Source organism: Acinetobacter sp. ANC_7682, from assembly GCF_056779795.1.
The window spans coordinates 1-166,580 of the sequence record NZ_JBWYIQ010000001.1 but is presented as its reverse complement, the minus strand read 5'-3'; the positions used below and the strand labels follow the sequence as shown (position 1 = coordinate 166,580).

Annotated in this window: 165 protein-coding genes, 1 other RNA gene and 1 riboswitch; of the genes, 66 read left to right on the top strand and 100 right to left on the bottom strand. The window is 38.6% G+C overall.

Annotation, left to right across the window (positions count from 1 at the left end):
* Window positions 1-78 precede the first annotated feature (78 nt).
* Window positions 79-603: a hypothetical protein gene (locus AC1M9D_RS00830; RefSeq protein WP_481611302.1), complete on the top strand. Its 525-nt coding sequence runs from the start codon at window positions 79-81 to the stop codon at window positions 601-603.
* Window positions 604-666: 63 nt separating this feature from the next.
* Here the strand turns inward: AC1M9D_RS00830 and AC1M9D_RS00825 are convergent, their stop codons facing one another.
* The 22 genes from AC1M9D_RS00825 to AC1M9D_RS00720 form a co-directional block, all read right to left on the bottom strand.
* The gene (locus AC1M9D_RS00825; protein WP_481611301.1) at window positions 667-1,404 is read right to left on the bottom strand and encodes an N-acetylmuramoyl-L-alanine amidase; all 738 of its coding nucleotides are present in this window, start codon (window positions 1,402-1,404) and stop codon (window positions 667-669) included.
* Window positions 1,401-1,760, bottom strand: coding sequence for a hypothetical protein (locus AC1M9D_RS00820; protein ID WP_180036391.1), 360 nt, complete (start codon window positions 1,758-1,760; stop codon window positions 1,401-1,403). Before AC1M9D_RS00820 ends, AC1M9D_RS00825 begins: the two co-directional genes overlap by 4 nt.
* Before the next feature lie 152 nt (window positions 1,761-1,912).
* Window positions 1,913-4,579 carry a pyocin knob domain-containing protein gene (locus tag AC1M9D_RS00815; RefSeq protein ID WP_481611300.1) on the bottom strand — a complete coding sequence of 889 codons (2,667 nt, stop codon included), beginning with the start codon at window positions 4,577-4,579 and terminating at the stop codon, window positions 1,913-1,915.
* Window positions 4,580-4,658: 79 nt separating this feature from the next.
* Window positions 4,659-7,262 carry a glycoside hydrolase family 24 protein gene (locus AC1M9D_RS00810; RefSeq protein WP_481611299.1) on the bottom strand — a complete coding sequence of 868 codons (2,604 nt, stop codon included), beginning with the start codon at window positions 7,260-7,262 and terminating at the stop codon, window positions 4,659-4,661.
* 47 nt (window positions 7,263-7,309) lie between these two features.
* Window positions 7,310-7,648, bottom strand: coding sequence for a hypothetical protein (locus AC1M9D_RS00805; RefSeq protein ID WP_481611298.1), 339 nt, complete (start codon window positions 7,646-7,648; stop codon window positions 7,310-7,312).
* Window positions 7,649-7,693: 45 nt separating this feature from the next.
* Window positions 7,694-9,013: a hypothetical protein gene (locus AC1M9D_RS00800; RefSeq protein WP_481611297.1), complete on the bottom strand. Its 1,320-nt coding sequence runs from the start codon at window positions 9,011-9,013 to the stop codon at window positions 7,694-7,696.
* 2 nt (window positions 9,014-9,015) lie between these two features.
* Window positions 9,016-9,654, bottom strand: coding sequence for a hypothetical protein (locus AC1M9D_RS00795; protein WP_481611296.1), 639 nt, complete (start codon window positions 9,652-9,654; stop codon window positions 9,016-9,018).
* On the bottom strand, window positions 9,636-10,100 hold the full coding sequence (locus tag AC1M9D_RS00790) for a GNAT family N-acetyltransferase (RefSeq protein ID WP_481611295.1): 465 nt from the start codon (window positions 10,098-10,100) through the stop codon (window positions 9,636-9,638). Before AC1M9D_RS00790 ends, AC1M9D_RS00795 begins: the two co-directional genes overlap by 19 nt.
* Window positions 10,097-10,432, bottom strand: coding sequence for a hypothetical protein (locus AC1M9D_RS00785; protein WP_481611294.1), 336 nt, complete (start codon window positions 10,430-10,432; stop codon window positions 10,097-10,099). The genes AC1M9D_RS00790 and AC1M9D_RS00785 overlap by 4 nt, the downstream gene beginning before the upstream one ends.
* Entirely contained in the window at window positions 10,432-10,824 is a 393-nt protein-coding gene (locus AC1M9D_RS00780; RefSeq protein ID WP_481611293.1) for a hypothetical protein, read from the bottom strand. The genes AC1M9D_RS00785 and AC1M9D_RS00780 overlap by 1 nt, the downstream gene beginning before the upstream one ends.
* Window positions 10,825-12,213, bottom strand: coding sequence for a packaged DNA stabilization protein (locus AC1M9D_RS00775; RefSeq protein WP_481611292.1), 1,389 nt, complete (start codon window positions 12,211-12,213; stop codon window positions 10,825-10,827).
* A 2-nt stretch (window positions 12,214-12,215) separates the two neighbouring features.
* On the bottom strand, window positions 12,216-12,668 hold the full coding sequence (locus AC1M9D_RS00770; RefSeq protein WP_481611291.1) for a hypothetical protein: 453 nt from the start codon (window positions 12,666-12,668) through the stop codon (window positions 12,216-12,218).
* On the bottom strand, window positions 12,661-13,143 hold the full coding sequence (locus AC1M9D_RS00765) for a packaged DNA stabilization gp4 family protein (RefSeq protein ID WP_481611290.1): 483 nt from the start codon (window positions 13,141-13,143) through the stop codon (window positions 12,661-12,663). Before AC1M9D_RS00765 ends, AC1M9D_RS00770 begins: the two co-directional genes overlap by 8 nt.
* 13 nt (window positions 13,144-13,156) lie before the next feature.
* The gene (locus AC1M9D_RS00760) at window positions 13,157-13,579 is read right to left on the bottom strand and encodes a hypothetical protein (protein ID WP_481611289.1); all 423 of its coding nucleotides are present in this window, start codon (window positions 13,577-13,579) and stop codon (window positions 13,157-13,159) included.
* A gap of 61 nt (window positions 13,580-13,640) precedes the next feature.
* Complete coding sequence (locus AC1M9D_RS00755; RefSeq protein ID WP_481611288.1) at window positions 13,641-14,876, bottom strand: P22 phage major capsid protein family protein; 1,236 nt, start codon at window positions 14,874-14,876, stop codon at window positions 13,641-13,643.
* 24 nt (window positions 14,877-14,900) lie between these two features.
* Complete coding sequence (locus tag AC1M9D_RS00750) at window positions 14,901-15,791, bottom strand: hypothetical protein (protein WP_481611287.1); 891 nt, start codon at window positions 15,789-15,791, stop codon at window positions 14,901-14,903.
* A complete protein-coding gene (locus AC1M9D_RS00745; RefSeq protein ID WP_481611286.1) occupies window positions 15,781-17,862 on the bottom strand; it encodes a portal protein in 2,082 nt (693 codons plus the stop codon). The genes AC1M9D_RS00750 and AC1M9D_RS00745 overlap by 11 nt, the downstream gene beginning before the upstream one ends.
* A gap of 17 nt (window positions 17,863-17,879) precedes the next feature.
* Window positions 17,880-19,160 (bottom strand): PBSX family phage terminase large subunit, encoded by a 1,281-nt coding sequence (locus tag AC1M9D_RS00740; RefSeq protein WP_481611285.1) that lies wholly within the window; start codon window positions 19,158-19,160, stop codon window positions 17,880-17,882.
* A complete protein-coding gene (locus tag AC1M9D_RS00735) occupies window positions 19,135-19,530 on the bottom strand; it encodes a helix-turn-helix domain-containing protein (protein ID WP_481611284.1) in 396 nt (131 codons plus the stop codon). The genes AC1M9D_RS00740 and AC1M9D_RS00735 overlap by 26 nt, the downstream gene beginning before the upstream one ends.
* Before the next feature lie 38 nt (window positions 19,531-19,568).
* On the bottom strand, window positions 19,569-20,171 hold the full coding sequence (locus tag AC1M9D_RS00730) for a terminase small subunit (protein WP_481611283.1): 603 nt from the start codon (window positions 20,169-20,171) through the stop codon (window positions 19,569-19,571).
* Window positions 20,172-20,175: 4 nt separating this feature from the next.
* On the bottom strand, window positions 20,176-20,664 hold the full coding sequence (locus AC1M9D_RS00725; RefSeq protein ID WP_481611282.1) for a recombination protein NinB: 489 nt from the start codon (window positions 20,662-20,664) through the stop codon (window positions 20,176-20,178).
* A gap of 99 nt (window positions 20,665-20,763) precedes the next feature.
* Window positions 20,764-21,039, bottom strand: coding sequence for a DUF968 domain-containing protein (locus AC1M9D_RS00720; protein WP_481611281.1), 276 nt, complete (start codon window positions 21,037-21,039; stop codon window positions 20,764-20,766).
* 1,305 nt (window positions 21,040-22,344) lie between these two features.
* Here AC1M9D_RS00720 and AC1M9D_RS00715 point away from each other — a divergent pair.
* Window positions 22,345-22,611 (top strand): helix-turn-helix domain-containing protein, encoded by a 267-nt coding sequence (locus AC1M9D_RS00715; protein WP_481611280.1) that lies wholly within the window; start codon window positions 22,345-22,347, stop codon window positions 22,609-22,611.
* A 7-nt stretch (window positions 22,612-22,618) separates the two neighbouring features.
* Here AC1M9D_RS00715 and AC1M9D_RS00710 read toward each other — a convergent pair whose 3' ends face one another.
* Complete coding sequence (locus AC1M9D_RS00710) at window positions 22,619-23,881, bottom strand: tyrosine-type recombinase/integrase (protein WP_481611279.1); 1,263 nt, start codon at window positions 23,879-23,881, stop codon at window positions 22,619-22,621.
* Window positions 23,882-24,190: 309 nt separating this feature from the next.
* The gene (locus AC1M9D_RS00705) at window positions 24,191-24,424 is read right to left on the bottom strand and encodes a hypothetical protein (protein ID WP_035270711.1); all 234 of its coding nucleotides are present in this window, start codon (window positions 24,422-24,424) and stop codon (window positions 24,191-24,193) included.
* Between the two features lie 272 nt (window positions 24,425-24,696).
* Between AC1M9D_RS00705 and AC1M9D_RS00700 the strand changes: the two genes are divergently transcribed.
* Together AC1M9D_RS00700 and AC1M9D_RS00695 are read left to right on the top strand one after the other, a co-directional pair.
* Window positions 24,697-25,245 carry a hypothetical protein gene (locus AC1M9D_RS00700; protein ID WP_092766323.1) on the top strand — a complete coding sequence of 183 codons (549 nt, stop codon included), beginning with the start codon at window positions 24,697-24,699 and terminating at the stop codon, window positions 25,243-25,245.
* A gap of 148 nt (window positions 25,246-25,393) precedes the next feature.
* A complete protein-coding gene (locus tag AC1M9D_RS00695) occupies window positions 25,394-25,870 on the top strand; it encodes a hypothetical protein (protein WP_035263591.1) in 477 nt (158 codons plus the stop codon).
* Between the two features lie 44 nt (window positions 25,871-25,914).
* Here the strand turns inward: AC1M9D_RS00695 and AC1M9D_RS00690 are convergent, their stop codons facing one another.
* The 3 genes from AC1M9D_RS00690 to prmB all read right to left on the bottom strand — a co-directional run bounded on the left by AC1M9D_RS00690 (window position 25,915) and on the right by prmB (window position 28,477).
* On the bottom strand, window positions 25,915-26,268 hold the full coding sequence (locus AC1M9D_RS00690) for a hypothetical protein (RefSeq protein WP_481589970.1): 354 nt from the start codon (window positions 26,266-26,268) through the stop codon (window positions 25,915-25,917).
* 98 nt (window positions 26,269-26,366) lie between these two features.
* A complete protein-coding gene (gene aroC / locus AC1M9D_RS00685; RefSeq protein ID WP_035263593.1) occupies window positions 26,367-27,452 on the bottom strand; it encodes a chorismate synthase in 1,086 nt (361 codons plus the stop codon).
* Between the two features lie 14 nt (window positions 27,453-27,466).
* On the bottom strand, window positions 27,467-28,477 hold the full coding sequence (prmB, locus tag AC1M9D_RS00680) for a 50S ribosomal protein L3 N(5)-glutamine methyltransferase (protein ID WP_035263595.1): 1,011 nt from the start codon (window positions 28,475-28,477) through the stop codon (window positions 27,467-27,469).
* A 371-nt stretch (window positions 28,478-28,848) separates the two neighbouring features.
* On the opposite strand from prmB, the gene AC1M9D_RS00675 reads away from it, so the two are divergent.
* The 6 genes from AC1M9D_RS00675 to AC1M9D_RS00650 all read left to right on the top strand — a co-directional run bounded on the left by AC1M9D_RS00675 (window position 28,849) and on the right by AC1M9D_RS00650 (window position 34,316).
* Window positions 28,849-29,058 (top strand): cold-shock protein, encoded by a 210-nt coding sequence (locus AC1M9D_RS00675; protein ID WP_035263597.1) that lies wholly within the window; start codon window positions 28,849-28,851, stop codon window positions 29,056-29,058.
* Between the two features lie 123 nt (window positions 29,059-29,181).
* On the top strand, window positions 29,182-29,487 hold the full coding sequence (locus AC1M9D_RS00670) for a hypothetical protein (protein WP_481594617.1): 306 nt from the start codon (window positions 29,182-29,184) through the stop codon (window positions 29,485-29,487).
* Window positions 29,488-29,630: 143 nt separating this feature from the next.
* A complete protein-coding gene (locus AC1M9D_RS00665) occupies window positions 29,631-31,004 on the top strand; it encodes an ABC1 kinase family protein (protein ID WP_092766329.1) in 1,374 nt (457 codons plus the stop codon).
* Window positions 31,005-31,231: 227 nt separating this feature from the next.
* Window positions 31,232-32,527, top strand: a complete 1,296-nt coding sequence (locus tag AC1M9D_RS00660) for an acyl-CoA dehydrogenase family protein (RefSeq protein WP_481611278.1) — start codon at window positions 31,232-31,234, stop codon at window positions 32,525-32,527.
* A gap of 30 nt (window positions 32,528-32,557) precedes the next feature.
* On the top strand, window positions 32,558-33,757 hold the full coding sequence (locus AC1M9D_RS00655) for an acyl-CoA dehydrogenase family protein (protein WP_481611277.1): 1,200 nt from the start codon (window positions 32,558-32,560) through the stop codon (window positions 33,755-33,757).
* 73 nt (window positions 33,758-33,830) lie between these two features.
* Window positions 33,831-34,316 (top strand): GNAT family N-acetyltransferase, encoded by a 486-nt coding sequence (locus tag AC1M9D_RS00650; protein ID WP_180027823.1) that lies wholly within the window; start codon window positions 33,831-33,833, stop codon window positions 34,314-34,316.
* Between the two features lie 38 nt (window positions 34,317-34,354).
* Here the strand turns inward: AC1M9D_RS00650 and AC1M9D_RS00645 are convergent, their stop codons facing one another.
* Window positions 34,355-35,566, bottom strand: coding sequence for an alkane 1-monooxygenase (locus AC1M9D_RS00645; RefSeq protein WP_035263607.1), 1,212 nt, complete (start codon window positions 35,564-35,566; stop codon window positions 34,355-34,357).
* A gap of 188 nt (window positions 35,567-35,754) precedes the next feature.
* Between AC1M9D_RS00645 and AC1M9D_RS00640 the strand changes: the two genes are divergently transcribed.
* Entirely contained in the window at window positions 35,755-36,687 is a 933-nt protein-coding gene (locus AC1M9D_RS00640) for an AraC family transcriptional regulator (RefSeq protein ID WP_092766332.1), read from the top strand.
* A gap of 75 nt (window positions 36,688-36,762) precedes the next feature.
* Here the strand turns inward: AC1M9D_RS00640 and AC1M9D_RS00635 are convergent, their stop codons facing one another.
* The 3 genes from AC1M9D_RS00635 to AC1M9D_RS00625 form a co-directional block, all read right to left on the bottom strand.
* Complete coding sequence (locus tag AC1M9D_RS00635) at window positions 36,763-38,628, bottom strand: SurA N-terminal domain-containing protein (RefSeq protein ID WP_481589963.1); 1,866 nt, start codon at window positions 38,626-38,628, stop codon at window positions 36,763-36,765.
* Window positions 38,629-38,756: 128 nt separating this feature from the next.
* Window positions 38,757-39,029 carry an HU family DNA-binding protein gene (locus AC1M9D_RS00630; protein WP_035263613.1) on the bottom strand — a complete coding sequence of 91 codons (273 nt, stop codon included), beginning with the start codon at window positions 39,027-39,029 and terminating at the stop codon, window positions 38,757-38,759.
* Window positions 39,030-39,197: 168 nt separating this feature from the next.
* Window positions 39,198-39,626: a phasin family protein gene (locus AC1M9D_RS00625; RefSeq protein WP_092766445.1), complete on the bottom strand. Its 429-nt coding sequence runs from the start codon at window positions 39,624-39,626 to the stop codon at window positions 39,198-39,200.
* 233 nt (window positions 39,627-39,859) lie between these two features.
* Between AC1M9D_RS00625 and AC1M9D_RS00620 the strand changes: the two genes are divergently transcribed.
* The 8 genes from AC1M9D_RS00620 to fdx all read left to right on the top strand — a co-directional run bounded on the left by AC1M9D_RS00620 (window position 39,860) and on the right by fdx (window position 46,052).
* Window positions 39,860-40,510 (top strand): hypothetical protein, encoded by a 651-nt coding sequence (locus AC1M9D_RS00620; protein ID WP_180027820.1) that lies wholly within the window; start codon window positions 39,860-39,862, stop codon window positions 40,508-40,510.
* 139 nt (window positions 40,511-40,649) lie between these two features.
* On the top strand, window positions 40,650-41,123 hold the full coding sequence (locus AC1M9D_RS00615; protein ID WP_035263618.1) for an Rrf2 family transcriptional regulator: 474 nt from the start codon (window positions 40,650-40,652) through the stop codon (window positions 41,121-41,123).
* A gap of 1 nt (window position 41,124) precedes the next feature.
* A complete protein-coding gene (locus tag AC1M9D_RS00610) occupies window positions 41,125-42,342 on the top strand; it encodes an IscS subfamily cysteine desulfurase (protein ID WP_035263620.1) in 1,218 nt (405 codons plus the stop codon).
* 103 nt (window positions 42,343-42,445) lie between these two features.
* Complete coding sequence (gene iscU / locus AC1M9D_RS00605; protein WP_035263622.1) at window positions 42,446-42,832, top strand: Fe-S cluster assembly scaffold IscU; 387 nt, start codon at window positions 42,446-42,448, stop codon at window positions 42,830-42,832.
* A gap of 30 nt (window positions 42,833-42,862) precedes the next feature.
* On the top strand, window positions 42,863-43,183 hold the full coding sequence (gene iscA, locus AC1M9D_RS00600; protein WP_035263624.1) for an iron-sulfur cluster assembly protein IscA: 321 nt from the start codon (window positions 42,863-42,865) through the stop codon (window positions 43,181-43,183).
* Window positions 43,184-43,284: 101 nt separating this feature from the next.
* Entirely contained in the window at window positions 43,285-43,800 is a 516-nt protein-coding gene (gene hscB / locus AC1M9D_RS00595) for a Fe-S protein assembly co-chaperone HscB (protein WP_180027819.1), read from the top strand.
* 37 nt (window positions 43,801-43,837) lie between these two features.
* On the top strand, window positions 43,838-45,697 hold the full coding sequence (gene hscA, locus AC1M9D_RS00590; protein ID WP_481611276.1) for a Fe-S protein assembly chaperone HscA: 1,860 nt from the start codon (window positions 43,838-43,840) through the stop codon (window positions 45,695-45,697).
* 16 nt (window positions 45,698-45,713) lie between these two features.
* Complete coding sequence (gene fdx / locus AC1M9D_RS00585; RefSeq protein ID WP_035263630.1) at window positions 45,714-46,052, top strand: ISC system 2Fe-2S type ferredoxin; 339 nt, start codon at window positions 45,714-45,716, stop codon at window positions 46,050-46,052.
* A gap of 65 nt (window positions 46,053-46,117) precedes the next feature.
* Here the strand turns inward: fdx and AC1M9D_RS00580 are convergent, their stop codons facing one another.
* From AC1M9D_RS00580 to AC1M9D_RS00550, 7 genes are all read right to left on the bottom strand, one after another.
* Window positions 46,118-47,560: an adenylate/guanylate cyclase domain-containing protein gene (locus AC1M9D_RS00580; protein ID WP_035263632.1), complete on the bottom strand. Its 1,443-nt coding sequence runs from the start codon at window positions 47,558-47,560 to the stop codon at window positions 46,118-46,120.
* 52 nt (window positions 47,561-47,612) lie between these two features.
* On the bottom strand, window positions 47,613-48,050 hold the full coding sequence (locus tag AC1M9D_RS00575) for an HIT domain-containing protein (RefSeq protein ID WP_035263634.1): 438 nt from the start codon (window positions 48,048-48,050) through the stop codon (window positions 47,613-47,615).
* Between the two features lie 224 nt (window positions 48,051-48,274).
* On the bottom strand, window positions 48,275-51,733 hold the full coding sequence (gene mfd / locus AC1M9D_RS00570) for a transcription-repair coupling factor (RefSeq protein WP_481611304.1): 3,459 nt from the start codon (window positions 51,731-51,733) through the stop codon (window positions 48,275-48,277).
* A 101-nt stretch (window positions 51,734-51,834) separates the two neighbouring features.
* Window positions 51,835-52,185 carry a hypothetical protein gene (locus AC1M9D_RS00565; RefSeq protein WP_180027816.1) on the bottom strand — a complete coding sequence of 117 codons (351 nt, stop codon included), beginning with the start codon at window positions 52,183-52,185 and terminating at the stop codon, window positions 51,835-51,837.
* A 99-nt stretch (window positions 52,186-52,284) separates the two neighbouring features.
* Complete coding sequence (locus AC1M9D_RS00560) at window positions 52,285-53,070, bottom strand: glutathione S-transferase N-terminal domain-containing protein (protein WP_180027815.1); 786 nt, start codon at window positions 53,068-53,070, stop codon at window positions 52,285-52,287.
* Window positions 53,071-53,100: 30 nt separating this feature from the next.
* Complete coding sequence (gene rraA / locus AC1M9D_RS00555; protein WP_180027814.1) at window positions 53,101-53,610, bottom strand: ribonuclease E activity regulator RraA; 510 nt, start codon at window positions 53,608-53,610, stop codon at window positions 53,101-53,103.
* Window positions 53,611-53,621: 11 nt separating this feature from the next.
* Window positions 53,622-54,287 (bottom strand): Rossmann-fold NAD(P)-binding domain-containing protein, encoded by a 666-nt coding sequence (locus AC1M9D_RS00550; protein ID WP_481594610.1) that lies wholly within the window; start codon window positions 54,285-54,287, stop codon window positions 53,622-53,624.
* Window positions 54,288-54,502: 215 nt separating this feature from the next.
* Between AC1M9D_RS00550 and rpsT the strand changes: the two genes are divergently transcribed.
* Entirely contained in the window at window positions 54,503-54,772 is a 270-nt protein-coding gene (gene rpsT / locus AC1M9D_RS00545; protein ID WP_035263646.1) for a 30S ribosomal protein S20, read from the top strand.
* A gap of 78 nt (window positions 54,773-54,850) precedes the next feature.
* On the opposite strand, the gene AC1M9D_RS00540 is transcribed toward rpsT, so the two are convergent.
* The 3 genes from AC1M9D_RS00540 to AC1M9D_RS00530 form a co-directional block, all read right to left on the bottom strand.
* The gene (locus tag AC1M9D_RS00540; protein WP_481610540.1) at window positions 54,851-55,588 is read right to left on the bottom strand and encodes a histidine phosphatase family protein; all 738 of its coding nucleotides are present in this window, start codon (window positions 55,586-55,588) and stop codon (window positions 54,851-54,853) included.
* 61 nt (window positions 55,589-55,649) lie between these two features.
* Entirely contained in the window at window positions 55,650-56,498 is an 849-nt protein-coding gene (locus AC1M9D_RS00535; protein ID WP_180027811.1) for a 3'(2'),5'-bisphosphate nucleotidase CysQ family protein, read from the bottom strand.
* A gap of 322 nt (window positions 56,499-56,820) precedes the next feature.
* Complete coding sequence (locus AC1M9D_RS00530; RefSeq protein ID WP_171076720.1) at window positions 56,821-56,958, bottom strand: hypothetical protein; 138 nt, start codon at window positions 56,956-56,958, stop codon at window positions 56,821-56,823.
* A gap of 297 nt (window positions 56,959-57,255) precedes the next feature.
* Between AC1M9D_RS00530 and AC1M9D_RS00525 the strand changes: the two genes are divergently transcribed.
* The 4 genes from AC1M9D_RS00525 to AC1M9D_RS00510 all read left to right on the top strand — a co-directional run bounded on the left by AC1M9D_RS00525 (window position 57,256) and on the right by AC1M9D_RS00510 (window position 60,256).
* Window positions 57,256-57,948 (top strand): HAD-IA family hydrolase, encoded by a 693-nt coding sequence (locus AC1M9D_RS00525; RefSeq protein ID WP_180027810.1) that lies wholly within the window; start codon window positions 57,256-57,258, stop codon window positions 57,946-57,948.
* Entirely contained in the window at window positions 57,932-58,372 is a 441-nt protein-coding gene (locus tag AC1M9D_RS00520; protein ID WP_035263651.1) for an RNA-binding S4 domain-containing protein, read from the top strand. Before AC1M9D_RS00525 ends, AC1M9D_RS00520 begins: the two co-directional genes overlap by 17 nt.
* 146 nt (window positions 58,373-58,518) lie before the next feature.
* A complete protein-coding gene (recA, locus tag AC1M9D_RS00515) occupies window positions 58,519-59,562 on the top strand; it encodes a recombinase RecA (RefSeq protein ID WP_035263652.1) in 1,044 nt (347 codons plus the stop codon).
* A 67-nt stretch (window positions 59,563-59,629) separates the two neighbouring features.
* A complete protein-coding gene (locus AC1M9D_RS00510) occupies window positions 59,630-60,256 on the top strand; it encodes a regulatory protein RecX (RefSeq protein WP_481592755.1) in 627 nt (208 codons plus the stop codon).
* Window positions 60,257-60,283: 27 nt separating this feature from the next.
* Here the strand turns inward: AC1M9D_RS00510 and ffs are convergent.
* Window positions 60,284-60,380, bottom strand: an RNA gene (gene ffs, locus AC1M9D_RS00505) — signal recognition particle sRNA small type.
* Window positions 60,381-60,665: 285 nt separating this feature from the next.
* Between ffs and AC1M9D_RS00500 the strand changes: the two genes are divergently transcribed.
* On the top strand, window positions 60,666-61,493 hold the full coding sequence (locus AC1M9D_RS00500; protein WP_481592670.1) for a YbgF trimerization domain-containing protein: 828 nt from the start codon (window positions 60,666-60,668) through the stop codon (window positions 61,491-61,493).
* A gap of 48 nt (window positions 61,494-61,541) precedes the next feature.
* Here AC1M9D_RS00500 and lpxA read toward each other — a convergent pair whose 3' ends face one another.
* The 12 genes from lpxA to rimO form a co-directional block, all read right to left on the bottom strand.
* Window positions 61,542-62,330: an acyl-ACP--UDP-N-acetylglucosamine O-acyltransferase gene (gene lpxA / locus AC1M9D_RS00495; protein ID WP_035263657.1), complete on the bottom strand. Its 789-nt coding sequence runs from the start codon at window positions 62,328-62,330 to the stop codon at window positions 61,542-61,544.
* Window positions 62,327-62,809, bottom strand: a complete 483-nt coding sequence (fabZ, locus tag AC1M9D_RS00490) for a 3-hydroxyacyl-ACP dehydratase FabZ (RefSeq protein WP_035263658.1) — start codon at window positions 62,807-62,809, stop codon at window positions 62,327-62,329. The genes lpxA and fabZ overlap by 4 nt, the downstream gene beginning before the upstream one ends.
* A gap of 1 nt (window position 62,810) precedes the next feature.
* Window positions 62,811-63,881 (bottom strand): UDP-3-O-(3-hydroxymyristoyl)glucosamine N-acyltransferase, encoded by a 1,071-nt coding sequence (gene lpxD, locus AC1M9D_RS00485; protein WP_092766345.1) that lies wholly within the window; start codon window positions 63,879-63,881, stop codon window positions 62,811-62,813.
* 3 nt (window positions 63,882-63,884) lie between these two features.
* The gene (locus AC1M9D_RS00480) at window positions 63,885-64,373 is read right to left on the bottom strand and encodes an OmpH/Skp family outer membrane protein (protein WP_481611275.1); all 489 of its coding nucleotides are present in this window, start codon (window positions 64,371-64,373) and stop codon (window positions 63,885-63,887) included.
* A 29-nt stretch (window positions 64,374-64,402) separates the two neighbouring features.
* Window positions 64,403-66,925, bottom strand: coding sequence for an outer membrane protein assembly factor BamA (bamA, locus tag AC1M9D_RS00475; protein ID WP_481611274.1), 2,523 nt, complete (start codon window positions 66,923-66,925; stop codon window positions 64,403-64,405).
* Window positions 66,926-66,966: 41 nt separating this feature from the next.
* Window positions 66,967-68,322, bottom strand: a complete 1,356-nt coding sequence (rseP, locus tag AC1M9D_RS00470; RefSeq protein ID WP_481611273.1) for an RIP metalloprotease RseP — start codon at window positions 68,320-68,322, stop codon at window positions 66,967-66,969.
* Between the two features lies 1 nt (window position 68,323).
* Complete coding sequence (ispC, locus tag AC1M9D_RS00465; protein WP_481594601.1) at window positions 68,324-69,520, bottom strand: 1-deoxy-D-xylulose-5-phosphate reductoisomerase; 1,197 nt, start codon at window positions 69,518-69,520, stop codon at window positions 68,324-68,326.
* The gene (locus AC1M9D_RS00460; RefSeq protein ID WP_035263666.1) at window positions 69,521-70,345 is read right to left on the bottom strand and encodes a phosphatidate cytidylyltransferase; all 825 of its coding nucleotides are present in this window, start codon (window positions 70,343-70,345) and stop codon (window positions 69,521-69,523) included.
* A 2-nt stretch (window positions 70,346-70,347) separates the two neighbouring features.
* A complete protein-coding gene (uppS, locus tag AC1M9D_RS00455) occupies window positions 70,348-71,094 on the bottom strand; it encodes a polyprenyl diphosphate synthase (RefSeq protein WP_481594600.1) in 747 nt (248 codons plus the stop codon).
* An 8-nt stretch (window positions 71,095-71,102) separates the two neighbouring features.
* The gene (gene frr, locus AC1M9D_RS00450) at window positions 71,103-71,657 is read right to left on the bottom strand and encodes a ribosome recycling factor (protein ID WP_035263669.1); all 555 of its coding nucleotides are present in this window, start codon (window positions 71,655-71,657) and stop codon (window positions 71,103-71,105) included.
* Window positions 71,658-71,733: 76 nt separating this feature from the next.
* Window positions 71,734-72,462: a UMP kinase gene (gene pyrH, locus AC1M9D_RS00445; RefSeq protein WP_035263670.1), complete on the bottom strand. Its 729-nt coding sequence runs from the start codon at window positions 72,460-72,462 to the stop codon at window positions 71,734-71,736.
* A gap of 47 nt (window positions 72,463-72,509) precedes the next feature.
* Window positions 72,510-73,853, bottom strand: coding sequence for a 30S ribosomal protein S12 methylthiotransferase RimO (gene rimO, locus AC1M9D_RS00440; protein WP_035263671.1), 1,344 nt, complete (start codon window positions 73,851-73,853; stop codon window positions 72,510-72,512).
* Window positions 73,854-74,214: 361 nt separating this feature from the next.
* Here rimO and glnL point away from each other — a divergent pair, with 361 nt between their 5' ends.
* The 3 genes from glnL to AC1M9D_RS00425 all read left to right on the top strand — a co-directional run bounded on the left by glnL (window position 74,215) and on the right by AC1M9D_RS00425 (window position 77,391).
* Complete coding sequence (glnL, locus tag AC1M9D_RS00435; RefSeq protein WP_481611272.1) at window positions 74,215-75,324, top strand: nitrogen regulation protein NR(II); 1,110 nt, start codon at window positions 74,215-74,217, stop codon at window positions 75,322-75,324.
* Window positions 75,311-76,801 carry a nitrogen regulation protein NR(I) gene (gene glnG / locus AC1M9D_RS00430; RefSeq protein ID WP_481610537.1) on the top strand — a complete coding sequence of 497 codons (1,491 nt, stop codon included), beginning with the start codon at window positions 75,311-75,313 and terminating at the stop codon, window positions 76,799-76,801. The genes glnL and glnG overlap by 14 nt, the downstream gene beginning before the upstream one ends.
* Before the next feature lie 104 nt (window positions 76,802-76,905).
* A complete protein-coding gene (locus AC1M9D_RS00425; RefSeq protein ID WP_481611271.1) occupies window positions 76,906-77,391 on the top strand; it encodes a hypothetical protein in 486 nt (161 codons plus the stop codon).
* Between the two features lie 200 nt (window positions 77,392-77,591).
* On the opposite strand, the gene prpC is transcribed toward AC1M9D_RS00425, so the two are convergent.
* Window positions 77,592-78,722 (bottom strand): bifunctional 2-methylcitrate synthase/citrate synthase, encoded by a 1,131-nt coding sequence (prpC, locus tag AC1M9D_RS00420; RefSeq protein ID WP_092766353.1) that lies wholly within the window; start codon window positions 78,720-78,722, stop codon window positions 77,592-77,594.
* A 4-nt stretch (window positions 78,723-78,726) separates the two neighbouring features.
* Complete coding sequence (gene prpB, locus AC1M9D_RS00415) at window positions 78,727-79,611, bottom strand: methylisocitrate lyase (protein ID WP_035263679.1); 885 nt, start codon at window positions 79,609-79,611, stop codon at window positions 78,727-78,729.
* Between the two features lie 218 nt (window positions 79,612-79,829).
* On the opposite strand from prpB, the gene AC1M9D_RS00410 reads away from it, so the two are divergent.
* The gene (locus AC1M9D_RS00410) at window positions 79,830-80,483 is read left to right on the top strand and encodes a TetR/AcrR family transcriptional regulator (protein WP_092766355.1); all 654 of its coding nucleotides are present in this window, start codon (window positions 79,830-79,832) and stop codon (window positions 80,481-80,483) included.
* 117 nt (window positions 80,484-80,600) lie between these two features.
* Complete coding sequence (gene argF, locus AC1M9D_RS00405) at window positions 80,601-81,521, top strand: ornithine carbamoyltransferase (RefSeq protein ID WP_179998101.1); 921 nt, start codon at window positions 80,601-80,603, stop codon at window positions 81,519-81,521.
* Between the two features lie 49 nt (window positions 81,522-81,570).
* Here the strand turns inward: argF and AC1M9D_RS00400 are convergent, their stop codons facing one another.
* The 8 genes from AC1M9D_RS00400 to rpiA form a co-directional block, all read right to left on the bottom strand.
* A complete protein-coding gene (locus tag AC1M9D_RS00400) occupies window positions 81,571-82,863 on the bottom strand; it encodes an MFS transporter (RefSeq protein ID WP_092766357.1) in 1,293 nt (430 codons plus the stop codon).
* A 215-nt stretch (window positions 82,864-83,078) separates the two neighbouring features.
* Complete coding sequence (locus tag AC1M9D_RS00395; protein WP_092766358.1) at window positions 83,079-83,432, bottom strand: YnfA family protein; 354 nt, start codon at window positions 83,430-83,432, stop codon at window positions 83,079-83,081.
* A 61-nt stretch (window positions 83,433-83,493) separates the two neighbouring features.
* Window positions 83,494-85,770 (bottom strand): ATP-dependent Clp protease ATP-binding subunit ClpA, encoded by a 2,277-nt coding sequence (gene clpA / locus AC1M9D_RS00390; RefSeq protein WP_481588198.1) that lies wholly within the window; start codon window positions 85,768-85,770, stop codon window positions 83,494-83,496.
* 9 nt (window positions 85,771-85,779) lie between these two features.
* Entirely contained in the window at window positions 85,780-86,193 is a 414-nt protein-coding gene (gene clpS, locus AC1M9D_RS00385; protein WP_035263688.1) for an ATP-dependent Clp protease adapter ClpS, read from the bottom strand.
* Between the two features lie 16 nt (window positions 86,194-86,209).
* Window positions 86,210-86,959 (bottom strand): DUF6776 family protein, encoded by a 750-nt coding sequence (locus AC1M9D_RS00380; RefSeq protein WP_481592683.1) that lies wholly within the window; start codon window positions 86,957-86,959, stop codon window positions 86,210-86,212.
* A 76-nt stretch (window positions 86,960-87,035) separates the two neighbouring features.
* The gene (gene argC, locus AC1M9D_RS00375; RefSeq protein WP_481589944.1) at window positions 87,036-88,085 is read right to left on the bottom strand and encodes an N-acetyl-gamma-glutamyl-phosphate reductase; all 1,050 of its coding nucleotides are present in this window, start codon (window positions 88,083-88,085) and stop codon (window positions 87,036-87,038) included.
* Between the two features lie 646 nt (window positions 88,086-88,731).
* Entirely contained in the window at window positions 88,732-89,415 is a 684-nt protein-coding gene (locus AC1M9D_RS00370; RefSeq protein WP_481592684.1) for a M48 family metallopeptidase, read from the bottom strand.
* A 113-nt stretch (window positions 89,416-89,528) separates the two neighbouring features.
* A complete protein-coding gene (gene rpiA / locus AC1M9D_RS00365) occupies window positions 89,529-90,200 on the bottom strand; it encodes a ribose-5-phosphate isomerase RpiA (protein ID WP_481591051.1) in 672 nt (223 codons plus the stop codon).
* A gap of 104 nt (window positions 90,201-90,304) precedes the next feature.
* On the opposite strand from rpiA, the gene ilvA reads away from it, so the two are divergent.
* The 3 genes from ilvA (at window position 90,305) to AC1M9D_RS00350 (ending at window position 94,416) form a co-directional block, all read left to right on the top strand.
* On the top strand, window positions 90,305-91,843 hold the full coding sequence (gene ilvA, locus AC1M9D_RS00360) for a threonine ammonia-lyase, biosynthetic (RefSeq protein ID WP_092766363.1): 1,539 nt from the start codon (window positions 90,305-90,307) through the stop codon (window positions 91,841-91,843).
* Between the two features lie 567 nt (window positions 91,844-92,410).
* Window positions 92,411-93,067, top strand: coding sequence for a potassium channel family protein (locus AC1M9D_RS00355; RefSeq protein WP_092766365.1), 657 nt, complete (start codon window positions 92,411-92,413; stop codon window positions 93,065-93,067).
* Window positions 93,067-94,416, top strand: coding sequence for a TrkH family potassium uptake protein (locus AC1M9D_RS00350; RefSeq protein WP_035263851.1), 1,350 nt, complete (start codon window positions 93,067-93,069; stop codon window positions 94,414-94,416). The genes AC1M9D_RS00355 and AC1M9D_RS00350 overlap by 1 nt, the downstream gene beginning before the upstream one ends.
* A gap of 242 nt (window positions 94,417-94,658) precedes the next feature.
* Here the strand turns inward: AC1M9D_RS00350 and AC1M9D_RS00345 are convergent, their stop codons facing one another.
* Window positions 94,659-94,982, bottom strand: coding sequence for a hypothetical protein (locus tag AC1M9D_RS00345; RefSeq protein ID WP_481592687.1), 324 nt, complete (start codon window positions 94,980-94,982; stop codon window positions 94,659-94,661).
* 186 nt (window positions 94,983-95,168) lie between these two features.
* Between AC1M9D_RS00345 and AC1M9D_RS00340 the strand changes: the two genes are divergently transcribed.
* The 5 genes from AC1M9D_RS00340 to AC1M9D_RS00320 all read left to right on the top strand — a co-directional run bounded on the left by AC1M9D_RS00340 (window position 95,169) and on the right by AC1M9D_RS00320 (window position 98,801).
* Window positions 95,169-96,068 carry a LysR substrate-binding domain-containing protein gene (locus tag AC1M9D_RS00340; RefSeq protein ID WP_481611270.1) on the top strand — a complete coding sequence of 300 codons (900 nt, stop codon included), beginning with the start codon at window positions 95,169-95,171 and terminating at the stop codon, window positions 96,066-96,068.
* An 85-nt stretch (window positions 96,069-96,153) separates the two neighbouring features.
* Window positions 96,154-97,239: a tRNA (uridine(54)-C5)-methyltransferase TrmA gene (gene trmA / locus AC1M9D_RS00335; RefSeq protein ID WP_481597012.1), complete on the top strand. Its 1,086-nt coding sequence runs from the start codon at window positions 96,154-96,156 to the stop codon at window positions 97,237-97,239.
* A gap of 242 nt (window positions 97,240-97,481) precedes the next feature.
* Window positions 97,482-97,715 carry a hypothetical protein gene (locus tag AC1M9D_RS00330; protein ID WP_035263705.1) on the top strand — a complete coding sequence of 78 codons (234 nt, stop codon included), beginning with the start codon at window positions 97,482-97,484 and terminating at the stop codon, window positions 97,713-97,715.
* A gap of 114 nt (window positions 97,716-97,829) precedes the next feature.
* A complete protein-coding gene (locus AC1M9D_RS00325) occupies window positions 97,830-98,066 on the top strand; it encodes a hypothetical protein (RefSeq protein ID WP_481611269.1) in 237 nt (78 codons plus the stop codon).
* Window positions 98,067-98,213: 147 nt separating this feature from the next.
* Entirely contained in the window at window positions 98,214-98,801 is a 588-nt protein-coding gene (locus tag AC1M9D_RS00320) for a lecithin retinol acyltransferase family protein (RefSeq protein ID WP_051586486.1), read from the top strand.
* Window positions 98,802-99,019: 218 nt separating this feature from the next.
* Here the strand turns inward: AC1M9D_RS00320 and AC1M9D_RS00315 are convergent, their stop codons facing one another.
* Complete coding sequence (locus AC1M9D_RS00315; RefSeq protein WP_481611268.1) at window positions 99,020-100,741, bottom strand: glutamine--tRNA ligase/YqeY domain fusion protein; 1,722 nt, start codon at window positions 100,739-100,741, stop codon at window positions 99,020-99,022.
* Window positions 100,742-100,906: 165 nt separating this feature from the next.
* Between AC1M9D_RS00315 and AC1M9D_RS00310 the strand changes: the two genes are divergently transcribed.
* From AC1M9D_RS00310 to nfsB, 4 genes are all read left to right on the top strand, one after another.
* Window positions 100,907-101,416, top strand: a complete 510-nt coding sequence (locus AC1M9D_RS00310; protein ID WP_035263711.1) for a peptidylprolyl isomerase — start codon at window positions 100,907-100,909, stop codon at window positions 101,414-101,416.
* A gap of 117 nt (window positions 101,417-101,533) precedes the next feature.
* Entirely contained in the window at window positions 101,534-102,265 is a 732-nt protein-coding gene (locus tag AC1M9D_RS00305) for a UDP-2,3-diacylglucosamine diphosphatase (protein WP_481611267.1), read from the top strand.
* 135 nt (window positions 102,266-102,400) lie between these two features.
* A complete protein-coding gene (locus AC1M9D_RS00300) occupies window positions 102,401-102,820 on the top strand; it encodes a hypothetical protein (RefSeq protein ID WP_035263715.1) in 420 nt (139 codons plus the stop codon).
* 113 nt (window positions 102,821-102,933) lie between these two features.
* Window positions 102,934-103,587 carry an oxygen-insensitive NAD(P)H nitroreductase gene (gene nfsB, locus AC1M9D_RS00295; protein ID WP_179998114.1) on the top strand — a complete coding sequence of 218 codons (654 nt, stop codon included), beginning with the start codon at window positions 102,934-102,936 and terminating at the stop codon, window positions 103,585-103,587.
* Window positions 103,588-103,629: 42 nt separating this feature from the next.
* Here nfsB and AC1M9D_RS00290 read toward each other — a convergent pair whose 3' ends face one another.
* The 7 genes from AC1M9D_RS00290 to AC1M9D_RS00260 all read right to left on the bottom strand — a co-directional run bounded on the left by AC1M9D_RS00290 (window position 103,630) and on the right by AC1M9D_RS00260 (window position 111,927).
* Window positions 103,630-104,874: a D-amino acid dehydrogenase gene (locus AC1M9D_RS00290; protein ID WP_481611266.1), complete on the bottom strand. Its 1,245-nt coding sequence runs from the start codon at window positions 104,872-104,874 to the stop codon at window positions 103,630-103,632.
* A 139-nt stretch (window positions 104,875-105,013) separates the two neighbouring features.
* Window positions 105,014-105,102: riboswitch (glycine riboswitch) on the bottom strand.
* 393 nt (window positions 105,103-105,495) lie between these two features.
* Window positions 105,496-106,632 carry a rod shape-determining protein RodA gene (gene rodA / locus AC1M9D_RS00285; protein WP_092766373.1) on the bottom strand — a complete coding sequence of 379 codons (1,137 nt, stop codon included), beginning with the start codon at window positions 106,630-106,632 and terminating at the stop codon, window positions 105,496-105,498.
* An 82-nt stretch (window positions 106,633-106,714) separates the two neighbouring features.
* A complete protein-coding gene (ispD, locus tag AC1M9D_RS00280; protein WP_481611265.1) occupies window positions 106,715-107,440 on the bottom strand; it encodes a 2-C-methyl-D-erythritol 4-phosphate cytidylyltransferase in 726 nt (241 codons plus the stop codon).
* Window positions 107,406-107,795, bottom strand: a complete 390-nt coding sequence (gene ftsB, locus AC1M9D_RS00275) for a cell division protein FtsB (protein WP_035263725.1) — start codon at window positions 107,793-107,795, stop codon at window positions 107,406-107,408. Before ftsB ends, ispD begins: the two co-directional genes overlap by 35 nt.
* A gap of 265 nt (window positions 107,796-108,060) precedes the next feature.
* The gene (gene eno, locus AC1M9D_RS00270; protein WP_481611264.1) at window positions 108,061-109,350 is read right to left on the bottom strand and encodes a phosphopyruvate hydratase; all 1,290 of its coding nucleotides are present in this window, start codon (window positions 109,348-109,350) and stop codon (window positions 108,061-108,063) included.
* 46 nt (window positions 109,351-109,396) lie between these two features.
* Window positions 109,397-110,254, bottom strand: coding sequence for a 3-deoxy-8-phosphooctulonate synthase (gene kdsA, locus AC1M9D_RS00265; protein WP_035263729.1), 858 nt, complete (start codon window positions 110,252-110,254; stop codon window positions 109,397-109,399).
* Between the two features lie 32 nt (window positions 110,255-110,286).
* The gene (locus AC1M9D_RS00260) at window positions 110,287-111,927 is read right to left on the bottom strand and encodes a CTP synthase (RefSeq protein WP_481587523.1); all 1,641 of its coding nucleotides are present in this window, start codon (window positions 111,925-111,927) and stop codon (window positions 110,287-110,289) included.
* Between the two features lie 227 nt (window positions 111,928-112,154).
* Between AC1M9D_RS00260 and AC1M9D_RS00255 the strand changes: the two genes are divergently transcribed.
* Window positions 112,155-112,553: an internalin gene (locus tag AC1M9D_RS00255; protein WP_481588211.1), complete on the top strand. Its 399-nt coding sequence runs from the start codon at window positions 112,155-112,157 to the stop codon at window positions 112,551-112,553.
* 97 nt (window positions 112,554-112,650) lie between these two features.
* Here the strand turns inward: AC1M9D_RS00255 and AC1M9D_RS00250 are convergent, their stop codons facing one another.
* The 3 genes from AC1M9D_RS00250 to AC1M9D_RS00240 form a co-directional block, all read right to left on the bottom strand.
* Window positions 112,651-113,751: a YheT family hydrolase gene (locus AC1M9D_RS00250; protein WP_481611263.1), complete on the bottom strand. Its 1,101-nt coding sequence runs from the start codon at window positions 113,749-113,751 to the stop codon at window positions 112,651-112,653.
* Between the two features lie 51 nt (window positions 113,752-113,802).
* Window positions 113,803-114,210, bottom strand: coding sequence for a nuclear transport factor 2 family protein (locus AC1M9D_RS00245; RefSeq protein WP_481611262.1), 408 nt, complete (start codon window positions 114,208-114,210; stop codon window positions 113,803-113,805).
* Between the two features lie 146 nt (window positions 114,211-114,356).
* Window positions 114,357-116,381, bottom strand: coding sequence for a 2,4-dienoyl-CoA reductase FMN-binding domain-containing protein (locus AC1M9D_RS00240; RefSeq protein ID WP_481611261.1), 2,025 nt, complete (start codon window positions 116,379-116,381; stop codon window positions 114,357-114,359).
* Between the two features lie 138 nt (window positions 116,382-116,519).
* On the opposite strand from AC1M9D_RS00240, the gene AC1M9D_RS00235 reads away from it, so the two are divergent.
* The 3 genes from AC1M9D_RS00235 (at window position 116,520) to AC1M9D_RS00225 (ending at window position 118,780) form a co-directional block, all read left to right on the top strand.
* Entirely contained in the window at window positions 116,520-117,062 is a 543-nt protein-coding gene (locus AC1M9D_RS00235) for a PadR family transcriptional regulator (RefSeq protein WP_481587528.1), read from the top strand.
* Window positions 117,063-117,073: 11 nt separating this feature from the next.
* Window positions 117,074-117,982: an alpha/beta fold hydrolase gene (locus AC1M9D_RS00230; RefSeq protein WP_481611260.1), complete on the top strand. Its 909-nt coding sequence runs from the start codon at window positions 117,074-117,076 to the stop codon at window positions 117,980-117,982.
* 75 nt (window positions 117,983-118,057) lie between these two features.
* Window positions 118,058-118,780 (top strand): SIR2 family NAD-dependent protein deacylase, encoded by a 723-nt coding sequence (locus AC1M9D_RS00225; protein WP_481611259.1) that lies wholly within the window; start codon window positions 118,058-118,060, stop codon window positions 118,778-118,780.
* Window positions 118,781-118,789: 9 nt separating this feature from the next.
* Here the strand turns inward: AC1M9D_RS00225 and AC1M9D_RS00220 are convergent, their stop codons facing one another.
* The 3 genes from AC1M9D_RS00220 to AC1M9D_RS00210 all read right to left on the bottom strand — a co-directional run bounded on the left by AC1M9D_RS00220 (window position 118,790) and on the right by AC1M9D_RS00210 (window position 121,302).
* Window positions 118,790-119,458, bottom strand: coding sequence for a DUF4349 domain-containing protein (locus AC1M9D_RS00220; RefSeq protein WP_481611258.1), 669 nt, complete (start codon window positions 119,456-119,458; stop codon window positions 118,790-118,792).
* 54 nt (window positions 119,459-119,512) lie between these two features.
* Window positions 119,513-119,716, bottom strand: coding sequence for a hypothetical protein (locus AC1M9D_RS00215; RefSeq protein WP_171076723.1), 204 nt, complete (start codon window positions 119,714-119,716; stop codon window positions 119,513-119,515).
* A 128-nt stretch (window positions 119,717-119,844) separates the two neighbouring features.
* Window positions 119,845-121,302 carry an aspartate ammonia-lyase gene (locus AC1M9D_RS00210; protein WP_180027778.1) on the bottom strand — a complete coding sequence of 486 codons (1,458 nt, stop codon included), beginning with the start codon at window positions 121,300-121,302 and terminating at the stop codon, window positions 119,845-119,847.
* Between the two features lie 368 nt (window positions 121,303-121,670).
* Between AC1M9D_RS00210 and putP the strand changes: the two genes are divergently transcribed.
* Entirely contained in the window at window positions 121,671-123,185 is a 1,515-nt protein-coding gene (putP, locus tag AC1M9D_RS00205) for a sodium/proline symporter PutP (RefSeq protein ID WP_481611257.1), read from the top strand.
* A gap of 45 nt (window positions 123,186-123,230) precedes the next feature.
* On the opposite strand, the gene AC1M9D_RS00200 is transcribed toward putP, so the two are convergent.
* Entirely contained in the window at window positions 123,231-123,722 is a 492-nt protein-coding gene (locus AC1M9D_RS00200) for an Lrp/AsnC ligand binding domain-containing protein (RefSeq protein WP_035263751.1), read from the bottom strand.
* Between the two features lie 125 nt (window positions 123,723-123,847).
* Here AC1M9D_RS00200 and putA point away from each other — a divergent pair, with 125 nt between their 5' ends.
* On the top strand, window positions 123,848-127,597 hold the full coding sequence (gene putA / locus AC1M9D_RS00195; RefSeq protein ID WP_481611256.1) for a trifunctional transcriptional regulator/proline dehydrogenase/L-glutamate gamma-semialdehyde dehydrogenase: 3,750 nt from the start codon (window positions 123,848-123,850) through the stop codon (window positions 127,595-127,597).
* Window positions 127,598-127,649: 52 nt separating this feature from the next.
* On the opposite strand, the gene pepN is transcribed toward putA, so the two are convergent.
* Window positions 127,650-130,259 (bottom strand): aminopeptidase N, encoded by a 2,610-nt coding sequence (gene pepN / locus AC1M9D_RS00190; RefSeq protein ID WP_481611255.1) that lies wholly within the window; start codon window positions 130,257-130,259, stop codon window positions 127,650-127,652.
* Window positions 130,260-130,563: 304 nt separating this feature from the next.
* On the opposite strand from pepN, the gene AC1M9D_RS00185 reads away from it, so the two are divergent.
* The 3 genes from AC1M9D_RS00185 (at window position 130,564) to thiM (ending at window position 133,069) form a co-directional block, all read left to right on the top strand.
* On the top strand, window positions 130,564-130,827 hold the full coding sequence (locus AC1M9D_RS00185) for a hypothetical protein (RefSeq protein ID WP_035263756.1): 264 nt from the start codon (window positions 130,564-130,566) through the stop codon (window positions 130,825-130,827).
* Window positions 130,828-131,026: 199 nt separating this feature from the next.
* Window positions 131,027-132,187, top strand: coding sequence for a hypothetical protein (locus AC1M9D_RS00180; RefSeq protein ID WP_481607435.1), 1,161 nt, complete (start codon window positions 131,027-131,029; stop codon window positions 132,185-132,187).
* 9 nt (window positions 132,188-132,196) lie between these two features.
* The gene (gene thiM / locus AC1M9D_RS00175) at window positions 132,197-133,069 is read left to right on the top strand and encodes a hydroxyethylthiazole kinase (protein ID WP_481611254.1); all 873 of its coding nucleotides are present in this window, start codon (window positions 132,197-132,199) and stop codon (window positions 133,067-133,069) included.
* A gap of 34 nt (window positions 133,070-133,103) precedes the next feature.
* Here the strand turns inward: thiM and AC1M9D_RS00170 are convergent, their stop codons facing one another.
* The 3 genes from AC1M9D_RS00170 to AC1M9D_RS00160 form a co-directional block, all read right to left on the bottom strand.
* On the bottom strand, window positions 133,104-133,472 hold the full coding sequence (locus AC1M9D_RS00170; protein ID WP_035263762.1) for a 5-carboxymethyl-2-hydroxymuconate Delta-isomerase: 369 nt from the start codon (window positions 133,470-133,472) through the stop codon (window positions 133,104-133,106).
* Between the two features lie 52 nt (window positions 133,473-133,524).
* Window positions 133,525-135,240, bottom strand: a complete 1,716-nt coding sequence (locus AC1M9D_RS00165; protein WP_481611253.1) for an AAA family ATPase — start codon at window positions 135,238-135,240, stop codon at window positions 133,525-133,527.
* 113 nt (window positions 135,241-135,353) lie between these two features.
* Window positions 135,354-137,378, bottom strand: coding sequence for a hypothetical protein (locus AC1M9D_RS00160; RefSeq protein WP_481611252.1), 2,025 nt, complete (start codon window positions 137,376-137,378; stop codon window positions 135,354-135,356).
* Between the two features lie 229 nt (window positions 137,379-137,607).
* Here AC1M9D_RS00160 and AC1M9D_RS00155 point away from each other — a divergent pair, with 229 nt between their 5' ends.
* From AC1M9D_RS00155 to mdh, 3 genes are all read left to right on the top strand, one after another.
* Window positions 137,608-138,438, top strand: coding sequence for an SDR family oxidoreductase (locus tag AC1M9D_RS00155; protein ID WP_481611251.1), 831 nt, complete (start codon window positions 137,608-137,610; stop codon window positions 138,436-138,438).
* Window positions 138,439-138,489: 51 nt separating this feature from the next.
* Window positions 138,490-139,455 (top strand): alpha/beta hydrolase, encoded by a 966-nt coding sequence (locus tag AC1M9D_RS00150; protein ID WP_481611250.1) that lies wholly within the window; start codon window positions 138,490-138,492, stop codon window positions 139,453-139,455.
* A gap of 306 nt (window positions 139,456-139,761) precedes the next feature.
* Window positions 139,762-140,934, top strand: a complete 1,173-nt coding sequence (gene mdh, locus AC1M9D_RS00145; RefSeq protein WP_481592708.1) for an iron-dependent methanol dehydrogenase — start codon at window positions 139,762-139,764, stop codon at window positions 140,932-140,934.
* Between the two features lie 204 nt (window positions 140,935-141,138).
* On the opposite strand, the gene AC1M9D_RS00140 is transcribed toward mdh, so the two are convergent.
* Window positions 141,139-142,314, bottom strand: coding sequence for a sigma-54-dependent transcriptional regulator family protein (locus tag AC1M9D_RS00140; RefSeq protein ID WP_481611249.1), 1,176 nt, complete (start codon window positions 142,312-142,314; stop codon window positions 141,139-141,141).
* Between the two features lie 204 nt (window positions 142,315-142,518).
* On the opposite strand from AC1M9D_RS00140, the gene exaC reads away from it, so the two are divergent.
* On the top strand, window positions 142,519-144,030 hold the full coding sequence (gene exaC, locus AC1M9D_RS00135) for an acetaldehyde dehydrogenase ExaC (RefSeq protein WP_180027767.1): 1,512 nt from the start codon (window positions 142,519-142,521) through the stop codon (window positions 144,028-144,030).
* 59 nt (window positions 144,031-144,089) lie between these two features.
* Here exaC and AC1M9D_RS00130 read toward each other — a convergent pair whose 3' ends face one another.
* The 3 genes from AC1M9D_RS00130 to AC1M9D_RS00120 form a co-directional block, all read right to left on the bottom strand.
* Window positions 144,090-145,142 carry an NAD(P)-dependent alcohol dehydrogenase gene (locus tag AC1M9D_RS00130; protein WP_481611248.1) on the bottom strand — a complete coding sequence of 351 codons (1,053 nt, stop codon included), beginning with the start codon at window positions 145,140-145,142 and terminating at the stop codon, window positions 144,090-144,092.
* Window positions 145,143-145,243: 101 nt separating this feature from the next.
* Window positions 145,244-145,846 (bottom strand): 2-hydroxychromene-2-carboxylate isomerase, encoded by a 603-nt coding sequence (locus AC1M9D_RS00125; protein ID WP_481611247.1) that lies wholly within the window; start codon window positions 145,844-145,846, stop codon window positions 145,244-145,246.
* Window positions 145,847-145,868: 22 nt separating this feature from the next.
* Window positions 145,869-146,639: an SDR family oxidoreductase gene (locus tag AC1M9D_RS00120; RefSeq protein WP_481611246.1), complete on the bottom strand. Its 771-nt coding sequence runs from the start codon at window positions 146,637-146,639 to the stop codon at window positions 145,869-145,871.
* Between the two features lie 86 nt (window positions 146,640-146,725).
* Between AC1M9D_RS00120 and AC1M9D_RS00115 the strand changes: the two genes are divergently transcribed.
* From AC1M9D_RS00115 to AC1M9D_RS00105, 3 genes are all read left to right on the top strand, one after another.
* On the top strand, window positions 146,726-147,298 hold the full coding sequence (locus tag AC1M9D_RS00115; RefSeq protein WP_481611245.1) for a TetR/AcrR family transcriptional regulator: 573 nt from the start codon (window positions 146,726-146,728) through the stop codon (window positions 147,296-147,298).
* Between the two features lie 88 nt (window positions 147,299-147,386).
* Window positions 147,387-148,088, top strand: a complete 702-nt coding sequence (locus AC1M9D_RS00110; protein ID WP_481611244.1) for a glutamine amidotransferase — start codon at window positions 147,387-147,389, stop codon at window positions 148,086-148,088.
* Complete coding sequence (locus tag AC1M9D_RS00105; protein WP_481611243.1) at window positions 148,072-148,230, top strand: hypothetical protein; 159 nt, start codon at window positions 148,072-148,074, stop codon at window positions 148,228-148,230. Before AC1M9D_RS00110 ends, AC1M9D_RS00105 begins: the two co-directional genes overlap by 17 nt.
* A 42-nt stretch (window positions 148,231-148,272) precedes the next feature.
* Here the strand turns inward: AC1M9D_RS00105 and AC1M9D_RS00100 are convergent, their stop codons facing one another.
* Window positions 148,273-148,854: a hypothetical protein gene (locus AC1M9D_RS00100; RefSeq protein ID WP_481611242.1), complete on the bottom strand. Its 582-nt coding sequence runs from the start codon at window positions 148,852-148,854 to the stop codon at window positions 148,273-148,275.
* Between the two features lie 393 nt (window positions 148,855-149,247).
* Window positions 149,248-149,832, bottom strand: coding sequence for a YceI family protein (locus tag AC1M9D_RS00095; RefSeq protein ID WP_481611241.1), 585 nt, complete (start codon window positions 149,830-149,832; stop codon window positions 149,248-149,250).
* Between the two features lie 331 nt (window positions 149,833-150,163).
* Here AC1M9D_RS00095 and AC1M9D_RS00090 point away from each other — a divergent pair, with 331 nt between their 5' ends.
* Entirely contained in the window at window positions 150,164-150,691 is a 528-nt protein-coding gene (locus AC1M9D_RS00090; RefSeq protein WP_481611240.1) for a nuclear transport factor 2 family protein, read from the top strand.
* A gap of 60 nt (window positions 150,692-150,751) precedes the next feature.
* Here the strand turns inward: AC1M9D_RS00090 and AC1M9D_RS00085 are convergent, their stop codons facing one another.
* Both AC1M9D_RS00085 and tkt read right to left on the bottom strand, forming a co-directional pair.
* Complete coding sequence (locus AC1M9D_RS00085) at window positions 150,752-150,967, bottom strand: hypothetical protein (RefSeq protein ID WP_035263790.1); 216 nt, start codon at window positions 150,965-150,967, stop codon at window positions 150,752-150,754.
* 114 nt (window positions 150,968-151,081) lie between these two features.
* Window positions 151,082-153,070 carry a transketolase gene (gene tkt, locus AC1M9D_RS00080; protein WP_481611239.1) on the bottom strand — a complete coding sequence of 663 codons (1,989 nt, stop codon included), beginning with the start codon at window positions 153,068-153,070 and terminating at the stop codon, window positions 151,082-151,084.
* A gap of 443 nt (window positions 153,071-153,513) precedes the next feature.
* On the opposite strand from tkt, the gene metK reads away from it, so the two are divergent.
* Complete coding sequence (gene metK, locus AC1M9D_RS00075) at window positions 153,514-154,680, top strand: methionine adenosyltransferase (RefSeq protein ID WP_035263794.1); 1,167 nt, start codon at window positions 153,514-153,516, stop codon at window positions 154,678-154,680.
* Window positions 154,681-154,725: 45 nt separating this feature from the next.
* Here metK and AC1M9D_RS00070 read toward each other — a convergent pair whose 3' ends face one another.
* On the bottom strand, window positions 154,726-154,968 hold the full coding sequence (locus AC1M9D_RS00070; protein ID WP_035263796.1) for a hypothetical protein: 243 nt from the start codon (window positions 154,966-154,968) through the stop codon (window positions 154,726-154,728).
* A 307-nt stretch (window positions 154,969-155,275) separates the two neighbouring features.
* Here AC1M9D_RS00070 and AC1M9D_RS00065 point away from each other — a divergent pair, with 307 nt between their 5' ends.
* Window positions 155,276-155,485 (top strand): hypothetical protein, encoded by a 210-nt coding sequence (locus tag AC1M9D_RS00065; protein ID WP_035263798.1) that lies wholly within the window; start codon window positions 155,276-155,278, stop codon window positions 155,483-155,485.
* Here AC1M9D_RS00065 and AC1M9D_RS00060 read toward each other — a convergent pair.
* On the bottom strand, window positions 155,429-156,070 hold the full coding sequence (locus AC1M9D_RS00060; protein ID WP_481611238.1) for a LysE family transporter: 642 nt from the start codon (window positions 156,068-156,070) through the stop codon (window positions 155,429-155,431). The genes AC1M9D_RS00065 and AC1M9D_RS00060 overlap by 57 nt on opposite strands.
* A gap of 107 nt (window positions 156,071-156,177) precedes the next feature.
* Window positions 156,178-156,762, bottom strand: a complete 585-nt coding sequence (locus AC1M9D_RS00055) for an FxsA family protein (protein ID WP_481611237.1) — start codon at window positions 156,760-156,762, stop codon at window positions 156,178-156,180.
* 122 nt (window positions 156,763-156,884) lie between these two features.
* On the opposite strand from AC1M9D_RS00055, the gene ruvC reads away from it, so the two are divergent.
* The gene (gene ruvC, locus AC1M9D_RS00050) at window positions 156,885-157,430 is read left to right on the top strand and encodes a crossover junction endodeoxyribonuclease RuvC (RefSeq protein WP_481611236.1); all 546 of its coding nucleotides are present in this window, start codon (window positions 156,885-156,887) and stop codon (window positions 157,428-157,430) included.
* A 23-nt stretch (window positions 157,431-157,453) separates the two neighbouring features.
* Here ruvC and AC1M9D_RS00045 read toward each other — a convergent pair whose 3' ends face one another.
* Window positions 157,454-157,732, bottom strand: a complete 279-nt coding sequence (locus AC1M9D_RS00045; RefSeq protein WP_481611235.1) for an acylphosphatase — start codon at window positions 157,730-157,732, stop codon at window positions 157,454-157,456.
* A gap of 15 nt (window positions 157,733-157,747) precedes the next feature.
* Window positions 157,748-159,259 carry an NAD(P)H-hydrate dehydratase gene (locus AC1M9D_RS00040; protein ID WP_481611234.1) on the bottom strand — a complete coding sequence of 504 codons (1,512 nt, stop codon included), beginning with the start codon at window positions 159,257-159,259 and terminating at the stop codon, window positions 157,748-157,750.
* A gap of 20 nt (window positions 159,260-159,279) precedes the next feature.
* Between AC1M9D_RS00040 and queG the strand changes: the two genes are divergently transcribed.
* Window positions 159,280-160,383 carry a tRNA epoxyqueuosine(34) reductase QueG gene (gene queG, locus AC1M9D_RS00035; RefSeq protein ID WP_481589909.1) on the top strand — a complete coding sequence of 368 codons (1,104 nt, stop codon included), beginning with the start codon at window positions 159,280-159,282 and terminating at the stop codon, window positions 160,381-160,383.
* A 290-nt stretch (window positions 160,384-160,673) separates the two neighbouring features.
* Window positions 160,674-161,663: a biotin synthase BioB gene (gene bioB, locus AC1M9D_RS00030; RefSeq protein ID WP_481611233.1), complete on the top strand. Its 990-nt coding sequence runs from the start codon at window positions 160,674-160,676 to the stop codon at window positions 161,661-161,663.
* Between the two features lie 46 nt (window positions 161,664-161,709).
* Here the strand turns inward: bioB and AC1M9D_RS00025 are convergent, their stop codons facing one another.
* On the bottom strand, window positions 161,710-161,919 hold the full coding sequence (locus tag AC1M9D_RS00025; RefSeq protein ID WP_092766405.1) for a hypothetical protein: 210 nt from the start codon (window positions 161,917-161,919) through the stop codon (window positions 161,710-161,712).
* Window positions 161,920-162,115: 196 nt separating this feature from the next.
* Between AC1M9D_RS00025 and AC1M9D_RS00020 the strand changes: the two genes are divergently transcribed.
* Window positions 162,116-163,435: an acyl-CoA dehydrogenase family protein gene (locus tag AC1M9D_RS00020; RefSeq protein ID WP_481611232.1), complete on the top strand. Its 1,320-nt coding sequence runs from the start codon at window positions 162,116-162,118 to the stop codon at window positions 163,433-163,435.
* Between the two features lie 147 nt (window positions 163,436-163,582).
* On the opposite strand, the gene AC1M9D_RS00015 is transcribed toward AC1M9D_RS00020, so the two are convergent.
* Window positions 163,583-164,845 (bottom strand): acyl-CoA dehydrogenase family protein, encoded by a 1,263-nt coding sequence (locus tag AC1M9D_RS00015; protein WP_481611231.1) that lies wholly within the window; start codon window positions 164,843-164,845, stop codon window positions 163,583-163,585.
* Window positions 164,846-164,858: 13 nt separating this feature from the next.
* The gene (locus tag AC1M9D_RS00010; RefSeq protein WP_481588244.1) at window positions 164,859-166,109 is read right to left on the bottom strand and encodes an SfnB family sulfur acquisition oxidoreductase; all 1,251 of its coding nucleotides are present in this window, start codon (window positions 166,107-166,109) and stop codon (window positions 164,859-164,861) included.
* Window positions 166,110-166,404: 295 nt separating this feature from the next.
* On the opposite strand from AC1M9D_RS00010, the gene AC1M9D_RS00005 reads away from it, so the two are divergent.
* Window positions 166,405-166,580: transposase (locus AC1M9D_RS00005; protein WP_481611303.1), on the top strand; the 176-nt coding region annotated here is incomplete at its 3' end.

The following is a 166,580-nucleotide window of genomic DNA, read 5'->3' as shown; positions in this document are numbered from 1 at the left end:
TGGTTGTACGGTAGATTTTAGAGGCAGGCTTATTCATTTTGAAATTATATTGCTGAATAAGCTTTTGATGCTAGGTTTGTGCAACAAAGCCGTTTAAAGGATAAATTTGAACGTAAGATCAATGAGAGTATTTCGTGGAATGATAAAAAAGGCCGAGCAAGTAGATTTAACAAATTTAATAGCAATTATCGCCTATGGAAACCAGAAATCTCCAATACCCCAAATGGTGGCGTATTTTTAATTATGAAAATGGATCACATTAGAGGATCTGCTAAAGATGATTATGCGACAATTAAAGTGACTTTTAATAAATATCGTCAAGTTGTTGATTTAAGCTTCCAAATCAAACTTGCAGATGATTCGGTATATACTAAGTCCTTAAGCGATATAACAGCTACAGCCAAATCAGTTGTAAAAAGTACTTCAAAAGATCCGCGAGCTTTAGCCGCTACAGAGGCTGCAGACGCTGTAGCTAATCTGACTGGTAGCATATACGGCAAGGCAGTCGGTGCTATGGCTGACCGTGGTGGACGACAAAATTTCAGTAATATTATAAATCTTCAAACCTGTGATATTATTGAGATAATGAAGGATATTAAATAGTATATATTAAATCCGACTAATATTTGCATTTATACAAAATGCCCTCTCTTGAGGGCTAACTTATTATTGGTTGGCAATAATTACTTTTGAAATTTCTCTTGCAATCAACCATGCTCGATCTTGAATTAGCTTGGCTTCAGCATCATTAGAGATAAAACCAACTTCAAGAATTAAACCTCCATCTTGTACGAAAGCTAATTTGCCTCGAGCTGATTTAGATTGATCAATCCAACCATTATCTCCGCGAAGACGTGAACCAGTGATTTTCTGGACGGCTTTAGAGATCTCTTGAGCTAATTTCTTATCTTTAGGTAATGAGATTGTTTCAATACCCATAGCAGTTTTGTTTGCTGCTGCATTCATGTGAATCTCTAGAGCAATTTTAGAGCCTTTGATCAATTTGAGTGCTGAAGACAACGGATCGTTCTGAGTGCCGATACCATCAGTTTTAACCTCTAACCCCGCCTGTTTTAGGTAATAAGCTAAAGCATTTCGAATGGTTACAACAAAATCGGCTTCTTTAAGATTGCCATTTACCGCGCCCGGATCAGAATTACTATGGCCGGCCGTAATGGTGGCAAAGCCTAAGGACTGATTGTGTAATTGTGGCTGTGCAATTTTACGACCTACCCAGCTTAGGGCTGGCAATACAGTACCAATGATAAAAGGCGCATATTGCTCAGGGATAAAATTAAAGTCTAATGCCCACTGAATAACTAAAACTGCAAGCATTAAAAAAGCCCCCAGTAGCGGGAGCTTTACGGATAAGTACTGAAGTGCACTTTCTTGGATTAATTTCATTTTAAGGTTTCCTCAAGTCGTGTGACTTTCTCTTTCATGAGTGACTGTGTTTGATTGATTTGAATGATTGATGCGCCCACCCAAATACATGCAGCTATAACTGTTCCACCACAAAGGCCGAGCAAAACCCTTAAAACCCCAAGGCCTCCATCCTGAGTTGCAGACTTGTTTTCAAGGCCCGATACCTTTAATTCAAGTGCATCAAGTTCTTTTTGAATTTTGGCAATTGCATTCTCATGGTGTTCGTTAATAAAGGTTTGGCGTGCCACATGTTCCAAGATCAATCGAATGTCTTTATGAATGGAATCAATTTTCCCCTCCCATCCATTATTGTTGTACGGCCTATTTTCAGGCATACATCCCCCTATAAATTCGGCAATAAAAAAGAGCCTTCCGTCTCTGGTGGTTCATTTGACATTACGCCCCCAATTTTTGACATTAAAAATCCCTGATCTAATTAAAGATCAGGGTTAGTGTTGCTTTAAAACAACATAAACAGGAGGACTGTTTAAAAATATCCCAAATCCACCAACTTTAATCTAATTTTTTCAACAATTAACGCATTTACAGCATCACTTAAATGTACACCCGCATCTTTAGATAAAGATAATGCAAGTACATCGTTTGATTGTGCTGTAAGATCAGATTCAGTTGGTGTGATATTTAGATCAACCCAAATTTGTGACGACATTAAATAGTCTTGCGTATCAAGATAATGAGCGCAATAAAGTTGCTTTAAAGTAGAGTTTACAGTTGCAACTTTTAACTTGTGCGACTCTGTAAAGTTATTGTTATTGTAGTGACCAATAATAATAAAATTACGATTATAAAACTTGTCGATGTGATCAATCATTTTTTTATTTGAATTAATCACATCTTGAGCGGTATAGCCACCACTAATTAGATTGTTTTTACCCACGTTGAAGATATGTATTGCATCACGCGAATATTTAGCATACCCAAAATCTACATTAAATTGAGTCGAACCTACTTCAAACACTTCGACTGCATTTTTCGAAGTAAACGTGTTGTTGTTCATATCTAACGTACCTCGAAGTCCGTTAGACAATGTGACCTCATTTACACCAACAATTGCTAAACTGCCTGTGTAATCTCTATCGTAATGAAGTGTAACCGGCGTTGCTGTATTGAGCGTTGTTACAGCATCGTTAAATGACAGCTTTAATTGTCTGCTTTCTTGATACGCTTCCATCCCTTCCATTATCTGCCCACCCTGAGCCGCACCAACAAACAGACCACCGAAATTCCAAGTCATTGCTAATAGTTGACTTCTCATGCCTGCAAGTGAAGATGATCCGTGTGTGATAATGACTTTTTGATTGCCTTGTTCTACCCACGCTGTAAAACTTGATCCAAGCAACTGACGACTAAACACTCTTGCTTGACGAGCAAAAATAATAGTCTGTACTGGAAAGTTACCCACTTTCGATACAATTAAGTGACCACCACCAAGACCTCGAATCAAGCCAGCTGGGTAGTTTTTTGTATTACCAGCATCAATTACTTCGTTTAGCGTTGTTGTTGTAAAAGCATAAATACCCTCTGTTCTGACAGTGTTTAAGTCTGTACTGCTTTCAAGTGTATAATTTTCAAAAATTTTTTTATTTCTATCAACAATTCTGATCCAGTCTATTTGTGTATTTCCTGAATTCGAACCGATCAAACGCATCCAAATTCCGTCTTGTTGCGTAAAAAGCTGCGTTGTGTGACTTAAATGTGTTTGCGAGCAACTTAGCTCTGCAAATGCGTTTACTGCATCGGTAGGATAGCCGAGATTGCTTGCTTTTCCCGCTTCAACAACATTTGAAGCAATACCCCAAGTACCTCGCTTCGTATAAGTTTTTAAGTCTTCGCCAAGGCTTACATAATTTGTTTTTTGATCACCAATAACTACCCATTCTGTGAAGACGGAACCTAATTTCTGGCGAGTATAGACGGCAGCAGCTTGTGAAAAAACAATAGTTTGTATCTGATGACCGCTACTTAGCGAAGATACAACAATTTGACCACCGCCTGTTTTTCTGTTGACACTCGGATAGTTTTTATCACCTGCATCTATTGCAGCTTCTAACACTGTTGAGGAAAATGAATAAAGGTTCGCGTCTAAGTTGTCTAAATTATCATTCGCTGTAAGCGTAATGTTTTGCAAATAGTGCTTACTGCTGTCAACAATACGAAACCAATTTACTTGTACTACACCTGTATTAGATCCGATTAAACGCATCCAAATTCCAGACTGTTGCGTGAGTGTCTGAGTGATATGATTTAAATGTGTTTTTGAGCACCTTAACTCAGAAAACTCAACAGAAATATCCGACGGATAACCAAGTGCTCCGCTATTTTTCCCAGCTTCAACAACATTTGAAGCAATACCCCAACTGCCTTCACGCCGATAAATATTTAGATTCTCGCCTGCAATAACAGAACCCCTCATCTTATCAAGTTCAGCTATTGTTTGACGCAATGGGTCATAAGCACTCTTTGTCAGTGTTGTGCCGTTCCACTGGTATGTGCCGTTGTTGGATGCTGTTGGATCGTTGGTGACTTCAATAGCTGTGTTCGCAGGCAATGAAGATTGTTCTGCTTGTGCTAAAGCAAGAGTTGTGTAGGCTTTTCTACCGCCTACATAAGCTGCAAATGTGGTATCAACTTCTGCTTTTGTGTAAGTAGTTGCTTGTGGTGCTTTTAGAGCTAAAGCAGAATCTACTTCAATTTTTGTATATGTCGTGGCTTTTGGTGCTTTTAAGTCAAGCTGATTATCAACATATTCATTTGACGCCTTGGTGCCTATAGTTGCATTGATTTCAACTAGGCTTGTTTCAACTGATTGCCCATTTGGACGAACAAGTAAACTTGAGGAGATCCCCTTATTATTCATCTCAACAAGAATAGCGCTCAGGTTTTTGTTTTTAACAATTAATGAGTGTTCCGCTTGCTTTAGATAAATTTTACACGGACTGCCATTGCGGATTGGGTAGCCATTGCGCGTGCGAATCGGCTGTGCAGCGGGTACCGCAAAATCAGCATCCCAATAAACTGGAATCGGATGTGTTTCCGGGTTTTTTCCAAACTCCCCGAAATAAATAAAACCTGCATCAAGCGGGCTTCCATCAATATCAGCAATGGCTGTGTAGGGTGCTAAAAACATTGTCATAGCGTGAATTCCATTATTAAAATTTTGGCAATAAAAAACCCAACCTAAAAAGGCTGGGTTGGATTGATTTGTTGAGTGGCTAGAACTTACCTGAGCCTCCGGCTGGCTTCTCAAATTGTTTTATGATGGCATGTGCTCTTGCTACCTCTTTCTTGCCCTTCATATGCTTCACTGCTTCTCGCAATGCAAGCGTTACAGGTACGGGTACAGGCATTCCAGTAAAAATCGTTCCTATAGTGGCATCCATCATGGTTGCTATCAGCGTCCCAGTGTTTGACCAGTTGACACCAGTGCCTTCAGGAACGGTTTTTATGATCTTGGCAAGTTCTGCAGCATTGCGAATCTTTTCAGCTTCCTGTTTTCCAAGGAGCGTATCGAGTCGCTGTGTAGTACCATCAAGAGTCTTAACCACCTTTTCCATTTTTGATGCAAGTAAAGCATTATTACCATGGGCGTCTTGAGCCCCTGAGAAGGCTTCGTTGCGGATCTTATCGATGATTGATGCTTGTAAATCATTCCAAGCCTGCTCACCACCTTCAGACTGTAGAATCTTTTTCTTAACAAACTCTAAGTCTTTTTGGGAAGTGGTTGGCTTGATGATTCGATTCACAATATTTTCATCAATAATCTTCCGATCCCCACTGTTCGCACCTTTCTTCATTGCAACCAGATCGGAAAGAACGGCTCGCCCCTCCCAGCTCTGTTTAAACTGGGAATACTCTTTACGAACTGCACGGAAAGCATTGCTACCACTATTATCTAAAGAGTTATCAATCAATTTTTTAAGTCGGGTTTTGATGCGAATATCACCATCATCTGAGTTGCTTCCCAAATCATTGATTAGCCTGCGCCATTCTTCAATCTGATTTACGTTTGGCTCCTGTCCCTTGGGTTTGGGTGTTAATTTCCCCTCAACATCATCAGCAATTCCAAGTCGCACTGCTGCGCGTTTTGTATCCCTGTAAATTGCAGTAGTCTCAAGATCAACATTCTCATTAATCAAATCCAATACGGACTGGCTATCTAGTTGAATACCACGCTCATCAGCTGCCTTGATATCGTCTTCTGCCCACTTTGGCCCACTACCAAGATCAACTTTTGTTTGTGCGCCTTCAGACTCGCGAACTGCCTGGTATTTTTTATTTACGGCAGCTCTCTCCACTTTAAACTGAGTTCCAAGCACATCATTTATACGCTCACCAACTTCGGCTTCATTGGTTGTTGTTGCACCTTTACTATAAATCATGTCATCAATGGCGCTTCCAAGGGCTTGCTGCTGTGTATTCAAGTGTTCTTGAATGATCTGCCCAGCCTCACCACCTTTACGCGCTAAATTGTGCATTTCTGCCAAGTCTGTAGGATTGCGTGATACTTGAGCTGTCGTAGAAGGCACATTAAATTCATCAAACAGAGCTTGACGAGTGGTTTCTACTGGTACAGCTGCAGCACCCATACTGCCACCAGTATCAGAAGCACGAAGACCTGTAGCTTCACCAACTTTATTAAGAGTGCTCTTAGCCGCTTCTGTGACCGCTGCAACTGGCCGTTTTGCCTGTTCAACTACTTGAGCAATGACAGGTTTGGCAGCGTGAGTCACCTCCCTTGCGGTTGTGGTCGCTACTGGCACAGATGCACGCCCTAAAGTTGCAGTAGCAGCACCAACACCACCACCCAAGACAGGCGGCAAGGTATCAAGACCAGAATCTTCAATGAATTCACCAACCGCACCTACGGCACGTCGACCGCCTGCAGTGTTTGGCTCATAAGTCAAAGCATTGGAAAACTGTGTAGCTCGGTTTACTGCATTCTGTGCACCTTGCTGAGTGCCAAACGTACCATCAACGACAGATTCAGCAATACCATGTAATCCGCCTGCAGTCTGACCAATAGCACCACCGACCGCACCAGTTACCAGAGTCAATCCAGCCTCAGCACCACCGATGATTTTATCCATGGTACTGAGTGGGGCTTGCTGTGGTTTTGGTTGTTGCGGCTGATCTTCTCGAATCACACCGTTTTCATCAAAATCAGGTAAACCACCCTGTTGCACTTGCTGCTCATGGTTTTGTTTGTCATAAGCTGCAAGCAAACTGTCGACACGATTCTTCCTTTGCTGTGGATTAACCTTGTTTTTTGATGTGTTCGCCTTGGATTGCTTATCGTAAGCAGTCACAAGTTGATTGATTCTATTCTGCGCTGGCTTGCGATTAGGTGGTTTGATTTCACCGACCATGGCCTTAATATCACCCCATGATTTTTTAGGTTGCTTATAACTATCTGGTGCAGAAGGGAGGGAAGCCCAAGTGCCTCCTGATTTCTTGACTGCTGTGGGAATATCCCCCTTCAAGACATAAGGTAGCGCACCATTTTGAGCCAATAGCGCAACAGCGGCTATATCTTGGCTTTTGGGTGAAAAGTCTTTTAGTCCGAGCTGTTTTGCAAGACCGTTCCAGGTTGGTTCTAGAAACTGATAACGACCTGCGGCACTGGTTTTATTCTTTTTACCGTCAGTCTGGGTGAACTCTTTTAGAATACCGGGATGCTTGCTTAAATCGCTTAATCGCTCATTACCAAACAGTGTGTTATACCCATGTTTTACACCTTCAGCATTCGCAATAACATCCAGCATTTTTCGAACATTCGGATTGCTTAGAGCTTTTTCAAGTTCTTGACGTGTAGCCATAACTTTTCCTTAATTAATAAAAAAGCACCCTAAGGTGCTTTTTGCTTTTACTTATCTAAGTAGTGCAGGCAATCTCTAAAAACTGTGTCCACATATTCGCTTTTTGCGATTTTTGACCTACGCTCTGTCATTTCTACTTTGTTACGATATGCAGAATCAATAATAATTCTGCCAACCTCGCGGATTTCTTTTTGCTCTCCAATTAGTGTTTTGTACATCTCTGAGATTGGCACACCATTTTGCCGGGCATCAAAAGCACTACCAGCCAATTCAGATAGTGTAGAACAATTTTCAACAGTGAATTTGTAGTTGCTTTTGTTTGCCGCACCAGCCGCTGCAGAAAAAGAAAGCGCCAGCAAGGAAATGAAGATCTTCTTGAAGTTCATGTGATAACCCCTCTTTATTGTTAAAGAAAGGTTATCACAAAACATTTACTCAATCCCTAGCTGATTAGCAACCTGTTGCATTTCCGCAGGTGAAACACCTCGAGCTTTTGCAGCTTCTACCACCTCAGCAGAATAACCTTTGCCTTTGGTTGCGTATATTTGAGCTTTTTTATTGGCTGATTGACCAATGCTTGCTGAGTATTTTGCAATTTCAGCGAGTGATTTCGCCACCTGATCTGTGCTTTGGTTCAGGTCAAGTGAGGCAATAGCATTTTCTAACTTCTTTCCCTCTGATTCAGTCAAAGAGCCGAGACCTCTCATTTTTTCAGCACTAATCAAGAATGCCTGACTTTTTAAGGATTCAACGCGACGAGAGAAGTTGTATTCCGCAGTGCCTGGAATGGCTCGACGCGCCATATTCCAGACACCAGCACCAGTTGCATCGCCGAGCGCCTTATAGTCATTGATGAGCTCAGCGGCTAGCTGTGCTGTACCAGCGGCACTTGATGCTACATCTGCAAATACTTGCACTTTCTCAAGTCGTTCCATACGCTGTTCAGGCTTTTCTTTTACATTAAATACAGTCTGCGCAATCTTTCGCTCTTCTTGATTTAATTTTTCATAGAACTGCTGTTGGTCTTGGTCGAGCTTGGCATAAAATTGATCATTCTGAATCTGCATTTTTTGCTGATCCTGAACGCGACCAGTCTTTCGATCTTCAATTTGAGATTCAATATTATCAATCTCTGCTTGACTCTTGTCGCCATACCAAAGCGTTTCAGTTTCAGTTTTTTCGGCCTGAGCTTTCTTAAGTTTTATTTCTTCAGGTGTAAGATCGTTTTGATTTATTGCACCCAATACATCTTTAAACTGACTTGGGTTGGTAGAAGCAAGAGTAAGGCCTGTTAATGTTTGCAGTCCTTCAGGATCTGAATCAGCCATCATTGATAGTTGACGTAAATAACCTGCTGTCTCTTGATCACCTGCATTTTCATAACCAGCCGCTTCCGTTTCAAGGATAGACTTAGCTAAGTCAAAACGCTTGCTCGCTGTGGCAGCATAAATACGTGAGGCTGTTTTAAATGCGGCTTGTTGCTTCCCTGAGTCCAAAACATCATAAGAGCGTTTGAAATCTTCTGCTAATGCAGGATATTTTGCCATGACGTTAGCGTAATCTTCATGGGTTTTATTTGGCTTAGATGCGAAATTAGATAGTTCCTGCTGCATCTGTTGCTTCTGAATAGCTTCACGTTCAGCCTGTTCTTTAGCATGCACAAACTGACCAATTTGCATACCTTGAGTAAGACCAGTAACTGCAGTCTGTACTGGATTTTGCACATCAAGCATATAATTAATAGGCTGCATAATTAGAACATCCCCATCATCTTCATACCGCCAATCTGTCCGATAGCACCGGTTAAGCCATTCCACATATTTGCACTAGCTTGACCTTGTGCAAGAGCTGCACCCGCTTGAGCTGCACCAGACTGCTGATAAAGGTTTGATATGTTACTTGCTGTCTGCATTCCAGCATTTCCAGTTCCTGCAGCAGCATTTTGACCTAATGCTGTTAGACCTGCATAATTTTGATAACGCTGATTAATTAATTGATTCAACAATTGGGGTCTAAATTGCGCCAATGCTGCCTGAGTATTCCCCCCGCGCAATCCGCCAGTAGCTGATGCATTTTGCAAAATAGCGTTTTCACCTTGCTGCAAATAGGTTTGCATTTCAGCACTATTGTTTATTCCATCAATAGCAGCCTGTTGCTTATCTGCTCCATTGATTCCGAGTAGATCCTGCTGACCTGCTAGACCACCCAAACCAGCATCAGCGTAAGGCTTTAAGAGTTTTTGAACCTCATCAAACTGTCTGCGCTGTTCCTCAACTCCCATTTCCGAGGCTTGAATTTGGGCGTTTGATGCTGATTGTGCTGCTTTTGATTGTGATCGACTCGATAAAACACTACCAACCACACCTGCCCCGACTACTGCTGCAACTGGCATAAATACTCTCCTTTGGTTAGTCCGACCACTACCTGATCAACCAACACGCCATTTTTCAAGAATGATTGCGTCAAAACACCTTCTTTTTTAAATCCAAGTCGAAGCGCATAAAACAGGGCTTTTTTATTGGTTGATGGTGTATAAGAAATTGCTTTTTGATAATTACTGAATAGGTAATCAAGCAGTAATTGCCCTGCCTGAAATGCTTCTTTGCCGCGCAGCAGTAGGCATGTGTGAATTTCTGCTGTTACTGCATTTTGTGGAACAAGCATAAATAGACCTTTAATTTCTTCATCCTGGTAGATCCCAAGACATTCAAAGGTATGGGGTAATTGTTGAATTTTATGATTTTTAGATGCATCGTCTGAGATATCATTATTTACTGCAGCATCTAAAATCACACGGTTTATAAGGTCCAGTTCATTCAGGGGCTGCAATGTAATCATGTAACCTCTCGACCTGATGCGCGGATCGTTAACGAATCAGCAGCGCTTGCAATCATGCTAATCGCATCACCCGGCTCTAACACATGACCAACCAATTCAGGGCAAACATAGGTGTCACCAGCTGCTACTGATTTGGTTTTAATGACTGCATTGGCATCTGCCACCGCCCCACCTTCAGGAACCAGGTTGCAGCTAAACGTCACCGCTGCCGCCGTGGTATTGGTGACAGTCACCTTGTCAATCATGGTTTTAGAGTTGGTGGCAATATATTGGTTTGTTTGAGCATCTTCTAACTGCTTAGAAGGAATAATACATGTGACTTTGACAGCCATCAGACTATCTCCAATGTTGATAATTCTTGATATTGAACCTGCGTGGGTTCTAACAAGTCCTGAGTTATGGACTCATAACGAGGAACAGGGCAATCATGACTGGTTGATTCGTGACGTGGTGTTAAGTCGTCAAACCGGCAATCACATTGATGCACTGGCTCCATAGCTTTAACACTTGCCAGTTCATCTATTGCATAAAGCAATGCCATTGCTAGAGCTGCTTGAGCTGTAGCGTTCTCCGCCACGACCTGAACATTTTCCAGCCCTTCAAGCTGTCGCTCTAATTCATCTGGCAATAGCTCAAAGACCTGTTCAAATGCTTTTAGAGTCCGAGGATCTTTAAAGACTTTGGCTAAGTCTTCGCGTCTTGGTGTGCTAGGTCTTTTAATCACTTACACCCCCAACGGCTCTATTTTGGCTTCTAGTCGCGCAATAGATAGCCGAGCATCAGAAGTACCCTTAAATCGCTGTAGACGCCAGTTTTGCATATAACCTTGCTGGAACCACACAAGGCGCTTATTGCGCTGCCCTTGCCTACCCACACTTATAAATTTAGGCATGGACCACTCCATCCCATCAGTCGAGTATTGTGTATAGATGCTTGATTCTTTGTGGAAGGAATTACGACCAGTTAAGCCAACCAACTCAAGTTGATGAAAGATCACACCGCTTGACTCGTTGTAGATAATCGCTGTGCCGAACTGCCATTCGATTTCATTACCCCAGTGCTCACCAGTTTCATCAGTCAATACACCAAGCTTTGATTCAGTCGTATGTCCTACAAACCATTTGTTATAGGCATAAGTCATATTTCGAGCTGTGTAACCGTTGCCACTGTTCAAAATAAACCATGTTGGCTGACCTGTAGCTTGTGATGCAGCTGCGTCATAAACCAGTGTTTGATCTGGTAAGTGAATATAAAGCCATGAGTGCCCGTCTACCTGTCGAGCCTCTAACTGACATTCAGTTAATTGGCTTTCCGTATAGTTTGAAAGGATCTGTTCAACTTCGCGGGTCGCAATCTTTTGCGCAGAACCAGCGGATGAAATATAAACCGTGATAGCTTCATTTCTTCCACCACCAAGCATAGCGATTGCATCCATGTAAACGCATGCAGTCTTATTGCTTAGCGTGCCTTTTGTGGTTTGAGCGCCATCAATGCGTTGAAATGGAAAGAATTCACCGCCGACGTTATCAAATACTTCAATGGTGTGGCGGTTAAGCACATAGACTTCATTTCGAAGTTTAATTAGACCAACAATAGGATCGGGATCTACTTCTGAAGAGCCATATTTAAGCGGGTTTACTTCAAAAGGGTTATTGAGCTCAGTGATTACAATATTATCGCTATCACTTGTCATGAAGTACCCATCAACCCAGATCACATCATGCACTTCACCCAAATCTTCATCAGTGACCTGTTTTAATTCCTCACCATCGTACAAATACAGCGCATTGCCAGCATTAATAGCTAGGTAATCGAATGAGTAATCGAAGGAACATAGCCCGCCTGCTTCGACATCGCCAAGTTCTGTGATTTCACCACCTTCACTAATCTTGATGAATTTAGTTCCGCAAACACGGTAATGCTCACCACGCCAAACAATACCGCCACGATCTACACCTGGCAGGTCTGCGACATGATTAATGCCTTCGGCTGGTCTTAAATATCCTGCTGAAATCCCCTGTCCTTTTGGTACTGGAATCAGGTTGACAGGGTAAGCTGTGCGAAAATCAGAGTTATTGTCAGTGTAGATTCCATCCAAAATAGGGATTTGCATATTTACCCCACTCGATACCAAGTATTTGAAAGTTTGTCGTACTTCAATTTAAAGAATCCGTTTGCTGCCAAAGCATTTGGCGCACCAATCACAAGGGCGTTATTCCCATCAACCGAGAAGTTATTCACCTGCTGAGCACAAGCAACCAATAAGACTTGACCATCACTCACACTATAACGCTCAGGCAGTTTGATTGAGCCAGTCGTAATGCTTGTGGATGGATTAAGAATTAAGTATGTGCCGACTTCATGATTTTCTATATCCAGTGTAAAGTTTGCATTAGGGTTGAAGTGCTGGATATTGATTGGTGGGTAATCAACTTTTTCAATACCCTCCTGAATTTTTTCAATCAGCAAATCAACCGGCACACCGCGAAAATCCTGATTATTCGCAGACCACAGCACAACAGAATCATTTGGACCAATACGATCCGTCATATTTAATCGTTTATTCATTTGAAAAACTCACAGATGTATTAGGTGCAAAAACTGTTTTGGTTGGTGTCTTTTCAATAAATGGCAGACAACCGCCTTTACGACCAGCACCACGCGGTAATGATGGATCAAGCTGCACACGTGGCGGATTGCTCAGCATTGCTAGTTGAATGGTCTCAAAAGCGTCTTTGGCCATAGCCTTGGCTTCAACTGGTACGACCTTCCCAAATGCGCCAGCCAATCGAATTGCTAAATTCAAAACAACCGCTTCAATTGCATAATCTGGAATATGGGTTTCCTCATCCAGATCACCACTTTTCGCACTTGAGCCCAATGGGTAACCAAAGCGGATATCCTTGGCATCCCACAAACCCATCATGGTGTCGAGCTTGAGCTTTGCGCTTTCAACCTGATCTGGCTGCATATCAAACACATAAGATGCAAGTCCTAGTTCCTCAAGAGCTTGCTCAACGATTTGTCTTTTAGTCCAGGACATAAGCACCCCTTAATTATTCAGAGCCTTTAGACTCATGATCCAGTACCAACTGCGCTAATTCAGGCTTTCCGGCATTGGCTTTGTATTTGATTTCAGCACCATCAAGAATGGCTTTAAGCTCATCCGCTGGCTTGTCTTCCAACTCCTTAAAGCGGATCTGTTTGCGAAGTTCTTGGTTTTCTTTTAATGCTCCAACCAGTTCTTCTTTGAGCTTGGTGTTTTCTTCACCCAGTGCATCGAACTGTTCTACTGGTACGAATGCAGATGAATCAATTTCAGAAACTGAGCCGCTTGTAAGTGGTTCACGTTCAGGCAAATCACCAAAGCTTACCCAGCCAGAATCAATCAGCTCTTTTTCTGATTCTTCATTCGATGCAGTTTGGTATTCATATTTGGATTTATTGCCCTTGTAGAGCATTTTTGGATAATTCGACATTCCACTACTCCAAAAATGACGACGCCCGCATATAGCGGGCATTTGTCGTCATGGTTTTGTTTTAGGTCTGATTTTCTAGCATGATGCCAGCCAACTCAGGGTTAAGCACTTCCACGTTCGCCCACACAAATAAACGATAGTTAGCCGCCAATGTATCAACGTTAGAGTCGGACAACATCACGATCTGAATGCCGCTGTCAGTGGTCGCTTTACGAACACGCTTACCAGAAGCTTCAAACGGCTCGGTATTGAAGTCAGCATGTACAATTTCAATCGCTGATTTTTCATAGAACACACTTGCCGCTGTGGTCTTTGTATTCAGGATAGTGATTGCTGAATCTGCTGCTGCACCAGTAGTCACGTTTGCATACGCTGTTTGAGATGCTGAGGTACCATCAGCTGGAATAATTGCAGGCGAAATCGTCCAATTGCCACCATTAATTTCAAGAATACGGAATGTTTTCAGTTGACCAGTAGATTGCTTGTTGATATGACCAACTGCGTATACACCTGCAATAGTGAACACATCACCAACCGCAGCACCTGTACCAGTTTTAACTGCTAAAGTTTGAGTACGGTTATCAGCAGGGATTCCATTCACATCAGCAGAAACTGGCGTATATGACTGCGCGCCACTTACCAAATAACCAGTGCCCGTAGAGCCAGCAATTGATTTGCCATAATCAACACGGAAAGTATCAAAGCCTGCAATCGGTTGTAGCGTAGAACGTTGATATGCATTCATTGGCGCTGTGTTCATTGTTTGGCGTGCAGCAAGGTTGCCAGCAATGTTTTTAGCCATTCGAGGATTAAGCAACATAATACGCTCACCACGAGTCGCTTGTTGCTCAAGCATAAGCGCATCAGCTTCTGCAGCATCGTCGTAGGTATCAATAGCAGCTGAATTAATCACTGCTAAAGTACCGCGTTCTGCAATACGGTTAGCAACCAATGTATCCAGTTTGTTAGAAAGCAAGATGTTTGAAGTTTTAACGATATTGTCAAAAGCGTAAGGATTATTTAGATCAACACCAGTCAGCTTCACCGGAACGTTACGGATATGTGATTCAGTCAGAGTGGCTGGAACGGTGAGTTCTACAAGATCCTTGTATTGACCAGTGATGTCACGACCATCAACAATTTCGGTCATTAATGGCATTGGACGGTGGAAAGTTTGACCATTTAAAGCAAGTGCTTCAGCAGGTGCTTTGTATTGAGAAACATTTTTTGAGCTGATATTGGTTGCATCAAATCCAGCAACAACATCATCGAAGAAAACGTCAATTTTTTTTAGCAAATGAGTTTGGCATATAGATTTACCTTATTTCTGTAGAGATTTTTTGTATTTGATCAGTTCGGTGCGATCACCAGTTTTCGCTGCTTTCGCTTCGAGTTGCGCCAACTTTTGATCTACCACACCAGACAATCCAGCCGATCCGCTAGGTTTTCGCTCTGGTTGAGTTGATGGTTTACGAGTTTGAATTTTCATTTGAGAGTCCAGTTTTGCTGCAGCAAAGGCGAATTGAATTGGATCTGTAATTTCAGAAAGCTCTTGCGCTTTCTTTGGGTTTTTCCCCAGGTGATACAAAATCAATTCAGGATTTTCAGCAGCATGAATCAAAATGCCCTGTTGGGTCGCTGTGAGCTTATCTTTTGCAGCCTCTTCTACTTCCTCAAAGTCACGAACTTTGGATGCTACATTTTGTCGACGCTCTTCATAGCTCTGCATTCTCTGCTGCCATGCTTGCTTAGCTTTTTCCTCTTCAGCTTTTGTTGCTGCCTGTTGTTGCTCGACTTGACGTTTGCGCTCATGCCATTGTTCAACTGCGGTTTCGAATTGATCTTCGTCATAATCAAAGTCGGCAAGCTTTGGTTTAGGTCCAACTTCAATTGGCTTATCAACCGGTTTGGCTTGTTGCACCTGAGCCTCTAACTCCTTGATGCGTTTGCGTGCTTCCCGCTCTTTTTTGCGAAGATCTTTTACCCATGCTGGTGCTGGTTTGCCGCTAAAATCATCCTCATCGGATGGTTCTGGCTCTTCATCACCTACTGTAATGACAAACTCTTCATCTTCAGACGTCTCATCATCAGACTGGTTTGATTCATCTTGGGTTTCTTCTGGATCTTCTTGATTTTCTTTTTCCTGATTGTCTTCAATCGGGTCAATGTTGTCTTCTTCATCCAGTTCTGTACGCAGGTCTTCAATTGACATATTGCATTTCCTCGTTCTGTGTAGGCTGAACGGTTGCCTGTTGTGGTTGCATACCTAGCTGACTGATTGCCTCAAGCACTGCTTGTCGCTCATCCATGTCTAGGCGTGTCATTAAATCGATTGCTTTTGCTTTAGTTTCTTCTGCTCTTGCTATCGCAAGCTCAGTATCTGCTTGTGCTTTTATTGCAAGTGATTTGTTCTTTTCAGCTTCTGATTGCAGATACAGCGTATTTGCATCAGGTTGTTGATTCTGAGCTTCTTGCGCGAGTTGCTGAGCTTCCTCTTTGGTTGGTTCTACAACACCCATGCGCAGTAATTTCTTGCGGTAATATTCACGAACATCACTTACACCCTCACCCTCCATATTCAGCATGATCATGGATGACAACACTTGTTGATCCATTGGGTCAGATACCATTGGGAGCATGTTGGTCAGTGAGCGTACGGTTGCATTGCGCTTACTTGTCGATGTTGGTCCAATATCGATTGCGACATCAAACTTGGCTTTGGTTAAGTCATTTGTGTGTTCAACCTCGCCAGAAGTCGGGTTATAAACAGGCTTAAACAACTCTATCGAATCAATCTCATCCTGATTACCCACCGTCTTCATCGTTCGACCATCTTCAATGTAGAGTTCAGAAGCCATGGACAGCCAGATTTCACCAGATCGACGTACAGCCTTAGCAAAGTTCGAAATGTAGATGAAAGACTGCATATCCAAACGGTTTTGAATCATCTCGATTGCAACACCGCTGGTATTAGAAACAATCTCATCACCCGATTCCTGATTACCCAGAACGTCCGATAAGTCCTGTTCAGTGACCTGAAGCAAGGCCGCCATTGCTGGCGGTACGCTTGGCGGTTTGGTGTAAGCCACTGGTCCTTGAGCAACAACATTACCCATCGCATCTTTAAGTGGGTGAGCCAATAAGTACGGAAAGTTTTGGATATTGTCATTCGCCCACATGTGCTGAACGCCAGCAACCTGTTCAGGTGCTAGAATCGGCTTCTCAACACTAGATGAAGCACTAATTTCACCTAGCTTAGACAACTGCATATTCTTGAGTCGCTGAGCGTCCTTGCAAAGCCGCACATGACCCATGCAACGCTCTACGTTGTCGATGTACCAGCGCTTTCCATATACAGGCACGATTGGGATATGACGACCAGCGATATAGCCGTAATCCTCAAGAACACCCTGACCTGACATAAGAAGCTTACGAACGCGCTTACGCTCAAAATCTCGCACACGAACTTTTTTAGCGCCTGTTGAATTCAACTCATCAAGAATGCTTGGGTCTTCTTCTAGTTGATCCGCTGTATAGCGCTCTTCAGATCCATCAATTAAGCGGAAGATGTGAATCTTCTCCTTAACCTTTTCGACTTTGTAGTATTCAGCAACATATACAGAATCTTTCGATGCCCAATCAAACTTACTATTTGATATGGTTTTATCCCACGATGATGGATCTTGGTCTTCACCGTATTCTTCTTTAAATGCATCACAGGACATTGAAGTTAAAACAAAACAGTATTTAGCATCTGCTTTATCTTGGCGTTTTGCATCAGGATCAAAGAAAACACATGTATCAGCATCAAAAATAGGCTCTATTCTGATTCGCTGATGCTCGTTTTCTTCATCATCCTCATCTTCATATTCAGCACGTAAACGCCAAGCACCAAAGCCACCGCCTACCGCTTCTTCGAATGCATTGTCATAAGCTTCATCAGCACCAGAATCCTGCTCATCTGCACGATAAAGCTTTGCACATGTATCAGCTAGGTCATCGTTATTCACACCATCTTTGCTAATGAAATTCACACCGATGCGGTTGTTGCGATACTCATTGATAATGCGAATGACAGCCAGGTGAATCTTATTGACTTCAAATTTAGGCTTGTTTTCAAACTGCTCGCCCAACTTGCCTTCCCACTGAGCACCAGCAATAGAATAAAAACGACGATCCTCTAAGCACTGTTTACGTTCATCAGCAACAGCACATTGAGCTTTATCAAATTGTTTCTTTGCGGTTTCGTGGATTTTGGCAAGTCGTTTTGCTTCATCAGTCACGACTTGACTCCATTTGATTACCAACGATTGATAGTTGGGATTGGATTAATTTCTACTTGCTGTGGCTGGCACATTTTATTGATATTGATTGCACCCTCACCAAAGGCATCTGAGCTGTGTGAAGCCCAGTCATGCACTGGCGTTGCTTTGAATTGCTCCAGCTTGTCGTTAAATTCACGACGATAGTTTTGTAATGCGCGAATACCGTGTTTGCATTTCTCAGCATCGAACCAGCAGTTTTTTAAGAACTGGCGTGTTGCTTCAATACGATCTTCAACACCAAGTCTGGCGCCTTTATTCATTCGATAGCCAAGATTAGCCATAGTTTGCTCACGACTCACACCACTTGATAAATCACGTGCAGCAATGTCATGCGGTGCAAAATGTTTTTCGTACTGATAGCCATACTGCTGCTTTTTCTCATCGAGAATGCGAGCGTAATGCGCCAACGGCTCATTGTTCGCTTCATAATGATCAATCGCTCGGACTTCTTTGCCGTAGATCTGGAAAAACCAGATTGCAGTCGGGTCGAGAATCCCTAAGTCCCATGACGTGTAAACAGGTAAATTAGGGTCATGTGGCACCTTACAGATACGATTTTCACGCTTAATCCGCTCAAACTCCGCCTTGTAGATTGCACCATCTGCAATTTCTTTGGGTCTACCCAACCAGATATGTTCGTACTGCTCGTAGTCATCGGCTTTCATCTGTTCAGCTAATGCAATCAACTCTGCTGGGCATTCTTTGTTGTCGGTGTAATTAATCTGCACCACAACTGTGTCGTCACGTTCACCAAGCACGTATTGCGAATAAACAGCGTCACTTGGTAGCTTCGGGTTCATTGACATGATAACCATTGGCTTAGAGGTACGAACAACCGTAGGAATAAGAATAGACAAAGAGAACGCGCTCACTGTCTGCGCTTCTTCAATCCATGTGATTGTTGCACCTTCGAATGATTTAACTGATTCAACTGTATGATTTAGCAAGCCTGCAAAGCTAAACTCAGTGCCGTTAATGCCACGTATTTCTGTTTCTAAGATTTGATAGAAATGACCTAAGCCTAGTGCAGCAATACGATCAGACAATAACTTGTGCACAGACTGCTTAATTGACTTTTGCACTTCACGACAACATAAAATGCGATGCTTTTGTTTTGCGCCTTCGATCAGTAGAAAATCTGCAATTTCCCAAGACTTACCACCACCACGACCACCGTGATACACATAGAACAGTTTGTTGTTTTTTAGATGTGTGTAGAGCGGCTTAAATTTACTCGGTACTCGTTTCTCCATCATTTTCGAATACCACCTTTAAACTTAAATCAATTGCACCACCATTTGCGCCAGTCATTTCAACCGTTTGCTTGTCGCTATACTTCTTAGGATTCATCTTTCCAAGAATCCATTTACGCGCATCAATTTGAAGTCTAGCTTTCGCAATGGAGGCAGTTTCTTCTTCAACACTATCAGCAATATCAAGCATCTCCTCAAAAATACTCTCAGCTCGATCCTCTGTTGCTCTCGCGTAGTTGTTACGAAATTGTTCATATTCACGCAACCAACGATACACGGATGTTCTGCTTGGCATTCCTGGTCGCTGACAAATCTTATTAAGACTCTCACCAGTTGCAAGTAGGGAGCAAATATCATCACCAACTTCAGGCAAGTAATCGGATGGCCTGCCAACCTTTTTTTTTACCACCATTATTTCACCTCAATTTCTCTCAGTGACTCTTTGTAGCAAACATCAAGCGCATGCATCATCATTGAATAGCAATTTTCAACACTTCCAAAAATTCTTTCGATCTGGTTTTTTAAATCCGAAGTTATTAAATCTTGCCAAACATCAAATGGAACCATTCGCTCATAGTAATCCTCTATCTGAGCTTTAATTTTTTCCGCATTTGTCACTGTTCCATGCGAGATATTTGTTAAGTCGTAATCAGCTAGTCTATGAATCAATTCTTTCTCGATCTTAAAAGCAATCGACTCACGAAGGTTTGACTCAAAGACAACAGCCAATGGCTCCATACCAAACCTTAATATCTCTTTTATTTTTGAGTATTTCGGCTCATTGTCGATCAATCCCTTTTTGGCGTTCTTGACATGACTATGCAGTCGGCTACCCTTACCTTTTCCAATATAGAAAATCTTGTTATCCAGCGGATTTATCAGCATATAGACGTAATAACCAGTCAACTCCATCACCTTAAAGTTATATCCGCTTCGAATCGCTGCTTGCGTAGCATTCAGGTCTATCAGATATTCTTCGACAAACCTTTGCTGTTTAGGCGTTAGGTTCGCCATATCTTTACTCCTGATAACACCACTTCAAATCATCTGGCACAGTCAAACGCACACCCAACTTCACCGCAGCAAAGTCATGCACGTAATTCAAATACTCGGTCATCTGCTTAACGCTTAACTTGGTTGTGCTGCAAAGTCTTATCACCTGCTCTGCGATCACTCGGTATTCTTCACATTCATTCTGCTTAAGCATTGCAATCGCATTACAGGTCTCAGCAAAATCCTGATCATCACGACGATAGATATAAATCAGAAAGCGTTTCTTAAACTCGTAATGGAGTGAATCTTTATCTTGACCCGTCTTTTTCTCTATTTGACCTAACCACATCCACATGAGCCTATTCTGTGCAGTGGATCTATCATCCTGCTTCTGATCAATCACCACGCGTAAAGGCTTACCCTCATTAATCGCCTGATTGTAATTGGTATGCATGAAGTTAATGGCTTTGGTGATGTCGGCATGACTCTGGATAGGAAACACGGCTTTTTGCATTTCCTATCTCCTTTATAATTTTCTCTGCTGAACGCCTTGCTGCTTCTTGTGCCTGCTTTTCTATTTCTTTTTGACGAAAGTATTTCTCAAGCGCATTCATCAAAACACCTCTTTATCTTCCATCACCAACATCCGATTCACTCTCACCAGCCACTGATCAAACATCGCTTCACTCTCTGCCCGATTACCCAATTGAAATGTATCAAACTTGAAATGACAGGAATGGCATAGCGGCACCGTGAACTCATCACTTGCCTTAATCCCTCTTCCCTTACCACGCTTGGAGCTATTTGAATGAGCAGCTTGGCTTGGCGATTGACCACACCTCACACAAGGCAACTTACGAATCTCAGCGAGTCTTTTTGCGTTCCGCATTTATCAAATGTCTTAAGTTGTCAGTTTGGTTTCTGATTTCATTCATGCGACGCTGACATTCTTGTTTGAATGATTCACGGCTATTTAAGTGATTAAGATGTGCTAGATGATAATGATCGCTCTCTAGCTTCTTAAGGCTTTTCTCAGCTTCTACGATACCGACCATTCGACACCTCATAAAAAAGAAAACCCCGCCAATTCTTAAGAATCTATAGCAGGGTTTTGCATGCCGTAATACGTCCGGCGAATTTTAAGAATAAAAAAACCCGTTTAACTCTCTCCAATTAAACGGGCTTGACTTGCGTCACAACGTCTTTCTTCTTTTGCAGGGCAACTATATTGCTTAAATATTACAGCTTTATGAAACAGCTCTTTGCTTGAGTGATTGTTATTCAACTTCTTTCAAACAATCTCGGCACACTTTTATTTGATCACCATCAATCGTGTAATCAATTTCAGTAGCACCATGAAAGCCTAAATAACAAAGCAATTTGCGGAGCATGTGGCTCTCCTAGAATTTGATTGGCGGCGCTTCACATTAAACCACTACGATTAAGGAATGCCGCCTAATTTACCTAGATATTGCTTACACATGACATTTCTCTAGGCAACAAAAAAGCCCACCAAATGGCGAGCTTCTTAACAATCAAAGTGCTTAACTAACACTTCGACCACTTATATCACATATTAGCGTATTCACATTTAAATGCAAGCGTTTTAATCAATTCTTAATCTTTTATCATGACCACACAGATAAAATTTCCCTGCATAAACCATGTTATTAATAGAGCTTCGACTCAATATAAACTCCTGATCCATTTGATCTAACGTCAAGCCTCTAATTGATTTTTGAATAAACAGCTCAATCGCCACCTTTGCTGAAGCACAAATGCGTTTTGAGTTCCGAACCTCGATCAGCATTTTTTCAATATGTTCTGCTTCAAACTCTCCTATTTGAAGATATACAAATTTCCCATGACTTCGAGCGTGCGGTTGATTCTCTCGAATTAACCAATAGATTTGGTTCACCCCTAAATTATCAGGAAAATTACCCGATCTCAGACTTGGTGTTAGATGCAGGTGAAACAGGCGCTCTTTATGAAATAGCGGTTGATATGCGTCATTTAAATTCTGATTTTGTTGAATGGGTTATCAAGGTCACAAAGAGCAGAAAGGCTAATGGCACTGGAGTCATTATCCGTGTGCAAAAACACTTTGTGCATCCGCTCTACAACATGCTTGCTTTATATATATTAATAAACATGACCAGTATGGTGTGGTTAAAGCTTTGGGAGAGGTGTCGTGATGGCATTAAAAAACTTGGACTCAGTTGCTGAATGTAAAAAACAGCAATTACTTGAAAGTTTTATCGCTGCTCCAAATGATCAAAATTTTGGTCAAGAAGTGGTGGCTCTATATTTAGGTTGCTACCCTTGGACACTGGCACGAATGCGCTGCGATGGTTCTGAGTTACCTTATACGAAAATTGGACGACGCATCGCCTATAAAAAACGTGATGTGCTGGCCTACGAAAAAAGCCGCACAACAACGTGCACGGCTCAGTACGCATAAGGCAGGTCTATCCTGCCTTTATTTGTTTTAAGCGCTCATCCCAAACACTTTCATAATTAAAACAGTCAATTTTGCCCTGATAAACTGCTTCTAGCATGTTCATTGAAGCCCTGAGCTCTTCCATAGGAATTTGCACATATCCACCAGTCACATCAACACGTGGCCTCGCAGTATGATTCAGTAATCGCTTGGTCACGTAAATATTGAATCGAAGTAAATTGCAAATCGTGGCAAAAGTACGCCGAAAATCGTGCATGGAAACATAAAAATCTACCTGATCGCCTATGACTCTTAGAATCCGATCAACACAGGTGGCATGGATGTTTGCTGACGTTGGTATTTTTGTCGCAGGGAAAACCCAATCGTTCTCACGCAATAAATAACGGTCTTTCAGGATTGATAATAGATGTTCACCTATTGGAAACCAATGGTCAGCGCCATTTTTTGTATCCCTAAACACAACAGTTCCATCTTTAAAATTGATGTCAGTCCATTTCAGCTTACAAACTTCCTGACGACGGCAACCCGTATACATTGTGAATAAAAGTATATCTCGATGTGTGTTAGATCGAGCAGTATTTTCTAAATTCAGTTCATCCTGATAATTCAGAACGGCATTGTAATATTTGTGAATAACATCTTTATCCAAGTGCCTTTCACGACGCTCAATTTTATTCCAGCCCTTGGTTACAGCAATAACATCAACAGGATTTGTGCGCAGGATTGGATCCTCATCACTTGAGTACAGCACATGCATATATTTCCACAACGTACCCAGTAGCGATACAGCACCATTGGCAGATGAAGGGCTCAACTTAGTTACTTCAATAAATTTATCCAGGACTTCACTTTTGGTGATTTCAAATAATTTTCTATTAGACCAGCGCAAATACAAATTGAAGTACTTGTTATATTGTTTGACTGTTTTTGGCTTGAAGTCATTTTTGCTTAGATAAATATCCAATGCTTCTTGTACTGTAATATCAAGTGGATTATTAACAACTTGTTTTTTAGATGGCTTTACATACTCACCATTGGCAATTTTAGCCAAAATGGTTTGTGCTTTAGCACGAGCAGATAAGGCAGAAATTTCATTAGTTTTACCTAGAACTACCCTGTACAGTTCCCCTGCATTTCTTCTTTCAATGATATAGGATTTTGATTTGGTGGTAGCCCGAACAGCAAATCCAATTAACTCACTATCCCGATAAATTTTTTGACCTGACGTCGTCAATGGAATAGCATCAACATTGGACTTGTTGAGTTTCATATTTAATACCAGATACCTTAGACAGTACTGATTTAAGCATGTTTCTCAACAGTCTACAAATAATCTACAAGTAAAAAAGTGACACAATAAAACCTGCAAAATACCAACATAACAACTTGTTTTTATTGGATTTATAAAAATAAACTTTCCACAATGGTTCTATAGAAAAAGTAGAATCCACCTAACCTACTTTGGATTGGGAATGTTTGGTGCATATTGAACCGTGCTTAATTTCGAATAGAACTATATTATAAAATAGATAATGAATAGTGATGAGAATAAGAAAGGCAGCTCAAGGCTGCCTTTAAATTAATTCAGTGCGATGACTTTAACTAAGATTGTTTGTGATTCTTCAAAGTCATCAAATATTTGCTTTCGATTAAGTTCTTTTGACTTCACTTTAAACTCATGATTCTGGTACTGAATGACTGATGGAATTGAATCGAAATACGCATAGTCTGCCTCGATGGTTTCTTCAAACAATGGAGTGCCCAATTGATAGTCTTTGCTCTTCAGCACCACATATTTCACAGTCGTTTTCATTTCATACTCTTTTATTAACGCTTTATTTTTAGTTATATCACCTTTTGAAAAGTGTTCAATCAAAAATAGAAACGTTTGACCATAAAGGACTCAATCAATTATTTTTTACCACCTTTAAACTTAATTCAAGCAACCTGACAAGCATCACAAAAAGAAAAATAGCAAAACACGACAATAAATATATATTTTTTGATAACTGGTTAACATTTATATGGATTGTATGCTAAATTTAGCATATACAAAAACAACATCTATTTAACTGGTTGATAATAATGAAAGTTCAATTTATATCTATTCTTACTGCTCTTTCACTGAGTGGGTGTATCGTTGTATCCAATAAACCAAATGCAAGTTCTGCAAAAGCTTATGCATCTAATGTTATTGATTTTAAACCTTCAGAAAATGCCAAGCGAATTGAAACACGTGGTCAGGTGATTTGTGAACCATCAAAACCATGTACTGAGTTAACATTTGATTGGAAACAGCAGAGCAATAATTTATTTAGAGTACATACCAATCTATTTGATCGAAAATCTTTTGATATCAAGCAAGTGATTTTCACGCTAGATGGTCAAACTTATCCTTACACAACTTTAACTCAAACCAATACACGATCAGTCAACAATTCCGATCTCATTAACTCTTCAAATTACATTGATGTACCAATGAATTTTGTCGTTATGTTTGATCAGTCTAAATCTATCGATATTGCTGTAGTGACAGATCAAGGTGCTATTACGCATAGCATTTTAAAAGATGGGCATGCATCATTTGCCTATCAAACATTTAAAAGTGGCTACCAACAATTTAAGCAAAAGTAAAAAAAGACCCACTATGGGTCTTTTTTTAATCATCGATACAAAACTGCAACGTGTTATTAGACTGCTAGGCATTTCATTTTTTAGAATTTTTCGTTAGATTTAACAAATTGTGTACACAGTTATAATAAACAAGACAATAGGTAAAATCATGAAAATCAAACTAGCGCTTATTTCAGCATTGGTTGTATTAACAGGTTGTGCAGGAAGTTATCCAGAACGTGTTGTAACCAAAGGACCTCTCATCTGTGCTACTGATGAAATTTGCCCTGAGCTTGCACTCCGTTGGAATGATGAAAAGCGTAATGGTTTTAAAATAACTGCAGATGTAAATGACACTATACAGCACGATATAAAACAATTGAACTTTATTGTTGATGGTCAGCCTTATGTCTATTCAACAATTCAACCAACCCAATATGCAACTGCAGCTGGTGTAACGAATTCATCTAATTTTATTGTCGTTCCTGTAAGTTTTTTAAACTCATTTAGAGACGCAAAACAAATTGATCTAAAAATCGTGACAGCTAACGGCGAAGTGACTCGTCCCATCCTGCAAGCTGACGGTCAGAAGTCTTCTGCTTACTTAACATTTATCAAAGGTTATACAGGTCAAACTATCGAATAAATGAATTATTCACTAAAAAGCCAGTTTGTTGAACTGGCTTTTTTTTAAGGCTTACAACTTTTTTGATAACTTGTTCCTAAATCTTGGAATGATAACTCAAAAGAATTTCTCATTTTTTTTGCAAATAATGCTTCTTCTTTTGCTTTAGCCATATGAATATTTTTTTGTGCTAATCGTTCTAAAGCATTTAATGCATCTGCATATTCACAAGCTCTTTGAATGATCAACGAAATATTCTGCTTACTATCGACCGATTGATGTAATCGAATTTGACTCGCTTCAATTTCGTTATAAATTGACTTCACTTCAATATCAAACTGAGATTGTGTTAAGCCATTCGCATAACTATACGATAATCCGCATAAGACCATCGCCCCAACCAATATCCTTATTTTCAATTGAATTCCCCATAAAACGTTCAATTGCAATTTTAAAATTATATTAAAAAGCCAGATCAATCATCTGGCTTTTTACATCATACGCTTTTTTACTTTGGTTAAATTGGCTCAAATGGCGCAACAACGTCGGCATTTTGGGCACGATGACGCATAAAGTGATCCATTAACACGATTGCAAGCATCGCTTCAGCGATTGGTGTCGCACGAACACCCACACAAGGATCGTGACGACCTTTAGTAAGAACATCCGTATCTTCACGATTAATGGTAATCGTTTTGCCTGGTGTGGTAATAGAAGCAGTAGGTTTTAGTGCAATTGATACACGAATATCTTGACCACTTGAGATACCACCTAATATACCACCAGCGTGATTCGCTAAGAAGCCATCAGTTGTCAGTTCATCACGTGTTTCATGACCAAATTGTTCAGCCACGCCAAAACCATCACCAATCTCTACACCTTTAACCGCATTAATTGACATCATCGCATGAGCGATATCAGCATCTAAACGGTCGAAAACAGGTTCTCCCCAGCCTACGGGTACTTTAGAAGCAATAATTTCAAGTCGTGCTCCACAGCTTGTTCCTTTTTCACGCAATGATGTCACAAGTGCTTCAAAGCGTGGTACGGCATCAACATCACCACAAAAGAATGGATTATTCGGCACTTCATTCCAATCTAGTTTTTCTGTTTTTTCAGTTCCGATTTGTGTTACATGCCCTCGGATTTCAATACCAAACTTTTCAAATAAGAATTTTTTAGCAATTGCACCCGCTGCAACACGCATCGCTGTTTCACGTGCACTTGAGCGACCACCACCACGGTAATCACGGAAACCATACTTTTGTGTATAAGTATAGTCTGCATGACCTGGACGGAAAGTTTGTGCGATATTACCGTAATCTTTAGATTTTTGGTCTGTATTACGAATTAAAAGACCAATGGATGTCCCAGTGGTTTTACCTTCGAACACACCTGAAATAATTTCAACTTCATCTGGTTCTTTGCGTTGTGTTGCAAATTTAGAGGTACCTGGTTTACGACGATCTAAGTCTATTTGTAAGTCCTCAGCTGATAACTTTAGACCTGGTGGAACTCCATCTACAATCGCCATCAAACCAACACCGTGAGATTCACCACAAGTTGTTACACGGAACAATTGTCCAATACTATTGCCAGCCATGTTCAACAACTCCTTTAAACTTGAACAGATTGAATGAATAAATCACGATATTGACGGCATTGTGCTGCAGTCAGTGCAAAAATACCTGACCCACCACGTTGGAATTGCAACCAGTAGAAATCAACAGTATTAAAGTTTTGCTTCATCGCCCATTCTGAGTTGCCCACTTCAATGACGATTAAACCATCTTCAGTTAAATAGTCTGCGGCTTGAGCCAGCATTTTACGCACAAGATCCAAACCATCTTGACCCGCTGCCAATGCCAATTCTGGCTCGTGATGAAACTCATCTGGTAAATCTGCCATATCTTCAGCATCGACATACGGCGGATTAGAAACAATTAAATCATATTGATTTTCGGCAGGTATTTTAGCGAAAAGATCAGATTCCAATAAAGCGACTTGATACTGTTTATTGTGATGCTCACAGTTGATTTGTGCAACTTCAAGGGCTTCTTTTGAAATATCAGTAGCATCGACTTCAGAATCAGGGAATGCATATGCCAAAGCAATTGCGATACAACCAGAGCCAGTACACATATCCAAAATACGCTGTGGAGTTTTAGGATTTGGATTCACTGGCAAATTATTGACCGCTTCACCCATTTCACCATTTTCAGTCAAACAATAAGGTGCAAAACGATTTTCAATCAGCTCAACGATTGGTGAGCGTGGAATCAGTACACGCTCATCTACATAAAATGGTTTACCAAAGAAATAAGCAAGATTTAATAAATATGAAGTAGGAACACGGTCATTGATACGACGTTCGAGTAAACTCAAGAATTCCGCAACTTCGCTTGGCAGCAATTTTGAGTCTAAAATCTCAGCATCGGCATTCCAGTCTAGTGACAAAGTTTGTAAAACTAAAGCAGAACTTTCAGCAAAATAATCTTCAGTACCTTGACCTAAGTGTGCATCGTATTGACGTAATGCTGTAACTCCAAAACGAATAAAATCTCGAATAGTTGTTAAGTTTTCAGCGGCTTCCTGTAGATGTTCAGGGCTAATAGTCGGTCGATCCACTTAAGGCGTCTCCAAGGTCAATTTTTTAAAAACGGTCTATGATACCTTGTTTTATCCTATTAATAAAAAGTTCTATCCGTGTTATTCGGCAAATTTGTATTGAAAATTTGAATAGTTAGAATTATCCATTGAATAAGGTCTACTCATTCAGGTTTTAAAATAGCGAGAAAGTTGATTAAAACTAACGATATTGAAAATAATCGTGTATACTCGAAGCCAACTAGAAAATTTATGTTGTTTCATTAAATCTTTTATTTCGCAGTGTTAGTCATAATCCTACGTTTGGTTTCAGATTTTAAGTTTCATTTTTTTTCCAAGTTACATCATTGAGTTCAAACTCATAACATTAAAGTTTTATTAGGATTCCTATTATGTCTAATACTGTTAAAGGTACAGTTAAATGGTTCAACGAAACTAAAGGTTTCGGTTTCATCCAACAAGAAAACGGTCCTGACGTTTTTGCTCACTTTAGCGAAATCAAAGGTTCAGGCTTTAAAACTTTGGCTGAAGGCCAACAAGTTGAATTCAGCGTAACTCAAGGTCCTAAAGGTCCTAACGCTGTTGACATCGTAGCAGTTTAATTAACTGTTAAAAAAAGCGGGCTTTGCCCGCTTTTTTTTGACTCTCGAAAAGCTCACCAGACTTGAAAAAGAAAATTTAGACTCAAACTAATAAAAGTTAAAGTGAATTTCAAAAGTTAAAGTATGAGTTATAAACACAATAATTTAATGGCAATGCGTCAAAATTACTGGAGTGATGATTCTTCCCCTCGTGTCACAACAGAAAAACAATTTCTTAAGCAATTTTTGATGGATCATCAAATTTTTGAAAATCCAAGTTTGGATGATGTTAAATATTTTTTCTTCAGCTTACCTAGCGTCATTATTATCAAAGCATATGCCCTTGGATTTATTCATGAAACTGTTGTCAACTTAATGAAGTTATTCATCTCTGAGTATCGCGTGTCTCTGTCTACTCGAGCTCAACTCCCAGTTAAATATCGACTTTAAAAAGCTTAGGCTATTTAAGTTTGAATAAATTGACCATTTATACACCTGATATTGAAATACTTGAACTATTTTAATACGTTCATAACATGTAATATTCAATACAATGATTTCTCTGCGCGATTCGCTTAAAGGACCTAAACTTCATGTCAGATCAGAATGAAAAGCTTAAACAATTAAAAACTTCTTCAATGGATCGCCGTCTTTCGATTGCGAAAGCTTCTCTACTGGCTGGCACACGCTGGGCTGCTTCAAGTGCGAGTTCTATTTTTTCAAGCGAAGAAGAAAAAGAAAAAAAACGTAAACAAGCGATGAAAGAACAAGCTGACTATCTTGTTGCTGAAATCGGTAAATTAAAAGGCTCTATCGTCAAAATTGGTCAAATGATGGCGTTATATGGTGAGCATTTTCTACCTGAAGAGATCACGCAAGCTTTAAACACTTTAAATAATCAGACCGTTGCCCTCGCGTGGCCTGCGATCCATGAGCAACTGCGCAACCAACTTGGCTCTAAACTCGATGATCTCACCATTGATCATGAGCCTTTAGGCACCGCATCATTAGCACAGGTTCACCGTGCAACACGTAAGTCTGATGGTCTTGAATTGGTGCTCAAAGTTCAATATCCAGGTGTAGCAAGCGCAATTGACTCAGATATGAGCTTGTTTAAGAACATGCTCAAACTTACACGCATGGTTCCTCAAACTCGTGAATTTGATCAATGGTTTGATGAGGTTCGCGAAATGATGCACCGTGAAGTAAATTACAAAATTGAAGCTGAAACAACACGTCGTTTTAGAGCGCGTTTAAAAGATGATCCGCGTTATGTTGTTCCACAAATTATTGATCAATATTGTACAGATCAAGTGCTTTGTATGACTTTTGAGCGTGGTGTTCCGATTAATAGCCCAGTCATGCTTTCACTCCCTCAGGAGCGTCGCAACAAATTAGGTGAAGCATCGCTTGAAATTGCCGTTCGTGAAGTGTTTGAATGGGGCGAGATGCAGACTGATCCTAACTTTGGTAACTACCTAGTACGCTTAGGTGACGGCGCGCAAATTGAAGATAAAATCATTCTTTTAGACTTCGGTGCGATCCGTCAATTTGATGATCAACTCCTCAAGGTAGCTCGTAATTTAATTACCGCGGGCTATCATCATGATGCTCAAGCCATGGTCAATGCTATGACAGGTTATGAGTTTTTCGATGCAATGCCATTAAGCATTAAACCCGACATGGCAAAAGTGTTCCTTCTAGCTACTGAAGCTTTTAGTACTTATAGCAATAATCCAGACCTACCAACAGGCATTATGGATGAACAGCAGCGCTATGATTGGAAACAAAGCCAACTGCATAGCCGTGTGATGCAACGAGCATCCAAGTCGATGGCATCGCGCTATTTTTCAGTTCCACCGAAAGAATTTATGTTCATCAGTCGTAAGTTCATAGGTGCATATACATTCATGACTGTGATCGAAGCAAAAACAAATGTGCGCAAAATGATCCAATCATATGTTTAAGGAACAAAGACCATAGTGATCTATCGTGTCACTATGGTCAATTTATTAAATAAAAAATTTAATTACTAAAAAGAATATATCTTAAATTTCATTAGAATACCTATTCAATTACCATTTATCTGTTTGGTCAAAAAAGTCTTTTAAGCTAGTCATTTTCGACATAGTCATTTCACTAAACACATGTCACGATCTTGTTGTATAAAAAAACCATCAGGAAATTTACAACAATGAATGATATCGCAAACAAAGCGCAAGGTTTAGGCTTAGCCTTGATCACTAAGCTCGCAGGCAGTGATTTAATCGATCAATTAAAACTAAGAAAAATTATCGAACGCTCGCTTTATCAAGGTTCTAAGGCTGGATTTAAAACCTTGGGCTCTACACAGAAAATTTTTAAACAAAAATCCAATACTCCGACTCAACGTCTATCCAATCAGCAAAAAGGGTTATTTGATCTCAGCCTTTCTGAAGAACAACAGATGACTGTTGATGCGATGCAACAATTTGCTCATGAAGTTCTCTACCCCCTAGCACATACAGCCGACCACCAAGCTACTTTTCCAGAAAACTTATGGGCTCAATTTAAAGATTTAGGTGTCAAATATTATGCATTGCCTGAACAATACGGCGGCGTTGCTTCAGAAAAGAATGTGGTTACAAATGTGCTGATCACAGAGCAACTTGCACAAGGTGACTTCTCATTAACAGCTACATTACTCTCCACGTTCTCAGTCATTAATGCAATTACACAGTGGGGTTCAGCAGAGATTCAAAATAAGTATTTGTCGGCATTTAGCGAACAAGATGATCTATTTGCAACTTTTGCTGTTCAGGAAAATACACCTGCTTTCAACCCTTTCCAATTAAAAACAAAAGCGACACGCCAAGGCGATCATTTTGTCATTAATGGTGAAAAAACTATCGTTATTCTAGGTGAGCAGGCAGATCTTTTATTGGTTTCCGCAGATTTAGATGGAACAGCTCAGGTTTTCATTGTTGAGCGAAATGAAACGATTTCATATAAAGCAAATCCAGCAATGGGGCTTAAAGCAACCCAATCTGTGAGCCTAAAATTTAACAACACACCAGCATTTAAACTAAATGAGCAAGATTTTGATTATTCAGCGTTCATTGATCTGGGCAATTTAATGTGGTGTGCAATGGCAGTGGGTACATGCCAAGCGGTTAAACAATATTGCGTTCAGTATGCCAATGAACGCACCGCATTTGGTGAACCAATATCCCACCGTCAAAGTGTTGCATTTATGATCGCGGATATGGCTATTGAAATTGATGCTATGAAAATGTTGGTTTTGAATGCTGCAAGTCGTGCAGAATCAGGTTTAAGTTTCCATCGCGAAGCATATTTAGCACGAATTTTATGCGCAGAAAAATCAATGAAAATTGGCACTGATGGCGTACAACTCTTAGGTGGACATGGCTTTACCAAAGAACATCCAGTTGAACGTTGGTATCGAGATTTGCGTGCTACTGCCATTATGCATTCTGGTTTACATGCTTAATCAAATAATAAAAATTTAAGGACAAAGATGATGAATTTAGAAAATCCGAAAAAATTTAAAATGCTTGTTGATCAAGCTCATCAGACAGCGTTAAACGTGCTTCGCCCTATTTCACGCAAATATGATAAAGCTGAACATGCTTATCCCAAAGAACTCGACATGTTAGCATCCCTATTGGATGGTATGAATGAAGGTGGCGATGGCATGAATGCTGGCGCTGCCGTCAATAAACGTGGAGATACGACTCAAGGCAACAAAAATGGCGTGAACATGTCTACTGCTTTGGGTGTAATTGAGATGTGTTATGGCGATACTGGTTTATTACTTACCATGCCTCGCCAAGGATTAGGTAACTCTGCAATTGCTGCTGTAGCCAATGAAGAGCAACTTGAACGCTTCAAAGGAACTTGGGCTGCGATGGCAATTACCGAGCCAGGCTGTGGATCTGATTCTGCAGCAATACGCACCACAGCGACTAAAGATGGTGATGATTATATTTTAAATGGCGAGAAAATTTTCGTCACTTCTGGTGAACGAGCTGATTCAATCGTGGTTTGGGCAACACTCGATAAAAAACTTGGGCGTGCAGCAATCAAATCATTTGTTGTTCCTAAAGGCACGCCTGGCATGACCGTTGAACGTCTTGAACATAAACTCGGAATTAAAGCTTCAGATACTGCTGTCATTCGCTTTATCGATTGTCGTGTCCCTGCTGCAAATTTATTAGGCAATGCTGAAATCGATGTTGCAAAAGGTTTCGCTGGAGTCATGGAAACTTTTGATAATACACGCCCTCTTGTGGCCGCAATGGCAGTTGGGTGCTCTAAAGCGTCTTTAGAGCGTATCAAGGAAATTTTTAAAGACCAACTAGATGCTGAATATGCCACCCCCTACCTTCAATCCTCAAATATTGCAGCTCAGATTTATCGTATGGAAGCAGAATGGGAAGCTGCTCGTTTATTAACCCTAAAAGCTGCATGGATGGCTGACAATAAAAAGCCTAACTCGCGTGAAGCTTCAATTGCAAAAGCGAAAGCTGGACGAATTTGTAATGAAATTACATTGAAGTGTGTCGAACTTGCTGCAAGTGTAGGCTATACCGAAGATGAGTTGTTGGAAAAATGGGCGCGTGACTCCAAAATACTAGATATCTTCGAGGGTACACAACAAATTCAACAGCTTATTATTGCGCGCCGTGAACTTGGAAAATCATCAAGCGAATTGAAATAAATCACGTTGAATTAAACTCAACTCCGATGAAACTTAGATATACTCTGTGAAGATTTACTAAGTTTCATCAATTATGTACTTTATTCGAACTATTCAACCCCAAGATAATCCCCATATTGCAAAAATCATTCGTGAAGTCTCAGTGGAGTTTGCTCTCGCTGCTGAATCAGGCTTCGCAGTAGCAGATCCAATTCTAGATCAACTCTATGACGTTTATACAAAACCTCACTCCATATATTGGGTTATTAGCAATGACCAACACGAGGTCTTTGGTGGTGGGGGCATTGCACCTTTGCTGGGCCACGAAAACACCCTAGAGATACAAAAAATGTATTTTATGCCCTCAATACGAGGTTTGGGTTTTGCAAAACAAATTCTAGAAAAATGTATCCAATTTGCACGAGATCAGGGTTACACGCAAATTTATCTCGAAACCACAGCATCTCTCTGGCAGGCTGTAAAATTATATGAAAAATTAGGTTTTCAACATCTACAACACCCATTAGGAAATACTGGACATAGTGATGCATGCGAAATACGCATGTTAAAAGTATTATAAAAAAACCGACCCATGGTCGGTTTTTTTATTTTTGAGTGTTAGCCCAATAATTTATCAATAACACCAAATTTTTTAAAAATTTTTGCTCGTCGTTTTGGATGAATATTGGCTTTATTTAAATCGCCACCATAATGGTCAAATACGCGCTTATCCATAATTTTAAACCATAACTTAGGTATTAAAACTGGGATCAACATCGTCGCATATCCACTTGGCAACACTGGCGCTTCTTCAAAGTTTCTCAATGCTTGGAATGGTCGTGTCGGATAAGCATGATGATCCGAATGGCGCTGCAACTGGTATAAGAATAGATTGGTTGTGATGTTATTATTATTCCAACTATGTTCAGGCATAGTACGCGAATAACTTCCATCTTCTTTCTTTTCTCGCAATAAGCCGTAGTGCTCAAGATAGTTGACCATTTCAAATAAAGTCACACCGTAAAGTGACTGTATGGCTAAGAATGGTAAAATTTTCTTACCATACAGTTTTAGCATCGTTGCGTGAAAAGTTGCACTAATGGCTGCGCCGTGAAATAACTCATTTTTCAGTGAAAAGAACGACTCACCCTTACGATTTAATCGATGTTTTTCAATCTGTATTGCTGACTTCAAGCCACCGCTAATGGTTCTTGGAAGAAACTCGTAAAAGGTCTCACCCATCTTAGAAGTCGCTGGATCTTCTGGAGTAGCTGCGCGCTTATGATGCCCATATGGGTGCTCAATACGGAAATGATTGTATCCAAGTGGTGCTAGTGTCACGTGTGACCAATAATGATCTGCACGCTTCGGTCGATGGCATAGTTCATGGGCAGTATTCACACCAATACCGTTGATCAACCCCATAGTACAACCAATCAACAACTGATCCAACAATGGGGTTTCTTTACGAGAGACCACGTATCCAGCAAAAAAATTGGCTGCATATTGTAAAGGAACAAACATTTTTACTATACGATCATAGTAAGGATCACTGACTAATTTTTTGATCTGCTCATCACTCGGATTATTCTCATCAGTACCGACCAAAGCATCAATGGTGGGAATAATTACGTGTAATAATAAAGGTCCACCTAATGCAAACAATTTTTTAGTTGCTTTAGGTCCGTATTGATATCCAGCCAAAAAGCCCATCCCTAATACAGGTAGTGCTGGACTAAGCAACCATAAGTAACGCTTCTTATCCAGTTGTAAGCCTTGCGCTATCGGGTTCTGACTCAATAACTCTTCAACTTTTACCTTTGCATTCACTTGCAATTTTCCTTTTCTATTTCTTATTTTTATCTTTGTTCATTTCAAATTTCAAATACAGTCGTAATCGTCCAAAAAAGCTATTGAGTCGTATTTCCACAACGATTTTGAAGCTAAAATACATTATAGAAATCTTTACACATGTTAAGATTCAGCAATTGTAAGCGTATAGGGAATATACGAAAAACATGGATGCCCTCAGTCAAGTTTTTGAAGATATTCACCTCAAAAATACGGAATATCTCTACCTTCAAGCACAAGGTAAATGGGCTTTTGAGTTAAGTCATCAAACAGCCATGATTACCTATATTTTATTATACGGTGAAGCCTTTTTTAAATTTCAAAATGGCGAACAGCTACACTTAAAAGCTGGAGATATGGCAATTATTCCTTCTGGAATGTCACATCAAGCCTATAGCCATCAAGAACAAACATTAGTCAACATTACTCAAATAGATCATTTATTTAAAGGTTTAAGAGATGATGAAATTATCCTCGGTGACGAAGATGATAAATCTGAGAAATCTCTCATCTTCAGTATACGATCTAACATGGACAGTATTATGGGTGGACCATTGATTCAAGCCTTACCCACTTATATCCATTTAAACAATGCACTGAATGCTAGAGAGCCGGAGTGGTTAAGGATCGGGCTTTATTTCGTGGCTGATGAAACCAAGATGAACCGACCTGGTCGCCATAAGATTATGGATCACGTGGTGAGTATTATGTTAATCGAATGCGTGAGAGATTACATTTCCACGCTTACAGATCAGAATAACTGGTTAAATGCACTTACTCACCCAGAATTGAGCCCTGCATTTTCAGCGATTCACAGCCAACCAGAACGAAACTGGACTGTAGAATCATTGGCAGAAACTTGCTTTATGTCGCGTTCAAAATTCGCTCATTTATTTCAAAATATGGTGAATGAAACACCATTAGCATACTTACAGAAACACCGTTTAAGATTAGCCAGTCAACTTTTACGCTTGAGCCAGCTTTCAATCCAACAAATCGCGCACAAAGTTGGTTATTCATCAGAGACTGCATTTAGTCAAGCCTTCAAAAAACATTATCTATGCAGTCCAAGCCAGTATCGGAATACTTATTTGAATTAATCGAATTAAATAAATCATAGCAAAATAAAAAAAGCACCGAAGTGCTTTTTTTATGAAGATAGAATTACTGGTGAGTTACTTAATTTTTGCAACTGACTTTAAATACTCAGTGTAATCTTTAAGTAATTGTGTACCACGATAGTTTTGATAAAGCTGTGCAAGCTGCTGTTTTTCTTCAGCCGAAATCGAATCCATAGATGGTTTTTTTACCTCAGCCACACCGATAATTACCATTTCATTTGGTAATTGAGCTGTAGTCACAGACCACATTCCTGCTTTAGGTGCAGGCACACTAAATGCAGCACGTTCAATTTCTCGTTTAAGACCTTGAGAACGAGTAAACACACCTGCATTTACGAAAGATTGCTGATGCTTAGTTAAAACCTGCTGTGAAGGTAGTGTTTTAAAATCCTTTAACATTGCAGCAACTTTTGCTTGAGCAGCTTCATATGCCTTTTGATTCAACAGCTTTTCTTTAACCTTCGCTTTGGCTACTGATAAAGGTTGAACACCAGCTTCACGGTATTCACGAACTTTCAACCAAACTGTATCACCATTCGCCAATTGTATATTGCTGGTCGCATTACGATCACCATTTTTTACATCTTGACTAAAGATCTTAGCTTTTACAGCAGGATCCGCTAGGACTGTATTTTGAGTGGCAAGAGTTACATTATTCGCAGTAACCAATTTAGCCGATTTTAATTCCTGAGGGACTACATCTAAAGCATCGCTACTTACAACGAGCTCATTCAAACCATTTACTAGATCAGAATAAGCATTGGCATTTTTAGATTTTAATAAATCAGCTTCAAGACGTGCTTTTTCAGACTCAAAACTAGCAACATTCACTTGAGCAGCTTTAGCTTGAATAATATGTACACCAAAATCGGTTTTTACTGGCTTAGAAATCGTACCTTTTGAAGCTTGAACTGCATTATCAAAAGCATCACCGAATACACCGGCTTCATAACCATCAACTCGACCCGCATTATCTTTGGAACTAGAATCTTCAGAATACTGTTGAGCAGCCTCTGCAAAAGATAATCCTGATTGAATTTTTGCATAAACATCATTGGCTATTTTTTCAGCCTCAAGCGCAGTACGATTATCTGTTGTAATCAAAATATGTTGGACTTCAACTTTGGCATTTTTATTTTGTTGAGTTACATATTGATCATAAGCTTGTTTTAATTCTGCATCTGTAACAGTTGTTGTGGCATTTGCTACCATAGCAGGCGTTACCAATACATAATCAAGATCAACTGAGGCAGGTTGCTTAAACAGCACTTTATGTTTTTCATAATAAGCAGCGACTTCAGCATCAGTTATTTTTACAGACGTTTTGTAATCATCCAATTTTACAGATGACATAAATAACGTACGTTGCTCACCTTGTAGATTTGCGATTTGCTGAATATCACTTTGGCTTACCAAAGAATTATCACGAATGCTTGAAACTAACATTTGAAGCGCATGATCTTGTCTTAAATTTTGGATTAGACCCTGGCTCGTCATATTAATTGATCGAAGATAGTTTTCATAAGCTTGTTGTGAAAATTTACCATCAACCTGCAGACTTGGCTGTTGAGCAATCATTTGTTCAATCTGAGCATCACTTAAACTGATGCCTAACTTTTCAGCCTGCTGAACCAATAAAGCACGATCAATTAAACTATCTAGAGCCATTTGTTCAATATACGATTGATTCAGAAGTGATTCATCACCTTGAACCATTTGTAAGAATTGATCTTTATAATTCTTCGTTTGAACTTCTAGCTCTTTATTAGAAATTTCTAAATCATTAACGGTTTTAGCAATCCCATCTTTGTTTCCACCACCGAAATAGCCTTCAATACCGACCAATGCCAATGGTGTCAAAAATAATACTAGAAGGACTTTGCCGAGCCACCCTTTAATGAGTTTACGAAACGATTCCATAGGTATTCCAATATTTTATTTCAAAGCGATTCTAACTGATAATCCAAACCGAATATATCAGATGAAGCCATAAATTTTCTTTTTAATAAAAAACGCGCCAAGTCGGCGCGTTTTGGACTTAATAAGAATTAAGCTACAGAATCTTTTAAACCTTTACCAGCTTTAAAGCTAGGAACTTTGCTTGCTTTAATTTGTAATTCTTCGCCAGTTTTCGGGTTACGACCAGTGCGTGCAGCACGATCTTTAACGCTGAAAGTACCAAATCCTACTAAAGTAACAGAGTCACCTTTTTTCAGCGCTTCGCCAATAGAAGCAATAGTCGCGTCCAATGCCTTACCAGCATCAGTCTTAGACAATCCCCCTTTCTCTGCAATCGCATCAATCAATTCTGATTTATTCATGAAGATTACGTCCTCTTATATCGTTTGTTTAAAATCCAAGGCTTGTATTTTAAAAGGCCATGACGACTTTATAGCAATGCTTTGGGGGGAAACGCAATACTGCTCGACCTGTTTTGATCAAAATAAGCGACAAAAAATACCAAAATTACAGTTTTATCTCTAAATCCATCATTTTTTTTCGAGTTTGGCTCGTAAAGCTTGATTTTCAGCAATGAGCACATCTAATTTCTGGTGAATATCTAAAATCATATTCTCAAGATGTTGTACATCTTTAGTTGAGACGAGCCCAATACGATTAAGCGAAGTACTCACCCCATGATCTAAAAGTTTTTCCACCTTATCTTTTTTATCCGTAACAGACTCTTTAGTTTTTTCCGCAACTTTGTTTACTGTTTGATCTGTAAATTCAACCGTTTTTGATTCAAGCTCTTCACCAACTTTGACTAAAGAGTCAAACATTTTATTACCTTCTTCCTCTGCGCGAGAAAAAGCACCTAAACCAGCAAGCCAAATTTGTTTAGTATATTTACGAAAATCAAGTGTGGACTTGCGTTGATGCTTTGTTTTACGTGAGTTTGCAGGTTGTGAGTTGTCCATTAATTCCTGTTCTTTATTGTTATTTACATCTTGATCCACCGTTACACTCCTGTATATTTTAGCCTCTAAACTGACTATTCGTGCATAAAATACATTGATAATATCAAATATCGCTATTGAACCTTGTTCAAAACTGTTCTACAAAGCAATGATAAATGATGTAATCTTAGACTTAATTTAAGTTTGTGTTAATAGAACTTTTTAGATTTATTAAATTTGAATAGGATTTTTTTATGAGTGAATCGCAACAACAACAAGGTCATACCCGTTTGTTGCTTAACATTGTTATGTTAGTTTTAGAGACATTCTATTCTTTCGTCTTAAAACATGACCATGTTGTTCGCCTTCAAGCAAAAAAATTTGTAGAACAACAAATTACAATTAAAATGAATAGCTATATCCCCTATTTTGACTTCTATATCCAATTTACGGATAAAGGCATCTTATTTGACCTTCAAGCGCCAGAAAAAGAACCTGACCTCAAGGTAAGTAGTACTTTAGTCGATATCATTCAAATTTTCGGGTTTGCAAACCGCAGAAGTTTGAAAAAAATGCGTATTGAAGGTGATCAAACCCTTAAAGACGAATTCAGAGATTTAGCATTACATCTCTCAACACCGAAATTACTTTCAGATTGGAAAAACTGGTTAACAACAGCTTCTGAAGACCAAGATACAAAGGCTTCGAGAAAACGCATTGCACCATTACTTGAAAAAATTGACTTACAAAGATCTAAAATCAATACACTTCAAGTTGAGGTAAAACAATATAAAAATCGTATTCGTCGCATGCAAACCAACCAAAAACGTATCAATATTGCGTTCGGGATAGTTTCGGTTCTCTTCGTGGCTTTAATCGTGTATAATTTATTGATTATTTATTAAAATAATAAAGTTTTATCTGTTTAAATCCTCGCCATATTTAATTCCGATTAATTTAGTTGGTTTTTAGAAAAAATACTTGACTAAATTAGTCGGAATTCATAAAATTTCATCATCTAGCCTTTTACACGTGTATCGAATCATGCGCTTAACCACTCGCGGTCGCTACGCAGTGACTGCATTACTTGATCTAGCTTTGCAGCCGACTGAACAAACCATTACTTTGGCAGAAATTGCTACTCGCCAAACTATTTCTGTGGCTTATTTAGAACAACTATTTGCTAAATTAAAGCGTCATGGCTTGGTTTCGAGTGTACGTGGTGCTAATGGTGGATACCATTTAGCGCGTAATGCTTCTGATATTACGGTCTTAGAAATTATTGAAGCTGTAAACGAAACTGTTGATGCAACACGTTGTGACCACAAAGGTAACTGCCAAAATGGCGCAATGTGTCTAACTCACGATTTATGGCAAGAACTCTCCCTCCACATTGCCGATTACTTAGCTAAAATCTCTCTTGCTGATTTAGTTGCTCGCGATAACGTTCAAACTGTTGCGATCCGCCAGAATACAGCTCCATTAGATTCAGCCCTTTTATCGGTTACAGGTATTTGACATGAAACGTCCAATTTATCTTGATTATGCTGCAACGACTCCAGTCGACCCACAAGTTGCTGAGCGCATGATGGAATGCCTTACATTCGATGGGACTTTTGGTAACCCTGCATCACGTTCGCACGCATATGGTTGGCAAGCTGAAGAAAAAGTTGAATACGCTCGTGAGCAAGTTGCAAATCTTGTAAAAGCAGATCCACGCGAAATCGTTTGGACATCTGGCGCTACAGAATCTGACAACCTTGCACTGAAAGGTGTTGCACAGTTCTACGCTTCAAAAGGCAAACACATCATTACGAGTAAAATTGAACATAAAGCAATTTTAGATACTTGCCGTGAATTAGAACAAGAAGGCTTTGAAATTACCTATCTTGAACCAGAAGCTCAAACAGGTCTAATTACTCCTGAAATGGTTCAAGCTGCTTTACGTCCAGATACAATTCTTGTTTCATTAATGATGGTCAATAATGAAATTGGTACTGTGACTGATGTTGCCGCTATTGGTGAATTAACTCGTGCGAATAAGACATATTTCCACGTAGATGCCGCTCAAGCTGCTGGTAAAGTTGAAATCGATTTATCAACCATGAAAATTGATTTAATGAGTTTCTCTGCTCACAAAATTTATGGCCCTAAAGGTATCGGTGCACTTTACGTACGTCGTAGTCCACGTGTGCGTCTTAAAGCTCAAATGCATGGTGGTGGTCATGAGCGCGGTATGCGTTCTGGTACGCTTGCAACACACCAAATCGTTGGTATGGGTGAAGCATTTGAACTTGCAGGTAAAAACCTAGTTGCTGAACAAACTCGCTTACGCACTCTACGTGACAAACTTTGGAATGGTCTACAAGATCTTGAACAAGTTTTCTTAAATGGTCATCCGACTCAAAACGTAGCAAACTACTTAAACGTAAGTTTTAACTTCGTTGAGGGTGAATCTTTAATGATGTCACTTAAAGATGCTGCTGTTTCATCTGGTTCAGCTTGTACTTCTGCAACATTAGAACCTTCTTATGTTCTTCGTGCATTAGGCTTATCTGATGAGTTAGCACACAGTTCAATTCGCTTCAGTTTTGGTAAATATACGACTGAAGAAGACATTGATCACGTACTAGAAGTGACAAAAGCTGCTGTAGAAAAATTACGTGACCTTTCTCCACTTTGGGATATGTACAAAGAAGGGATTGATCTGTCGAAAGTTGAATGGACAGAACACTAATTTAAACCAAACACATGCATCTTATTAAGCTTAAATATTGAAATTTAATAAGATGCACCCATATTAAATATTATCAGCCGACCCTGAGGTTTGGAGACGCATCATGGCTTATAGCGAAAAAGTGATTGATCATTACGAAAATCCTCGTAATGTTGGTGTTTTAGATAAAAACGCAGAAAACGTAGGTACAGGTATGGTCGGTGCACCAGCTTGTGGTGACGTTATGCGTCTTCAAATCCAAGTGGATGAGAATGGTGTAATTGAAGAAGCTCGCTTCAAAACTTACGGATGTGGTTCTGCAATTGCTTCAAGTTCACTTGTAACTGAATGGCTAAAAGGTAAAACTTTAGACCAAGCACAGCAAATCAAGAATATTGATATTGCAAATGAACTTGCGCTTCCTCCTGTAAAAGTACACTGCTCTGTACTTGCAGAAGATGCAATTAAAGCTGCTGTAGAAGACTACCGTAGCAAAAAAGCGAAAGCTTAATTTAGCGCTTGATGATTGAATGGAGTTTTCATGATCAATTTAACTGAAAATGCTGCAACTCATATCAGCAATTATTTATTGAATCGCGGTAAGGGTGAAGGTATTCGCGTTGGTGTGAAAACTTCAGGTTGTTCTGGATTGGCTTATGTTCTCGAATTCGTTGATGAAGTTGACGAACATGATCAAGTCTTTGAACAGTTTGGGGTTAAAGTTTTCGTTGATCCGAAGAGCCTTGTTTATCTAGAAGGTATGGAAATGGACTATGTTAAAAATGGTCTAAACGAAGGTTTTGAATTCAACAACCCAAACAAAAAAGGTGAATGTGGTTGTGGTGAATCTTTCACTGTTTAAGATAATCATTCTCTTTTTACCTGATTAAAACAGTGCCCTGCACTGTTTTAATTCTATTCAGCGCCCACTTTTATTTTTCACTATTTTGGAATTTCCAATCCATGAATCATTTTGAGTTGTTTAATCTCCCTGTAGCACTCGATATTGATTTAGCAACTTTGAAAGCTAACTTTCTAAAATTGCAGCAACAATATCATCCAGATAAAGCTGAAAATAAAGACCAAGCCTTGATCAAATCTAGCGAAATCAATCAAGCTTATAAAGTTTTATCTCAAGTTGACAGCCGTGCTGGATATTTACTTACACTCAAAAAACAAGACTATCATTTAGATCAATCCATCAATGATTTCGAATTTTTACAATCTGCATTAGAAATTCGTGAACAGTTAGATGAAGCTCAAAGTTCTGAACAACTTTCATCTTTAAAAACTGAAGTGCAACAATGGATTGATGGTTTAGTTCGCGAATTCAAAATAGACTTTGAAGCTGAAGATTGGGCTGAGTCTCGCGATACTGTTCGAAAATTACGTTTCTTCCAAAAAGTGATGAATGATATACATCAAGCTGAAGATCGTATTCTCGATGATGAAGATTTTGACTTAGATGACGAATTCTAATTTTATTTTTTTGTTTTATTTTCAAGGGATTTAACACATGGCACTCTTGCAAATTGCTGAACCTGGACAATCAAGTGCGCCACATGAACATCGCATTGCTATTGGTATTGATTTAGGTACGACCCACTCTCTTGTAGCAACTGTGCTTTCTGGCAAACCTAAAGTTCTAAACGATGAACAAGGTCAAGTGTTACTTCCTTCTATCGTACATTATGCTGAAAACTCTACTGTGCTCGGCAATGACGCAAAACCGTTTATAACTCGTGACCCACAGAATACTATTGTCTCTGTAAAACGTTTTATGGGACGCTCAAAAGCTGATATTAAATTTCAACACCCATATCAATTGGTGGGTGAAGACAATCAGATGCCTGCTTTTGAAACAGCGCAAGGTCGTAAAACACCTGTCGAAATTTCTGCTGAAATTCTAAAAAATCTAAAAGATCGTGCTGAAGCAAGTTTAAAAAATCCCATAAATGGTGCTGTCATTACAGTACCTGCCTATTTTGATGAGGCACAACGCCAAGCAACACGAGACGCTGCACAGCTCGCTGGTTTAAACGTACTGAGATTATTAAACGAACCTACAGCAGCAGCTGTAGCGTATGGTTTAGATCAAGCAACAAATTTAAGTACAGATCAAAACTATGTGATTTATGACTTAGGTGGTGGTACTTTCGACGTATCCATCCTACGTTTATCACAGGGTGTATTTGAGGTACTCGCTACAGGTGGACACACTGCACTTGGAGGTGATGATTTAGATCGTCTTATCGTCAAGTGGGCTAAAAAATCGCTCAATATCGAGACCTTAGATGATAACGAGTATGCACACTTCCTTGTTGCAGCACGTAAAGCGAAAGAAGCTTTATCGGACCAAGATCAAGTTAATCTTCAGCTTTTAGAAAACGAATTAACATTGGATCGTGCAACGTTTGAAAGCATCATTAAAGTTGCTCTAGATAAAACGATTTCAGTGTGCAAACGAGTATTACGTGATGCTAAATTGGAATTAGACGATATTAAAAATGTCGTTTTAGTTGGTGGCTCTACTCGCTCTTATGCGGTACAAAAAGCTGTAGCAGAAGTATTTAGTCAAGAACCCCTGTGTACCATTAATCCAGATGAAGTCGTTGCAATTGGTGCTGCAATTACTGCCAACCAATTAATTGGTAATAGCACCGATGGTTCTTTACTACTTGATGTAACACCATTATCACTTGGTATTGAAACCATGGGTGGATTAGTAGAGCGAATAATTTCACGTAATACTGCAATTCCTGTCGCTCGTCGTCAAGAGTTCACCACGTATCAAGATGGTCAAACTGCGATGTTAATCCATGTTGTCCAAGGTGAGCGCGATTTAGTAGAACATTGCCGTAGTCTCGGACGTTTTGTTTTACGCGGCATTCCACCGATGACTGCTGGTCAAGCACGCATTGAAGTGACTTATCAAGTCGATGCTGACGGTCTCTTATCGGTATCTGCTCGTGAAACAACATCTAACGTCTCAGCTCAGATTGATATTAAACCATCATACGGTTTATCTGATACTGATATGGAGCGCCTACTGGTTGATGGTTTTAAATTTGCAGCAGAAGATAAAGCCCTTCGTCATTTACATGAAACTAAAGTTGAAGCTCAACGAGAACTTGAAGCTCTTTCTCAAGCGCTTAAAGCTGATATTAAACTCTTGACTGAACAGGAAGCTCAGGATTTAATTTCTGCACAAACTCATTTGGCTCAACAACTTGAAACTTCTGATATTGAAGCAATTGAAGCTGCTGTTGCTGCGTTAAAAGTTCATAGTGATGCATTTGCTGCAAAACGAATGAATCAACATATTGATCATGCTCTCAAAGGCACTAAGCTTGACGATTGGTCAAACTCAAACTAAACATAGGTAAAAATTTATGCCACGTATTAAAGTTCTTCCACATGCGCAAATTTGCCCTGAAGGTGCTGAGTTTGAAGTTGAGCAAAATGCCAATCTTTGCGAAAGCCTTCTAAAAAATGGTATCAAAATTGAACATGCTTGTGATATGTCTGCAGCTTGTACGACCTGCCATGTCATTGTTCGTAAAGGTTTTGACGGTCTTGAAGAAATGAATGATGTAGAAGCAGATTTACTCGATCGTGCTTGGGGTTTAGAGCCTGATTCACGTCTTTCTTGTCAAGTAAAAATTGAAAATGATGATTTAGAAGTTGAAATTCCGAAGTACACGATTAACCATGCTTCTGAAAATCATTAATCATTTGTAAAACCATATAAAAAAGGTCACTTAAGTGACCTTTTTATTTATGTAGATATAAAATCCTAATTTAGATATTTTACTTCATCAGATAGTTTTAACTTCACAATACCAGAAGAGTTGGTTAAATCTTGCTGAAGTTTAATACGTTCAATCATTTTTTCTAAAACTGCGATTAATTCAGCATATTCGTAATTTTGTACTTCTTCCATATTCAGCACCAGTTGAAACCCTTTGTACTCGTAATCAAACCAATGTTGATGGGTTTGCTTGGTGCTATATTTTTCCATGACCTGCCAACTTTTAATTGAACCATGAATCCCTTTCAGCTCTATAGGTTCCTGAGGTGCACAAAGATAATAGTTTTTAACTAACTTATAAGTCTCATCCGAGATTAAAATTTCATCAATTTCTGCAGCATTTTGAAGTCTTGCAGCTAAATTTGCATCCCGCCCAACAATGGTATATGCCATTCGATGAACTGCGCCATAGTTACCAACGTGACAATAACCTGTACTAATGCCCATACGTATATGCAGTGCTGAGTATCCCATTTTCACCCAGCGTTCACGCAAAAATTTCATTTGTTGACGCATTGCCATCGCCATATCGATGCAATTTTTGGCATCCTGCTCAACCCCTTGCGAATCTGGATCTCCAAAGAAAATGAGAATCGCGTCTCCCATAAACTTGTCAATTGTTCCACCATATTGCTTGGCAATTTCAGTCATATGGCTCAGATAATCATTCAAAACAAAAGCTAAGTCATCTGGAATAAGAGTCTCTGAAAGCTCAGTAAATCCCTGAATGTCAGAGAAAAAAATCGTAATTTTTTTTCGTTTATATTCAAGTTTCGCTTCAGTTTCACCACGCATGATTGATTGCCACAATTGAATTGGTGCATAGCGGCTTAACTGATTCGATAACTCAATATATCGATTCATTTCTTTAAAATAAGTTTGACGTTGAACATCTAATTTTTTTACACGTCGATTCTGATAATAATTAGCAAAATTCACAAAAAGAATCGCACATATACACGAGACTACGGACAATTCGATTGAAGTTTGCTGGAAATAATCTTCAAAACCAAAAATAAAAATTGTACAAATATAAAAAACAATGATCGCAACTAAAATTGCAATCGAACTCACCATCATCGAAATTTTATTATTAACGGCGGTAAACACCAATCCAAACAGGAAAACAAATGTTGGCAACAAACTTAAATGCACTGCTGCTAAGGCGGTAGCTACAACAACAACATCAATAATAAAGAACGCAAAACGTCTGGTTTTACTACCATAACGATATTGGATACTGTGTGAAATTCGGGGTGCCAATAGAATCAGCAAAAAAATAAATAGAGGGTATAAAATCTGATAATTTTGGTTTTGTGAAGTGAAATAATAGATCACAACAAGAATCGCGATCATCACATACCCCATCATCCTGAGGAGTACTTCAAACTGCTGTGGCTCTTTATCCAGCATTCGTTCAAATGGCAATTGCTATTACCTCAATTCACATTATTTTTATTCTTCCTTGAAATTGACGTATTTACTCCATACGCCAATCGAAAGGCATGTCACCTTGACCACGTAGCGCGAGCATGAGCGTTTGACGCATATGCGCTAAAACATCATTACTGTAAGGAACTGCAGGTGAAGCACCCCAAACAGGCTTAGGCCATGCAGAATCATTCTGATAACGAACTACATGATGAAAATGAAGTTGAGGAACCATATTTCCTAGTGCTGCAACGTTCATTTTATCCGCACGGAAAACTCGAGATAATTGACTAGATAACCAGCTAGATTCTCTTAAAAATTGTTCTTGGTCTGCTTGGCTTAATTCATATAATTCAGTTACACCAGGAACACGCGGTACCAAAATCAACCATGGAAATTGCATGTCATTCATTAAACGACAAGTTGAAAGTGGAAAGTCGCCAACAAAAAAAGTATCTTGAGCAAGTTGTGGATGCAAACTAAACATATATTTATAAATGACGCAAAAATTAAATGGATAGCTAATACTAACACAACAGTTTTAGACTGAGTATTATTAGTCATGTGTTTCGATACAAAAAAATATGTATTTCATTGATTTGAATCTCACTCATTCATTGCAATGCATCGCTAAAAAATCAACCTATAAGGTTGACTGTCAGCCAGTGCATTTTGAGCAATGAACAAGTCTAGATTCAAGCCCAACTTAGATCAGTTGAGCCCTCTCATCAACTCATCTAAAAGATCATTAATAAACTGAATTCTTTTATCATTTTCCTCAAGCATAACCATCACTTTCAGACGTTGACCACCGTCCATTCTAAAAAATGTCGGATGTTTTTGCATCATTTGGATAATACTCATCGCTTGAACAGGAGTATCAGGTGAAAATTCAATTTGGCCACCCTGCTTACTCCAATCAATTTTGGTAATACCTAATTTTTCTGCTTTTATACGCACCTGATGAACAGTAAAAAGATATTTCACTTGTTGAGGTAGCACACCAAAACGATCGATAAGCTCCATACGGATATGATCGAGTTTTTCTTGTGTATCCGTATTACTAATTCGCTTATAGAACAATAAACGCTGATGCACATCACCTAAATATTCATCTGGAATTAATGCAGGCATATGTAAACTAATTTCAGCCGTGAGTGACAAAGGGGCATCAAAGTTAGGAGTCTTACCATTTTGGATAGCTTTAGTCGCTTTCTCAAGCATTTCCATATATAGACTATATCCAATTGCATGCATTGAACCACTTTGTTGCTCACCTAAAAGCTCGCCTGCTCCACGTATTTCTAAATCCTCTGTTGCCAATACAAAACCAGCGCCTAAAGTAGAAGCACGCTGAATGGCATCAAGTCGTTTTTCAGCATCACCTTTTAAGCCTTTAATAGACGGAACCATCAGATACGCATAGGCTTGATGATGAGAGCGCCCCACACGACCACGCAGTTGATGAAGTTGTGCCAAACCTAGCTTGTCTGCTCGCTCGATGATAATTGTATTGGCATTTGGTACATCAATTCCCGTTTCAATAATGGTCGAACACACCAATACATTATATTCTTTATGATAAAACTGCTGCATGACCTGTTCTAACTCACGCTCACGCATTTGACCATGCGCAACTGCAACCCGAGCTTCAGGAACTAACAACCGAATATTTTCAGCCGCTCGTTCAATGGTATCCACTTCATTATGCAAAATATAAACCTGACCACCACGTAATAGTTCACGCAAGATCGCCTCTTTCATCGTGGCATCGGTCTGCTCATTGACAAAGGTCTTAACAGCGAGACGGCGTGCAGGTGGTGTAGCAATAATTGAGAGGTCACGCATACCTGAAAACGCCATATTTAAGGTACGCGGGATTGGCGTAGCGGTTAGCGTCAGCATATCTACATCGGCACGCATCGCTTTAATACGTTCTTTATCTCGCACACCAAAGCGATGTTCTTCATCAACAATCATCAATCCAAGTTGTTTAAACTGGACATTTTCCTGCAAAATTTTATGCGTTCCAATGACGATATCAACTTTACCCTCTGCCAAATCTTCGATCGTTTTTAAGTGTGTTTTATTTGAGCCAAATCGAGATAACACTTCAATACGGATAGGCCAATCAGCAAATCGATCTTTGAAAGATTCATAATGCTGTTGCGCAAGTAAAGTTGTTGGAACTAAAACAGCAACTTGCTTATTGTTCTGTACAGCAACAAAAGCAGCTCTCATCGCCACTTCTGTCTTACCAAATCCAACATCACCACAGACTAAACGATCCATTGGTTTAGCTTGTTGCATGTCGTATAAAGTCGCTTCGATAGCATTCGCTTGATCAAGCGTTTCTTCATAAGCAAAACCACTAACAAACTGCATATAAGCAGTGTGATCTAATTCAAATTGAATACCTGGTTTTGAGTGGCGTCTTGCTTGAATATGAAGAAGTTCGGCTGCAACATCATGTATTTGCTCTAGTGCTTTGCGCTTAGCTTTATTCCAAGCATCAGTACCAAGTTTATGCAGTGGTGCTAAATCAGGATCACCTCCACTGTATCGACTAATCAGATGCAAATTGGTGACAGGAACATAGACTTTGGCATCATCAGCATAATTAAGTTGCAAAAATTCGTGGTCTTGCTCATCAATACATAAAGTCACTAATCCCGCATAGCGACCTACACCGTGATCAATATGAACTACAGGAGCACCTATACTTAATTCAGTTAAACTTTTAACTAAGAACTCTTCAGAAACTTCATGCTGGCGTTTTCTACGGCGTTGTACAACACGATGCTCATAGAGTTGATTTTCTGAAATGACAGATATTTGTCCTTTAATCTCCAAGCCACGTTCAAGTGGTGCATGCGTTACTGCTACTGAATATTGTTGATTAATAAACTCCTGATAATGCTCTACAACAGGAATTTCACCCATACTTGCTCGCAAGGAGTCCTTTAACGATTCACGACGTCCCGCACTTTCAGCAACGAGTAAGACAGGGTGTTGCGCAGCATCAATAAATGATTTTACAGCATGAAATGGCTGTTGATGTTTAGGCTCTACCGCTAAACGAGGTGGCTGTTCAGCAGAGGTATTAATTACACCCGCTTTAGGTTCAAAAACTTCGTCAGATGCGATAATACGAGGAAACTGATTGAGTTGTTCAAAAATTTGATTTTGTTGAAAGAAGATTTGTTCTGGAGCTAATAAAGGTTGATCAACATTATGACGTCGGTCTTCATAACGCTGATAAATATCTTTCCAAAATTGAGTTAATTCACTTTCAATATTTCGATCTGTAATGACAATGGAATGATTTGGTAAGTATGATGTAATACTACTTTGTTCTAGCATTTCTTTTTTTGAAAAGAACAGCGGAAAGTAATAGTCCAATCCGGGTGAAGATATACCCTCCATTACATCCTGATAAATCGGATTTTTTTTCGGGTTCGCCGTTGGAAACTCTTCAGCATAACGGTCTCGAAATTGAGCTCTACCTTCTTTTAAAGGAAACTCTTTAGCTGGTAAAACCTTAAAATGTTCAAGTTTCGTCGTGGTCCTTTGAGTTTCTGGATCAAAAAATTTCAAAGAATCAATTTCATCATCAAACAAATCTATTCGAATTGGAGCATCTTGCCCTGAAGCAAAAATATCAACTAAACTTCCCCGAACAGCAAATTCTCCATGATCATATACAGTATCGACCAAATGATAACCAGCCTGAATCAGGCGTTGTTTCTGCTTTTCTAAATCAATTTTTTGCCCAACGCTAATATCAAAATGCTCACCTAACACCCAAGACGTCGGCGCAACACGTTGTGCCAAAGTTGTGCTTGAAATGAGTAGTATCCCTTTTGCTGGCATATTAGAGAGCACTGATAATCTTTCTGAGACAATATCTTGATGCGGAGACAACCGATCGTAAGGTAAGATCTCCCAATCTGGAAAGATGGTGGGCTTCACACCATAAAATTCAAGTTCACTCTCAAGTTGAGCTAAATGTTGATTATTTCTAGCTACCAGAACAAAGAGTCGATCAGAGTTTTGACTTATTTCTTTTAAAAGCAAAGCGATGGCAGAGCCTTTAAGCGCCCCTAACCATCTTTTTTCGCCAGATTTTATTTGTGATAGATTAAGTTGAGAAATTTCTTTTTGGAACATGAAGATCGCTTTAAAAGTCTGGTAGGACATTGCACTATTTTATCATGTTCAAAATCGAGAATGAGTTATTTTTAGATATCACAAACATTCAGTCGCAAACATTAGCGCTCACGTTTGAATTCACGATAATAATCATTGAGCAATATCACGAATTTTTTTAACTGTTCTAGATTCTGTTGATTATTACCTAATCTCGTAGTAAAACGACCTGTATTCAACTCGAGATCTATTTTCTCTTTGATCAACATTCCCCGATAAAATAAATTTTCCAAATCATCAAAACGAGTAACCTTTCGGTTCGAAAAATATGACAATCTTTCATTTAGTTCATTCAAAACAACGTCATCGATAATATATCCTAATTCAGGATCATGACGAATTTGATGGGTCTGTAAATAAACTTGCTCAGCCGATGGTTTTTTTTGAAACAAATCAGAAATTTTTTTAAACATAGTTCGGTAAGAAAAGCTGAAAACTCAAAATAATGTTTTATCTTAGCATTTGGTCACGAATACACCTATATTCATGACCAAAAAGCACTCAAACTAAAATTAACCGTAATTTTTTCTTAAATATTCTACAATCTTCTTCGATTCGAACAATTTTACGCCTGTATTAGGATCAACTAAATACGGGACTTGTATATCCTTCCCCTTGCGATTCATTACCTTTACAACCTGCTCGCGTTTACCGCCAGCCAAAGGAATATATTTCCCAGGCTTCAATCGTAAAATCGCTGGTCCTTGATCCTGCCAACGTTCTTTAGCAACATTATGAAACTTAAATGGTAATTCAAGTTCTGTGAGTTCAGCGCGCACGATTCTGGTGTATGGACTCGCTTCAAACCCCCACAGCTCAATTAAATGCTCGGGTTGTGGTCTCTGCTTAATCGCTTTATTTATAAAAATCCCACGAGCACCATTAATCAGTGTTCCAGCTAGAGCAACTACAGGCAATTTGGGGTAGTGTGAGAATTGCTTCGGTGTTTGACCTGTCTCACCATAATGCTTAAAAAGATAGTGAATAATATCCTGAGACTCGTAAAGTTTAGCCCCAGTATTTTCATCAATTAAAAAAGGAAATTGAATCTTACCACCAAGTGTTTTTACTTGATCTCGATAGACCCTTCCACCTTTCGGACAAGGATACACTTCGTAGTCAAGATTAAGTAAAGTCAACACCTCTCTTACACGACGACAGAATGGTGATCCTTCAAATTCGTAAAGCTTTAATGCTTTTTCTGGCTGTTTAGGAAACGGTGTACCTGAAGTCCCACGTCCACCTTCTGCAACAGCTGAAGCTAGCGCCTGAGCCACTTTTAATTGATGAATCACCATACTGATTACCTCGTTTTTGTTTTATTTAAATTAATCGACTAATTTTGTCTTGGACACAATAATTCCATTATTGTCTGCATAGATATAATCACCTGGTTGGATTGTGATATTTCCAATTTGAATCGTGATATTGGTTTCGCCCACCCCTTTGCGATTACTTTTTTGAGGTATAGCCGCAAGTGCGTGCACGCCTAGATTTAAACTCGCAATAGCATCAACATCTCTAACACAACCATTAATAATGACACCACCCCATCCATATTTAACGGCAGACTCAGCAATCATATCTCCCATCAATGCACAACGCATGGAAGAACCACCATCTACAACTAAAACTTTGCCTTGCCCATCTGTAGCGAGTAACTCTTTTACTCGTGAATTGTCCTCAAAACATTTAACAGTGACAGCTTCACCCCCAAAGCTTTTTACACCGCCGTAACTTTTGAAGAATTTTCCATCAATAGATGGATACAATACTTGAATATCTAAATCAGGATGGTCATCCAGTAAATCACACGTCACAAATGTTGGCGTTGTCACTTTTTATACCCTCAGTTATGTTTTTGAATCTCTAAATTATCATAAATCTTAATTTTTTCATTTTGAGTTCTTGCGCTCACGACCATAGTATTAGCGACTTGCTCTGCTGTCACTGGCTTATATTTGAATGTATTTGGCAGAAATTGCGATACTCGTTTGAAAATACTCTGAGAAATATCTTCGAGTGTCCTTGTTTCAGCTCTTTCACCAATTAAGAGTGAAGGTCGAATGATCGCCAATTGATAGAGTGATAATGATTTTAGATAATTTTCTAACTTTCCCTTCACTTGATTATAGAAGAATGGAGATCTTTCATTCGCACCTTCCGCACTTACAATTGCAAAAAAAGTATCGGTATTCACGAGCAAATCAGCAAAATGAGCATTTATCTCAAAATCGATATTGTAAAAATTTTCTTTAGAGCCTGCTTTTTTAATTGTACTTCCTAGGCAACTAAACGCATGTGAGAATTCAGAAGCGTCCTCATCATTTAACATTAAAAAGTCATCAATGACCAACTGATCAACTTTGGTGAACTGTTCAAATTGTTCATCATGCTTACGAACAACTACGACAATTCTTTCGCAATCTACCAATTGATTCAAATGATTTACCAAAGATCGACCAACTAAACCAGTTGCCCCTATAACTATTGCACTTTTAATATTTTTAATCATTTTTTCGCCATTCCTTCCAATATTTATCTAATCTAACGTGCTAACCGCATTTTATCTGCATCAAAAATGTTGTCAAAGCATGTCAAGACTTGACTTTGCCGCATCATTTAATCACAATATGGCACTTGTTTACGGGCTGGTGTAAATTCTTCTAATGTTTGTATTTAGTTGAAATTTCAGCCCGCCCAGACCAATCAATTTCAAGGAGTGCACGAGTGGCAAACTCTGCTCAAGCAAAAAAACGTGCTCGTCAAAACGTTAAAGCACGTAAACACAACGCAAGCTTACGTTCTATGGTTCGTACTTACCTTAAACGCACAGTAGCAGCGATCGCTGCAGGTGACTATGCAGCAGCTTCTGAAGCTTACAAAACTGCAGTACCTGTAATCGACCGTATGGCTGACAAAGGTATCATCCATAAGAACAAAGCTGCTCGTCATAAGAGCCGTTTAAATGCACAAGTTAAAGCTCTAGCTTCTAACTAAGTTGCGTTAAAAAAAGCCCTTTAAGGGCTTTTTTTATATTTTAAATTTATCAACAATACTTAAATAATATTAAAATTACTATCTTTCTTGCTCTATAAATTCACGAATAGACAGCTCATTACATTCACCACGCCATATCCATTTCAATTTTGCATCTATGAATGCTTCACCTTCAAACCAAACAAACAAACCTTCCATCATTTCTGGCCAATCCTGCTGAATAATCTGTGTTTTACCTGAAATCACAGCCAGAATACCAGCCAGAATAGTGTCATGGCTAACCGCCAAACTTAATCCATGATTCTGTTGAGGGTGAGTTTGATAAAGCAAATGTAAAACATCAATCACACCTGTAATTGGCTGCTTCATCCCAGGTAAAGTATTGTTTACAAAGCTATTAATAAATCCCAAAGCACCTTGTTGCTTAAAATATGGCGCAGCTTGCTCGATATCTAAAACGAAGCTACCAGGCTCGACCAAAAGCCCCTGCTCAACAATTTTAATATGATGGGTATTTGACTTAGGATTGATTTGATCAGCACCTTGAATCATCAGTGCTGCAGTATCAATACAACGTTGAATTGGACTAGAAATACAGTGTTCAATCACACGATCTGTTTGATCAATAAGATAAGCCCCCCAAGCCTGTGCCAAATCCTTACCTTGATCTGTTAATTGCAAATCATATCCAGCGAGTCCTTGGCCCACCACCATTTCACGAATTGAGTGGCGAGTAAATAGTGTAACAGGCACAGCAACATCGGGCAGTAAATCAACCGCTCTGAGCATACTTGGAGGAAGCAACTTCAGCGACATAATAATTCTAATAAATGAAATTAATTTGACTATAACACGATGAAATTATAGTTCCACTCCCCTAAAGTACATTTGACAACGCATCTAAAGCCAATTGCCTCATTTCAGGATCACGATAGGCGATAAAACCATTATTCAAAACAGTATCACGCTGATTATAGGTAAATGGCACAGAATCCAAGGTCAACAAACCACCTCCTATGCTCTCTAGCAAGCCTTGTCCAGCACTAGTGTCCCACTCGGAGGTTGGATGAAATCTTGGGTAAATATCTATTTCACCCTCAAGCATCATACAAAATTTATAAGCACTTCCAGCTTCACGACGTATAACCGGTATTTCTCTTTCAATATAATCAATATAGTGTTGATACTTAGGATTTTTACTACTATGACTCAGCCCAATTTGGATGGCATCGACTGGTGAGGCTTTAAATTTGCAATATTTTTCCCAAATATTGTTCATAAATGAATATTTATAAGGAAGATCCGTCAAATAGCCCATATACATAACTTTCTCAGTCGGCACGACTATGACTGAAAATACAGTTTGATGGTTCTGAATAAGACTCAGATTAATTGTAAATTCATCACGTTCATGAATAAACTCCTTCGTACCATCCAAAGGGTCTAGCATCCAACATTGAGGCCATTCATGTCGCTCTGAATAATCACTTTCTTCAGAAATGATCGGAATATCAGGTGTAAGTTTTGCAAGCTCTCTGAGCAGATATTGATTGACCTTTAAATCTGCTTGAGTTACAGGAGAATGGTCATCTTTTTCGTTGATTTTAAAATCACGTCCAGCACAATAGTTTTGATATTCTTCTAATAATATTTGGCTTGCAACAGCCAAAATCGGAACCAAATTTAACATTTGTTGATCTTGGGGAGCATGCGTTGTGATAAACATGGATAAAACCTATTTTTTCTGGCGCTACACACTCTAAGCACGACGATCATATTAAGAACCTCAGCCTAAAATGCAGCGTGATTTAATTTGCATTGTTGGATTTATATTTATAGTAGCAAACCTATAAAATATAACCACTTTGAAACACATAACCCATTTCAATCATAAGAACTCTAACACTTTTAAAACAAAATCCGAAGCATGATTGCCAACAACCCTCAATACATCTTAAATAACACCCGCAATAGTTCCAAAAATCAGAGCGCGCCTTAGAGTCAGTATCAACATAAAAAAACAAGCCTTCTTAAAGAAGGCTTGTTTTTTATTTTTGCTCTTTGACTGGACTTTCAGGCTGTTCATTCGGTTTTTTTACAGGCTCTTTATTTTTAAAAGAGTCCTGATTCCCTTTATCCTCATTAGATTCTTTGTGTGGTTTCGAACTATTATCATGTTTTGTCATACTTCAAACTCCTATGCACCATTTTCAAAAAATATGATGCTTTCATAGCGACTTCTATACTATTTTTGTATTCATTATCAAGATCTAAATTTGTGACCTCACACATCTAATTCGATATAATACGAATGGAATGAAATATAGAAGTCACCACGCACACCCATTCTTGAAGTTCAATTTTAAAATGCTGATGCGAGTCCAACCTTTTGCATCAAATGATGGTGTAAATCGATATTTAAATAACACCCATTTTGTTGTTTTTATTTGTGCTAAATTGCAACAATACCTGAGGAAAGATGAATGAATAAACCCATCATCATGTTCGACATGGATGGAACCCTACTCGATCTTGCTTTTGACGATTTAATTTGGAATCACAAACTCCCTGAGCGACATGCCAAAACTCATCAAATCAGTTTAGAGCAGAGCAATCAAATTCTATTTAAATTTTATCAAGATCATAAGCACACGCTCGATTGGTATTCTACGCGCTTTTGGACAGCCAAAGTCGGCGTTAATACTTTTCAGCTTCAACACGATCACAAAGAATTCATCAAGCCGAGACAGGGATGCATTGCGTTATTATCAAGCCTTAAGCAAGCTGGATACCGAATGTGGTTAGTCACCAATGCTGATGAAAGAGGTTTGGCATTGAAAATGAATCAAGTTGACCTCACCTCTTATTTTGAAGTGATGATCAGCAGCGAAACGATCGGTTTTGCTAAAGAGCGTTTTGAATTTTGGGATCAATTACAGCAAATGCACCCATTTGAACCTCGTCACTGCGTTCTCGTTGATGATACTGCGGTTGTACTCGAAGGTGCTAAATCTTTTGGTATTGAGCATCTAATCACAATTACCCAACCATCTAGCGCTCAACCTGAGCGCGAAAGGTCTAAACTTCAGTATCCTGCAATCAATGATCTAAGATCATTAATCCCCTATTTAGACCAAATTAACCATGAGAAAGAAATGAATGTCAAAACAGCATGAAACTAAAATCACAGATTCAATGCGAATTGATAAGTGGCTTTGGGCAGCACGCTTTTTTAAAACCCGCTCAATTGCCAAAGCAGCAATAGAAGGTGGTAAAGTTCATCACAACAATGATCGTGTTAAAGTTTCCAGAGAAGTACGTGTAGGAATGGAGTTAACGATTCAGCAGGGATTTGAAAAGAAAACCGTCATTGTGAAAGCATTATCATCTGTACGAGGCGGGGCACCTACTGCACAATTACTCTATGAAGAAACTGAAGTCAGTATCGCGCGTCGTGAGTTGCTTTCTGCACAAAGAAAATTGCATAATCTTGCACGACCAGATCATCGACCAAGCAAAAAAGATCGACGTGATATTACAAGATTCCGTCAACAAAATGGTCAGCAATATGACGAAGTTTGGTCATACGATGATGAATAAGTTAAAGCGACAAATACTGTCGTTTTGAAGTTTAAAATTATAGAACAGTCCGATTTTTTCTGTCACTATAAATGCCGTGGACATTAGACTTAATTAAAGACATCCACTTAAGTTATCAGTGATTTACATCGTTTTGAGGTTATGAGATGGATGATAATAAAAGCAAAGCACTGAGTGCTGCTTTAAGCCAAATTGAAAAACAATTTGGTAAAAATACGGTAATGCGCCTTGGTGACAATACTGTTCAAGCTGTAGAAGCTGTATCTACAGGCTCTCTTACATTGGATATCGCACTAGGTATTGGTGGTTTACCTAAAGGCCGTATTATTGAAATTTATGGTCCAGAATCATCAGGTAAAACCACCATGACACTTCAAGCGATTGCGCAATGTCAAAAAGCTGGTGGTACTTGTGCATTTATTGATGCTGAGCATGCTTTAGATCCTCAATATGCTCGCAAACTTGGTGTAGATATCGATAACTTATTGGTGTCACAACCTGATCACGGTGAACAAGCACTAGAAATTGCAGATATGCTGGTCCGATCTGGCGCTATCGACTTAATTGTTGTCGATTCTGTAGCAGCCTTAACCCCTAAAGCCGAAATTGAGGGTGAAATGGGCGACTCTCATATGGGTCTACAAGCGCGCTTGATGAGCCAAGCATTGCGTAAAATTACAGGTAATGCAAAGCGCTCCAACTGCATGGTGATCTTCATTAACCAAATTCGTATGAAAATTGGTGTCATGTTTGGAAGTCCAGAAACCACTACTGGTGGTAATGCGCTCAAATTCTATGCTTCTGTACGCTTAGACATTCGCCGTATTGGTCAAGTAAAAGAAGGTGATGAAATAGTTGGTTCTGAAACACGCGTTAAAGTGGTGAAGAACAAAATGGCACCTCCTTTCCGTGAAGCATTATTCCAAATCATGTACGGTAAAGGTACAAATCAGCTTGCTGAATTGGTCGATCTCGCTGTACAACAAGAACTTGTTCAAAAAGCTGGTGCTTGGTATTCATACCAAGGCAACAAGATTGGACAAGGTAAGAACAACGTGATTCGTCACCTTGAGGAAAATCCTCAACTTGCACAAGATCTTGATCGCATGATTCGTGAACAGTTGTTAACCACAGCGACACCAGCCCCAACTGAAGAAAATGACGAAGAAGCAGATTTATTTGAAGTATAATTTTTCAAAAATTTGAAATCGAAGCGCCCAAATTCTGGGCGCTTTTGTTTAAGTGCATGGATTTAAAATGTCAGAGAAGTTTCCCAAGTTCATTCATTATGAGCAATTAAAATCAATAATGAATGAAGATGAACCTCAACATCTCATCAATGATCAACACTCGACTAGTCAACACCTAACCGATCAAGCACCAGATGAATGTGATTTAGATGATACTCATTCATCAGTTCTAGCACAGAATAAAGGCTTAACAGGGACTCGTTTGAGATCGTATGCATTTGCAGTCTTAACTCGCAAAGAATACTCAAAAAAAGACTTAATCGATAAACTTGCTTTGTATGCACAAAATAAGGAAGAGGTTTTGAGCTTAGTTGATGAGCTAGCGCGAGAAAATTATCAAAGTGATGCTCGCGTTGCAGAAATGACGGTACGCAGCCAATTACGTAAAGGAAAAGGTCCAAATCGAATAAAGCTAGCGCTTAAAAGCAAACACGTTGATAAAGCGTTGGCTGAACCAGAAATGGAAGAAATAGATTGGTATGAACAAGCATACTTATTGAAGGTCAAAAAATATGGCTATGAAGTTGCTCAGGACGCAAAATTAAAAGCAAAACAAATTCGCTTTTTACAATATAGAGGCTTTGAAATGGATGCGATTATGAAAGCTATAAAAAGAAAAGAGAATGAAGAATAAGAAATAAAATTATTATAATGGTGGCAACCCTACTAGCAAAACTCCGGCACATCATAGTTCTGATACCGTTGCTACCTTCCGGTCCTGGCGGGGTTCTCAGAGTACAATTGCGAAGCCACCAGCAGGGCTACCATTGCAAGAACAGAGTATAGAGATTTTTAACGATCTTGCAATACCATAATGGGCTTTAAAGGCACTAAAAAAGTTCAAGTGAATATTTACTAATCTATTAACAACAAACTTGATATTTTTCATCTAAATAACTTCAACTTAAATTTCTTCATTTATACAGTTTCATTGTAAATTTATATTGATTTTAAATGCTATGACGTTTTTAATGATCTGATTATTAAGAATTGAAAATACTCAAAGTTCAAATTTGAGTATGGATACAAATGGAATAATGAACATGCTCAATAAGCGTACTTTTCTTGCACTAGCATTGATGAGCTCAACATCAGTTTTTGCCAATATTCCTATCGAATCAAAAGGATTAAGCCAAAATTCAAGTTTGAACCAAACAGCAGTCGCAGTGAATAACACCGCTACCGCTCCTACCAACACCAGTTGGCAACTTATCCAACAAAATCAACGCTTAGAAAATCAAATTCGTGCACTTCAAGGCAAATTAGAAGAACAAGAACATCAAATTAATCAACTGACCAACGAATTAAAAAATCGCTATACAGATCTAGATCAAAGATTAGAACTCCTCCAACAAAAAATTGATCCTGTTGAAGAGTCCAATGCCGAAGATTCTAATGCCGCACCACCCGCTCCCAATGAGCCAACTGCACCAAACACTAGCACTAACTCAAATACCACAGCATCACAAAATGCAACGAACTTGAATCAAACCAACCAACAAGAACTTGATAAAGCAGCTTATACAGTTGCCTTAGATGCATACAAACAAGGTGGCGCAAAAAAAGCTATTGCACCTATGCAAAACTTTGTACGTAACAATCCAAATAGTGTGTATACAGGTAATGCCTATTTTTGGTTAGCTGAGTTCAATTTAGCAATTGAACCACCCAATTATGAAGAAGCAAGAAAACACTATGAAACTGTCGCTTCGAAGTTCCCAAATTCAGGAAAAGCAGCTCGATCTTTGTATCAGCTGTATAGCATCGCGAAAGATGTAAATAAAAATGTTCAAACTGCTGAAATTTACAAAAATAAATTATTAAGCACATATCCTGACTCAGAAGAAGCTGGATATTTCAAAAAAAGTTAAATAAAAAAGACATCATAAGATGTCTTTTTTTTATGTTAGCAAAAGCCCTTAACGAACAATACCGCGTTTAGATTCATTCAGAGAATCTATAAGGAGCTGTGCTTCAGAAACATTTGGTAGAATTTCAGCAGTAATCTGCTCAATGGCTTGTTGTGTCGTCAGACCACTTTTATAAATCAACTTAAATGATTCTCTCAAACCATTGATTACATCTTTAGACCAACCCTTACGACGCATACCTTCTACATTCATTCCAAATGCATGCGCCGGATTACCAGACACCATCACATAAGCAGGAACATCCTTCAAAATCAATGATGCTCCACCAATCATGCTGTATGAGTCGATTTTACAGAATTGATGAATACCGGAGTTGCCACCGACAACAACGAAGTCACCAACATGCACATGACCTGCGACACCAACATTGTTTGCAAAAATGTTGTTATTACCCACCACACAGTCATGCGCAATATGCGTATTCACCATTAAAAGGTTATTACTACCAATTTTAGTAATACTTTGATCCTGCACTGTACCGCGATGCAGACTGCAATGCTCACGAATTTTGTTGTTGTCGCCAATCTCAAGCCAAGTTTCTTCACCAGCATACTTAAGATCCTGACACACCTCACCCACACTGGCAAACTGGAAAATTTCGTTTGATTTACCGATGCGAGTATATCCACCAACCACCACATGAGAATGTAACACTGTCCCACTATCAATCGTCACATGAGGACCAATAATCGAATAAGGACCAATTTTTACATCAGAAGCAATCGTTGCCGTAGGATCAATAATTGCTGTAGGGTGGATTAAATCACTGTTACTCATGCTTGCTCTAATTTCTGATGAGAAATAATAATTTCAGCTGTCGCTGCAATTACACCATCAACGCTCGCACTACAAAGATACTTGTAAATACCACGTTTCTGCATTACAAGCTCTGATTTTAACACGAGTTGATCACCAGGAACGACTTGTTTTTTAAACCGAACTTTTTCAGCGCCAGCAAAAAGAAAAAGTGAACCAGGTTTGGGTTTTTCATTGTTCATGATAAAGCCAAGAACGCCAGAAATTTGTGCCATCGCCTCAACGATTAAGACACCCGGCATGATTGGATAACCTGGAAAATGACCTTGCATAAACTCTTCATTTATGGAGACATTTTTAAATCCGACAATTCCATTCTCAGTCACTTCTGTAACACGGTCTACCAATAGAAATGGATAACGATGCGGCAAATATTCACGAATAGTTTGAATATTCATCGGCAATTCAGGAATTGAAAAAGATAAAGTAGACTCTGTCATATTATTTACGCAATTTTAAAGTTGATTCGATTGACTCTAACTGAGCCTGCATATCATCTATTTGTTTGACTAATTTGGTCAATGGCACATCTGCTAATTGTCTTAGACGAACAACTGTTCGTTTCCAACGAGAATTTTCGAGCAATCCCATTCCTGAAGAATATGTACCAGCTTCTAAAATGCTACCTGTGACCATTGACATTCCAGTAAGCGTTACATTATCTACAATTTTTAGATGTCCTGAGATACCACAAGCACCTGCAAGGATACAGTTTTTGCCAATCACAGTACTGCCCGCGATACCGCATTTTGCAGCAATCGCAGTATTTTCACCGATTTGAACGTTGTGTGCGACTTGCACAAGATTATCAATAATCACACCATCATGAAGTATAGTGTCATCCAAAGCGCCACGATCAATACTACAGTTAGAACCAATTCTGACATCATTTCCAATTTGAACAGACCCGAGTTGAGCAATTCGGTTCCACTTACCTTGATAAGGAGCAAAGCCAAAACCCTCTCCGCCAATTACGGTATTCGCATGGATACGAACACGTTTAGCAATTTTAGATCGACCCGTAATCGTGACATGCGAATCAATGAAACAATCCTCACCGATTTCAACATACTCATCAATTTTAGTTTGCGAATGAATTACTGTATTTGAACCAATCACTGCATGTGGGCCAACTACAACGTAATGACCAATGTATACATTATCTCCTATCATAGCACTCGGATCGATTACTGCGGTGGCCTCGATACCACGTTGCACAGTTTTAGATTCAAACACATGAGTTAAAATCGCGAAAGCAAGATACGGATTTTGTACGACAATAAAATTATTATGCTGATTAAGCTGAGCCTGCATCTCAGAAGTGACAATTAACGCACCTGCTTGAGATGAAATCGCTTCGTCTAAATACTTATCAGAATTTACAAAAGAAATTTGGTTTGAGTTCGCTTGAGTTAAACTTGCAAGACCCTCTAGCAACAGATCTGCATCACCAATAACTTGGCCTTGTACAAGTTTGGCCAAGTGATCGAGACGAAATTGATTTGATTTCATTGACTATTTGATTGCATTAACCTTTTGAATCATTTTAGCAGTTAAATCGTATTTTGGGTCATATGCCAAGGCAGCATTTTTATTTAAAACTAAATCAAGATTATTTTCTTTGCGCAATTGTTCAGCAACTTGTTTAATTCTTGAGTCAAAAACTTTGTTTGTATTTTGAATGGTGCTTTGAACACGTGATTGAACAGTCTGTTGCAAAGATTGAAATTCGCTCATCTTCGTTTGATATTGAGAGGATAGTTGCTGGGCATTAAATTGATTGGCTTGAGCTGATTTAGCCAAAGCTTCAATTTCTTTACCTAACTGTTCCAACTTCACCGTTTGCGGTTTAATTGTCTGCTCAAGCTGAGTATTCTGCTGCTTTAAATACGTGCTATTTTCTACTACTTTTTCTAAATCGATTACCCCATATCCTGCTGCATGTGCAAAGCCAACTACAGATGTGAGTAAAGCCGTTGATATCATTGTTTTAAATATATTCATTATTATTCCTTTTAAGGCAAAAGGCCGTACTAGAAAGTACGACCAATTTCAAATTGAACAGACTTAGTTTCATCACCAGGCTTATCATTCAGTGGGTACGCATAGCTTAATGATAGTGGACCAATCATCGTAATCCATGTGAAGCCTACACCAACACTATAACGCATATTTCCGGCATCGAAGCCAAAGTTATCTTTACAGTACTGTCTAGCATCGAATGCCGTCGGATTGGTTGCGCCAAAATAAATATTTCCAGTAGGTACGTCACATTGAGTGTCGAACACTTGAGCACCTTCTGCAAAAATAACAGGACGGACCTGTCGCGCCCAGTCGCCTTTAAAAGGAACTGGTAAGATTAATTCAGTGCCAAATTGAACTAATGCATTACCCCCCACCTCTTCAGGGTTTCTATCTTCTCTAGTTAGAGCAGCATCTGTAATACTCGGATATTTTGGACCTAATGTACTATTATCGTAACCACGAACAGACCCATAACCACCAGCGTAATAGTTTTTATAGAATGGTAAATCATTACCGAAACCTACCTTACCATAACCACGCCATACAAAATCCTTTCCTAAAGGAATAAAGGCTTGAGTATCGTATGTTACCTTCTGATATTCAACATCACTACCCGGCAATGCAATCTCTGCATTAACACGATGAGACATACCCGACGTTGGGAAGCGTGGATTATTTAATGTGTTATAAGACCAACCTAAATTTAAACTATAAGTAAAGAAATCACCTTTAAACTCATTACCGTACTCAACTTCAGGTTCAGAGCAAGGTTCATAACCAATTACATTACCGTTATCATCTTTAATTGGCTCTAAGTCGACTGGACAATACTTACCAGTACTTGTTTCCCTACCACCATTGGCAAGTAAATAATCACGTACATAAGTAGAAACAAATGGACCAGTCGTTACTTCAGTTTGATCAATATTAATACCAGCACTTAAGCTCTGATTCTCATCAATTGGGTAACCAAAGCTCAGACCACCACCGAAGCTATCTGTAACATAATTGTTAACGTTATAATCTTCGTCTAATTTCGTCTTACGATAATAGAGATTGTAACCACGGCTGACACCATCAATTGTAAAGTATGGATCAGTAACACTTAGGTTATAATAATCTTGTGTCTCAGAACGAGAAAGATCAATCGCTACCCGGTTACCTGTACCTAAGAAGTTAGTTTGACTTAAGCCTGCTTGGAATGTGATACCACCATTTTGCGAATAACCAACAGCTAAAGTACTTGATCCTGAGTGTTGTTCTTCAACAGCGATATTCAAATCGATTTGATCAGGCGCTCCTGGAACACGTACAGGCTTAACATCAACTTTGCTGAAAAATCCAGTACGCATCAAACGGACTTTTGAAAGATCAATTTTTTCATTACTCGCTAATGCACCTTCCATCTGGCGCATTTCACGACGTAAAACCTCATCAGCAGTCTTGGTATTACCTGTAAAATTAATACGTCTAACCGTAACTTGCTGACCCGGATTGATGTAATAATTCAAATTAACTTTTTTTGTTTCATTGTCAATTTGAGGCACAACATTAATTTCCGCATAGTAATAACCAGCATTACCATACTTACGCTGTAATAACTGTTTTACTGCATTCACCAACTCTTGTGAGTAAGTTGCATCATCTTTATAAATCTTTAGTGCACGAAGATCTTCGTCTTTATATAAAGCATCACCTAAAAATTTGGTTTCACCAAATTTAAATTGCTCACCCTCATTCATTGAAACTTCAATGAAAATATTTTTTTTATCTTCACTGATATTCAAATTAGAGTTGGTAATTTCAAAATTGATATAACCTTTATTAAGGTATAAAGCTCTTAATGCTTCAAGGCTTGCTGCCATTTTTTCACGCGCGTAGCGATCATTTCTGGAAATGACAGATAACCATCCGCTTTCCTTGACAGCAAAGACTTGCTTAATTTCATCGTCTTTAAATACAGTATTACCAATTAAATTAATTTCAAAAACTTTAGCTGGTTTACCTTCAATGAAATTAATATTGACATCTACACGGTTATTAGCTTTTGCAACAGTTTCAACCTGAATATCAGCATTGTAGCGACCTTGTTGTGAATACTGTTGTTCAAGCTCGGTTTCTAGCGTCTGAAGTGCAAATTTAGTGAGCACCTCACCTTCAGCTAGACCCATTTTCTTCAAGCCCTCTTCCAAGGCTTCTTTTGGAATGAGCTTATTACCCTTGAAATTGATTTTAGAAATAATAGGACGTTCAACGACTTTGAAAACCAAAACATCGTTTTCTTTGAAAGCTTGAATATCATCAAACGAATTAGAGGCATACAACGCACGGATCGCATTCGCAATCACTGGATCATTAATGCGATCCCCAGCATTCACCGGTAACATTGCGAGTACATTAGCTTGCGTTAGTCGAACTAATCCATCAACACGCACATCCCGCGCGATAAACTCGTCTGCTGCATATACTTGTTGTACTGCTGCCATTGCGCTAACGAGTGCCAATGGCATAAATAAATGTTTGTGCTGCATGCCTATTGTTTTCCAGTAAGTTAATTATCCATCTATAACGCTTATAAACGCATAAAATCATTAAATATTGCGAGAAACATCATACTTCCCAGCAACACCATACCAATTTTTAATCCAACCAATTGTATTTGTTCAGAAACAGGTTTACCACGAATTAATTCAATTATGTAATAAACTAAATGCCCACCATCCAACATCGGAATCGGAAGCAAATTTAATATCCCCAAACTCACACTCATTAATGCCATAAATGAAATGAAAGTTTGCCACCCCATTTCAGCACTTTGACCTGCAACTTTAGCGATCGTAATTGGACCCGAGAGATTATCCAACCCAATCAATCCACGAATCATTTTGACAATTGAGCCTAAGATCATAGATGATAATTGACCCGTTTTCTCAACCGCAACCACAAAAGCTTCCGCTGGATTATATTGAATTGTATGCTTATATTCAGCAGGAATATTGATCTGACCAGATTGAGCTTGAACTCCCAACATTCCTGTCGTATTCCCCATATTATCGCGCTTCCCTTGGGGCATGACCTTTAATTGAACGATCTCGCCTTGACGCATCACCTCAATATTCAATAGTTTTTCTGGTGATTTTTGTACTATATCAACAACTTCAAACCAATCGTTAATTTTTTTATTATCAATCGCGACAATTACATCACCTTCTTTCATCCCTTGGCGTATAGCAGCACCATCTTCAGATAATTTATGCACAACTGGTTGAATATGAGGTCGATATGGTAAAAATCCCAAGATTTCCAAAGGTGATTGAGACTGATCTTTTAGAAATTGCTGAATCGGTAAATTAAAAGTTTGTACCTGACCATCACGATCAGCTTGAATTTGAATCGTACCAGTTTCACCTACGCGATCAATCAGCGCATAATTCAATTTTTCCCAAGTTGGCGTCGCAGTTCCATCCACAGCTATGATTTTATCACCAGAACGCATCTCTACTTGTGCGGCTGGCGTATTTTCAATCACTTTACCAATTCGAGTGTTTAATTGTTCTTGTGCTGGTAAGAATAGAATCCAAAAAAGTAAAACAGCAAAAATTAAATTAACAAGTGGCCCCGCAGCAACGATTGCTATACGTTTTAAAGGGGATTGCCGATTAAACGCATACGGTAAATCTTCCGCACTTACATTACCTTCACGCTCATCCAGCATTTTTACATAACCACCTAAAGGTAATGCAGAGAGCTGATATTGGATACCCGATTTTTTAGAGGTCCACTTTAAAACTGTTGGACCAAATCCAATTGAATACACAAGAACCTTAACGCCAAGTTTTCGTGCTACCCAGTAATGTCCAAATTCATGAATTGCAATCAATGGACCTAGAAGCAAAATAGCCGCGACGATAATGAAAAGTATATTCATCTTAGGTACTCAGTGAATTCGTGAGTTGAATAGCATAGCGACGTGCAAGCGCATCAGTCTCTAAGATTAGCTCTAAAGAATCAGCATTTGAATTTTGAACATGATTCAAAGTGGATTCAACAACTTTAGGAATATCTAAAAATTTGATTTTATTTTTTAAAAATGCTTCAACCGCAATTTCGTTTGCAGCATTTAAGATCGCAGGCGCCAATCCTCCAGATTTCATTGCTTCACGAGCCAATTGCAGCGCTGGAAATCGCACAGTATCAGGCTGCTTAAAATTAAGCGTATCGTTTACAAATAAATCAAGCGAAGGAACATGTGTTTCAATCCGATCTGGCCATGCAAATGCATGTGCAATCGGCGTACACATATCAGGATTACCCATTTGAGCCAAAGTACTACCATCAACATACTGAACCATTGAGTGAATAATACTTTGTGGGTGCACAACCACTGTAACAAAATGTTCTTGAATTGAAAATAAATGACAGGCCTCGATCAACTCGAGACCTTTGTTCATTAGCGTTGCCGAATCAACTGATATCTTCTGCCCCATAGACCAATTAGGGTGCTTACAAGCCTGTGCAGGTGTCACCGTACTGAGCTCATCAAGCGTATGATGCAAAAATGGACCGCCAGAAGCAGTCAACAAAATTTGTGAGACACCTAACTGGGGTTTACCAGCTGTATCTAATTGCAAATAATTTTGAGGCAGGCACTGAAATATTGCGTTGTGTTCAGAATCTACAGGTAATAATAAGGCATTATTCTCTTTGGCAGCCTTCATCATGATGTCACCAGACATCACCAACGATTCTTTATTTGCTAGAAGAACACGCTTACCAGCTTGAACAGCAGCGAGTGTTGGCAATAATCCTGCCGCACCCACTATCGCCGCCATCACGATATCAACCTGAGGATGCTCAGCAACAGCGATTAAACCCGACTCATCAGAGAGAATTTCGGTTGAAGTGATATTTTTTAATTTGAAAAATTGATGTAGTTCATCCACCTTGCCTGAAGGTACAACAGCATACTGTGGATGATATTGTTGACATATTTCGCTTAACTGCTCTACACGACTAAATGCAGATACCGCAAAAACATTGTACTTCTCTGGATGTCGATCAATGACTTTTAAGGTACTTTGTCCAATTGAACCTGTTACACCTAATATACATACTGATTGAGACATCTATAAATCTACACCAACAAGTTTTAAAACAAATATTCCCGCAGCAAAAATAGGTGCGGCAGCAAGCAATGAATCAATGCGATCTAATACACCACCATGACCAGGCAAAATACGACCTGAATCCTTAATACCTGCACGACGCTTAATCATTGATTCAAATAAATCACCTTGAACTGAGCTAAATACTGTCAGCACAGATAGGAGTAAAAATAGAATATGCTCTACTGCGGTTAAATCTAAATAGTTAAATTGTACAAATAAGATAACAATGATGACTGTAATTACACCACCGATTAACCCTTCAATAGATTTATTCGGGCTCACCTCAGGTGCAAGCTTACGCTTACCAAGCTTCCTACCTACAAAATACGCCCCACTATCAGCACCCCACACTAAGAGGAATAGATACATGAGCCACCAAGGTGAACTTATCCAGACTTCGTATATTGCCGATACTGCAGCGCTAATAATCACTACACCAATCCAATTCAGTGAAGTGTTATACCACGCATCATAAAGAGGATATTGCTTAACCCAATAAATGGTAATAACCCAAGTAATAATCGAAGCACTCCACAACAGCAGTACTAGATCATCAAAATAAAGCGCAATTGCAGAAAATACCGCAGTGATTACACCAAAGCATCCTGCTTTAAATTTATTCACTTGATCAGTTTGACGAGGCATGAGTTTAAACCACTCATAGCCAGCCCCCCCGGCAGCGATAATCATTAACGCTAACATTGGATAAATGGATGTAGTTGCAAACATACAGCTCAAGACTACAGCCACTAAAATCAATGCGGTAATTATCCGCTCTAACATTATTAGTTCTCTATTTTCTCTTGTTGGACCTGCTCAGAAGTTTTTCCAAAGCGCCTTTCTCGCCCTAAAAACACACCAAAGGCATGATCCAATTCTTCTGTTGTGAATTCTGGCCACAACGTCTCAGTAAAATACAATTCAGCATATGCAGATTGCCATAATAAAAAATTAGACAACCGATAATCACCACCAGTACGAATCAATAAATCGACTGGAGGTAAGTCACCTAAACTGACATGCTGAGCAAACAAATCAACATCAACTTGAGCAACATCAATTTTTTGTTCTTTGACGAGTTGTGCGATTGTTTTAGCAGTTTGTGCGATATCCCACATTCCGCCATAACTCACAGCAATTGTGAGCGTCATTTCTGTGAAAGTAGCAGTCCTTTGTTCTGCTTGCAACATTAATTGTTGCAATTCTGGCGACAAACGAGAGCGATCCCCAATGAATCTTAGTCCAATTTGGAACTTAATCATTCGAGGGATTTGTTCATTAATCGTCTCTTCCAACAGTTTCATGAGCAAATCAACTTCGTATTGAGGTCGATTCCAGTTTTCACTTGAGAAGGCATAGACAGTAAGTGCTTTCACACCCACTTTACGACAATGCTCTACAATCGGATCAAGGACATTTTTTCCTTCACGATGTCCATCACCTTTTTGTAGATGTTTCTTTTTTGCAAAACGATTGTTGCCATCCATAATGATGGCAACATGTTGTGGCAGAAGCTCTGCTGAGATGGTCATTATATAGCTTAGACCTTCATCAACTCTGCTTCTTTTGCTGCTAAACGCTTTTCAACTTCAGCAACAAATTTATCTGTGATTTTTTGGATTTCATCGCCCGCACGACGCTCATCATCTTCAGAAATTTCTTTTTCTTTCAACAATGCTTTAATATCACCCAATACATCACGGCGAATATTACGAATCGCAACTTTTGCATTTTCAGCTTCGTTACGTGCCACTTTTTGCATATCACGACGTGTTTCTTCAGTTAATGCCGCCATTGGTACACGAATTGAATCAGCAGTAATTGGGTTCAAACCTAAATCTGACTCACGAATTGCTTTATCAATTGCAGCAACCATAGTGCGCTCGAAAGGTTGAACAAGCAATGTACGCGAATCTTCAACACCAATGTTAGCAACTTGGTTTAATGGCACATCAGAGCCATAGTAAGGAACCATTACGCCATTAAGAATTGATGGATGTGCACGACCTGTACGAACTTTAGCAAAACCATGCTCTAATGAGTCCAATGATTTATTCATGCGCTCTTCAGCATCTTTTTTAAGATCGTTAATCATGTGATCTTCCTTACCTAATTCTCAAAATTTAAATCAAAATAGTGTTTAGTATAAATAGCTTTGAAAGCCACGTACATCAATTAGTAACGTGAGTACCTTCTTTTTCACCCATAACCACTGATAATAATGCACCTGATTTATTCATATCGAATACTTGAAGTGGAACATTATGGTCACGGCATAAGCAAATCGCGGTTAAATCCATTACACCAAGTTTCTCATCTAAGACTTGGTCAAATGTCAATGCATCATATTTAACAGCATCTTCGTATTTGCTTGGATCTTTATTGTAGACACCATCCACCTTCGTCGCTTTGAGAATTAAGTTAGCCTCAATCTCAATACCACGTAAACATGCAGCCGTATCTGTCGTAAAGAATGGATTACCAGTACCCGCAACAAACACACAAACTTCACCATTATTTAAATGACGAATCGCATCACGGCTAGAATATGATTCTACAACTGTACCGATTGGTAATGCTGACATTAAACGGGTTTTGATATTACGACGTACCAATGCATCTCGTAGCGCCAAACCATTCATCACAGTTGCCAGCATACCCATTTGATCACCTGTTACGCGACCAACCAATCCATCTTGCTGTAATTGGCTACCACGATAAAGGTTACCACCACCCACAACGATACCAACTTGCACACCTAGACCAACCAAGTGAGCAATAGATAAAGACATTTGATCAAGGACTTGTGCGTCGATACCCATATCTTTATTGCCTGCTAGCGCTTCACCCGAAAGTTTTAGCAGAATACGACCAAAGCGTGGTTTTTTAGAATCTAACATTACAAACTCCAATATCCGAATTCATTTATATGTATTACTTCAAACAATTATGCGGTTTTAATTTCAATCAATTCTGCATAAAGGTCGTATTCATCCGCATCAGTGATTTTAACAACCAGTAAATCACCTGCTTTAATTTTGCTCTTATCAATATCTTCTACAAAGACATTTCCATCAATTTCTGGAGCATCTGCATAAGAACGCGCCACTGCAACTGGAAACTCTTCTTCTAGATCATCAACCAGCACGGTCATGGTTTGACCAATACGCTTTTGTAGCTTTGCAGCAGAAATTTCTTGCTGAACCTGCATAAAGCGTTCGTAGCGTTCCTGTTTAATTTCTTCAGGCACATGATCTGGCAGATCATTTGCAGTTGCACCTTCAACTGGAGAGTATGTAAAACAACCAACGCGATCGAGCTGAGCTTCTTTCAACCAATCTAGAAGTTGCACGAAATCTTCTTCAGTTTCACCGGGGAAGCCAACAACAAATGTTGAACGAATGACTAAATCAGGACACTTTTCACGCCAAACTTTTAAACGCTCTAGCGTGTTTTCACTATGCGCTGGACGCTTCATTAGTTTTAAAATTTTAGGGCTAGCGTGTTGGAATGGAATATCTAAGTAAGGCAAGATCTTACCCTGTGCCATCAAATCGATAACCGCATCAACATGTGGATATGGGTAGACATAATGCAGACGCACCCAAATACCCAATTGACCTAATGCTTCACACATATCATAGAACTTAGTTTTTACAGGCTGACCATTCCAAAAATCAAGCTTGTATTTTGTATCTACACCATATGCCGAAGTATCTTGAGAAATAACCAAGACTTCCTTTACACCAGATCGTTTTAAAGCCGCCGCTTCTTCTAATACAGAACCAACTGGGCGAGATACGAGATCGCCACGCATACTTGGAATAATACAGAAGGTACAACGGTGGTTACAGCCTTCAGATATCTTCAAATATGCATAATGTTTTGGTGTTAATCGAATACCTTGTTCTGGCACAAGATCAATAAACGGATTATGTTTAGGAGGTTCAGGAACATATTGATGCACAGCTTCCATTACTTCTTGATAAGCTGCTGCACCAGTAACTTTAAGTACGTTTGGATGCATTTGACGAATTTTTTCTTCATCTTTACCCAAACAACCTGTTACGATGACGCGACCGTTCGCACTCATCGCCTCACCAATCGCGTCTAATGACTCTTGTACTGCAGATTCAATAAAACCACAGGTATTAACAACAACTAAATCAGCACCGTCATAATCCGACGCTACATCATAACCTTCAGTTTTTAACTGAGTAAGAATTCGCTCGGAATCTACCAATGCCTTAGGACAACCTAAAGAAACAAAACCGACTTTGGGGGATTTCATGAATCTGCGCTCCACTAGAATCCGCGTATTGTATGTCTTTTCAATTCATAAAAACAGTTGAAAACCCCACTCTTTGCATAACGCACCAAAATATTCCCATAAATTTTAAAAAATATTGCAATCGCACCAATATGATGCATTATTAAATAAACCCAACTTTGCATGAATATTTTGCAATCGCTTCGCGCTTTTTTTCTTAATAAATGAGTTCATTTTAGTTGTTTTTAACGATTTCAAACAAAGTTGGCTCATATTTTGCTTTATTTGAGGACGTTAAAATTAAATAACTCCCTCTTTGTGAGCAGTGATGGAAAAACTCATAGATGCAATTGCTCTATTTTAAGACAGGATTTTGAGGTTAATGAATCAACAACCAACGATTGATTACCGTTTACTCGTAGACAACTTGAGCACTGCGATACTTTTAGTCGATAGTGAATTAAATATTTTTTATTTAAATTCCTCATGTGAAGCACTCTTTGATATCAGCTTATTAAGAGCATCAGGTCAATCTGTGCTCAGTATTTTACAATCTCCAGGTGATTCATTTAACACCGAAGAAGCGCTCACAAATACATTACTCACGGGGCAAGCTTATACCCGCCGTGAAGCGACTATTATTGTGAACTTTAAAGATGTACATGTTGACTATTCTGTTGCCCAACTTAACACTGGCAAAAGTTATCACCCCCTCCTTCTGATTGAACTCAATCCAATTGATCGAATGTTGAAAATTTCTAAAGAAGAAAATTTTATTCAACAACATCAGGTCGCACGCCAATTAATCAGAGGTGTCGCGCATGAGATTAAGAATCCATTAGGGGGCATACGTGGCGCAACTCAATTATTGGCACGTAGTTTAAATGATCCTGAATATAAAGAATTTACGGACATTATTATTAGTGAAGTAGATCGCCTGAGAAATCTTGCTGACACAATGCTCGGTTCTCGGCAGTTACCAAGCTATGAACCTGTAAATATTCACGAGCCTTTGGAACGCGTTCGTTCTCTGATTGTGAACCAAACAAAAAAGAAAATTACAATTACTCGTGATTATGATCTTTCTTTACCTGATGTTGAAGCAGATCGGGATCAACTTATTCAAGTGATGTTGAATATCAGTGTAAATGCTATTCAGGCCATGACTGAAAATAAAGAGTTTTTTCAAGACACTCAACCTGAATTAACCCTGCGTACACGTATTCATCGCCTTGTCACGATTAACGGAACTTTACATCGCTCAACTGTTCGAATTGATATTGAAGATAACGGCCCTGGCGTTCCAGAAGAAATTTTGGAGTCCGTATTTTATCCATTAGTCACAGGACGCGCTAAAGGAACAGGCTTAGGTCTGAGCATCGCACAAAATATTATGCATCAACACAATGGAATGATTGAATGCCAATCCGTTCCGGGCAAAACCGTATTTAGTCTTTATATACCTTGGGAGTTAAACCATGTCGCGAAATAAAATTTGGGTAATAGATGACGATCGCGCCATGCGTTGGGTTCTAGAAAAAACATTTAAAGAAGAAGGTTTAGATGTTACCAGTTTCGAAGAAGCTCAATCTGCACTGGATCAGTTACTTGATGATACACCTGATGTAATTTTGACTGATATACGCATGCCAGGAATTGATGGTCTTACCTTTCTCGCTAAAGTCAAAGGTCATTATCCTGATCTACCTGTGATCATCATGACGGCACATTCGGATCTAGAGTCAGCAGTATCAAGCTATCAAACGGGTGCTTTTGAATATCTACCAAAACCATTTGATATTGATGAGGCTTTAGCACTTGTCAATCGTGCCATCATGCACATTAATAAGCTCCAACAACAAGAATCTGCGAAATCAACCGTACAGCCAATTCAATCAACTGAGATCATTGGAGAATCTCCTGCAATGCAGGAAGTCTTCCGAGCAATTGGACGTTTGTCACAATCACACATTACGGTATTAATTAATGGTGAGTCAGGTACAGGTAAAGAGTTAGTCGCTCATGCATTGCATCGTCATTCACCTCGTAGCAGTAAGCCATTTATTGCGCTTAATATGGCTGCCATTCCGAAAGATTTGATTGAAACTGAATTATTTGGTCATGAAAAAGGTGCATTCACTGGCGCTAATACTCAGCGACAAGGTCGTTTTGAGCAAGCCAATGGCGGTACATTATTCCTTGATGAAATTGGGGACATGCCATTCGAAACCCAAACGCGTTTATTGCGTGTTTTAGCTGATGGCGAGTTTTATCGCGTCGGTGGACACATTCCAGTGCGTGTTGATGTCCGCATTGTCGCTGCGACTCACCAAGATCTAGAAAAATTAGTACATGATGGACGCTTCCGTGAGGATCTTTATCATCGTCTGAATGTAATTCGTATTCATATTCCTAAACTTGCTCACCGCTCGGAAGACATTCCGATGCTCGCACAACACTTTCTCGCACGAGCAGGTAAAGAACTTGGTGTAAGTCCAAAGATTTTACGTACAGAAACTATTGAATACATGAAACAGTTGCCTTGGCAAGGTAATGTACGTCAACTTGAAAACACATGTCGCTGGCTGACAGTGATGATTACTGGACGAGAGGTTTACCCAGAAGATCTTCCTTCTGAGTTAAAACAACTACCAATCCAAAAATCTGATGATCCAAATCATCCACACAATCAAGCAGATCGTATCGCTATTCAGCATTGGGATGAGTTGCTTAGTCAGTGGGCTGTACAAAAACTCAAAAATGGTGAAATGAAATTATTGGATATCGCCACGCCTATGTTTGAACGCACCTTAATTAATGCGGCACTACAACAAACTCGAGGAAGAAAACGCCATGCTGCTGAGCTTTTAGGTTGGGGTCGTAATACCTTGACTCGTAAGCTAAAAGAATTAGGAATGGATACTGCTGAAGATGATGAAGATGAAATCGTAAGCACTACAGCCGAGTAAACTTCTAGATTTAGGTTAATCAACACAATTGATTAACCTATTCTTCATCATAATTCTAAAATTTTAAATCATGCTCAATATAAGATACAAAAAGATGAGTCCAAATGAACAATAATCACTTAAAGCATAAAACTTATCTAGGTATCATCTTCTGCCTTATTTCTTCACCCTCCTTTGCCACAGTCGGCGGTCCGGAGACAATAGAAGTACTAGGTTCAGATATTAAAGATCAGAAAATATATTATTTACGCCATTACCATGATGAATCTGGTCGACCACCAACACTTTATTATTATTTGCTCAACAGCAGAAACCCACATAAAGCGATTGAGGTTCAATCCATTTATACCCCATTAAATAGCCGAAATCACATTACTGAAATTCAGCATACGCTACGCAAAATTCAAAGTATTCAAGCTCGCCTTGTCAAACCAACACCATTAAGCCCCAAGACTGCTAAACTAAAATTCAATAGACAAAGAGAACAGACTGGAAATTTTTGGTTAAACGTGCCTGAAATTAAAGTAAGTAAATTCCAATCTCAGGTACAACTCAGCCAAAGCTCTGATCCTTCAATGTATAAAAGTTAACAATTCGAGAATATTCGATATCATCGTAATTTACCTCAGATCAAAAAACTTTACGCATTTCCTTACACTTTCCCCAATTATCGCGTTGCAGTCATTAGTTACATGGGTATTCCTACTGAAACAGGCTACGAAAAACAAGATGCCATTTTACTCAGCTCAACAAAATAAAAAGCTCCCGAAGGAGCTTTTTATTATGCTTTTCAAGCACGCTGTTCAATTGGTACAACTTTGCGTAATTCAGGTCCTGTGTAATCTGCACTTGGTCGAATAATACGGTTGTCTGCACGCTGCTCCATCACATGTGCCGCCCATCCTGTTACACGAGACATCACAAAAATTGGCGTGAATAGCTTCGTTGGTATACCCATAAAGTGATAAGCAGAAGCATGGAAGAAATCAGCATTACAGAATAATTTTTTCTCTCGCCACATGACTTCTTCACAACGTACTGATACTGGATATAAAACAGTATCTCCTACGTCCTTAGCCAAGCGCTCAGACCATACCTTAATAATCCCATTACGTGGATCATTGTCTTTGTAAATTGCATGACCAAAGCCCATGATTTTTTCTTTGCGTTCGAGCATACCCAGCATTTCGCGCTCAGCTTCTTCAGGAGATTTCCATTGCTCAATCATATCCATTGCAGCTTCATTTGCACCGCCATGCAGTGGACCACGCAAAGAACCAATCGCACCTGTAATACACGAATGTAAATCTGATAACGTCGAAGCACACACACGTGCCGTAAATGTTGAAGCGTTAAATTCATGTTCTGCATAGAGAATTAAAGAAACATTCATGACTTGTTCATGCAATTCATTAGGTTTTTCGCCACGCAATAAATGCAAGAATTGAGCACCAATTGAGTCGTCATCAGTATTTTCTTCGATACGAACACCATCATGGCTATATCGATACCAATAACAAATAATGGCTGGCAATGTTGCCAAAATACGATCAGCTATATCTTGCTGTTCACCAAAGGACTGTTCTGTTTCTAAGTTACCCAACATAGAAACACCTGTACGCATAACATCCATAGGATGTGAATCTGCTGGAATACGCTCAAGCACTTCTTTTAGTGCTTGTGGTAATGCTCTCAGTGATTTTAGTTTTGCTTTATAGTCCGCAAGTTGTTGCGCCGTAGGTAGTTCACCAAAGAAAATTAAATATGCAACTTCTTCAAATTGGCAATTTTCCGCCAAATCCTGAACATCATAACCACGATATGTTAAGCCTGCACCACTTTTCCCAACGGTTGAAAGTGCTGTTTTACCTGCGACTTGTCCACGCAATCCTGCGCCAGTCAATACTTTTCCTTCAGCCATTTTTTTATTTCTCCTGAGTGAATAGCTTATCTAGTGTGTTTTCGAAAGTATGATAATCAAGGAACTCGTATAATTCTTTTCGTTGTTGCATTTTATCAATAACATTCACTTGCGTGCCGTCTTTACGAATTGAATGCATCACTTCTAATGCTGCTTTCTGCATCGCACGTGTCGCAGACAATGGGTATAACACCATTGAAATTCCCTGTTCTGCTAGCTCTTCGGTCGTATAATAAGGGGTATCACCAAATTCAGTGATATTCGCTAGCACAGGCACACCTACAGCATCACAGACTGTTTTATACATCGTTATATCAGTCATCGCTTCCGCAAAAATAGCATCAGCTCCAGCTTCAACACATGCACATGCACGATCAATGACGGCTTGAAGCCCTTCTTTTTGCAGCGCATCCGTACGTGCCATGACCACGAAATTAGAATCAGTTTTTGCATCAACAGCAGCCTTAATACGGTCTACCATTTCTTGTTGTGACACAATTTCTTTATTCGGACGATGTCCGCAGCGTTTTTGCGCAACTTGGTCTTCAATATGAACAGCAGCAGCTCCAGCAGCGATCATTTGCTTGATACTTCGTGCAATATTAAATGCACCGCCCCAACCTGTATCAATATCCACAAGCAAAGGCGTATCTACACGTTCAGTGATACGACGAACATCTTCAAGCACATTATCTAAACTCGTCATTCCCAAATCAGGAAGACCATAGGAATAGTTTGCAACACCTGCGCCAGATAGATAAATTGCTTTATAGCCAACTTGTTTTGCCATCATTGCTGCATATGCATTTACAGTTCCGATGATTTGTAATGGCTTTTCCACTTCTAATGCTTGTCTAAATCTTAAGCCTGCAGACGATTGTTCTGTCATATTCCTTTCCACAGTGTTTACTATAATTATCGAGTTTTTAGTATATCTATAAATTTAGTTTGATATATGACCGTTTAGTATTTTTGCTCTAAAACTTTAGTCATATAAAAATGAATTATTATTCATTTTTTGATTTTGTTATTATTTTGAGTGTCAGGCGTTAAGTGCTTTAATTTGTTATACTCCATCTTCAATTTCATTTTCGCTATTGATACTGCATGCAACATCCATTTCCGCATATTGAAACTTCTGGTTGTGATATGCCCCATACTCGCCGTGGTCAAGAACGACGTTTAGCATTATTGCTAAGCGCTAATACGCTATTCTTGGAACGTGGCTACGATGCTGTGTCTTTGGATGATATTGTTCAACATGCTGGAGGCTCCAAAGCATCTATTTATAAATATTTTGGCGGCAAAGAAGGCCTTTTTACTGCTATATGTGATTATCGACGTGAACTCTTTTTTAAAGATATCTGTGTTGCATATGATCCAGATCATGGCGATTTTAGATCTTATCTGATACATACACTACTTAACTTTCATCGCCACATTAAAAAAGAAGATCACACTGCCTTTATGCGCCTCGTGATTGAGCAATCCCAAAAAAATCCTGAACTTGCTCTTTATTTGCACGAAAAAGGCCCTAAACATATCCAGTTAGCGATCGCAAATGCATTAGAAAATGCGCATAAACTTGGTGTGTTAAAATGTGAAAATCCTTTATTTTCTGCTCAATTATATTTTGGAATCTTAAGAAATTTAGAATGGAAAATTTTAATGGGGATACCAGTACTTGAAACCGATCAAGAAACCATCGAATACATCAGCTATTCTGTCGATCGCTTCCTAGATGGGCACCAAAAAGTCTAGTTTTTTTGCAATTCTCTTTACATATAGTATATTAGTCGATTCTCGTTTTTTTCATCAACCAACAATTATTGGTCGTCTCATTTACTATTTTGACGAAACAATGATTGTGGAGTAACCATGGCTCTACGACATTTTCTTACTTTACGTGACCTTTCAACTGCAGAATTAAATCGCATTATTGATCGTGCTATAGAATTAAAACGCATGCAGCATAATCATGAAGTCTACCAACCCTTTGTTGGTAAAGTAATGGGAATGATTTTTGAAAAATCGAGCACACGTACCCGTGTTTCTTTTGAAGCGGGTATGACCCAATTTGGTGGTAGTGCAATCTTCCTTTCGTCCCGCGATACACAATTAGGTCGCGGCGAACCGATTGAAGACTCAGCTCGCGTTATTTCAAGCATGCTTGATATTGTGATGATTCGTACTTTTGGCCACGATATTGTCACTCGTTTTGCAGAATATTCTAAAGTCCCAGTTATTAATGCACTGACCGATGATCACCACCCTTGCCAATTGCTTGCTGATGTTCAAACATTCGTAGAACACCGTGGCGCTATCCAAGGCAAAACCGTTGCATGGATTGGTGATGGTAATAATATGTGTAACTCATATATCGAAGCTGCACATATGTGGGGCTTTAAGCTCAAGATTGCATCACCAAAAGGTTATGAACCAAAACTTGAATTTCTCTCTGAATTCGCGCACTGCGCCGAAGTTGTAGACTCTGCTGAAGATGCTGCAGTGAATGCTGACCTTATCGTTACTGATGTTTGGGCCAGCATGGGACAAGAAGAAGAGCAAAAGATTCGTGAAAAAGCTTTTGCTGATTTTCAAGTCAATGAACGTCTAATGGATCTTGCTCATCCAGACTGTTTATTTATGCACTGTTTACCTGCCCATCGCGGTGAAGAAATTTCAGAAAATATGCTCGATCACAAAAATGCTGTGGTATGGGATGAAGCTGAAAACCGCCTTCACGCTCAAAAAGCACTTGTTGAGTTCCTCATCAATGAAAGCTTAAAAAAAGATTAATTCCATCCACTAAAAAAGCACCCTCGGGTGCTTTTTTATTTTCTAAATCTTAATGATCATCTTTTAAATATTTAGGTTCTTTGGGAAGTTGCCAACTACAAAAGAAACATACGATTAAAATAATGATCACGTAAATAAAAAATGAATTTTCAATTCCTGCGGCCTTAAACTGCAAGGCAACAGAAGGTGCAGAACCACCAAATACGGCATTACCTATCGCATAAGAGAAACCTACACCCAACGCACGTACATGCGGAGGAAACATTTCAGCTTTTACAATACCGCCAATAGAGGTATACAAACTAAGCAATAGCATCAGGAAAATCAGTAGCATCGCGACAATGAATGGAGTTTCGCTGAAATATCTCATCCCGATTGCCATGACTGGATAGATAAATATAGCCATCAGACCACTAAATAACAGCATAGAATTTCTGCGACCAATACGATCTGACAATGCACCAAAGAATGGTTGCGCCACCATGAGTACAAAAATGCAGGCTGTCATCATCAACCCTACCGTTTTAGGATCTATTCCAATATTGGTAAGGTAAGTTTTTGAGTAAACTGTAATCACATAGAAACTAAGAGAGCCTGCTGAAGTATAACCAACTACCAAAAGGAAAGTTTTCCAGTGATTTTTAAAAAGCTCACGAAGTGTACCAGAATCTTCTTTATCACTTTCATCACTGGATAAAGTCTCTTCTAATCTACTTCTCGCTAATAAAGATAAAATTGCTGCAACACCACCAATAATAAATGGAATTCGCCACCCACCATCATAGAGTTGCTGTTCAGACATAAATGCCAAGAATATTACACCCAATAAACTTGCAAGGAGTTGACCACCCGTGAGCGTTACGTATTGAAATGATGAAAAAAAGCCACGTTGCCCTTTTAAACCCAATTCACTCATATAAGTCGCCACAGCACCATATTCACCACCAACGGATAAGCCTTGAAGCAATCGAACCATTAATAATAAAAACGGTGCAGCCATACCCACTTGCTCATACGTTGGTAACGCTGCAAACATGAAAGAACTTATAGCCATCAATATAATTGAGATGACCATTGATTTTTTTCGACCGTGTTTATCTGCAATTCGACCAAAAAGCCAACTACCGATGGGTCGCATAAAAAAGCTTGCTGCAAATACACCCCACACATAGATGGCTTGGGTAGAACTATCCATATCTGGCGCAGTTAAAGCTTGGGTAAAATATACAGCGAATACTGCATAAATATAAAAATCGAACCATTCAACTAAATTACCTGAAGCTGCACCAATAATTCCTTTGATACGGCTGGTTTTTTCTTGCTTGGAATATGTTGTAGACAAATGAAAAATCCTTATTCTAATTACATCGTTTGTTGTCGAATAATGATGAAACTCTGAAGTATTTCAAAATTATAGGCGGAAAATATATGCCTATTTCATGCCAATTTAAAAAGCCTTTATGTAAATTTTATTAAATAGGCTTCTAAATTTTTCTCAAAAATATTCAAAGTCGATTTATTATTAATTTAATTAAACAGACTTTCTCCTATAACAACTCACCGAATTAAGCCTTGTGGCTGTAAAATGATAATCAGCGCCCCGAAAATAACCACTCCGCCACCAATGATATCCCATTTAGTAAGATCCATTTGATCCACAAACTTTAACCACAACAATGCCGAACAAATATAAATACCTCCATATGCAGCATATATTCGACCTGATGCTGCTGGATGCAAAGTCAATAACCACACAAAAGCAGCGAGTGCGACAAAAGTGGGTAGCCACAACCAATGCGAACGCCCTTGATTTAGGATCAAATATGGAAAGTAACACCCTAATATTTCCATCAGTGCAGTCAGAAAAAATAAAGCTGTCGTAGATATTACTTTTGTAACTTGTATGTCCATACTTTCACCCAAAAATTAAAGCCCGTTTAAATAAACGGGCTTTAATACAATTAATAACACACTATGCTGGTTCAGCTGCAGAATCTTCAAATACTTCCAACTTTAATCCAACAGCTTTGCCATCTTCTTTTTTAACTGTTACTGCTACATTACCGCCGTTTTCAGCCAGCTCACCAAATAAAATCATTTCAGCAAGCGGCTTTTTCAAATGCTCTTGAATCAAACGCTGCATTGGACGAGCACCCATCAGACGATCATAACCATTTTCACTTAACCAATCTCGTGCAGACTGATCCACCTCTAAAACAACTTTTTTGTCATCAAGTTGAGCTTGAAGTTCTGTAAGGAATTTATCTACCACAGAATCGATTACTGTCGTAGGTAGAGCTTTGAATTGAATAACCCCATCTAAGCGGTTTCTAAACTCTGGTGTAAATGCCTTCTTCATTGCTTCCTGATTATCACGACTATTATCTTGCTCTGTAAAACCAATACTTGTACGGGAAATACTTTCAGCGCCAATATTCGTTGTTAACACAATAATGACATTTCTGAAGTCTGACTTACGACCATTATTATCAGTTAATGAACCATGATCCATGACTTGCAGCAATAAATTAAACACATCAGGATGTGCCTTTTCAATCTCATCCAATAACAATACACAATGTGGATTTTTATGTATTGCGTCAGTCAGTAAGCCACCTTGATCAAAACCAACATAACCTGGAGGTGCACCAATTAAACGTGAAACCGCATGGCGTTCCATATATTCAGACATATCAAATCTGACTAGTTCAACACCGAGTAGTTTTGCAAGTTGTTTTGTTACCTCAGTTTTACCTACACCAGTAGGTCCTGCAAATACAAAACTACCAACTGGCTTATCTGGTGCTTTAAGCCCAGCTCGTGACAATTTAATTGCAGAGGATAATGCGGTAATCGCCTCATCTTGACCAAATACAACTCGTTTAAGATCACGCTCTAAGTGCTCAAGTACAGATTTATCATCTTTAGACACAGTTTTAGGTGGAATTCGTGCAATTTTCGAAACAATATCTTCAATATTTTCAACTGTAATCAAAGTGTTATCTTGATCAGCTCTCAAACGTCGTTGTGCCCCTGCTTCATCTATTACGTCAATCGCTTTATCTGGGAGGAAGCGATCATTGATAAATTTAGCCGATAACTCAACTGCAGAAACAAGAGCTGCATCATCATATTGAACTTTATGAAATTCTTCAAATTTAGACTTGAGTCCACGAAGAATATCAATTGTTTCATTAATTGATGGCTCATTAACATCAATTTTTTGGAAACGGCGTGATAATGCATGATCTTTTTCAAAAACTTGACGATATTCTTGAAACGTTGTTGAGCCAATGCAACGTAAAGTACCATTTGCCAATGCAGGTTTGATTAAATTCGATGCATCCATAGTGCTACCCATACTTGAGCCTGCACCAATGATCATATGAATTTCATCAATAAACAAAATTGCTTCGGGCTTCTTCTTTAGGGCATTTAACAATTGCTTTAATCGTTTCTCAAAGTCACCACGGTATTTTGTACCTGCAACAAGTGCACCGATATCTAAACTATAGATTTCCGCATTCAGCAGTGGCTTTGGTGCTTTATTGTTAACAATCAGCCAAGCCAAACCTTCTGCTATGGATGTTTTACCCACACCTGGATCACCCACCAAAAGCGGATTGTTTTTACGACGTCGACATAGAATTTGAGCTGCACGCTCAATTTCTTTTTCACGACCAATCAAAGGATCGGTTTTACCCTTTAAAGCTTCTGCATTGAGATTTAGGGTATAAAGTTCTAATGGACCTGCATTTGCTGAGGCTGAGTTTTCACCATCTAAGTCATCCGTTTCTTCTTCAGCTGGAACATCTTCCTTACGCGCACCGTGTGAAAGATATTGAGTTAAAGTAAGACGATTGATTTGGTGGCGTTTTAGCAAATAAACCGCAAATGAATCTCGTTCTGAGTACATTGCCACCAGTACATCTGCACCTTCAACCGTCCGATCTCCACCACTAGACTGAACATGGAAAATTGCACGTTGCAATATACGATCAAAGCTTTCTGTAGGATGAGGCGCTTGTTCAGCATTATCGCCTAATTTAGGCGTATGTTGCTCTACATACTCTTCAAGTTCTTTACGCAAACTGACAATTTCTGCACCGCAGGCTTTTAGTGCATTCACGGCAGAATCATTATCTAAAAGTGCGAGTAACAAATGTTCAACTGTAAGAAACTCATGTCTCTTTTGACGAGCCATGCTAACAGCCAAACGCAGTGATACTTCTAATTGACGACTGAGCATGTGATCCCCTTATTCTTGTGGCTCGATCTGGCAAAGCAATGGATGACTTTGAGAGCGCGCATAATTGTTGACTTGATTCGCCTTGGTTTCAGCAATGTCTCTAGGATAGACACCTGCGATACCTTTCCCTTGATAATGTACTGTTAGCATTACTTCGGTAGCTTGGTCAAGATTCAATGCAAAGTATTGTTGTAAAATTTCAATTACAAAATCCATTGGCGTGTAATCATCATTCAACAATACCACATTGTATAAGGGAGGTCGCTTAAATTGCGGTGGTGCTGTTGCTACAGCTAAATCGCCATCGGCTTCATCATTTTGTGCATCACTCAATCTTGGATTGAAGTGCCAATCCACCAATCCAGATTGTTGAAATGATAATTTAATGTCATTGAGACATTTATGACGTTTATTACTTCGCATAGCACTCTATAATCTATTATTGAGAATTTGCCGCAGCTTGCGGTACTTCGGCTGCAAATGCAGCGGTTGATTCGATTGCTTCACCACGTTGCCAACTAAAGCGCTTGGTTTGAGCACTTGAGCCTTTTACACGGATTTCAATAAATTGGGGCGTAAAGCCTTTTGGCATCGTCCAACGACCAGTTAATCGCTGATAATGGTCGAAATTGAATGATTTTTCTGAAATTGGAACAACCAAGACTTCCGTACCTTGAATTAATCTGATTTCAATTTCACCAGATGCTTTACGTTTATTCGGACTGACTTGAACTAAATCAACCTGATATTCATATACATTTTCTGGAAGCGACTTAACAGCTAAATTTTGCACTGTTAAACTCAATCCACCACGTTGTCTCAGTACTTCTCGGAAAATCGCACTCTGACTTTCAATTTGAAGTTTTTCAGCGTTGGCTTGATTTAATGCAGCATACATATCGTTTGAGTTAGTTACAGCAACATCACGTTCTTGAACTGAGGTATTTAATTTCTTATTCAGCTCAGATAATTCTTTTTTTTGTTTTTCGACAACTTCAACCAATTGTTCCGCGTCAGCATCATAACCAACTACAGTTAGACCTTGACGATGACCAACCGTATAGCCCAGAAGTAAACTGCCTGCACATAAGATGATTCCACCCGCCATAAGGGGTTTATTCGATTGAAAAAAACCGATATTTTTTTCATCTTTATGCTGTGACGTATTATTTGATTCTGAGTTTTGCATCGTCATCTCTAATTTATAAAATCAAAACACACATTTAACTGCAAAGTTAAATGTGTGTGAAGTCAAAAAAGGTTTTTTATGGTAATAAACCAATCACGTTAAGGCCTGCATTTTCCGCAAATCCAAACATTAAATTCATGTTTTGAACAGCTTGTCCTGCTGCACCTTTCACCAAGTTATCTTGGGCAACTAAAATGACTAACTTTGTTGGTTGTGGTTTATACAACGCAATACGTAAATCATTTGATCCACGAACAGAACGAGTTTCTGGTGAACTTCCTGCCGGCATAACATCAACAAACTGCTCGTTTTGGTAGAACTGTTCGTAAATTACTTGCAAATCGGCTTGCTGACCTGCTTCTGTTAAGTCGATATATATTGTAGATAACATGCCACGAATCATCGGCACCAAATGCGGAACAAAAAGGATATTGTCAAATACACCTTTCTGTCCCGATATATTTTCAAGCGCTTCAACAATTTCAGGATGATGGCGATGCCCTGCAACACCGTAGGCTTTGAAGTTATCAGCATTTTCAGTATAGATCATGCCTAAACTTGCTTTGCGTCCAGCTCCAGATACACCAGATTTTGCATCAATAATAATACTTTCAGGTTTTACCAATACTTCTGAAGATCTCAGTACAGGCGCCAAACCAATTTGAACTGTCGTTGGATAACAACCAGGATTACCAATCACTTGAGCTTGTTTAATTTTTTCACGATTGAGCTCAGAAAGCCCATACACTGAATTTTTAAGTAGATCTGGACAAGCATGCTCCATACCGTACCATTTTTCAAATTGCGCTAAATCCTGCAAACGAAAGTCAGCGGCTAAATCGATTACTTTTGTATTCGCTGCTACTAATTCTTCAGCGTGTTTCATCGCTACACCATGTGGTGTCGCAAAAAACACAACATCGCAAGACTTTAATAAATCTAAGCTTAAATCTGAAAACTCTAGATCGGTATGACCACGTAAACTTGGAAACATATCATCGACACGACGACCAGCCTCAGTACGAGAAGTCAGTGCTTTCACTTGAACATTTGGGTGTCGCAGCAAAAGACGCAAAAGTTCAACGCCTGTATATCCTGTACCACCAACAATACCAACTGAAATCACGATATCTACCTCTAAATGACTGTATTCGTTACAGGCAGTAGTATGACAGGAACTTGTGACTTTCTGAACCCTTTCATATGGGAATGCTGTTATTTTATAAGTTTAATAATTTAGATGGCTCTGTTAAGCATCTAATAAAGTCTATCATGTGACTTCATTGATTTTCTTGCCAACTCAAATAGCATAAATACAGTGCAAATATAAACTCTGGGAGAGCAAAAAATACGATCGGATCCTGTTTCACAACAAAAGGAGTTACCCCCCATACCGAACATAACCCTCCACTCACGGAAAGCAATTTAGAAATCCTTTTTTGATTTATCCATAAAGTTGCCATAATCGATAATATCAACCACGCTATAGCCCCGCCAAAAAGCGATAAATAGTTCGTCCAATGATAGTGAATAGGATTAATCGGGTTCAGTAGAATATACATGAGGATGCTATAAAGCATTAAAGCAGGTACAGACAAAATTAGAATCAAAAAACACACACCAGTTCGTCTTATGAGCATATTAGAGACAAACTAACCAAACAGAGCAATCATGATAGCCAAAATTTAGAATACCAGTCGCCAAATCAGACTAATTGACTAGCGCTAAACAATTGATTTTTTAATATCGACAAAGCAATCCCAGCATAATAATTAATTATGCATCCACCAATATGGCAACGGCGTTATTTTTAATTTTTTTCGGTTAAGTTTAAAATCTGGATCATACTTCGCCACTTCCGCCCAAAACTGAGCACTATGATCAAAATGCTTTGTATGTGCTAATTCATGCACACAAACATAGCGTGTTATTTCCTGAGGAAAAAGCACCAAAGCACTATTCAACATAATATCATGACGTGCTGTACAACTTCCCCACCGCGTTTTTGGCTGACGAATCTTACAGCCATGATAAGCTAAACCACACTGATCAGATACTTGAGCCAGATATACAGGCAGATGCTGTTTAGCATAATCAATAACAAAGGCTTTTAAATATTGTTCAGGCTGACGATCACTCACACACAGCTCATTCATCACTGAATCAAACTTATAGTTGAATTTCTGCTGAATATATTGAATTTGAATAGGATTTTCTAAATTAAATAACTGTAAAGATAAAGGTAAAACGCGATCAATCTGTTGAATTTTACTTTGTTGTGCCTGCCAAGTTTGAACGATCCAAGCTTCTGAATCTTGAACAAACTGTTGTATTTGTTTATGGGTACAAAACCATGGCGCAGTCACACGAATTGACGTTCCATCTATACGTAGACGTAGTCTTTTCGATCGAATACTTTTGGTGATTTCAATATCAGGAAGGTCGGATAAAGTCATTGTTATTCTTTAATTATTAAATCCCCATCTCCCCCCTTTAAGAAAGGGGGAAGAAAAGCCCCTCTATTTAAAAAGAGGGAGTTTAGGGAGACTAGCTCGTCAAGGAGTTAAAATTAAATCGCTGTACGCTCTTCAATACCGTTGTTGGTCGCAACAATCGCAATGTCTGCTTTATTCAAAGCAAAGATACCGTTGCATACCACACCAGGGATATCATTCAATGTTTTTTCAAGCTCAAGTGCATTTAAGATATTTAAGTTATGCACGTCTAAAATCACGTTACCATTGTCGGTCACTACACCTTCACGGTACGCTGGGTCGCCACCTAAAGAGACAATTTTACGAGCCACAGCAGAACGTGCCATTGGAATCACTTCAACAGGAAGTGGAAAATCACGCCCCAACTGATCTACCCATTTAGAATCATCTACGATACAGACGAATTTTTTTGCAATCGATGCCACGATTTTTTCACGTGTCAATGCCGCACCACCACCTTTGATCATGTGCATATGACGATCAATCTCATCTGCACCATCTACATATGCATCAAGACCACCCACTGAGTTCATATCTACCACTTCAATACCCAGCTTCTTCAAACGCTGCGCAGTCGCTTCCGAACTTGCAACTGCGGCTTCTAATTGAAGTTCAGGAAGTAAATCAATCAAAAAGTTAACAGTACTGCCTGTGCCTACGCCTAAAATGCCCCCTTTCGGTAAGTGTTTTAAAGCTGCTTGTGCTGCTGCTTGTTTTTTCTCATCTTGGGTTGCATATAGACTCATGACTTCACTCAACTAATTTGGACTTTTGCAGTTATTTTAAACCGCTAAGCCTTATGGTTTGTTACAATAAGCGCCTATTTTAAACTGTTAGATGGAAAATTAACATGCTGTCTCGTTTGGTTCGACAAATTTTACAAGCAACGGTATACGACGTTGCTATCGAAACCCCACTCGAAGCGGCACCACGAATTAGTGAACGTCTTAACAATAATATTCGTTTTAAACGTGAAGACCTACAACCCGTATTCTCCTTCAAACTCCGCGGTGCCTATAACAGAATCAGCCAACTTCCTAAAGCTCAACTAGAACGAGGTGTCATTACCGCTTCTGCTGGTAACCATGCTCAAGGCGTAGCACTCTCAGGAAAAAAATTAGGAATTCGCGCGATTATTGTGATGCCCAAGACAACACCAGACATTAAAGTCCAAGCTGTAAAGCGTTTAGGTGGTGAAGTCGTACTTCATGGTGATTCTTTTGACATCGCAAATAAATACGCAATTCAACGTGCGCAAGAAGAAGGAATGACTTTTATTCCGCCTTATGACGATGAACTCGTTATGGCTGGTCAAGGTACAATTGCCAATGAAATTTTACGTCAATGGCGAGATGTGGATTATGTATTTGTTGCCGTTGGTGGTGGCGGTTTGATTGCAGGTGTTGCTGCTTACCTTGGTGATGTAGCACCGCATGTCAAAGTTATTCCTGTGGAATATGACGAGTCAGCTTGTTTAAAAGCTGCTTTAGAAGTAAATGAACGTGTGATTCTGCCTTCAGTTGGTTTATTCGCCGATGGTACAGCTGTGGCGCAAATCGGTGAAAAACCTTTCGAAGTGATTCGTCTGCAAAAATCTGACAATTCAGGTCCAATCGTAGAACCAGAAGTTGTTCTTGTGAATACTGATGAAATATGCGCAGCAATTAAAGACACCTATGATGAATGCCGTAGTATTGTTGAGCCATCAGGTGCGATGGCACTTGCTGGTATTAAAAAATATGTGGCTGAGCACGGCTTAGAAGGTAAAAACATCGTTTCAATTGTATGCGGTGCAAATATGAACTTTGACCGTTTACGTTATATTGCAGAACGAACTGAATTAGGTGAACGTAAAGAAGCTATTTTTGCTGTCACGATTCCTGAACAAAAAGGTGCATTCCTCAATTTCTGTCGTGCCCTTCAAGGTCGAAATATTACTGAATTCAACTACCGTTCAAGTAGTGCGACTGCAGCGCAAGTATTTGTTGGAATTAGTTTAAAAAGCGGCGAAAAAGAACGTCAAGAAATATTCGAGACATTAAAGTTTCAGTATGATGTGGATGACTTATCTGACGATGAAGTTGCCAAATTACATATTCGCTACCTGATCGGTGGTCATGCTGATATTGAAAATGAACGTTTATTCCGCGTTGAATTTCCTGAACGTCCAGGTGCATTATTAACATTCTTGGAACGTCTTGGTCCAACGCATAACATTACCCTGTTCCATTATCGTAATCATGGTGCGGCTGAAGGTCGTGTATTGGTTGGACTCGAAGCTGAAGATGCACAACAAAACCCTGATGGTTTAGTTGAAACGTTAGAAAGTATCAATTATCCATACGAAGAAATTACCAATAATCTTGGTTATCAACGTTTCCTCAAATAAAATCAATACAGCCTGTCATTTTGACAGGCTTTTTTAATTCAATAATTGATATACAATTAAAATCGAAAGATAGAAAAAACGATCACTTTAAAATTTTAGATATTAAGATAAATCATGCAAATATGGTTCAGTTTTGTAGTAATTCCTTTTCTCATGTGGATCATCTTTTCCGCACTTCTGTTTATTTCGAAATATCTATATCCTGAAGTTACCACCTTAAGCAAATCCCTCGAAGTTTTTATTTTTTTAGGTTATGCAGCACTCCCCTATATCATGTTGGGATTAGCACCTATTTATCGTTATCGTATGACGTTGATATATGATGGCAATTGTGCTCATGACAAGTTTCTTTCATGCTAACTTTATGATCGATCATATTCATTTAACTTATATTTACTTAGCACTTTCATGGACATTGATTTCAATTACGATTTACTATTTTTATAGTGATCACAAATAATCCTCAACAAATGAATTGAATCAACTCAGATCAACAAGATAAACTCACTCAAAGCGAAATTAAAATCAAATCATTACTTTCTGATCTTTAAAATTTTAGGATATTCAATGGCGCTATTTGCAGTAATTGGCTTAGGCAGCTTTGGTGGTACAGTTGCATTAGAACTCACTCAATTAAAACATGATGTGATTGGAATCGATACTGAAAAAAAATACGTTGAAAATATCTCTGATAACATCAGTCATGCTGTCATCGCCGATGCCACAGATGAACATGTACTTCGAGAACTGAATGTACAGAATTGCGATGCCGTCGTTGTCGCAATTGGAGAAGATATTGAGGCCAGTATTCTATGTGTCCTCAACCTTAAAAATTTAGGCGTAGAAAAAATCCTAGTAAAAGCAAAATCGAAAGCCCATCATATGATTTTGACGCATCTCGGTATTGGTCAAATTATTCATCCAGAAGAAGACATGGGTATTCGCGTTGCACAATCATTAAGCTACCCAATGGTTAGACGCTATATGGCGTTGAATGATGACCGTTATATTGTCAAAGTGGAAGTGAGTGAAAAACTACAAGGTGTAGAATTTAAAGATATCATGGAGCACAGCGACGGCGTACAAACATTACTATTACAACGTGGCACACATGTAATTTATGACATCGCACCTGGTACATTGCTGCAAAAAAATGACATTTTAATTGTTGAAGGTCCTGTCAATCTTCTACGTAAACTCTCATCGAGATTTATTTCGAAATGATGAAATTTTATGATCAATTGATCAATAAAAAAACGCAAAGTATTAATTTGAGTCCACCAAGTTTGCTTGCTTTGGGCTTTCTCAGTTTTATTATCATTGGAACATTACTGCTAAAACTTCCCTTTGCACACGAAGGAAATGTCTCTTGGCTAGAAGCCTTATTTACCGCCACGTCTGCTGTGACAATTACGGGACTTTCTGTGGTCAATATTGGCGAGGCATATACGACTTTTGGTCAGTTCATCATTATGCTACTCATCCAATGTGGTGGCTTAGGATTCATGACTTTCGCAATTTTGGCTGCTTTGAGCCTTTCCACTAAACTTGGTTTAAAGCAACAAGTGATGGCTCAAGAAACAATTGGTCAAACCAGTTTAGCAAGGGCCTCGTTCACTGTTAAAGCCGTCTTATTGTATTCTCTATTTTTTGAAGGGATTGGAACATTCATCCTGACATTTACGTGGCTTCAATACTACGATTTTAGTGATGCCCTGTTTTATGCAGCCTTTTACAGTATCTCAGCATTTAATAATGGTGGTTTCTCTCTTTTTCCAGACAGTTTAATGAGTTTTTCAGGCCAATATGCTGTAACTCTGACCATCAGCATGTTGTATATCATTGGTGGAATAGGTTTTGTGGTACTTATGGATATCAAACGCGCTCATAAGTGGAAAAAACTCTCAACCAACAGCAAACTGATTCTTTCTACTATCGCGGGACTCAATCTATTTGCCTTTATTATGATTTGGTGTTTAGAAGCAAATAATCCATTGACCCTCGCCCCAATGTCAATTGGAGACCAAGCATTAAATGCTTGGTTTCATGCCACAGTACCACGATCCTCTGGATTTAATAGTATTGATATGGCCAGTATGAGTGATCCAGCAACCTTGGTGACTATGCTATTAATGTTTATTGGAGGCGGATCTTTAAGTACTGCTGGTGGTATTAAAGTAGGTACATTTATTATTGTTGTATTGAGTGTGATCACGTTTTTGAGACGAGCTGACGAAGTCACTGTTTTTAAACACTCGATTCCCGCAACGGTCACCTATAAAGCTCTTGCGGTCATTAGCATAACTGCTATGCTCATTTTCATTGGTTTCTTTACGCTGTTAATTTTAGAGCCTAATAAACGTTTTCTAGATTTACTATTTGAAGCTGTTTCCGCGGCTTGTACAGTCGGATTATCTAGAGGTATTACTTCAGAATTACAACCTGCAAGTTTATATATGCTCATGATACTGATGTTTGCGGGTCGTCTCGGTCCTTTGACATTAGCATATTTAATTGCAACCCCTAAAAAAAGCAGGTTGAGTCATCCTAATGCTGAAATCCAAGTGGGTTAGATAGAATTCACTTGGATCTAAGGTGAAGTTGATCGATAAAACACGAACCAATCCAAAAGTAGATCAGATGTTTATAGCCATAAGTGCATTTTATGATAGCCGTGATTTATTAATTCAAAGCATTGAACTTATCATGAATTAACACAAACTTAGAACTTTGCAATCAATAACCCAATACAAAGAAATTAAAAGACTCAAGGTAACTCCAAGTCTTTTCACCATATGCGTGTGATTAAAAAAAATTATGATTGGAAACCAATATAACGATTGAGGTTTTCGACACCCAATGCAACTTTATAAATTTTAAACTGAGCTAAATCAGAACGTGTAATCTCAGTAAACACATCCGAGTTTTCATCATCTGCATGAATTTCATCTACTGTGCGAGGCATAGTTGCTTCAAATTCATCTGAAATAAATTCAAATCCCAAGTCCATAGCAATAAACAATGTATGATCACAAGGTTGAATATATTGCTCTTCATTCCAGTCGATAACAGCGTGTTGACAATGCGGGCACTGTACATTTTCTTGAGGATCTTGAAGTTCAATTGTTGTATAAGCCATGTCAACCTTAAGTATTACGTGCTATAAAACATAAGTTTAACCATTGCTTTTAGATTTTTAAATAGCCTTCTTTATTCATTACTACATATAACAACCTTAGATTTTAGAGAAAACACAGCAACTCAATTGACTATTCAGAACAATAATGTATTTTTTAACAAAACGTCGCATATATGGAATGAATCCATGCTTTCAGATTTAGATGATTTTTATTGCTTTGCCCTTGTTGTCGAACATGGTGGTTTTAGCGCTGCCGAGCGAGCAACTGACATTCCCAAATCAAAATTGAGTCGACGTGTTTATAATTTAGAAGAAAATCTCGGTGTAAGGCTTATTCAACGTAGTTCACGTCATTTTGCTGTCACTGATATTGGGATGAACATTTATCGCCATGCGCAAGTAATGATGAATGCTGCCCAATCTGCTCATGATTTGGTAGATCATTTAAGTGAACAACCAAGAGGCTTAATTCGTGTCAGTTTACCCGTATCAATTGCCCAGCATGAAATGACCAAAATACTGCCAAATTTCCTTAAGCAGTATCCTGAAATCAAAGTTCAATTGATGGTTACTAATCGACGTGTCGATATCATCAATGAAGGAATTGATTTAGCGCTTCGTGTTCGCTCAAGTTTGGATGATGACCCAAGTTTGGTCATTCGAAAATTTGAAAATATTGAACAACATCTTTTCGCCAGCCAGGCTTATCTCAATGAATTTGGATCTATCAAAAAACCTGAAGAAATCTCAAATCATCGAATATTAAGTATGGTTGATGAACATACTGATCAACAACTCGTACTACATGATTCAAACAACAAATCGATTAAAGTCAAAGTGAGTCCAGTCGTGATGGGCTCTGACTTACTTATGCTTGCACAACTTGCAAGTGACAATTGTGGGGTAGCATTACTCCCAGACAGTATTGTTGAAGATTATATTAAAGATGGGCGTCTTGTTAAGGTTCTGCCTAACTGGAATGCACCACACGGTATTTTTCATGTGGTTTACCCTTCTCGCCGTGGTTTATTACCAGCTGTACGTGTGTTCATCGACTACTTAGTTGAGCACCTCACCAAAAGATAGTCACAACAGCACAAAGATTTAGAAGAATGTTGGCTTATTATTTGCTACCATTCACTCTGCTTTGTGCTAGTTTTTTTAGATTTTTATGACTTCTATTTATCAACAACAACTTGATGCAAAAATTGAACGTATCCGCAATCAATTTGCTGAATATCAACCACCTGAACTAGAAGTTTTTTCATCTCCTGAAAAACATTTCCGTATGCGAGCTGAGTTCCGTATTTGGCATACAGAAGATGATATGTTTTATGCCATGTTTGAACGCACGGAAGATGGTATTCAAAAGAAAGTTGTACGTGTTGATGAGTTTCCAATCGCGGATAAATCTATTAATGATTTAATGCCAGTTCTCCTGTCTGAACTAAAATCAAATGCAGTGCTCTCTAAGCGTCTGTTTGAAGTACATTTTCTTTCAACGTTGAACGGTGAAATGCTGGTTTCATTGATTTATCGTTGTCCGCTTGATCAAGACTGGGAACAACTAGCAAAAAATTTATCTTCAAAACTCAATATTAAGATTATTGGTCGCAGCCGTGGTCAAAAAATTGTATTGACGGATGAATATGTAGTTGAAGAATTACAAGTATTTGACCGTAAATTCAAATATAAGCAAATTGAAAGTAGCTTCACGCAACCTAATGCGCAAGTTTGTCAAAAAATGCTGGAGTGGGCATGTAATGCAGCTCAAACCAGTGATAAAGATCTTTTAGAGCTTTATTGCGGTAATGGTAATTTTACCCTTCCATTATCGCTAAAGTTTAATCGCGTTCTAGCAACGGAACTGGCTAAATCATCAGTTTATGCAGCGCAATGGAATATTGAGCAAAATCAAATTAATAATATTCAAGTTGCTCGCCTTTCAGCTGAAGATTTTACCTTAGCATTCAATGCAGAACGTGAGTTTAGACGTTTACAAGAAGCCAATATTGATATTCAAAGTTATGACTTCGATACTGTATTTGTAGATCCACCTCGTGCAGGCATTGATGATGATACCTTGAAGCTGCTTCAACGCTTTAACCGTATTATTTATATTTCATGCAATCCAGATACTTTGCACGACAATTTAAAGATGTTATCGGAAACTCATAAAATCACTAAATTTGCGCTGTTCGATCAATTTCCTTATACCCACCATGTCGAGTCAGGCGTTCTTTTAGAGAAAATTTAAACAATTTATTTCTTACTAAATGGACAGTTCTTACACTGTCCATTTTTTATGCTTTTTGAATTTCACTTAAAAATCATATGAATAAAGAAAAATTTAATTTTTCAATGTCATAATTTCGTTAAACTTTAGGTTTATCATCGAAATATTTATTTTAAAATGTGCCTTAAATCACGATTACAAACTTGCATTAAATTTTAAATCGACTATATTTCGACCTATCTTTGGTTGCAAATGAAGGCTCTATGAGTTTTTGGCAAAAGCTGTTTTCATCAGATTCGCAGCAGAACGAGCATAAAAATCAAATTGCTTGTGTTGAAAATGATTGTTCATGTAAGACTAACGATCAGTTGATCGAGGCTTTACAAAAGGCATCAGATGAAGATGTAATCCGCGGAATCAAAAAAGTTCTTATTTCGCGTGGCTATTCAAAAAAAGATCTTACTGATTTATTGAGTAACAAAATCACCCTTCAGTAAAGAAAAAAAGCACTGCATAGACAGTGCTTTTTTTATGATAAATTTTCTGTTCAATTTAAAAATGTTCAATTAAGATAAGCTCATAGGATAATTAAAAATACATTTGGGGATTCAATGAAAAATATTCTATTCATTATTTTAGGGGCGACTTTCATATCGCTTAGTGGTTGTAATAAGCTACCTTCAGCATGTGAGGAAGTTTGGGGCAACATTGAAAAATTAGCGAAAGAGAGCGGTATTCCTCAAACTGCCATAGATCGTCAAAAAATCGAGTTTGAAGAGCAAATTAAACAGCTTCCTAAAGAAGATGCAATTAAAAATTGTAAAGCACAAAATGCTTTCTTCTCATAACTTCATTTGAGTTGAATAAAAAATTTAGGCACCTTTTTTAGGGTGCTTATATTGTATTTATACGTCATTATTTATTTCCAATTCGGTTATACTGTGGACTCTCTTTCAATAAATGTACATCTGTAAAGTTATTGGAATATTTTATAAATGCGGCATAAACACGTCAAAACATTCCCTCTTGGTGCTCACTTAATTGTTAAGCATTTTGGTTATTCACATCATGGTATTTATGTGGGTAAGGGTCGTGTTATTCATTATTCAGGTTTTGCTCATCTCTTTAAAAAACATCCGATCGAAATTACATCTCTGCAAAAATTTGCACATGGCAAAAAAATTACGATTCGGCATTATAGCACCCCCAAATATTCAGGTCGTGCTGTCGTAAGACGAATGCGCTCTCGAATGCATGAAAATAACTATCATCTCATTATTAATAATTGTGAACACTTATGTTCTTGGGCGATCACGGGCATCGAAAGTAGTCCACAAGTCATCAAAATGATGAATAGACTCACCACTATTGGTTATATCAGCTCACTCATGAGCTACTTAAATAGTCTTCTTTTAACTTTAGCAACCACCTGTTTTGCTTTGGTATTTTATATTAAGAAAAAGTTAAATGATCAGCGCAAACTGAAAGGCCCTGTGTATATCGCTTTACAGCAGCATCAGAAACTAAAGCAAAAAAAAGCCCCGCTTAAGCAGGGTTTCGAGGAAAACAAAGTTTCAAATTAACCTTTCGGTTGAATTAAATATGCGCTTGAAAATTCAAATAGTCAAATATATATTTGAAATATAATGTTATTTTAGTTTTTATTTATAACTTATTAAATTATTCTTAAATACTCACCTTTATCTAATCATATGAATTTAATCACAAAAATTAATTATTAACCTAAATTTGAATAAAAAAAAGCCTGAATCAATCAGGCTTTTTTTGATATTACCAAACTTTATTTTGCAGGCTTAAAACTGTCTTTTAAATCCAAAATACGGTTAAAGACAGGTTTTTCAACAGTATGATCAAATTGATCAGCGACAAAATAACCTTCACGTTCGAATTGGAATCGATCTTCAGGTTTCGCTTGAGCTAAAGCAGGCTCAATTACCGCTTGAACAATTTTTAGAGAATCTGGATTTAAATTCGCTAAGAAATCATCGTCCGCATCAGGTGCGGCTTCAGTAAATAGACGATCATAAATACGAACTTCAGCAGGAATCCCTTTATTTGCAGATACCCAATGAATAACACCTTTGACTTTACGACCTTCTGGATTCTTACCTAAAGTATGCGGATCGATAGAGCATTTAAGTTCAACAACTTCGCCATTTTCATCCTTAATCACTTCATCACATTTAATCACATAAGCATGACGTAAACGGACTTCACCACCAGGAATTAAGCGTTTAAACCCTTTAGGCGGCTCTTCCTCAAAATCTTTACGATCAATATACAATTCAGAAGTCAGTGGAATTACACGATCACCCATATCAACATTTGGATGGCGTGCGTGTGTTAAATCCATATCCTCTGGAAGGTTGGTCAATGTCACTTTAAGAGGATTCAATACCGCCATACCACGTGCAGCAGTATTTTCTAATGATTGTCGAATGCAGAATTCAAGCATTGCAACATCGACAATACCATCAGTTTTAGATACGCCCACACGCTTACAGAAATCACGTAAGCCTTCTGGAGTAAAGCCACGACGACGCATTCCCACGACTGTAGGCATACGTGGATCATTCCAACCATTGACGTAACCACCTTCGACCAGCTTACGTAATTTACGTTTTGAGGTGATGGTGTAATCAACATTCAAACGGCTTGATTCGTACTGGCGTGGAACTGCTGGAGAATTTACCTTAGCGACAACCCAATCATAGAACGGGCGATGGTCTTGGAATTCAAGCGTACATAACGAGTGCGTAATGCCTTCAATCGCATCAGACAAAGGATGAGCATAGTCATACATTGGATAGATTTTCCACGTATCGCCTGTTTGATGATGCTCAGAATGTAAAACACGGTAAAGAATTGGATCACGCATATGTACGTTCGGTGATGCCATATCAATCTTGGCACGAAGTACTGCTTGGCCTTCTCCAAGCTCACCATTACGCATTTGTTCAAAACGTGCTAAGTTTTCTTCAACCGTTGCATCACGTTGCGGAGAATTTTTACCTGGTTCTACAAAATTTCCACGATTCAGCTTAATTTCTTCAGGAGATTGCAAATCGACATATGCATCACCTTGTTTAATTAATTGAATCGCCCATTGATACAATTGATCAAAGTAACTTGATGCGTAGCGTGGTTCACCATTCCAGTCGAAACCGAGCCATTTAACATCGTTCACAATACCATCTACATATTCTTGTTCTTCTGCATCTGGATTTGTATCGTCAAAACGAAGATTACATAAACCAGAAAATTCTTCTGCAATACCAAAATTCAGGCAAATCGCTTTAACATGTCCAATGTGTAAATAACCATTAGGCTCTGGTGGAAAGCGCGTCACGACTTTATCTGTACGCCCTGCTGCAAGATCTTCTGTAATTACTTGACGTACAAAGTCTAAGCCCGGTTGTTGTTCTTGCTGCGCAGCATCGACTGATGGATTGTTAGTCGTCGGGGTATTTGGCAGGGATGAAACAACATCATTCGGCTTCATAGTTGATAAATCACTTCTATAAGATAAAATAGGATAATTAAAACGCTATCTTCATATTATTAACAAAGAAAATAACGTTTTTGCTTGCCTTGTAGTTTACAGTTTGCTTATGCTTCTCTCAACCACAAACCCATGGCTTTTTGTCCATGATCAGGAGATTATAGAATGAGTTTTCCTCAAGTCGAATTAAACACCAATAAAGGACGTATTGTTCTAGAGCTTAACTCTGAAAAAGCACCTAAAACTGTTGCTAACTTTTTAGAGTACGTTCGTGATGGTTTTTATGATGGCGTAATTTTCCACCGTGTAATTGACGGTTTCATGATCCAAGGCGGTGGCATGGATGAAAACTTCAAAGAAAAAGCAACTCGCGATTCTATTGAAAATGAAGCTGACAACGGTTTAAGCAATGACGAAGGTACGATTGCCATGGCACGTACTCAAGCTCCTCACTCAGCATCTGCACAATTCTTCATTAACGTGAAAAACAATGCTTTCCTTAACCATACGGGTAAAACAGCTCAAGGCTGGGGTTATGCAGTATTTGGTAAAGTTGTAGAAGGTATGGACGTTGTTAATGAAATCAAAGGCGTTCGCACTGGTAACCGTGGCTACCACGCTGACGTTCCACTAGAAAACGTTGTGATCGAATCTGCTAAAATTATCTCTGAATAAAAAACCTACCCCTTAACTTATTAAGTTTTCAAGCACTGCTTTAAAACGAATATCATGTTCAAGGGATTGTTTCCCCATCTAAAGTTGATGGGGATGTAGGCAAATAAGGAATATTAAGTGACCTATCTGTTTATTTCAGATTTACACCTGTCACCTGAACACCCTCGACTCGTTCGAGGGTTTTTAGATTTATTAGATCATTATCAAGACCAGCAAACCCAACTCTATATTTTAGGTGATTGGTTTAATGCATGGATTGGTGATGACTATAGAGCTCCTTGGCTCGATGAAATCGTTGAACGCTTAAAAAGATTTACTGCTCAGGGAAATCAAGTTTTATTTTCTGTCGGCAATCGTGATTTTGCGCTGAATCAAATTTTTTTAAATAAATTTGGTGGCATCTTATTGTCCGAAGTCTCTAACTTAAGAATAAATGACGTCCAAATTCGTATAGAACATGGTGATTCACTATGTACAGACGATGTCGCCTATCAACGTTTTAAAAAAATAATCAGAAATCCACTCATCATTTGGATACTGCGGAATACCCCACTTTCTTTTCGTACTCAACTTGCAAATGGATTTAGAAAAAAAAGCCATGAATCAAAAGAATTTAAATCTTATGATGTCATGGATGTAAATCAAGATGCTGTCCACGATGCATTGAAAGAAGTTGATTTACTAATTCATGGTCATACGCATCGCCCTCAAATCCATATCTCTCAAGATAAAAGAAGAATTGTTTTAGGCGACTGGCGTTTGGATCAAGCTCAAATTTTGGAAATTAATCAATCGAAATTCTCTAAGCAGTCAATCAATGATCTGACACTGAAAACATGGTCTTATTAGTTCCTCTATTTTTATAATGATCTCATCAACCTTTAAATTGAAATTTCACTCAATGTTTGAATATTAATCAGTATGTTTTGCTTTAAGTTTTTTTGCATATGATAATAACGACTCAATTCAATTCGTGAGTTTGTCATGTCTAATTTCAGTAATATTACTGTTCAACACCATGAAGATGATAAAGTGTCATTATTAATCGATGGTAAAGCAATCTCTGAACGTTATGATGTACGCCTAGATGCCACAATTATTGATGAACTCAAAAATCTTGCTGATGGCGCCGCATTGACAATCTTTGAACAATTTATATTTTCCCATCAAGATCTCAACTTTGAGCATTCATATCAATATGTGACTAACATCGTAAACCATAATAACGATTACGAATTGATCACCCACCTTGTCTACAAAATTAAGGCCGCAGACCAAGCACCGATCGAACATAATATCAGCAAGAATGGTCAACCTATGACTGAAGAAGATGTACGCGCATTTATCAACCAACAAATTGCAATGTCATTAGAAAAATATACTGATTTAAAATATGCCTATTGATTTAAAGACAAGTCAGATTTTTCATATCATTTAGCATCAACTATAGAAAATATTTAAGTTCAGAGTCATTTAAAATTTTTAGATGAATATATTGTGAATAATCGGAGGATAATATGGATTTGTTAAACATCTCCCAATCTCGCTACACCACCAAAGCATACGATTCTTCAAAAAAGATCCCTCAAGAAAAGTTTGAAAAATTATTGGAATCTTTAAGGCTCGCACCTTCGTCTATCAATATTCAACCGTGGCATTTCTTTGTCATCGAAACTGATGAAGCCAAACAGCGCATTGCTAAAGCACTGGTTGGTAAGTATGTTTATAATGCACCCAAAGTACTTGAATCTTCACACACAATTCTGTTTTGTACGCATAAAGACATTACAGACTCTCATCTAGATCAATTATTAAATCAAGATGAAATCAGTGGTCGTTTTAAAGATGACCAAGCAAAACAAGCTCAAAAAGATACGCGCTTAGGCTATGTTGATTATTATCGCAACGAAAAAGGCGATATCCAGCGCTGGTCTGAAAATCAAACTTTTATTGCACTTGGGCAAACCTTATTTGCTGCAGGTTTAGAAGGTATCGATGCCACTCCAATTGGAGGATTCGATGAAAAAATTATCGCTGAAGAGTTAAATCTTGACGCAAAAGGCCTGATTCCGTCAGTGCTATTGGCACTTGGTTATCGAAGTGAAAAAGATTTTAATGCCAAATTACCTAAATCTCGTTTGAATGCAGATCAAGTTTTCACTCGACTATAAATGTATTTGCCACAATAGTTTTCATACTATTGTGGCTTTTCATTAAGCCGCTATTTTCTGTGAAATTTCTAAACTGATCATTGCAGCAGTTGCAGCTGACAGCGTCCAACCCAGATGCCCATGACCGGTATTATAAAAGACTCTCGGATGCTTCCCTTGTCTTACCACTGGCATCATATTCGGCATCATCGGTCTTAATCCAGCCCAAGGGACACAATGCTCAGTTGAAATATCAAAATTACGATTCACCCAATGAACCAAAGGTTGTATGCGATCCATACGGATGTCTCGGTTATAGCCATTAAATTCTGCAGTACCAGCAATTCTTAAACGATCTCGACCTAATCTCGACGTCACAATTTTTGCACTTTCATCCAATAAACTTACCCAGGGTGCATGTTGTTGGCTATGTTCATCATTCAACTGAACTGTAATCGAGTACCCTTTCACTGGATAAACATTGACACGATCTCCAGCCTGTTGTGCTAAATGATAGCTTCCAACTCCACCACAAATGACCATTGCATCAGCTTGAATAAATCCATCGGGTATATCTCTACTTTTAGGATCACAAGCGCGATATTTAGCTGAAACTTGTTCTGTTGAATGATCCAGATTTAAATCTTCAACTTCTACACCGTATAAAAATTTCCCACCTTTATTCGCCACCACTTGGGCTAAATGCGTGGTGTATTTGTGTATATCTCCTGTGGCATCGCCAGGACAATAAAAACCACCGTAATATTCTCCCTTCAAACTTGGTTCAATACTGTGAATTTCTCCATTTGTAACAGCGTGACGCTCTAATCCACCTTTGCATAACAAATCATTCACTCTTATTGCGACATCATAATCCTGCTGATTATGATAAAAGTGCAAAATTCCACGCTTTACCAAATCAAATTGAATATTTTCTTTCTGTGCAATTTCAAACAGCCGTTTTCTTGCCAATAATGCCAGTCTTACCGTTTCTTGTGTGTTGGCTTCGTAGTGTTTGATATTACCCATAAATTCAATCAGCCAAGCGTATTTATGCAAATCAAAAGATGGGTTGAGTAATAATGGTGCATCTTTTTGGGTCATCCATTTGATACCCTTCAGTACCGTTGCTTTCTGATTCCACACCTCTGCATTACATGCAGAAAGTTGACCTCCGTTCGCAAATGAAGTCTCCATTGCTGGATATAAGTTTTTATCCAAAATCGTGACTTGATAACCAAGTTCTAATAATTCGTAGGCAGTGGTTATTCCTGTAATGCCAGCACCAATCACCATAATATGTGACATAAAAGCTCCTTGAAAATTTTATATTTTCAATGCCCCATCTGTCACGGTACCTGAGAGCTTCGGAAATCTTCATGACATATGAATTTTTCCATCCCCTTCGGTGAGTCTAAACATCATTAGACTTCTCTCCAGATGATTGAGAATAATTACAGTCCTTTTGCCTGAGAGATTCCGGGGTCGTTGCTCCTTCGGCGGATCTACAGAAGACCTCTCTCTTGCAATATTCGTTTAATTCTTATTCAACAATTAATATGCCATAGTTAATTTTTTTATACATCTACGAGAATCAATTTTAAAAAATATTTTTATAAAAAAGGATCACCAAGTAGAAGACAACAGCTAAGACAGGAGTTTTTAGCTAGGGAAACGTTACAAAGATCATTGTTTAGCTCAAATTTTTCTACCATCGAGAACAATTTAGTCATTAAAAACAAATGAGGAAACAATTTATTTTTTAAAGTTACTCTCTCAGAGAGCTTGGATCATCTTCCATCTACACTTTCATCTTCTTCAGCATAAAAGTGTAATGACTGATTAGAGCAATTATTGAAGCTCAAAGTTTCAATAGATGTGAGAGTAAGCAGAATGTGAGTTGAAAATTTGCTGTCAACCCCACATGTTTTAGCGATGTGTATGTATAGACATTACAATGCCCATACCTGCGAGCGTTGCAATGACTGCCGTACCACCATAACTCATGAGTGGCAATGGATCACCAGTGACTGGAAGAATTCCACTCACCATTCCACTGTTCAAAAACACAAAGAAAAAGAAAGTTAAACCTGCCGCACCCGCATAAAGACGTCCAAAATTATGGAAGCTGTTCATGGAAATAATCAAACAACGAATAATGATCGCAGCAAAAATAACAAATAATACGAACACACCAAAAAAGCCAAATTCCTCTGCATAAGCAGACATAATAAAGTCTGTATGATGTTCGGGGAGATAACCTAAATGAGACTGTGTTCCTTCATTAAAACCTTTACCAAATAGTCCACCAGAACCAATCGCAATTTTAGACTGAATGATATTCCACCCTGCACCTAGCGGATCTGATTCAGGATCAAATAAAGTTAAAATTCGCTTTTTTTGGTATTCCTGTAGAAAGAAATTCCATAATAATGGTGCAACCACTGCAAACCCAGCGACCACAGCCCCAATCAAACGCCAAGAAATACCACTTAAAAAAATGACAAAAATTCCGGGAATAATTAATCCAATGTTTAAGTCAGGCTGTAATGCGACTAAAACAAAAGGAATCATCATCAGAAATAATGCAAAGAGAATATGCATAAATTTGGGTGGTAAAGTCCGCAGACTAAAAAACCAAGCCATCATGAGTGGCATCGTAAATTTCATAAATTCACTGGGCTGCACACTCCCTAATCCAGGAATAGAAATCCAGCGTTTTGCGCCTAAGCGGACATCACCAATTAGCAATACCAAAAGCAGAAGCACAATCGAAAATGCATACAGATAAGGACTGACAATTTGATAAACTTTTGGAGGAATTTGTGCACAAATAAACAGCAAAATAAAACCGATACCAAAACTGGTCGCCTGACGAATCACCATGCTTGAATCATGATTGGTTGCACTATAAACAACCATGAGTCCAAAAGCTGCGTTTAATATCAAAAAACCAAGTAACCATGGATCTAAATGTAATTTAGTCCAACGTGACGAATCATGTTTGATTGTTCGTCCATCTCTCAAGGCATGACGCAAAAAACGGTACTGTTGTGAAGGTATCATTGGCTGAATTGCATATTCTAAGTGGTATTATTATAAGACAATGTTTTGGCTATTTAACCAAAGTCCCAAACATAAAACTAAATTATTTCGAGTCAGACTGTGACTGAAGAATCAGACGAGCAAGTTCTAAATCTTCAGGATAAGTAATTTTAATATTATCAGATCGCCCAATCACCACATCCACTGGATGATGAGCATATTCAAGCGCACTCGCTTCATCCGTGATTGTGATCCTGTGAGTTAAAGCGTGTTCAATGGAAGTTTTTAACAATTTAATGGTCGACAATTGTGGAGTTTGTGCTTGCCACAATGCACTTCGATCTACAGTTTTTTCAATAGCACTCGACGGATCTACTCTTTTTAAAGTATCTCGCACAGGCGTTGCTAAAATTGCGCTATGCTTAGATTCGATAACATGGCGAATTAAAGACTCTAAATTGCTCAAGCTGACACAAGGTCGAGCAGCATCATGCACAAACACCAGATCATTTTCATCTGCAATATTGGTTAAATACTTTAAACTGTTAAGTACAGAATCAACCCTCTCCTGACCACCTAAGCAGAAATGAAGGATTTCCGATTTAGCAAATTGAAGTGTCTGAGCAAATTGGTCATGCTCTGAGATGGCCAATACATAGCCAGCAATAGGCAATTGAGCAATACGTTCTACAGTATGCTCAAGTACAGTTTTATTCTGGATAATTTGATATTGCTTTAACGCTGATTTGGAAAATCGACTACCAGAACCTGCTGCCGGAATAATAGCCCATAATTTACGGTTGTTCAGATTCAGGTTGTCTAGACTCATTGGTTCTTAAATCTACGTTAGCATTTGGGTCGATGTAAATCGGCTTATAATTCGTACTGATTGTACTCATTTGAATAAAAGTTTCATGAGGCTTAATTAAGCCAAGATCTAAACGTGCATGTTCTTCAATCGCCTCAACACCATTTTTTAGATCATACACTTCAGCAGCCAGAATACGATTACGCTCTTTTAACTCTTCATTTGTTTCAGCTTGTTGATTCATTTGCTGAAGTAGCGCCTGATGAGGGAAATATCCTCCTTCACCGAGCCAAAAGCGATATTGAAAGATGGCAATTAAAATTATTGCCACCAGCAAAATCACTTTACTTGAAGTAGTTTTAAAGACGTCTAACATTATATTTGAGGCTTAGTTAACATCATGAAATTAGAGCACTAATATACCCTAAAACAAAGAAAGGTAGTATGTGTAACTGTGTTAAATATGCAAATGTTAAACAAATTCACATTGATTGATTTCTTTTAAAAATACTTACTGATAAATATCAAAAGTTATTGAATATTCAAGAGTCATTATATTTACACTTTTTATTTCATAGCTTAATAACAAAAAAACCACTCTTTAAAGAGTGGTTTTTTAAAATTCAAAATAATCTAAACGATTAATTTAAACCTTTAAACTCAGCTTTACCGCGGTAAATAGCATTCGTCAATTCTTCGATACGAAGCAATTGGTTGTATTTCGCTACACGATCAGAACGGCAAAGTGAACCAGTTTTGATTTGACCAGCACCAGTACCTACTGCAAGATCCGCAATTGTAGAATCTTCAGTTTCGCCAGAGCGGTGAGAAATCACTGTAGAGTAACCATTTGCTTTAGCAAGATAGATCGCATCTAAAGTTTCAGTCAACGTACCGATTTGGTTATACTTAATCAGGATAGAGTTACCAACTTTTTCGTTGATACCACGTTGAAGGATTTTAGGATTTGTAACAAACAAATCATCACCAACCAATTGAATCTTGTCGCCAAGAATCGAAGTTAGGTAAGACCAACCTTCCCAATCAGATTCATCTAAACCATCTTCAATAGAGATAATTGGATATTGGTTTACAAGACCTGCAAGGTAGTCAGAGAATTGGTTGTTTGTGAATGCTTTATTGCCTTCACCAGCAAGGATGTACTGACCATCTTTGTAGAATTCTGAAGATGCACAGTCAAGCGCAAGCATAATGTCAGAACCTGCTTTGTAGCCAGTTTTTTCAATTGCTTCAAGAATAACTGTAATTGCTTCTTCGTTTGAACGTAAGTTCGGTGCGAAACCACCTTCATCACCAACAGCAGTATTTAAACCTTGTTTCTTTAAAACTGATTTTAAAGAATGGAAGATTTCTGCGCCTGCACGAAGTGCTTCAGAGAATGAAGTGAAGCCAACTGGCTCAATCATGAACTCTTGGATATCAACGTTGTTGTCCGCATGTGAACCACCGTTTAAGATGTTCATCATTGGAACAGGCATTGTTAAAATGCTGTTGTTACGAAGGTCTGCGATGTATTGGAAAAGAGGAATTTTCTTTTCGTCAGCAGCAGCACGCGCAGCAGCCAAAGACACTGCCAAAGTTGCGTTCGCACCTAATTTTTCTTTGTTTTCAGTTCCGTCTAAAGCGATCATCGTATTATCGATGTCTTTTTGTTCGAATACTGATTTACCCACTAACGCGTCACGGATTAACGTGTTTACGTTGTTCACAGCAGTTTGAACACCTTTACCTAAGTAACGTGCTTTATCGCCATCACGAAGTTCTAAAGCTTCACGAGAACCAGTTGAAGCACCAGATGGTGCACATGCACGGCCAACTACGCCAGATGCTAAGATAACGTCTGCTTCGATGGTTGGGTTACCACGAGAGTCCAAAATTTCACGTGCACGAATGTCAACGATTTGGCTCATGAACAATTCCTCAGTTGATTAATAAAACGATGCGTCTAACGCTGCATCAGTGTGTATCTAATTTTTTGAAACCTTTAACCAAGGTATCCAATTCTTTAAGCTGAGCTAAGAATGGCTCAAGTTGAGACATTCGAAGAGCGCAAGGTCCATCACATTTTGCTTTTTCTGGATCAGGATGTCCTTCCAGAAAAAGACCTGCTAGACCTGTCGCCATACCCGCACGCGCTAATGTCGTAATTTGTGCGCGACGACCACCTGCTGAATCTGCACGACCACCCGGGGTTTGAAGTGCATGTGTCACGTCAAAGAAGACCGGCACATTCATTTCTTTCATGATGTCGAAACCAAGCATATCGACAACTAAGTTGTTGTAACCAAATGCTGAGCCACGCTCACATAAAATCAGCTTGTCATTCCCTGCTTCCAAACACTTATGCAAGATATGACGCATTTCATGCGGTGCTAAGAATTGCGCTTTTTTGATATTGATAATGGCTTGAGTTTTTGCCATTGCCTCAACAAGATCTGTTTGACGGCTGAGGAAAGCAGGTAATTGAATGATGTCAGCCACTTCAGCCACAGGTGCTGCTTGATATGGTTCATGAACATCTGTAATGATGGGTACATTAAAATGTTTTTTAATGTCAGCTAACCACTCAATTCCTTTTTCAAGACCAGGTCCGCGGAAAGAATTTAAGCTCGAACGATTTGCTTTATCAAAGCTTGCTTTGAAAACATATGGAATATCCAAACGTTTGCAAATATCAACATAAGTTTCTGCAATTTCAAAAGCTAAATCTTTTGATTCAAGTACATTCATTCCGCCGAATAATACAAATGGCAAATGATTTGCCATTTGTATATCGCCTAAACGTACAATTTCTTGTGCTTTTAATTGTGACATTTAAACTTCCTAGTTATGTCCTAAGACATTCATTATTTCGATTTTTGATACTGTTTTTTAGCAGCATCAATAAAACCAGCAAATAATGGATGACCATCACGTGGAGAACTTGTAAATTCCGGGTGGAATTGTACAGCAATAAACCAAGGATGTTGAGGAATTTCAACAGTTTCAACTAAACGTTGGATTGGTGAATAACCAGAAATTTTCATACCTTTTTCTTCTAAAGTAGGAATATAACGATTATTCATTTCGTAACGATGGCGATGACGTTCAATAATTTCTACTGAACCATACACTTCTGCAGTTTTAGTGCCTTCAACCAATTCTGATTTTTGAGCGCCAAGACGCATTGTTCCACCAAGATCAGAATCTACAGAACGTTGTTGTACTTCACCACGTTCGTCTAACCATTCCGTAATCAAACCAATTAAAGGCGATTTAGTTGAACGGTTAAATTCAGTTGAAGTTGCATCTGCAATACCAGCAACATTACGTGCGTATTCAATGACCGCAAGTTGCATACCTAAGCAAATACCAAGGAATGGAATTCCATTCTCACGTGCGAATTTAATCGCTTGCATCTTACCTTCAGTACCGCGCTCGCCAAAACCACCAGGAACTAAGATTGCGTCAGCATCTTTCAACACTTCTGCTACATCTTGGCTTTCTAGTTCTTCGGCATTGACATAATCAATTTGAACTTTAACGCGGTTTTGGATACCTGCATGTAAAAGTGCTTCGTTTACAGATTTATAAGCATCTGGAAGTTCAACATATTTACCCACCATCGCAACACGAACAGTGTACTCAGGATTTAATAGTGCTTCTACGACATTATCCCAATCTGAAAGATCGGCTTCTGGTAAATCGTTATAACCAAAACGCTCGCAAATTAAATCATCAACGTCTTGTTCATAGAACGTACGTGGAATTTCGTAAATTGTGCGTGCATCTTTACACACCACAACTGCACGAGCTTCTACGTTCGTGAACAACGCAATTTTACGCTTTGTATCAGCATCAACATCGTGTTCAGTACGACAGATCAAAATATCTGGTTGAATACCGATTGAGAGTAATTCTTTCACTGAGTGCTGAGTTGGTTTTGTTTTCAACTCTGCAGCTGACTTGATATATGGCAACAACGTTAAATGCATCAGCATTGTGCGTTTGTGACCAAGTTCAACCATTAACTGACGAACAGATTCCATGAATGGGAGAGATTCAATGTCACCTACTGTACCGCCAATCTCAACAATAGCAACGTCATAGCCTTCGCCAGCGCGAAGAACACGTTCTTTAATATTGTCTGTAATGTGTGGAATAACTTGAACTGTTCCACCAAGGTAATCACCGCGACGCTCTTTATTTAAAACGTCTTGGTACACGCGACCAGATGTAAAGTTATTAAGCTTGGTCATTTTCGCACGACGCAAGAAACGTTCGTAATAACCCAAGTCTAAGTCAGTTTCCGCACCATCCTCTGTGACAAAAACTTCACCATGTTGGAACGGGCTCATCGTCCCTGGATCGACATTAATATATGGATCCATTTTCACCATGGTTACTTTTAATCCACGGGCTTCTAAAAGTGCAGCAACTGAAGCAGCTGAAATACCTTTACCTAGTGATGAAACAACACCACCAGTAACGAAAATAAAATGGGTCATTGGGTTTCTCGTACAATCGAGCCTAAATCGGCCTGCAATGTTGCGCAATTTTACTTTACTCTGTACCTATAAAGCAAAGTCAATCCGCATCAATTCAAAGAACAATAAACAATTGGTTATTCTATCATCATTTCCAATAAAGATTCACGCACACTTTCAGTGATTTTCATCTGTTAATTTGCTGTTATACTACGTCAGTCGATCTAGCTAGTTTGTTTTGAGCAACTATGAATAAAAAACTTTTAATCGGTGGTGCAATCTTATCTGCACTCCTCGTTACTGCATGTGTAAAAAAAGAAGCGCCTAAGGAAGAAGAACAGGAACAAACTGTTGAAACAACTGAACAGGCAGAACAAATTGAGAACATAGAGATTTCTGAACCTGAAATCGAACCTGAGCCACCAACTCAAGTTGAAATTGAGCATCAGGAGACAAACAATACGTCAGCGACTATTCGTCGTGAATACCGTGATGCGCCTGCACAAACGAATCCTGCGCCAGCACCAGCTGTTGAAAATGTAGAACGCCCTACACCTTCTCCAAGTGCATCAACAGGTGGTTCTCAATCTGAAGATGATGCTGTTGCCGCTGCTATTGCTGCTGCTACCCCTGCTTTAGAAAACTAATTTTCAAATTTAAAAAAACCGAGTGACAAGACTCGGTTTTTTTATGTCAACATGAATGAAAGTCAAATTGTTATTCATTTATAAACAACAAAAATTGTCAGGCTTTCTCTAATTCTAAAAAAAATTCTGCAATTAATTTGTGTGCCCAAGATTCTGGATTTTTATTACCTTCATAGAAACAGCAATGGCTTCCTTTTTTTGTGGTCACTACTGCCATGTTCGGCATATGTTGAATCACTTCTTTATAAGGCTCTAAATTGCGGATATGGCATACTGGATCGTCTTCCGAATTTAAAATCATCAACGGCACTCTAATCTTCTCAAAGACATAGATGGGATTTGTCGCTTTACAATATGCGTCATAATTTTCAAATCCAGCAAACTGATAATATGTTTTTTCAAAATCAAATAAATCTTTAGCAACACTCAGTTGCTTTAAACTTTCTAAATTTCGCCAATGTTGCTTATACGGTTTTAAAAAATGTGAATTTAACTTTTTTGCCATCAAACGGCTATAAAAAGGATGAACATTTGAAAAACCAGTTTCCGTATTGTATCCAGGGCAAAGTGCGAAAGCCGCTTGAATTGGTGTGGAGCTTTCTTCCTCACCTAAATATCTAACCAATAATCCAGTTCCTGCTGAAGACCCAACTGCATACAATTTAGAATATGGCAAGCGCTGTTGAATATATTCAATCTGCTCTCTTAGATCTTGCGTGTTTCCAAAAAGATTAATTTTAGGAACTGAAAGTGGTAGACCTGCATGCCCTCGTCTTAAACACAATGCGATACGCCAACCAGTTACTTGATGTAAGTCTCTGACCAATTCTCTCATACTGGCTGGGCTTCCAGTAATGGTATGCAGCACTAAAATAGTAGGTGTTTCCGCAGGCAGATGCATACCATACCAAGCAATACCCGTCGTTCCCCCATCAGACATTGTTAACTGTTCAATGAAGTCATATTCTAATTTTACGGTTTTCTTTCGAATTTTATCAAAATACACCAAGTGAGCATGCGTATTCGAGAGCCACGGCGTTGGTCTATATTTATAATGCAAACGTTTCAAGTTTGAAATCACATGCGCTAACTCACCTTGCGGATTAAAATAGATTGAAGGTATAGCTGCACCAGTAAAATAATCAAATTGGGTTTGAGTGAATTCCTGCACCCACTTGAAACGCTGATTAAGATTCATACAGACTCCGAATTTACTTACTCCAATTCATAAGCCAAAAACATGCCTAATTTATTTTGGTAGAAATTGAGCCATACGTTGGCCCATTTGCAACGCCAAAGCTTCTAAACCACTTTTAGGCCGAATCATCACCTCAAAGTCAATAATTTGACCTTGCTCATTAAACTGGATCATATCAATACCTTTTAATGTTTTTTCACCCACATTTGCGGAAAATTCAAGCACAACACTGAGCCCATCTGCTGTGTAGAACTCACGGTGATAACGAAAATTTTCAAAGATCTCAATCACATTGGTCAAAATAAAAGTAACAACTTGTTTGCCTGGATAAGGCTTAAATGCGACGGGTGATTTAAATACGACTTCTTCAGACAAAAGCTCATTCAATAGACTTAAATCACGCGTTTTAAGCATGTGGTGCCAACGTTGAATGGATTTTTGTGTGGTTTCGAGTGTCATTTTTATGTCCTTTTTGTTGTATCAGTTCAACCTTTTAGAAGAAAAGGGAGAATACTGCGTCAAGGAGAGGTCTCATTTAATTAAGTAACCTCTCCAAATCCTCTTCTTGCACTTTCATCTGTAATACAAGAGAGAAATTTTATGGCTTAAATCATGGCAGCCAATTCAGCGCCTTGACGAATCGCACGTTTTGCATCTAGCTCACCAGCTTCTTTCGCCCCACCAATTAAATGAACTTTTTTACCTGCCTGCTCAAGTTGATCAAACATAGCCGTATATGATTCTTGACCTGCACAAATCACCACATGATCCACGTCTAATACGGTAGTTTGTTCATTGATTGTGATATGTAAACCTTGGTCATCAATCTTGTTATACGTTGCACCTGGAATCATTTTTACTTCGCGATTTTTTAATCCAGTACGATGAACCCAACCCGTCGTTTTACCCAAGCCTGCACCAACTGAAGTGGCTTTACGTTGTAATAAGTAGATTTCACGTGATGGCTGTTCTACTTGAGCAGGTTTTAAACCTCCTACATTAGAATATGATGTATCAATTCCCCATTCATCATAAAATTTTTGAGGATTCAAGCTTCCACTTTCCCCCTCATGGGTTAGATACTCAGCAGTATCAAAACCAATACCACCAGCACCAATAATCGCAACACGCTGTCCGACTGGTTTTTTCTCTCTTAAAACTTCGATATAAGACAACACTTTTGGATGATCAATTCCTTCAATATCTAAATGTCGAGGTGTCACACCTGTAGCGACTACAATTTCATCAAACTGATCTGTATTGAGCTCTTCAAAAGTTGCAGTATGGTTAAGTTTCAATTGAATTAAAGGCTGCAACTCAATTTTTCGCTTAAAGTAACGCAATGTCTCATAAAACTCCTCCTTTCCTGGAATCGTTTTTGCAATATTAAATTGCCCCCCAATTTGATCGGCTGCTTCAAAAATGGTGACCTGATGACCACGGTCAGCTGCATAAGTAGCAAAACTCAATCCTGCAGGACCTGCACCAATGACAGCAATTTTTTTAGGCGTATGGGTTTCTTTAAAAATGAGTTCAGTTTCATGGCATGCACGTGGATTAACCAAGCATGACGCAATTCTGAGTGAAAAAATATGATCCAAACACGCTTGGTTACAGCCAATACACGTGTTGATTTCGTCACTTCTACCCTGTTCAGCTTTTAGTACAAATTCTGCATCTGCAAGCATTGGGCGAGCCATAGAAATCATATCTGCATGACCTGAAGCTAACACGTGTTCAGCCATTTCAGGGGTATTGATACGATTTGAGGTAATCAATGGAATATTAACTTCACCTTTTAGCTTTTCTGTCACCCATGTAAATGCTGCTCGAGGTACTTTCGTTGCAATCGTGGGTATACGCGCTTCATGCCAACCAATACCTGTATTAATGATAGTCGCGCCGGCTTTCTCAATTTCTTTTGCAAGATGGATGACCTCCTCAAGCGTTGAACCGCCCTCAACCAAGTCGAGCATCGAAAGTCTATAAATGATAATAAAGTTTTCACCCACCTCTGCACGGGTACGTTTTACAATTTCAATCGGCAAACGAATGCGGTTTTCATAACTCCCACCCCATTCGTCATCACGGTGATTGGTACGTGCTGCGATAAACTCATTGATGAGGTAACCTTCAGACCCCATAATCTCAACACCATCATAACCTGCATATTGAGCCAGCTTTGCACAGTTGGCAAAATCATCAATGGTTTGATGAACTTCAGCCGAGCTTAAAGCATGAGGTTTAACTGGATTAATTGGTGCCTGAATTGCTGATGGTGCAACATTTTCAGGCTGATATGAATATCGACCAGTATGCAAAATCTGCATTGCAATCTTACCACCAGCATCATGTACCGCTTGCGTAATGATTTTATGTTTCTCAGCTTCAGCAATCGAGTCTAATTTTGACCCTCCAGCAAAAGTCACACCAGCATCGTTGGGTGAAATTCCCCCCGTCACGATAAGACCGACCTGTCCTTGAGCACGCTCAGCATAAAATGCGGCCATACGTTCATAGCCACCTTCAACCTCTTCTAAACCTACGTGCATCGAACCCATCAATACACGATTTTTTAAAGTGGTAAAACCTAAATCTAGTGGTGCAAGTAAGTTTGGATAATTTGACATTCTGACCTCATGGCTCGCGTTTGCTTGCTATTATTGTGTGCTTCATGCAACTTGTTGCATAAATATATATTCTAATTTTGCTTTTTATGCAACATGTTGCATAATAAAGTTGATTCAAGATTTTACGATATATGATTTATGTCTTTAGCACATGTTTTGTTGACCAGTCTCATTGAAAAACCAAGTACAGGTATTGAACTTGCGCGTCGCTTTGACCGTTCTATGGGATTCTTTTGGAATGCAACTCATCAACAAATCTATCGTGAACTCAATGCTATGCAAAAAAAAGGTTGGATTTCGACTATTGATGAAGGTGATCCCAACTCGAGAAAGAAAAAATATAAAGTTGATGCTCTAGGTCGAACTGAACTTGCCAATTGGATGGTACAGCATAGTGAGCCTGCCCAACTCAGAGAAGAATTGATGGTGCGTTTAAGAGCTGAAGCACAACTAGGTGGTAATAATGTGTTGACAGAATTGGAATCTCATTTAGAGATTCATAAAAATAAGTTAAAAATATATCAAGCGATTTACGATAAAGATTTTGCTAATAAAGATAATGATGACCGTACACTCTATATTCACAAAATGATTCTTCAATTAGGCATTGAATTAGAGCAAGGTTGGATCAGTTGGTTAGAACGTGTAATTCCACAATTGAAAATAATGAATACAAAATAAAGGATATATCTATGCCATTTTATACCATGCAAGATGACGAAAAATTATATGTTCGTGAAATTGGTCAAGGTGAACCTGTTTTGGTGCTATCTGGTTTAGGAATGCAAAGTTGGCAATGGATTCCTTTTTTTGCATTTAATTTAAAGAAATATAAATTCATTATTCCTGACTGGCGCGGTTTTGGTGGGTCTAAGCATTGTAAAATTCCAGATACTGATGCTATTTCAAGTCACTGGAACGATATTCAGGCATTGATCAGTCAACGCCCTAGACAACAATATAGAGTGATTGCTTATTCTATGGGGGCAACTACTGCCATGCATGGTATGCAATATGGTCAATTTGCTGATCAAATCCAAGCATACTTGCATATTGATCAAACCCCTAAAATACCTTCTGATGAAACTTGGAGTTTCGGGCTATTGGGCGATCGCTATCCAGAGTTCAAAAAGCTACTCATCGAACTTTCTTCTTTTTTACATCAACATGAAAATTATCAAAACCTGAGTGAATTACCTACTCACTTAAGCCGCGAATTAGTCGAGCTTTGGGTTAAATTTTTATCTTTACAAGATAATCATCAATTGAGCGCTAAAATTTTTAAAACAACACTCAATCAACCGAAAATTCAAAAGTTAATCCTCCCTATGCAACGTCTCGACTATATGCGTTGGTACATTGACAACTATCTAAACCATAAAGAAGATTACAGAGCCGCGATCTCAAAGTTAGAATGTCCAGCAACTTTTTTTATCGGCGCTAAATCCGCACTCTATCCAGCGCAAGGGCAAAAGCTCATTGCTGAATCGGTTAAAAATCATCGTATCGTACTGTTTGAGCGCTCAGGGCATACGCCTTTGATCAATGAACCCATTAAATTCTCACAAGAAATTTCTAAATTTCTGAACCAAACTATATAAGCTCTAATGAATATTTGAATATTAAGTTGATCCAGACGTCATACGTGGGCATAAAATCAATAGGATGGAGATTGGATGAATCAGTCTAAAACAAAGCTTGTGATTTTTTCGGGTGCTGGTATGAGTGCTGAAAGTGGTATCAATACATTTCGAGATAGCGATGGACTTTGGGAAAACCATCGCATAGAGGATGTCGCAACGCCCGAAGCTTGGCGTAACAATCCTGTTTTAGTACAGCGCTTTTACAATGAACGGCGAAAAAAAATTTTAGCATCTGAACCTAATGCAGCACATCTTGCGATTGCAGCACTTGAACAACATTATGATGTACATGTGATCACGCAGAACATTGATGACTTACACGAACGCGCTGGAAGCAAAAAAGTACTACATCTTCATGGAAATATAAGACTGGCCAAAACCTCAGGGCCAGATGCTCAATTCACAGACAAATTTTACACAATTGAAGGTACTGAACTGGATATTTCTCGTGACTTCTGTGACGCTGGATATCCGCTTCGTCCACATGTCGTATGGTTTGGTGAATCCGTTCCCGCTTTTGAAGAAGCAGATGTGATTTGCCAGCAAGCTGAAATCTTTGTTGTGATTGGAGCAAGCTTAGCTGTTTATCCTGTTGCAAGCTTAGTACACAGTATTTCACCAAGCTGTGATGCGTATTATATCGACCCTAAAGCCGATCTCGGCCGTGTGCCACAACACTATACATGTATCTCAAAATCAGCAACCGAAGGAATGCAAGATTTGGCTAAACTTCTTTCTTCATTTCAGCCAAATTGAGGCATGGGCTTATTTGAGTTTATCAAAATAAGGTTTTAACCATCGATATAACAAGAAGCCAATTAAGACAATCAAATACAAAGGCCAAATCATTAATAAAAACACCAAAAGATCGAGCACAAATTGCCAGCCATATTTGATGCTATTCCAAGCACGCTGAATAAAGTGATCACCATTTAATCGCGCCACTGCATCAATATCAATATCAACCCTTTCTCGGACCAGTGTTGGTTGATTCAGTTGTAAACTGATCGTACTGAATTTAACACGGTCTTGAACTTCGAGTTGAGTGAGCCGTGTGATTTCATTCAAATGAGCTGGTCGTGCTTGACTTGAAATAGTCTGTTCTTGATTCATTTTTTCTTGAAGAAGCTTCAATTCAAAACGTTGTGCACTATAGCGTTGCTGATTCAGAAAAAACATTAAAGGTAAAAGTTGATTAACAACATGTGGGGCACGCTCACTCGGTACACGTAGCACCATAAAAGATATAGGTTCAACTTTTTCAAATACTTTTACTTTACCTTCTGAAATATTCTGACGTTTAAGATCAACCACATTGAAATCAATATCTTTTCTTTCAATAAATCCGCCTGCTTCAAGGGTTATTTTTTCAATCTCTAAACTGCTTTTCACCACATCTTTAACGGTAAAGTTAACTTGCGCCTCTCGAACCATACGACGAGTAAGATCAACCGAATTAACCTCTTGATTTAATATGACCTCAGGTTTTTACTCCTGGACGGGCAAAGTATTTGGTTCAGCCGCTTCTTGCATATCAACTTGCGTATCAGCAGTGTTTTCTTGAACTGCTTCAGCAGAGTGTTCCTCTATTTTTTTGAACAGGATGCCAGCATCATCGAACACAGCAGCGTGCTTATTACTATTCTTTTCATTCATTTTCTCTAAATTATAATGTTTGTATTGATGGCTCAAAATTTTAATTATTATAAACATTCAATTAAGAAATTATACTTAAAAGTTTCAATGAAAATGGCATACCTCATTGAATGAAATATGCCATCAATTCATATTCAATTGACTTTCAGATTCTACCTACTCTATTAGCTTACTTTGTCCATGTTCATATCATCGACAACATGACCAGCGATCTCAGACACTAAATTTTCAAAAGAGAAAATTTGATTTAACTGCTCTTGCGTCAAAAGATTCTGCTCAATGACAACTTGCTGAATGGTTTTATTTTCTGCAAGACAAACCTTCCCAATTTCATCACATTTGGCATGACCTAAGATCGGATCTAATAATGTGACGATACCAACACTTCGCATCACTGCATCGTAACAAGACTGTTCATTTGCAGTAATACCTTGAATACACTTGTTTTCCAGTGTTTGCATTGCTTGAATTAATAAATTGGTTGATTCATTCATGGTCAGTGCAATTACAGGTTCCATGACATTTAATTGTAATTGCCCTGCTTCAGCTGCCATGGTCACTGTCAAATCATTACCAATGACTTTAAAAGCAATTTGATTCACTACTTCAGGAATAACTGGATTGATTTTCGCAGGCATAATGGATGAGCCAGCTTGTAATTCAGGTAATCTAATTTCAGCTAATCCCGTACGAGGCCCTGAACTTAATAAGCGCAGGTCATTACAAATTTTTGAGAGCTTGACGGCTAAACGCTTTAAAGTACTTGATAGAATAATAAATACGCCACAATCACTGGTGGCTTCAACATAGTCTTCAGCACCTTGTAATTTCAATCCAGTAATTTGAGAAAGCGTTTGAACCACTTCTAGTGCATATCCATGAGGTGTGTTCACACCCGTTCCAATCGCAGTCGCACCCAAATTTATTTCTAGCAGTAAATGACGCATCTTTTGGATGAGGCGATAGTCTTCTTTTAATAGCGTCGCAAATGCACGAAACTCTTGTCCGAGTGTCATGGGTACAGCATCTTGGAGTTGAGTTCGCCCCATTTTAATTACGTGTTGAAATTCAGATGCTTTGATCTCAATAGCAGCGATTAATGAGCGAACTTGAGACAATAAATCTTCTAAACTGTAATATGTTGCTAGTCTCAATGCAGTTGGATAAACATCATTGGTCGATTGCGATTTATTCACATGGTCGTTTGGATGAATTACATCATATTGACCTTTAGGCAAGCCGAGATGCTCGAGTGCAAGGTTAGCCACCACTTCATTACTATTCATATTAATAGAAGTTCCAGCCCCACCCTGATAAATATCAATTGGAAATGATGATTTCCAACTTTCAGGCTGCTCAATCAGTTGATCACAAGCCCATTGAATCGCTTGGCTGACATCTTGACTCAATTTGGAAAATTTTAAATTTGTCTGTGCTGATGCTTTTTTTACCTGTGCCAATGCACGAATAAAATGTATGTTTTCACCTATTTGTTGATGCGAAATCTGAAAATTCTCCATCGCACGCAGGGTATGAATCCCATAGTAACGATCGAAAGGAACCGCTTTTTCACCGAGCAGATCATGCTCTATTCTTGTTTTATCAAATTGAACCGTAGACACTTTTATTACTCAACAATAATGCACCATTATCGTGCAATATCGATAATAGGCTTCATGCTTATTTTCACTATTGATTTAATACTTCTTTATGCAATAAAAAATTACAACTTCGCTGTTTAAGTGACAAATGTAACTTTATGTTAAAAATAATCATTTATAGAATTGTTTTAAACCTCAAAGTAAACTTTTTTGAAAAAATAGTCTTTGTAACCAAAATTACATTCAGTTTCACTAAACAACTATAAATCTCACTCAAATGTAACAGAGCGTAATTTTCAAAACGTGCTTGAATCAGCTCCTCGAATAATTCGATTAAAAATTCATCTCGGAAAGATGGTCATTTAGGACAGACAAAGGATGGCATAGCAATGAGCCAATTAAATCCTACGCTAATCACATTTATTTTTTATATTGTGGCGATGCTTGGCATTGGGCTTTATGCCTACAAAGCCACGAATAATTTTGATGATTATATTTTAGGTGGTCGGAGTTTAGGCAGTGTCGTCACTGCATTATCCGCAGGTGCATCAGATATGAGTGGCTGGTTACTCATGGGCCTACCTGGTGCAATTTATCTCTCAGGTTTATCCGAAGCTTGGATTGCCATTGGTTTAATTATCGGTGCTTGGTTGAACTGGCTGTTGGTCGCGGGTCGTCTACGTGTTCATACCGAAATACAACATAACGCATTGACTCTCCCCGACTATTTCACCAGCTGCTTTGGTGATCGGAAAAAAGTTCTTCGTATCATCTCAGCTTTTGTAATTTTGATTTTTTTTGCAATTTATTGTGCCTCTGGCATGGTCGCAGGTGCACGTTTATTTGAAAGCCTATTTGGCTGGGATTACAACACAGCCCTTTGGATTGGAGCAGTGGCAACGATCAGTTATGTCTGTATTGGCGGTTTCTTAGCCATCAGCTGGACAGATACATTCCAAGCAGGCTTGATGATCTTTGCGCTTTTACTTGCTCCAGTAATGACCTATTTAGCCATTGGTGAAAATGCTCAGCAAGTTAGTGTCATTGTGGAATCCGCACGCCCATTAGCGAATAATTTACTTTCAGATCTCAGCACTGTAGCAATTTTATCTTCAATGGCATGGGGACTTGGCTACTTTGGTCAACCACATATTCTTGTGCGCTTTATGGCAGCAGATTCCGTGAAGTCTATTCCAGCAGCACGTCGAATTGGAATGACATGGATGATTCTATGTCTTGGTGGTGCAGTCGCTGTCGGTTATTTCGGAATCGCTTACTTTGATACGTTTCCTCAACTCGGTGCTGCAGTCAATGCAAATCCTGAAACTGTTTTTATGGAATTAACTAAAATTTTATTTAATCCATGGGTTGCAGGAGTGATTCTTGCAGCGATTCTTGCAGCAGTGATGAGTACCCTCAGTTGCCAGCTATTGGTATGCTCTACCACGCTTACAGAAGACTTATACAAAGCATTTATTCGTAAATCTGCATCACAAAACGAGCTGGTTTGGGTAGGTCGTTTGATGGTATTAATCGTTGCGATTATGGCGATCTTCCTTGCAATGAATCCGAACAGCAAGGTACTCGGTTTAGTTGCTTATGCGTGGGCTGGCTTTGGTGCAGCATTTGGACCACTGATTATCCTTTCTCTCTTCTGGAAGCGAATGACCATCAATGGTGCATTGGCAGGTATGATTGTTGGTGCTGTTACCGTCATTGTATGGAAAAACACCATGGCTGATACTGGCGTCTATGAAATCATTCCTGGCTTTATTTTATCTTGGGTGAGTATTATGGTGGTGAGTTTATTAGGCCGCCCGCCAGCGCAAGATGTGACTGACCGTTTTGATGAAGCTCAACAGAAATATGAAATTGAAATGCAAGAAATCAAAAATGGAAGGTAATGAGAAATAAAAAATTAAGGGGCTTATAGCCCCTTTCTTATACATTTACTTTTTAAATGTTTGCTTAAGTTGCACTTGCGAAGATTCCTTAATAACTTCCATCACTGGATAGCTACGGGTTTCTTTGATGCCAGGCAGTTGCCATAAAACCTGTCCAGAGATCTTACGAAACTCTTCCATGTTGGCGCAACGAATTTTAACTACAAAATCAAACCCACCGCTGATCATGTGACATTCAACAATCTCAGGGTAACTTCTGACTGCATCAGAAAATTCTTCTAATACATTTGGAGTTGTTTTATCTAATAAAATTTCGACAAATACCACAAAACTTCGATTCAGCAGATCTGGATTTAACTTGGCTTCATAACCTGTAATATACCCATCTTTGGTTAATTTTTGTACTCGAGCAAGCGCTGCTGTGGGAGAAAGATTGACCATTTCAGCAAGTTTTATATTTGATAGACGCCCATCTTTTTGCAAGATATCTAAAATTTTTAAATCTGTACGATCCAAGGTCATCATTTGAGTCTGCATGCGAATTATTCTCTAAATTTAACTCTAATTATAGTGAGTTATGCACCATATTTTCTGTAATTATAAATTAAATAAACCTTAAAGATAAATCTATTTCATTGTCACAGGACGCTGGCGTATATCTCATGGAACAACTTAGCTCACCCCTTTCTCGCCCATTAGACATTCAAGACATTACTGAATTTAAAGATAAATCAGATCTAGAATTAGAAATAAATCGTGCATGGCGCCGTGATGAATCTGAATGTGTCGAAACACTTCTCGAACAGACCGAGATTGATCAAGAAATTTCAGACAAAATTTATCAATTAGCCTTCAATTTAGCGCATTCATTACGTGAACGTAAAGGGTCAGCGGGCAAAGCAGGCATTGTACAGGGTTTATTACAAGAATTTTCATTATCTTCACAAGAAGGTATTGCGCTCATGTGTTTAGCTGAAGCGCTGTTACGTATCCCTGATAAAGCAACACGTGACTTATTGATCAAAGACAAAATCAACCAAGGCAATTGGAAAGATCATTTAGGTCAAAGCAGCCTAATGTTTGTAAACGCGGCAGCATGGGGCTTAATGTTGACCGGTAAATTAATGGAAACACCTAAAGCAAATAGTTTATCTGGTCTACTCACAGGCATCTTGGCACGAAGTGGCCGTGGCATTATTCGCAAAGCCGTTGATGTTGCTATGCGTATGATGGGTGAACAGTTTGTTACAGGTGAAACCATTGATGAGGCGTTAAATAATGCCGAACGATTAGAAGAACAAGGCTTCCGTTACTCATATGATATGTTAGGTGAAGCAGCACTTACAGATCATGATGCGGAGCGCTATTATCAAGATTATACAAATGCGATTCATGCGATTGGTAAGGCATCGTCTGACAAAGATGTTTACGAAGGCCCCGGTATCTCAATCAAACTTTCAGCACTTCATTCACGTTATCAACGCTCGCAAATTGACCGTGTACACGATGAGCTTTATCACAAAGTCTTTAATCTAGCGGTTCTAGCGAAACAATATGATATTGGTCTAAATATCGATGCTGAAGAAACTGATCGGCTGGAAATTTCATTGGAACTTCTTGAACGCTTATGTTTCGAACCAAAATTGAATGGCTGGAAAGGCATTGGATTTGTGATTCAAGCTTATCAAAAAAGATGTTTTTACGTGGTCGATTACATCATTGATTTAGCTAAGCGTAGTCAAAAACGTTTAATGATTCGTTTAGTCAAAGGCGCCTATTGGGACAGTGAAATTAAGAAAGCACAAGTTGAAGGCATGACCGATTATCCTGTCTTTACTCGAAAAGTGCACACAGATTTATCTTATATTGCATGTGCTCGCAAACTTTTAGCCGAACCAGACTTTATTTATCCACAATTCGCAACACATAATGCACAAACCTTAGCCACTATTTATCATTTGGCAAATCCTGAACAATATTATAAGGGACAATACGAATTCCAATGTTTACATGGCATGGGTGAACCACTTTATGAACAAGTCGTCGGTTCTAAAGCAGATGATAAACTTGGCGTACCTTGCCGAATTTATGCACCTGTCGGAAATCACGAAACCCTTTTGGCTTATTTGGTTAGACGATTGCTTGAAAATGGGGCAAACACGTCTTTTGTAAATCGTATTGCTGATAAAACACTCAAAATTGATGACTTGATTGAAAATCCACATCAAACCATTGATGTCACAAGTCGAATCGAAGGCAAAGTTGGATTAAAGCACCCTGCTATTCCATATCCGAAACATTTATATGCTGATCATCGCCCTAACTCTCTTGGAATTGATCTTGCAAATGACCAAGACCTTGAACATTTGAATCATACTTATCAACAATGGTCTAAAGTTCAAATTAAAGCCACCCCAATGGGTCTGAGATTAGATGAATCCGTACACGATACAGAGTCAATGACAATTCTCAATCCTGCGAACCATCAAGATATTGTCGGTGAAGTGACGGAGACTCATGCCATGCAAGTGGAAATGGCGTTAGTTAATGCGACTGAAGCACAGCAGGATTGGCAAAATTTAGAAAAAGATCAACGTGCAGAATATTTAATTACAGCATCCAATGTGATGGAGTCTCGACTTGAAGAGCTAATGGTTCTGCTCAGTCGCGAAAGCGGTAAAACATTTGCCAATGCGATTGCTGAAGTACGCGAAGCAGTAGATTTCTTACGCTACTACGCAGCACAAGTGAAAGATCTAGAACACAAAGCCGTTATTCAACCCTTAGGTACAGTACTGTGTATTAGTCCTTGGAACTTCCCATTGGCAATTTTTACAGGTCAAATCGCGGCGGCACTTGTAACAGGGAATACTGTAATCGCCAAACCAGCGGAGCAGACTCCTTTAATTGCCTCAATTGCAGTTCAGATTCTTTGGGAATCTGGCGTACCACAATCTGTCTTACAACTCTTGCCAGGACGTGGTGAAACAGTGGGTGCACAACTCAGTAGTGATCATCGTATTCAAGGCATTATGTTTACAGGGTCCACTGAGGTTGCGAAAATTTTGCAGAAAACCGTTTCAAAACGACTGAATCAATTTGGTCAATCAATACCTCTCATTGCAGAGACTGGCGGTCAAAATGCCATGATCGTAGATTCTTCTGCCCTGACTGAACAAGTGGTATTAGATGTTGTCAGCTCAGCATTTGATAGTGCAGGTCAACGTTGTTCAGCACTGCGAATTTTATGTGTTCAAGAAGATAATGCGCATACCGTGATCAAAATGCTCAAAGGTGCGATGAAGCAATTGCGTGTGGGTATTCCAAGTTTATTAAAAACTGATATCGGTCCTGTAATTGATCGCGAAGCAAAACAAACCATTGATCAACATATCAATAAAATGAAATCTTTGGGTTATCCTGTTCAACAATTCATGCGGGATCAGGATGATTCCCACCTCAATCAAGGCACATTTGTTAAGCCGACTTTGATTGAGTTACCACATTTAGATGATCTTGAACGTGAAGTTTTTGGTCCAGTACTGCATGTCATTACTTATAAATATGGCGAACTTGATCGACTTATTGATCAAATCAATGCCAAAGGCTATGGTTTGACTATGGGCTTACACACGCGTATCGATGAAACCATACAAACCGTAATTTCAAAAGCAGAAGTTGGAAATCTCTATATTAACCGCAACATTGTAGGTGCTGTTGTGGGTGTACAACCCTTCGGTGGAGAAGGTTTATCTGGTACAGGTCCAAAAGCTGGTGGACCGATGTACATTTATCGATTAATGCATGAATGTACCCATAAAAAAATTGCACAACCTTATGCAACGAGCCAAGGCGTTGAATTGACTGAACATCAAAATTTATTGAATCAATATAAAGATTGGGTCAATAAGTCATTTCCGCATTATCAAATGGAGGCGTTGCAACCAAGTTGTGTCGGACATAGCTATGAATTACAAGGACCAACAGGTGAAAGTAATCAATATGTTGTGTTACCGAGACATCGTGTTTTAAGCTTGGCAGATCAAGAAATAGATCAGATTCATCAACTTCATGCCATTCTCGCGGTTGGCTCTCAGCCAACTGTTCTAGGTGAGAATACGTTTGTTTTAAAATACTTACAGTCTATGCCTAAAGAGGTCGCTCAACGTATCGCCATTATTGCTGATATTGAGACAGGTAGTTTTGATGCAATTCTACATCATGGCACTAAAAATCAACTGTTAAAATTGCAAGATAAAGTGGCTCAGCGACAAGGTGCGATCATCGGAATTACACATCTAGAGCCTGGTAATTATGACATTCCTTTAGAACGCTTCTTTATTGAACGTGCAATTAGTATTAATACCGCAGCTGCAGGTGGTAATGCAAGTCTAATGACCATGCAAGCTTGATTCTGTTGAGTCAAAAAAAACCAGTGCATTGCACTGGTTTTTTATTTGTGATTTAAACAGCAAGCATACTATTTAAAGTTTCAGATACATTTTTAGATTTCACGATAGGTTTCAATGCTTCAAGTTTCGCTTTGACTTCGGCTTGTTGAGGTTGGGCTAACGTGTACCAACGTGACAAAAGTTGTAACAATCGTGAGCCTACAATCGGATTCTTTTCGTCCAAATATTGAGCCAACTGAATAATGTGATCTACCCCAAAACTCCAAGTATTCACAGGGTTTGAATTTAAACCACCAGTTACAGCACGGATTCGATTAGGTACTTTAAGATCGTAATCAGCATGTGATGTCAGTTTTTGAATCGTCTCTGCTGTCGCTTTCGGATGAGCTGCTTGGATCATAAACCACTGATCCATTGATAAAGCCTCATCTTTAAAACGCGCATAGAAATCTTCTAAAATTTCAGCAGCTTGCGGTGCATCATTCCACACCAACACTTTTAAAGCACCTAAACGTTCAGACATATTACGTGTTTGACGATACTGTTGCTCAGCTAAGTCAAATGCAGCTTCATCTCCTTGACGCGCAATAAAAGAAAGCATGATGTTCTTTAAAGCACGTGTACCCATAGCTTGGGAAAAATCTGACTGTGTTGCTGGATCTAATGATAAATAAGTTTCTTTAGCAAAATCACCTAAACGGCGAGACAAAGTATCTAATAGAGCATTACGCTTTTCATAGATCGCTGTCGGTTGATAATCGTGGTCAATACGACTACCCAAATAACCTTCACTCGGAACATCAAATAAACGTGAAGCTAACAGCGGATCTTGCTGAATTACTCTAGGTAGCGTTTTTAACATCGCTTCAATATATATGTCAGCAGATTGCTCATTTAGTAAGATGCGCTCAAGCAATGTTTGCGTCGCTTGCCACTGATTAAAGCCATTGGTTTCGTACTGTAATAAGAACGCAAGCTGTTCATCAGTATAATTAAACTCTAAATTCACGGGTGCAGAGAAATTTCGTAATAGTGAAATTACAGGCATCTTCGCCACGTTTTTAAACTCGATCGTTGCCTCATCAGTCGTGAATAAGTAAACACCATCTTTGACTTGATCTTCAACTAAAGCTGAGCATTCAAGTTGAAGTTGCTCACCAGTGTGTTCATCAAACAAAGCCAAAGCGACAGGAATTGGAACCGCTTTTAAGTTTGGATATTTTGGATGTGGTTTTAAACTTTGCTTAAAGTTTAAACGATAAGTTTTCTGCTCAGCATCAAACTCACCATTGGCTTCAAGCTTAGGTGTGCCTGGTTGGTTATACCAAGTTAAAAATCCAGATAAATCCACACCAGAACCTGCTGATAATGCAGCAACCCAATCTTCCACAGTCACAGCTTGACCATCATGGCGACGGAAATACTCATCCGTTCCTTTACGGAATTTTTCTTTACCTAATAAAGTCGCCATCATGCGGTTAATTTCTGCACCTTTTTCATACACAGTCGCTGTATAGAAGTTATTAATTTCTACGAAATGATCTGGACGTGGAGGATGAGACAATGGTCCTGAATCCTCAGGGAATTGGTGTGCTTTAAGCACTGCTACATCATCAATTCGTTGAACAGCAGCAGACTGCAAATCCTCAGAAAAAGATTGATCACGGAAAACGGTTAAACCTTCTTTCAGACAAAGTTGGAACCAGTCTCGGCAAGTAATACGATTACCCGTCCAGTTATGGAAATATTCATGAGCGATAACAGATTGAACACGCATAATCGCAGCATCAGTCGTGTATTCTTCATCAGCTAAAACACATGATGTGTTAAAAATATTAAGCCCTTTGTTTTCCATTGCACCCATATTGAATGCACTGGTCGCGACAATCATATAATTGTCTAAATCATAAGGTAATCCATAGTGCTCTTCATCCCAACGCATAGAATGTTTAAGTGCTTCCATGGCAATATGGCACTTCGGAATATCTTTTTCTTCAGCATAAATTTCTAGAGCTACGTCACGACCTTCAGACGTGACGTAACGATCTTTTAATACCGCTAAGTCTCCAATGACACATGCAAAGAGATAGGCTGGTTTCTTGGTTGGATCTTGCCAAATGGTATAATGACGTCCTTCGCCTACTTCACCCGCTTCAATTAAATTACCATTCGCCAGTAGGACTGGAAATTTCTTATCCGCTTCGACACGTGTTGTGAAAACAGACAGCACATCTGGACGGTCTGGATAGAACGTAATTTTACGAAAGCCTTCTGGTTCGTTCTGTGTAACAAACAGATCAGATGCTGCTTGGTATAAACCTTCAAGTTGTGTGTTTGATTCAGGATGAATTTTAACGACTGTAACGATGCATGCATCATCAGGTACAGCTTTAATCACCAATTGTTCATCATCTAGATAATATTGCGAAGAATTTAACTCTTGACCATTCAGTGTAATTGACTTCAACTCAAGATCACGACCAAGCAAAACCAAATCACCTTCAGTCTGACGTTGCATTTTTAGTGTGCCTGTCACCATCGTATGATCGTCATAGACTTGGATATTTAAATCAATCGAATCCACGACAAATGCTGGCTTCTGATAATCTTTCAAATAAATCGTTTGATCTGCTTCGATCACTGGATTTGCCGCGATATTCATAACTCGTCCTATAAGCTGTTCTTTACAGCGATTATGCTTTTATGTGAAGTCAATTGATCATAGGTCAAAATTGACGAATTGTCTGTGTTTGACGCTCTATTTAATATGGGTCTATTCATGTTTTTTTCAATTTAATTTATTTGTAGTAACAACAGTTTGCTTCTTTATTACCCGTTTCAAATATCTTGTCTAAGTACGATAGAAATGTAACAAAAATTCACTTCTTTATTTTCAAGCATAATTATTGCTTCAGTTTAAGAGCGGTAATCATCAAAAAACTTATAAATCATAAATGAGGTGAAATATGCTCATCAGGGACCACATAGTCAGAGTAGAAAACATCAAAACCATGCAGATGATGGATGCTGCTAAAATTGATCATCGCGTGATTGCAGCATTTTTAACCAGCGAGGGAATGCCTATTGAAACATCAGAAGTCACAGCTGTATTGAAAAACTATGATGCACTCGGAATCAAGAGATTATCTCAAAAGAAATCTCAGGTACTGATCCAAGCTAAAATGCAACATTTTTCCGATTCAGAGCTCCCTTGCCCTTTAACCTATTAAATCCTCCATCTAGGTCGATCTAACATTTGAGGAAATGATTTTCCGGTTCGATCTATTCATATATTTCACATAAGCAGGCATTCACCTGCTTATTTTATTGATCGCAACACCAGTCAGATTTGTTTTCAATACTGACTCAATCAAGCGATGTTGAACAATCGTGTGTATAATTCTTTCATCTTGAAATTAAAGTGCTGCCATGTTGCAAATTCTCCAAAAAAATGCTGATGAAAGTAGTTTCTGTCCACTTTGTCAGGCCAGTATGTACTTTATTGAAGCAGAAGAATTTGATAAAGAAATCCTATTCCATCAATGCTCTCACTGCCATCATCAAGTCTTTCAAGATGAAAACCGCAACTGTCATTGTGAGCGTTGCACAGCAAAACGAAAGAAAATGATGCAGGAAACTCGCATTCAAGAACAACGTAAAATTGCATCGAAGAATAAAGACATACAAGAACTCGATTTGCATCAACTGAGCTTTATGCACAAGTTGTTTTTACTCTCAATATTAGATCAACAAGTTCATGAGCATACCCAACATCAAGAATTCATCGATTGGGAAAATATTAAATATCACACCATTACCCCAAGTTATTTATTTCAAAATCATTTGATGAAACAACTTTTGAAAGACAATATTCTTGTCCCACGTGACTTTTCGAGTGAACTCAGTCAATACTATATTAATGTCCGTCTTGACGGCTATTCTGAGCCGAGCTTGTTTAGTATTACCCAAGCGTTACGTCAGCTCTTTTATGAAAATCTGAGCCAAGGTGTACCATTTAAAAATAGTGATGAAGTCAAAAGTGCACTCTATACTCTGTTGTACCAAGAAATTATTCAATTTGCGCAATACTACTGTCGTACTTGGGGCGTTCAAATTGCTGGAAATCAGAGTTTTCAAACCTTTTGTTTTAGATTATTAGACTCTCTTGCTGTGGGTCAAATCTATTATTTAGTTCAAACTGCGCTTGAGTATTTGCACCATCAGAAAGCACTCCAAGCCCGTAATGAAAATTTTATCAATACCAACCTTTTAAAAAAGACCTTACAGCAATATCGTGAACGTTCTTTAGCTGAAAAATGGGAAACCTCAACACTGCCAAGGCTACCTAACTTACCTTTAAGTAAAATGAGCGAAATCTTATTTTTTCATTTTCTAGGCTATGATGAATCAATCTTTTTTCAACCTGTTTGGCGATCGTGGAGTAAAATTGAGCCACGTTTAAATTTTTACTCACAAAAACGTTGTATGAATTGTGGCTCGAATGAACTTTCTGTGGATTATGACGCAGATGACTATGTCAGTTTAATTTGTCGTAATTGTAATCACCAAGACCACTATTTTACACGCTAGCGAACGACTATGAATCATCCAGAAAACTTGATAGCAAATGCTCCAAAAGATATTGAGGTTCAAACCCAAGAGATTCTTAAACAGGTCATTGAAGCATGGCATCTGTTAAAAACCACTCAACCTTTAGTGCATTGTATGACCAATCAGGTTGCTGCCAACTATGTCGCAAATGTACTGTTAGCTGCTGGTGCCTCACCTGCCATGATTGATAATCCTTTTGAAGCTGAAAGTTTCGTGAGTATTAGTCAAGCTTTAAGTATCAATTTAGGGACTCCTCATACAGAACAAGTTGCCGCAATGAAAATTGCCACAGAAACTGCTCACAAAAAAAACATACCTTGGGTATTAGATCCAGTTGGCTATAGTATTGTTTTGCCATGGCGTACTGAAATTACAAATGATTTATTGCGTTTTAAACCCACCATTATCCGAGGTAATGCTTCAGAAATTGGGAACTTAGTAGGACAACAAAATCAATCTAAGGGTGTAGACAGTACCCTCGATAGCGCTGCCGTAGTAGAACAGGCAAAAACTTTATTAAATTACTCTGAATGTATCGCAATTTCTGGCGAATCTGATTTTATTCTTTCTAAGTCTTATGGATGTATGGTTAAGATTAATGGAGGTTCGCATTTACAACCAAAAGTTACCGCTACAGGATGCGCCTTAGGTGCATTAATTGCAGCTTATGCTGGCGTAACAAACCCAACCATTGCATGTATTGCTGCCCATGTACACTTTGCCATCGCAGGAAAACTCGCTTATACACAGGCTCAAACTGTCGGAAGTTTTAATGTCGCTTTTATCGATGAACTCTATAGCTATTCGGCTGAAAAAATTCAAAACAGTGCAGATATCGAAATACTGACTTTTGCTGCATAACAAAAGGCTGAAGATCACTTCAGCCTTTTTTGTCTTACTTCTGAACTCTACCTTTACGATAATGCTCTTTTGGCATTTCCGCTAACTCAATGATCAATTGAACCGTTAAGCCTTGAGCATGATAACCATTAAAGCTATGAAGATACTCATTTAAGCGATCTGAAATAAGATTCTTTTGCTCTTCATTACGCCCCGTCATAATCCCTAAACGAACATGAATATAGGCTTGAGGCTCTTCGCCAAAACCAATCAGAAAATCACTATTAGCACGAATACGTGATTTGATATCAGAAGGATGCCCCACTAGACCTGTATCAAATAAAGCGTGGTTTAAGCCTAAAAGTAACGCTTGCGCATCTAAATTTTGAATATTATCCGAATACTCAACGATCATCTGTGGCATCTTAATTCCCTTTGCTTGTGTGTTAAAAAATCAATTTCAAATGCGTAACTCATTATTCAATGAATAATAAGGCTAATCTCACTTGGTCATAGCCCATACGCGGATTGGTATTTTCCACGATCGGACGCAACTTGATCGCACCATCTTCACCGAAATGTTCAGGACTCTGTCTTTTAAGTAATTTTTTATAGATTTTACGTACTTGTTCAACGACTTCATCCCCAGGATGAGCAACCGAGATATCTAACCCCTGCTCACGATGGAGTTTGCCTAAGTGGTTAATAATGGTTGCTGGCGTTAAACCACGCTCAACCGCAATATCCTGAATTTCATAACCATTTTCAAAGAGTTCGCGAGTTTCATCGAGAGTCGCGGTGGCATAATTGGCTTTGCCTGCATTTTTGGCAATTTTTTTCTCATTACGACTAATCTCAAGCTCATTGAGTGTGCCACCACAGTGCCGAATAAATGCCTTATGTTGCGCTTCTAAATCAGCATCACCAAAATGCGCTTCTGCTTCATCAGAGAGTTCTTGAAATCTTCGGTCGGCTTTAATTGCTAAACTGTCTAATTCTAATGCTTGCTCATTGAAGCCGAGCAACCTCAGACCATCAATAGATTTCAAACGAGATAAGGCGACATAGCCCTGACCCTTTTCAAAGGTATTCGCCAAATTGATTTCCGCCGCCGATAAAGTCATCCCTTGAGACTTATGAATAGTAATCGCCCAAGCTAACCGCAAAGGAACTTGGGAAAAACTCGCGATTGTCTTTCCTGCATCATTATCAACAGACCAGGTTTCAGGTTCGACCACCAGAACAGTGCCGTCTGTTAATTTCACTTTAGGTAATACCCCGTGATCATCTACTTCTTCAAAACCAATGACTTCACCAAGGCTGCCATTGATATAACCCACATCAAAATTGTTTTTTACAAACATGACTTTGGCATGTTTCTTTAAGGTCAATTCTTCTGGTGCACGAACGGAAGATTTTAATGTCTCAATTAATTTTTCATTACCATCCATTTGTGCACAAAATTGATGACCATCCCCATCAATCTCATTTAAATGACGGTAATTAATGGCATCAACATCCATATTATGGGTATACAAACGTGTAAATGTTTCACCAATATCTTGCTCACGCGTTTGTTGTAAAGCTTGAATATGCTCGGCTTGAATATTTTGCGCACGGATTGCATTCAAAATATCATTCAAGGCTGAGTCATCTTGTCGATGTTGTTCAGTTAAATAACAAACACGAAATTTCGCTTCTACCCAAGCCTGGGACATAAAACAGAATTTATCTCGATTTTTTTCGTCATTGCGTCCGACTGGTGGTAACTGGAAGAAATCTCCGGCGGCAATCACCTGTATGCCACCAAATGCTTCCTCAGACTCTTTAAAAAACTTGAGCACTTGATTAACTAAATTAAGCTGCTTCGCATGTAGCATCGAAATTTCATCAATGATCAATACCTGCGCATTTTCTAAATGCTCTTTGAGATATTTACGCTCTTTCATGCGCTTTAGATCATCATCTGATAAAAAATCTTTGATCCCGATCCCCGCCCACGTATGAATGGTCATCCCATTCATGTGTGTGGCTGCAATGCCTGTAGATGCGGTAATGGCGACTGAAACTTTTCGCGCTTTAAGATAATTAATATATTGATTAAGCGTATACGTTTTTCCTGCACCCGCAGAACCTGTCAAAAAGACATTTTCTCCTGCTTTCATTAACTTCAGTGCAGTTTCTTGTTTCATATGTGCTTAACCTAATTTGAACGCTCATAGCCTAACGACATTTCATCAAAAAGTTAAGCCAAAAATCAGTCTTATGATCATGTTAACGCGTGAATACGTCAATTTAAGGCGCATCAGTTGTTGATTTGTTCAGGATCTCCAAAATTCCAAATCAACATTTCATTGACTTGATGTACAAACTCTTTGGCCTCCCTCACAACCTTTAGATCAGCAACTTCGTTATTGGGCAAACGCAGTTGGTCAAAATGAAGCTGATCGAATTTAAAAAAACAACCGAGTGTCAAATGCTGTGAGGGATCATGTAAATTTGACATATGGAACGCCACATATTCACCATCAATAATTCTTTGGGTATAAGATAAAGCCAGACAATGTTTATAATTTACAGACTCTTGAATAATTTGCTCTAATTCATTCAACTCCACAAATTTCCAATTCTCTGTATACATGACTGCTTGAGGTGATACTCGTTTCCAATGACTTTCAGCATGTCTCAATTTCAAAGTCGTCAATGTATCCACATAATGTAAATGCTGATGCCAACGTATTGCTTGCTGATACCATGCGGGCCATGTCATATTTTTCGAAATAGTTCTATCTTGTTGGAAAAAATCAATGAGATAATCTGCGACATAAGAGTCAAAAATATTATTGCTTCGGTTATATTGAGAGTTTGGATGTTTAAAGCGCTGCCTAAACTCATCTAGATTGATATGATACTGCTGCATCAAGAAATGAAAATGCGTTTGATGTTGTATTGAGGGCTCAATAAATTTGATGATTTCATCAGGCAGATCTTTAACTAAATCATTTAAAAACAACATATAAGACTGCATCACTTGAGAAATACGTTTAAAGACATATTTCACTGAACTCAATCCTTGCTGATCCAATGACCATAACAAGTCCAACCATTCATTAAGATATAAAATAGAAGCCGTGAGAGGTTGTGATTTTTTAGAATATTGAACATTTAGCGGCTCATGCTCAGCAGATAGTTCAAACCATGATTGTTGCTGTGAAATACGCAAACACTCAGAAATAAATAAACGACCGATAACCTGTTCAAAATATTGAATCGAGAGTTGTATGACATGCGGATGTACTTTAGAGCAATCCACAAAACTTAAAGCGGTGACGGCCAATCGAATATTGGGATCTTTTAAATTTTCACTTACCCAGTCGATGACAAGATAATCTTGTTTAAATAACCAATTCACTGCTCTTTTGTGTATAAACAGTGGCGACTGTTGCGCTATATCTTCTACCCAATACTGCACATCTTTATTTAAAAAATTTTGTTTATTGAAAATATCTTGATACTGCCAATACCCTCGTTTGATCCAACGTGTAAGACCTAATAAATGCGGTGTTTGCTCGTTATGCTGTTTGAGTAAATTGAAATCAGGCTCTAAGTCTACCAATTGAGATAAGCTAAATTGTTCTTCGAAAGAAATTTGTGCCATACGATATAACCGTTTTGGCAACATTAATTCTGCTGAAGTGCTTAACCGATCGTATACTGGAATCAATTTTTGCACTGCAAGAAAATTATCTCCCATGACTGAATTGACCAAACACAGATGTTTAAAATTTAGTTCAACTTCCAGAGGTATTTCAGCACCAAATCGGCTGAAATTCAGCAAATGAGGTTCATCATAATACTCACTTTGCATCATGATTCGATCTAACTGCATCGCTTGCTGATCGGTCAAATTATAGAGGCACTGTTCAACACGATTTTCTCCATCGACCCATTTAAAGACTTCTTCAACCAGCATTTGACGAAATAACTGCACTTTCGTTTTTAAATATAAAGAATGATGTGAGGCCTTATGATTAAAGATAAAACTAAAATCATTGAACATAAAATCCGCAATTTTTTGAATCTCGACATTTGAGTGGGATGTATAAAATTGAATTTTATAATCATCGATACACTCAACTGTGAGCAGTCCATCTGCGATCACTAAGCTATTATTTTCCTGATCAATTACGAATAAATTTTCAGGCGTAATCGTCCATAGATATAACCACTGATCCTGAAATACGGCTTTGAGTGTATCGCAATGATCAATTAATGCCTGTGCAGTATATTGATGACGTTGCTTTGGATTTTGCGGAGGACACGCCAGCATACAGTTTGCCTAAATAAGAAAGACTGGAAGAATTTTAAAAATAACAACGATATAACTATATTATTCTATCTTAAAATGAGTTGTGCTATTCAGATTCTGTAACTTTTGTATGAGTCAGATAAGCAGTTCGTATCATGCAACAATTATATGAAAATTTCTTGAAAGTACGTTTGACTCACTCCTCTGACTGTATTAAAACAATCTCATACTAAGAACTTTAGAGACAATAATGAAAACAGTGGTGATTACAGGTGCAAATACAGGAATTGGATTAGCGACAGCAAAAAAATTTGTTGAAGATGGTCATCATGTCGTACTTGCCTGTCGTAATTTGGATAAAGCTCAGAAAGCTAAAGCAGAAATCAGCACCAAAGATCATGGTCAAATTGATATTGTAGAATTAGATTTAAATGATTTAAATCAAGTCAAATCTGCAGCACAAACTTTTAAAGAAAAATATTCACAGATTGATATTTTGGTCAACAATGCAGGTTTAATGACGCCTAAATTAGAAGAAACGGCTAATGGTTTTGAAAAACAAATAGGTGTCAATTATCTAGGACATTTTGTGTGGACAATGCAATTGTTACCTTTACTTCAAAACGCGCCTTCAGGCCGTATCATTCATCTTGCATCCATGATGCATGTTCTGGGTAAAATTGACACACATCAATTTAAATTTCATTCTGTTAAAAAGTATAACGGTGTACTCAGCTATGGAAATAGTAAATTAGCAAATTTACTATTTAGTCATGCTTTAGCTGAAAAGCTCAGAGGCACATCTATCACCAGTAACGCAATTCATCCAGGTGGTGTGGATTCCGAAATTTATCGCGAGCTTCCTAACTATCAATATCGCGCTTTAAAATTGTTCTTAATCTCACCCAACAAACCGGCAAATCTTATTCATCAAATTGCGTTATCACCTGAATGGTCTAAAAAAACAGGTCAATACAAAAGTTTGCAAACACCAGCTTTTCAATCTTCACATGCGAAAAATCGTAGTTTAGCTCAACGATTGTTTGACGATACAGAACAACTTTTAAAAGAATATTTATAGTCAATCTAAACAATTTTGAATCAGGGAATGAATCAATAGATGATCGAAAAAATGAGTGCTGAGACCACGCTACACTACCAACCCGACATTTTAGGTGAAAAATTTGAACAACATATTTTCAAATTTACGCCTGATTATGATGGTGAGGTTATTGCAACATTAGTACGTCGTCCATCGGATATTCCATCAACAAAAGCTGTGCTGTATATCCATGGCTTTATTGATTATTTCTTCCAACAAGAAATGGCGAAAAAATTTAATGCCCAAGGTTTTCATTTTTACGCCATTGACCTTAGAAAATACGGTAGATCACTACTTCCGCATCAAAAACCTTATTTTGTGAAAGACCTAACCGAATATGATGAAGATATTCATGCCGCATTGAATGCAATTCAGAGTGAGGGAAATGAATCGGTATTATTATGCGGTCATTCTACAGGCGGTTTAACTGCCACTTATTTTTCAATTCGACACCCTGATTATCCATTGATTAAAGCAATCTGGGCCAACAGCCCATTTTATGATTTCAATATGAATGTTTTGAAAAAGAAATATGCGCTTCCAATGATTGCAAAATTAGCTCAGCAATTTCCGTTGATGCAATTACCAAGTGAATTAAATAAGTTTTACGTGAAGAGTTTGCACGAAAATTTGAACGGTGAATGGAGTTTTGATCTCAAGCTTAAACCTAAAACCTACACCAAAGTGTATTTGAGTTTTATTGGTGCTGTTGTGAAAGCACAGCAGAAAATTCAATCTGGTCCTAAAATTTCAGTTCCACTCCTTGTTATGCACTCAAGTCGCACGACCAATCCCAAGAAATACAACATTGATGCTCAGACCTCTGATGTGATTTTAGATGTAAAAACCATCGAAAAATATGCAAAAGCATTACAAGGTGATGTCACTGTAATGACAATTAAAGATGGCCTGCATGATTTGGTTCTTTCAAAAAAACTGGTTCGTCAGCAAGTGTATGACCAACTCTTTGCTTGGCTTTCTTCAAAAAATCTTTAAATTCTGTTCATCTAAGACCTTATTTTACTGGTCTTGATTGTTAATGTGTATTGATCAAGCTGAATGGACTTTCTCTTGGTCATACAATATTTCTATTCTTCAACCTCCCCATCTCTTCACAGACCTTTGCGACCAATCTCCTTTTCACCCATTTGAAATATTATTTCTTGCTTGCTGTTTCTTGTTTTGAGCCATGGAGAAATTGGGTTGGTATTTGGTAGGTACACATAATCGCAAGAGTGTCCAATACTGCAAACACGGTAAATATCACCGACCACAACAATAAATGGTAAAAGGAATCTCACCATGGCTTTTAAAAATATTGCAGACCAAACAAACGGTTTTTATATCCCTTGTGTTTCACTTTTCGGACCAGGTAGTGCTAAAGAAGTTGGAAGCAAAGCTCAAAATTTAGGGGCTAAAAAAGCACTGATTGTGACTGATGCAGGTTTATACAAATTTGGTGTCGCAGATATCATCGCTGGCTATTTGAAAGAAGCGCAAGTGCAGAGCTACATATTTGCTGGTGCCGAGCCTAATCCGACTGATATTAATGTCCACGATGGTGTGGAAGCATACAATAATAATGCTTGTGATTTTATTATTTCTTTAGGTGGTGGCTCTTCACATGATTGTGCTAAAGGTATTGGTTTAGTGACTGCAGGTGGTGGGCACATTCGCGACTATGAAGGAATCGATAAAAGCACCGTTCCGATGACACCTCTTATTGCAATCAACACAACTGCAGGAACTGCTTCGGAAATGACGCGTTTTTGTATTATTACCAATACAGAAACCCATGTAAAAATGGCAATCGTCGATTGGCGTTGCACTCCACTCATTGCCATAGATGATCCTAAACTGATGATCGCAAAACCTGCAGCGTTGACAGCTGCAACAGGTATGGATGCGCTTACTCATGCCGTCGAAGCCTATGTTTCAACAGCAGCGAATCCAATTACGGATGCCTGTGCTGAAAAAGCCATTAGCATGATCAGTCAATGGCTGAGTCCTGCGGTTGCTAATGGTGAGAATATTGAAGCACGTGATGCAATGAGTTATGCACAATATTTGGCAGGCATGGCATTTAATAACGCCTCTTTAGGTTATGTACATGCCATGGCTCACCAATTAGGCGGTTTTTATAATCTTCCGCATGGTGTATGTAACGCGATTTTGCTTCCCCATGTCTGTGAGTTCAACTTAATTGCCTGCCCTGATCGTTATGCCAAAATAGCTGAATTAATGGGTGTAAATATTGAAGGATTAACCATTAATGAAGCTGCATATGCAGCAATTGATGCGATCAAAATCCTATCTCAATCCATTGGCATTCCATCAGGATTAAAAGAGCTTTCGGTTAAAGAAGAAGATTTAGAAGTGATGGCTCAAAATGCACAAAAAGATGCCTGCATGCTCACTAACCCACGTAAAGCAGATCTCCAACAAGTCATCAACATTTTTAAAGCTGCAATGTAAATTTTTGAGTTGCTAGATCTAAAAGAGAATCTGGATACACTTCAGATTCTCTTTTTTTTATTCTTTGGTTCACAATCGAATTCGGTAGTACATTACATCAGGAACAGCGGCTTTAAAATTTTGTAGGTATATAAAAATGGGAATAAAATACGTTAACAATATGAAGAATATGCTTTAGGCCGTTGTGTTTTACTTTAATTCGGCTCAATTATGATAGTGCTGTAAAAGTTGTTGCGTTGAATGATCTTGCGGTGATAACTCCATTAAACGCTCCATTGCATCAACTGCGTCAGGATTTCGTGCAATGTATTTTAAAAGCACTTCAACATCACAATAGTTAAAAATTGCTTCACTCAAACGCGAATCTAGACAATTTCGCCAAGAACATAAGAATGGGCTTTCAGTTTTTGCGAGCATTACACCATTGACCTGCTGTAAAGCTTTATCAACAAATCCAACGTCTAAAGCATTTTCGATTTGGAGGAAATCAGCTTCAATATGCGCCAGTAATTTATAGGGTCTTGAGCCTAACATTCCACCCAATAAATCTCGAAGCTGGGACATTTCAGCTTTTAAAGTTCCCATGCTTACCTTTCGCTCCCCATACAAAGCTTGATGAAGCGAATCTAAGCTAAGCCCTTGAGGACATAATGCCAATATTGTCAAAATTTCAATCTGTCTAGGGGTAACCACCAAGGTACGTCCGTTAAATATGACTTGAGGAATTCCAAAGGTACGAATAAATAAATGTTGGCGTTGATAATTCAGTAATGCTGATTGTATTAAAGATGCACAACGTTCTGCTGCGAGTAGTCCAAAACTATTGTGATGATCCCATGTCGTTGATAAATCTAATACACCAATGAGTTGCTTCGAAAATGGATCAACAATTGGCGCTGCATAGCACACCCAATCATGAATAGACTCCATATAGTGTTCATTTGAAAACACACAACTTGATTTTTCAGTTTTCAAGGTTAATGCTAAAGCATTGGTTCCAACCACTTCCTCCCGCCATTGACCGCCTTCAATAAAGTGAACACGTTCTGCAGCCTTACGCATTTGTTGACTAGCTTCCGTCCAAATAATGGTGCTGTTGATATCGCCTACCGCAAGTACCATAGATGATTGTTGTGCAACATGTTTTAACTCTTGTTCACATATTTTCAATGCTTGATTTAGGCTGTTACTTTCAACAGTACTCGTTGTGATCAACGGCGCTACCATTCGCTCTTTCGGAATTTCTGCCAACTTCGATCTTTGCCAAGACTTTAAAATATGCTGACCAAGTTGTTTCGCCTGTACAGTTGAAAGACTGATTTTCTCTCTAAGTGTTTCTATTTGTTGTCTTTGCTTGATTAGAGTCTGCATTGAGTTCATTCCTTATTATCTCAACATTTCCCAATATGCATGTGTTGTACTTATTATAGTTATAGTATTTGTTGATCAGTTGTAAACCTTCATCATTCCAACCTTTTTCCAACCTTATAGTGGTTATGTTAACTCATCAATAATAGAAGATATCTAATACCAAAGACGAAGATATTTTCCATAACTTTATAGCACAACCAAAGGATGGACACTATGCGCTACGCTGATCCCAATCAACCAGATTCTAAAGTTCAATTTAAAGCACAATACGAAAATTTCATTGGTGGGAAATGGGTTCCTCCAGTAAAAGGTGAGTATTTTGATAATCTTTCTCCCGTAGATGGGAAAGTCTTTACTCGAGTTCCCCGTTCTTCAGTCGAGGATATTGAGCTCGCTTTAGACGCAGCTCATGCCGCTAAAACTGAATGGAACAAAACGTCTGCAACAACTCGCTCTAACATTTTATTAAAAATAGCAGATCGCTTAGAAGAGAATCTAGAATTACTTGCTGTGGCAGAAACATGGGACAATGGTAAACCTATCCGTGAAACCTTAGCTGCAGATATTCCACTGTGTATTGACCATTTCCGCTATTTTGCTGGCTGTATCCGCGCACAAGAAGGTGGTATTTCAGAAATTGATGAAGATACTATCGCTTACCATTTTCATGAGCCGTTGGGTGTCGTTGGACAGATTATTCCTTGGAACTTTCCGATTTTAATGGCGGCGTGGAAACTTGCTCCTGCATTAGCAGCGGGGAACTGTATTGTCTTAAAACCAGCTGAGCAAACTCCAGTTAGTATTCTAGTTTTAGTTGAACTGATACAAGATATTTTACCACCAGGTGTGCTGAATATCGTCAATGGTTATGGTGTTGAAGTAGGACGCCCTCTTGCCACAAATCCACGTATTTCAAAAATTGCATTTACCGGCTCAACTGCAGTCGGTCAATTAATTATGCAATATGCCACCGAAAATATTATTCCAGTGACATTAGAACTGGGTGGCAAATCTCCAAATATTTTCTTCGAAGACATTATGGATAAGGATGATGAATATCTAGATAAAGCGCTTGAAGGTTTTGCCATGTTTGCGCTGAATCAGGGAGAAATCTGTACTTGTCCATCACGTGCTTTAGTCCAGGAAAGTATTGCAGATAAATTCTTAGAGATGGCTGTAGAGCGCGTGAAGCGAATTAAAACGGGACATCCACTTGATACAGAAACCATGATTGGTGCTCAAGCCTCGCAAGAGCAACAAGATAAAATTTTAGGTTGTATTGCGACAGGTCGTGAAGAAGGTGCTCAAATTCTTACGGGTGGTCAAGCACGTGAAGAAATTGGACAAGGTTTTTATATTGAGCCGACTATTTTCAAAGGCAATAACAGCATGAAAACATTCCAAGAAGAAATTTTTGGACCAGTTTTGGCTGTGACAACATTTAAAGATTTCGACGATGCCATCAAAATTGCCAATGACACCATTTATGGATTAGGTGCTGGTGTTTGGTCTCGATCAGCGCATACGTCATATCGTGCAGGACGTGCAATTCAATCAGGTCGAGTCTGGACAAATTGCTACCATATCTACCCTGCTCATGCTGCTTTTGGTGGTTATAAAAAATCAGGGATTGGTCGTGAAAATCATAAAATGATGCTGGATCATTACCAACAAACTAAAAATTTATTGGTGAGTTACTCAACCAAACCAATGGGTTTCTTCTAAAACAAAAGCTAAAGAAGCGGCAGATTGCCGCTTCTTTTCTGCTATAGGAGTTTAATGGATTAGCTGGCTTGTAGACTTTTCATATCAATCACAAAACGATATTTCACATCACTTTGAAGCATTCGCTCAAATGCCTCATTAATATTTTGCATCTCAATGACTTCAACATCTGACACGATATTGTGCTGACCACAAAAATCAAGTAGTTCTTGAGTTTCTTGAATCCCACCAATCACCGATCCAGCGATTGATTTTCTTCCCATAATCATGGGCACTGAATTACTGCTAAATTCACCGAGATAGCCTACCAATACCAGTGTCCCACTCAATGCAAGTGTCGGAATATAAGGCTTTAAATCATGATCATAAGGCACAGTATCAATAATTAAATCAAACTGATTTTTCACTGATTTCATTTGTGTTGGATCTGTTGATAACACGACATGATCTGCACCTAAATCACGTGCATCCTGTTCTTTATTTGCTGATCGTGTAAATAAAGTCACTTCTGCACCAAGCGCATGAGCAAGTTTAATCGCCATATGACCTAAACCACCGAGTCCAACAACAGCCACTTTAGAGCCTTTACCGACATTCCAATGTTTTAACGGCGACCATGTCGTGATCCCTGCACATAAGATGGGTGCAATGGATTGAGTATCTAAATTTTCAGGTACTTTCAATACAAAATCTTGGCTCGCAATGATCGTTTGTGCGTAGCCACCATAAGTAGGTGTTTGATCATGACGATCTAAACTACCATACGTTTGTGTATTGCCAGCTTCACAATATTGCTCCAAACCTTGGTGACAAGCAGAACAAGTACGACATGAATCTACCATACACCCGATTCCGACCAGATCTCCAACCTTAAACTTCGTTACCGATGCTCCGATGCTTTTTACGCGACCAATTACTTCATGACCAGGTACAATTGGGTAACGACTAAAACCCCAATCATTACGCGCTTGATGTAAGTCAGAATGACATACACCGCAGTATTCAATATCAATAATGACATCATCGGGGCGAGCTTGACGTTGCTGAAACGTATATGGAACCAATGGACTTTTAGAATCAAGCGCTGCGTAAGCTAAAACATTATGGGTCATCGTGACTCCCTCAAGCTGTTAATTTCGTACTCTCTTATTCGTTATATCACATCAATATTTTTAATAAATTTAGCTGAGTCTCAATTTAATTTCTTTTTCACTTATTTTTGTAATTCGCGCTCTACAAAATGCAAGCGATCTTGCCCCCAGTACATATTTTCCCGCAAAAAAAATGTAGGTACTCCGAATACCCCTCGTTGTACGGCATTGTTTGTTTCATCAATCAATTTTTGTTTTACCACCGGATCTTGGCTTAAATCCAAAAGTTGCTGACCGTCGATTGCATCACCTTGAAATAAATTTATCAGAACTTCTGAATCGGTTAAATTCAAGGGCATTCTAAACATCGCATCAAAAAGCTTGGTCAAAATCGCTTCAAAATATTCATCATAATAGATTTTCACTCCCGTTAATATACGCATTAAAGTCAATGTATTCATTGGAAAATATGGATTTATGTGCATCGGGATCTGATAATAATCTGACCATCGATTTAAGTCTTGCATTGAATAGATCCCTTTAGCAGGCACCTCAATTGGACTCTTGTTACCAGTCGATTTAAAAACTCCACCCAATAAAATCGGTGTGTACTCAATCTCTGCATTATATTTTTGGGTGATTTCTTGTAGCTTATAAAAAGCCAAATAACTAAATGGACTGCCAAGATCGAAATAAAATTCAACTTTTTGTTGTTGTGTAGTCATGCCTTATCCTTATTGAATATGATTACCACTGTTCAGACCATGGTCGCAAATCCAATTCATGTGTCCAAGCATCTCGTGGTTGATGAGCAATATGCCAATAGTTATCAGCTATATGTTGAGGATTCAAAATACCGTCATGCTGTTTTTTTTCATACAAATGAGGGAAAGTATCTTTAATAAAATCAGTATCAATCGCCCCATCAATAATGATGTGCGCAACATGAATATGATGAGGCCCTAACTCTTTTGCCATACTTTGGGCTAAGGCTCTTAACGCATGTTTAGCACCAGCAAAAGCGCTGAAATATGATGAACCACGGATGCTTGCTGTTGCACCAGTGAAAATGATAGTGCCGCGCTGCCTTGCGACCATCCGTTTAGCGACTTCACGACCATTTAAAAAAGCACTAAAACAAGCCATTTCCCAGATTTTAAAATATTTACGTGCTGTTTCTTCTAGAATGCTACACGGCACATTTGCTCCAATATTAAAGACAAACACTTCAATCTGACCAATGTTACGTTCAATTGTGTCAATCAGTTGAATCACTTGATCTTCTTTTCTTGCATCTGAAGCAAATCCATAAGCTTTACCACCGTGTGCTTCAATCTCACGGATGACAGGTTCAAGCTTGTCTGCATTGCGTCGAGTCATACAAGCAGTATATCCACCTCGTGCAAAGCGTTTTGCGATCTCACTGCCTGTGGCATCTCCTGCACCAATGATCAGTGCGACCTTGTTATGTGTTGATTTTTCTTCTGAATAATTAATTTTTGACTGCTGATCGCTCATCATTGCTCCATTAAATAACGATCGTTATTATAACGATTACTATGTTATAGTTTTTAGGCACAGTCAATGGTTATTGAATATTCAATATGAGATATAAAGCAGGATACAAAGAAGAAAAACGTCGCGATATTTTAAAAACCAGTGGTGAACTCGCAAAAAAACAAGGTTTTAGCAATACTGGGGTTGATGGTTTTATGCACGCTGCAAATATGACCAGCGGTGCTTTCTATTCTCACTTTTCTTCAAAAAACGACTTATTTAAAGCCTTAATCGAATCTGAAATCGGAGCAAGTATTCAACAGTGGGAAATGAATCCGCATCAAGATCCAGAGTCTTGGTTAGATTTTGAAATGAACCGATATCTTTCTCTATTACACGTTCAACACCCAGAAAAAGGCTGTGTTTTACCCTCACTTGCTGCTGAAGTTTCACGCGCTGATGCTGACATTAAACAATGTTTTGAAAAAGAACTTCAGCGTGGTTACAAACTATTTGCGCAGCATGCTCCAGAACCTGATTTCGCTTGGGCCATACTCTGTCAAATGGTGGGCTCCGTACTATTAGCGCGTGGAGTTCAAGATGAACGCTTAAAAAAAGATATTCTCAATTCTAGTCTAGCTATGCTTAAGAAATTATTAAAAAAAGAGATTGCGAAATAAATCGTTTTATATTGTTTTATGGACGAAACCTTAGTTCCAAAAGTTCTATACTATAATCTCCTCATCATTCTTTTAAGAACGTCACATCATGAGAAAGCTTCCTGAAACAGTATATGCAATACAGCATTTAGCCTTTGAAGATCTAGGTTCTTTTGAGGAGACACTATATCAACTGGGTTATCGGGTCAGATATTTTGATGCAGGTGTGGATGATCTTTCAGTAGCCTTAAAGTACGAAGGTCTGACCATTATTTTGGGTGGGCCGATTGGTGTTTATGAGACAGAAGATTACCCTTTCCTACAAACAGAAATAGACTTACTTAAAGAAAGATTAAAACTTGAACGCCCTACGCTTGGCATCTGTCTAGGTGCTCAACTCATTTCAAAAGCCTTGGGCGGTGCAGTATATGCTGGCCACACTAAAGAAATTGGCTGGAGTACAGTAGATATTATAAATGAACAAGACAACGTTCTAAATTCTTTAAATGGTGTACCAGTTTTGCATTGGCATGGTGATACCTTTGATCTTCCCTCGCAATCGAAACTTCTGGCAAGCACTCAAATTTATAAAAATCAGGCTTTTCAAGTTGGATCTAATATTTTAGCACTCCAGTTCCATCCTGAAGTGACCTCAGATAGTTTAGAGAAATGGTTGATTGGTCATACTTGCGAATTGCGTAAAGCGGGTATCGATATTACTCAATTACGTGCAGATAACCATCGTTATGCTGAAAAGCTAGAATCTGTGGCAGGTTCAATCTTAAGCCGTTTTATTGAACATATTAAATGATTTAGATTTAGATTTAGATTTAGATTTAGATTTGATAGCCTTCAACCCAACTGTAGATCAGGATATTGAATTGTGCTATGCCAATCAATCCACCATTAGTTATGAGCATCCACTCCGTTGCATCCCATTCAACCGAATTTGATAGAGTGAGAAACCGCTTTCAGCAGTTAATATTTTTTTGATATCAAGTGTCTAAAATTTTGTTCAAATTTTTCCAATGTACCCAATCGTTAAGAAGTTTGATTATAGTGAGTCCACATATCACACATATAACTCCATAAATTATTTCGGGAACTATCTGTGATGCACCTAAAGAATTAAACAGTCTCCAATATTCATCTTTTTTAAAGTAAAACATTATGGGAGCAAAACTCATAGAAAATAAAACAAGTAAATTCATTACTAAAACTTTTATTTTTCCTTTTTTTGATACCTTTAGTCTAATGATTTCACCTCTAGAGTTTTTTAATACCTGATAACCTGCTCTATTCCATACAAAAGTCCAATAAAGTAACTCAAACTCCATTGCATTAAATTTATCTAAGAAATACTCTAGCTCTTTTATATCAACGTTTTTTGCTCCAGTAAGTGCAGAAATTGCTGAATTTAGCAGAAGCGTTTTAACTTCCTCGCTTTCATTAAGATTTTTAATCCTTTCTCGTTCTTCAAAAAAAGATTTAAGACGTAAGTGGCGCTCAAGATATTTTTTTCGATTGTATGATGGTGTAATAAGCTCAATTGCTTTTTCAAATATTTGCAAATACATATTTAAAATAAACTAAATAATTATAATCAGGCCAAATCATAAATCTAAATTTATTTTAAATAAATGCAATTTTTTTAAACCATACAATATCCATGACTTTTTTAAATATTTCTACTCCTATCTCTGCAAGCGTATATCACGTTTAATGAATTGATCTACAAACTTCTTAGTATGGTTATTATCTCCCTGTGTAAAATCGTATGTGACATTGATTCTAAAGCTTGAGCCACGCCAATGACTTAAGCTATTTAGATAAAATTCTTGTTGTAAATTTGGTTCATCTTACTTTCGATAATTACGGGTAGAGCAGTAAAAAGAGAAGCTTTTGGCCTCATAAAAAATAATAAACCGCCCATTTAGGCGGCTTATTTAGCACTTAACAAATTGATTTTATTATTTTTTATTATCTACCGAAGCTTCAGTTGTAATATTCACCGTGATTTTATCGCCTACATTAGGTACATATGCGCCAACACCGAATGCAGAACGGTCAAATGAAGTCGTTGCATTGAAACCAATAGACTGCGCTTTCGTCATAGGATGTTCAGCTTGTTTATTCAATACAGCATCAAGTACGACAGGCTTAGTAACATTTTTAATCGTTAGATCACCTGTGATCTTATACTTGTTCTTACCATTTGGTTGAACTTTAGTACTTTTAAAAGTGATATTCGGATATTTTTCAGCATCAAAGAAATCTGGTTTCAATAAATGTTCATCTAAAGCTTTGACATTTGTATTGATACTTGAAAGTGGAATTGTGACATTCACCGCTGAATTTGCAGGCTTTTCATTGTCTACTTTGATCGTCCCTTGGATATCGCTAAAATTACCTGATGGTGTAGAAAAGCCAAAATGATCCCAAGTAAATACTGTCGCTGTATGAGTTGGATCAATTTTATACTCAACTGGTTTAGCAACTGAAACTGTTGCTACAGAAATCACTACGGCACTTAACGCTATTGTTTTAAAGTTCATCAATTTTTCCTCAAATTTTTTAAAAACATTTATGAAATGGATAGTGAATAATGTATAGCATTCTGAAATTCTTGCATCAGTACAGATAGAACAGTTTGTTGCAAGATTAGAACGCACCTTAAGAAGGTGTCACTTTTATCAAATCAATTTGATCAGATTATGACTATCACTTGTGTATAGATCATGTTTTTCATCTTTAAGCTTTCTACTAATAAGCAGTTAACATCAACACATATCTTAAATATGAGATTAAATTAAACATTTATACAATATACCAATATTTTGTCTCATTTATAATACTAAAATTACCACTTTGAACTGGAGAATAATGATGAGTGAACAACAACAAGCGATTGATAAAGCGCTTAAAACTAAAGCACCTAAAGATGTCGTATTGGCTTTTTTATATAATACTGATAAATCAAGAGTAGCGATTGCTTCAGAAAAGTTAGTGGCTGAAGATGCCATTTATACTTCGCTAAATTTCAACAATCCTGAACTTAAACAAATTGAACCTTGGGCTGGTACTTCTACAGGTCGTGATGTCTATATATATACTTTTTCTAATGTCGGAACTTATTGGACGATCGATGATTTTCAAATCACAGATATTTTAGCTGAAAATGAAACAGTGGCTGTATTCGGTCAATTTACTTATACATCTGTTCACGCTAAGCGCACTTTTACTTCACCTTTTTCAATTAAAGCAATAGTTAAAGATGGCTTAATCACGTATTTCCAGTTTATGGAAGATACTTACGCTTCAGCTGCATCTTTCAGAGTAAGTGGTGAATGGACAATTCAACAAAATGCTGATCCAAAATTAAATTTTACCGTGTCAGAAACTACGGCTAATTAACTGTAAAATAATAAAAATAGGATAATAAAAAAGCCTCATAAGAGGCTTTTTTTATGACTGTTAAAGCTTTTCAATCAGAATACGATCAATCTGTTTTAATCCTGAAGTTTTTTCACGATTTTTTCGACGTACTTTAATGATTTTCTCTTCAGCCATATCTTGTAGCAATAATTCTACTGCTACCATCGCTTCAAGTGGTAAGTCTTCACCAATCCACTTTTGCTCACCCGCATCCATTAAAGTAATTTCATCACTAATTTGCTCGTACAAACTCATTGCGCTACTCACTTCTAATCTGAAATTTAGGGAATGAATGTATCTATATAGATACATAAAAATAAAAAGACGCCCCACAGTTGGGACGCCTTTTAAAACACTTAATTCTAAGAATTAAGCAGTAATTTCTTTCACTGCTGCGACAACTGCTTCAGTCGTAATACCGAAGTGTTGGAACAAATCTTTCGCTGGTGCAGATTCACCATACGTAGTCATACCGATTACACGACCATCTAGACCTACAAATTTCCACCAGTAATCTACATGTGCCGCTTCTACAGCAACACGTGCACGAATGTTAGATGGAAGAACTGCCTCACGGTAAGCAGCATCTTGCTTCACAAATTCTTCAGCACATGGCATAGACACAACACGCACACCTTCAAGCTGTGCATAAGCTTCCATTGCCAATGCAACTTCTGAACCTGTTGCAATGATGATCGCTTTCAATTCGCCTTTTTCTTCAGCCAATACATAACCACCTTTCGCAACATCAGCAATTTGTGCCTCTGTGCGTGTTTGGAATGCTAAGTTTTGACGAGAGAAGATCAACGCAGTTGGACCTTCAGAACGTGTTAACGCAGATTTCCAAGAAATTGCTGCTTCAACTGTGTCACATGGGCGCCATGTGTTGAGGTTTGGTGTACCACGTAAAGATGCGATTTGTTCAATTGGTTGGTGTGTTGGACCATCTTCACCCAAACCAATAGAATCGTGTGTGTAAACATGAATCACACGTTGTTTCATCAATGCAGACATACGTACTGCGTTACGTGCATATTCCATAAACATGAGGAATGTTGCTACGTAAGGAATGAAACCACCGTGAAGTGCAACACCGTTTGCGATTGCAGTCATACCGAACTCTCGTACACCATAGTGTACGTAGTTACCTGCAGCATTGTCTTGAACGCCTTGTGCGCCTTTCCAAAGTGTTAAGTTAGAACCTGCTAAGTCAGCAGAACCACCTAAGATTTCAGACAGCATTGGGGCAAATGCTTGGATTGCATTTTGGCTTGCTTTACGTGTTGCGATGGTTTCAGCTTTTGCGTTTACTTCAACAATATACGCATCCGCTTTTGCAACGAAGTCAGCAGGTAATTCACCGCTTAAACGACGTTTAAGATCAGCCGCTTCAGTAGGATATTTTGCTTCATATTGTGCAAATACTTCGTTCCAAGCTGCTTCTGCTTGTTGACCTTTTTCTTTCGCGTCCCATGCAGCATAAACGTCAGCAGGAATTTCGAATGGTCCTTCAGTCCAACCCAACGCTTCACGTGTTAATGCGATTTCGTCGTTACCCAGTGGTGCACCATGGCAATCTTCTTTACCTTGTTTGTTTGGTGAACCTAAACCAATAATCGTTTTACAGATAATGATTGTTGGTTTCTTCGTTTCAGCTTTAGCTTCTAAAGTTGCCGCACGTAATGCATCTGCATCGTGACCATCAACTTTCAATACTTGCCAGCCATAAGCTAAGAAGCGTTGTTCTGTGTCATCAGAGAACCAACCTTCTACTTCACCATCAATTGAAATACCATTGTCGTCATAGTAAGCAATTAATTTACCTAGACCCAAAGTACCTGCCAATGAACATGCTTCATGAGAAACACCTTCCATTAAACAGCCGTCACCTAAGAAACAGTAAGTGAAATGATCAACGACTTTAATGTCTTCTTTGTTGAATTGCGCTGCTAAGGTTTTTTCAGCCAAAGCAAAACCGACAGCATTCGCGATACCCTGCCCTAATGGACCAGTAGTTGTTTCGATACCAGGTGCATAACCTAATTCTGGGTGACCCGGTGTTTTAGAATGCAATTGACGGAATGCTTTTAAATCTTCAATTGAAAGATCATAGCCAGTCAAATGTAATAATGCATATTGAAGCATTGAGCCATGACCATTTGATAATACAAAACGGTCGCGGTTAGCCCACTGAGGGTTTGTCGGATTGTGATTTAAGAATTCACGCCATACAACATCAGCAATATCAGCCATCCCCATTGGTGCACCTGGATGTCCAGAATTTGCTTTTTGCACAGCATCCATTGCAAGTACACGAATTGCGTTAGCAATGCGACGTTCATTCAGCGGGGTTGTCATAGATCAGTGTCCGATAAATTAAAGATGGGAAATGAATAAAATTCAAAAACTGGGTGTATTGTCTTAAAAAAATCAAACAGCGTAAAGCCCAGAAACGTATATTTCAGCCCTAAAGCGAAAAAATTCATACAATGCGAGTCGGTTTTACCAATATTCAATTCAATCCAATATTTTTTAGTCGCTTGGCCTTTTTTTAAAGTACTGATGTTGAATCATATATTCATATTCTTTCGTACCCACTTAAGCTGTTTTTTATTTCAGCTCAGTCTTAAAAAGAATAAGTCTTATACAAAAGTTTTCACTTATCAATTTAACAGATGATGATATCAATTAAAAAAACACAAAAATGACATAAATTCATGCTTTTTAGTCAGGTTAAGCTAGTCCTTAACGTTAAGTCGATGTACCATATTGCGTCTTTAGAAATAACTGTGATAGGACTTATGCGCGAGTACGCTGTATTTACTTCAGAATCTGTAAGCGAAGGCCATCCAGATAAAATGGCTGACCAAATCAGTGATGCTATTTTGGATGCAATCTTAAAAGAAGACCCATATGCACGGGTTGCTTGTGAAACGCTTGTAAAAACAGGTGCTGTTGTTCTTGCAGGTGAAATCACAACAACTGCAAATGTAGACTTTGAAGCAATTGTACGCCAAACCGTAAATGGCATTGGATACCATCATTCTGATTTAGGTTTCGATGGTTCGACTTGTGCTGTCATCAACATGATTGGCAAACAATCTCCTGAAATTGCTCAAGGTGTAGATCGTCAAAAACCTGAAGATCAAGGTGCTGGCGATCAGGGTTTAATGTTTGGCTACGCGAGTCGCGAAACAGATGTTTTAATGCCTGCTCCTATTTCGTATGCGCACCGTCTTATGGAAAAACAAGCAGAACTTCGTCGTAACGGAAGTCTGCCATGGTTACGTCCAGATGCGAAAAGCCAAGTGACTTTTGCATACGAAAATGGCGTACCTGTTCGTTTAGATGCGGTCGTATTATCGACTCAACACGATCCTGAGATTTCACAGACCGATTTAAAAGAAGCTGTCATTGAAGAAATCGTGAAAAAAGTGATTCCAGCAGATATGTTCCATGCGGATACCAAATTCCATATCAACCCTACTGGTATGTTTGTGATTGGTGGTCCAGTCGGTGACTGTGGTTTAACAGGTCGTAAAATCATTGTAGATACATATGGTGGTATGGCTCGTCACGGTGGTGGTGCTTTCTCTGGTAAAGATCCATCTAAAGTAGACCGCTCTGCTGCTTATGCTGGTCGATATGTTGCAAAAAATATTGTTGCCGCTGGTTTAGCCGATAAATGTGAAATTCAAGTGTCTTATGCGATTGGTGTTGCTGAACCAACATCTATCTCAATCAATACATTCAATACTGCTAAGGTTTCTGAAGAATTGATTATTGCATTGGTACGAGAGCATTTCGATTTACGTCCATATGGTATTACACGTATGTTGAATCTCATTCAACCGATGTATAAGCAAACTGCTGCATATGGTCACTTTGGTCGTGAAGGTTCTGATACTGCATTCACTTGGGAAAAGACAGACAAGGTTGAAGCGCTTAAAGCATCAGCTGGTTTGTAATTTCCAAATAAAAAAGCCCACATTGATGTGGGCTTTTTTATAGATTCAATTTGCTTTATCACTTTGATGAAGCGTGTCCAAAAACGACTGCTTCACAGGGACATTTTGGTTATCTTGTAAATATAAATGGGCCACTTTAAACACAATGGCTGCGGCTAAACACGCAATGATACAAAATATCCAAAAACCATAAGGTGTTCTGATATTTTGTGATCCGCATTCAGAACACACTTTGTCTGTCGAAGCAACCACCTTGTCGCAACACGCACAATGATACTGATACAGCATACTCATCCTCCCGATTTGACTGTCTTTTTATTTTTATCTACATCACCTTAGAGGCTAATATTTATACTATATAAGCCTTCACCAATAATCAACCTCATGATGTAGCTATAAAACAGCAACCATCTATGTCTTCATTCAATATCTTGTATTATCAGATATCTATATGAATTTTTTTTGACAACCTGCTCTATCATTCTTTTTTCTTCTAGAGATTATCCATATTTTATTCACGCGCTCGCCCATCATATCCGCATGGAAATCATAAATTGAAGTAAAATAAACGTAGTGAAAAAATGATGATATGACGATGGTTCAATTAATTAAGAAAGGCGGCTTGAGAGAAAGAGCAAACAGAAGTCGCTCTTATCAAGGTTCTGAAAATACTGAAGCAACTTTGCGACCAAGACGTTATCAGCAAGACACGCTCGTTCTGACTCAAACAGAAGAGTTAGATCAGGATTCAGTTAAGCAAAATAAGCGCATCTATCCACAACCAGACTGCAAAGATCAAAAATAGACCACCCGATGCCATATCTATGTAATGCCCTGAACGCTGGTAGAGCTGTTTAATTTTAGGTCGTGCTAAAACGACCATCAAAAACGTAAAGGTTAAAAACGTTTGAATCGGAATAATGACTGCCAGTTGTATTTTCAACATCTCTGGTGCTGAAGCGGTTAAGGCAAGTGAAAATACACTACTAAAATAAATCAGTGTTTTAGGATTGGATAGGTTTGTAAACAACCCCATCAAAAAGTATTTTTCAGCTTTTAGAGGTGACTGATTTTCATCAATTGCATAAAGTTTGAAAGACTTATAAGTTTTCCAACCACCCTTTAGCATCGCCCAGCCCATTTTTGCCAAAAATAAACCACCGACTAACATTAAGACTTGTTGAATCCATGGGAATTGGGCAATCAAAAGTGCAAAACCTGATAAAGTTAAAATCACCCAAAATAAAATTCCAATAGAAATACCTAAAATAACTTTCAACGTGTTTGCGATTGTGGTTGACGCTGCGCATTTGGCAATCAACAAAATATCAGGTCCAGGACTCAATTGAGCAACAAGATGTAGGACACAGATGGTAAGTAATAGAGACATAAATCAAAAATTAATAAAAATTGTTTGAATTATACTGTTTTTTAGGAAAATCGAGATACAAAAATAAAAAAACCAGACATTAGGTCTGATTTTTGAACATGCGCAATTTACTTTTGATTAACGTCTTTCATTTCAATTTTCTTTGCTTCAGGTGTAATTTCTCTCGCTTCACCATCAATAATAGTAGTGTCATTTGAACCACGACCATGCTGCTGATTCTGCATTTCTTGCATTTGGCGCATTAAATCTGCAAATGGATTCTGACCATTTGCTTGACCACCCATGCCGCCCATATCTCCCATCATACCACCCATCATTTTTTCCATCATGGCTTGCTGACGCTTCATCATGGTTTTCATCATCACCGCTTTAAATGCTGTTTGAACAGGTGGAATTAGAATAAGTAAGGCGAATAGATCGGAAATTAACCCCGGAATCAAAAGGAAAATACCCGCAATAATTTTAGGTAAGTTATTGGTCAAATTCGGATCAGCACTCATATGACCTTGTTGCATTTGCTGCATCTGTGGCATTAAACCTGATGCATGAGAACGAACCATATTTAAACCAATAAAGAATGCAGCAATAAACCAGAAGAATACATACCACATACTTCCGACTAGATCACCCACACCGACCCATACGAAGATTTCAAGGACTATACCGATTAAAACAATAAGAGCTAATTTCATGAAATGTAATCTAATCTCAAAAATTTAAATATAGGGTCGTAATCATCTGCTCAATCTGTATCAAGCTTTTTTCATACGCTTATGTAACAATATGGGCATTATTTTATTTTTAAAGTCATGGAATGTCATTAATTATCGGAATTGATCCTGGTTCACGTCTAACAGGTTACGGTATTATTCAAAAAGAGGGGCAAAAACTCACTTTTGTTGATGCTGGAACAATTCGCACTGAAACACCTGACATGCCTGAACGTTTAAAACGAATTTTTTCAGGCATTGAAAGAATCGTTAAATTTCATGGTCCTACTGAAGCTGCTGTTGAACAGGTTTTTATGGCGGTCAATCCTGACTCTGCCTTAAAACTTGGTCAAGCACGCGGTGCAGCTATAGCGGCATTGGTCAATTTAGATCTACAAGTGGCTGAATATACTGCGCGTCAAATTAAACAATCTGTTGTTGGCTATGGCGCTGCTGATAAAGAACAGGTTCAAATGATGGTCATGCGCATACTTAATTTAAATATTCAACCACAAGCCGATGCTGCAGATGCACTTGCCGCAGCAATTTGCCATGCACATGCCTCTGGCAGTATGAGTAAATTGGCCGTCTTAAATGCTTTAGGTGGAATGGCACGTGGACGAAGCCGCAGCAGTAGTCGTCGACGTTAAAAGTCTCTCGACACTCAATGCACTTATTGGCGAATTTTAAAGCTATCGAAATCACGCTCTTTGATGTCAATTAAGTCTTCATAGAAGATTTGCTTAACTTTACTATTATGAGGCCCTGCCATGGCCAGTTTGATCATGTCATTGACATCTTGATATGTACCAACAATGACAGCTTCCACATCCCCATTATCCATATTTTTAACGTAACCAGTTAAATGCAACTTTAAGGCTTGTTCCATAAACCAGCGACGAAATCCGCCCCCTTGAACAAGACCTTGTATCGTTAATTTTAAATATCGCATATCTATCCCTGAATTTTATTTTAGATTTACTATTTGATAAATCGCTTGAGCCATATTCTGAGCTAACAAACCACGTTCACCCTGTTGAGCCAATACATCACCTGCCACGGCATGTAAGTTAACAATTTCATGAAGCTGGATGGAATTAGACAATTGTCCTTTAAGACTAGCAATCATTCCTGCAAGAATATCCCCCATTCCACCTGTACCCATTCCTGGATTACCCTGGGTGCAAATCCAAATGGTTTGCTGCGTGTCAATTGTTAAACTTCCTGCACCTTTTAATACCCATTCACCAGCATAAAGTGTTTGTAATCGTTTAATTGCTTTGATGCGGTCATGCTCAACTTCCGCCACGCTAGAGTGTAAAAGTTTTGCAGCCTCACCAGGATGTGGCGTTACGTAAGTTCTCTCATTGAGTCGAATGGGCTTTTCAGATAAGAACCACAATGCATCAGCATCGAGTACAGTCGGTTTGTTCGTAGAGGACAGAATACTCATCCATTGATCATATTGCTCAGCTGCCCAATCATCACGTCCCAACCCCATTCCAAAACAAATCGAATCGACTTGCTGTAGCAAATTTTTTCGTTGTGATGGATCGAAACGATTAATATCCTGCACCATTACATTGGGAGATCGTGACAAAATTGCTGAATGATGTTTAGCATCACACACGATCGTGACTTTACCCGCCCCAGCGGCAAATGCAGCTTCAGCCGCCATAATCACCGCACCTCCCATTTGTGCATGACCGCCAATCACGAGCACATGCCCATACGTTCCTTTATGTCCTGTAGAGTGTCGTCGCGGCAAAATTGTTTTGACTGGGCTTAATCGGGCCACAGGTTTTAAATCTGAGTCACATGGTAAAATGGGAATGAGTTTTAGATGTCCTATAAAATCCTGTGCACGCCCTACAAATTGCCCTACCTTATATGCGAGTGTGGTAAGCGTATGCTGAGCATGAATAGCCATTGGTAATGGTTGACCTGTATTTGCATCTAAACCGCTCGGCATATCAATCGCAATTTTGACGCCGTCTTGCTCATTAATATGATGGATAATTCTCTGCCAGTCTTCACTTAAAGTACGATTAATTCCAATTCCAAACAATGCATCAATATAGACATCATAACCCTTACAATGGTTCAGATCGGTGAACTGCTTAAGTGGTATGGATTGACTCATTTTATAAGCACTCTGCAAGGAGTCAGCCGAGTGATGATCGACTTGTGAAAAAGAAAAAATATCGATTTCTAGATTTTGGTTGAATGAACAATGTCGTGATAAAGAGTGCTGTGCTAAATAGTACGTAACAAGATAACCATCCCCTGCATTATTTCCTTTGCCGCAGCAGACTGCGATACGGATTTTCTTTTTTTCAATACCTTGAAGAATTGTGATGATTTCTTGTGCCATCATCCAAGCAACTTGCTGCATAAGACCAAAAGCACTATTTTGATCGTCAAACCAGCGCTGTTCCCAAGCTTGTATCTCACTGCTGTGATAAACTTGTTGATGCATTATCGTTCCTTTTTTTATTTATGACTCAATCTCTCTCATCTATACCAGCTCGTATTCCAACACAGCAATTTGATCCTCATGCGCTTAAAGCTTGGATTAAATCTCAAGCATTGGAACTGGGCTTCGCTGATTGTGTCATTGCCCGACCTGATGCTCAAGATGAATTACCTCGATTAAAAGCATATTTAGATCAAGGATTTCATGGTGACATGAAGTTCCTCGAAGAAAATTTGGAAAAACGTGCTAATCCAACACTGTTGGTTCCCCATACAAAAAGTATTATCTGCGTCAGAATGAATTATTTGGTTGAACGACCTCAACCTCGAACAGTACCTGATTTCCCTAATTCTGCCGTTATTGCGCGATATGCACGCGGACGGGATTACCATAAAACCATGCGCGGTAAATTAAAAACACTTTCAAACCTTATTCGTGAAAAAGTCGGTCCGTTTGAATCAAGACCTTTCGCCGATTCAGCCCCTATTTTTGAAAAATCACTCGCTGAATCTGCAGGTATGGGTTGGACAGGTAAACATACCCTGCTCATCCACAAAAAATCGGGTTCCTTTTTTGTACTCGGTGAACTGTTTAGTTCTCTTGAATTACCCTTTGACGAGCCTGCCAGTGCACATTGCGGCTCATGTACAGCATGTATTGATATTTGTCCAACGCAGGCGATTGTAGCGCCATATCAATTAGATGCCCGAAAATGTATTGCCTATCTGACCATTGAATACCAAGGGGTGATTCCTGAAGAACTACGCCGTGGCATAGGTAATCGCGTATTTGGATGTGATGATTGCCAGCTGATTTGTCCTTGGAATAGTTTCGCACAAACCACAACGGTTGCTGATTTCCATCCCCGTCATGGGCTGGATCGTCTTTCTTTAATAGAATTATGGCAATGGGACGAAGCAACATTCTTAGCCAACACAGAAGGCAGTCCACTGCGTAGAACAGGCTATGAAAGCTTTATGCGGAATATTGCGATTGGAATCGGGAATGCACCGTATCATCCAAACAATATTGAGCAATTGATACTAAAAAGAAATCAGTCTAGTGAGATTGTGCAAATCCATATTGACTGGGCAGTACAAGAACAACAATCAAAAAGAAATAATTAACTGTACTTTTACAAGATGCCTTGACAGCGCAAAAACACCGTTTTGAGCATGATCTGAAATTTTAAGCACACGTTAGCAACAAGTTCTCAGCATCAAGTTCCCAAAAAATAATTTTGTGGCGAAAAATGCATAAAAATAGTTAAGTTTGTAACTAAATCAACAATGATTAATTTCTATTGAGTTGGCGAATTTGATAATTTTTTTGAGTCATTATTGTCATATTTTACGATTTTGCTTTATTAAAATTACAGTATGATCAAATAAGTAGCTTTTTAATTGATGGATAAATTATGCAAGTACGCAATGATTGGACGCGTGAAGAAATACAAAAACTCTATGAACAACCCTTCATGGACTTAGTTTTCGAAGCACAACGCGTGCATCGTCAATACTTTGATGCAAATACCATTCAGGTCAGCACATTACTATCGATCAAAACGGGGAAATGCCCTGAAGATTGTAAATACTGTTCTCAATCTGCACGTTATGATTCCAAACTTGAAGCCGAAAAAAGAATTGCTGTTGAAAAAGTAATTAATGAAGCCAAAGAAGCTCTCGCTTCTGGATCATCTCGTTTTTGTATGGGTGCTGCATGGCGAAATCCTCATGAACGCGATATGCCTTATGTAATTGAAATGGTACGTGAGGTAAAGGCCCTAGGACTTGAAACTTGTATGACCTTAGGGATGCTCAATCAATCACAAGCGGAACGTTTAAAAGAAGCAGGTTTAGATTATTACAATCACAATTTAGATACCTCTCGTGAGTACTATCCAAATGTGATTACCACACGCACTTATGATGATCGTTTAAATACTTTAGACTTTGTACGCCAAGCAGGCATGAAAGTGTGTAGCGGTGGAATTGTTGGCTTAGGTGAAGATACTCAAGATCGTATTGGTCTATTACATGAACTTGCCACCTTAGCTATTCATCCAGAATCGGTACCAATCAACATGCTTGTACCGATCGAAGGCACACCCTTAGCAGATGTTGAAAAACTCGATGTGACTGAATGGATTCGCACGATTGCCGTAGCGCGCATTATCATGCCAAAAAGTTATATAAGACTTTCAGCGGGTCGTGAATCTCTTTCTGATTCTGATCAAGCTTTAGCGTTTATGGCAGGTGCTAACTCTTTGTTCTCAGGTGAAAAGCTTTTAACGACACCTAATGCTGGTGAAGGCAAAGATAAGCAGTTATTCGATAAGTTAGGTCTAAAAGCAGAAAAAGCGAAGCCGACTGTATCAGAGCTGACTATAGATGCAATGGCAAGTTAATTTCAAAGCTTCGCTTAATTAAAAACCGAAGCTTTGCTTCGGTTTTTTATGATGTGATCAATATGCCATAACTGGCATTAAGATACTGTCCCGGCTTAATTTCATCTGTTCCATTGGCATGGTGTACCGTTATTTTTTGACTAAATGCATCAAACTCAAACCGATCATAACTATCTTGGTGGTGCATCAACCAATAAATCGTATCTATGACATGATCATCACAAATATAAGTATTCGATTTAAAATCTTTAATCATTTAATTTAAATCCTTTTTTCAATCACAATATTATTATATCTCAATTCATTTTATTGAATATCATTTTCTTTATTTAAGATAATATCTAAATTTCCTTTAATCCAATATATTATATTTACATATCACAATAAATCGATTTCCACACATTTTATAAGAGCTATTATTTTATTTTAATTTTGAATTAAGACTGATTATTATGAGTATTATTGATTTAAAACCTCAAACTGCATTGCAACACCGCCCCAGCGCACTGACCACACAAATTAATGCTGTATGGGGACAAGGACCTTCTTCACGTTATGAAAGCCTCGCCTCGTTATTCAGACCTACATTTGAAAAAATCAAAGCTTCGCGATCAGAACGCGAAAAAAAACGAATTTTAGCTTTTGAACAGATTCAATGGTTAAAAGACATCGGTTTTACGAAACTTCGCTTACCCAGTTCGCAAGGGGGATTTGATGCAACTATTCCAGAATTATTTAATCTATTAATCGAACTTGCCGAAGCTGATGCAAATTTACCTCAGGCACTTCGCGTACATTTTGGCTTTGTGGAAGATTTACTGCTCAGCCGCGACCCACAGTTTAAATCTATATGGCTTCCTAGAGTAGCTCAAGGTCAAATTATTGGAAGCGCATGGTCTGAAGGTGGAAATGAGTCCATTCATGAATTTAAAACGAGACTTTCCAAAGATGCTGAGGGACGCACGATATTGAATGGACAAAAATTTTATACCACAGGAAGCTTGTATGCAGACTGGATTGATGTGGGTATTACTGATTTGTATGGAGAATCAGCCAGCATTCTAATCCCTCGACATGCCGAAGGTGTTGAGATTGTGGATGACTGGAATGGTTTTGGTCAAATTCTTACAGCAAGTGGTACTACTAAGTTCAATCATGTTGTTGTGAATCAACAAGATGTCATCGGAGACCAACAGCGCTTTAAATATTCAGCAGCATTCTATCAACTGATTCAATTGGCAATTATTTCAGGACTTACAAGAGCAGCAAGCTATGAAGTATCAGCTGAAGTTTATAAACGTGAAAGAAATTATACACATGCCAATGCTTCCTACGTCCGTAATGATGCTCAAATCCTACAAGTGGTGGGTCAAATTCGTGGTGTCGCCTACACCACTGCAGCAATTATTGAAAAAAATGCACAGGCGATACAACGTGCTTTTGAAGCTGGGTTGAATGATAATGAACAACTCGAAGCAGATCAAAATGCCATAGCAGAATTAGAGGTTGCTCAATCTCAAACCATTATCACTACACTTGCATTAAATGCTTCGACCATCATTTTTGATGCTCTAGGAGCATCAGCCACTGATAAAAACTTAGCTTTAGATCGTTTCTGGCGAAATATTCGTACGCTCGCATCTCACAACCCAAGAATTTATAAAGATCGAATTGTCGGAGACTTTAGCGTAAATGGTGCATTACCCCCTTATCAATGGCGTATCGGTAAAGTTGATGAATCAGGGCTTCTGCAAACAGATAAGGCTTCTTAAGCTCGCTTTAAATCGTTAAGACACTATTCTTTAGTGTTTTTTAAAGTGATCTATCTAAATCGCTTAGGCTATTAGACTCTTATTTAAGAACCTAGTAAAAAGGTCCTTAACAGGACCTTCTTAGCAGCATCATCGAAATTACATCAATTAAGCCACTTGAGCTTTCAAGTGTTTCGCCAAAGGACTATTACCAATTTGCCATACAAATGGCAATTCAGTTTGATTCACGACAAAAGCCCCCACCACTTTCTCCTTATAAATAATCGGATTATGTGAGGATACGACTCTTGCATTACGCCAGAAACGATCTAACTGCTTCGATGAAGCGCTGGCTGAAGCACCCAAACTATTGAATAGTTTAGTTGTTAAATCAAGTACAAGATCTGAAATGACTACCTGCCCTTGAGCAGATTCTAGTTCCGCAATTTGGTTAATCTCATGATCTTTTTCAGATGAAGCATTAAAGTGACTTAAATATGCATCATCCAGTGCTGCAGCTGTTTTTAAAGTAATGGCTTGACTGGCAAATGCTTGGGAAGATGCCTTACCAATCACTTGTAGAATCTGAGCATCATCACGGACAAGATCAGCATTCCCGTGGCTAAAGATTCGAGTACGCTTACGCACTTCCTCACTAAAGGTCTCCACCGCAGAAAATGCGATGCCGGTCAGTGTTGCTAGATGTACAACTTGATAAAAAGCTGTTTGATATTTAAAACGCTGATCAAACGGGTAAATATGATCTCGTTCAATCGACACTTGGTTGATTTTTAGCGTCCCGCTTCCAGTGGTTTTTTGACCAAATCCATCCCAATCATCATGTACTTTAATTCCATTAGCTTTAGTTGAGACCGCTGCAATCACATGCTGATCAGTGGTCTCATCATAGGCAAAAAGATCAATCCAATCGGCAAAAATAGTACCTGTAGAATAGAACTTTTCTCCTGAAACTTCATATTCGCCTTGTTGATTTTGTTTCACTCGGGTAATGACGTCGCCTATCTCAACATTACCGACTTCTGTCCAAGCGTTTCCTGCGATTTCACCATTTACAAATCGCTTAAACCAAAACGCTTGTGATTGATCTTTATGGGCCACTAAACGGTCTTCGACAAATGCAAAATGTCCACGTAAAGCTTGCACAATATTTGAATCCGCTGTCGCCAACTCGATTAAGATTTGGAAAAGTTGCTGTTGGGTAAAACCTGTACCACCATATTTTTTTGGTACACGTAATGCACCAAAACCTACATCGTTTAACCATTTAATTTGTTCATGAGGCAAATCACGATCGGTTTCTCGTTGAACGGCCCCTTCTGCAATCCGCTTAAAAATCGGTCGAAACTTTGCTGCAACCTCTTCATAGTTGGCACCAAGTGAAAGTTCTTCATTCTGATTTAATATAGTCATAATAAATTTCTCCTTAGCTCCATGGATGACGTGGTGGTGGGACATCATTTAGAAAATAATTTCCTACAATGTTGTATTTCCAACGCACGGGATCATGCAAAGTGTGTGTTCTGGCATTGCGCCAATAACGATCTAAATTTAATTCTGATAAGGTCGAACGCGTGCCAGAAAGCTCAAATAATTTATTCGCTGCTAAAATCGCAATGTCAGTCGTTAAGACTTTTGCTTCAGCCACGAGCAATGTTGCTTCATTAATATGATCTTCGGTCGGTTCAGCAAGTGCTAAATCAATCGCTAATCCTGCCAAATCCAGAACGGCTTCAGCAGCACGCAGCTTAATTTTCAATTCACCAATATTGGCAATGGTATATGGATCTGAACTTGCTTTATCTAAACCTGAATCAATCCATGGACGTGCAAAGTTACGAACGTAATGAATCGTTTCTTGAATCGCACCACGTGCAATCCCAGCATCTACAGCAGCTTGAATAAATTGAGAAATTGCTCCAGCTGCTGTCGGTCTTACAAAAGCTTGATAAATTGGAACGATATATTTTGCATCTACTTTAACGTTGTTTAATTCGACTGATCCACTGACCGTTGTACGCTGACCAAACCCACTCCAATCATTGGTAATTTTTACACCTTCTGTCCCTTGTGGCACGATTGCAGCAAATGGTTTTCCTTCAGCATCAATCGCAACAACTGGAATGCGGTGTGCCAGTAAAGCTCCAGTCGCAAAGAATTTTTGTCCATTCACAATCCCATTGCCAGAAGCATCAAATTCTATTTTTGTGGTGAGATCGGCAACCGTCTTAGACCCTTTTTCTGAGAAAGCATTCCCCAAACGCTCTCCACCCAGTACTGCTTTAAAAAAGAATTGTTTTTGTTCTTCGGTGGCATCTAAACGGATATGCTCTAGAAACACCCAATGATTTTGTGCGATTTGACCTAGTGATGGATCAGCGCTAGAAATGGTTTTAACAACTTCAGCGAGAGTCTTGTAGCTCGCTCCTGCACCGCCATATTGCTTTGGAATGTTAATTGCCCAAAGCCCTGATTGAGAGTACTTGTTAATTTCGCTCAAAGGTAAACGGCGTTCATGATCACGAATGGAGGCTTCCTTTGCAAAATCTTCAGCGAGCTGTTGTGCGATTTGAATCGCTTCTTGATCTGTCTTAATCACATGCGCTGGCTGATGAATTTGGTAGAATTCTTTTGAAATTTCAGCTTCATGCAATTTTATATCTATTTGTGCGGTCATTTTATTCTCTTCAAAAAAATTGAATAAAATTAAATTAGCACTAATTATTTTAATTTTTTATACGATTATTTTATTTACTAATCTGATTTCAAACATAATCAATTCATTTATTTTTTATTATGTATATTGCAGTTTTTCTCATTAAATAATAAGTATGATATTTCATATAATGAGAATATAAACATTTAATTATTTTATATTTTCATTATGACTAAACATATACGATTTAATGCTTTTGAAAGGCTTTGTTGCACAAACCTATCTGTAAAGGCTTTTTCAGCGATATAATTTTCAAATGAAGAAGCCTACACACAAAATCTACCTCACAACCAATTGGCCCGCATATAACCGAGCACTCATGAGTCGCGGAAATATTGCCCTTTGGTTTGATCCTGCTACGCAATGGTATGCTCCATCAAAAGGCAAACAAGGGCGAAATCAAACCTACTCCGACGCAGCTATCCAATGCTG

Excerpts from the sequence above, each read along its gene's own strand:
- AC1M9D_RS00535 (WP_180027811.1), bottom strand. The coding sequence starts at position 56,498 with ATGTTTATCACAACGCATGCTCCCCAAGATCAACAAATGTTAAATTTG.
- AC1M9D_RS00225 (WP_481611259.1), top strand. The coding sequence starts at position 118,058 with ATGAATCAGTCTAAAACAAAGCTTGTGATTTTTTCGGGTGCTGGTATG.
- AC1M9D_RS00150 (WP_481611250.1), top strand. The coding sequence starts at position 138,490 with ATGAGTGCTGAGACCACGCTACACTACCAACCCGACATTTTAGGTGAA.
- AC1M9D_RS00370 (WP_481592684.1), bottom strand. The coding sequence starts at position 89,415 with ATGACTTTATCCGACCTTCCTGATATTGAAATCACCAAAAGTATTCGA.
- AC1M9D_RS00310 (WP_035263711.1), top strand. The coding sequence starts at position 100,907 with ATGAGTTTTCCTCAAGTCGAATTAAACACCAATAAAGGACGTATTGTT.
- AC1M9D_RS00300 (WP_035263715.1), top strand. The coding sequence starts at position 102,401 with ATGTCTAATTTCAGTAATATTACTGTTCAACACCATGAAGATGATAAA.
- prpB (WP_035263679.1), bottom strand. The coding sequence starts at position 79,611 with ATGACAGAACAATCGTCTGCAGGCTTAAGATTTAGACAAGCATTAGAA.
- AC1M9D_RS00315 (WP_481611268.1), bottom strand. The coding sequence starts at position 100,741 with ATGAAGCCGAATGATGTTGTTTCATCCCTGCCAAATACCCCGACGACT.
- recA (WP_035263652.1), top strand. The coding sequence starts at position 58,519 with ATGGATGATAATAAAAGCAAAGCACTGAGTGCTGCTTTAAGCCAAATT.
- mdh (WP_481592708.1), top strand. The coding sequence starts at position 139,762 with ATGGCTTTTAAAAATATTGCAGACCAAACAAACGGTTTTTATATCCCT.
- AC1M9D_RS00610 (WP_035263620.1), top strand. The coding sequence starts at position 41,125 with ATGAAACGTCCAATTTATCTTGATTATGCTGCAACGACTCCAGTCGAC.
- pyrH (WP_035263670.1), bottom strand. The coding sequence starts at position 72,462 with ATGTTAGATTCTAAAAAACCACGCTTTGGTCGTATTCTGCTAAAACTT.
- AC1M9D_RS00665 (WP_092766329.1), top strand. The coding sequence starts at position 29,631 with ATGTCAGATCAGAATGAAAAGCTTAAACAATTAAAAACTTCTTCAATG.
- AC1M9D_RS00020 (WP_481611232.1), top strand. The coding sequence starts at position 162,116 with ATGAGTATTATTGATTTAAAACCTCAAACTGCATTGCAACACCGCCCC.
- lpxD (WP_092766345.1), bottom strand. The coding sequence starts at position 63,881 with ATGAAATCAAATCAATTTCGTCTCGATCACTTGGCCAAACTTGTACAA.
- thiM (WP_481611254.1), top strand. The coding sequence starts at position 132,197 with ATGAATCATCCAGAAAACTTGATAGCAAATGCTCCAAAAGATATTGAG.
- AC1M9D_RS00760 (WP_481611289.1), bottom strand. The coding sequence starts at position 13,579 with ATGTCGAATTATCCAAAAATGCTCTACAAGGGCAATAAATCCAAATAT.
- AC1M9D_RS00140 (WP_481611249.1), bottom strand. The coding sequence starts at position 142,314 with ATGAACTCAATGCAGACTCTAATCAAGCAAAGACAACAAATAGAAACA.
- AC1M9D_RS00510 (WP_481592755.1), top strand. The coding sequence starts at position 59,630 with ATGTCAGAGAAGTTTCCCAAGTTCATTCATTATGAGCAATTAAAATCA.
- AC1M9D_RS00235 (WP_481587528.1), top strand. The coding sequence starts at position 116,520 with ATGTCTTTAGCACATGTTTTGTTGACCAGTCTCATTGAAAAACCAAGT.
- AC1M9D_RS00355 (WP_092766365.1), top strand. The coding sequence starts at position 92,411 with ATGGCGCTATTTGCAGTAATTGGCTTAGGCAGCTTTGGTGGTACAGTT.
- AC1M9D_RS00095 (WP_481611241.1), bottom strand. The coding sequence starts at position 149,832 with ATGAACTTTAAAACAATAGCGTTAAGTGCCGTAGTGATTTCTGTAGCA.
- AC1M9D_RS00795 (WP_481611296.1), bottom strand. The coding sequence starts at position 9,654 with ATGCCAGTTGCAGCAGTAGTCGGGGCAGGTGTGGTTGGTAGTGTTTTA.
- AC1M9D_RS00230 (WP_481611260.1), top strand. The coding sequence starts at position 117,074 with ATGCCATTTTATACCATGCAAGATGACGAAAAATTATATGTTCGTGAA.
- AC1M9D_RS00015 (WP_481611231.1), bottom strand. The coding sequence starts at position 164,845 with ATGACTATATTAAATCAGAATGAAGAACTTTCACTTGGTGCCAACTAT.
- ilvA (WP_092766363.1), top strand. The coding sequence starts at position 90,305 with ATGCTGTCTCGTTTGGTTCGACAAATTTTACAAGCAACGGTATACGAC.
- AC1M9D_RS00010 (WP_481588244.1), bottom strand. The coding sequence starts at position 166,109 with ATGACCGCACAAATAGATATAAAATTGCATGAAGCTGAAATTTCAAAA.
- AC1M9D_RS00520 (WP_035263651.1), top strand. The coding sequence starts at position 57,932 with ATGTCAAAACAGCATGAAACTAAAATCACAGATTCAATGCGAATTGAT.
- AC1M9D_RS00620 (WP_180027820.1), top strand. The coding sequence starts at position 39,860 with ATGAGTGAATCGCAACAACAACAAGGTCATACCCGTTTGTTGCTTAAC.
- AC1M9D_RS00785 (WP_481611294.1), bottom strand. The coding sequence starts at position 10,432 with ATGGCTGTCAAAGTCACATGTATTATTCCTTCTAAGCAGTTAGAAGAT.
- AC1M9D_RS00260 (WP_481587523.1), bottom strand. The coding sequence starts at position 111,927 with ATGACCCATTTTATTTTCGTTACTGGTGGTGTTGTTTCATCACTAGGT.
- AC1M9D_RS00115 (WP_481611245.1), top strand. The coding sequence starts at position 146,726 with ATGAGATATAAAGCAGGATACAAAGAAGAAAAACGTCGCGATATTTTA.
- exaC (WP_180027767.1), top strand. The coding sequence starts at position 142,519 with ATGCGCTACGCTGATCCCAATCAACCAGATTCTAAAGTTCAATTTAAA.
- AC1M9D_RS00530 (WP_171076720.1), bottom strand. The coding sequence starts at position 56,958 with ATGACAAAACATGATAATAGTTCGAAACCACACAAAGAATCTAATGAG.
- AC1M9D_RS00715 (WP_481611280.1), top strand. The coding sequence starts at position 22,345 with ATGGCATTAAAAAACTTGGACTCAGTTGCTGAATGTAAAAAACAGCAA.
- nfsB (WP_179998114.1), top strand. The coding sequence starts at position 102,934 with ATGGATTTGTTAAACATCTCCCAATCTCGCTACACCACCAAAGCATAC.
- AC1M9D_RS00775 (WP_481611292.1), bottom strand. The coding sequence starts at position 12,213 with ATGCAAATCCCTATTTTGGATGGAATCTACACTGACAATAACTCTGAT.
- AC1M9D_RS00395 (WP_092766358.1), bottom strand. The coding sequence starts at position 83,432 with ATGGACATACAAGTTACAAAAGTAATATCTACGACAGCTTTATTTTTT.
- AC1M9D_RS00085 (WP_035263790.1), bottom strand. The coding sequence starts at position 150,967 with ATGAGTTTGTACGAGCAAATTAGTGATGAAATTACTTTAATGGATGCG.
- AC1M9D_RS00045 (WP_481611235.1), bottom strand. The coding sequence starts at position 157,732 with ATGCGATATTTAAAATTAACGATACAAGGTCTTGTTCAAGGGGGCGGA.
- eno (WP_481611264.1), bottom strand. The coding sequence starts at position 109,350 with ATGAGCCAAATCGTTGACATTCGTGCACGTGAAATTTTGGACTCTCGT.
- AC1M9D_RS00740 (WP_481611285.1), bottom strand. The coding sequence starts at position 19,160 with ATGATGGAGAAACGAGTACCGAGTAAATTTAAGCCGCTCTACACACAT.
- rpiA (WP_481591051.1), bottom strand. The coding sequence starts at position 90,200 with ATGAGTCTATATGCAACCCAAGATGAGAAAAAACAAGCAGCAGCACAA.
- kdsA (WP_035263729.1), bottom strand. The coding sequence starts at position 110,254 with ATGTCACAATTAAAAGCACAAGAAATTGTACGTTTAGGCGATATACAA.
- AC1M9D_RS00425 (WP_481611271.1), top strand. The coding sequence starts at position 76,906 with ATGAACAATAATCACTTAAAGCATAAAACTTATCTAGGTATCATCTTC.
- AC1M9D_RS00345 (WP_481592687.1), bottom strand. The coding sequence starts at position 94,982 with ATGGCTTATACAACAATTGAACTTCAAGATCCTCAAGAAAATGTACAG.
- AC1M9D_RS00550 (WP_481594610.1), bottom strand. The coding sequence starts at position 54,287 with ATGATTAAAAATATTAAAAGTGCAATAGTTATAGGGGCAACTGGTTTA.
- AC1M9D_RS00245 (WP_481611262.1), bottom strand. The coding sequence starts at position 114,210 with ATGACACTCGAAACCACACAAAAATCCATTCAACGTTGGCACCACATG.
- AC1M9D_RS00750 (WP_481611287.1), bottom strand. The coding sequence starts at position 15,791 with ATGTCAATTGAAGACCTGCGTACAGAACTGGATGAAGAAGACAACATT.
- AC1M9D_RS00810 (WP_481611299.1), bottom strand. The coding sequence starts at position 7,262 with ATGGCTACACGTCAAGAACTTGAAAAAGCTCTAAGCAATCCGAATGTT.
- putA (WP_481611256.1), top strand. The coding sequence starts at position 123,848 with ATGGAACAACTTAGCTCACCCCTTTCTCGCCCATTAGACATTCAAGAC.
- AC1M9D_RS00790 (WP_481611295.1), bottom strand. The coding sequence starts at position 10,100 with ATGATTACATTGCAGCCCCTGAATGAACTGGACCTTATAAACCGTGTG.
- bamA (WP_481611274.1), bottom strand. The coding sequence starts at position 66,925 with ATGCAGCACAAACATTTATTTATGCCATTGGCACTCGTTAGCGCAATG.
- AC1M9D_RS00165 (WP_481611253.1), bottom strand. The coding sequence starts at position 135,240 with ATGAAACAAGAAACTGCACTGAAGTTAATGAAAGCAGGAGAAAATGTC.
- AC1M9D_RS00695 (WP_035263591.1), top strand. The coding sequence starts at position 25,394 with ATGAAAATCAAACTAGCGCTTATTTCAGCATTGGTTGTATTAACAGGT.
- iscU (WP_035263622.1), top strand. The coding sequence starts at position 42,446 with ATGGCTTATAGCGAAAAAGTGATTGATCATTACGAAAATCCTCGTAAT.
- argF (WP_179998101.1), top strand. The coding sequence starts at position 80,601 with ATGGCTCTACGACATTTTCTTACTTTACGTGACCTTTCAACTGCAGAA.
- AC1M9D_RS00065 (WP_035263798.1), top strand. The coding sequence starts at position 155,276 with ATGGTTCAATTAATTAAGAAAGGCGGCTTGAGAGAAAGAGCAAACAGA.
- AC1M9D_RS00100 (WP_481611242.1), bottom strand. The coding sequence starts at position 148,854 with ATGTATTTGCAAATATTTGAAAAAGCAATTGAGCTTATTACACCATCA.
- AC1M9D_RS00240 (WP_481611261.1), bottom strand. The coding sequence starts at position 116,381 with ATGTCAAATTATCCAAACTTACTTGCACCACTAGATTTAGGTTTTACC.
- AC1M9D_RS00655 (WP_481611277.1), top strand. The coding sequence starts at position 32,558 with ATGAATTTAGAAAATCCGAAAAAATTTAAAATGCTTGTTGATCAAGCT.
- fabZ (WP_035263658.1), bottom strand. The coding sequence starts at position 62,809 with ATGACAGAGTCTACTTTATCTTTTTCAATTCCTGAATTGCCGATGAAT.
- mfd (WP_481611304.1), bottom strand. The coding sequence starts at position 51,733 with ATGTTCCAAAAAGAAATTTCTCAACTTAATCTATCACAAATAAAATCT.
- AC1M9D_RS00255 (WP_481588211.1), top strand. The coding sequence starts at position 112,155 with ATGAATAAAAAACTTTTAATCGGTGGTGCAATCTTATCTGCACTCCTC.
- frr (WP_035263669.1), bottom strand. The coding sequence starts at position 71,657 with ATGATTAACGATCTTAAAAAAGATGCTGAAGAGCGCATGAATAAATCA.
- lpxA (WP_035263657.1), bottom strand. The coding sequence starts at position 62,330 with ATGAGTAACAGTGATTTAATCCACCCTACAGCAATTATTGATCCTACG.
- trmA (WP_481597012.1), top strand. The coding sequence starts at position 96,154 with ATGACTTCTATTTATCAACAACAACTTGATGCAAAAATTGAACGTATC.
- AC1M9D_RS00730 (WP_481611283.1), bottom strand. The coding sequence starts at position 20,171 with ATGGCGAACCTAACGCCTAAACAGCAAAGGTTTGTCGAAGAATATCTG.
- glnL (WP_481611272.1), top strand. The coding sequence starts at position 74,215 with ATGAATCAACAACCAACGATTGATTACCGTTTACTCGTAGACAACTTG.
- AC1M9D_RS00670 (WP_481594617.1), top strand. The coding sequence starts at position 29,182 with ATGAGTTATAAACACAATAATTTAATGGCAATGCGTCAAAATTACTGG.
- AC1M9D_RS00290 (WP_481611266.1), bottom strand. The coding sequence starts at position 104,874 with ATGTCACATATTATGGTGATTGGTGCTGGCATTACAGGAATAACCACT.
- AC1M9D_RS00765 (WP_481611290.1), bottom strand. The coding sequence starts at position 13,143 with ATGTCCTGGACTAAAAGACAAATCGTTGAGCAAGCTCTTGAGGAACTA.
- AC1M9D_RS00660 (WP_481611278.1), top strand. The coding sequence starts at position 31,232 with ATGAATGATATCGCAAACAAAGCGCAAGGTTTAGGCTTAGCCTTGATC.
- queG (WP_481589909.1), top strand. The coding sequence starts at position 159,280 with ATGACTCAATCTCTCTCATCTATACCAGCTCGTATTCCAACACAGCAA.
- putP (WP_481611257.1), top strand. The coding sequence starts at position 121,671 with ATGAGCCAATTAAATCCTACGCTAATCACATTTATTTTTTATATTGTG.
- hscB (WP_180027819.1), top strand. The coding sequence starts at position 43,285 with ATGAATCATTTTGAGTTGTTTAATCTCCCTGTAGCACTCGATATTGAT.
- ispC (WP_481594601.1), bottom strand. The coding sequence starts at position 69,520 with ATGTCTCAATCAGTATGTATATTAGGTGTAACAGGTTCAATTGGACAA.
- bioB (WP_481611233.1), top strand. The coding sequence starts at position 160,674 with ATGCAAGTACGCAATGATTGGACGCGTGAAGAAATACAAAAACTCTAT.
- AC1M9D_RS00635 (WP_481589963.1), bottom strand. The coding sequence starts at position 38,628 with ATGGAATCGTTTCGTAAACTCATTAAAGGGTGGCTCGGCAAAGTCCTT.
- pepN (WP_481611255.1), bottom strand. The coding sequence starts at position 130,259 with ATGAATATCGCGGCAAATCCAGTGATCGAAGCAGATCAAACGATTTAT.
- AC1M9D_RS00720 (WP_481611281.1), bottom strand. The coding sequence starts at position 21,039 with ATGCGGAACGCAAAAAGACTCGCTGAGATTCGTAAGTTGCCTTGTGTG.
- AC1M9D_RS00040 (WP_481611234.1), bottom strand. The coding sequence starts at position 159,259 with ATGCATCAACAAGTTTATCACAGCAGTGAGATACAAGCTTGGGAACAG.
- ispD (WP_481611265.1), bottom strand. The coding sequence starts at position 107,440 with ATGAGTCTAGACAACCTGAATCTGAACAACCGTAAATTATGGGCTATT.
- AC1M9D_RS00055 (WP_481611237.1), bottom strand. The coding sequence starts at position 156,762 with ATGAAATTAGCTCTTATTGTTTTAATCGGTATAGTCCTTGAAATCTTC.
- AC1M9D_RS00330 (WP_035263705.1), top strand. The coding sequence starts at position 97,482 with ATGAGTTTTTGGCAAAAGCTGTTTTCATCAGATTCGCAGCAGAACGAG.
- AC1M9D_RS00565 (WP_180027816.1), bottom strand. The coding sequence starts at position 52,185 with ATGTTTAAAAAAATTTCTGATTTGTTTCAAAAAAAACCATCGGCTGAG.
- iscA (WP_035263624.1), top strand. The coding sequence starts at position 42,863 with ATGATCAATTTAACTGAAAATGCTGCAACTCATATCAGCAATTATTTA.
- ftsB (WP_035263725.1), bottom strand. The coding sequence starts at position 107,795 with ATGTTAGACGTCTTTAAAACTACTTCAAGTAAAGTGATTTTGCTGGTG.
- AC1M9D_RS00200 (WP_035263751.1), bottom strand. The coding sequence starts at position 123,722 with ATGCAGACTCAAATGATGACCTTGGATCGTACAGATTTAAAAATTTTA.
- ruvC (WP_481611236.1), top strand. The coding sequence starts at position 156,885 with ATGTCATTAATTATCGGAATTGATCCTGGTTCACGTCTAACAGGTTAC.
- AC1M9D_RS00625 (WP_092766445.1), bottom strand. The coding sequence starts at position 39,626 with ATGGACAACTCACAACCTGCAAACTCACGTAAAACAAAGCATCAACGC.
- AC1M9D_RS00500 (WP_481592670.1), top strand. The coding sequence starts at position 60,666 with ATGCTCAATAAGCGTACTTTTCTTGCACTAGCATTGATGAGCTCAACA.
- AC1M9D_RS00120 (WP_481611246.1), bottom strand. The coding sequence starts at position 146,639 with ATGAGCGATCAGCAGTCAAAAATTAATTATTCAGAAGAAAAATCAACA.
- clpS (WP_035263688.1), bottom strand. The coding sequence starts at position 86,193 with ATGCGAAGTAATAAACGTCATAAATGTCTCAATGACATTAAATTATCA.
- AC1M9D_RS00320 (WP_051586486.1), top strand. The coding sequence starts at position 98,214 with ATGCGGCATAAACACGTCAAAACATTCCCTCTTGGTGCTCACTTAATT.
- AC1M9D_RS00800 (WP_481611297.1), bottom strand. The coding sequence starts at position 9,013 with ATGCAGCCTATTAATTATATGCTTGATGTGCAAAATCCAGTACAGACT.
- AC1M9D_RS00460 (WP_035263666.1), bottom strand. The coding sequence starts at position 70,345 with ATGTTAGAGCGGATAATTACCGCATTGATTTTAGTGGCTGTAGTCTTG.
- AC1M9D_RS00410 (WP_092766355.1), top strand. The coding sequence starts at position 79,830 with ATGCAACATCCATTTCCGCATATTGAAACTTCTGGTTGTGATATGCCC.
- AC1M9D_RS00340 (WP_481611270.1), top strand. The coding sequence starts at position 95,169 with ATGCTTTCAGATTTAGATGATTTTTATTGCTTTGCCCTTGTTGTCGAA.
- AC1M9D_RS00110 (WP_481611244.1), top strand. The coding sequence starts at position 147,387 with ATGAGAAAGCTTCCTGAAACAGTATATGCAATACAGCATTTAGCCTTT.
- AC1M9D_RS00025 (WP_092766405.1), bottom strand. The coding sequence starts at position 161,919 with ATGATTAAAGATTTTAAATCGAATACTTATATTTGTGATGATCATGTC.
- AC1M9D_RS00540 (WP_481610540.1), bottom strand. The coding sequence starts at position 55,588 with ATGTCGCTGAAGTTGCTTCCTCCAAGTATGCTCAGAGCGGTTGATTTA.
- AC1M9D_RS00820 (WP_180036391.1), bottom strand. The coding sequence starts at position 1,760 with ATGCCTGAAAATAGGCCGTACAACAATAATGGATGGGAGGGGAAAATT.
- AC1M9D_RS00170 (WP_035263762.1), bottom strand. The coding sequence starts at position 133,472 with ATGCCACAGATGATCGTTGAGTATTCGGATAATATTCAAAATTTAGAT.
- AC1M9D_RS00650 (WP_180027823.1), top strand. The coding sequence starts at position 33,831 with ATGTACTTTATTCGAACTATTCAACCCCAAGATAATCCCCATATTGCA.
- AC1M9D_RS00560 (WP_180027815.1), bottom strand. The coding sequence starts at position 53,070 with ATGGTGATTCATCAATTAAAAGTGGCTCAGGCGCTAGCTTCAGCTGTT.
- AC1M9D_RS00155 (WP_481611251.1), top strand. The coding sequence starts at position 137,608 with ATGAAAACAGTGGTGATTACAGGTGCAAATACAGGAATTGGATTAGCG.
- AC1M9D_RS00090 (WP_481611240.1), top strand. The coding sequence starts at position 150,164 with ATGAGTGAACAACAACAAGCGATTGATAAAGCGCTTAAAACTAAAGCA.
- AC1M9D_RS00060 (WP_481611238.1), bottom strand. The coding sequence starts at position 156,070 with ATGTCTCTATTACTTACCATCTGTGTCCTACATCTTGTTGCTCAATTG.
- AC1M9D_RS00130 (WP_481611248.1), bottom strand. The coding sequence starts at position 145,142 with ATGACCCATAATGTTTTAGCTTACGCAGCGCTTGATTCTAAAAGTCCA.
- AC1M9D_RS00675 (WP_035263597.1), top strand. The coding sequence starts at position 28,849 with ATGTCTAATACTGTTAAAGGTACAGTTAAATGGTTCAACGAAACTAAA.
- rseP (WP_481611273.1), bottom strand. The coding sequence starts at position 68,322 with ATGAATATACTTTTCATTATCGTCGCGGCTATTTTGCTTCTAGGTCCA.
- AC1M9D_RS00575 (WP_035263634.1), bottom strand. The coding sequence starts at position 48,050 with ATGTTTAGTTTGCATCCACAACTTGCTCAAGATACTTTTTTTGTTGGC.
- AC1M9D_RS00180 (WP_481607435.1), top strand. The coding sequence starts at position 131,027 with ATGTTGCAAATTCTCCAAAAAAATGCTGATGAAAGTAGTTTCTGTCCA.
- fdx (WP_035263630.1), top strand. The coding sequence starts at position 45,714 with ATGCCACGTATTAAAGTTCTTCCACATGCGCAAATTTGCCCTGAAGGT.
- tkt (WP_481611239.1), bottom strand. The coding sequence starts at position 153,070 with ATGACAACCCCGCTGAATGAACGTCGCATTGCTAACGCAATTCGTGTA.
- AC1M9D_RS00125 (WP_481611247.1), bottom strand. The coding sequence starts at position 145,846 with ATGACTACACAACAACAAAAAGTTGAATTTTATTTCGATCTTGGCAGT.
- AC1M9D_RS00710 (WP_481611279.1), bottom strand. The coding sequence starts at position 23,881 with ATGAAACTCAACAAGTCCAATGTTGATGCTATTCCATTGACGACGTCA.
- AC1M9D_RS00380 (WP_481592683.1), bottom strand. The coding sequence starts at position 86,959 with ATGCAAAACTCAGAATCAAATAATACGTCACAGCATAAAGATGAAAAA.
- AC1M9D_RS00640 (WP_092766332.1), top strand. The coding sequence starts at position 35,755 with ATGGATGCCCTCAGTCAAGTTTTTGAAGATATTCACCTCAAAAATACG.
- AC1M9D_RS00525 (WP_180027810.1), top strand. The coding sequence starts at position 57,256 with ATGAATAAACCCATCATCATGTTCGACATGGATGGAACCCTACTCGAT.
- AC1M9D_RS00770 (WP_481611291.1), bottom strand. The coding sequence starts at position 12,668 with ATGAATAAACGATTAAATATGACGGATCGTATTGGTCCAAATGATTCT.
- glnG (WP_481610537.1), top strand. The coding sequence starts at position 75,311 with ATGTCGCGAAATAAAATTTGGGTAATAGATGACGATCGCGCCATGCGT.
- AC1M9D_RS00070 (WP_035263796.1), bottom strand. The coding sequence starts at position 154,968 with ATGCTGTATCAGTATCATTGTGCGTGTTGCGACAAGGTGGTTGCTTCG.
- AC1M9D_RS00725 (WP_481611282.1), bottom strand. The coding sequence starts at position 20,664 with ATGCAAAAAGCCGTGTTTCCTATCCAGAGTCATGCCGACATCACCAAA.
- AC1M9D_RS00250 (WP_481611263.1), bottom strand. The coding sequence starts at position 113,751 with ATGAATCTTAATCAGCGTTTCAAGTGGGTGCAGGAATTCACTCAAACC.
- AC1M9D_RS00825 (WP_481611301.1), bottom strand. The coding sequence starts at position 1,404 with ATGAAATTAATCCAAGAAAGTGCACTTCAGTACTTATCCGTAAAGCTC.
- AC1M9D_RS00220 (WP_481611258.1), bottom strand. The coding sequence starts at position 119,458 with ATGGTTCGAGAGGCGCAAGTTAACTTTACCGTTAAAGATGTGGTGAAA.
- AC1M9D_RS00815 (WP_481611300.1), bottom strand. The coding sequence starts at position 4,579 with ATGACAATGTTTTTAGCACCCTACACAGCCATTGCTGATATTGATGGA.
- prpC (WP_092766353.1), bottom strand. The coding sequence starts at position 78,722 with ATGGCTGAAGGAAAAGTATTGACTGGCGCAGGATTGCGTGGACAAGTC.
- AC1M9D_RS00630 (WP_035263613.1), bottom strand. The coding sequence starts at position 39,029 with ATGAATAAATCAGAATTGATTGATGCGATTGCAGAGAAAGGGGGATTG.
- metK (WP_035263794.1), top strand. The coding sequence starts at position 153,514 with ATGCGCGAGTACGCTGTATTTACTTCAGAATCTGTAAGCGAAGGCCAT.
- AC1M9D_RS00325 (WP_481611269.1), top strand. The coding sequence starts at position 97,830 with ATGAAAAATATTCTATTCATTATTTTAGGGGCGACTTTCATATCGCTT.
- AC1M9D_RS00185 (WP_035263756.1), top strand. The coding sequence starts at position 130,564 with ATGCTCATCAGGGACCACATAGTCAGAGTAGAAAACATCAAAACCATG.
- AC1M9D_RS00705 (WP_035270711.1), bottom strand. The coding sequence starts at position 24,424 with ATGAAAACGACTGTGAAATATGTGGTGCTGAAGAGCAAAGACTATCAA.
- AC1M9D_RS00615 (WP_035263618.1), top strand. The coding sequence starts at position 40,650 with ATGCGCTTAACCACTCGCGGTCGCTACGCAGTGACTGCATTACTTGAT.
- uppS (WP_481594600.1), bottom strand. The coding sequence starts at position 71,094 with ATGACCATCTCAGCAGAGCTTCTGCCACAACATGTTGCCATCATTATG.
- AC1M9D_RS00480 (WP_481611275.1), bottom strand. The coding sequence starts at position 64,373 with ATGAATATATTTAAAACAATGATATCAACGGCTTTACTCACATCTGTA.
- hscA (WP_481611276.1), top strand. The coding sequence starts at position 43,838 with ATGGCACTCTTGCAAATTGCTGAACCTGGACAATCAAGTGCGCCACAT.
- AC1M9D_RS00805 (WP_481611298.1), bottom strand. The coding sequence starts at position 7,648 with ATGAACTTCAAGAAGATCTTCATTTCCTTGCTGGCGCTTTCTTTTTCT.
- AC1M9D_RS00350 (WP_035263851.1), top strand. The coding sequence starts at position 93,067 with ATGAAATTTTATGATCAATTGATCAATAAAAAAACGCAAAGTATTAAT.
- aroC (WP_035263593.1), bottom strand. The coding sequence starts at position 27,452 with ATGGCTGGCAATAGTATTGGACAATTGTTCCGTGTAACAACTTGTGGT.
- clpA (WP_481588198.1), bottom strand. The coding sequence starts at position 85,770 with ATGCTCAGTCGTCAATTAGAAGTATCACTGCGTTTGGCTGTTAGCATG.
- AC1M9D_RS00160 (WP_481611252.1), bottom strand. The coding sequence starts at position 137,378 with ATGCTGGCGTGTCCTCCGCAAAATCCAAAGCAACGTCATCAATATACT.
- rimO (WP_035263671.1), bottom strand. The coding sequence starts at position 73,853 with ATGAAATCCCCCAAAGTCGGTTTTGTTTCTTTAGGTTGTCCTAAGGCA.
- AC1M9D_RS00700 (WP_092766323.1), top strand. The coding sequence starts at position 24,697 with ATGAAAGTTCAATTTATATCTATTCTTACTGCTCTTTCACTGAGTGGG.
- rodA (WP_092766373.1), bottom strand. The coding sequence starts at position 106,632 with ATGATACCTTCACAACAGTACCGTTTTTTGCGTCATGCCTTGAGAGAT.